Raw genomic sequence first — 193,110 nt, 5'->3', positions numbered from 1 at the left:
ATGTCATCGAGCCGGTCTTCACCTATTGGCAGCGCCGCTCCTTCGCCCAGGACGGTGCGCCCAAGGTCCCGGAAGGCTTCCGCTTCGCCAGCGACATCAACACCCAATGGCTCGATGCCAATTCCCTCAAAAAGATGATCTGAGGCGCAGGCCGGGCGGAGAAGCGGGCTGGGCTGAAAAGTAGGCTGGGCACCCACAGTGCAGTGCAGCATTGCGGCGTCAATTTCGTCATATTCTTGGGTTTGCTCACAACAATTGCGGTCGCCGTCACTCTCACGGTAAATAGTCCGGCCGCGGGATCGCTCCCCTGTGACCGCACCGTCGCAATTGGGACAAGTTGAGCGAATCATGGCAGCTATATTGTTGCAGGCACGGCCGCCTCGGATATGACCGGACGGTCGCTAAGAGCGCGAAAACAAAGGGAATTGTTTTTGTCTACCACATCACCATCATCTGCGGCTGGCGCACACAATTCATCCTGTGGGTTGCGCCGCATGCTTTACCTGCCGATGGAGATTGCATCCCGTGAACTGGATTCGCGGCTGTTACTGGCGGTCCTGGCCATGCAGCGCGGCTTTGAGGTCGTCCTGGGGCAAAAGTGGTTAATCGAGCGCAATGTCGAGGCCATGCCACCCGGCATCTACATGTCCAAAAGCCTGACGCAACGCGACGCCCGGACTATGATGCGGGTGAAGGAATTGGGCTACACCGTCGCCGCCATCGAAGAGGAAGTCCCTGGTCTGGTGGCAAAGCCCGACGAACTGCGCTGGATTGCCGATGATGCCGTCCGCTTCGCCGATGCCATTTTCATCGGCGGGGAGACCAACAGCTCGGCCATGAAAACCCGGTTTCCGTTTGCCGCCGACCGCGTGCATAGGACGCTTAATCCGCGCTGGGACCTGTTGCGCCCGGAAATGCGCAGCATGCACCAGCAGGATATCGATGCGATCCGCCAGCGGTTCGGCCGCTTCCTGCTCGTGAACACGAATTTCGGCTGGACCAACTCCGACAAGGGGCCAGCCGAGTTCATGGTCCAGGAGCAGTTCCGCCAGGGCAAACTCGACCTCAACAACCCTACCCAGCGGCAGTTCATCGACAATTACCTGATGATGGAACGCGACAATCATCAGGCCGCGGTCAAAATCATCGAGCATCTGCTCCAGCAGTTGCCGGACATGTCGATCGTGCTGCGGCCGCATCCCTCTGAGCGGATCGAAACCTGGCTGGAGCATTTCCGGGGCATGCCGCGCCTGTCGGTGGTGCGCGAGGGTGCCTCCATTCCCTGGATCCTGGCGTCTGACGCCCTCATCCACACCAATTGCACGACGGGTGTCGAAGCCGTCGCCCTCGACCATCCTGCCCTCTGTGTCATGGCAACACAGAGCCCGGTCGTCAGCCGTTATCTCGCCAACCGCGTCAACCCCGTTGCTCATACCGTCGACGAAGCGACTGAGATGCTGCTGGCCCACGTCGCCGGCACGCGGCCCCTCGCCTATACCGACGAGATGCGCCGCGAGTTCGCCGAGAGCATGAGCTACAACCCCAACCGCATGGGCGCCGAGACCATTGTCGACTATCTCGATCATGCCCTCGCGGCGCGATCCTGCATGGACAGCCCCAGCGATACGACAAGCAATTGGCGGCCGAATTGGAATTACCAATGGAGCCTGAAGGACAAGAATGTCCGCGGCATTCTGTTCCCGGACTTCGACCATGCCAAGATCATGGACCGCCTGCGCCGCATTGCCGGCGCGTTGGGCATCAGCGTCGATCCCTGCATCTACACCTGCGGATCGAAAGTCGCCCTCTTGACGGAAAAAAAGATCAGCATGTCGACCCATTTGCATCGACTTGTGCGCAGCGCCGTTGCCTAAGGACTTTCCATTGTGATGACCCTCGATGACATCCAGCAGCATTGGCAGAGCTGGGCCCGGTCATTTGGCAAGGACCTCCGCGCCACGACCAAGGGCCGTACGGCCAAGATGCTGGAAATCGGCTGCATCGACCAGATTGTCCGGCGGGCTGCCACCGAATTCGGGCGCCCTTTGCGCATCCTTGAGGTGGGCTGCGGCAATGGTTTCAATTGCAGCTGGATCGCCCAGCAATTCCCCGACAGCCATGTGACCGGAATCGACTATATCCCGGAGATGATTGAGGCCGCCCGGCAACGGCAGGCAGAAGACGGCATCGACCCGGCGCGCCTCACCTATCAGGTCGGCAATGCGCTGGAGCTCGACAATGTCGCTGGCCCCTTCGACGTCATCCTGACCGACCGCTGCCTGATCAACCTCAATAGCTGGGATCTGCAGCAGCAGGCCTACCGGGCCATGGCGCGATTGCTGGGGCCGCGCGGGCTTCTGGCAACGATCGAGAACTCTGCCGAAGCGCGGGCCCGGCAAAGCCGGTTGCGCTTGGCGGTCAACCTGCCGGACCGGCCCATCGACGTCTTCAATACCTTCATCGCCGATGGCAAGATCGAGCGCCTCGCCGGCGAGATCGGCCTCAGTGTCCTCGAGACCCGGAACATCAGCACGCTCCACGACCTGCTGCTTTACGTCCTGCTGCCGATGACCAATGGCGGCACGGTCGATTATGACCACCCGTTGATCGAGGCTGCGGCCACGCTCAATCTGGAACTGACCAATGGCCTTGGGCAGGACCTTGGCCCGATCGGGCAGAATCGCCTGGTCCTGTGCCAGAGACCATGACCGGAACGGCGGCCGGGCCGGGTACCGGCAACGATATGTCCGCGCGCCGGGCCCTGCTGCTGGATTTCGACGGCACCATCGCCGACACGCTGCCCGTGCTGCAGGAGACCTATGCCAGCTTCCTGCGCAGCATCGGAGCCACTGCGACGGCACCGACTTTTGCCCAAGTCAATGGCGCCAATCTGTTTCAGCTGATCACCGACCTCTCCCGACGCTATGCGCCGGATCAGGATGCTGCCCAGCTATGGCGGCGATATTGGCGGACCATCGAAACGACCGTGCCGACAGCCGCGGCCCTGGAGGGCACGCACGAGATCATCGCCTGGGCCAAACGACAAGGCTGGCGGGTCGGCATCGGGTCGGCAAGCCGCAGCAATCTCATCGCGGACTGGCTGACGCGCCACGCCCTCGATGCCCAGATCGATTGCATCATCGGCGCCGATCTGTGCGAACGCGGCAAGCCGGACCCAGCAATCTATCAGATGCTGGTCGAGCATCTCGGGGTCGCACCGCAGAATTGCATCGTAATCGAGGATTCAGAGTCAGGCGTGACATCTGCCCGCCGCGCGGGTCTTGCCGTCATCCGGTTGACCGGCACGCATCCGCCGGTCGATAGTCCGGTATCAGCCGATTATGACGCTGCGCATCTGTCCGCTGCGCTCGCCTATCTGCAGCAACGTTTTGCATCCTCGAGGCAAGATTGAAGCACCCGGTTTCATTGGTCAGGATCAGCGAGAACCCTACCTGCCGCTTGACGGCCGGGCCGCTCAACATTCCGGCTGAAGTCGACAATCTCGCCAAGACGATCTGGCATGAGGAAACGCAGCGGCGCGGTGCCCATCTCTTCGATGGCGAAATCGTGTCGGTGGCGTCGATCCAGGGCAACAGCATCATCGGACGGCGCGCCGACTATCGCTGGCTGCTGGCGCAATCGCGCGACACGTCGATTTTCAAATGGTCGCAAGTGCGTCCGCTGGCGGTGACCGGTCTGCTATTCTGCCAGGATGGAATCGTGATCGGGCGCCGCAGCAAATCGGTCTACCAGTTCCCGGGCCTGGGCGAACTCGCGCCCTCCGGGTCGGTCGACCTGACGACCCTGGATAACAACAACAATATCAGCCTGCACCGGCAGCTGATGCAGGAGCTGCGCGAGGAGGTCGGTATCGATTCCGGTCCTGTCACGGACCTGCAGCCGCTCGCCATCGTCAGTGACGTTGAAAGCCAAGTGTTCGATGTCTGCTTCCGAGTCCATACTTCATTGTCCTGGCCGCAGATTCAGGAAGCTTCCGCACGCAATGCCAGCGGCGAATATGAGAGCATCGAAATCCTGCCGCTTGACGGCATCGCCCGTTTCCTCGCCGCGAACCAGCAGACGACGACCCCGCTGACGCTTGCTTTGCTGCAAATGTTCGTCAACGAGCGGAGCCTGCAAACGTCGGACGATCAGCGGCCGCAGCACGTCATCATGCCACCCCGGCAGCCGCGAACGGCGATCATCGTGCAGGCACGCAAAGGCTCGTCCCGCCTGCCCGGAAAAGTCCTGCAAAAACTCGGCGACCGGACCGTGCTGGAGCATGTCATCGGACGCCTACGCATGGTGGAGAATGCCGACATGGTGGTGGTCGCCACCACGACCCTGCCGGCCGATGACGAGATCGTCACCTTGGCGGAATCCGCCGGCGCCATTGTCTTCAGAGGCGACGAACACGATGTGCTCGGTCGCTATCTGGGTGCGGCACGCGCAGTCGATGCCGATGTTATCCTGCGCGTCACCAGTGACTGCCCGCTGATCGACCCGGCCCTGTGTGCTGCCGTCATCAAAGCGCGGGCGGACACCCGGGCCGATTACGCGTCCAATAACATGCCGCGCCTGTTTCCCCATGGCCTGGATTGTGAAGCCTTCACCCGCGCGGCGCTTGAACATGCTGCGAGTGATGCCACGGAAACCTATGACCGCGAGCATGTGACGCCGTGGCTGCGGCGCAACCCGGACCTGCAGCGTACCAATGTGGTCGGTCCCGGCTGGCCGGCCAACCAGCAGCGCTGGACATTGGACTATCCCGGCGATCTGGAATTTTTCACGCGGCTGTTTGCCGAATTACCGCGCGACCGCATCCCGCCCTGGCAGGAAGTTTTGTCGCAGATCGGCCAGCAGCCCGACCTGGCGCTTGCCAATGCCGGGCACCGGGCCAAATCGGCGATGGCCAACGACAAGGCGGCAGCCGTGATCGTGTTCCGCTTCAAGGCCAATGCGCAGATCGGCCTGGGTCACGCCATGCGCTGTAACGCGCTGCAGGACCGCGTGGAAGCCCTGGGCTGGCGCTGCTATTGGGCGACCGATGCACAGACCATCGCCTTTCTCGGCAGCAATGTGCCGTCGCAGGCACTGATCCGCCTCGAGGGCACCGATCCGGCGGCGCATGCAAGGCAAATCGGTGCCTCGGTCGGGCATTGCGATGCATTGGTCATAGATGATTACGACATCCCGCAGAGCTTTGCGACGCAGGCGCGCGAATTTGCCAGCCGCATTGTCTATTTCGACGATCTCGTCAATCGCACCATGGATGCCGATCTTATCATCAATCCGACCCCGGGCATTCCTGCTGCGCGCTATCGCCCCTTGAACGCGCGGCCGGCACTGTGCCTGCTCGGCGCCGATGCCGCTTTGCTTCGCCAGCAATTTCCCGCGCGCCGGCCGACGCAACTGCAATCAGTGACGGAACAAGCAGGCGGTGGATCCCTGCGCCGGGTCATGGTCGCCTTTGGCGGGGTCGATCCGCTCGATGGGACGGGCCTTGCCCTGGATGTTCTGGGCACCGAGCCGGACCTGGCGATCGATGTCGTCCTCGGCAGCCAGGCACCACACATTGCCGCCGTGCGGCAGCAGGTCGCCAAAATGGGCAAACGCGTCCAGTTGTGGACTGACGTTGCTGACATGGCGGGATTGATGAGCACAGCCGATCTCATCATCGGCGCCCCAGGAACATCGACCTGGGAGCGTGGCTGCCTCGGCCTTCCCACCCTGTTGATCGGCGTTGCCGAAAACCAGCGCGCCAATGCCGCCATCGTGGCGGAAGCCGGCGCCGGCCTGGTCGCCGGCTTCCTCACCGATGAAAAGCGGGAGGCGGTTGCGGCAGCGCTGCGCGAGGCACTCGCCGACCTTTGCCGGGCGCCAGCGCGTCTCCACACCATGGCCCGGGCCGCGGCCAGCCTGTGCGACGGCCGCGGTGCGCAGCGGATCGTGGTAGCTCTTCTGCGCCCCCTGACCCTGCCCAATGGCCGTTCACTGCATATGCGCATTGTCGAGGCCAGCGACGAGGGCCGCCTGATGGATTGGCAGCGCGCGCCAGAGACGCGGCGCTACGCCTTGAACCCGGCCATCCCGTCCATGGAAGAACACCATCATTGGCTCTATGAGCGCCTGTCATCGGTGGCGGACTGGTTTCTCATTGCCGAGGTCGAAGGCGAGCCTTGCGCCTATGTCCGCCTCGATTGGATCGGTGAGGACAATGGCCGCCCGGAATATCTGATCTCGATCGCGACCGCGACGTCCCACCATCGCCAGGGTATCGCCGCCTCCCTTTTGCGGGCGGCGCGACAACTCGCCCCGGGGGCTCATTTTTATGCCAAAATCCTGCCAGATAACTTAGCTTCACTGGCGCTTTTCATTCGCGCAGAATACAGCTTGGCGGCGGACGGATATTTCCATTCCTACCCGCCCCAGCGCAAGGAGGCCTAATGCAGCGCGTTACCATTGCCGGACGAGAGATCGGGCGCGACCGACCGCCTTATGTCATCGCCGAACTATCGGCCAATCACAATGGCAGCCTGGAGCGCGCCAAGGACATCCTGCGCGAAGCCAAGAAGGCCGGCGCCGACGCCTTGAAGCTGCAGAGCTACCGGGCCGACACCATCACCATCGACCATGATGGCCCCGACTTCCGCGTCAAGGGCGGCCTGTGGGATGGCGCGCGCCTCTTTGACCTCTACAAGGAAGCGGCGATGCCCTGGGAATGGCATGAGCCGCTGTTTGCTCTTGGCCGTGAGCTCGGCATATCCGTCTTCAGTTCGCCCTTCGATCATACGGCGGTCGACATGCTGGAGCAGCTGGGGGCAGCCGCCTACAAGATCGCCTCGCTGGAACTCTGCGACATTCCGCTGATCCAATATGTGGCCAGGACCGGCAAGCCGATGATCATGTCGACCGGAGCCTCCGAACTTGGCGAGATCGCCGATGCCGTGGCCGCCGCGCGGGGCGCGGGCTGCAAGGAACTCATCCTCTTGAAATGCACCAGCGGCTATCCGACCCCACCGGCGGAGAGCTATCTCAAGACCATTCCGCATCTCACGGAGATGTTCGATTGCGTGGTCGGCCTGTCTGATCACACGATGGGCACGGCCGTGCCTGTCGCGGCAACCGCCTTGGGCTCGGCTTTGGTCGAGAAACATTTCACCCTCGCCCGCGCCGACGGTGGGGTCGATTCCGCCTTCAGCCTGGAGCCTCCGGAACTGACGCAGATGATCGAGGCGATCAACGTCGCCTGGGAAGCCGTGGGCTCGGTGCATTACGGTCCCAGCGCCTCCGAGGCCGGCATCCGGCCGCTGCGCCGTTCTCTCTACATCGTCAAGGACGTGATGGCCGGCGAGATGATCGGGCCGGAGAATGTCCGCTCGATCCGGCCGGGCAAGGGCCTTGCGCCCAAGCACCTGCCCGACGTAGTCGGCCGCCGTGCCGCACGCGATCTCAAGCGTGGCACAGCAGTCGATTGGACCATGCTGGCCGCCACCAACTAGAAACCTGAAAGGTTGCCCATGCCGGATTCCAGTGCTTCGTCATCGCCTTGGATTCCGGCGGCCGCCTCAGCCTTTATTGACACCCATGCCGCGCGCTACGCTGCCATGGATCTCGACGGCCTGGATGCCGAAGCTCATCGGCTGATTGCTGCCCACGAGCAGCTGGTCGACCGCGACTGCATCAATCTTTACGCCGGCACCAACATCCCCAATCCACGCGGCTCGGCGCTCCTCGCCTCCACCATCGGCAGCAGGCCCAATCTTGGCCATCCGGGCGCCAAGTACAATAAGGGCATGGTCCACGCCGAGCAGCTGGAGATCATGCTCACCACGCTCTTGAAGCGCCTCTTCAATGCGCGCTTTGCCGAGCATCGCGTGGGCAGTGGATCGCTCGCCAATCTTTATACCTATATGGCGACCTGCCAGCCCGGCGATGCGATCATGGCCTTCTCGGACGCGGCCGCCGGTCATCCGACCCATCATGCGATTGGCGCTGCCGGACTCTATGGCCTCAAGGTCCATGACGTGCCTTTCGATGTCGCGCGAATGGATGTCGATGCCGACGCCTTGCTCGATGCGGCCAAACGCATCCGGCCCAAGCTGATCATCGTCGCCGGCAGCATGTGCCTCTTCCCCTACAACCTCAAAGCCGTGCGCGATGTGGCCGATGAAGTCGGCGCCTATGTTCTCTATGACGCGGCGCATATGGGTGGGCTCATTGCCGGCGGCTGTTTCCAGCAGCCGCTCGTCGAGGGCGCTGATCTGATGACCGGGTCGACCTACAAATCCTTCGGTGGTCCGGCATCTGGCATGATCCTCACCAATTCGCCGGAACTGGCCGAGCGCCTCGACCGTATCGCCTTCCCCGGCCTCACGGCCAATTTCGATCTTGGGCGGACGGCAGCGATGATCGTCGCGGTGATGGATTTGCTGGCATTCGGCCCTGCCTATGCGCGGGCCTGCATTGCCAATGCCCAGGCACTGGCAGCGGCGCTGGATGCCGAAGGGATCGCCGTCTTCAGGCCAACGGGCCGCGACCAGTTCACCACATCACAGCATGTCGCAGTGAACGCGGCCCCCTATGGCGGCGGCAATGCAGCGAGTGCACGGATCGAGCCCGCCAATATCCTGTTCACCAGTATCGGCCTGCCATTGCCTGAGGTCCCGGGCGATGCCAACGGCATCCGCATCGGTACGCAGGAGATCACGCGCTGGGGTTTCACGCCATCGGACATGGCAACGATAGCCCGGCTCACCGCACGGGTGCTGATCGGGAACGAGACGCCGGAACGCGTCAAAGAGAACGTGACGGCATTCCGCCGTCAGTTCCAGGACATTCACTTCATTCGGAAGGCCTGACGGCCTAACCGCCGGCCTTCTAGCGGGGGGCGTAGTCCATTGAGGCGGCCCAGAAACGCTCCAGACGGCGCAGGGTCAGGTTGACCCCATCGAGTTCGCCATCCTTGAAGGTTTCTGAATTCAGCGCCTGGAGATGCTTGTCATACATGTCATGCATCTTCTGGACGACAGCCAGGGCCTTTTCCGACAAGCGGACATGGACTGCACGCCGGTCATGGGGCGAGCGCTCCTGGATGAGATAGCCGTTCTCGACCATCTTCTTGACGTTGTAGGAGACGTTCGAACCGAGGTAATAGCCCCGGTTCGTGAGTTCGCCAACCGACAGCACGTCGCTGCCGATGTTGAACAAGATCATCGCCTGAACGTTGTTGAGATCCCGGATGCCCTGCCGATCAAGATCGGCCTTGATCACTTCAAGGCATTCGCGATGCAAGCGCTCAACCAGCGCAATAGTTTCCAAATAGGCTTTTTTCACCGCTAATCCCCAATAGCGCAGAATCACGCCAAAAACGGTCGCGATTCGGTCTCAAGCTAGCTGCCCATCGTAAAGCAATGGTTAATCCCGCGCCAGTCCGCTAAACGGCCGATCCGGCATTTTCCCGGCGGTCCGGGCATTTAGCCACGCCCGGGCCAGCTTTTAATGGGCCTGTACCGCCCAATCCTTGACCCCCGGGACCGGGGCAAAGCAGGCCTCGACCATCGCCGGGGTGACGGAAGCAAGGTCCGCCGGCCGCCATTTGGGGGCATGGTCCTTGTCGATCAGCTGGGCACGGACGCCCTCGAAAAAGTCATGGCCGGCCATGAAATGCTGGGACAGCCGGAACTCGGTCTTGAGCACGTCAGCAAGCTTCTGGCCGCGCGCCCGGGTCAGATGGGCGAACGTCACCCGAAGGCTCATCGGCGAGAAGCTGCCCAGCGCCTTCAGTGTTTCCACCGCCCAGCTATCGCGCCGTGCGGCGAGCACGGTCATGATTTCATCAAGCGTGTTCAGGCTGAAGACACGCTCAATGTCGGGCAGCATCTGCTCGATCCCCGCGGTATCGACCCGCAGATTGAGCGCATCCAGCGTATCGATGCCGATTTCAGCCACACGCGCACTGGCCACGAAATGCCGGGCAAGGCCGATGCGGACGATTCCAGGCCCGCGCAGTGCCAGGCCGACCAGGCCCAGCGCCAATCCCAGCGCCGGGGTGCAGCGATTGAGGAAATGCCCGGCACCCACATCCGGAAACAGGCCAATGCGGCATTCCGGCATGGCAAAGACGGTTTTGTGGGTCACCACGGGATGCGAGCAGTTGAAGGCAATCCCTGCCCCGCCGCCCATGACGACGCCATCCATCACCGCGATGATCGGCTTGGCATACGTCGCCAGGCGGTGGTTGAGTGTGTATTCGCGGCGGTAGAAATCCTCGAGCATCCCGAGATCACCGCGCTGCTTGGCTGCATGCACGGCCTTGATATCGCCACCCGCACAGAACGCCTTGTCGCCGGCGCCGGTGATGATGATGGCCTTGATATCTACGCGCATTTCCCAGGCCGCCAGCTGGGCGGCGATGGCGTCGATCATGTCGAGCGTCAGCGCGTTCATCGCCTGGGGGCGGTTGAGCACGATCCGGCCATGGCCATTCTCGATGGAAAACAGGACGTCTTGAAATTCGCTCATGATCCGGCCGGCTGCTGGGGAAAGGGGCGGGACTCATCGGCCATGTGAGCCGCCTCGTCAAGCCAACTTGACAACCCACCCCACCCCGGATCATTCTCCGGCCGCGCCGATTTGAAGCTCAGCTTGCGGGCGCGTTATAAATGCAGCTAAAGCGCGGTTTCGGCATGAAACCTGTGTTTTGGCTGCCCGCCCGTCCCTGACGCGGCGGGTTTTGTCGTTTTGGCCCGGTCCACCAGCAACGGACCCGCGGGATTTGAGGGGCAGCTTGCACCGCGTCACCAAGAGCTAAAGCGCTGTATTGCCTTGGCCCCGGGCGGATCTACTGCCTTGAGGAGGCTTTTGCGATGACCACCCCGACCGACACCACGATTCCCCAGCTGCAGGACGAAATCCGGCGCAGCCCACATTGCGCCCAGGTCACCCTGAAAGCGCGCGCCGGTGCAGAGGTCGACCATGCCAGGCGGCCGGAACTCGACCATGTGCAACGGGTCCTGGAAGCCCTGGCAGGCAGCCTTGCCGCCAGCTACCGCCGGTTTGCCGCCGCCCTGGACATCCCGCTCAATAATGTTGAAATCCGCATCGAAGCGGGCTTGGATCTCAATGGCATCGCCGCAGCGGCCGAGGGTGTGCGACCCGGCCCAAGCAATGTCCGCGCAGAGGCGCGATTGTCCAGCCCGGCAGATATCTACGCTTTGGAGCGCCTGCGCATCACAGTCGAACGGCATGATCCCGTGTTGGATCTGCTCAGAAACGTCACGCCCACCCGGCTTGAGATTTCCATAAATTTACGGGACAATAATTCACTAGCTGCCTGACAAGTCACACATCGGAGACGTGAAATGACCATTAGCAAACATCCCGAAACGATCGTGCTCCACGCTGGCCACCGCCGCGACAGCGCCACCAATGCGGTGGCTGTGCCGATCTACCAGACGACGTCCTATCAGTTCGATGATTCAGCGCATGCAGCCGACCTCTTTGGCCTGAAGCGCTTTGGCAACATCTATACCCGCATCATGAACCCGACCACCGCGGTGCTCGAAGAGCGCCTGGCGGCACTCGAAGGTGGCGTGGCGGCACTTGCGGTCTCCTCAGGCCAGGCGGCCTCGGCCTTTGCGATCCAGAACATCGCCAAGGTCGGCGACAATATCGTCTCCTCGACCGATCTTTATGGCGGTACCTGGAATCTCTTTGCCAACACGCTGAAGGACCAGGGCATCGAAGTCCGCTTCGTCGATCCCAAAGACCCGGAAGCCTTCGCCAAGGCCACCGACGCCAAGACCCGCGCCTATTACGCCGAGACCCTGCCCAACCCGAAGCTGCGCGTCTTCCCGATCAAGGAGGTAGCCGATATCGGCCGCAAACTCGGCGTGCCGCTGATCATGGATAATACGGCAGCGCCGATCCTCTGCCGGCCGTTCGATCATGGTGCTGCGATCGTTGTCTATTCGACCACGAAATATATCGGCGGCCACGGCACCTCGATCGGCGGTGCGATCGTCGATGGCGGCAATTTCGATTGGGAGGCCAATGCCGCACGCTTCCCCGGCCTCAACCAGCCGGACCCATCCTATCATGGTGCCGTCTGGACTCAGGCTGTGAAGCCGCTCGGCCCTATCGCCTATATCATCAAGGCGCGTGTCACCCTGCTGCGCGATCTTGGCTCGGCGATGAGCCCCTTCAACGCCTTCCTGTTCATCCAGGGTCTGGAAACGCTGCCGCTGCGCATGCGCGAGCATGTGAAGAACACGCAGGCCGTGGCCGATTATCTCAACGGCCATCCGGCGGTGACCAAGGTCATCCATCCCAGCCGCGCCACCGGCGAAGACAAGCGCCGGGCCGATGCCTATTTGAAAGGCGGCTATGGCGGGCTCGTCGGGTTCGAGATCAAGGGCGGCCTCGATGCCGGCCGTCGCTTCATCGATTCACTGAAGCTGCTCTATCACGTCGCCAATATCGGCGATGCGCGGAGCCTTGCCATCCATCCGGCCTCGACCACGCACTCGCAGCTCAATCCCGACGAGCAGATCGCCAGCGGCGTCTCGGACAGCTATGTGCGCCTCGCCATCGGCATTGAGCATATCGACGACATTCTGGCCGATATTACCCAGGCCCTGGATGCAGCAAGCGGCACCGCAAAGGCCGCGGAGTAAGACTCCACCCATATCCCCGGGCTGGCTGCCACCGGCCCGGGGATAGCTGGGGATGTTGGTGCAAAAGGGCGGTTTCTGCCCCGATTCGCGCGATTAGACTCGCTAGTTGGGTGCATTGCAGCGTATATGCGCGATCAACCTTGAAAGGTGCGATCATGCGTTACGATATCTATCGGCGCGATAATTTGATGCTGGTGTTCGAATCCGGCAAGCCACCCTCAGACATGAACCTCAGCGGCTGGAAAAGGCTGCATATGGGGGTAAATACTCAGGTCCTGGCCCACAGCACCAAGCCCATCAGCCAGATCGACCGGGAAATCACCCAGAACGGCATGACGACAGTGGCCGTCAAGCATGTCGCCAGGCCAATGTAATAGGGCCAATGTGATGGCGCCGGTCTGAAACCCGGGCTTGATCCCGTAAGGAACGAACATGCTGTACGACATCTATCGGCGAAACGCCGAATACATGGTTTTCCCGACCCAGGCCCAGCCTGCCAGCTTCGACGCCAAGAAGGATAAGTGGAAGCTGCAGCAACAGGGCGCCCCGGAACGGCTGATCGTTTCGCTGGGCAAGCCCTTGGCCCAGATCCAGGCCGACATTGCCAAAACCGGCTTCTCGCAGATCAGGGACCGCCTGCAGCGCGCGTAAGCGGTCCGCCGGCTGCGGCGTGTCGTCCATTGCGCTGAGGGCTGCGCCGTTGTATCCGACGGTATCCCCATAGCGACCGAGCAGCCGCCAGATGACTGAGCACAGCCACGACAGCCACGCCAAGCGCCAGCCCTTCGGCCAGTTCCCGCGCATCCGGATGCGCCGCAACCGGCAGGAGGATTGGTCGCGCAGGCTGGTCGCGGAAAATGCCCTCACTGCCAACGATCTCATCTGGCCGGTCTTCGTCAAGGAAGGCGGCCCGGCCCGCGAAGCTGTCCCCTCCATGCCCGGAGTCGACCGGCTGACCATCCCAGCCCTGCTGAAAGCCGCCGAGAAGGCAGCGAAGCTCGGCATTCCGGTCATGGCCCTCTTTCCCGTCGTTCCGAAAGACAAAAAGACGCCAGGAGCCGAGGAAGCCTATCGCGCCGACAATCTGTGCAACCGGGCGGTGGCCGCTCTCAAGAAGGCAGTGCCGGAGGTCGGGATCCTCTGCGACGTCGCCCTCGATCCCTATACCGACCATGGCCATGACGGGCTGATGAAGGGCGGCGAGATCCTCAACGATGAAACGATTGACGTGCTCATCCGCCAAAGCATCGCGCAGGCCGAAGCCGGCGTCGATATCGTGGGCCCCTCCGACATGATGGATGGCCGCATTGGCCGCGTGCGCGATGCGCTCGACGCCGCGGGCTTCCAGCGTGTGAAGATCATGTCCTATGCCGCCAAATATGCCAGCGGCTTCTATGGCCCGTTCCGCGACGCGGTCGGTTCGAAATCGTCACTCGGCAAAGGCGACAAGCGAACCTACCAGATGGACAGCGCCAATGGCGACGAGGCGCTGCGTGAATGCGCGCTCGATGTCGCCGAGGGCGCCGACATGCTGATGGTGAAACCCGGCCTGCCCTATCTCGACATCATCTGGCGCGTAAAGGAGGCCTTCAAGATGCCGACCTTCGCCTACCAGGTGTCCGGCGAATATTCGATGATCAAGGCCGCGGCACAGAATGGCTGGCTCGACAATGACCGTGTCGTCCTCGAGAGCCTGCTCTGCTTCAAGCGCGCTGGCGCCGACGGCATCCTCACCTATTCCGCCATCGAGATGGCGGAGCGGTTGGCAAAGAGTTGAACGTATCCCATTTCGTCATCCCCGGGCTTGAGGGGATGACGAGATAGAGGGTGCCCTACAACCCGTTCAGCTCGCCCGGCAACAGCTTCAGCAGTTCCGCCTTCGCGCGCATGCCGGCAAAAGTCTCTTGCTTCTTCTGATCTTCGATGAGGTGCACGAAGATGATCTTGCGTGCACCCTTCTCCGCCCAGCCGACATACCAGCCAAGTTGGCGCTTCTGCTGATCCGCCGTGCCATCGGCATTGGTCAGAAAACTGGTTCCGGTCTTGCCGGAGACGATCCAGCCATTCGCCAATGTGGTTTTGGGCATGGCCTCATAGGTCATGTCATAGGCCTTATCCGACACGCCCAATTTGCGATTGAGCAGTTTATCGAGAAACTGCGCCTGCTCGAGCGGCGAGATTTTCAAGGATGATCTCAGCCACGCATTGGTGAGTCCATTACTCTTACCGGGATCACCAATGAGATCCTTATTGCCGTAATCGAAAGCGTCGACATAGCTCTGGAAGCGCGCCACCCCCAGCTTCTTGGTCAGTTCCTGGCTATACCAGACCACGGACTTGTCGAGCCAGTAACGTGGCGTGACGGTCGTTTTCCAATTCTCCATCCAATCCGCATAACCCTGCTTAAACGGCCAGGCCGGGTTTTCAGCATCGACCAGGATACCGGAATCAAACCCCATCACCGCCAGAGCCACTTTGAACGTCGATGCCGGCGTCACCGCTCTATCGCAATCGCCGGTCCGTGACAGCACTGCGCCGCCTGCAGCATCTACCAGCAATGAACAGCCGCCATCTGCCTGCGCAGATGCCGCCGCGATGAAACCCGCCAGCGACAAGGCTGCCGCGACCGCAAACTTTTTGAACAAATTCGTCCCCTCGAAAAATAGTGCGAAGGGCGCCATCGATAGTGAGAGGTCTGGGCAAAATTAAGGCGAGAACAGGACGAACGCGTGTTCAGTGCGTCTAGTGCCTGAGGACATCCAGGAAGCGCAGGATTGCCATATCGTACCACGGCCGGTCGAGGCCCAGGCCATGGAACCCGACATGGCCGCCGGAGACCGGCAGCTTCAACTGCAGATAGGGATTGTCATCCCACTTCACCTGGCCGTAGGAGGCGACTGGAATCCATGGATCATCCGATGCATGGATGATCATGGTCGGCACGCGTACACCACCCAGCCGACGCGAAGCTGAGCATTCGGCATAATATTCCTCGGCATCACGATAGCCATTCTCCGGCGCCACGATGCGATTGTCATATTCGGTGATGGTGCGGATATCCTTCGCGGCAAGGCCACGCTCGGTGCGCATGCCGTCGATGAGATGAGCGTGATAAAGCCGGTTGCGCTTCGAGGTGATGCAATGCGCCGTGGCCCGGAGATCGATCGGCGCCGAGATGCTGACGGCGCCCAGCAGATCGGCAGCGGCAGCCCCTTCCGCCTCGCCCAGATACTTCAGCAGCACATTGCCGCCCAGCGAAAAGCCGACCGCAAGCACGCCATGGCGCTTGACCTTCGCATCTATGCCAGCCAGCGCCGATGCGATGTCCTCGCTACGCCCGGCATGATAGGTCGCCTTGGCAAAGTCGCGGCCGGGGCCGGCACCACGCAAATTTAGCCGCATGACAGGATAGCCCGCCGCCAGCAGATGGCTGGCACTGACGCGAATATAATAGCTGTCCTCGCTGCCAGAGAGGCCGTGGACGAGCAGTACCAGCGGACGCTTGCCCGCCTGTGCCGGGTGATGCAGCTTGGCGATCAGCCGATCGCCGCTGCCATCATTGCAGGTGATAACGTGCCCCTCGCCAGGCCACCGGTCGAGATCGTCCTTGGGCGGACGGATCCAGTTGCGCAGAGTCTGCAGATCGCCACCGCGCCACAACGGCAGGGGCCGGAATGGCGGCAGATCGATCTTCTCCAATATCCTTACTTGTCCGTCAGCCATGTCTGTAACAGGGCAATCTGTTGCGGGTCCATCAATGCCGGTGCATGCCCCATGCCATCCCAGGTCACCAGCCGGGCTTTGGGGCCGCGCTGGGTCATTTCCTGGGCTGTCGCCCCCAACAGGAGATCAGATTCGGCCCCCCGCAGGACCAGGGTGGGGCATTTGATCCGGTCCCAAATTGCCCACAGGTCCCAATCCTGCACCGCATTCTTTACGTTACCGGCAATGGCTGGATCATAGGCGAGGCCGAAAGTGCCGTCCGGTCGCTGGCGGTGACCATAGGCGACGAGGTGCTGCCATTGGGCATCGGTCAGGGGGCCGAACGGCGCCAGTACCTTGCGCAAATGCGTCTCAATTGCGACCAAGGAGGAGAAGCGATTGTCGAGCCCGACATAGTCAGCAATGCGCAGCAGGGCAGCTTTCGGAATGAACGGTCCGACGTCATTGACGACCAGCCGGCGGATCGGCGTGCCGGCCTGGGCTGCCAGGGTCATGCCGATGAGGCCACCCATCGAGGTACCGACCCAATCCAGCTGCTCAACATCGAGCCGCGCAATGAGCGCGTCCATATCGGCACAATATTGCGGATAGCCGTAATAGACCGGGTCGCGCAACCAATCGCTCGCACCCCGCCCGACGATGTCCGGGCAGATCACGCGGGCATGCTGCGACAGCGCAGCTGCCAGCGCATCAAAATCGCGCCCGTTGCGCGTCAGGCCATGGCAGCACAGGATCACGTGCGACGCGGCTGGATCGCCCCATTCGGTATAGGCAACGCGGTGAAAGCCGGCCGGGCTGCGGCCGAGGAAGTGCTTCTCCCGCATCACGCTCAACGCACCGCCCCGATCGGCTGATCGTGGACCACGACGAGGGTTTCCGGGGCAAAGCCGTTGAACCGTGTCGCCAGCGCATTGGAATAGGCACCGACGCGGTCGATCTCGATCCAATCGCCCTCGTCGATGTCGGAGGGCAGCGAGAAGGTCGAGGGCAGCACGTCGAGAGAATCGCAAGTGGGGCCGTTGAGGATGAAATCCTTGGGCGCACCCGTGAACGAACCTGACAGGCGATGCGCGCGCGCCGGCAATTTCACGCCGGCATCGACGGTTTCGGAGAGCGACCCATAGACGCCATCATTGATATAAAGCTGGTCTTCCTTACGTAGCTGTACCTGCGTGATGACCGACACCGCATGTGCCACCAGGGCGCGACCGGGTTCGCACATCAGCACGCAATCGCGGCGCAGCTTCAGCTTCTTGACGCCCTCTTCAATCTCGTGAATGAAATCCTCGAAGGGCGGCATGTTGGTACCGAGATATTCGGCCGGGAAACCGCCCCCAACATCAAGGCCAACGATATCGACCTTGGCCTTCTCCAGCACTTCGCCGACGATCTGCAGCGCATCGGCATAAGCCCCGGGCACCAGGCATTGCGATCCGACATGGAAGGCCAAGCCGACACGGCAGCCGCGCGACGCGGCATCACGCAACATCGCTGCGGCAGCATCCACCTCGGCCCCGAACTTGGACGCCAGATGATAGAAGGCACCATCGACAGGCGGCGTCTTCAGGCGCACATAGATGGTGAGGCCCTCGGCGCCACCGAGTTCCGTCAGGATCTTATTGAGCTCGCTCGGATGATCGATGATATAGGTATCGATCTCGTAGACCTTGGCTGCCGTGTTGATGACGGCGCGGCCCTTCACCGGATGCATGAAATAGCAGGCGGCGTCCGGAAAGCTTTCACGCACCTGGGCGATTTCGGGGAGCGAGGCTGTGTCGAAATGGCGAATGCCGGCACGGTGCAACGCCCGCAGCACTTCGGGGTGTGGGTTGCATTTGACCGCGTAAAGGACCCGGCCCGGAAACTGTTCCAGGAAGCGCCCAGCCGCCTGGTTGATAATCTCCGGCCGCAGGCAATAGACGGGATAGCTGGGCTTCAGCGTCTCGATCATGGTGCGGACGCTGTCGAATTCCTTCATCATACCCTGCTCCTGCGGTTCAACTTCCGGCCTTTTCCCAGCCTTCCCTCTGGCCTTACTTGGGGCTTCTAGCCGATAGGCCTGCTGTTGTCACCCGCCCCCCCGATCAGCTATCTAACTGCCGAACGAAGGTGCCTTGGTAACAAGTCATATTAATGACAAGAAGTGCAGTTGGGGGAATGAGATATGGTCCAATCGAACGAGGCAGCCAAGGATAAGACCTCCCCTGGCGGCAAGGCTGGAGGCCCCCTGTCCGGGATCATCATCATTGACCTGACCCGGGTGCTGGCGGGCCCTTTCTGCACCATGCTGCTCTCGGACCTCGGTGCCCGGGTGATCAAGGTCGAAAATCCCAAGGGTGGGGATGATTCCCGCGCCTATGGCCCCTTCATCAACGGCAAGTCCGGCTATTTCATCGCCCAGAACCGCGGCAAGGAATCGATCGCCCTCGATCTCAAGAATGAGGGTGACCAGGCGATCCTCCACCGGTTGCTACGCGGTGCCGACGTGCTCATTGAGAATTTCCGGCCCGGCACCATGGCGCGGCTCGGTTTCGGGCCGGAGGCACTGAAGACCCTCTATCCGAAACTGATCTACGCTTCGACCTCCGGCTTCGGCCAGACCGGGCCCTACGCCGACCGACCGGCCTACGACATCATCGCGCAGGCCATGGGTGGCATCATGAGCATCACCGGACATGAGGGTGGCGAACCGACGCGGGTCGGCGCCTCGATCGGCGATCTGGGGGCCGGCTTGTTCACGGCGCTCGGCATCGTCTCGGCGCTCCATCACCGCAATCAATCCGGTGAGGGCATCGCCGTCGACGTCGCCATGCTGGACAGCCAGCTGGCGCTGCTCGAAAACGCCATCGCGCGTTACTATTCGACCGGCAAGGCGCCCAAGCCCCAGGGCGCCCGGCATCCGTCGATCGCCCCTTTCGAGGCCTACCGTACCCAAGACGGTTATGTCGTCATTGCCTGCGGCAATGATCCGCTGTTCCGCACCTTCTGCAAGGTTCTCGAACATGACGCGCTGGCCGATGATCCACGGTTTGCCACCAATGCAAAGCGGTCGGAACATGTCGTGGCATTGAAGGACACGCTGGAGGTCTTCCTCACGGAGAAGACAACGGCCTATTGGCTGGAGTTGTTCAACCGCACCGGTATTCCCTCGGCGCCGATCAACGATGTGGGCCAGGCGATCCACGATCCCCAGGTCCAGCATCGGCAGATCGTGCTGCCGGTCGATGACCCCAGCGTCGCGCCTTTAGCGGTCGCTGGCTCGCCGATCAAATTCTCGGGCTTTGCAACGCCATCGACACGGCCGGCGGCGCCGGGCCTCGATCAAGATCGTCTGCGCATCCTGGCCGATTTCCCGTAAGCCCGCTAAGCTCGCCACCTGACCCGACCCCGACCCAACCTCCCCAGGATTCGCTCTATGGCCAAAGGGCTGCGCTGGACTCTCCGCATTGTCGCCGCGCTGGTGCTGCTGGTCGTGCTGGTTGGCGTCGGTGGCTTTCTGTGGCTGCGATCCAGCCTGCCGCAGACCGAGGGCGACATCGTCCTGCCTGGCGTTGCGGCGGAGGTGACCGTCACCCGCGACGAACGCGGCGTCCCCACGATCCATGCGCAGACATCGGCTGACGCCTATTTCGCCCTCGGCTTCGTGCACGCCCAGGACCGGCTGTTCCAGATGGATGGCATGCGTCGCCTCGGCGCCGGCCGCCTTTCGGAGGTGCTGGGTCCCGATACACTGGACACCGACAAGTTTATGCGCTCGCTGGGCCTCTATCGCTCGGCGGAGGCCCAGGTGCTGGCGGCGAGCCCCGCGCTCAAATCGGCGCTCAATGCCTATAGCGCCGGGGTGAATGCATTCATCGGCGAACATCGCGGCGCCTGGCCGCTGGAATTCTATCTGCTGAACTATCATCCGGAACCTTGGCGGCCGGCGGATTCTCTGGTCTGGGGACGCCTGATGGCGCTCGACCTGTCCAGCAACTGGCAGTCGGAGAAGAACAACAGCCAGTTGAAGCGCGGCCTGCCGCCCTATCTCTTCGACCTGCTTGTGACGGCGCCCGTACAACATGCGGCAGGCACCGATGATGGATCGGCACCGGTCTGGCGCCAGCCGCTCAGCGAAGCTTCGAACAGCTGGGTCGTCGGACCGTTGGCAAGCGTCGGCAGCAAGCCGCTCATTGCCAACGATCCGCATCTCGGCCTTGGCTTGCCAGCCGTCTGGTATCTTGCCCGCATGGAAACACCGGAGATGAATTGGACCGGCGCCACGGCACCCGGCATGCCCTTCATTGTGATCGGCACCAATGGCCATGTCGCCTGGACCTTCACCACCACCACCGGCGACACGCAGGACCTGTTTGAGGAACGCCTGATCCCGGGCAAACCCGACCAGTATGAGACCCCAACCGGCCCGCAAGCCTTCCTGAGCCGACAGGAAACCATCAAGGTGAAGGATGCGGCGGATGTCGCGTTCACCGTACGTAGCACACGGCATGGGCCGGTGGTGTCGGATCTTGGCGACGGCAGCGCATCGGCGGGTACGGTCATGGCGCTCGCTTGGACCGCCCTGCTGCCTGACGACCGTACGCCGGAAAGCATCATGGGCATCAATAATGCGCGTGACGCGGCTGCCCTGGAAGTGGCGCTCATTGATTTCCATGCGCCGGAACAGAATGTCGTCTATGCCGACAGCGATGGCATCACCGGTTTCGTTGCCGCCGGGCGCGTGCCCTTGCGCCATGATATCTATGAAAACAGTCGCCTGCCGGCCCCCGGCTGGTCAGGCGAGTATGACTGGCTGGGGACGCTGCCCATGTCATCCTTGCCACAGTTGCGCGGCGAGAGCAGCGATTTCCTGGTCACAGCCAACAACGACATCCGGCCCTTGGGCTACCGCCCCTTCATCACGGCGGATTGGCCGGACGACACCCGCGCCAAACGCATCCGCGCGCTTCTGGCGCAGGGCCAGCCTAAGGATCTCGACCAACTCAAGGCGATACAGATGGACCGGCATTCGGCACCGGTCCTGGCCTTCGTTCGGCATTGGCAATCCATCGCCGCCAGCACCGATTCCGACTTTGCTGACATTTTTGCCACATGGGACGGCAGCATGGACCGCAACCAGGCGGCACCTCTCGTCGCCACAATCTGGCTCGACCGCATCGCCCACCACTTGCTGGCCGACGAGATGCGCGGCCATTTTGCGGATTGGTGGATGTGGCAGGTCGACCGGCTTGAATCGGTGATCGCCGATGGCCGTGCCTGTGACGATATTGTCAGTCCGGCCAAGGAAAGCTGCGCAGATATCCTCTCCATTGCTTTCAAGGACACGTGCGCCGATCTCACGGCGGCCTATGGGGCGGATGTCCAGAATTGGCATTGGGGCGACAGCCACCGCGCCCATTTCAACCATCCGGTCTTCCGCCATGTACCGCTGCTGGGTGACTGGCTCGACGCTGATTTGTCAACCGATGGCGATTTTTTCACCATCAACCGCGGCACCATGCTGCCACCGCGGCAGGGTGTTGCACTTTCGCACATCCATGGGCCCGGCTTGCGCTTCCTCCTTGATTTCGCCGATGCGGATCGGGCGCTGTTCGGGCTGGCGGGGGGGCAATCGGGCAATCCATTGTCGCCGCACTACGCCGATTGGCTGGCCGATTGGCGGGATGGGGTCTATCGGACAATCATCGGTGGWGGCCAGGAACAGCTGGTTCTCCAACCCGCGAATCGGGACTGAGAACGCGTCCCCAGAGCGCCCCCTTTCGCCGAATTGAACCACAATTCAAGCCCTTGCCCCGAATCCTAAACCAAGTATTAACTAAAACCGGCGATGTTGGGTCGACTTCACCAGGGGCGGGTTTCGGCATTCCATGCTGGTCATCGTAGGATTAATAGTCGTCTTCGGTTGTGTTTTTGGGACCTACGCCATTTCCGGCGCCCACATGGCTGTGCTTTTTCAGCCCTACGAATTCATCATCATTCTGGGTGCAGGCATCGGTGCGCTGATCATCGGCAGCACGAAAACCGGCTTGAAATCGGTTGGCGCCGCGTTCAAACGGGCGCTCAAGGGGCCGGTGTACAAAAAAGCCGATTACGTCGAGTTGCTGTCGGTTCTCTACCAACTGTTCCGGCTGGCCAAGACCAAGGGCATGTTGGCACTCGAACAGCATGTCGAAAAACCGGACGAAAGCGCGCTTTTCGCACAGTTCCCGAAATTCCAGCACGATCATCACGCGGTCGAGTTCCTCTGCGACTATCTGCGCATGATGACGCTGGGCACCGAGAATCCAAACGAGGTCGAAACCCTCATCGATGCCGAGCTTGAAACCCATCACGGCGAACTGCATGTCGGCAGCCATTCGATTCAAACGATGGCCGACGGCCTGCCCGCCCTCGGCATCGTCGCTGCGGTGCTGGGCGTCATTCACACGATGGGCTCGATCACCGAGCCGCCGGAGGTCCTTGGCCACCTTATCGGCGCGGCGCTGGTCGGCACCTTCTTCGGTATCTTGATGTCCTATGGTGTGTTTGCGCCTTTGGCCACCGTTGTCGTGGCAACCGACAATGCCGATGCAAAATACTATCAGTGCATGAAGGCTGGCTTGCTGGCGCATATGCAGGGCTATCCACCCGCAGTGTCCGTCGAGTTTGCGCGCAAGGTCCTGTGGTCGACCGAGCGTCCCAGCTTTTATGAGGTAGAGCAGGCCGTCAGTGCGTTGCCGGCGCCGACTTGAGGTCGGGTTGGTGCCAATGCTGACGCAGGTTGCCACGAAAGGTCCAATCCATGGCGGATGAAAGACCGATCATCATCAAGCGGATCAAGAAATCGGGTGGCGGCCATCATGGCGGCGCCTGGAAAGTGGCTTATGCCGATTTCGTGACGGCGATGATGGCCTTCTTCCTGCTGCTCTGGCTGCTCGGCAACACCACGGACGAGCAGAAGAAGGCCATCGGCAACTATTTCAACCCGACCATCGCCGTCGCTGATTCGTCGTCGACCGTTTCGGTGATGGATGGTCAGCCGCAGGTGATGGAGACCATGAGCGGTGCGGCGTCGGCCGAAGCCGATATTGAAGAGGAAGGCACCGGCGCCACCGGAGATGGAACGGGGGCAAACACCGATGCCGAGCAGCCTGACGCCGTCGACCAAGGCCAGAAGCCGATCGATGCCAAAGAGGCCGAACAAGCCTTGAAGGCCGAGGAAGAAAAGAAATTCGAAGAGGTCAAAAAGCAGATCCAGCAGGTCATCGACGAGACCCCGGATCTCTCCGGCATCAAGGACAATCTGCAGATCGACCAGACACCGGAAGGCTTGCGCATTCAGTTGCTGGACAAGGAAAAGGAATCGATGTTCGCCTCCGGCAGCTCGAACATGGATGAGAAAAGCCGCAAATTGCTGAGTCTCGTCGCCCAGGCGGTCAAGGGCATGCCGAACAAACTCGCCATTGCCGGACATACCGATTCCACTCCCTATGTCGGCGCCGATGGCCGCACCAATTGGGAATTGTCATCGGATCGCGCCAATGCAGCGCGGCGGGTGTTGGTGGAAAACGGCGTTGACCCCACCCATGTGCGCAATGTCGTCGGCCGCGCCGACACCGATCCCTTCATCAAGGAAAATCCGCAGGACCCGCAGAACCGGCGCATCTCGATCACGCTGCTGAGCGAGGTCCACGATGAGTCGGCGGGTGGCGCGGCGACGCACACGGCCACCCCAGCCACCGCACCCACGGCACCCGCAGCACCGGCTGAACCCCCGTCCGAGATCGTCCCGCCTGCCCAATAACAATCGCGTGAGATGACAAGAGGTCGCAGCGCCGGACTTGCGGGGTACGCTCCAGGCGCCCATATGCTGTCGGCCGTTCATCAAGAGTTCTTCATAAAGTGGGCCCGACGTGACCGACCGCAAGCTGCCATCGATCCAACTCAATCGCCTCAGCATGGGCGAAGATGCCCGTTTTGCGTCCGAGGAATCGGACACGATTGCCCGCGGCATCGACCTTGCGGATCCGCGCCGCTATGACGGCATCCTGATGCGCCGCTTCTGCGCGGCGATCGTCGATTTCGTCCTGGCCTCGGTCTTGTCCACGGTCTTGTGGCTGGCGACCTGCATGGCCTCCATCGTGACGCTGGGCCTGCTTTCCTTGCCGGCGATCGTGTTCAACACTGTCGTAATCCATGTCGTCATGTCCGGTTATCTGATGGCCGGCGCCCATGGCGCCAGCATCGGTATGCGTACCTTCGGTTTGCGCGTGGTTAATTTGGAGGGCCGCAAGATTGACCATGTTCAGGCCTTCCTGATGGTCGGCATGTATTTTGCGACCATGACGGTGTTCTTTCCTGTCCTGGCGGTCGGATTTTTCACCCAGCGGGCGCGGCTGCTCCATGACATCGTCGTCGGAACCGTTGTCGTCCGGGCTGACCCCGCCTGACGCGCCCCCCACTTGACGCGCAGCCATGGCGAAATGCATGGCGGTGGCGTAAGATAATGCCATGAGCGTGCAGAGCCGCAGCTTTCCGATCAGCTTCATGGTGACCACCGAGGTCCCGTGTCCCTATCTGCCTGAGCGGATGGAACGCAAGATCATCACGGAGCTGGCCGGTAGCCAGGCCACGGAACTCTTTGAGCTCCTGTCCCGCGCCGGGTTCCGCCGCAGCCATTCCATCGCCTATCGGCCGGCCTGTGCCGGATGCCAGGCCTGTGTGCCGGTCCGCATCGATATCGACAACTTCCACGCCTCGCGCTCGCTGCGCCGGGTGCTCGCGCGCAATGCCGACCTCACGGCGGAAATCCGCCCGGCACATCCGACGCAGGAGCAGTACCAGCTGTTCAGCCGCTACCTCGAGATCCGGCATAATGATGGCGAGATGGTCGGCATGGGGCCGCAGGACTATGCCAGCATGATCGCCGACAGTCCGATCGACACCCGCATGGTCGAGTTCCGGGACAGCGCGCGCAATCTGATTGCAGCCTGCCTGACCGATTGGAGTTCCGACGGCATTTCCGCGGTCTACAGCTTCTTCGCGGCCGACCGCGCGCAGGACAGTCTGGGCAGCTATGTGGTGCTGCGCCTCATTGACCTCGCCCGTCAGGCGGGTCTTCCCTACCTCTATCTCGGCTATTGGGTGAAGGGTAGCCAGAAGATGGATTACAAACGACGCTTCCAGCCCCTGGAACGTTATGGTCCGGACGGTTGGCAGAAGCTGACCGAGGAGCGTTAGCGGTCCGGTCGAGGCGGCTTTCCTTGGCCGGTCCGACCTGATAGTTTCCCGCTCCAGATATTCCTGAGCCGGTGTGAACCTGTCTAGACAAGCAGGCAGATTCCTGGCCCAAAAGTGACCAGATTTGAGGGTTTTTATATGCGACGTCGTCGCTTTCTGACCGGCGCACTGACCGCCGGCGCTGCCGGTGCGGCCACCTTGGCCAGTTCCTTCCCGAAGCCCGCCCTTGCCCAGGACCGCATCGAATGGAAGATGGTCACGGCATGGCCCAAGGGTCTGCCGGGATTGGGCTCCAGCGCCGAACGCCTGGCGGAGCGCATCAACCAGTTGTCCGCCGGCCGCCTGACCATCAAGGTCTACGCCGCCGGCGAGCTGGTCTCGCCGCTGCAAGGTTTTGCCGCCGTTTCGCAGGGAACAGCGGAAATGGCGCATGATTTTTCGCTCTATCACATCGGCCAGATGCCGGCCGCTGGCTTTTTCAGCGCCGTGCCGTTCGGCCTCATCCCGTCGGAATTCAATGGCTGGATCAACTTCGCCGGCGGCCAGGAATTGTGGGACGAGCTCTATGACGCGGCCGGCGTCAAACCCTTCCTCGCCGGCAATACCGGCGTGCAGATGGGCGGCTGGTTCCTCAAAGAAGTGAACGACGTCGCCGACCTCAAGGGCCGCCGGTTCAGCATCCCCGGCTATGGTGGCGAGGCGCTGAAGAAACTCGGCGTCGATGTCATGCCGATGGCGAGTGGCGAATTGTTCGCCAAGCTGCAAGACGGCGCCATCGACGGGGCAGAATGGGTCGGCCCCTATAACGATTTGTCGCTCGGCCTCTACAAGATCACCAAATTCTATTACTGGCCGGGCTTCCAGGAACCGGGCACGGGCCTTGAGTGCATCGTCAACAAGGGTAAATTCTCCGCCCTGCCCGATGATCTGAAGCAGATCGTCGCGGCGGCCTGCATGGCGGAAAACGGCCTGACGGCTGCCGAATATAGCGGTCGCAGCCCGGCAGCGCTGGCAACCCTGGTCAATGAACATGACGTGCAGCTGAAGAAATTCTCGCGCGACGTGCTCGTGGCCTTCGGCAATGCGTCGAGCGAAGTGGTCCAGGGCGTGCTCGATAATGGCGACGACATCACCAAGCGGATCGTCGCCTCCTATCTCAAATACCGGAAGACCACGCTCAACTGGACCCGCGTCAGCGAAGGTGGGTTCCTGGCCGCGCGGGATCTCGGCTTCGACTATCCGACTGGCTGAATCGGACAAAATTATCTGATTTCAGGTAGTTGGAAATTGAGCCGCCGGGTTGCTGCGGGGGCTGGACCACGACCAATCCCTATGGCTTGATCGCCTGACGCAATCAGGGGAGATGAGCCGATGACGTGGGAAACTTGGGCCGCCTTTACCGCCGCTTCCGCCTTGCTGATGATCATCCCGGGGCCGACCATCCTGCTGGTCATTTCCTATGCACTCGGCCAGGGCTGGCGGGCCGCCTTGCCGATGGCAATCGGCGTGGCCTTGGGCGATTTCACGGCCATGACCCTCTCCATGCTGGGCCTGGGCGCCCTCCTCGCTACATCGGCCACGATCTTCACGATCCTGAAATGGATGGGTGCGGCCTACATGATCTGGCTCGGTATCAAGCTGTGGCGCGCCGGTGGCGCGCTCAACGCCAAGCCACGCAGCGACGGCGCTGGAATCTTCAAGATGCTGGGCCATGCCTGGATCGTCACTGCGCTCAATCCGAAGAGCATCATCTTCTTCGTGGCGTTCCTGCCACAATTCCTTGACCCCCATGCCGACTTCCTCACCCAGATGGCGGTTTTCGAAACCACCTTCCTGGTGCTTGCCTTCGCCAACGCGTTCGGGTTCGCACTCGTTGCGTCGCGGGCGCGGGCGGCAATCCGCAGTGAACGGCTGGTGGGAGCCGCCAACAAGGTGGGCGGATCGCTGCTCATCGGCGCAGGCATCCTGACCGCCACGACCCGCGCGACACAAAGCTAGCGGCGGGGCTGACGACAGGAAACGGGCGCTGACCCCAGACTAAAGTCGCCCGTGGCGCCAGATCAGGAATGATTGCGGCTGATCAAGGCTTTAGGTAGGTTGGCGAGGAGGCTAATCAAGAATCGCCAAAAAAGGCGAAATCTGCAGGCTTTCTGCACGGATTTGACATCAGGGGAGACGCGTCGCAATGCAGGCATTGCTGACCTTCAGCCGTATTGTCGATCGATTCAACGAATTGATCGGCCGGTTCGCCGCCTGGGCGGTATTGATCGCATGTGTAATTAGCGCCGCCAATGCTTCGAGCCGCTACATTTTCAGCGAGAGCTCCAACGCCTGGCTGGAGATCCAGTGGTACCTGTTCTCGGCCATTTTTCTCCTTGGCGCGCCCGTTACGCTGAAGCTCAACGAGCATGTCAGGGTCGACATCGTCTACATGTCGGTGGGTGAACGCGGCCGGTTGTGGATCGACATCATCGGCTTTACCTGCTTCATGCTGCCGGCGACGAGCATTCTTACTTACATGACCTGGGATTTCTTCGACCAATCCTGGATCCAGCAGGAAGTGTCGGCAAATGCCGGCGGCCTTATTCGTTGGCCGATCAAACTGATGATGCCGGTAGGCTTCGGCCTGCTGACGCTGCAAGGGCTCTCCGAACTCATCAAGCGGATCGCCACCCTGATCGGCACCATCCATATCGACACTCATTACGAACGGCCCCTGCAATGATCCCCTTAGACATCATGGCGCCGCTGATGTTCGGCGGCCTGATCGTGTTCATGCTGTTCGGCTTTCCGGTGGCGTTCTCGCTGGCGGCCGTCGGATTGTTCTTCGGCTTCATTGCCATCGAGCACGGCTATTTCGCCCCTATTTTCATGGAGAATCTGCCACTGCGGATCTACGGCATCATGTCGAACGATCTGCTGCTGGCAATTCCATTCTTCACTTTCATGGGCGCCATACTTGAGCGATGTGGACTAGCTGAGGATCTTCTCGAAGGGACAGGCCAATTGTTCGGCCCGGTCCCGGGCGGCCTTGCCTATGCCGTGATCATCGTTGGCGCGATCCTCGGCGCCATCACCGGCACAGTCGCGGCGTCGGTCATCGCCATGGGCATGATCTCGCTGCCCATCATGATGCGCTACGGCTATGACAAGCGGCTGGCGACCGGCGTCATTGCGGCATCGGGCACCATCACACAGCTCATTCCTCCGTCGCTTGTGCTGGTCATCCTCGCCGACCAGCTCGGCCGGTCGGTGGGCGACATGTACAAGGGCGCCATCGGCCCGTCGATCCTGCAGACGGTTCTGTTCCTGATCTTCATCTTCGTGGTCTCGATCGTGAAGCCCCACAAGATGCCGCCACTGCCCAAGGAGGCGCGCACCCTGTCCGGCTGGCCGCTGATCCGGCGCGTCGCCTGGGGCATGGTCCCATCGATCGCCCTCATCTTTCTGGTGCTGGGGACGATCTTCCTGGGACTGGCAACGCCGACCGAGGCCGGCGCCATGGGCGCCGTTGGCGCCATCTTTCTTGCTGCCTTGCACAAACGCCTCACCTGGCCACTGGTGCGGGAGGGCATGGAAACGACCATGCGCATTACCGCGATGGTCGTCTTCATCCTGATCGGCAGCAACGTCTTCAGCCTGGTCTTCCAAGGCGTCGATGGCGGCATCTGGATCGAGCATATGTTGACCGGCCTGCCCGGTGGGCCAATCGGCTTCCTGATCGTGGTCAACATCTTCGTATTCTTCCTGGCGTTCTTCCTCGACTTCTTCGAGATCGCCTTCATCATCGTGCCCTTGCTGGCACCGGTTGCAAGCTCACTCGGCATCGACCTCATCTGGTTCGGCGTCCTGCTGTGCGTCAACATGCAGACGTCGTTCATGCACCCGCCCTTCGGCTTCGCCTTGTTCTATCTGCGCAGCATTGCGCCCAAGGAAATCAAGACATCTGAAATCTATTGGGGCGCCCTGCCCTGGCTGGGCCTGCAATTGATGCTGGTCATCATCGTGATCCTGTGGCCGCAATCGGTGACCTATTGGCTGGACCCGGCCTTGACCGTCGACCCCAATTCGATCCAGATCGATGTGCCAAGTGTCGAAGAGCCGGACGGTTATGACAGCACCGATCCGATCGAAATTCCCGCACCGGCACAACAATAGACAAAAAAACACCGGCCTCGGGTTAAGGCCCGAGGCCGGTGGCTTTTGGATAAGCGGATCTAGGCCTTCTTCGATGACATGCGGAAGACGAAGTTGTCGAAATTATTCTCCGCCACGCGGAACCACAGATACTGGTCGTCGCGGAACGCCTTCCAACCCTCATAGACCTTCTTGAAGGCTGCGTTGCTGGCTGCCGTCTCGTCATAGAGCTTGAAGGAAGCGGTATAGGCCGCCTCCATCAAATCCTTGGGATAGGGCTTCAGCTTGGTACCGCTGGCGACGATGCGCTTCAATGCCTGCGGATTGAGCGAGTCATATTTGGCGAGCGTTTCGACATTGGCCCGCGCGGCTGCGGTCTCCAATATCGATTGATACGCCTTGGGCAGCCCATTCCATTTGTCGAGATTGACGTAAGCTGTGAGGACCGGACCACCTTCCCACCAGCCGGGATAGTAATAGTACGGCGCCACTTTATAGAAGCCGAGCTTCTCGTCATCATAGGGGCCGACCCATTCGGCCGCGTCGATCGTGCCTTTCTCGAGGGCCGGATAGATATCGCCGCCGGCGATCTGCTGCGGCACGGCACCGATCGCCGCCATGACCTTGCCAGCGATGCCGGCGATGCGCATTTTGACGCCCTGGACGTCTTCGAGGGACTTGATCTCCTTGCGCCACCAGCCGCCCATCTGCGCGCCGGTGTTGCCAGCCGGCATCGCATAGACGTTGTAGGTGTTGAAGAACTCCTGCATCGCCTGGCGGCCGCCACCGTAATAGAGCCAAGCATTCTGCTGACGCGCATTGAGACCGAAGGGCACCGCGGTATCAAAGGCAAAGGTTGGATCCTTGCCGACATAATAATAGCTGCAGGTATGCGCCATTTCGACGGTACCGGCCTGTGCCGCATCCAAGGCCTGCAGGCCGGGCACGAGTTCACCGGCAGCATGAACTTGAATCTGGAACTTCCCATCGGTCGCTTCGGCGACGTTCTTCGAGATAATTTCCGCAGCGCCATAGATCGTGTCGAGGCTCTTGGGGAAGCTCGACGTGAGGCGCCATTTGATCTCCGGCATGCTCTGCGCGATGGCAGGGGCCGCAATGGCGCTGGCAGCGACACCGATACCGCCGATGCCGGCACCCTTTAGGAATTTGCGACGAAGCATAAAATCCTCCCATGTTGATATTAATTGCCAGACCCCCGGAAAATCCCAGGAGGCAATCCCAGGGGAATCTTGGTCATTACATCAGATGTTTAACGGGCACTTTGCCGCGCCGCCGCAAGGGCACAAAAGATCGTTGCAGCCGCATGGCGCGCCACCCACCGCCAGAATGGGACGATTCCGGAACGCCATGCAAGTACTCCAAAAGGAGGGGTCCCGAACAGTCACAGGAAAGGCTTGATCGGTTGGGCGCAACAGCTATGAATCGTGGCTGCGGGACGAAAATCGGGGAAGATTCGATGGCTACGGTGACTGTTGCGGCAACTCAATTCGCCTGTTCGCCGAATTCCGCCCAGAATGTTGATCGGGCTGAGGCCTTGGTGCGTCAGGCGGCCAAGCGCGGCGCCCRCATCATCCAGCTGCAGGAATTGTTCGAGACACCCTATTTCTGCAAGGATCAATTGGCAGAATTGTTCGACTTGGCGCAACCGGCCGACGACCACCCGACCATCGCCCGCATGCAGGATCTGGCTCGCGAGCTGGAAGTTGTGCTTCCGGTCTCGTTCTTCGAGGCCGCCAACAATGCCTATTACAATTCCCTGGCCGTCATCGATGCTGATGGCGAGATGTTGGGAGTTTATCGTAAATCTCACATTCCCGATGGTGCCGGATACCAGGAGAAGTTCTACTTCAATCCTGGTGATACCGGCTTCAAGGTGTGGGATACGGCCTACGCGCGCATCGGCTGCGGCATTTGCTGGGATCAATGGTTCCCGGAATGTGCCCGCGCCATGGCCCTGATGGGCGCCGAACTGCTGCTCTACCCGACCGCCATCGGCAGCGAACCCAACGACCCCAATTTCAGCAGTGCCGACCACTGGCAGCGCGCCATGCAGGGCCACGCCGCCTGCAACATGGTACCGGTCGTCGCCTCGAATCGCATCGGCCGCGAAGACGGCCAGACCTGTTCGCTGACCTTTTACGGCAGATCGTTCATCGCCGGCGCCCGCGGCGAGATCATTGCCGAGGCAGGCGACGAGGAGGCGATCTTGACGGCGGATTTCGATTTCAACGCCCTGCGGCGCCAGCGCGCGGGCTGGGGCTTGTTCCGTGACCGCCGCCCCGACCTTTACACCGTCATGATGACACTCGATGGCCAGAATTGGAGCGAGTGATCACGCAGGTTTGTTGACAAGAAGGGCTGCGCAGGTGCGAAAATACGAGTCTGCGGCATTAACCTTTTGAACCCCGGCGTGAGTGCCACCGACTAAGCCCAAGATTTGATCCATATAATTTTAAGGAGGCCATGGTGCAAAAATCGAGATTGATTGGGATTGCGTTTATTTCCGCGCTGCTGCTGACGGCATGCGGCGAAGAGAAGAAAGAGGCTGAGACCCAACAGCAATCCACCAACACAACGGCGACCACGGAAGCCGCACCGGCCACCAACACGACGGCAACTGCGCCTGCCACGACCGAAGCAGCTGCACCCGCCGCTGCACCCGAGTCCGGCGGCAAGCTCAACGTCTATAACTGGTCGGATTACATCGCCGAAGACACCAAGGCCAATTTCGAAAAAGAGACCGGCATCGCCGTTCAGTACGATGTCTATGATTCGAACGAGATGCTGGAAGCCAAGCTGATGGCTGGCGGCACGGGTTACGACCTCGTACATCCGTCCGGTGCGTTCCTCGCGCGCCAGATCATTGCCGGCATCTATCAGCCGATCGATCCGTCCAAGATTCCCAATTACAAGAACCTCGATCCGAAGATCATGGAGATCCTGGCTGCCTTCGACCCCGGCAACAAATATGCGGTGCCATGGTTCTGGGGCACGACCGGCATCGGCTATAACGTGGCCGAAATCAAGAAGCGCATGCCGGATGCGCCGGTGAACAGCCTCGATATCATCTTCAAGCCGGAACTGGCGCAGAAGTTTGCCGATTGCGGCATCACCATGCTCGATGCGCCGCAGGAAGTGTTGCAGATTGCTCTCCATTATCTCGGCAAGGATCCCTACACCGCCAGCGCCGATGATTATGCTGCGGCCGAGAAGCTGCTGCTGGGCGTGCGGCCTTACATCAAATATTTCCACAGCTCGAGCTACATCAACGATATCGCCGCCGGCAGCATCTGCCTGACGCTCGGCTGGTCCGGCGATTTCAGCCTAGCCGCGGCCCGCGCCGAAGAAGCCAAGAACGGTATCGAGATCTCCTATTCCATCCCCAAGGAAGGCACGATGATCTGGATGGACACGATGGCCATCCCGGCCGACGCTGCCAATGTCGAGAACGCCTATAAGTGGATCAACTACAACCTCGATCCCAAGGTCGCCGCCGCCAATGCCAACTATGTCGCGTATGGCAGCCCGGTCGCAGCGGCGATGCCGATGATCGACAAGGCGCTGCTGGACGATCCCAACATCTATCCGCCGGAAGATGTGCGGGCGCGTTTGTTCCCGGACAAGATCGCAACGCCGGAAATCGAACGTTTGCGGACGCGTACCTGGACCAAGATCAAGACCGGTCAATAACCTCTCTGTCGCGTCAGCGCTGTCATGTGGTGTCCACAGGCCAGCGCCCATAAAATTGCGAAAACCTCGACCCCGCGGTCAAAACCGCGGGGTCGTTTGCTTTCATGACGGCGTCGCATTGTGCATTGCGTCGCCAGGGTTGACAGCAGATGCTCTGACGGGGTCAGATATGAGAAATAATCAATAAAGTATTAAACAGGGATATGTTCGCACACGTTAATGGCGCCAAGACCATGCAAATGCGAACGAATATGGTGTGACGAAGGGAGCGACAATGGGTACGAAACACGGGATTAGCCGACTCACGATTGTCGGCGCGGCCTTGCTGTTGGCTGGATCGATGGCTGCGGCAAAGGCACAGGATACGGGCGAGCCAAAAGAACTGAACGTCTACAATTGGTCGGACTACATCGGCGAAACGACCATTGCCGATTTCGAAAAAGAGACCGGCATCAAGGTGCAGTACGACACCTATACCGGCAATGAAGACCTTGAAGCCAAGCTCGTCACAGGCGGCACCGGCTACGATGTTGTCTTCCCCTCTTCTTCCTTCTTCGCCCGGCAGATCAAGATCGGGCTCTATCAGAAGCTCGACAAGAGCATGCTGACGAACATGAAGAACATGGACCCGAAGATCATGGGGATCCTGTCGCAGGATGCCGATCCTGGCAATCAATATGCCATCCCCTATATGTGGGGAACCAACGGCTTCTCCTACAATGTCGATATGCTGAAAGAGCGTATGCCCGACGCGCCACTCGACAGTTTGGCGATCATTTTTGATCCGGAAATCACCAAGAAATTTGCCGATTGCGGCATCACGTTCCTCGACTCGCCGGAAGATGTGCTCCCGCTGGCGCTTGCCTATCTTGGCAAGGATCCGACCTCGCAGAAGCCGGAAGACATCACGGCGGCGGCTGACGCAGTGATGAAAGTCCGGCCCTACATCCGCAACTTCGACTCCCAGCAATATCTGAACTCGCTGCCCAATGGCGAGAACTGCATTTCGATGAGCTGGTCGGGTGACTATGCGACGGCTTCGACCCGCGCTGCGGAAGCGGGCTTGAAGATCCATCTCGCCTATACGATCCCGAAAGAGGGTACCAACATCTGGTTCGACGGCATGCTGATTCCGGCTGACGCGCCGCATCCGAAGAACGCCAACCTGTTCCTCAATTACATGATGCGTCCCGAAGTGATCGCCGCGGCGACGAATTATACATACTACGCCAATGCCAATGTGCCGGCGAAGGAGTTCGTCAATAAGGAGATCCTGGAGGATCCGGCGATCTATCCGACCGAAGAAGTCCTCAAACGCGGCTTCCCCTCGGTCGTGAGATCGCAAGAGCTCAGCCGGGTCGTTACGCGCGAATGGACCCGCATCAAGACGGGTCAATGATATAGACGGCGGCGCCGCACATCGCAGCGCCGCCGTTCTCTTAACTACTGATCACATAAATGACATCCCGGGACCGGCATCCTTCCATCGATCCAGACCGGACCAGTATAAGCAGGAAGCATCATGGCGGCTGAAAGAGCTAAAGCGGAATCGACCACGCAAATCTGGAACGACCCGAATGCGGTTCCCTATATCCGCATCGAGAACGTGACCAAGAAGTTCGGTGATTTCGTTGCGGTCAACAATGTCTCGGCCAACATCTATCGCGGTGAACTGTTCGCTTTGCTGGGCGGTTCCGGCTGCGGCAAGACGACCTTGCTGCGCATGCTGGCTGGCTTCGAACAGCCGACCTCGGGCAAGATCTATATCGACGGCGTCGACATGGCCGACATTCCGCCCTATGAGCGGCCGACCAACATGATGTTCCAGTCATATGCCCTGTTCCCTCACATGACGGTCGAACAGAACGTGTCGTTCGGCTTGAAGCAGGACAAGACGCCGCCCGACCAGATCAAGGCCCGGGTGGGTGCCATTCTCGACATGGTGCAGATGCGCCAGTTTGCGCACCGGAAGCCGCATCAGCTGTCCGGCGGCCAGCGGCAGCGCGTGGCGCTGGCACGCTCGCTGGTGAAGGAACCCAAACTGCTGCTGCTCGACGAGCCCTTGGGCGCACTCGACAAGAAACTGCGCGAAGCGACGCAGTTCGAAATCATGAACATCCAGGATCGTCTCGGCATCACCTTCATCGTCGTGACCCATGACCAGGAAGAGGCCATGACCCTCTCGACGCGCATCGGCGTCATGAACAATGGCCAGATCGTGCAGGTCGGCACGCCCAAGGAAATCTACGAATACCCGAACACGAAGTTCGTCGCCGACTTCATCGGTTCGGTCAACCTGTTCGAAGGACATATCGAGGAAGACGAGCCGGACCATGTCCTCATCAATTCGGCGGAGGCCGGCACGGAGGTCTATATCGACCACGGCATTTCGGCAGCTCCCGGCGCCAAGGTCTGGGTCGCGATCCGCCCAGAGAAAATGGATGTCACCAAGGCGCGGCCCGAAGGCAATGGCCGGAACTCGTCACCGGGCGTCGTCAAGGGCATTGCCTATATGGGCAACCTGTCGGTCTATCTGATCAAGCTCGACAGCGGCAAGGAAGTCAAAGTCACGATGTCGAACCAGCGGCGCGCGGCCGAGCATGCCGTCGATTGGGACGACCGGGTGTTCGTGACCTGGCACGCCAACAGCCCCGTCGCGTTGTTGGGCTGAGGCGGCATCATGGCATCGGAAATTCCGCAAACCTCCCTGCCGCTCGGCCGGCAGATTCACCACATTCTCAACGTGCTTGGTGTCAAGCAGCGAACGGCCGTCATCCTGGTTCCGTATCTATGGCTGTTCATCTTCTTCGTCGTGCCCTGCGTCATCATCCTCAAGATCAGCTTCGCACAGACGCTCATTGCGCAGCCGCCTTATACGCCGATGTTCGGGCCGGACAGCGTGCCGCACGAACAGCTGATGGACAATTTCAAACGGCTGTTTGGCGACCTCTTGTACATCAAGGCGTATGGCAATTCGCTACAGCTCGCTGCCATCTCAACGGTCTTCTGCCTGCTGATCGGCTATCCGATGGCCTACGGCATCGCGCGCTGTTCGCCTTCGACCCGCAGCCTGCTGCTGCTGGCCATCATCCTACCATTCTGGACCTCATTCCTCATCCGCGTCTATGCCTGGATGGGCATCCTCGGCAAGGAAGGCGTCCTCAACGACACGTTGCTGGCGCTCCACCTCATCGACGCACCGCTGCAGATCCTCTATACGCCGGTCGCGATGTATATCGGCATCGTCTATACTTATCTGCCGTTCATGATCCTGCCGCTCTATGCCAATCTCGAGAAGATGGATCTGTCGTTGCTCGAAGCAGCCCAGGATCTCGGCTGCCGGCCATTGAAGGCCTTCTGCGTCATTACCATTCCGCTCTCCCTGCCCGGCATTATTGCCGGGGCGCTGCTGGTGTTCATCCCGGCCGTCGGTGAATATGTCATCCCGGAACTGCTGGGTGGTCCCAATTCGCTGATGATCGGCAAGGTCGTCTATGACGAATTCGCCCAGAACCGCGATTGGCCGATGGCATCCGCCGTCGCGGTGGCCATCCTCCTGCTCCTGGTCATTCCGATCATGCTGTTCCAGTACTTCCAGAACAAATCCCAGGAGGCGCCGAAATGAACAACCGCCTCAACTGGTTCATCCTGCTGGTCCTGTGCCTCGGCTTTGCCTTTCTCTATGGGCCGATGTTCGTTCTGGTGACCTATTCCTTCAACGCCAACAAACTGATGACATTGTGGGGCGGCTTCTCGACCCGCTGGTATCCGGTGTTGCTGAGCGATTCCGCCGTGCTCACCGCCGCCAAGAACAGCTTCATGATCGCCGCCATCAGCGCCACCTGTGCCACGGTGCTTGGTACCATGGCCGGCTATGTGCTGGCACGTTATCGCAAGTTCCGCGGCCGGGTCGGTTTCAGCGGCATGGTGACGGCACCGCTGGTCATGCCGGAAGTCATCACCGGTCTCTCCTTGCTGTTGCTGTTCAAGGCGATGGGCGATGTGTTCGGTTGGCCCCGAAGCATGGGTTTTCCCACCGTCATCCTCGCGCACATTACCTTTTGCATGTCCTATGTCACGGTCGTGATGCAATCGCGCTTTTCGGTATTCGACATGTCGCTTGAGGAGGCGGCGCTCGATCTCGGCGCCAAGCCCTTGAAGACCTTCATGGTCATCACGCTGCCGATCGTGGCGCCCGCCGTCGTTTCCGGGTGGCTGCTCGCCTTCACCATCTCGCTGGATGATCTGGTGATCACCCTCTACAATAATGGCCCGGGTTCCGGCACTCTGCCGCAGCTGATCTTCTCCAAGGTGAGGCGTGGCGTCGATCCAACCATCAACGCCTTGGCAACGCTCATCATTGCGGTGGTTGCGACCGGCGTCATCACCTCGCATATCATCATGACGCGGAGCGAGAAGCGGCGGCAGCGCGACATCCAGGTCGCCCTGCAAGCCAACCAATAGTCGCCAAAAAACGAAAACGGCGCCGCTTCATGGGAGCGGCGCCGTTTCTGTCGGAAGATCAGATCAACCGGCGATGCGTTTGGCTGCCTTGCGCTGCTCACGCAGCATTTCGAGGCAGGTCGCGGCCGGCAGGGGCTTGCCATAGCGCCAACCCTGGCCGAATTCGCAACCGCGTTCTTTGAGGAGTTTCTCTTCTTCCTCATGCTCGATGCCTTCGGCAACGACCTTGAGGTCAAAGAGACGTGCCAGTTGCAGAATGGCTTCCACCATCTTGACGCCACTGGCATCGACGGTCATCGCGGTCACGAACGACCGGTCGACCTTGAGGACATCGACAGGCAGGCGGCGCAGCAGGCTCAAAGACGAATAGCCGGTGCCGAAATCGTCGAGCGACAGGCCGACGCCGATTTCCTTCAGCCGCTTCAGCAGCTTCATGGTGAGTTCGAAGTCGCGCATCACGGCGCTTTCGGTGATCTCGAGCTTCAAATGCGAGGGCGCCAACCGGTTCTGCCTTAGCGCCTGGCGTACGATCTCCGGCAAGGCGGGACCGTCCAATTGCCGCGACGACACGTTGACGCTGATAAAGAGGTCGGAATTCCCTTCCTGGTCCAGCCATTCGCGACCCTGGCGGCAGGCTTCCTGCACCACCCAGGTGCCGATTGGCACGATAAGGCCGGTTTCCTCGGCAATCGGGATGAAATCCATCGGTGAGATCATGCCGCGCTGCGGGTGTTGCCAGCGGACCAGTGCTTCGAATCCGGCAAGACGCCCGGAATTGAGATCGACGATCGGCTGGTAGAGCAGCAGCAACTCTCCCCGTTTCAACGCGAGATGCAGTTCCGCCTCGATACGCAGTCGGTCGCGGGCCCGGCGCTGCATGTCGGGATCGAACACAACTTCCTGCCCGCCACCCTCGGCGCGCGCCTTGTTGAGGGCCGCCGTCGCATCGCGGATCAGGTCCTCAGCACTTTGGTGATGGGCCTGGGCCTGGGCCATGCCGATGGAAAGGCTCAAGAGCACGCTTTCGTCACCCAGCGTGATAGGCTCTTCGGCAGCGGCACGGACACGATGAGAAACGCGCACCAGATCGGTATCGTCGCGCATGACGTCGAGCAGGATGCACATCGTGTTCTCACCCATGATGGTGAGCGTATCTGTGGTGCGCAGGGTGCCGACCAGGCGTTGCGAGACGACTTTCTGCACGGCATCGCAGAAGACCTGGCCATAGGCTTCGCGCATGGTCTCGTACCGGTCGATCTGCAGCAGGATGATGCCGAAATTGGCCGAAGTCTTACGCCGGTTCTTGACGATCGTTTGATTGAGGCGATCATAAAGCACGATGCGGTTCGGCAAGCCGGTCATCGCATCGGTCAGCTTGCGCTCGCTGATATCGGTGAGCGAGCCGGCAATGCGGAATGCCTTGCCGGTGGCGTTGCGCTGCCCGGTGCCGCGCACGAGGAACCAGCGATAGGTCTGGTTCCTATGCAGCATGCGGCATTCCATCTGCAGCGATAGCGTGATGCCTTCCAGATGGTTGCGCAGCTCAACTTGGAACTGGTCGACATCGTCCGGATGAATGATCGCAAGCCATTCATCGAGGCGCTTGAAACCTTCCTCGACGCTGCGCCCCAGCAGTTCGGCGCAGCGGGCCGACATGAAGAGGACATCATCCGTCAGCGTCAGGTCCCAGATACCGTCGCTGGAACCGGCAACGGCAAGTGCGAAGCGTTCCCGTTCGATCCGGCTGGCAGCGATGGCACGCGAGCGCGACAACTGACTGCGTACCCGCGCCAGCAATTCGGCCTGATGGATCGGCACGGTCAGGAAATCGTCCGCACCGCAGGATAGGCAGTGTTCAACCAGTTCTTCGGCGCCTTCGTCGACCAAAAATACGATCGGCAATTGATCAGATGCGTGCTGTTGGCGAACGCTGCGGATGAAGTCGCCATCTTTTTGCGAATCGCGCACGCGCATCAGGAGCAAATCGGCCGGCGGCTCTACACTCTTATCCGTGGCAATCTCGTCGCGCGATACGGCGCGGTCGACGTCATAGCGCGCCTTCGCAAACGCTTCGCGCACGACGACGCTTTCAGCTTCGTCATCGAGCAAACAAAGGATGTGGCCGTCACGCATCGTGCCACCCGATCTCAACCCGGTCGTCGCCAGCGCCCGAGCGTTGAGGGTTAGATTGCCCAGGAGCAACCAGCATGGCTGCTCCGGCCAATCGAGGAAATGGTTATCGTTACCTAGAGGGAATTGATTAAGGATACCTTACCACCGACCTAGGGTCCTGAAATAGTGGCAAAATTTCGGGCATGCCCGGTTCATGGCGACCGTGACTCGGCTTGCCAGCCCTTGGACGCCCTGCCTATATTGCCGCGCCCATCGCATCGCAGCAGTATGACAGACATAGCCGCCACATCCCCGTACGCCACACATCGCCGCATTCTCCTCCTGGCGATTCCGGCGATGCTGGCCAATTTCACGGCCGTTTTGCCCAATCTGGTCGATACCGCCCTGGTCGGGCAGACCGGGGACGCGGTCGCGCTGGGTGGCATTTCCGTGGGTGCGTCGCTGGCAACTTTCGTGCTTTGGGCCTTTGCCTTCCTGCGGTTGGGGACCGCCGGCTTCACTGCGCAGGCTTTCGGCGCCGAGGATGGCGACGAGATCAAAGCCACCCTCAACCGGGGCCTGGCCCTGGCCTGGACCTTCGGCTTTGTCATACTGCTGGTGATGGTGCCGATCGCGTTCGTGGCGGTACCGCTGTTCGGATCGAGTGAAGCCGTAGCTGACCTTGCGGCACGATACTTTCACTATCGCCTGTTCAGCGCCCCATTCGACCTGACCAATTACGTCATTCTCGGCTGGCTCCTGGGATTGCAACGAGTCGGCAAGGCGCTGGCCCTTCAGATGCTGCTCAACGGCCTCAACATTGTCTTGTGCTACGTTTTGGTCTTCCAGTTTCATTTTGGCGTCGATGGTGCCGCCATTGCGACCGCCCTGTCGCAGGCGATAACGGCCGTTGCCGGTCTGGTCGTTGCACGGCGGCTGCTGCGCATCGTTCCGTTGAGCGACGAGGCCGGCAGCCTTATCGATCTCGACAAAATGTTCGTGTTGGTGTCAGTCAATTTCGACATTTTCCTGCGTACGCTGGCGATCATGTTTGTCCTGGTCTATTTCGTTGGTCTAGGCGCGCGCATGGGGGATGCCATGCTGGCGGCAAACCAGGTTCTGTTCACTTTGCTGGCTGTCATCGCCCAGACGCTTGATGGTTTCGCTCAATCTGCCGAAACCTTGACCGGCCAAGCTGTCGGTGCTCGCGATCGCCGGCAATTGTGGACGGCCGTCTGGGGCAGCTTGGCATGGGCACTCCTCACGGCCTTGGCACTCTCGGCCTTGCTCTATCAATATGGTCCCACCATCGTCGGCTATTTTTCCAGCGACCCCAACGTCATCGAACAGGCCCTGCCCTATCTGCCCTGGCTGGTCGCGACGCCCTTGGTAGCCTTCTGGTGCTATATCCTCGATGGTGTTTTCATTGGCGCCACCCGCGGCCGCGAAATGCGCAATGGCATGGTCCTGGCTGCCTTGGGCGCCATCATCGCGCAATATTTCCTCATTCCGGCCTTCGGCAATCACGGGCTGTGGGCATCTTTGATGCTGTTCTTCGTGCTGCGGGCGGTGCCGCTTTACCTGTGGTATCCCAGGATACCTAGGGCATTGGCACATTGAGGGGCCCTATGGCACATTTTCCTGACGATCTGGGAGGTTCCGATGCCGTCATTTGACATCGTTTCGAAGACCGAACTCGCTGAAGTCGACAATGCCGTGCAGGGCGTCGTGCGCGAAATCGCCACGCGTTTCGATTTCAAGGGGTCGAAATGCACCGTCGAGCGCAAGGACGAAGTGATCACCATCAATGCCGATGACGATCTGAAGCTGAAGCAGGTCCAGGAATTGCTGAAGGTCTACATCACCCGCCGCAAGCTGGATGCCGGCTGCCTTGAATTCAAGGAAGAGCAGAAGGCCACCGGCAATTCGCGCCGCCAGGAGGTGCTGGTCAAGCAGGGGCTGGACCAGAAGCTCGCCAAGCAGATCGTCAAGGACATCAAGGACAGCAAGTTGAAGGTCCAGGTATCGATCCAGGGCGACGAATTGCGCGTCACGGGCAAGAAGCGCGACGATCTGCAGGATGCGATCGCCTTCGTCAAAGGCCTGAAGATCGAGCAGCCACTGCAATACACCAACTTCCGCGATTGAGGTTCCATCTTGCTCAAGCCCGTCATTCGTCTCGAAAATCCCGACCAGCCGGCAATTCGCGTACTGCTTGCCGCCAGTGACAGTTATCACGCGGCCCTCTATCCGGCCGAAAGCAATCACATGGTTGACCTTGCATCCCTGCAAGATGCCGATACCAGCTTCTACGTCGCCCGCGTCGATGGCGACGTGCGCGGCATCGGCGCCATCCGGCGTCAGGACGGCTATGCCGAGATCAAGCGCATGTTCGTCGATCCGAAGGCGCGCGGCCTGAAGCTCGGCAGCCGGTTGCTAGCGACCTTGGAAGCCGACGCACGCACGGTGGGTCTGCGCTGCCTGCGCCTGGAAACCGGTATCAAGCAGCCGGAAGCGATTGCGCTTTATCGGGCCGCCGGGTTTCATGAGATCGGCCCATTCGGCAGCTACCAGTCCGACCCGAATTCGCTTTTCATGGAAAAGACGCTTACTGCTTAAGTCGCACTCGACCACTTCTGACCCAGATCTAGGAAGAATTGCCATGGCCAAAAAGAATCCGCTCAATCTCAACGCCCTGCAACTGAAGACGCTGACCTTGCTCCAGGCACTCTCTGGCCTGGAAGGTTATGCCGTGCCGGCGGAAGAAGCGGGCCACACCCTGATCCAGCGCCTGCCGCATGCTCACGGCGACCATTTTCATCTCGGGCCATGGGTCCTCTCCGCCAGCGACGCCACGGGGCTTAGCAACGAAGCCGCCTGGAAGGCTCTCGAGCGCAAAGGCTTGATCCAGTCGATGTTCCCGCGCGCCTGCATCCTGACACCGGCGGGCCACAGCTACGATACCGGCATGCGGCAGACCATGCTGCATGAAGCGCATCACCATTGAGATCGCTGCCATGAGTGAGCGGCGATGATGATGCCAAGATGAGCATAGCCGGGCCGAGCCATCTCGATCTTCGCGATCTGACCGTCGGCCCGCGGGCGAGCCTTGTCCTTGATGGGTTTTCTGCGAGCCTTGAGCGCAGCACCCTGTCGGCCCTGGTTGCCCCTGATCCCCTGGCGTCGCGTGCGGTCGTCGATATTGTCTCTGGCTTCGTTCGGCCGCAGCATGGCCGCATCCTGCTTGATGGCAAAGATCTGGCACTGCGGGCGCCGGGCGAACGCGGGATCATGACCATACGCGCGGGTCTGGCATTGTTCCCACACCTCACGGTGCTTGCCAACATTGCTTTTCCGCTGGAGCAGCGCGGCCATGACCGTGCGGAGGTCAAGAATCGCATCGACCGCCTGATCGATGAATGCGGTTTGAGCGCCGACATGCTGAAACTGCTCCCGGGTCAGCTGTCCCCGGAGCAACAAGTGCGTGTGGCGCTCGCCCGCGCGCTCGGAGGCGAACCGGAGGTGCTGCTGCTGGAACGGCCGCTGCATTCTTTGGCGCCGGCGGCACGCCGCGCCTTCCTGCCGGAGCTCAAGCGCCTGCATCGGCAATTCGGCGTAACCACCCTGCTGATCACCGACGATCTGGCCGAGGCGATGGCTGTCGCTGACATCATTGCTGTTCTGATGGATGGCCGCGAAACACAGCGCGGCAAGCCTGACGACCTGTTCGGGCGCCCGGCCAATGCCGCCATCGCGCGCCTCGCCGGCCCCTGCAATCTCATTCCGGTCGACATCGACATCCAGGACAGCAAGGTATTGCTGCGGAGCTCGATCCTGCAGGCCGGCCTTGGCGAGATAGCGCGCGACCATTGCCATCCGACCTTGACCACCGGGGCGGCACTGATGCTGGTGCGCCCGGAGGTCGTCCGGCTGTTCCTCGGAATTCGCCGCTTCGACATGCTGACGGATGGCCTCATCGCCGATGTCATGCCGCGCGGTGGCGGCGCACAGATCAGGGTAACAGTTGAAGGGCTGGCTGGCGGGATCGTGGCCGACATCCCTCTGCCGGCACCGTTCCCTCTTGAGATCGGCAGGCGCATCACCCTGGGCTGGAATCGCGCCGACGCATTCCTGCTGCCGGGCAATTGATGATGTCCGGCCTCGCTCCGACAGCAGCTGCGCACGATCCCCAGCGGGGTCCTCTGTCCGGTCTGGCCTGGCTCGCTGTCCTCGGCCAGGCAAGTCTGTTTGGTGCCCCCCTCCTCTTCGTCATGTGGCTGAGTTTGCAGGATGCGCCCGACGCGCCAGCGACGATCTCAGCCAACGCCTGGCTGCGCGTGCTGGCATCACCCGAAGCGCGCCTCTCTCTTCTCAACAGCATCGTCCTCGCCAGCCTGTCGGCCGCCTTGGCCACAATCTTCGCCATCCCGCTCGCCTATGTCATCGGTATCCGCGGCAGGCGGCTGGGCCGCCTTGTACTCGGCATCGTCATCATGATCTGGTTCGTCGATCCCGGGATGCGCATCCTCGGCTGGATGCAGGCTTTCAAGGATTTGGCCCTGCTCGACATCATCCCCGCGGCCCTCCTGGCCGGCTTTCCGGCCGAACTGATTGCCAGCCTCCACGCCTGGTTGCCAGCGGCGATCCTGGTGATCGCCTGGGGCTTTGCGCGCACCGACCGGCAGATCCTCAGCACCGCGCGGGAATGCGGTGCCACCAGCTTTGTCCTGCTGCGACGAATTCTGGTGCCGCTCAATAGCCGCCTGCTGGCGTTCACGGCCGCGATCGTCTTTTGCGGGTCGGTCGGCAGCTTCCTGGAGCCGCGCCTGCTTGGCAGCGGCGATTTCCAGCAAGCGACCGAATGGCTGCAGCGCGCGTTGGAAAGCGAAACCGGCTGGCCCTATGCCGCCGTCATGTTGCTGCTCATCCTGCTGATCGCCGTGCTGCCGTTGATGCTCGTGGGTATCCTGAAGCAACGTATGCGCAAGGGCACCCCATCATGATCCGCCGCGTAAGACGCACGCCGTCGCTTGGCATCTATGCCGCAGCCTTGCTGCTGCTGCTGTTCCTGTTGCTGCCGGTCGCCGCGATCTTCGGCCTCGGCCTCTATTATAGCCTCGGCATCATCCTGGTGGCGGATGCCAGCCAGATGATGGCAGCCCTCGCCAAGGAAGCCGGCATCGCGCCGGCCCTGCTGCAAACGCCGCTGCTTGCCGTGATCGTGGCGATCCTGGCATCGCTTTGGGGGTTCTGCCTCTCGGTGATCTGGCGGCAATGGCTTGCGGGACGCCACCTGTATCTGGTGTTGATTTCAGCCCTGCCGTTCCTGCTGCCGCGCTTTGGCCTCGGCACCTTGTTTCTGCTGGCTTGCCTGAAGCTTGCGCAATGGGGCGGCAATTTCTTGGGGATGTCCTTGGTGGCCGCCAGTCAGGCCGCGGTGGCGGCCCCCTTGGTGGCCGGCATCCTTTGCCTCGGTTGGCGCCGGATCGATACCAGCTGGCGGCGGACCGCCCTCGAAGCCGGTGCCGATGAGCTGACGATTTTCCGGCAACTCGAATGGCCGATCCTGCGCCCCTATGCCGTTTTTGGCGCCTTGTTGGCGCTCATCCTGTCGCTGGGGGACTTCTACCTCGGTAATGCCTTGTCGGGCGATACTGTCCTGCTGCCGGGCGCCATCCTCTCCGGTGTCGCACAGAATGCCTCGCCGCTCTATCATGCGCTGGTCGCTCTCATTCTGATCATTGACGTGGCCCTGCTGGTTGTGGTCACACGTCATCTTCGGCGCCTCACCCAAGCTTGAACGGATAAGATCGTGACCGACCTCGATCTCTGCTTTACACCCGCCACCGAACTCGCCGCGCGCATTCGTGCCGGCACGCTCTCGCCCGTGACGCTGGTCACCAATGCGTTGGCCAGGATCGCCGACGTCAATCCGGCGCTCAATTGCTTTTGCTTTGTCTATCCGGAGGAAGCGCTGGCACTGGCCAGGGAAATGGAAACTGAAGCCAAGGCAGGCAAGTTCCGCGGCCCGCTCCACGGTGTCCCCTATGCGCTCAAGGATCTGACGCCGACCAAGGGCAAGCGCACGACGCTCGGCTCCTATGCCTACGAACATTGGGTGCCGGATCATGACGCGCCGATTGCCGAGGCCCTGGCGAAGGCTGGCGGCATCCTCGTCGGCAAGACCACGACACCGGAATTCGCCTATTCGAGTTTCACCGAGAGCCCGCTCTGGGGCATCACGCGCAATCCGTGGAATCTGGAGCGCACCGCCGGCGGTTCGTCCGGTGGATCGGGGGCGGCGGTTGCCAGCGGCTGCGTCCCCTTTGCCGAAGGTTCGGACATGGGTGGCTCGGTGCGCATCCCAGCCAGCTTCTGCGGCATCGTCGGGTTGAAGCCGAGCTTCGGCCGCATTCCTTTCACCATCCTGCCCAGCCAGTTCGATCAGCTGTCGCATTTCGGCCCGCTGGCGCGCACCATCGCCGATGCCTGCCTGTTCCTGGAAATCACCCAGGGGCCAGACGAGCGCGACATCCAATCGCTGCAACCGGCGCTCGATTTCAATGCGCCGCTGCCCAGCGACCTCAAGGGCCGCCGCCTCGCTTTGCTTCTCAAGGTCGGCAATCACGTCTGGCACCCGGAGGTCGAAGCCGCTGTCCGGCACGCAGCCAATCTCTTTGCCAAGCAAGGCGCCATCATCGAGGAAGTCTCCCTTCCCTGGGGCAAGGATGAGGACGATCTGTGGAGCCAGCATTGGGGTGTCTATCTCGCCACCTTCTTCGGCCATGTGCTGAAGGATTATCGTGCCAAGATGGACCCCAATGTCGTGCGGTTGATGGAAGCCGGCCTCGCCATGAACGCGGTCGAATTCAAGAAGATCGAGATCGTGCGTACCCGGATGTGGGGCGAGATTCAGCCGATCCTGGCGCGCAATGACGCCATGCTCACCGGCACGATGTGCCAGCCGGCCGCCAAGGTCGGCCGCAATGATGCCGAATACTGGCAGCTGGATGACCGGGGGCAGTATCACGCCCTCGACTTCACCTCGGTCTGGAACTTCGTCAGCCCCTGCCCGGCCTTATCGGTGCCCGCAGGCTTCACCACCGACAAGCTGCCCATTGGCTTGCAGATCATCGGCCGTCGCCATGACGACCGGGGTGTCCTGGGCCTGGGGGCGGCGTTGGAAAAGCTGCAGCCCTGGGCGGATCAACGCCCGCCACTCTAGAGCATGCCTCTTGAATCCCTGGCCCTTGCCAAACAGGCTCAAAAGGCGCTAGCCCTAGCCTGCATTTTCACTCCTTCCTGCTCTCTCGGGTGCCCCAATGACCAAGAACGTAAAGCCGCGCAACGGCGGCCGGATTCTGATCGATGCCTTGATCGGCCATGGCGTGGAGATGGCATTCTGCGTCCCCGGCGAAAGCTATCTGGCAGCGCTTGATGCGCTGCATGATTCCCAGGACAAGATCAAGCTGATCGTCTGCCGCCAGGAAGGTGGCGCCGCCTACATGGCCGACGCCTATGGCAAGCTCACCGGCAAGCCCGGCATCTGCTTCGTGACCCGCGGCCCAGGCGCCACCAACGCCTCGGTTGGCGTCCATACGGCGTTCCAGGATTCGACGCCGATGATCCTGTTCATCGGCCAGGTCGCCCGCGACCAGGTCGAGCGCGAAGCCTTCCAGGAAATCGATTTCCGCCGCATGTACGGCCCGATGGTGAAATGGGTGGCTGAGATCGACGATGCCGCCCGCATTCCGGAACTGGTGAGCCAGGCTTTCCATCGCGCCGTCAACGGCCGGCCAGGCCCCGTCGTACTCGCCTTGCCGGAAGATATGCTGACCGATGTGGTCGAGGTCGGCGATGCTGCGCACTTTAAAGTCAGTCGCGGTCATCCCGGCGAAGAAGACATGGCGACTTTCCGCACCATGCTGGCAAAGGCGCAGCGCCCGCTCGTCATCCTCGGCGGCGGTGGCTGGGACGCTGATGCCGTGGCTGATTTCCGCGCCTTTGCCGAAGCCAACAATCTGCCCATCGGCTGTGCCTTCCGCTGCCAGGATCTCTTTGACAACACGCTGCCCAACTATGTCGGCGATGTCGGCATCGGCATCAACCCGAAGCTGGCGCAGCGCATCCGCGAAAGCGACCTGCTGATTGCCGTCGGTGCGCGCCTTGGCGAGATGACAACGTCTGGCTACACCTTGATCGACATTCCGGTGCCGGCGCAAAAGCTCGTCCACGTGCATGCCAGCGCCGAAGAGCTGGGCCGCGTCTATCAGGCGACCTTGCCGATCAACAGTGGCATGGCGGCCTTCGCGCGCGCCGTCCGGAAATTGGGACCGGTCGACCACAGGGCCTGGGACAGTTGGACCACGGGTGCCCGCGCCGACTATCTCGAGAATATCAAGCACGGCACCATTCCAGGCAGCCTGCAGATGGGCGACATCATGGCGTGGCTGCGTGAGCGCTTGCCGGCTGATGCCATCCTCACCAATGGCGCCGGCAATTATGCGACCTGGAGCCACCGTTTCTATCAATATCGCAAGTACCGCTCGCAGCTGGGGCCCACCAACGGGTCGATGGGTTACGGTGTGCCGGCGGCGGTTGCGGCAAAGCTCGCGGCTCCAGAGCGGATCGTCGTCTCCTTCAACGGCGACGGTTGCTTCATGATGAACGGACAGGAATTGGCGACTGCCGTGCAATACGGCGCCAACGCCGTGTTCCTGGTGATCAACAACGGCATGTACGGCACCATCCGCATGCACCAGGAAAAGACCTATCCTGGTCGCGTCAGCGGCACCGATCTTCATAATCCGGATTTCGTAGCACTCGGTAAAGCCTATGGSGCCCATGCGGAACTGGTCGAGACCACGGCACAGTTCGCACCCGCCTTCGAGCGCGCACTGGCAGCGGGCAAGCCAGCGCTCCTTGAGTTGCGGCTTGACCCGGAAGCGATCACGCCCAAGGCCTCGCTCACCGACCTTCGTGAAGCGGCGCTCAAATCGCAGAAGCCGTGACCGACCGCCTCTCGACAGAGCTGTTTGTTCAAGGACATGTGCGCCAGTGTTTTGCACAAGGACTGACGGCTGTCATCGCGCATAAAGGCGATGCCTGGGGCGGAGCTATCCTGATCAAACTCAATCTGCTGGGACCCGGCTGCAAGCTGCTCACGCAGACGCGCGACCAGGAAGGCAAGATCGCCTGGCTGCCGGTACAGGCCGGCGCCCTTCTCACCGAGATGGATGCCGACGCCTATATCGCGCGCTCTGTCCATCGCGACCCCGATCTCTGGGTAGTCGAGATCGAGGACCGCACCGGACGGAATCCGTTTCCGGGGAAGATTCTTTGACGTGAGCTCTCCAGCGACAGCCCCCACCCAACCCTCCCCCTGAAGGGAGAGGGCTTTTAGGCTGAGTTTGCGCAGTCACCGCGTTCCAAACTCCCTCTCCCTTCAGGGGGAGGGTCGGGGTGGGGGCATAAGTGACGGGTGCCTTGGCGGATGACTCAGCTATACCTCGCCCATCCGCCTGAAATCGCGGCGCAGGCTGAATTCCTGCGACGTGACCTGCGTCTCCATCGCCCCCGCCCGTTCCTCAAGCTCGCGGAACTTGCGCCGCAAATTCGGGAAGCTGAGATCCGGTGGCAGTTCACCGGTCGCCCAATTGTCTTTCTCGCTCGGCTTCTCGGCGGCACGCACAGGTTCGATATCAACCGGCTTCAGGAAGAACGTACCAAGGCCGTAGGCGATCAAGGTGAACATCGGCGCAAAGATCAACGCGATCACGGCGGCGATGCGGACCCATTTCAGCCTGACACCCCAATGGACGGCGATGCCGGCGCAGATGCCGCTGACGCGGCCTTGTTCCGGAATGCGGCGCAGTCCCTGGAAGGCCCAGAACGGACGCGGCGTATCTGACGAATTGTCCCCACTCATTTATTGTGCTCCCGCCAGCCCGGCGCCTCGGCGTCGAGCAGTTTTTCCAGATTGGCCACACGGCTTTCAAGCCGCTGGGCCACGCCCCACATCTCCTTGAACGATTTCTCGTCCGTGGTCCCAGTCTGCTTCTGGTTTTTCCACATGGTCTTGTAGTGGAAGATCAGCCACAGCGGCGCCACGATGACCATGAACAGGATCGCAGGAACGRACATGAACTCGAGCAGACTCATCGACGATCCCTTTGGGATGTTGGGCGGTTGAAGCGATGGCGCTTAGCCAGAACACGGGGTTCAGGCCTTGCGCTCGGACCGGAGCTTCTCCTTGAGCGCGTCCAACTCTGCATCAAGGCCGGTCTCGGCTTCAAGGCTGGCAAACTCCTGCTCCAGGGTCTTCGCCTGACCCATATCGTAAACCTCGGCCCGACCTTCAAGCTCATCGATCTTCTGGTGGAGCGTTTCATAGCGCGCCAGGGCATCGTCGACCCGGCCGTCGGCCAGGGTACGGCGCACCTGCACCCGCTTCTGGGCGGCGTTGAGGCGGATGAGGAGCGCCTTCTGCTTCGCCTTGGCTTCCTGCAGCTTGGACTGCAGACGGGCCAGATCCTCGTCATGGCGGGTGAGCGCCTCTTCGACGGCGGCGAGTTCGCCCCGCAGCATGTCGGCGCTTTCGGCGAGCTTGCGCTTGGCGAGCAGGGCGCCCTTGGCAAGATCGTCGCGGCCCTTGCCGATGGCAAACTCCGCCTTCGCGGCCCAATCGGCTTCCGCCGCTGCCAATTGCTCAAGCCGGCGCTGGATTTCCTTCTTTTCCGAGATGTTCTTGACGGCCGCCGAGCGCACCTCGACCAGCGTGTCCTCCATCTCCTGGATCATCAGTTTCGCCATCTTTTCCGGATCTTCGGCCCGGTCCAGAAGTGCGTTGAGATTGGCGTTCACGATGTCGCTGAGGCGCGAAAAAATACCCATGATGGGGTCCTTTCAGAGAAGTCTATGAGTGTTCGGGAAATGCAAAGCGGAACTAGAGCAGGAAGTGGCCGAGGGCGACGCCACAGGCAAAGAAGCCCCAATCCGACGCCGTCCGGCTGCCGAGATAAGTTTTGACCCAGGCCGCAGCGCGGTCGAGATCGGCGGCAATACCGCGGCGGAACTGAGGGTTTGCATCGTCTGTCATGGCAGGCTCCTGCTAAATCAAGATACGCAGTGAATTGCAGGGCCCGTGCCAACGAGCGATCTTATATATTTCAATATGTTAGCTGATTCATTGCTTCTATATTAGCGGTTATAGCTATCTAATATCGCCAATATTGGCTATTCTGCACAGATGGCAGAATCAACCACCCAATCCAACGAACCAACCGTCCTGCTCGGCTCCGATCCCGCCTTCCTGGAGGCGCTGGAGCATGTCTCGCGGCTGGCGCAGCTTGACCGGCCGGCCCTGGTCATTGGCGAGCGCGGCACGGGCAAGGAGCTGTTTGCCGAGCGCCTGCATTACCTCTCGCCACGCTGGGAGGGGCCCTTCACCAAGGTGAATTGCGCGGCGCTGAGCGAAACCCTGCTGGAGAGTGAGCTGTTCGGTCACGAGGCCGGCGCCTTCACGGGTGCGCGGACGCGGCGGCGGGGACGTTTTGAGCGCGCCGATGGCGGCACCCTGTTCCTTGACGAAATCGCCACGGCCTCGGCGCGGCTCCAGGAACAGATCCTGCGGGTCATCGAATATGGCGAGTTTGAACGGGTCGGCGGCGAACAGACCTTGAAGGTCGACGTGCGCGTCGTCGGCGCCACCAACGTCGATCTGCCGGCCCTGGCCGCGACCGGTGAATTCCGCGCGGACCTTCTGGATCGCCTGGCCTTCGACGTCGTCACCTTGCCGCCCTTGCGTGCCCGGCCGTCCGACATCATCGATCTCAGCGACGCCTTTGGCGTGCGCATGGCGAAGACTTTAGGTCATCCCCTCTTTCCAGGCTTCACCCAGGAATGCCAGCGGATGCTGCTGGCCCATGCCTGGCCAGGCAATGTCCGCGAGCTGCGCAATGTGATCGAGCGGTCGGTCTATCGCGCCGGCCCAATGGAACAGCCGATCCCGGAAATCCATATCGATCCGTTCGAAAGCCCGTGGCGCCTCGGCGGGCAAGCTGCGGAAGCCCCCTCAGCTGCCTGCACACCAACACCCTTGGCCGGGTTCGCAGCCGCCGTTGCGGGATTTGAAACCGATCTGTTGCAGCGTGCACTCAAATCTGCGGGCGGCAGCCAGACCCGCGCCGCGCAACTGCTCGACCTTAGCTACCATCAGCTCCGGCGGCTGCTGGCCAAGTATAAAATTTGAGATGGGCTCGTCATGCCCGGGCTTGACCCGGGGATCAGAGTCGAATGGGCGAGATACATCCCGTATTGACAGATGCCCGGGTCAAGCCCGGGCATGACGATGAGATGATATGAAGCCTACAGCCAACCAGATTTCTTGAAGCGCCAGAACAACAGGCCGCATATGACGAAGATGGCGCCTAATACGCCGAAATAGCCGTATTTCCAGGTCAATTCCGGCATGTGCTCGAAATTCATACCGTAGATGCCGGCAACGGCCGTGGGCACGGCCAGCATGGCGGCCCAGGCCGCCAGCTGCCGCATCACCTCGTTCTGCTTCATGGCGCTCATCAGCATCTTGGTGTCGACCACGGTCTTGATCAATTCCCGCAGGCTTTCGATGCGGTCCAGCAGGATGTTGGTATGGTCCAGCACGTCGCGGAAATAAGGATGTGTATTGCGATCGATGAGTGCCATGTCATAGCGCATCAGGCGCTGGCAGATTTCCGGCAGCGGCGCCACGGCATGGCGCATGTGCAGAAGATCGCGGCGCAGCACCACGATCTCTTCGAGGACGTCGAAAGTGCTCTTGCCATCGAGCACCGCTTCCTCCAGCCGCTCGATATCGTCCTCGATGCTTTCGACGATCGGAAAGTATCGATCGACGATGAAATCCATCAGCGCATAGAGGATGAAGTCTTCGCCCTTCTTGAAACTCTCCGGCGTATGCTCGCAGCGGGCGCGGACTTCGGTGTAGGGGGTCGACGGACCGTGACGCACGGTGATGACATAGCCGCGGCCGATGAAGAAGCTGGTCTCGCCCATGGCGACATGGGGCCCCTCCATCTGCGCGGTCTTCATCACCACGAACAGGGTCTCGCCATAGAGCTCCAGTTTCGGACGCTGGTGGGCGCGGTAAGCATCTTCGACGGCCAGCTCGTGCAGGCTGAAATAATGTTGCAGCTTCGCGAGCTCTTCCTGGCTGGGTTCATAAAGCCCGATCCAGATGACCCGCCCGGGCTGGACCCGCATCTGTTCCTGGTCGTTGATATCTAGGCTGCCAAGGCGCCGCCCTGCTTCATAGACCGCACAATCGACGACATGTCCCATAGGAGCTACCTGCCCAGACTCATTTTACGCGTATTTTGAACCCGTTAACCCGCTTAGCCCAGGCCGATCATCGTGGCAAGCGGCCTATACAAGCCGTTTACGGCAGATTACCCTGCGGCCGGCCTCGATTTGGCCACCGAAACGGGCCAGGACCGCCAAATAATCCAAATAACATTGAACCTAATGATCTGATTGGGCGACAAATTGTACAAGATGGCAGACATAGTATGAGGCTGGACGCGGGTAACGTCATTCCCGATGGAAAGCTCCTGGATGGGATTGCCAAGGGCGACCGGGCCGCCTTTACAGAGTTCTATCAGCGGCACAACCGCCCGCTCTTCGCCTTTCTGGTGAAGCTGGTGCGGGACCGCGAGATGGCTGAGGAAGTACTCAGCGAAACGATGCTGGACGTGTGGCGCCAGGCCGGGCGGTTCGAGGGCAAGTCGTCAGTGACGACCTGGTTGTTCTCGATCGGGCACCATAAGGCCGTCAGCCGCTTGCGCCGGATGCGCGAAGTTGCCCTGGACGAGGAAGTCGCAGCCAATATCGAAGATGGCGCGCCGACTCCGGACGTCCAGGCATCGGACAAGGATATGTCGCGCTTGCTGCTGAGCCTGATTGACCGGTTGTCCTTGGATCATCGTGAGATCCTGCAACTGGCCTACTATCAGGAATTTTCGGTGCAGGAGATCGCCGAGGTATTGGATCTGCCGGAGAACACGGTCAAGACCCGCATGTTTTATGCGCGTCAGCGCCTGAAGGTGCTGCTTGAGGCAGCTGGAGTGAAAGGAGCGATCGCATGAGCGCCCAAAAAGACGACAAGCGCCCGCTCAATCTTGAAGAGGCGCAGGAATTGCTGCCCTGGTATCTGACCGGCAAGCTTTCGCGCGCCGAGAGCGCCTCGGTGGAAAGCATGCTGAAGGGCTCGGCTGACCTGCGCGAGCAGCTGGATGCCGCACGCGACCAGCGCCGCGCCGTGGTCGATGCCGGCGATGCGGTCGGCGGTCCCTCTTCCGCCAACCTCACCAGGCTGCTGCAGCAGATCGAGACCACCAAGCAGCGGCGTTACGTGACTGCCAGCGAGCCCGGCTTCTTCGAGCGCCTGCTGGGATCCTGGTTTGCGCCAAGACCGGCCCTGCAATTTGCTCTGGTCGCTGCCTGTGCGCTGGTCGTGGCGCAGGGTGCGTTCCTCTACAAGCTCGGCGAATTGCCGTTCCAGTCCAGCGATCCGGCATCCGGCGAAAGCTATGCAACGGCCAGCGATGGCGCTGCCCTGCCAGTCCCAACCGCAAGCCTCATCGTCTCGTTCCGTCCTGAGGTAACTACCGCGCAGCTGACGCAGATGCTGGGCGAGATCAACGCCACGGTGATCGATGGCCCCAAGCCGGGCCAGACCTTCATCCTGGGCCTCACCGATGCCGCCAGTGCCGAAGGTGCGATCGCCAAGCTGCAATCGCGGCCGGATCTGGTCGCCAGCGCCCAGCGGCGCTGAGCCGGGCCTGCCCGTCATGCGCAACAGATGGCTCCTGATCGCTGCCCTGCTGGCCGGCATAGCCAGCGCGCCGGCGGCTGTTGCCCAGACCGTGCCGACCACCCCGCCGATCGGACCAGGGCCGACACCGCCGACGACCACCATCCCGACCTTCAATCGGCCTGGCCAGGGACCGGACGCGTCGGTGCCAGACATCCTGAACGGGCAGGATGCCGACAGCGACCGCAAGAAAAAGGGCGAAAAGGGCGAGGCGGTGCCCAATGAGCTCTGCGTGATCTTCCCGCCCTCGGTCGATCCCGCGGCCCCCGCACGCTTTGCATCGGACCTCGATCTGGAGGTCGCGCGCGACTTCACTATGACCGGTCTTGGCTTGCGAGTGTTTCTCATGCGCATCGCCGAAGGGGCCGATCTCGACAAGGTTTTCGACGCCGCTTCGGCCGACCAGCGGCCCCTCTGGGTACAGAAAAATCTCCTCTACCGGACCAGCGTCGGCGATGCCGCCGGGCAGCAATATGCCTTGCAGCAGATCCATGCCGAAGCGGCTGAAGCCAGGGCGTCAGGTGGCGCCGGCGTCACCATCGGCCTCATCGATAGCGGCGTCGACGTCGCCCATGAATCCTTGAAGGCCGCCCATATCACGGCGATCGATGTGGTCGATGGAGCCAAGGCCGTGAAGCCGGAAACGCATGGGACCGTGATGGCCAGCATCCTGGTCGGCCAGGGCCCGCTCCACGGTGTCGCGCCGAAAGCGGATCTGGTGGCGGTGCGTGCCTTCCGCGAGGTCGATGCAAAAGTGGGCGCCGCCGAAAGCTCGTCCTTCCTGCTGTCGCTGGGCATCGAGACGGCGGTCAAGCACGGTGCGCAGATCATCAATCTCAGCCTCACCGGACCCCAGGACCGGCTGGTGGCGCAGATGGTCAACGAGACCCTGATGCACAAGATCAGTGTCATCGCCGCGGCCGGCAATGAGGGCCCCAAGGGCCGCCCGGCCTATCCCGCGGCACAAGACGGCGTCATTGCGGTGACGGCCACGGACCAGAAGGACCAGCTCTACAAACACGCCAACCAGGGCGACTATATTTCAGTGGCGGCACCGGGCGTCGATATCCTCGGCGCCAAGCCCGGCGGCTCATATGATTTCTTCAGTGGCACATCGATGGCGACAGGCTACGTGACCGGCCTCGCCGCCCTGCTGATGGCTTCCGATACCGGCCTTACTGTGACGCAACTGCGCAAGGTCGTCGAAGGGTCGGCCGTCGATCTCGGCGCGCCCGCGCGCGACCCGGCCTTCGGTGCCGGCCGCATCGATGCCGCCTCCGCCCTCCAGCAGCTGCCCTGAACCCATAGAATGGGCCTTGCTGGCCTAGGCGGGCGTGGGGCGGTCGGCTAGAGTGCCGGCCTCATGATCGACGATCTCATTGCATACGCAACGGCCCACTGGCACATGCTGATCTTCAGCAGCGCCGCCATCTTTTTGGCGGCGATCGTGCGCGGCTTTTCCGGTTTCGGCTTTTCGCTGCTCAGCATCACGGCGATCTCGCTGCTGCTGCCACCTCGGGAAATCGTGCCCTCGATCTTCCTCCTTGAGGTCGCCGCCTCGATCAACATGATCCCCAGTATCTGGCGCGAGATCGACTGGCGCTCGATCCGCTGGCTGCTGCTGGGCTATGTCATCGCCCTGCCCCTTGGCACCTATGCCCTGGGAAACTTCCCAGAACCACCCATGCAGTTGGCCATGTCAATTTTCGTGCTCAGCACGGCCATCATGATGTTGCGCGGCTTTCGCATGACCAAAGCTCCCGGTGCGGCAGCTACGACGGTCACTGGCGCCGCCTCGGGCCTGTTCAACGGCGCCTTTGGTATTGGTGGACCACCCGTCGTTCTCTTCTACTTCTCGTCGCCCGCGGCCGCAGCCGTCAGTCGCGCCTCGGTCATTGCCTTCTTCCTCTCAACCGACGTGCTTGGCTTTGGTAAGTTGGCTTATGACGGCTTGGTGACGGGGCAGACTTTCGTACAGTTCCTGGCTTGGCTGCCAGCTTTGCTGATCGGCGTCTGGGCGGGCGCCCATGGCTTCCGCCGTATCGATCAAGCTCTGTTCCGACGCTTCGTGCTCGTGATCCTGATGGCCCTTGCCGTCCTCACATTAGGCAAGGCGCTCTATGATTGGAGCATCGGATAAAAAGGCGGACCCCAGGTTAGGATCTCTGACTAGGATTTGTAGCGAAGCGCTGCAATGAGCGCTGCCAGCGCCGGTGGCGTCTGCCGCCGGCTGGGATGATAGAGATAATAGCCGGGGAAGGTCGGGCACCACTTTTCCAGAACCCGCGTAAGACGCCCGGCTGCGATGTCACTCAACACCTCGTTCTCATAGGCATAGGCAAGGCCCAGGCCTGCCAGGGCCGCCTCTCGCGTGAGATCGCCATTGTTGAACACGAGCGGCCCCTGGACGCGAACCTCGAAGGGCCGCCCCTTCTCCTCGAAATCCCAGGCGTAGAGACCGCCTGACCTCATCAGCCGGTAATTGATGCAGCGATGGTCGGCCAGCTCGCGGGGCGTCCGGGGTGCCGGATGCTCGGCGAGATATGAGGGGGCGCCGACGACGACCATCCTTATATCCGGACCGATCCGAACCGCGATCATGTCCTTCTCAATGATGTTGCCGAAGCGGATGCCCGCATCGAAGCGGTCCGCGACAATGTCCGTGAGGTTGTCGTCGATGATCATTTCCAGGCGGATGCCTGGATGGGATTCCAGGAACCCCGGCAGCACCGGCATGACGACCGATGAAACCGCATGCTTGGTCGCCGTGATGCGGACGGTGCCCGACGGCTTCCCGCGCAGAGCCCCGATAGCGTCCACCCCCGTGTTGATCTCCTGTAGCGCGGGCCGCAAGGAACGGAGCAGCGTCTCGCCCGCCTCGGTCGTCGAGACAGAGCGCGTGGTCCGCGACAGGAGACGCGCGCCCAGCCGCTCCTCCAGCGCCTTCATGGCGTGGCTCAACGCCGACTGGGACATGCCGAGTTCGGCCGCCGCACGGGTGAAGCTGCCCTGCTCTGCCACCACCGCGAAGGCGGCCAGATCATAAAGGTCGTCCCGTTTCATTTATGCACCTTGCACATAGACCCAAGCGAATTATAGCGCCTAATCGAAATGACGAAACAGGCCTATTTGATTGGTAACGATCCGCCAAGGCCCCAATCCCGCGGTCCCGATCCGGTCGATATAACCATATCAAATAGGTGCTTACGTGAATCAGACACGCCACAAACTGTTTGAATCGTTCCCCTTCGGCAAGGGAATCACGGTCCGCAACCGAATCGTAATGGCGCCCATGACCACCTGGGCCGGCAACCCCGACGGGACGGTTTCCGACGAGGAGGTTGCGTACTATCGGCGTCGGGTGAACGGTGTCGGCCTTGTGATCACGGGTTGCACCCATGTCCAGCCGAACGGGATGGGCTTCACCGACGAGTTCGCGTCGTACGACGACGGCTTCGTACCCAGCCTGCGGCGCCTGGCGGAGGCGGCCAAGAGTGGTGGCGCGCCCGCTTTGCTCCAACTCTTCCACGCAGGTAACAAGGCTGTCCCAGCCCTGGTGCCAGGCGGCGAGGTCGTCAGCGCCAGCGCCGTCACCACCGAGGCTGGCCCTTTCGCCCCTGCGCTCACGCCGCGCGTGCTCACCCATGACGAGATCCTGGGAGTCGTTCACGCCTTCGGTGAGGCGACGCGGCGCGCCATTGAGGCCGGCTTCGACGGCATCGAATTGCACGGCGCTCATGGTTTCCTGATCCAGAACTTCTTCTCGCCAAAATTCAACCAGCGCACGGATGAATGGGGTGGCTCACTTCAGCACCGCCTACGCTTCCCCCTGGCGGTCGTCCGCGAGGTCAAGCGGGTCATTGACGCCCATGCCACGCGACCTTTCCTGCTCGGCTACCGGTTTTCTGCGGATGAGCCGGACGAGGGTGGTTTGCGAATCTATGACAGCCTCGTGCTCGTCGACAGGCTGGTCGACAGCGGCATCGACTATCTCCATGTCTCACTCACCAGCGTCCATGAGACCAAGCCCATCGGTGGTGCAGGTGATAAGACGATTGCCGAACTGATCGTCGAGCGCGCCGCGGGACGCCTGCCCGTCATCGCCGCCGGCCAGATCCGGAAGCCCGACCAGGCCGTGAAGGCAATCGAGCTCGGGCTGTCGCTGGTGGCTATTGGCCAAGGCCTGGTGATGAACCCCTATTGGGTCGAGCTCGCAAAGAGCGATCTCGACGCACGGATCGTCACCGCCCTGGACCCGTCGAAGGTTTCGCAGATCGCCGTCCCCGCCAAGCTGTGGAGGGTGATCGAGGCGATGACCGGCTGGTTCCAGCTGCAGGCAGCGCCGGAACACACGCCGATGGAAGCGCCGCTCAGAGCGAGTGCATAAAGATCGTCCTGATTCATTCATGCCCCTGCACGTAGACGCAAGCGAACCATGGTGGCCAATCGAAATAAGGGAACAGCGCTATTTGGTTGGTAACGATCGAGCGAGGGCCGATTGACGCTTGAAGTGGCCGCGGCCGCCCACCCTCCATCGTGAGGGTCGTCGCCACGATAGACAAAGAAGGTACGTGACATGCCAGAGAAGAAAGTTTGGTTCGTCACCGGCGCAAGCCGGGGACTGGGCATCGATATTGCCCAGAAGGCCTTGGCCGCCGGCCATGTCGTCGTCGCCACGGGTCGCAACCCGGACAAGGTGATGAAGGCAATCGGCGTTCACGAGAACCTGTTGGCCGTCGCTCTGGACATCACCGATCAGGGTGCCGCAGCCGCGGCCGCTAAGGCCGCAGTCGACCGTTTCGGCCGCATCGATGTCCTCGTCAACAATGCGGGGAACTTCTACGCCGGCTACTTCGAAACGATCAGCGACGAACAGTTCCGGGCGCAGATCGAGACGAACTTCTTCGGCCCGCTGAATGTGACGCGCGCCATTCTCCCGATCATGCGGACGCAGCGCAGTGGCCAGGTGATCACGATCACATCGACGGCAGGCTTGGTGGCAGGAGGATTTGTCGCTGCCTATGCGGCCTCGAAATTTGCACTTGAGGGCTGGATGGAGTCGCTGCATTTCGACTTGGAACCCTTTGGCATCAGCACGATGTCGGTCGAACCGGGGTACTTTCGGACCGAGCTGCTGATCGAAGGTTCCTCGACAATCTGGCCGGAACTTAACGTCGATGACTATGCTGAGCGCACCGCGCAAACGATCGCGGCTTTGAAGCGCATGAACGGTCAGCAGGTGGGCGATCCCGCCAAGCTCGCCACGGCATTGGTGACCTTGTCCGATTCAGGCGACCTCCCGCTTCGCTTCGTCGCTGGCGCCGACGCCATGGCGGCCGTCGAAGCCAATCTGAAAACCATCCAAGGCCAGATCGAGGCGCAACGCGTGCTGTCGGCATCGCTTGCTTTCGGCGAGGGCAAATAGCGCGGCCTTTCTAGCGAAGGAATGTCACCAAGGATCAGAAACTGGGCGACGGCCTCACCCAACCTGCGCTGCTGCCCCATTCATGCGCCAGATGCATAAGCTCGATCGGGAATCGGCGCCTAATCGAAGGATTACAGACGTCTTATCTTCGTGGCGAAGGTGGTGCGGATGTCACTCCCATTGCCCCGGCACCAAAAACCCAGCCAACAGCAAGGGAGACTTCATGGCATACGATCTCAAGATCAACGGCGCGCAGCACAGCGTGGATGTCGACGGCGACACGCCGCTGCTCTGGGTCATCCGCGACGTGCTGGGGATGACCGGCACCAAATATGGCTGCGGCGTTGCGCAATGCGGCGCCTGCACCATCCATCTCGATGGACAGCCGACGCGATCCTGCCAGATTCCAGTTGAGAGCGTCGCGACCTCGGCGATCACGACGATCGAAGAAGTCCACGCAACTGTAAGTGCCCGCAAAATCCAGAAGGCCTGGCAGGATCTCAACGTCGTGCAGTGCGGGTACTGCCAATCGGGGCAGATCATGTCGGCCGCGGCCTTGCTGTCCGAGAATCCCAACCCGACCGATGCCGACATCGATAGCGCCATGTCAGGCAACCTCTGTCGCTGCGGTACCTATGTCCGTATTCGCGAAGCGATCAAATATGCGGCGAAGCTCGACGACACCGCAACGCAGGGAGGCTGAACATGCCTATGAGAAATTCCTTCCCCAACGCACTGCCCGTCGACACTCAAGTGTCGCGGCGTTCGTTTCTGCGTGCCAGCGTCATCGCCGGCGGCGGTTTGCTGATTTCGATCAACGCGCCGATGCTCGGCACGGCTGCCGCCGACGGTCCGGCTGATTTTGCACCCGGCGCCTTCATCAGGATCGACAAGGCGGGCCAGGTGACCGCCGTCATGCCGCAGGTCGAAATCGGGCAAGGCGTCTACACGTCATTGCCGATGTTGATCGCGGAAGAATTGGAAGTGGCGCCGGGTCAGATCCTGGTCGAACACGCGCCAGCGGACGAAAAGCTTTACGCCAATCCAAAGATCGGATTCCAGGTAACAGGTGGTTCAACATCGATTGCCGCGTATTATGAGCCGTTCCGTCAGGCAGGCGCAGTCGCTCGTACGTTGCTGGTTGCGGCGGCCGCCGAGACCTGGGGCGTCAACGCAGCGACCTGCCGCGCCGAAAACGGCACCGTCATCCATGATACGAGCAACCGAAGCATGTCCTATGGCGATCTGGCAGCGAAGGCCGCAACGCTGCCGGTACCGGAAAAAGTGGCGCTGAAGGAACCGAAAGACTTCAAGGTCATCGGCAAATCGCTTAACCGGCGCGATTCCGTCGAAAAGACGACGGGCCGCGCCCAGTACAGCATCGATTTCATGCTGCCCGGCATGAAGATCGCCGTGCCGCAGGCCTCTCCTGTCATGGGTGGCAAGCTGGCCAGCATGGATGAGGCGGCGGCCCTGGCAGTCGCCGGGGTCCGCAAAGTAGTTCGTGTTGCCGAAACCGTGGCAGTTATCGCCGACCACACCGGCGCTGCCCGAAAGGGTCTCGCAGCGCTGAACCCGCAATGGCAAGGTGGGGCGGCAACATATTCGACCACCGTTCTGGTGGGCGATCTCGACAAAGCAGTCGCTGGCGACGCCGTTGTCGCGACCAACGAGGGTGATTTCAAGAACACGATCTCCACCACCTCCAAGGTTCTCGAAGCCAGGTACGAATCGCCGCTGCTTGCCCACGGGACGATGGAACCGATGGCGTGCGCCGTCCGGATCGCGGCCGATGGCTGCGATGTCTGGGTCGGCACGCAGATGATAGCCCGCGTTCAGTCGGCGGTTGCCGAGGTTACCGGCCTTCCCTCTGAGAAAGTGCGCGTGCACAACTTCCTCATGGGCGGTGGTTTCGGTCGCCGGCTGGAAACCGACTACCCCGTCCAGGCGGCTATGATCGCCAAGCTAGTCGACTTCCCGGTCAAGGTCATCTGGACGCGTGAGGAAGACATCCAGCACGACCTCTTCCGCCCTTCCTACGTCGACAAGCTGTCGGCGGGGCTCGATGTGAACGGAACCCCGACGGCCTTCTCGCACCGCGTCGCCGCGTCCAGCATCATGGCCCGCTGGGCACCGGCCTGGTTCGTGAACGGCCTTGATCCCGATGCAGTCGATGGCGCAGCCGGGCCCTACAAATTCACCAACAAGCTCATCGAATACAGCCGGTCGGAGCCTCCGGAAGGGCTGGTCACCGGGTGGTGGCGCGGTGTCGGCGTGACCCACAACTCCTTCCCGGTCGAAAGCTTCATCGACGAGATGGCAGCGGCGGCCGGCAAGGACCCGGTCGAATTCCGGCGATCGCTGCTCGCAGATGCGCCGCGTGCCAGGGCCGTTCTTGACCTTGCGGCCGAAAAAGCCGGCTGGGGCACCGCGGTGTCAGCCGGCAAAGGCCGCGGCGTCTCAGTGATCCTGCTGTTCGGGACCTACGTCGCGCAGGTGGCCGACGTGTCTGTCAACGCCGATGGCGAAGTCCGGCTTGACCGCGTTGTGTGTGCTGTCGATTGCGGCCGGGTCGTCAATCCCGACGGCGCCAAGGCGCAGATCGAAGGCGGCATCACCTTCGGTGCCAGCGCGGCACTCTACAGCGCCATCGACATCGAAGAGGGGCGTGTCGTGCAGACAAACTTCGACAGTTACCGGGTCATGCGCATCGATGAGGCACCCACGATCGAGGTCCATTTCGTCGCGAGTGACGAGCCACCCAGCGGCACAGGCGAACTTGGCACCGCGGCCATTTTCGGGGCCATCGGTAACGCGGTCTCCGCAGCGACCGGCAAGCGGCTGCGCAAGCTCCCCGTTGAAAGAGGCCTGGCCAACGGCTAGGAGAGCCGTCAACCATGACAACTGCTTCGATAGCTAGAAGATAGCTAGAATCTGAGACCTCGAGCGAAATGGACCGTGGCGCATGGAAAGTTTTGCGCCACGGTCCATTTCTATTTTCCTCAGAGCTATTTTCTTCACGCGCCCTGTTGTGGCCGCATGTCCTTCGGATCGATCCCAGCGACAATTACCGGTTTCTTCATCGCATCGCGGCGGAAAGGTTCGCCGAGTTCCTGGTTGAGGATTACTTCAATGAAGGTGGTGACACCTTTCTTCTGTGCCTCGCAGGATTCCTTGAGTGCCGCGGTCAGTTCGGCCTGAGTCCGTGCCTGAACACCCTTGAGCCCACAGGCATCGGCGATCTTGGCATAGCTCAATTCGGGATCCAGCTCGGTGCCAACGAAATTGTTGTCGTACCACAGGGTCGTGTTGCGCTTTTCAGCACCCCATTGGTAGTTGCGGAAGACAACCATGGTGATGCCCGGCCATTCCTTGCGGCCGATCGAGGTCATTTCGTTCATGCTGATGCCGAAGGCACCGTCGCCGGCGAAGCCCACGACCGGCGTATCGGGACAGCCGATCTTGGCGCCGACGATCGCCGGAAAGCCATAGCCGCATGGCCCGAACAGGCCCGGCGCCAGATATTTGCGACCAGCCTCAAAGGTCGGATAGGCATTGCCGATGGCGCAATTGTTCCCGATGTCACTGGAGATGATGGCGTCCTTGGGCAGGCCGGCTTGCACCGCGCGCCACGCCATGCGCGGCGACAGCCGCTCGGGTTGGCGCGAACGGGCATTGGCATTCCAGCTGGTGCCGGGATCGTCATCCTCATGGTCCATGCTGGAGAGAGTCTGCAGCCAGGCCGATTTGGTCTGATGGATGAGCGCCTTCCGCTCAGCACGGCCGGCATTGCCCGCATTGGCGTCGAGCTGCGCAAGAATCGATTGTGCTACCTGCTTCGCATCGCCAGCGATACCCACCGTCACCTTCTTGGTGAGGCCGATACGGTCCGGGTTGATGTCGACCTGGATGACGCTGGCGCTCTTGGGCCAGTAATCGATGCCGTAGCCGGGCAAGGTCGAGAACGGGTTAAGACGCGTGCCAAGGGCCAATACCACATCCGCCTTGGCAATGAGTTCCATCGCTGCCTTGGAGCCGTTATAGCCGAGCGGGCCGGCAGCCAGCGGATGGGAGCCGGGGAAGCTGTCATTATGCTGGTAGGAGCTGCAGACCGGGGCATCGAGGCGTTCCGCCAAGGCCTGGCAAGCCGGGATGGCGCCCCCGATGACAACGCCGGCACCGGAGAGGATGACCGGAAATTTGGCACCGGAGAGCAGCTTTGCCGCGCGGGCGATCGCCTCGGCGCCACCCGCCGCGCGTTCGACCTGCACGATCTGCGGCAGGTCGATATCGATGATTTGGGTGTACATGTCGCGCGGCACGTTGATCTGGGCCGGCGCTGAATTCCTGAGCGACTTCAAGATGACGCGGTTGAGAACTTCGGCAATTCGGCTGGGATCGCGCACTTCTTCCTGATAGCAGACCATGTCCTTGAAGAGCGCCATCTGCTCGACTTCCTGGAAGCCGCCCTGACCAATGGTCTTGTTGGCAGCCTGCGGCGTCACCAGCAGCATCGGCGAATGATTCCAATAAGCGGTCTTCACGGCGGTCACGAAATTGGTGATGCCGGGGCCGTTCTGGGCGATGCACATCGCGATCTTGCCGGTCGAACGCGTGTAACCGTCGCAGATGTAGCCGCCATTGCATTCATGGGCCACATCCCAGAATTTGATCCCGGCCTTGGGGAAGAGATCGGAAATCGGCATGAAAGCCGAACCGATGATGCCAAACGCATGCTCGATGCCATGCATCTGCAGGACCTTCACAAAGGCCTCTTCCGTCGTCATTTTCATGGTGAAACGTCCATTCCGCTAAAGGGCTTAAACAGGATGCTGCCACGATAAGGAGAGCCCTGGCCCAATCATAGGTCCAGCCATGGGTGCAGCTTAGGGCCAGGTAGCCCCCCATTCGTCATACTGGGGCCTGCTCTCATGGTGCGTTGATCCCTGGAATGCCGCCAATCTGGTCGGCCAGGAAATCGACCAGCAACCGGACCCGGGCGATGCCCGCGCGCTCGGGGACAATCAGCATGTTGAGCGGGACGGAAGGTGGCGAATAGTCCGGCAGGATCGCGTCAAGCCGGCCGGTTGCCAGAAGATCGTCGACAAGCCATCGATGGGCAGGTCCGATGCCACGCCCCGCGACAAACGCCTCGCGCGCGGCAAGCCCATGATCGATCCGCAATCGTCCCCCAAGCGGCACAGCATGACGTTCGCCACCTGGCCCCAGCAAATCGAGCATATCGCTTCCCGCCACATTCGACATGCGAACGCCCTCATGTGCAGACAAGTCCCGCGGGACACTTGGTCTTCCGTGCGCCGCCAAATAATCCGGTGCTGCCACGAGCAGCCGCCGGGACTGGCCGAGGGGACGCAGCTTCATGGAGCTGTCGCTCAGCGGCCCCAGGCGCAGGGCGATATCTACCCCCTCGCGGACAAGGTCGATGCGCTCGTCAGTCAGGCTGAGATCAATGCCGATATCGGGATAGCGATCCTGAAACGCAAAGATCAGCCGGCTCACATGCAAGACCCCGAAGGCCGCCGTGCAGGATATCCGGATCGTGCCGGCCGGCGCACCGCGCGCGCCACGCGCCTCGTCGCCGGCCTGCTCGACCAGACGCAAGATCTGGATGCAGTTGGCATAATAGCGGCTGCCCTCGTCGGTCATCGTGACGCGCCGGGTGGTCCTGCTAAGCAACGGGACCCCGACGGCCTCCTCAAGCTCCCGCAGGTGGCGTGTGACGGTCGACTGGCCAATTCCCAGCTCGCGCGCAACAGCCGACAGGCTTGCGCGCTCGGCGACACGGACGAACGTGCGCATGCGCTCGAATGTGATGTCTGATTTATCCATTATTCGGCATAATCATATCCATTACCAACATCTAGTGGATTATCGGTCTATTGTCTATGTGAGGGGTCTGTTTCCTATTCAAGGATCGCTGGCCCCATGAAAGTCCTGCTTGTCTTCGCTCATCCCGAACCACGTTCGCTTAACGGGGCGCTCCGTGACGTCGCCATCAAGGAGCTTGCAGCCCAAGGCCATGAGGTGCGAATGACCGACCTCTATGCCGACAATTGGAAATCCGAAATAGACCGTGCCGACTTCCCCTCGCTGGCACCGGATGCGCGGCTGATACCGGCTGCCGCCTCTAAAGAGGCCTTCGAGACCAATGCGCTGACCGACGATATCAAAGCCGAGATCGAGAAGCTTCTGTGGGCCGACGTCCTCATCCTCCAGTTCCCCCTCTGGTGGTTCACCATGCCGGCGATCCTCAAGGGTTGGGTCGACCGGGTATACGCCTACGGCTTTGCCTATGGCGTCGGCGAGCATAGCGATCAGCGATGGGGCGACCGCTATGGCGAAGGGACCCTCGCGGGCAAGCGCGCCATGTTGATCGTGACCGCCGGTGGCTGGGAGGAGCATTACACTGCCCGCGGGGTCAACGGGCCAATCGACGACCTGCTGTTCCCGATCAACCACGGGATCCTCTATTATCCGGGCTATGACGTGCTGCCGCCGTTCGTGGCCTACAGGATCGATCGTCTCGGTGATACTGGCTTCGAGACCATCGCCGAGCGGCTGCGTGACAGGATGCGCACACTCAGCTCAACCGCACCCATCCCCTATCGGCGTCAGAATGGCGGCGATTATCTGATCCCCAGCATGCAGCTCCGTCCAGGCTTGGGCGATCCGGATGCGACCGGCTTTGCGCTCCACCTCCACGGTACAGACGCCGCCGGCTAGGCTTTGCAAGACCTAATTGCTCGCTTCGCGTACTGCTTCGGCCAGCAGCTTGATCCCGGGCTCAATCCGCTCGGTGGGGATCGAGGAGACGCCGAGCCTGCAGAAATTGGCCGGCCCCGGCTGGTTGAGGAAATGCACGGCGCCAGGTTCGATCACCACGCCACGCCGCTGCGCCGCCGCGGCGATGGCCGCCATGTCGCATTCCTTGGGGCCCTTGATCCAGAGAGCTGTGCCGCCGGCCGTGAGGTTGACGGTGAATTCCGGCAGATGCTTCGCTAGGGCCGTGACCGCAGCCGCAAGGCGCTCGCGATAGACGCTGCACAAGCGCCGCAGCAAGGTGTCATGATGCCCATCTGCCAGAAAGAGCGCGATGGTGCGCTGATTGTTGGCGGCCGGATGGCGGATCATCAGGCGCCGTAGCGCCCGCAGTTCGGCAATGAGTGGCCGGGGCGCTACCAGAAATCCGATGCGCAGCCCCGGTGCCAGGGTCTTCGACAGGCTGGAGATGAAAATCACGCGGCCATGACGGTCGAGCGATTTCAGTGCCGGCTGTGGCGAGCCGTGATGAGTGAGTTCGCTCTCGTAATCATCCTCCAGCAGGAGGAAGTTCTTTTCCACCGCCTTCTCAAGCAAGGCATGGCGCCGTTCCAGCGACATGGTGACGGTGGTTGGAAATTGATGGCTCGGTGTCACATAGACATAGTCGCAGCCACTGAGCTCCGGCCCCAGGACCAGGCCCTGATCGTCGACCGGCAGCGATACCAGCCGGTTGGTGCGGAGGGCCGCAATATTGCGGGCATCGGTATAGCCCGGATCCTCGATGCCGAACGTCGTGTTGTGATCGAACAATAGAGCGGAGAGCAGATAGAGGGCCTGCTGGGCACCGACCGTCACCAGAATTTCATCCGGCCCGACGCGCACACCACGGCGGGGTAGCAGCCTTGTCCGGATCTGCTCGACCAGCAGGGGATCGTCCTCGGCAAACCGGTCCTTGGCCCATTCCCGTACCGAATTGACACTCAGGGCCTGGCGCGAACATTCCCGCCAGGCCGCCAGCGGAAACAGGCTCTGGTCGATCTGGCCATAGATGAAGGGATAGGGATAATCCTGCCAATTGGCGGGCTTCACCACATTGCGTTGCAGCGACGGGCGGCTTTTGAAGCGGGTCACCCAATCCGGCTCGTCGCTGAAATCGGGGCTTTCCGGCTTCGGGGTGGACGGCACCCCGCTCTCCTTCGGCCGCGAGGAAAGGACATCGGGATTGACGAAGAACCCACTGCGCTCCTTGGCGATGAGGAAGCCTTCTTCGGTCAAATCCTGATAGGCCAATACCACGGTATTGCGGGCAATCTTCAGCGACTGGGCCAGGGCGCGGCAGGAAGGCAGCGGGCTGCCCGCCGGAATCTGGCCATCAAGGATCGCCGAGACCAACATGCGCCGCAATTGTGCCTGCAGCGTCGTGGTCTTGTCGGACTCCAAGTGGAATAGAATGGCTCTGCTATCGTGGCCCACTCGACTGCCCCCTCTGGCTGGCCCCTCTCGCTGGTCTGGTGCCGCCGCCGTTCAATCTGGCACCACGTCACCACAACCCTAGCTCCATGGCAATCGGCTTGGCTACCCAGCCGCCAGAATGATCTCGGCCGCACGTTCCCCCACCATGATTGAGGGGGCGTTGGTATTGCCGGAGGTAATAGTGGGGAAAATCGAGGCATCGGCTACCCGCAACCGGTCGATGCCATGAACCCGCAGCGCCGGATCGACCACGGCATTGGCGGCATCTGGGCCCATGCGGCAGGTCCCCACCGGATGGAAGACGGAATAGCTGCGCGCCCTTATGTCGGCCACCAGCGCCTCGTCAGATTGCGTGTCTGGCCCAGGCTTCAGTTCCTGGAGGATCGTCGCCTGCAGGCTGGGCGCTGCCGCCAGCCGCCGCAGATATCTGGCACCGGCCAGCAATTGCTCGATGTCGAAAGGGTCGGAGAGGTAATTGGGATGGATTGCCGGCGCAATGCGCCAGTCCGGTGATCTGATGGCAAGAGACCCGACGCTTTTGGGTTTGCAGGGCGAGACGCTGGTGCAGAAGCCGGAGAACGGGTCCGGGCTCATTAACTGGCGAGTCTTTGGCTTCGCAGCCCGTTCATAGGAAAGCGGCGAGAAATAGAGTTGGATGTCGGGTGCGGGAATGTCCGGCCGCGACCGGTAATAGCCGCCCCCCTGGTTGAGGCTGAGCGAGAGCGGGCCGCGGCGCCAGAGCAGATATTGCAGGCCGGCCCGCAGCTTGCCGCTCCAGGGCCGCAACAGATCGTTGAGGCTTGGCAGCCGCGAGCGATAGACGTGATCGTAGCAGAGATGGTCCTGCAGATTCTGTCCCACCGCGGCGACATCTTGCAGCATGTCGATGCCATGCTGCCGCAGCAGTGCCCCCGGGCCAATGCCCGACAATTGCAGCAGCTGCGGCGACCCGATGCTGCCGGCCGAGAGGATCACCTCCCGCGACGCCCGCAGCTCGCATACAGCACCATCTTGCATCAGCGCGACACCGACGGCCTGCCGCCCCTCGAACAGGATGCGCGTGACATGAGCGTTGGTCAGGACATGCAGGTTTTGGCGCGGCCTCAAATAGGCGGTCGCCGATGATTCCCGCAGGCCATTGCGCGTCGTGATCTGATAAAGGCCGGCGCCTTCGATCGTGGCGCCGTTCAGGTCGTCGCTAAGAGCCAGCCCGGTTTCGGCAGCCGCCTTGAGAAACACGCGTGCCAGCGGATGCGCCTGTCTATCGATGGTCGTCACATGCAGCGGCCCGCCGGCACCATGCCATGGCCCGGTACCCAGATCGTGATCTTCCATGCGGCGATACGTGGCGAGGACGTCTGCCCAGCCCCAGCCCGGATTGCCGAGCGCCGCCCATTCATCGAAATCAGCCGCCTGGCCGCGCGAATAGACCATCGCGTTGATCGAGCTGGACCCGCCCAGGACTTTGCCGCGCGGCCAATAGCTCGTTCTGTCACCGAAGCCCGGGACGGGATCGGTTTCATACATCCAGTTGACGCGGGGATCATAGAACGTCTTGCCGTAACCGATCGGCATGCGGGTCCAGATATTCCGGTCGCTGGGCCCGGCCTCCACCAATGCAACGCGATAGCGGCCATCCTCGCTCAACCGGCCGGCCACAGCACAGCCGGCGGAGCCCGCCCCTACGACAATGAAGTCGAACGCCTCGGCCATCTGGTCAGATGATTACCTCGGCCCGTTCGGCGATCTGGGCATTGCGCTGGGCACGATCGGCGCGCGCTTGTTCGCGGCGCTTGGCCACCTCGTAGAGAATGGCGCCAAACAGCGAGATGCTGATGATGATGACAGCCAATGCTGAAAGGGCCGGATTGGTACCCTGCCGCACTTCACCCGCGAGCACCGTGACCAATGTCTTATCGGCCAAGATGGCAAAGGTCGTGGTGTTGTAGTTTTCGAACGAAGACAGGAAGCCAATGACGAAGGCGGAGACCACGGCTGGCTTCAGGAACGGCAGCAGGATATGCCAGAACACCTGCGGGTAGGAGGCGCCGAGATCGAGGGCAGCTTCCTCCTGCGCGCGATCGAAACGCGTCAGGCGGGCCATGAAAATCAGCAGGCAATAGGCTGAGACGAAGCTCGCCTGCCCCAGGATCGCCAGGATGATGCCCTTATAGAATATCGCCTTGGTGATATCGGTGACGCCCATGACGTCTTTCCAGAAGATCACGGTCGAGATGCCGATGATCACTCCCGGCGTCAGCAGGGGGGAGATCGTGACAAGATAATAAAGACTGCGCGCCCGATGATAGATCTGGCTCATGATGATCGAGGCGGCAAGCCCGACCGGTACCGAAATGGCGACCACGCCCAGGCCGATGATGATCGAGTTCTGCAGGCCAGTCATCATGGCGCGGTGATTCCACAGCTTCACGAACCAATCGAGGGTGAAGCCTTCGAACGGAAAGGCCTGCGGATAATTTGGCGTATTGAAGGCCGTGACGCTCATGACGAGGAGCGGCCCGAAGAGATAGGCAAAGAAGAGGAAGATGTAGAAGCTGATCATCCCCTTCATGACAAATTTGGAACTCATCGGATCGTCTCCCCAAGCGACACTTTGAAGAGGCGCAACATCAGCATCACGAGCGCTATACACACGGCGAGCAGGATGAAGGCATAGGCCGCACCGCGTGCCCAGTTGAAGTTCTGGAAGAAGAAATCGTAGATGATCGCGGTGAACCACAGTACGCGTGGCCCGCCCAGGAACTGAGGTGCTGCCAACGAACCCGCCGAGAGCATGAAGACCATGGTGCAGCCTGACGCGATGCCAGGCTTGGCATAGGGGATGACCACATCCTTGTGGATGCGCCACCAGGGTGCCCCCAGATCGCGGGCGGCTTCGATCTGGTTCTTGTCCAGGCTCTCGATCGCATTGTAGAGCGGGAACATCATCACCAGGAGATAGGCATATGAAAGACCGACATAAAGGCCGGTATTGTTGCCGAGGAAATCGATTGGCGCGTCGGTGATGCCGGTTCCCATCAAAAGCTGGTTGATGAGCCCCCGAGACGCCAGCAGCAGCCGCAGCGAAAAGGCACGCAGGATTTCGTTGACCCAATAAGGCACGATCAGGCCCAGCATCAGCAGCCTGACCTTCTCGGGCGCACCGGCCTGCGCCATGTAATAGGCAAGCGGATAGCAGATCGCAAAATTGAGCGCCGTCACCGCCATCGATGCGATGATGGAAAAGACCAGGGCGCCCATATGCAGCGTGTTCATCGTGCCGCTGTTGGGTGTCACCAGGAAGGATTTGTACTGGGCGATGGTCAGCACATCGTCCGGCCCACCGCGCCGCAGCGGCGGCAAATTCGGATGGAAACTCTCGACGATCATGTAGAGATAGGGCAGCGCCACCAGGAACAGGGTCCAGAAGGCGACCAGGGAAATAAAGACAATCCCGAGCACCATGCCGTTGCGCTCGAAATAGCCCTTGCGGGTCGGGTCCGGATGACGTTTCGCTTCCCATTGCGCCATCACCCAGAAGATGGCGATGACGACAATCGGGACGATAAAGACGAGGGCGCGGCTACTCACGGGCCATCTTCCCTTCCGGCAGAACGAGGCCGAGCTCGGCATCGTAAGTGACAGTGGCAATTTCGTCCTGTGCCGGAATCACCATCGAACTGCGGCGGCCCACCGTCACGGTGATATCCTTCTTGCCGATGCCGTCGAGAAAGACATGGGTCATGTTGCCTTCGAAGGCGACGCTCTTCACCTTGGAGGTAAAGGTCGTGTCGGCACCACCGGTCCCCAGCTTGGCCGATTCCGGCCGGACGAACAGAATGGCCTTGGCGCCAGGCTTCAGGCCATGGCGATTGCGACCGCGCAAGGGACCGAACGGCGTATCGACCACGGCAAAGTTGCCGTCGGCCTGGGCGACCGTGCCGGGGAAAGGATTATTCTCGCCGACGAAGGACGCAACGAAAGATGTCGTCGGATCGTCATAGACAGCCTGGCCGTCACCGATCTGCTGGATGACGCCATCGCTCATCACGGCGATACGGTCCGACATGGTGAGGGCTTCACCCTGGTCGTGGGTGATGTAGATGAAGGTGATGCCGACAAGCCGCTGGATACTGCGCAGCTCGCTACGCATATGCTGGCGGAGTTTCAGATCGAGGGCCGACAGCGGTTCGTCAAGGAGCAGAACCTTAGGCTGCACGGCAAGCGCGCGGGCAATCGCCACACGCTGCTTCTGTCCGCCCGACAGCTCGCTCACCAGCTTGTCGCCCTGTCCGGACAAGGCAATGAGTTCCAGCAATTCGTCGGCCTTCTTGCGGCGGTCCGACTTGCCGACCCCTCGTACGCGGAGACCGTAGGTAATATTCTCGGCCACGCTCATCAGGGGAAAGAGGGCCAGATTCTGGAAGATCAACGCCGTCGGCCGCTTGTTCGGCCCGATGCCGGCCATGTTCTGGCCACCAATCTTGACGACGCCATCGGAGGGCTCGAGAAAGCCCGACACGGTGCGCAGGATGGTGGTCTTGCCGCAGCCTGACGGTCCTAGGAACGAGAAAAACTCGCCCCCCTTGATATCCAGTGTCGCGCTATCGACAGCCGTGAATTCCCCAAAGCGGACCGTAACCCGGTCAAGCTCGACACCCGCGCTCATTTGTCTGCCCTGTCTGTGTTTTTTGTTATTTGTCGTTGGGACGAGTTTCCACGCAAGACCCGGTGAGATCAAGCGGGATCAAATCCTCTCCAGAAACGAGTCAGCCCCGGCGAACCGGGGCTGACGGCGTTCCTGCTGCTATTTTAATCAAGCAGCATTTTTATCAGGCAGCTTTGAACTGGTCGACATACTGGCTGCGGATTTCCGCGTACCAGCCCGGTTCAGCCGGCCACGGCCAGACGTTCTTCAGGGCGTCGCCCGGATAGGCTTCCTGGAAGTTCTTCTTGAACACGTCGGAGGTAAGCGCGTCACCGCCGGTGATCACCGGATTGTAGCCCGAACCCTCCGCCACCTGAGCCGAAACCTCAGGCGTCGTCAGATAGTTGAGGAATTCATAGACCTGTTCGGTGTTCTTGGCGGCCTTCATCAGCGAGAGACCATCAAGCCAGACAATGGCGCCTTCCTTGGGCGAGGTGTAGTTGACCGGCTTGCCGTCCTTCTTCAGCGACAGCGGCGGGCCATCCCAGGTCTGGCCGATCCACACATCGTTTTCCATCAGGCCGGACTTGGTGTTATCGGCCGAATCCCAGAACTGCTTCACCCAGGATTTGTGCTCGATGGCAAAGGCCAGGATCGGGTCCCACACCTTCTTGAACGAAGCTTCGTCCTTGTAGCCGTCGAGCATGCGATTGCTCGGCAGCTTGCCCGACGCGTCCATCCACAGACCGATACCGAGCAGGAAGGAGTGGCCGCGACCCTGGATGTGGCCCTTGACGCCATCTTCCCACAGCGAACCGTAGCTGAGGTTGGCGACGTCACCCTTGTAGAGATCCGTGCGATAGGAGATCGCTTCCGAACCCCAGCAATGCGGCAGATGATAGAGGCCGTCTTCCCAGGTCCAAAGCTTCTTCGAGCTGTCGAGCATCGATGAGACGAAGGCCGACATGTTCTTCAGCTTGTTGGTATCGTAGGGCGCCAGGACCTGCAGGTCCTTGTACTGCGGGGCGCGGTTGCAGGTCGGCTGGCAAAGATCGAAGCCATCGCCGCCGGTCGCCTGCAGCTTGTTGATCTGCTCTTCGTTCTGCGAGAACGGGGTCTGGTTGACCTTGATACCCGTGGCTTTTTCGAAACCCGGAATGACCGGATCGGGGAACTCGTCGGACCACATCAGCAGGTTCAATTCACCTGAGGACGAAAACGCATTCTTGACGAACATCGGGGCGGTCAATCCGACAGCGCCGACGGCGGTCGCGGATTGCAGCATGGTGCGGCGAGACAGCATAGCAGCGCGCATTGTTTTCTGCGCGGAAGTCAACGTCTTCTTTGACATATCGAACCTCCCTGTTGGCGACGGGCGGAATGCCCGGCGCGACAATCGTTTCCCTAGACCTGTTTCGTAACCGTTTTTGATTTGGCGTTTCTTGACAGTATGGACTTCCAATTATGCATTTAGGATTGGAAAAGTGAATGCTCTCAACAATTCGTGAAGCCTGCGGAGATCGCCGCCGGCCCGGGGCATACCCCGCAACCCGTCCGAGAACCGAATAATGTGCGCAGGCTTTGGGCTGGACGCCCACGGGCGGCATCTGAAGGCCATCATGTCATGCAACGGCAAGCACAGCCCCCAGAATAGCTGAGCCAGTCACTTGGTCCGCCGTCCGGCGCAAAAACATGAAACCTCTCAACATCGATCTGCCCCCAAAGCGACTGTGAGATATGGCCAGACGCTTTTACCGCAGACGCGAACGGCCCGCAAGCCGGGGCCAGATTCAAAGAACGTCTAGGGCCAGACGACAGGCGTCCGGCAGGTCCGGGCCTTTGATGCACCGCACAGTCTATCAGGCAGCTATGAACTCTCGAGACGGCAGAGCGGTACTGCGGTCGGCAATCGTCGGTTAGCCATCGCCAGCGCTACCGCCCGAGCGTCACATCCTTGCAACCTGCAGTCGATATGATGATCGGTTCGCATTCTTTGCCGGCAAGAGGACATCGATATCCGGATCGGTTTTTGGGTCCTTCCACATCTTACGCAGATTGCCGTCATCCTGTGTGGTGGTTAGAGTTGCCGCCGCCGCGGGAAACGCTTCGCGGCCGATTTCGGGGGAGTTCGTGTGCGATGAAGATCAAGACGCTGGAGACTTTCAGCAATCAGGCGGTGGGCTTTGTCCGCGTGACGACAGACGATGGTCGTCAAGGATGGGGCCAGGTCTCGACTTACAATGCCGACATCACCTGCCAGATCTTTCACCGCCAAGTCGCGCGCTATGCGCTGGGCGCCAACGCGCTCGATATCGAAACGCTGGTGACGACTATTCCCGAACGCGAGCATAAATTTCCGGGCTCGTACCTCATGCGCGCCATCACCGGACTCGATACCGCGCTTTGGGATCTGCGCGGCAAAATCGAGGGCAAGAGCGTCTGCGAACTCTTGGGGGGCAGACCGCGCCCTTTTCCGGTCTATGCATCCAGCATGAAGCGGGGCGAGATCAAGCCTAAGGAAGAAGCCGCGCGCTTCATCAAGCTGCGTGACGCGCATGGCTATGATGCCTTCAAATTCCGGGTCGGTAAGGAATGCGGCCATGACCAGGATGAATGGCCCGGCCGCACGAACGAGATTGTGCCACTGATCCGCAAGACGCTGGGCGACGATGTCCGCCTGCTGGTCGATGGCAATAGCGGCTACACGCCGAAGAAAGCCATCGAAGTCGGCCGCATGCTGGAGCAGCATGGCATCATCCATTTTGAAGAGCCCTGCCCCTATTGGGAATATGATTGGACCAAAGAGGTGAAAGAGGCCTTGGCTCTCGATGTCACCGGCGGCGAGCAGGATTGTGATCTCGCACTCTGGCGCTTCGCCATCAACATGCGCGCGGTCGATGTCGTACAGCCTGACGTCTGCTATCTGGGTGGCATCAACAGGACAATGAAGGTCGTCAACATGGCGAAGGCGGCAGGCCTGCCAGTGACGCCCCATTCAGCGAACCAGTCGCTGGTGACCGTGTTTACGCTCCACCTCATGGGCGCCATCGAGAATGCCGGCCCCTATGTCGAATATTCGATCGAGGGGCTGGACTATTATCCGTGGGAAACGGGCCTGTTCGATCCCGTGCTCGTCGCCAAAGACGGCAAGGTCCAGATTCCCGAGGGCCCCGGCTGGGGTGTCGAAATCCGCCAGGACTGGCTGGACAAGGCACGGTATCAGAAGAGTGAAATGTAGAACGCTTCCCCGCGATCAAGTTGCCAGCGGCGATCTCCTGGAACGTTGAGACGGTCAGGGCTTCCAGTCTTCAGCGCGCTTTTCCGCCTCGGCAATCTGTTCGTCGGTCATTTTGGCGGCGAGGGCTTTATCCCAGCGAGGCGCCTGTCGATCGCCATTCTTGATCGCCAGGAGAAACCATTTCTTCGCCTCCACATAGTCCTGCGTCACGCCCTTGCCGTCCTGATAGAGAAAGGCGATGTTCGACTGCGACAGGCCAAAATTCTGATTTGCTGCCAGCGTGTACCATTTGAGGGCTTCGGCATTGTCCTGCGTCACACCCTGACCATCCAGGTACAGGTTTCCAAGACTGTGCTGAGCACGGGCATATCCCTGGTCAGCGGCAAGACGATACCATTTGGCGGCCTCAGCGTCGTCATCCGGCACGCCCTTGCCTTCGAGATACATCAGGGCAATAGAGGTCTGCGCGTCCGCCGCTCCGCGGTCGGCGATTGGGCGTAGCAGTTTATATGCTTCGGCATAGTCCCGCTTGACCCCAAGACCATCCAAATAGAGGTTTCCAAGAGTATACTGCGCGTCCTCGTTACCCTGGCCAGCTGCTTTGAGAAACCAATCCGCGGCTTCTTCATAGTCCTGGTCAACACCCAAACCATTCTTGTAGAGATGGCCGACTTTGTATTGCGCAACCGCGTTGCCCTTCTCGGCAAGCGGCAAGAGCAACTGCATCGCCGTTTCATAATCCTTATCGTTATAAGCGTCCTTTGCATCCTGAAGCTGATCAGCGGATGCCGGCAACACCCCGAAGAGATTGGCACAGACGATCAGGCACGACAGCGCCCATATGATCAGGGATGATTTGAAGAATTTCGTCATATGCCTTGGTGCCTCAATAATTTTAACGCGTTGGCTGGAACATATCCGCACGTGACGGCATCATCAACTTCAAGTGTGAGATGCCATGCCACGTTTCAGCAAATGATTGCAGGTCGGAATTGTTTTAGAAACTTGGCGGCGAGTTGGCGGTCACGACTTCGCATTCATCCGTGCCGACATTGCGGAAGCGGTGCGGGGTGCGGCTGTCGAAGTAATAGGCGTCACCAGGACCCAGCACGCGGGTCTGGTCGCCCACGGTCACCTCGAGCTTGCCGCGGATGATGACGCCCCCCTCTTCCGCTTCATGGACGAGCATCTGGGCGCCTGTGTCGGCGCCTGGCTGGTAATGCTCGTGCATCAGCTGGATGGCCTTGCCCGTCATGTCGCGGCCGACCTGGCGATAGGAAACAGCACCGCCGGCCAGTTCAATAAGTTCCGGGGCAGCAAAAAAGATTTGTGCGCGCGGCTTCAAATCGTCGGCAAAGAATTCGGCCAGACTCATGGGGAAGCCGTCCAGCAGCTTCTTCAACATGCCGACCGAGGGCGAGGAGCGGTTCTGCTCGATCATCGAAATGATGGCGTTGGAGACACCGGCGCGTTTGGCCAGCTCCCGCTGCGATAAACTATGGGAATCCCGCAGCGCCTTGAGACGGGCGCCTAGGTCAAAGCCACTGTTTTCGTCCATCTCGGCCACCGCTAAATGCTTAACAGCCTCGGCTGCTTGATAAGTATATTAATCACATAAATCGCAGAATCAATGATTTTAGGCCATATCTTTGCACCAATTGAATTGAGCTGCCTGCCGCTTGTTTATTTTCTTTAGCGTGGTAATGTCGCCCATCAATCCGATCCGGCCCATCAAACCGTTAGGAACCGCTATGTCCAATCGCACTTCCAAGTCGTTCGAAGCGACTCAGTTCAAGCCGACGCCGAACAATCTCGAAGCCTTCTTCATGCCCTTCACGTCGAACCGGCACTTCAAGGGCAATCCGCGCCTGTTCGTCAAAGCCGAAGGCATGCATTTCACCAATATCGAGGGCAAGAAGGTTCTCGACGCCACGGCGGGCCTGTGGTGCGTCAATGCCGGCCACGGCCGCAAGGAAATCTCGGAAGCCGTCGCCCACCAGATCCAGGAAATGGATTATTGCCCGCCTTTCCAGATGGCGCATCCGGCCGCGTTTGAGCTTGCCTCGCGCGTCGCAGCCTTGGCGCCGACCGGTCTCGACCATGTCTTCTTCACCAATTCCGGCTCTGAATCGGTCGACACCGCTTTGAAGATCGCGCTCGCCTATCAGCGCGCCAAAGGCCAGGGCACGCGGACCCGTCTCATCGGCCGTGAGCGCGGCTATCATGGCGTCGGCTTCGGGGGCATTTCCGTGGGCGGCATGGTCAACAACCGCAAATGGTTCGGTACCGCCCTGGGCGGCGTCGATCATCTGCCGCACACCTACAATGCCAAGGAAATGGCATTTAGCAAGAACCAGCCGGCCTGGGGTGCGCATTTGGCCGACGATCTCGAGCGTCTGGTGGCGCTCCATGATGCGAGCTCCATCGCCGCTGTCATCGTCGAGCCGGTCGCGGGTTCGACAGGTGTCCTCATTCCGCCGAAGGGCTATCTCGAGAAGCTGCGCGAGATCTGCACCAAGCACGGCATCATCCTGATTTTCGACGAAGTCATCACCGGCTTCGGCCGCCTCGGAACCAATTTCGGCGCCGATTATTTCGGTGTCACGCCGGATATGATCACCTGCGCCAAGGGCCTCACCAACGGCGCCATTCCGATGGGCGGTGTCATCGTCTCGAAGGACATCTACGACACCTTCATGAACAACTCGGCTGAGAACGCCATTGAGTTGTTCCACGGTTATACCTATTCGGCACATCCGGTTGCCTGTGCGGCTGGCCTCGCCGTTCTCGACATCTACAAGAACGAAGGCCTGTTCGATCGTGTGAAGGATCTGGCACCCTATTGGGAAAATGCGATCCACAGCCTAAAGGGCACGAAGCATGTCACCGACCTGCGCAATGTCGGCCTGGTTGGTGCCATCGAGCTGGAATCACGTCCCGGCAAGCCGGGGGCCCGCGCCATGGATGCCTTCCTCAAAGCCTATGAGAAGGGCATGCTGATCCGCGTTACCGGCGATATCATCGCCATGTCACCGCCCTTCATCGTGGAAAAGAGCCATATCGACCAGGCTGTCTCGATCATGGCCGATGTCCTGAAGTCGATCGATTAACTGCTGCAAATGCGCACCGGCTGGCCCCGTTCGGGCTGGCCGGTGCGTTTACTATTGGAGAAGACCTATGCTTATCGGCGTTCCTAAAGAGATCAAGAACCATGAGTATCGTGTCGGCCTGGTGCCCGCCTCCGTGCGCGAACTCGTCCATCATGGCCACAAGGTGCTGATCGAAACCGGCGCTGGCGAAGGTATCGGCCTCGATGACCGCGCCTACAAGGCGGCCGGCGCCACGATCGCCAAGAGCGCCGAAGACGTCTTTGCCAAGGCCGAGATGGTGATCAAGGTCAAGGAACCGCAGCCCAAGGAAACCAAGATGCTCCGCAAGGGGCAGATCCTTTACACCTACTTGCATCTGGCGCCGGACCCCGTGCAGACCGAAGGCCTGATCAAGTCTGGCTGCACCGCTATCGCCTATGAGACCATCACCAGCGCCCGTGGCGGCTTGCCGCTGCTGGCGCCGATGTCGGAAGTGGCCGGCCGCATGTCGGTCCAGGTCGGCGCGCATTACCTCGAAAAAGCCCAGGGTGGTGCTGGCATCCTGCTGGGTGGCGTTCCCGGCGTGGCGCCGGCCAAGGTCGTCGTCATCGGCGGCGGCGTCTCCGGCACCAATGCCGTCCGTATGGCGATGGGCATGGAAGCGCATGTCACCGTCATCGACCGCTCGGTCGACCGCCTGCGCCAGCTGGACGAGATGTTCGGCAGCAAGATCTACACCTGCTACTCGACACTCGATGCGATTGAAGAGCATGTCATCAACGCCGATCTCGTGATCGGCGCGGTGCTGGTGCCCGGTGCTGCTGCACCCAAGCTGGTCAGCCGCAAAATGATCAAGCAGATGCGTCCGGGCTCAGTCCTTGTCGACATCGCGATCGACCAGGGCGGTTGCTTCGAAACCTCGAAGGCCACCACCCATGCCGACCCGGTCTATGTGGTCGACGGCATCATCCACTATTGCGTCGCCAACATGCCGGGCGGCCTCAGCCGCACTTCGACCTTCGCCCTCAACAACGCCACCCTGCCCTTCGCTCTGGCGCTGGCCGACAAGGGCGCCAAGAAGGCGCTGGCAGCCGATCCGCATCTCATGAACGGCCTCAATGTTCATGAAGGCAAGATCACCTACAAGGCCGTGGCCGACGATCTGAAGAAGAAATACGTGCCGGCGGCGGAAGCTCTCGGCCTCTAAGAAAATTATCCGACTTTGCGACAACGGCGGAACCAGATGGTTCCGCCGTTTTTGTTTGCCCTCATTTCTATTCGGGCAGCGTGATCCCACCATCTTTCGACAAGGGGAAGAATGGATTCCACGCAATCTCCCAGGGATGACCTTCGGGGTCTGCGAAATAGCCGGAATAGCCACCCCAGAACACATCCTCGGCGGCCTTCAGCAACGTGCCACCCGCTGCCACGGCGGTTGCAATGACGCGGTCGACCTCGGCTTTGGATTCCATGTTCTGCGCCAGCGTGATGCCGCCGAATCCAGCACCGACATCCGCGATATGCGCATCTTCCGCCAAGGATTTGCGGCTGAAGAGACCGAGGCCGACACCGCCCGCCAATTGGAAAAACACGACATGTTCGTTGCCCGCGCTGGACGGCGTCCATCCCAAGCCTGTTTCATAAAACTGTCTCGCACGCGCGAGATCATGCACGCCCAAAGTGATGAGGCTGATTCTCGGCCGGATTGACATCGCTTTCTTCCTTCACAAATGGACAGCTATCGTTGGCGTAAAATCGTTAATCGGCAGAACAGCAAGGTTCTGGCGTGCGTTCCGCGCATAACCGCCCGGCTTGGACAAAAGGCCCGTTCTAGGCTAGTTTCTGCGGGCATTGCCGACCGTTTTGGTTGGCGCACAAGGTCATATGCGACCATCACATTTGAGATATATGGTTCTTTATCATGAAGTATATAGACGATTGGATTGGCGAACGGAAAGTGGATGAGGTGGAATGCCTCGTCCCCGACATGAACGGGATTCCGCGCGGCAAGATCCTGCCCGCGACCAAGTTCATGAAGGGTGTGCGTGATGACGGCCTGCGCCTGCCAAGCAGCGTGTTCCTGCAGACCGTCACCGGCGATTATCCGGATATCGAAGAAGACACGATGGGTTCTTTCCAGGACCCCGATGTCTATCTGCGCCCGGATCCCAACACCATCCGCATCGTGCCCTGGTACAAGGATCCGACGGCCCAGGTCATCCACGATTGCTTCGATGTCAATGACAAGCCGGTTGAGCATGCCTCCCGCTATGTGCTGAAGCGCGTGCTCGAGCTCTACGATGCCAAGGGCTGGAAGCCCGTCGTCGCACCGGAGCTGGAATTCTATCTGGTGCAGGTCAACACCGATCCCGATCTGCCGCTGTTGCCGCCGATCGGCAAGTCCGGCCGCGCCGAAACCGGCAGCCAGGCTTACGGAATCGATGCCGTCAATGAGTTCGATCATATCTTCGAGGACGTCTACGATTACTGTGAACGCTCGGAGATCGATGTCGATACGCTGGTCCATGAATCGGGTTCGGCGCAGATGGAGATCAACTTCAACCACGGCAACCCGCTCGAACTCGCCGATCAGGCATTTCTGTTCAAGCGCACCGTGCGCCAGGCCGCGATGAAGCATGGCATCTATGCCACCTTCATGTCGAAGCCGCTGGCCAACCAGCCGGGCTCCTCGATGCATATCCACCAGTCGGTGGTGGAGAAGCGCACAGGCAAGACCTTGTTCGCCGATTCCAAGGGCCGCGATTCAGCCATGTTCCGCGCCCATGTCGCCGGTCTGCAGAAATATCTGCCGCAGCTGATCCCGATGCTGGCGCCGAACGTGAATTCGTATCGCCGCCTGCGTCCGCAATTCGATGCGCCGATCAATGTGCAATGGGGCGTCGACAATCGCTCCTGCGGGCTGCGCGTGCCGGTCTCCAGCGGTCCGGGCCGTCGCATCGAAAACCGGCTCGCCGGTGCTGATGCAAACCCCTATCTCGCCATGGCGGCATCGCTGGTAGCAGGCTATCTCGGCATGGTCGAACGGTTGAAGCCAACCAATTTGATCACGGGTAGTGCCTATCGCATGGCACATACGCTGCCCAAGACGGCGCAGGAATCCTTGCAGCGCTTCATGGCTTGCAAACCGATCCGGCCGTTGCTCGGCGAAAAATTCATCAAGGCGTTGTGGATCGTCAAGATGGCCGAGCTTGAGGCTTATCAGGACGTCATCAGCTCGTGGGAACGCGAGCATCTGTTGTTGAACGTCTGAGAATGCGCGGAACGACCGGCAAGCAATCGGCCAGCACCGCCGCCTCGGTTGAGGCGGCGGTCAGCCAATTGTCGCGCCGCACCGAAATCCTGATCCTGACGGCGCGGGTGAATTTCAATCCGTGAGGCGTGGCACCCCTGTATCGTCACCGCTATAGAACCGTTATCGATCGCATAAGGATTTCCATCATGACCGTACAAATGAAGCGCAACAGCACCGCCGAATGGCAGGCCCAGGACCGGCAGCATCTCCATCCCTTCACCGACCAGAACGAACTGGTGAAGCTGGGCGCCCGTGTCATCGCGAGAGCCGAGGGCACGTATCTCTTCGATTCCGACGGCAACAAGATGCTGGATGCGTTTGCAGGCCTCTGGTGCGTCAACATCGGTTATGGCCGCAAGTCGATCGCCGACGTAGCCCATGCACAGCTTTTGGAGCTGCCCTACTACAACACCTTCTTCAAGACCACCCATCCGCCGGTCGCTGAGCTGTCGACGCTGCTGGTCGACATGACCCCGAAGCAGTTCAACCATGTCTTCTATGGCCTCTCGGGCTCGGATGCCAACGACACCATCGTGCGCATGGTGCGGACCTATTGGAATTTGAAGAAGCAGCCGAAAAAGAAGACCATCATCAGCCGCTGGAACGGCTATCACGGCTCGACCATGGTCGCGGCGAGCTTGGGCGGCATGAACTATATGCACGAACTCGCTGATTTGCCGTTGCCGGGCCATGCGCATATCAAGCAGCCCTATTGGTATGGCGATGGCGGCTCGCTCAGCCCCGATGAATTCGGCCTGCAGGCAGCAAAGGCACTTGAAGACAAGATCCTTGAACTCGGCGCCGAGAATTGCGCAGCCTTCATCGGCGAACCGATCCAGGGCGCCGGTGGCGTCATCATTCCGCCCGCGACCTACTGGCCGGAAATCCAGAAGATCTGCAAGAAATATGATCTGCTGGTCATCGCCGACGAAGTCATCTGCGGTTTTGGTCGCACCGGCTACATGTTCGCGTCCGAGCCGTTCAAGATCGAAGCTGATTTCATGACCCTCGCCAAGGGCCTTACCTCCGGCTACATGCCGCTTTCGGCCATCATGGTCGCGGACCGCGTCGCCGAGGTGATCAACTCGTTCGGCGATTTCAACCACGGCTTCACCTATTCCGGCCATCCGGTCTCCTGTGCGGTCGCGATCGAGAACATTCGCATCATTCGCGAGGAGAAGCTGGTCGAAAACGTTCATGACGTCACTGGCCCCTATCTTGCCAAGCGTCTTGAGGAATTGCGTGACCATCCGCTGGTGGGCGAAGTCCGCTCCATGGGCTTTGTCGGCGCCATCGAACTGGTGAAGGACAAGAAGACCCATAAGACGTTTGAGCCCCTTGGCCAGACCGGCACTATCTGCCGCGATCATTGCGTCAAGAACGGCCTTGTCATGCGGGCGACCCGCGACACCATGTTGATGTCGCCGCCGCTCACCTGGACCAGGGAACATGTCGACGAGTTCATGAAGCTCGCGACCATCGCCTTGGATGCCACGGCGAAGGATGTCGGCGTAAAGTAAGCGCTGAACGTTGGATTGTGAACCCCGCGGCCGTTTGGATTTATCTCCGGACGGTCGCGGTTTCATGTGAGGCTCACTCATGCAAGATGATCTCGGTTTCACCTTTACCGCCCGCAAAACCGGCGAGGTTCAGATCCATCACTATGGGCGCCTCGCCACCACATTGCGCGGTGCGCGGGCCGACGATTTCCTTCAGGAGATGGAAGGCTGCGACCACGCTACGGCGCAGCAGGTGATGGCGCGCCTCACCGGCAACTATAAGCGTGGCAATGAACGCAAGGCCGCCGATCATCCGCGCAATCGGCGTTGACCGATTGCCCGCGTTTCACACGCGGTTTTTCTTTCTGCATGGCTCGCGGCTCTTGCGCGCAGATTTGGCACTTGTCTGAAGCGTTGGGTCGCCTAACTCTCACCTCAGCGAAACGCCTGATATGAGGAAAGCCCCACATGATCGATCTCTATTATTGGCCGACACCGAATGGCCACAAGATCACGATGTTCCTGGAAGAGGCCGGCCTCGACTATCGCATCGTGCCAGTCGACATCGGTGCCGGCGACCAGTTCAAGCCGGACTTTCTCGCTTTTTCACCCAACAACCGCATGCCGGCCATCGTCGATCACAATCCCAGCGATGGCGGCGAAGCGGTGACCGTATTCGAATCCGGCGCCATCCTGGTCTACTTGGCTGAAAAGACCGGCCGTTTCATGGCCAAGGATCTGCGCGGCCGCAAGAGCACGCTGGAATGGGTATTCTGGCAGATGGGCGGCCTCGGCCCCATGGCCGGGCAGAACCACCATTTCGCCATCTATGCGCCAGAGAAGATCCCCTACGCCATCAACCGCTATGTGAATGAGACCAACCGCCTCTATGGCGTCCTCGACCGGCGGCTTGCCAAACACGCCTACCTTGCCGGCGCCGATTACAGCATCGCCGACATGGCAGCCTATCCCTGGGTCGTTCCGTATGAGCGCCAGGGCCAAAAGCTGGAAGACACACCGAACTTGAAACGCTGGTTCGACGCTATCGCGGCACGTCCTGCGACGAAGGCCGCCTACGCCAAGGGCACGGAGATTTCCAACCGCCCCGCCGTGACAGACGCTAGCAGAAGCGTCCTCTTCAACCAGACCGCAGCCAGCGTCGCCAACGCAGCGCGGTGACAGATTGCCCTTTCATCGTCATCCTCCGCGAAGGCGGAGGATCCACGAGTTGCTTTCTTCGTATCACATTGAAACTCGTGGATGGTCGGCCTTCGCCGACCATGACGAAGTGTGTTGACGGTTAGAGGAACCTATCTCGCCTCAATCCGATAAGCACAGCACCGGTCCCCGCCCAGCATATGCTGGGTGCGGGTGACGCTGACGTCCTTGCCCATCACTTCCTGAAACAGCTTCAGCTCTGCGCCGCACAGGCCCGAACAGGCTTTCGCCGCCTGGGCGATCGGGCAGTGGTTTTCGGTCATCAGCCAGGCGCCGCCGGAATCTTCGCGGCACTCCGCCATATAGCCGTCGATGCGACGGAGATCGGTGAGGCGACGCACACGCTCGGCCAGTGATCCACCCGCACCCAATGTCGCGCGATAGCGTTGCAGCTGCTGCACCTCGCGGGCGGCCAAAATGTCGGCAAGGCCATCGTCGCCCTTGGCGATGATGATGGCGGCCAGCAACTCGCTGGCGAGATCGCGGTGGCGGTCGTCGAAATGGGCGTGGCCCTGCTCGCTCAAGGACCAGAGCCGCTGCGGCCGGCCGATCGCCTGGCGCTTGTCCTCGAAAGTGACCAATCCCGCAGCACACAGGCGGTTGAGATGCTGCCGCGCGCCCACGGCAGTCATGTCGAGATGCTGGCCGATGCGCGACGCGGTGAGCGCGCCCTCGGCTTTCAGGACTTCCAGGACTCGGGTGGGACCAAAATCTGCCATGGCCTCTAAAATATCGCACTGCACCTAATTTAGAAAGCATTTACTTTCCATGGATCGCCTTCTAAGTTCCGCCCATGTCAGCTACCAGCACGTCTTCTGCGGCAGCCAGCGTCGACGACGCCCCACCCCGCCTTCTCCAGCGCGCGAACATCGCGCCGCTGGCCCTCGTCAATCTTGGTGTCGGCCTCCATGCCGTCATCTGGTACATGGCGGCGACCGCGATGCCGACCGCGATTGGCGACGTGGGCGGTGCCGAGTATCTGAGCTGGGTCAGCGGCCTCTATCTGGTCACCACCATACTGGGTGGGGCCGTCACCGCGATGCTGAAGGGCCATTATGGTGCCCGCAACGCGCTACTGGGTGCGGGCTTCGTGGTGATGATCGGCGGCTTCGTCGCGGCAGCAGCCCCCGGCGTCGGTTTTATTCTGGCCGGCCGCGCCATCCAGGGCCTCGGCGAAGGCGTCCTCATTGCCCTTTCCTATGTCATCACGCGCGAGCTGTTCGACAATCGGCTGGTCCCCCGTGTGTTCGGCACCCTGGCCGCGACCTGGGGCGGCGCTGTCTTCTTCGGTCCCTTGGTAGGTGGCGTGCTCACTGAACTCTTTTCCTGGCGCGTGGCGTTCCTGGGTGCCGCCCTGCTCCCGCTGCCGATGCAGGCGCTGGCTTACATGATCCTGCGCGACAAGCATGAACGCATCTTCGTCGGCAAGCCCCCGCTGTTGCGGGTTTCTCTGCTGGCCATCGGCGTTATCTGCATTGCCGCGGCCGACCGCCTCGGCAGTTCGGCGCTCGGTACCGCGGCGATTGTAAGCGGCATCGCATCTGTCGCCTTGGCGCTCAAGCTCGATCGCCATGCAGCGACACATCTCATCACGACTGTGTTTCCAAGCCTCCGCCACCGCGTGTCGCTGGGCCTGTGGATCCTCATCCTGATGCCGATGGGCGAGGCCGGCGTCTTCGTCTACACACCCTATCTCCTGCAATTGGATCGTGGCCTGTCGCCGACCTGGGCCGGCTATTTCGGCGCCATCCACGCCCTCACCTGGTCGCTCTCGGCGCTCCTGGTTGCCGCGTTGCCGTCGCGCTGGCACAGCAGCGTGATCCTCGCTGGGCCTGCGACATTGGCCCTCGGCCTGGCTATCCAGGCCGTCACCATGACCGGCGGTCCGATCCTCTATGTCGGCATCGCCCTCGCTTTCGTCGGCATCGGCTTCGGCATCTCTCATTCTTTCATCAACCAGCGCATCATGGCCGCGGCACCTGCAGGACAGGAAGATGCAACCGCCACCGCCATCCCGACGCTCGAATGCCTGGGGGCCGCCATTGGTGCGGCTGCGGCTGGATTGATCGGTAATGCAGCAGGTTTCGCCGGCATCCTGACGACGGAGGTTGTGGCCCGGGGCTCCCTCGGCGTCTTTGGTGGTGGTGCACTGGTTGCGGTCCTCGCCACTCTGACCGCCTTGGTTTTCCTGCGTTCCGGCGCCCGCCACGCGGCTTTGTCCCGGGCCGGCAACGAGAATATCTTGAATGCAGAATAGAAAAACTTGATGCCAACCCTCGATGAATTCGATTTCCTAAATACCTTCCCCTGCGGCAGACTGTCACCCATGATCGATTTCACGTTATGGAATCACCCCCGGAGCGCTATCCGGAGACTGGATTGAGGGATTGAATTGATGACCAAAGTTCTGGTCGGCCGCACCGAACAACCGCTGGACAGCGTCGACGTCGAGTCATTCGTCGGCGCCATGCGCGTGCAGGCTGCTGCGGTCAATCTGGTGACGTCCGATGGCCCCGGCGGCAAGACCGGCGTTACCGTGAGTGCCATGACCTCGGTCTCCGCTGAACCACCCTTACTGCTGGCCTGCGTCAACCGCCGCAGCCCGTCGGTGGCCGCGATCCGCGAGAACGGCGTCTTCTGCATCAATGCCCTGAGCGCCGAGCAGAGCGAACTTGCCAATACCTTTGCCGGGCGCCCCAGCAATGGCCAGCCCTTCGACTTTTCCACTGCCGAATGGATGACGCTTTCGACAGCCTCGCCGGTTCTGGTCGATGCGGTCGCCAATCTCGATTGTGTCGTGCATGACATCGTCGAGGCTGGATCGCATACCATCTTCATCGGCCGCGTCGTCGGCGCCGCGCATCGCAATGTGAAGCCACTGGTCTATTGCGACCGCACCTATCTCGCCCCCGGGCCACTCACTGAATAATCAAGCGGCCGGCTGATCCTTCTTTCGGTCCACATTCAAGGCGTTTGAAAAAAATGGCGCGCGATCCGCGTTACGATATCCTGTTTGAACCGGTGAAGATTGGCCCCGTCACCGCCAAGAACCGCTTCTATCAGGTGCCGCATTGCAACGGCCAAGGTTACCGGGATCCCTCTGCCGTCGCCAAGATGCGCGGCAACAAGGCGGCCGGCGGCTGGGGCGTGCTGTGCACCGAGCAAGCCGAGATCCATCACACCTCGGAAATCACACCATTCATCGAACTCCGCCTGTGGGACGACCGCGATATCCCGGCGTTGCAGAAAATGAGCGATGCAATCCATGCCGAGAATGCGCTGGCTGGGATCGAGCTTGCCTATAACGGCCCCAACGGGTCGAACAACTATACGCGTGAAGTGCCGCTTGGCCCCTCGCATCTCCCCATCGCCACTTTCTATTACGATCCCGTCCAGGCCCGTGCGATGGACGGGCAGGACATCAAGAATCTGCGCCGCTGGCATAAAAACGCGGCACTTCGGGCCAAACGCGCCGGATTCGACGTCATTTATGTCTATGCCGCCCACGGCTTTTCGATCATCCAGCATTTTCTCTCTCGCCGCTTCAACCAGCGCACGGATGAATATGGCGGCAGCCTCGAGAACCGCATGCGCCTACTGCGTGAGATCACCGAGGACACGGTCGATGCGGTGGGTGACAAGGCGGCCGTCGCGATCCGCATCGCCGTCGATGAGTTGATGGGCGAGACCGGCCTTCACAAGGCTGAGATCGAGGACGTGATCGGCCGCATGGCGGAAACGCCGGATTTGTGGGACGTGACCCTCTCCGACTGGAGCAATGATTCCCGCACCTCGCGCTTCACCGAGGAAGCGGCCGAGGAGGACTTCGTCCGTGGCATCAAGCGTCTCACCACCAAGCCGCTGGTCGGCGTCGGCCGCTTCACCTCGCCTGATTTGATGGTGCGGCAGGTGAAGTCCGGCATTCTCGACCTCATCGGCGCCGCCCGCCCCTCGATCGCCGATCCGTTCCTGCCCCTGAAGATCGATGAAGGCCGCATCGACGATATCCGCGAATGCATCGGCTGCAATATCTGCGTCTCCGGCGACATGACCATGTCACCCAGCCGCTGCACCCAGAATCCCGCCATGGGCGAGGAATGGCGCAAGGGCTGGCATCCAGAATTCATCCGCAGCCGCGAAAGCGAGGCTCGCATTCTCGTTGTCGGTGCTGGTCCTGCAGGTTTGGAAGCAGCCCGTGCCTTAGGTCAGCGCGGCTATGAGGTGGCGTTAGCCGAAGCCGGTACAGAGCTCGGCGGCCGTGTCGCCCGCGAATGCCGCCTGCCGACCTTGAGCGCCTGGGGCCGCGTGCGCGATTGGCGCGTTGGCCAGATCAACAAGATGCAAAATGTCAGCGTCTATCTCGACAGCAGGCTGGATGCTGCCCAGGTGCTGGAATTTGGCTTCGACCATGTGGCGATCGCGACGGGCAGCATCTGGCGGGGAGACGGTGTTGCGCATCATCACCTGGCTCCGATCCCGATTGCCGCCGACGTCCCTGTCCTGACGCCGGATGATCTCATGGCCGGCCGGCGTCCGAGCGGCCACCGCATCGTGCTGTTCGACGACGATCATTATTACATGGGCGGCATCTGCGCTGAGTTGCTGGTGAAGGCCGGCCATCATGTGACCCTGGTGACGCCGGCGCCGGAGGTCTCCACCTGGACCCGCAATACCCTTGAACAGGACAAGATCCAGGCGCGCCTCCTCAACATGGGGGTCGAGGTGATCGTGAGCCATGCCGTCGCCTCGGCCCACGCCGATCACATGCGACTGAGTTGCGTTTTCACCGGAAAAACCCGCTCGATTTCAGCTGACGGGCTGGTCCTGGTGACCGCGCGCCTGCCCCTGGATCAGCTCTATCTCGACCTCAAAGCCCGGGAAAATGATTGGGCCGATGCCGGTATCAGTGGTGTCAAAGGCATCGGCGATGCCTGGGCACCCTCCACCATCGCAGCCGCCACCTATGCCGGCCGGCGTTATGCCGAAGAATTCGATGCACCGGATATCGGCGACGCGGTTCCCTTCCGGCGCGAAATGGTGGAACTATTGCCCGGATGATCATTGCATCCATTCAGGAGCTTCGCGAACAGCTGCCACGCCATGGGCGGCTGATGGGGCTCGATCTCGGGGAGAAGACCATCGGTATTGCGGTGGGTGACCCCAGCCACATGATCGCGACCCCGATCACGACCATCCGCCGCAAGAAATTCGCCGACGATTCCAAGGAGTTGTTGAAGCTGATCGACGACCGGCAAGTGGCTGGGCTGGTGATCGGCCTGCCCCTCAATATGGATGGGTCGGAAGGACCGCGCTGCCAGTCGGTGCGTCAGTTCGCCAGCAACATGGCCAAGCTTCGTGACCTGCCGATGGCCTTCTGGGACGAGCGCCTGTCGACAGTGGCAGTGACAAGGGACATGATCTTTGCCGATGTCAGCCGGGCCAAACGTGCCAAGATTGTCGATCAATCCGCCGCGGCCTTCATCCTGCAAGGGGCTTTCGACAGCCTGAAGCGGTGAGCTGTCGTCACAGCTTAACGCCAGCGTCACGATTTCGTCACATCTCGTTGGTACCCGATCTCCTGACCAAGCAACAATATCGGGGATAAACATCATGACGAGATTCGCGCGCCGATTTGGTATGGTTTCGTTGTTCGCTTTGATGCTGACCGGCATCGCCCACACTAAAATTGCTTTGGCCGAGGGTCCTGAGATTTTCACCAGCGATGATCCAGCCCTGCCGCTGGGCACGGTGCAGACCGGCCCCACGGCCCTCAAGCTCAGCCGCGGCATCGGCAGCGCGCTCTTTCACATGAAGGGCGATCCCGACAATGTGTTCTATTCAGTGACCGACCGCGGCCCGAACATCGATTGCGCGGAAACCGAGGAACTGATCGGTGCCGACTTCAACAAGATGTGTGCCGGCGACAAGAGTGCCAAGCTGTTTCCGATCCCGACTTTCGTGCCCTCGATCCAGCGCGTTGAGCTTGGCTCCGACGGCAAGTTCACCATCAAGGAACTGATCCAGATCAGCGATGCGAACGGCAAGCCGATCACGGGCCTGCCCAACCCGCTGAAGGTCGCCAAGACGGAACATGCCTATGACAAGGATGGCAAGGAGATCGGCTTCGATCCCAACGGCCTCGACACCGAGGGCCTGGTGCGTCTCTCCGATGGCAGCTTCTGGCTGTCTGACGAATATGCGCCGAGCCTGGTGCATGTGGCAGCCGACGGCAAGATCATCGAGCGCCTGGTGCCCAAGGGCTCGGAAGGCGACTTTGCCGCCGCCACCTACAAGATCAGCGGCACCCTGCCGGCGATCCTCACCAAGCGGCAGCTGAACCGCGGCATGGAAGGCGTTGCCATCTCGCCGGATGAGAAATTCCTCTATGGCCTGATGCAGAACCCGCTCGCCAACCCGGATGCCGATGCCTACAAGAAGGCCAAGTCAACGCGCATCTTGAAAGTGGATGCGGCGACCGGCCAGCCGGTGGGCGAGTTTGTCTATCTGCTCGACGACCATACGACTTTCAAGGATGACAAGAAGGCCGACAAGCAATCCGACGTGCGTCTGAGTGAAATCTCGGCCGTCGGCCAGGACAAACTCGTCGTCCTTGAGCGCATCGCCAAGACCACCAAGCTCTATCTGGTCGACCTCGCCAGCGGCACAGATATTCTCGGCACCGCCTGGGATGACATTGCCACGGCGCCCAGCCTGGAACAGGCCGATCTGGCCGCCGCCAGCGTGAAGACCCTGCCCAAGACCCTGTGGTTTGACAGCAGCGCGCATAAGGGCATTCCGGCCAAGATCGAAGGGGTGGCGTTCGTCGCACCAGACACGCTGGTCATCATCAACGATGATGATTTCGGCATTGATGGCGCCAGCACGACCAAGATCGTCCGCCTGAAGCTGGCTTTGCCGGCGATGTAAGGCGCCGAAATCCAGCTTGCTTTTGATGTCACCGCCCCCGACATTGACCAAAATGGTCAATGTCGGGGTTTTTCATGTCTGGACCGCTCGCCGGTATTCGCGTTTTTGATCTCAGCCGCATTCTTGCTGGCCCTACGGCGACACAGATCCTGGGCGATCTCGGCGCCGATGTGATCAAGATCGAGCGGCCAGGTGCCGGCGACGATACGCGCAAATGGGGCCCGCCTTTCGTCAAGGACAAGGACGGCAAGGACACTCACGAGAGCGGCTATTATCTGTCGATCAACCGCAACAAGCGCTCGGTCACGCTCGATGTCTCGAAGCCGGAAGGCCAGGCACTTGCCAAGCGCCTGATCGGCCGCTCCGACATCTTCGTCGAGAACTTCAAGGTCGGCGACATGGCGCGCTATGGCCTTTCCTACGAGCAGATCAAGTACGATTTCCCGCGCCTCATCTATTGCTCGATCACCGGCTTCGGCCAGACCGGCCCCTATGCGCCGCTGGCAGGTTACGATTTCCTCGCCCAGGGGATGGGCGGCATCATGAGCGTCACCGGCGATCCCAACGGCCAGCCGACCAAGGTCGGTGTTGCCATCACCGACATCGTCTGCGGGATCTATTCGGTCGTGTCGATCCTCGCTGCTCTCCATCATCGGCAGATCTCCGGCCGCGGCCAGTTCTGCGACATGAGTCTCCTCGATGCGCAGGTCGGCTATCTTGCCAATATCGGCCTTCATTATCTGACATCGGGCGAGGTACCGAAGCGCCTCGGCAATGAACATCCCAACATCGTGCCCTATTCCGTGGTGCGCTGTGCGGACGGATTCTTCATCCTGGCGGTCGGCAATGACAGCCAGTTCGAGAAATTCTGCCAGTTTGCCGGGGTCCCTGGCTGGGCCAAGGACGAACGTTTTGTCACCAACCCCGCGCGGGTGCGCAACCGTGTGCTGATCTATGAAATGATCAATGCGCTGACCGAGCAGAAACCGCAGCAATATTGGATCGACGGCTTGAATGCGTTGGGCGTGCCTGTTGGACCGGTCAACAATATCGATCAGGTCTTCAAAGACCCGCAAGTGCTGGCGCGCGAGATGAAAATCTCCATGCCCCATGCCGCTGCCGGCTCCGGCCATGTCGATCTCATCGGCAGCCCGATCAAGCTTTCCGAAACCCCGGTCGATTATCGCCTGGCGCCACCGGTCTGCGGCCAGGACACCGATGCGGTCCTACGCGAACTGCTGTCGATGGAAGATGATGAGATTGCGGGATTGAGGGAACGGAAGATTATTTGAGGGCATTCTGTGTTCGCGGGAGATCGGCTTGCTACGGCTTGGCAGCTGCACCTGATCCCCGGGTCAAGCCCGGGGATGACGGTGTTACTAAATTCGTCATGCCCGGGCTTGACCCGGGCATCAGTTCGCGACTGAAGGCAAGAGCCACGGGAGAGAGATAAGCTTGGGCGGCTGGGTGTACATCGTCACCAACCGGCCGCAGGGAACGCTCTATGTCGACGTCACAAGCGATCTCGCGCGCCGCATTTGGGAACACCGTGAGTCCGTCGTCAAAAGCTTTACCTCTCGTTACAAATTGAAACTTCTCGTCCATGCGGAGTTTCATGACGATATCCGACATGCCATCCAGCGCGAGAAGAATTTGAAAGCTTGGTCTCGTGCCTGGAAGCTGGACCTCATCGAGAAAGAGAATCCCAATTGGGAGGATTTGTTTGAGAGATTACAGCGGTAGAAACTGATCCCCGGGTCAAGCCCGGGGATGACGACATAAAATACGCCGTAAGCCGTCATGCCCGGGCTTGGCCCGGGGATCGGTTGGCGACTGAAGGCAGAAGCCACAGGAGAGAGCAAACTTGGCTGGCCGGGCACGAGGCCGCCGGTTGGTCTTCGTTTGACCATCCGGACAGGCTCATCAAGGGCCAGAATTAGTCGGCCAGAATCATCACCAGAATCGTTGACGGGGGGCCGGACGGCACTATGATGCCGCTTCAAATGAGCGCCGAGATCCGCACGCCCAATCCCTTCTTCCCCCACAGGCATTTGTTGGGCATCGAAGGGCTTTCCGCCGACGAAATTGAGCGGCTGCTCGACCTTTCCAACCGTTATGCCGACATGACCAAGGACGATGCCACTGCCCGCGCCCTGCTGCGCGGCCGCACGGTGATGAACGTCTTTTTCGAAAACTCCACCCGGACACAGACCAGTTTTGAATTGGCCGCCAAGCGCCTGGGGGCCGATGTCACCAACATGTCGGTCGGCACCAGTTCGGTCAAAAAGGGCGAGACCCTGCTCGACACGGCCATGACCTTGAACGCCATGCGGCCGGACGTGATGATCGTGCGCCACCCGGATTCCGGCGCCATCAACCTGCTGTCACAAAAGGTCGACGGCGCCGTGATCAATGCCGGCGACGGGCGCCATGAACATCCGACCCAGGCATTGCTTGATGCGCTGACCATCCGCCGGCGGCTCGGGCGCCTGCAGGGACTGCTGGTCGCCATTTGCGGCGATATCCTGCATAGCCGTGTGGCGCGCTCGAATATCCATCTGCTGCTGAAGATGGGCGCCCGCGTCCGCGTGATCGCGCCCACCACCCTGCTGCCGTCAAATATCGACCGCATGGGCGTGGAAGTGTTTACCGACATGCGCAAGGGCTTGAAGGACGTCGACATCGTCATGATGCTGCGCCTGCAACTGGAGCGCATGCAGGGTGCCTATGTGCCGTCCGTGCGCGAATATTTCCACTTCTTCGGCCTCGATTACGAGAAGCTGTCGGTGGCCAAACCCAATGCGCTCATCATGCATCCCGGCCCCATGAACCGCGGTGTCGAGATCGATTCCGAAGTGGCCGACGACATCAACCGTTCGGTCATCCGCGAGCAGGTCGAGATGGGTGTGGCCGTCCGCATGGCCTGTTTGGATGCGCTGACCCGCGGTATCGTGGGGCAGAACCGATGAACAGCCCGACGATTACCAAAGCCGGCACAAAGTCCGGCGGCCCGCTGCTGCTGGTCAATGCCCGCATCGTCGACCCTGCCGCCAACCGTGACGAGCGCGGTGGCATCCTGGTCGAGAGCGGCCTCATCGCCGATATCGGCCCGCAGGTGACCAAGCAGAACGCACCGGAAGGCGCGGAAATTATCGATTGCAGCGGCCATGTGCTGATCCCGGGCCTTGTCGACATGCGCGTCCAGCTGCGCGAACCTGGCGACGAGCATCAAGAAACCATCGCCACCGGGAGCCTGGCTGCCGCAGCCGGTGGTGTGACCAGCATGGTCTGCCTGCCCAATACCCACCCCATCATCGATGACGTATCCGGCGTTGAGTACATCGCCCGGCGTGCGCGCGAGACCAAGCGCGCCAAGATCTATTGCTATGGGGCGCTGACCCGCGGGCTCAATGGCCACGACCTCGTCGAAATGGGCATGCTGTCGGAGTTCGGGGCGCTGGGCTTCACTGATGCCTTGAATGCCGTGGCCGATGCCCAGGTCATGCGCCGCGCCCTTTATTACGCACGCACGTTTGATCTCCTCATCGTGCAGCACCCGGAAGACCCGAGCCTTGCAGCCGGTGGCGCCATGAACAATGGCGAGTTGGCGACCCGTATCGGCCTGCCTGGCATTCCCGCTTGTGCCGAAGTGATGATGATCGAGCGCGATCTCCATCTCGTGCGCATGTCAGGCGCGCGCTATCACGTGGCCCATGTCTCGACCGCAGCTGCCGTCGAGGCGATCCGTCAGGCGAAGAAAGAAGGGCTGCGCGTCACCTGCGACACCGCCCCGCCCTATTTTTCCTTGAACGAGAATGAGATCGGCGATTACCGCACCTTTGCCAAACTGTCACCACCCTTGCGGGGCGAGAGCGACCGCCGTGCGATTGCAGCCGCAGTTGCCGAAGGTGTGATCGACTGCATCGCCAGCGACCATGCGCCCCACGATGTGGAGAGCAAACGCGTGCCGTTCGTGCAGGCGGCAGCCGGCATCGTCGGGCTCGAAACCCTGCTGCCAATCAGCCTTGAGCTCTATCACAAGGGTTCGCTGTCGCTCCTTAATCTGCTGAAATGCCTGACCAGCCGGCCGGCAGAGATTCTGGGTCTGCCGCAGGGGCATCTGGCCAAGGGTGCGCCGGCGGATATGGTTCTGATCGACCTCGACAAGCCGCGCCGCATCGATGTCGCCAGCTTCAAGAGCAAGTCGAAGAATTCGCCCTATGACGGCAGGCCGGTACAGGGAATGGTCTTGAAGACCTTCGTCGACGGCCGCCTGGTGTTCGCCGCGGAAGGGCCAAACTGATGAAAAGGTTGGCATAATGGATCCAGTTGTCGCCGACCTGCCGGCCTGGACTTACGCCGCAGCTGCGATCCTTGGCTATCTGCTGGGCTCGATCCCGTTCGGCCTGGTGCTGACCAAGGCCGCGGGTCTGGGCGACATCCGCCAGATCGGGTCGGGCAATATCGGCGCCACCAATGTGCTGCGGACCGGCAACAAGCCGCTGGCTCTCGCCACACTGCTGCTGGATGGCGGCAAGGGCGCCATCGCCGCCCTGGTCGCCGCACATTTCTCGCCCCTTCTTGCCGTTATTGCCGGTGCCGCCGCCTTGCTTGGCCACCTTTTCCCGGTCTGGCTCAAATTCAAGGGCGGCAAGGGTGTGGCCACCACGCTGGGCACCCTCATCGCCATCAATTGGATGGTCGGGATTGCGGCCTGCCTCACTTGGCTGGCGGTCGCTTTTGCACTCCGCATCTCCTCGCTCTCGGCGCTGGTCGCCGTCGCGCTCGCCCCGCTCTATGCCTATGTCCTCGGCACCGGCCCGCAAATCGTCTTTGCCGCCTTCGCTGCAGCCCTGGTCTGGATCCGCCACCGCGAAAACATCGCCCGACTGTTCAAGGGCACCGAGCCCCGGATCGGGAAGAAGAAGGCCGGATAGGGCACCGCGCCCATCAGTTGTTGTTCACGGTTGATTCTCATCTAATCATCTTTTAGGCTCCCGCGCATGGAGCAGAAACTGCGTGCCCTCACCGACGCCGAACGCCTCGACTGGCTACGCCTTGCGCGCAGCGACAATGTCGGACCGGCGACCTTTCGCCGACTGATCCAGCGTTTCGGGTCGGCCAAGATCGCCCTTGAGCGCCTGCCGGACCTGGCTCAGCGCGGTGGGCAGCGCGGTCCCTATCGCGCCTTTCCCCTGGCCGCTGCCAAGGCGGAACTGGCCCGGCTCGCCGCCCTGAATGCCCGCGCCATTGCCTGGGTCGAGCCCGACTACCCGGCCGCCTTGCGCGCCGTTGAGGATTCGCCCCCGGTGATCACCGCGCGGGGGCGCTTCGAGCTGCTGACCCGCCCCGCCCAAGTGGCGCTGGTGGGCGCCCGCAATGCATCGGCCAACGGGCGGCGCTTTGCCCATGACATGGCCCGGGAGCTGTCGGCGGCCGGGCTGGTGGTCGTCTCCGGCATGGCGCGCGGCATCGACGGGGCGGCGCATCTGGGGGCGCTCACCGGGCCGGGCAGCACCATCGCGGTCCTGGCCGGCGGGGTCGACGTGCTCTATCCGCCGGAGCATGCCAACCTGTTCGACCGCCTCGCCGTTGACGGACTGATCGTTGCCGAAATGCCCCCCGGCGCCGAGCCGCAGGCCAGGCACTTTCCGCGCCGCAACCGGATCATCTCCGGCCTCAGTTTGGGGACCGTGGTAATCGAGGCGGCGCTCAAGTCCGGGTCCCTCATCACCGCGCGATTCGCCAACGAACAGGGGCGCGAGGTGATGGCCGTTCCCGGCTCACCCCTCGACCCGCGCTGTCGCGGCACCAATCGCCTTATTCGCGAAGGCGCCCTGCTGGTCGAGGATGCAGCGCAGGTTCTGGAGGCGATTAATGGGACAACAGGCCTAAAATCACCCTTGCCAAAAAACTTCAATTCCGATGCACATGATATTGATTCTGAAATAGAAAGTGGAACAGATAGTGTGCGTGCCGAGATCCTGACTTTGTTGGGACCCAGCCCGGTGGAGGTTGACGAACTGCTTCGGCAGTGTCATTGCTCCGCTCCCGTTATGGGAATGGTGCTGCTGGAATTGGACTTAGCGGGCCGCTTGGAACGTCACCCCGGCAATCGGGTTTCGCTGCTCGCCAAGGTCGCTTGACCACCTATATATACCGGCACCCCGGACCCGACGGATTGTTCGTGTCCACACTCTTTATCATCCCGAAAGCGGGTCCATGAAGGTCGTCGTCGTCGAATCTCCCGCCAAGGCTAAGACCATCAACAAATATCTGGGGGCTGAGTACAAGGTACTGGCGAGCTTCGGCCATGTCCGCGATCTGCCGCCCAAGGATGGCTCGGTCCGACCGGACCAGGACTTCGCCATGACCTGGGATTCTGAGGGGCGTGGCGCCAAGCAGATCAAGGAAATCGCCGCCGCCGCCGCCGGAGCCGACATGCTGCTGCTGGCAACCGATCCCGATCGCGAGGGCGAGGCCATCTCCTGGCACCTCCGCGAGGAACTCCGCGGCAAGAAGAGCCTCGCCAAGCTGCCGATGGCGCGTGTGGCCTTCAACGAAATCACCAAGAAGGCGGTCCTCGACGCCATCGCCAACCCGCGCGAGATCGACCAGGAACTGGTCGATGCCTATCTCGCCCGCCGGGCTCTGGACTATCTTGTGGGCTTCACGCTCTCCCCGATCCTGTGGCGCAAGATGCCGGGCAGCCGCTCGGCCGGCCGCGTGCAATCGGTGGCATTGCGTATCATTTGCGAACGCGAGGCCGAGATCGAGGCCTTCAAGGCGCGGGAATACTGGACCATCGAGGCGACCCTGTCAGGTCCCGATGGCCAAGCCTTCTCGGCGCGCCTCACCCATCTCAACGGGAAGAAGCTCGACAAGTTCGATATCGGCGACAAGGCCGCGGCCGAAGCCGCTCTGGCCGCGGTCAAGGCCGGCGCCCCCTTCAAGGTGGCCCAGGTCGAGCGCAAATCGAGCCGGCGCAACCCCTACCCGCCCTTCATCACCTCGACCCTGCAGCAGGAAGCCTCGCGCAAGCTCGGCTTCGGCGCAGCGCAGACCATGAAGATCGCCCAGCGCCTCTATGAAGGTATCGAGCTCGACGGCGAGACGGTCGGCCTCATCACATATATGCGTACCGACGGTGTGAACCTCAGCCAGGAAGCGGTCGTCGCCGGGCGTAAGCTCATCGGCGAGCAATATGGCCAGAAATACCTGCCGGCTTCCCCGCGCATCTATAAGAGTGCCGCGAAGAACGCCCAGGAAGCCCACGAAGCGATCCGCCCCACGGACCTCTTCCGCCGCCCGGAACATGWGCGCAAATATCTGCGCGACGAGGAGGCCAAGCTCTACGACCTCATCTGGAAGCGGACGCTGGCCAGCCAGATGGAAAGCGCCGAGCTCGACAATGTCGCCATCGACATCGCTTCTGCCGACGGCAAGCAGGTTCTGCGCGCGACGGGCTCGGTCGTCACCTTTGACGGCTTCCTGACGCTCTATTCGGAAGACCGCGACGAGCCGGTTGAGGACGATGACAGCGAGCGCCGCCTGCCCAACCTCAAGCAGGGCGATGGCATCGCGTCGAAAGAGATCAAGCCGGAGCAGCATTTCACGCAGCCGCCGCCGCGCTATTCCGAAGCCTCCCTCATTAAGCGGCTGGAAGAACTCGGTATTGGCCGACCCTCGACCTATACCTCGATCCTCCAGACGCTTGAGGACCGCGCCTATGTGCGCCTCGACAAGAAGCGCCTGGTGCCGGAGGATCGCGGCCGCCTGGTGACCGCGTTTCTCACCAATTTCTTCGACCGCTATGTGCAATACGGCTTCACCGCGGACCTCGAAGGCAAGCTCGACGATATTTCCGGCGGCCGCGCCCGCTGGAAGGATGTGCTGGCCGAGTTCTGGAATGATTTCAGCCATCTCCATCAGGCGGAAGAAACCACCGGCGGCACACTGCCCTCGATGCAGGAAGCTGTGGCCTTCCTCGACAAGGGGATCGGCACGCGTTCGGTCGTGATCGACGTACTGAATGACGCCTTGGCGCCGCATTTCTTCCCGGACCTCGGCAATGGCAAGGCACCGCGCGCCTGCCCGGTCTGCGGCAATGGCGAGCTCGGCATCAAACTCGCCAAGAACGGCGCCTTCATCGGCTGCAACAACTACCCGGAATGCAAATACACCAAACCCTTAGCGGTGCAGACGGAAGAAGAGATCGCCGCAGGGTCGGCCGGTCCCGTCGAGTTCGGCAAGGATGCACAGGGCCGTAGCATCACGCTGCGCAAAGGCCCTTATGGCTTCTATGTGCAGCTGGGCGAGGCCGAGGATGGCGCCAAACCCAAGCGCGTGTCGTTGACCAAGGATCTCGACCCCAACGCAGTCAATCTTGAGATCGCAGAGAAGCTTCTCAGCCTGCCGCGCGTTGTTGGCCAGCATCCGGAGACGAGTAAGCCGATCATGGCCGGCATCGGCCGCTTCGGTCCCTACCTCAACCATGACGGCAAGTTCAAATCGATCCCCAAGGACGATGATGTTCTGTCGATCGGCATGAACCGCGCGGTCGAATTGCTCTCCCAGGAAAGCAAGGGCCGCGGTGGCCGTCAGGCAGCACCCGGCAAGGAAATCGGCAAGCATCCGGAAACGGGCGAGGCCGTGACCCTTCACGACGGCAAATACGGCCCCTATGTGAAGATGGGCGCCATCAACGCGACCCTGCCCAAGGCGATCGAACCCGCCGATGTCACGCTGACGGATGCCCTCGGCCTCATCGCCGCTCGCGCCGAGATGGCCGGAAATGGCAAAAGCAAGAAGAAAGCAGCCCCCAAGGCCGCCAAGAAAGCTGTCGCAAAAAAGGCCGTTGCCAAGCCGGCCGAGCCGAAGGCTGCGGTAAAGAAAGCTGCGATCAAGACGGCAGCAAAGCCGAAAGCAGCAAAGAAGGCCGTCAAAAAGACAGCCAAGAAAGCCGCGAAGTAAGCTTCACGCCTGCAGCGACTTCCCCGGGTCTGCTGCGTGGGCCGCAACCTCCATTCGGTAGAACCGCGCGCTGACGAAGCCGAACAGGGTCCAGCCAAGGAAGATGCTGAGACCACCCAGCATCAGGGCCTGTTCGCCTGCGCTGTAGAGTGCGTAGAAGCTGTAGACCGTGGCGATCATCGCCACCACGTTGGTCACCAACGCCTTTTGCGGCGGCACGCCGGAAACGTTCTGGATGGCTATAAGTGCTGCCATTGACATGACATAGGGAACGAGGTTGGTCACCACGGCGAGGTCGACTACCTTCTGGAACTGACTGCTGAGTTCAGGACTAATCGTCATCAGGGCGAGCAGACCCTGAGCTGCCAGAAGGATCAGCATGCCGACGATCGGTGTCCCGGATTTCGTGGCGATTTTGAAGATGGGCATGAAATAGCCGACATCGGCCGAGCTTTTGAAAACCTGGGCAACTGTGAACTGCCAGCCCAGGAGCGAGCCGATGCAGGCAATCACCATCAGGGCTGTCACGATATCGGCAATCAGCGGCGTGAACATGGTAGCGAAGGCGAGGCCGAACGGCGCATTTGAGGCGGCCAGATCCGCATTGGGTACGATGCCGGCGATGACGTTCGTAGAGACGATATAGACGATGGCAGAGCCGATGGTGCCGCCCATGACGGCGATCGGCACATCGCGTTCCGGATTTTCCACGGCATCGGCATTGGCGCAGGCAGATTCCAAGCCGAGGAATGCCCACAGCGTGATCGAGATCGAGCCACCGACGGCGGGCAAAAAATCCATGCCGTGCGGATTCCAGGCCGCGGCCCAAGTGCTGCCGCTGAACCAGAACCAACCGATGAGAGAGATCACGACAACCGGTGCGATGACACCCCAAACCGTGATCGCACCGATACGACCTGTGATGCGTGCGCCGCCGAAATTGGCAAAGGTCGTGATGCAGAGCAGGATGATGGTCCACAAACAGGTCTGGATTGGGCTCAATGTCACGCCAAAGAGCGCCGTGCCATATCCAACCGCCGTGATCGAAATGGCGACATTGGCGATCACCAGCGACAGGCCATACGTGTAGTTCGCCATGAAGTTGCCGCCCTTGCCAAAGGCATATTCGGCATAGCCGCCCATGCCACCAGGCTTGCGGCTGAGCATGCCGCAACGAGCAAAGGCGTAAGCCAGCGCCAGCGAACCGCCGGCTGTGATGATCCAGGAGAAGATCGAGATGGTGCCGACCTCGGCCAATTTGGACGGCAACAGAATGATGCCGGACCCCATCATGTTGACCGCCGTTAGGATGGTCAGCTGCCAGACATTCATCTTGTTTTGCGTGGCACTCATCTGAAGCTCCTTCCAATCGACTGGGCCAAAGACTTTGGGCCAACGGATTTGAGCTGGTCATGGACGAAGTGGCCTTGAGGTCTCAACGCATCGACGAAATGGCGCATCGCGCGCAGGGCGCCAGATATGTTTTGCGGCATTCTGCAATGCGGCGTTCCATGCGGCGGACGGAACAGCCTTTCACCTTGTGGCAAGATTATCAATATATGGCGAGCAACCACAGCGCGATTTATATATTAAGATATGGTCAGCGCCATTGCCTTATCAACTTAGGATTTCTCGCTCGATATGCCACACGGATGTTGCTCATCTGCCTTTCAATCAGGTTTCTTTCATTCCGTTACAGCACATCCACGGCGTGCATTTCACGAGAGCGAGGGATAGAGTCCGGGAACTGGCGAGTGCCGCTGCCTGGCAATGTATGTTGACGCGCAGCCTGGCTGCATCCGGGAGGTCGATGTCAGAACCTTGAACGCCTGAGATTTGAACGCCAGAAAATTGGACGCCTGACATCTATCTGGCCGACGAACATTCACGCAGGAGGTCAACATGCCCGCGAGTTCCTATCGTCTCTTCGGCCTGAAAACCCTGTTCGTCAATTCCGAGTTAAACGCCGACAATGCCGATGGGCGTGCCGCGCATGCGCTGGCCGAGGAGATGCGCGGGCGCGGTGTCGAGGTCGTCGCCGTAACCACCACCGAAGATGCCCGGCTGATCATAGACAACGATGCCGCCATCCAGGCAGCCTTGGTCGATTGGGATCTGCCCTCGGACGAGCAATATGGCCGGGCCATTGCGCTTCTCAAGGCGATCCGCGACCGCAATAGCAATCTGCCGATCTTCATCTGCGCTGATCGCAGTGTCGCCTCAACGATTCCGCTGCAATCGATGGACAAGTTCGACGATTTCATCTGGTTGACCGAGGATACACCGGCCTTCATCTGCGGACGCGTCATCGCCGCGATGGATCGCTACCGCAGCCAGGTGCTGCCACCCATGTTTCGGGCGCTGGTGGAATTTGCGCAGGAACATGAATATTCCTGGCATACGCCAGGCCACACCGGCGGCACGGCCTTCCTGAAGCATCCTGCCGGGCGCGCCTTCTTCGAGTATTTCGGCGAGAACATGCTGCGCTCGGACCTTTCCATATCGGTCGGTGAACTGGGCTCTCTGCTGGATCATTCGGGCCCCATCGGTGCCGGCGAAAGATACGCGGCACGGGTTTTCGGCGCGCATCGTACCTATTATGTCACCAACGGTTCATCGACCTCGAACCGTGTCATCTTGATGTCGAGCGTGACACGGAACCAGGTAGCGCTATGCGACCGCAACTGCCACAAATCGGCCGAGCATGCGATGACACTGTCGGGCGCCATCCCGACCTGGATGATGCCGTCGCGCAATGGTCTCGGCATCATCGGGCCGATCCCACCATCACGCCTGACGCCGGAAGCCCTGAAGAAGTCGATCGGAGAGAACGTGCTGGTGAAGCCGGATATGGATCCGACACCGCAACATGCCATCATCACCAATTCGACCTATGACGGGCTCTGCTACAATGTGACCTCGGTCGAGAAGCTGCTCGGCCAATCGGTCGACCGCCTGCACTTTGACGAAGCCTGGTACGGCTATGCACGGTTCAATCCCATCTATCGCGACCGCCATGCGATGCACGGCGACCCCAAGAACCACGACCCCAAAGGTCCGACCGTCTTCGCCACCCAATCGACCCACAAGCTGCTGGCGGCCTTGTCGCAGGCCTCCTACATCCATGTCCGCGATGGCCGGCGCCCGATCGCACATGCCCATTTCAACGAAGCCTTCATGATGCATGCCTCGACCTCGCCGAACTATGCCATCATAGCCTCGAACGACGTCAGTGCGGCGATGATGGACGGTTCATCCGGTCCGGCACTGACCGGTGAATCCATCCGCGAAGCAGTCGCTTTCCGCCAGATGGTCGCCCGACTGAACGCAGAATGCCGCACACAAGGCACCTGGTTCTTTAGCATCTGGCAACCGGACGAAATCAAGGACCCGAAGAGCGGCAAGAAAGTACCCTTCCATGCTGCGGCACCCGAGCTGCTGGCAAGCGACCCGTCCTGCTGGGTGCTGGAGCCGGGTGCTACCTGGCACGGCTTCCAGGGACTGGAAGGAGACTGGTGCATGTTGGACCCAATCAAGGTCTCCATCATGACCCCCGGAATGTCGCCGGACGGCAAGCTATCGGCAAGCGGCATCCCAGCCAACATCGTGACCGCTTATCTCCACCGCAAGGGAATAGAGGTCGAGAAGACGACCGATTTCAATATTCTGGTCCTGTTCTCGCTGGGCATCACCAAGGGTAAATGGGGCACGCTGGTCAGCAGCCTCGCTGATTTCAAGCGTGACTATGATGCGAATATTTCGCTGGAACGCGTCCTGCCCCACTTGGTCGAAGGATATGGTGCGCGCTATGCCGGGATGGGTCTCAAGGATCTGGCCGATGACATGTTCGCCAAGATCGGCGGCCTGAAGACCACCGCCAACATGTCGGCGGGGTTCTCGGTGCTGCCGCATCCCGATCTCAGCCCGGTGCAAGCTTATGAGCGTCTGGTGCGAAGCGACGTGGAGACTGTCACCTTGGAACAGATGGCGGGGCGAACTGCTGCCACCGGCGTGGTGCCCTACCCGCCTGGCATTCCGATCCTGATGCCGGGCGAGAATGCTGGGCCGGCCGATGGCCCGATCCTCGGCTATCTGAAGGCATTAGAGGCGTTCGACCGGTATTTTCCCGGCTTCACCCACGACACACATGGAGTCGAGGTGGAAGATGGGATCTATCGCCTCATGTGCGTGGCGAAGAAGTGATCCCGTGACGCTCTGTCACCGGATCACTTCCGCCATACTTCGGCCAGTATCTACTTCGTCACCGTGAACGGCGATGTCATGCCGGCTTCGTAATGGCCCTTGAGGTTGCACATCAAGAGATAGTTGCCGGCCTTGAGATCGGCGGTCAGTTCGCCGGTCTTGCCAGCCTGCAGATCCTCGACTTCGCCCATTGATTTCAATTTGTCTTCGTCAACGCGGTGCTTGCCCGCCATCATCGGAATCTTGTCGTTCTTGTGCTTCAGCTTGATCACCACCATCTCATGATCGGTGGCGATGGAATCGTTCTTGACGACGAAGGTTACCTTGCCTGCGGGCACCGATGGTTTGTCGAGCATCATGCCCATCTTGTCGCCGGCGTCGCCGGTCAAATCAACGTTCACAGTGGAATCCGCCCAGCTTGGAAGGCTGGACGCAAAGAAAACCGCCGCGCCGAGCAACAGGCCGCGCATCGAGGATGTCGACATTCTGGGTAGCTCCATATGAAGATTGTCAGGTTCGTGTAAGCTGCGACCGCCTGTAGCGATCACGCACGGACCCTAGCAAGGACGACTGACAGACAGCTGTCCTTACCCCTTCACAGATTGAGGATGTCCAAATGCCGCAGGCCTGCCCTCAATCCTCGGGATCGCCGCCCTCTTCCGCGTTACGCTTGTCGTAGGCGGCGCCGTCGAACTCGGCGCGGCAGGCTTGCAGCATCTGCCCGATGCTGGGCAGTGCCTTGCGGTCGACCTGCGCGGCCGGATCCCACAGTTTGGAGCGTGCCAGAGATTGCGAGCAATGCACGTAGCAGCGATCGATGCTGACGATCATCGCCGAGCGCGGGATCTTGCCGTTGATGTCGGCGAACGATTGCAGCAGGTCGGTATCGACCGAGACCTTGGCATAGCCGTTGACCCGCATGGTCTCACCCACGCCGGGCACCAGGAACAGCATGGCGATGCGCGGATCCGAGACCACGTTGCTGAGACTGTCCACCCGGTTGTTGCCGCTACGGTCAGGAAGGATCAGCGTCCTCTTGTCTTCGACACGTACAAAGCCCGGCGGGCCACCGCGTGGAGAGGCGTCAAGACCTTCTTCGCCTGAGGTCGAGAGGATGACGAAAGGCGAGGCCTTGATGAAGGCCATATAGGGTTCAGTCAGGAAGGTCATTTCCTTGACCAGCGATGCCGGCACCGGCTCACCGTAGAGATCGCGCAGCACTCCCGGCTGATTGATTTTGGCTTGGTCGTTCATGCCCATTCCCCCTCAAGAGTCAGCGCCCGATCCTATTGGACCGGACGCTGCTGTGGAAGGCAGGAATTGGCTGACCGTTAGGCGGCTAGCCTGCCAARCGATGTCCCTCAGGCGTCGACGGGTTCGACCGTCTCTTCGCGCGGGGTGGATTTGGATTCGACGATCTCGAAGGTGAGCTTGCCTGTCGCCGCGTTGAAATCGACACGGACGGTGCCGCCCTTCTCCAACTTGCCGAACAGAAGTTCTTCCGCGAGCGGCTTCTTGATGTGCTCCTGGATCGTGCGGGCCAGCGGCCGCGCGCCGTAGAGCGGGTCGAAGCCGATTTCAGCCAGATGCTTCCTGGCCGCATCCGAGAGCTCGATGTTGACGTGACGGTCGGCAAGCTGAGCTTCCAGCTGCATCACGAACTTGTCGACCACCTGGGCCACGATCTCGGCCGGCAGGTTCGAGAACGGAATGACCGCGTCGAGGCGGTTACGGAATTCCGGTGCGAACAGGCGTTCGATTTCGGCGGCATCCTCGCCCTCGCGCTTGTCGCGCATGAAGCCGATCGCGGCTTTGGCCATCATCGAGGCACCGGCATTTGTAGTCATAATCAGGATGACGTTGCGGAAGTCGACCGACTTGCCGTTGTGGTCGGTGAGCTTGCCGTGATCCATCACCTGCAACAGGATGTTGAAAAGATCAGGATGCGCCTTTTCAATCTCGTCCAAGAGCAGGACCGCGTGCGGATGCTGGTCGATGGCATCGGTCAGCAAGCCGCCCTGGTCGAAGCCGACATAGCCCGGAGGTGCGCCGATGAGGCGCGAGACCGTGTGGCGTTCCATATATTCCGACATGTCGAAGCGCACCAGCTCGATCCCCATGACACGGGCGAGCTGCTTTGCCACCTCGGTCTTGCCGACACCAGTCGGCCCCGAGAAGAGATAGGAACCGATAGGCTTGTCCGGCTCGCGCAAGCCAGCACGCGCCAGCTTGATCGACGCACAGAGCGCACTGATCGCCGGATCCTGGCCGAACACCATGGTCTTCAAATCACGCTCAAGCGATTTCAACGCGATCTTGTCGTCCTTGGAGACGGATTTCGCCGGGATGCGGGCGATGATCGCCACCACCGCTTCGACATCTTTCACGGTGATGGTCTTCTTGCGCTTCGATTCAGGAAGCAGCATCTGCGCCGCACCGACTTCGTCGATGATATCGATCGCCTTGTCCGGCAGCTTGCGGTCGCCGATGTAGCGCGACGACAATTCCACTGCGGCGCGGATGGCTTCCGCCGTGTAGCGGACATTGTGGTGCTTTTCGTAATAGGGCTTGAGACCGCGCAGGATCTTGACCGCATCTTCCTGCGACGGTTCGTTGACGTCGATCTTCTGGAAGCGGCGGACCAGCGCCCGGTCCTTTTCGAAATGCTGACGGTATTCCTTGTAGGTGGTCGAGCCGATGCAGCGCAGCGAACCGGATTGCAGCGCCGGCTTCAACAGGTTCGAGGCATCCATCGAGCCACCCGAGGTGGCGCCGGCGCCGATCACGGTATGGATCTCGTCGATGAAGAGGATCGCCCCTTCGAGATTCTCGAGTTCCTTCACCACAGCCTTCAGGCGTTCTTCGAAATCGCCGCGATAGCGGGTACCGGCCAGCAACGAGCCCATGTCGAGCGAGTAGATGGTGCAGCCTTTGAGCACATCCGGCACGTCACCCTTGACGATGCGGCGCGCGAGACCTTCGGCAATGGCGGTCTTGCCGACGCCGGGATCACCCACATATAGCGGGTTGTTCTTGGTGCGGCGGCACAGAACCTGGATGGTGCGCGAGACCTCGGTATCGCGGCCGATCAAGGGATCGATCTTGCCGTTCTGGGCCTTCTGGTTGAGGTTGACGCAATAGGCTTCCAGCGCCTCGGTGCCGGATTTGGCCGCCGGTTCGCCCTCTTCCTTTTCCGCCGCCCCACGCACGCGCTTAGGTTCGGCGCGGCCCGCGACCTTGGCGATTCCGTGGCTGATATAGTTGACCGCATCGAGGCGGGTCATTTCCTGCTCCTGCAGGAAGTAGACTGCATGGCTTTCGCGTTCCGAGAACAGTGCCACCAGGATGTTGGCACCGGTCACTTCCTCGCGGCCCGAGGATTGCACATGGATGGCGGCGCGCTGCACGACGCGCTGGAAGCCGGCGGTGGGTTTGGCCTCCGCCTGCTGCTTGCTGATGATGTTAGCGAGCTGATTGTCGACATAGTCGATAAGATCGCGCTTCAGGCGCTCGATATCGACATTGCAGGCACGCATCACAGCGATCGCATCCTGATCGTCGGTCAGGGCCAGAAGCAGATGCTCCAGCGTCGCATAATCGTGCCGGCGCTCACTGGCCAGGGCCAAGGCGCGGTGCAGAGTTTGTTCGAGATTGGGCGACAGCATGGGCCGGGACATCCTTCCTTGACTGACTAGGAACGGTCAGATGGGACATTGCCCGCCTGCCGCCTGTTCTTTTTCCAACGACTGGTCTTCCCCACTTGGCGTCTAACTTCCCCTATTCCTTCTCCATCGTGCATTGCAGCGGATGCTGGTGACGGCGCGCGAAGTCGATCACCTGCGAAACTTTGGTCTCGGCAATCTCATAGGTATAAACGCCGCACACCCCGACACCGCGGTGGTGCACATGAAGCATGATCTCGGTCGCCGCCTCACGGCTCTTATTGAAGAAGCGCTCTAGCACATGCACGACGAATTCCATCGGCGTGTAGTCGTCGTTGAGCAGCAGGACCCGGTACATGGACGGCTTCTTGGTCTTCGGCTTGGCCTTGACGACCGTGCCGACACCCGGGCGGCCATTGTTGCCGCCCTGATCGCCATCGTCGCCATCCTCAGGGCCGGAAAGTGCCGGGCCAAGAACGCGAATTGCCCGCGTCAGATCCATCGCTTCGTGTCTCGTTTCAAGGTCAGATGTCGGAGTCGCTATCATGGGTCTATCATATTGGATGCTAAGGCCGAGTTAAAAGGGGCACACGGAAATGGGGCCCCTGCATATTTGCCGGGTCTGCACATTTTTGCCCCCTCAAATACCCGCACGGCCAATACCGTCACTATGAACTGTAATGACAAAGGCGCCGTTATAGTCGCGGTCGGTACCCTTTGCCTGGTCGTTCTTGTCCATATAAGTGACGGTCTGGGGCGGCTTGTAGCCGATGCCGGTGCTGTCATGCTTCAGCAGAAAATCCAGAAAGTTCGTGCGGTTAAGGCTGATCGCCCGGGGTTTGTCGGCCCAGGCGTTGAAATGGAACTGCCCGGCCTCGCAGCCGGCGACCAGCCAATAGAAATCCTGCGAATGCAGCCGCAGGCCCGCTTGGTCGCCGTCGGCAAAGCCCGATTGGTGCAGCAAATCACGCAGTTTTGACCAATCCGCGTCGCTCAACGCAGCTTCCGAGCGGCGGAAATTCCAGGGGCCTAGCAGTTCGTCGAAGCTGCCGAAACTCATCTGCGTGAGGTTGCCGCTGGTACCCCGGGCGCGGGCCAGAATCTGCGGCTTCGGACTACGCGTGACCTCATAGGTCCGCACATGGTCGTAATATTGGCCGTTATAGACGATGCGGTATTGGTCCGGCCCGCCAGCGGCACAGGAATTGCGGATATCGGCAGCGTCGAGATAGCTGAACCAGGTGAATTTGCGCTCGATCGGATTGTCGATTCCGGTACCGGCGCCCTGGTTTCCCGCGGAATTATAGGCGCACGCCCCAAGGAGCAGCGCCGCCATTCCGAGGGCCGAGATCTGGCGCAACCGCACCGAGCGAGCGCCAAGGAGTGTGAGGATCATCGCTTATTTACCTGATTCCGTTGAGTCTTGTTTTAGTTTACCAGAAATTAGGAGGTGGTAGGCTATAGACAGGATTCTACGGTTAACGTAGGATCGGACACGAAATTGCCCAAATCTTTTCACCGGCTTAGGGGGAAAAGCACGATGTTGCTGTCGCAGCGGTCCGCGCGAGGTCCGATTCTGTCCGTTTTTCGTCAAATCGGCTTCGTTTTCGCGGTCGCGACAATGGTCAGCCTGGTCGGCCTCGGTGCGACCGCTCAGACTGCCAGCGCCAAACCGGTGGCGGCAAGCATTGTGGTTGATGCTGAAACAGGCGAAGTGCTGTCGCGTTCCAATGCCGACGCAATTACCTATCCCGCCTCGCTCACCAAGATGATGACCCTCTATCTGCTGTTCGATGCCCTTGAGAAGGGCAAGATCAAGCTGACCGACCGGATCACTTTCTCCGCCAATGCCGCTGCCGAAGCGGCCACCAATATGAACGTCAATGCCGGTGACTCGATCGCTGTGGAAACCGCGATCCTGGCCATTGTCGTACGCTCCGCCAACGATGTGGCGACCGCCGTTGGCGAACAGCTCGGCGGTACGGAATCAGCCTTTGCCCGCATGATGACGGCCAAGGCGCGCGCTCTTGGCATGAACAACACCACCTACCGCAATGCCAACGGCCTGCCTAATCCGAGCCAGCTGACCACGGCCCGCGACCAAGCCACGCTTGGTGTCGCCTTGTTGCGCGACCATCCGAAATATTACGGCTATTTCAGCCGCAACAGCTTCGTTTACCGTGGCAACACCTATGGTGGCCATAACCGGGTGATGAAGAAGTTCGCCGGTGCCGATGGTATCAAGACCGGTTACATCCGCGCCGCTGGCTTCAACCTGGTTTCGTCGGCCGAACGCAATGGCCGCCGTCTGGTCGGCGTCGTCCTCGGTGGCGCCAGCGCGCCGGCCCGCGACAAGCAGATGGTTGCCCTGCTCACCACCGGCTTCAAGACCAATCGCGGCATCGGCGACGTGCTGATGGCCAAGGCCCCCGGCAGCGCCGGCCCAGCCCAGAATACGCCGGTCGTCGCCTCCGCCGCCAATGACGCGCCTGCGGTTGCTGAGCCGAGCATGGATGAGGTGGTCGCAGCAGCTTTGGTGCCGACGCCAAAGCCCACCACGCGCCCGGATGATTCCATCGGCACGGCGATTGCGACCATGGCCAGCGTGTCGCTGGCCCCCGCCGTGGCGTCGCCCGACAATCAGGCTGTCGCCAATGTCTGGAGCCCGGACAAGAACCAATTCGGCATCCAGGTCGGCGCTTATTCAAAATTCAAGCCGGCCCAGAAAGCCGCCGAACGCGCCACCAAGGCGGTGCCCGCCCTGCTTGCGGATGCGCGCATCGTGGTCGACCAGGGCAACAGCAACATCTACCGCGCCCGCGTCTTCGGCCTGACCAAGGCAGATGCCGACGCCGCCTGCAAGAAGCTGAAAGCCAAGCAGACCGATTGCCTGGTGCTGAAGGCCGATAGCAGCGTCGCTCAATCCGCTCAGTAAGTCGGTCCCCGCAAGCCCGTATTGCGAACCCTCGACGAAGACCTGGACGGCCAGTTCGTCAAGCACATAGCTCAACAAATTTTCTTTGCCGGCAGCGTCACAGCGGGCCTTGGCAGGCTTGTACGCGCTGTTGCAATAGACCGTGCCTAGGCGGGTTGGGAAAATTCCTTGAAAGGGAGCTCGGTCAAAGGTTGGACAAGAACATCTGATAGACCGGGTTCGCCGTCTCATCCTCGTAAGGGTAGCCGAGCGTCGCCAGGCGCTCATCGAAACGCATCCGATCGGCCGTTGGCACCTGCAGGCCGGCCAGCACGCGCCCGTAATCGGCGCCGTGATTCCGGTAATGGAACAAGGTGATGTTCCAGTTCGATGCTACGCCATCGAGAAACTTCAAGAGTGCGCCAGGGCGCTCGGGAAATTCGAACCGAAGAATCACTTCGTCCCGCAGATTGGCCGTCCGCCCGCCCACCATATAGCGCACATGAAGTTTCGCCGTTTCATTGGCACTGATATCAAGCACATCATAGCCAAGCTGGCGCAACTCTGCCAAGAGCGCCGCCTTCTCGCTCCCCTCGCCACCGAGTTTGATGCCGACGAAGACATGAGCTTCGCCCCGGCTGGCATAGCGGTAGTTGAATTCCGTGATGTTGCGATTGCCTAGCACCTGGACAAAGCGGCGATAGCTACCCTGCTTTTCCGGAATGGTGACGCCCAACAGGACCTCGCGTGCCTCGCCAACTTCCGCGCGCTCGGCCACATGCCTCAGGCGATCGAAATTCATATTGGCGCCGCTGTTGATGGCGATGAGCGCGCCGCGCCGTATTGGATTCGCGGCGACGTAGGTCTTGAGCCCCGCCAGCGACAGAGCGCCGGCGGGCTCCGCAATGACACGCATATCCTCGAATATATCTTTCACGGCCGCACACATTTCATCTGTGTCGGCGGTCAGGATATCGTCAAGCAGCCCCTGGCAAAGCTGGAAGGTCTCGATCCCCGCCTGCCGCACGGCGACACCATCGGCGAACAGGCCGACCCGATCGAGTGTCACACGCGTCCCGGCATCAAGTGCCGCCTTCATCGAGGCCGCATCAACCGGCTCGACGCCGATCACCTTGATTTCCGGCCGCAGGAACTTGACGTAAGACGCTATGCCGGCCGCCAACCCACCGCCACCTATCGGTACGAAGATGGCCTCGATGGGATCGGCATGCTGGTGCAGAATTTCCATACCAATCGTCCCCTGCCCCGCGATGACGTCCGGGTCGTCGAAGGGATGGATAAAGGTCAGTCCCTGTTCCTGCTCCAGTTTCTTGGCATGGATATAAGCTTCATCAAACGCGTCGCCATGAAGAACGACGCGGCCGCCCCAGTGGCGCACGGCATCGACCTTGATCGGCGGCGTGGTAAGCGGCATGACGATGGTGGCGGCGATGCCGAGCTTCTGTCCCGAGAGTGCGACACCTTGCGCATGGTTGCCGGCAGAGGCGCAGATGACGCCCTTGTCGCGGGCCGCCTGCGACAGCCGCGCCATCCGGTTATAGGCACCGCGAATCTTGAAGGAGAAGATCGGCTGCAGATCCTCCCGCTTCAGCAGAATCTGAGCATCCAGCCGCGCGCTCAAGCGCGGCATGGTGTCCAGCGGACTCTGGATCGCCACATCATAGACACGAGCATCGAGGATTTTACGGACGTAATCAGTCACAGGCGCTGTTCTTTCTAGCCGACGCGGATCTCTAAGGTGCCAATACCGTCGACCCCACCCAAAAGTTCGTCACCGCGCTGCACGGGGCCAACGCCGGCCGGTGTACCGGAGAAGATGAGGTCGCCGGCCTTGAGTTCGAACAGGCCGGAGAGATAGCTGATCATCTCCGGCACCTTCCAGATAAGTTGCGCAAGATCACCCTGCTGCTTCAAGGCGCCATTGACCTTAAGCCAGATCGCGCCGGCACGGGGATGACCGATATCGGCAGCCGGCACGATCTCGGAACAAGGTGCCGCATGCTCGAAGGCCTTGCCGATTTCCCACGGGCGGCCAGCCTTCTTCGCCTCGCCCTGCAGATCGCGCCGAGTCATATCGAGACCGACGGCATAGCCAAAGACGTGGGCCAGCGCCTGGTCTGCCGGAATATCCCTGCCACCGGATTTCAGCCCCACCACCATTTCCAATTCATAGTGCACGTCCTGGGACTTGTCCGGATACGGGAAGATGCCGCCATTGGGAACGATGCTGTCCGGGTTCTTCTGAAAGAAGAACGGCGCCTCGCGCTTTGGATCATGACCCATTTCGATGGCATGTTCGGCATAATTGCGGCCGACACAATAGATGCGGTGGATCGGAAACAGATCGGCCCGCCCTTTGATCGACAAGGCAGGCACGGAGGGGGGCGGAAAGGCAAAACTGAGACCGGGCATCATCCAAATCCTGGCAGAACATCACTGGATCGCCGCAGGATAGTGCCGGTAAGCCCGTTCATCACCAGCTATTTTGAGACGGTCAGCTGGCGTTGGCCCTTTTACCGCCTTTGGTCCCCAAGCGGTCCCGCAGCTCAGCCACGATCTCGAAGGAGCGCAGCCTGGCCTGATGATCGAAGAACTGGCCAGCGATCATCACCTCGTCGATTCCGGTATCCGTGATGAAATCGAGGAGGCCCTGCTCTACAGCCTCCGGCGCGCCGACCACGGCGAAGGCCAGGGAATGTTCGACCATCTCCCGTTCCATGGGCGACCAATAGCCGTCCATGCTGTCGACGGGCGGCGGCAGCGGGCCGGGCGTGCCGCGGCGCAGATTGATGAACTGCTGCTGCAGCGAGGTAAAATGCCACCTCGCCTCAGCGTCGGTGGCAGCCGCAAAAACATTGAGTCCGGCCATGGCATAAGGCTTTGCCAACTGCGCCGACGGTTTGAAATTGGCGCGATAGAGCGCCAGCGCCCGCATCAGATAGTCGGGCGCAAAATGTGAGGCGAAGGCAAAAGGCAGCCCCATCTCGGCAGCCAGCTGCGCGCTGAACAGGCTCGAGCCCAGCAGCCAGATCGGCACATCGAGGCCAGCACCCGGCACCGCCCGCACCGCCTGGCCGGGTTGCACTGGTGCAAACCAGGCCTGCAGTTCGGCGACATCCTGCGGGAAGCTATCGTCGCTGCCGACAAGGCTTCTGCGGAGCGCCCTCGCCGTCCGCTGATCGGTGCCAGGCGCCCGGCCGAGCCCCAGATCGATGCGACCCGGGAACAAGGATTCCAGCGTGCCGAACTGTTCGGCGATAACCAGGGGTGCGTGGTTGGGCAACATGACGCCACCGGACCCCACGCGGATGCGCTTGGTGCCGCCTGCCACATGAGCGATCACCACCGACGTCGCCGCGCTGGCGATGCCCGGCATGTTGTGATGTTCCGCCAGCCAATAACGCTGATAGCCCCAGCCTTCGGCATGCTGGGCGAGATCGAGCGTATTCTTGAAGGCCTGGGTCGCCGTAGCACCCTGATTGATCGGCGACAGATCGAGGACCGAAAAGGGAATCATGGGCCGCGACCTCCTGGATGGGAAATGAAGATGCGAGGATAACGACTCCCGGCAGATAGCATACGTGGTCAATTGGGCGGGGACGCATGCCCAGATTGCAAAGCCGCAGGGCTGGAAATGCCGTGTTCCCACCCTATGCGGCGACAAAGCCCTACTGGGCCTGGGGATGGTTGGGGCCGGCAGCTTGCGATATGCTGCCTGGACGGGTTTAACTTCCACGAGTCGAACATCGTCCTTTCTGGAGATCTCCGGGGCACATGAAACAGATCGAGGTCCGACTGGCCGTGGTGCTCTATGGCGGCGTTTCCCTGGCCGTCTATATCCATGGCGTCACCCGCGAGATTTTGAATCTCATTCGCGCCTCCAAATTATTCCATGCCGATGGGACGCCGCCGACCGACGGCAATGACAGCACCGCGGTCTATTACGATCTGCTGCAGTCGCTCAGTCCCGAGATTGACCTTCGCGTGGTGATCGACCTCATTTCCGGCGCATCGGCCGGCGGCATCAACGGGGTCATGCTGGCACGCGCCCTGGCTCATGACCTGCCGCTGGAATCGCACCGCGAACTGTGGCTGCAGAACGCCGACGTAACTCAACTCTCGGCGCCGGCAAGCCTCTGGAGCCGGGCATTGAAGGCACCGCTGGCACCGCTCCTCGACAATCTGCTGGTGCGCCGCTTCGGCAACCAGGTCGCCGACCCGGAGACACGCGCCAAGGTGCGGCGCTTCGTACAGGCACGCTGGTTCACCCCACCCTTCTCTGGTCGGCGTTTTTCCGGCTGGATGCTGGATGCCTGCGACAGCATGGATCTGCCGGCAAAGCCCGGCGCCAGCCTGTTGCCGCCGGGCCACCGCCTTGATCTCTTCGTCACCGTCACCGACTATCTCGGCCATCATCACCGCATCACCTTGCATGATCCGCCGGTGGTCGAGGAAACCGAACATCGCCGCATCCTGTCCTTCAGCTGCCGGCGCGCGCTCTCCGGTGAACTGCAGAGCGAGTTCGGCCCCGGCCATGTGCCGTCTTTGGTGTTCGCTTCCCGTGCCACAGCATCTTTCCCTGGCGCCTTCATGCCAGCCACGGTCGGTGAAATGGACGATATCCTGGCCGAACGCGCACGGGACTGGCCGGCGCGCAGGGCGCTGCTTGTTGAGAAGCTCGGCATCGAGGGCGATCTCGAACTGGGCGCCCGCAACCGCTATTTCATCGACGGCAGCGTCGTCATGAACAAGCCATTTTCACCTGTCATTCAGGCACTGGGCGACCGGCCGGCGAGCCGTGAAGTGGTGCGCCGGATCATCTATGTCGATCCCAACCCACATCACGACGGCCCCCAGCGCAGCGGCCGCGGTGCGCCCGGCTTCTTCCGAACCATTCTCGCCTCGCTCGCCGTCATTCCGCGCAATGAACCCATTGCCGACGATTTGCTCGGCGTCGAGGCTTCCAACAAGCGTGCCCGCCGGATGGCCGAGATCCTGTCCGCCGCCGATCCGGAAGTGGAGCGTCTGGTCGACAATATTGTGCAGGCGGATGCGGAAAACCCGCCAACCATCGCCGAGGTCGGCCGCTACCGCGCAGCAGCCAACGAAGCTGCGCACAGAGGTGCCGGCTATGCCTATCTCAGTTACCAGAAGCTGAAGATACGCGGTGTTTGCGACCGCCTTTCGGTGCTGGTGGCTACCCTGGCCACCAAGAAGGACTTCGTTGCCGACCGTGATCGGATCGGCATGGCGTTCGACCGCTGGCTGGCGGCCGATCCGGCGCCACCAGCGCGTACCATCCGTTTCCTGCGCGGCTTCGATGTCGAGTTTCGTCTGCGGCGCATCCGCTTCGTTATCCGCCGCCTGAACGAGCTATATCGCACCGCCGGCGATACCGGCATCGATGTCGGGTCGGCCGCGATCGACGATTTGAAGGGTGCGCTCTATGAGGTGATCGAACGCGCAGCCCCCCGTTGGGATCCGCAGCAATATGCAGCACCCGCCATTGGTGCGACAGAACGCCTCGCGCTCGCCGCCATGTCCGGTGCTGAACTCGCCAGCGATGACCTCGCCATCCTGGAAGAGAGTCTTGGCCTCATCCCCATCGACCATACACTGGACGAAATCATCTCGGTGATGGGCTTTGCCTTTCTGCCGCCAATCGCCCGGCGCGCGGTTGCCAAGGCCTATGTCGGTTTCGCCTTCTTCGATCTCATCACCTTTCCGATCCTGCAATGGACCGATATGGATGAGATCAATGAGGTGCTGGTGGACCGCATCAGCCCGGATGATGCGCGGGGCCTTTCCGGCAGCGTCACCCTGCGCGGCACCTCGTTGATGAGCTTTGGCGCCTTCTTTAACCGCGCATGGCGGGAACATGACTTCCTGTGGGGTCGCCTGAACGCCGCCGAGCGCTGCGTCGATGTGATCGCCTCGGCAATCGGCACGCGCGCCAAGATAGGGCTCGACGTCGACCGGCTGCGGGGCAGGCTGTTCCTCGCCATCCTTGATTCCGAGGAGGCACATCTGCGGGCAGATCCCGAGCTTATCCCGCGCCTGCGCCGCGAGGTGATGGCGCGCTACGGCTTCGAATAATTCAGCTCAAGAAATTCAGGCGGGCCGATCAGCCACCCACAGCGCCACCGTCAGAGATTCGCCGGCCAGATGCTTGACCGACGGGGCGCCCAGACCGGCAGCACGGCACCAGGCGGCAATCTGCGCATCGTCAAATCCCATCCATCGATGCGCCTGTTCTTCGCGCAACTGTTCCAGTCCGTGGGTGACGAAATCGACGATCACCAACCGGCCACCGGGCGCCAGCACGCGTGCTGCCTCAACGATCGTGGCATCCGGCCGGTCGGCGAAATGCAGCACCATGTTCAAGGTGACGGCGGTGAAGCTACCATCCTCGAACGGCAGCGCCATCATATCCGCCTGCCGCACCTGGCAATTTCGCAAGCCAGCACGGAACAGGTTGGACCTCGCCACGTTCAGCATCTCGCGCGAACGATCGACGCCGATCGCCGATTGCACGATCTTGCCAGTCAGCAGCAGCACATGACCAGCGCCGGTGCCGATGTCGAGCAGGCTTTCGATGGGCGCCTTCGGCAAGGCAGCGAGCAAAGCCGCATCCACCGCCGCCTGATCGGCGTGAAGTGAGCGGATCTGTTCCCAATCGCCGGCATGTTGACGAAAGAAGTCAGCGACCCGCGTGGTCCAGCCCTCGGAGATCGTCTGCAGGCGCTTGAGATCCTGTGCATGCTGCCGGTCGTCGGAGGGCAGCAGGTCGACGATGAGACGCGCCAGTTCGCCGCCAACCCCCTCTTCCGGCAGGCGGTACCAGGCCCAGGGACCTTCCTGGTTCCGCACCAGGACGCCAGCTTCCACCAGCAGCTTCAGATGACGTGAGATGCGGGGCTGGGACTGGCCGAGAATTTCAACCAGATCACTGACGGTCAGCTCCGCATGAGCACAAAGCCCCAGAATGCGCAACCGGGTCGCCTCGGCCGACGCCCGCAAGCCCTTGAGAATCTCGTCCATCACGCCCCCATACCCGGCGTAGAACGCGTCCGGGCTGGGATAATGATATTTTTATCTGCTTATGCTTAGCAAGCGCGATGTTGACGACGATGTCTGTAGCTCAGGCCCGCTTCGGCCGCCCCAGGCTGCGATAGTCGAAGCCGGATTTGCGCATTTCCCGCGAGCCATAGACATTGCGCAGATCGATCACCAGGGGATGCCTCATGAGAGCATGCATGCGGCCAAGGTCCATGGCCCGGTAGGCATTCCATTCCGTAAGCAACACCAGGGCATCGGCACCGTCCAGCGTCTGATAGGCGTCGGTGCAATAGGTAACGTCAGGCATCAGCTTGCGTGCCTCCGCCATGCCTTCCGGATCATGGGCCATCACCTCGGCTCCTGCCTCACGCAGGCGCGGGAGGATCACCAGGCTCGGCGCATCCCGCATGTCGTCCGTATTGGGCTTGAAGGTCAGGCCGAGGATGGCGACGCGCTTGCCCTTCCCACTGCCGCCAAGTGCCGCCAGGATCCGGTCCGCCATATCGCCTTTGCGCGCGTCGTTGAAGGCGACAGTCGCCTCGACCAGGGTGAGCGGTGCGTTGGCCTGGCGGGCGGTATGCATCAGGGCCAGCGTGTCTTTGGGAAAGCAGGAGCCGCCATAGCCGGGTCCGGGATGCAGGAACTTCGAGCCGATCCGGCCATCAAGCCCGATGCCGCGCGCAACATCATGCACGTCGGCACCAACCTTCTCGCAGAGATCCGAGATCTGGTTGATGAAGGAAATCTTCATCGCCAGGAAGGCGTTGGCGGCATATTTGATCAGCTCCGCCGTCTCCAGTTCGGCAAACAGGATCGGTGTTTCGATCAGGAACAGCGGCCGATAGAGCCGGCGCAGCACGTCGCGCGCTTTGTCGCTCTGCGTCCCGATGACAACGCGGTCGGGCCGCATGAAGTCGCCGATCGCAGCACCCTCGCGCAGGAACTCCGGGTTGGAGGCCACGTCGAACTGCGCCTCGGGCCGCGCCGCACGGATGATGCGCTCAACCTCACGGCCCGTGCCCACCGGCACGGTGGATTTGGTGACGACCACGGCATAACCATCAAGCTCTGCCGCGATCTCGCCGGCCGCTGCATAGACATAGGTGAGGTCGGCATGGCCATCGCCACGCCGGCTGGGTGTCCCCACCGCGATGAAGATCGCCTCGGCGCCCTGCATGGCCGCCTTGAGATCGGTGGTGAAGCTAAGACGCCCGGCCTGGCGGTTGCGCAGCACGAGATCGTCAAGGCCCGGTTCGAAGATCGGAATCTCGCCGCGATCAAGTGCCGCGATTTTCGCCGCATCCTTGTCGACGCAAACGACATCATGGCCGAATTCGGAGAAGCACGCACCGGACACCAATCCGACATAGCCAACACCGATCATCGCGATACGCATAACTTGCTCCGATATAAATTAAGTAGAATTTCCGAAAGGTCGTGTGTCTGCCGTCCTCCACCCCTTGCATCAAGTGGGGCCAAGGATGGCAGGCCGTATTACAGCTTCATTACAGCTTCAACGTCCGCGCGATGTCGGCGACGGCCTGGCGGACCGTCTTGCCCAGGATCGGATGTGCGACGCCGAGCGCCATGTTGGCCTCGATGAAGCCGGCCTTGTCGCCACAATCGTAGCGCGTGCCGTCGAAGCGGAAACCGTGGAACGGCACCTGCCCGATCATGCGTGCCATGGAATCGGTAAGCTGGATCTCGCCGCCGGCACCCGGTTCCTGCGCCGCCAGATGCGTGAATACTTCCGGCTGCAGGATATAGCGGCCGATGACGGCCAGGTTCGAGGGCGCCTTGTCCGGCGAGGGCTTCTCGATGAGGCCTTTGACCTCAACCAGCTTTCCAGTGTCGGTGCCCGGCTTCAGGATGCCATAGCGGCTGGTATGTTCGTGCGGCACTTCCATGACCGCGATGATGTTGCCGCCGACCTCGCGGTACATGTCCGCCATCTGCTTCAGGCACGAGACCTCGCCATGCACCAGATCGTCGGCCAGCAGCACAGCCACGGCCTCGTCGCCGATGAGATTGCGCGCGCACCAGACGGCGTGGCCCAGGCCCTGCGGTTCCTGCTGGCGCACATAGGCGATATTGCCCGGGACCGGCAGCATCTTCTTCAGCAGATCCAGCTCCGGCTTCTTGCCGCGCCGCGTCAGCGTGTCCTCAAGCTCGTAGGAATGGTCAAAATGATCCTCGAGTGCCGATTTGCCGCGGCCGGTCACGAAGATGATCTCCTCGATCCCGGCGGCATAGGCCTCTTCCACCGCGTATTGAATCAACGGCTTATCGACCACCGTCAGCATTTCCTTGGGCATCGACTTGGTGGCGGGCAGAAAGCGGGTCCCCAGGCCACCCACCGGGAAGATGGCCTTTTTCAGCGGCTTTACCATCGAAGATCCTCTTGAATTAGTGCACTGCAGCATTTCTGCCATGGCGGGTATGCCGACATCAAGCATGACCCGGCAGAAACCCGCCAAGATTTCGCGAACGTCACGGGACTAACACAGAAGTCCCCGTTTTGTGCCACCATCTGTGTGACTTCAGGGAGAATTAGGCCAGATGACCTAGCCTCCTCGCGGGCTAACGCTCTACTGACGTCAGTGTCGGCGACTCCGGCGTGTCAACCTTGACCGGCAGTAGATTGAGCGCTTCCAGGAGTTCGCGCACTTCCTGGCGTGCGGCGACATGGGACATGCGCCACTGCACCCCGGCATCCTTGCGCGAGAGATCGAGCAGGGTCAGGCCGCGTGGAAACAATTCGCGAAAAATGACCCGTTCGGTGAAACCAGGCGCAATGCGAAAGCCGATCCGCTTGGCCAATTGCTCGAGCAAACGCCCGATATCACGCTTGTTGCGGGCATCCAGGCTGGAGAGGCGGTTGCGCATCACCACCCAGTCGATCGGCTTGCCGCCCGCCATGGCACGGCGCTTCCGCTGCTCCCACACGGTTTCGGCATAGACGCTGGGCCGGCGGATCGTGGCCCCCTCATCCTCAATCCGCCCGAAGAGGTCGAGGTCGAGAAAACTGTCGTTCAAGGGCGAGATCAACGTGTCGGCGCGAATATGTGCTGCCCGCGACAAGGCGCTGTCGCTGCCGGGCGTATCGATGACGATGTAGTCGTTGCCGGAGAGGCGCTGCAGCGCATCGGCAAGATTGGCGTCGTCCTCTTGCGTCGCCACCTCGCGGCTGTCGGCCTTGCTCTGGTTGATCCCGATATGCTCGGGCATCGGCAACGGAGTCAGCATGGCCTCCGCCGATTTGCGCCGGTTCTCAACATAGCGCGAGAGCGAGCCCTGGCGCGCATCGAGATCGATCGATCCCACTTTCCGATCCGCGGCCAACAAAGCAACGATGAGATGCATGGCGGTGGTCGATTTGCCGGAACCGCCCTTTTCGTTGCCCAAAACGATGATGTGAGGGCCCGATTTTGCCATCGCTAAGCTGCCGCCGGCTTGACCCAGACAGCTGTATCGTGAAACACCGCGCCGCCATCGGGCTTGCCCGCGTCATCACTCACCAGCGTATTGACGCCGAGGCCGCCAGGGAAATCGGCATTGCCCCACAGACTTTCGATCACCACGACACCCGGCAGCAACCCGTCAAAATATTTGGCATGCAGGCCGATGATTCCCAGCTTATTGCCGACATTTACCGCGCCGCCATTGACAACACCAAAACTTTTGGCGTCGTCAGGATGGATGAGGATGGTCGGCCGCTCTTCGCGCTGGCGCGAGGTCGGCGTCATCGTGAAGGTCGAATTGAGGAACTGCCGCGCCGGCGCCGTCACCAGCCGCAGCGGATGTTCGGCATTGGCCAGATCGACGATCGGCGCGTAGTCCGGCAAAGGCGGCAGGCCTTCGATATCAGGTCCGATCGCCGCCCAGTCAGGCTTGAAGCGGAACTTGCCACCGGCATGACCAAAACCGTTGAGGAAATGCGTCGTCTCAAAATCGAGTGCGCAATCTTCCCAATGCGCATCATAAAGCGTCTGCGCATCGCGATGGCCGGACAGTTTCAGCGTCTCGTCGATGATCTCCCACTCTGTCATCTCAAAACCCTTGTGGCGGCAGCCAAGACGCTTGGCTAACTCTGAGATGACAAAGTGATTGGGCTTCGCCTCGGCATAAGCCTCGATCACCTTGCGCGTCACCTGCAGATGCGTATGGCCACTGGCCCGGTAGATATCATCATGCTCCAGGAATGTCGTCGCTGGCAGCACGATATCCGCCATCGCCGCGGTTTCGGTCATGAACTGCTCATGGACGGCGGTGAAGAGATCCTCACGCGCGAAGCCTTCCCGCACCAGTTTCGTGTTGGGGCAGACATTCATCGGGTTGGTATTCTGGATGATCATCGCCGTAACCGGCGGCCCGTCACCCAGATCCTGCCTGTCGCCGTTCAAGACCGCACCCAGGCGCGACTGATCGAGTTCGCGGACGCTGTCGTCCTTGAGGTCGAGCCCCATGATCAGCTGGTTGTTCATGTGATAGATGGTGCGGTTGGAATAATGCGCCCCGCCGCCCTTCTCCGCCCACGCCCCTGTCACGGTCGGCAGGCAGGAGACCGCATGCAGACTGACAGCACCGTTGCGGCTGCGCGAGAAGCCATAACCGACACGGATGAAGCTCTTCTTCGTGCGGCCATAGAGACGCGCAAATTCACGGATCGTCTCAGCAGGAACGCCGGTGATCGTTTCCGCCCATTCCGGCGAGCGGCTGGCCACGTGGCGCTCCAGCTCCGCAGGGGCATCGGCATGGCGTGCCATATAATCCCGGTCGGCGAAGCCTTCCGCGAACAGCACGTGCATGACTGCGACCGCCAGCGCCGCATCGGTGCCGGGCCGCAGCATCAGATGCATGTCGGCTGCCTCGGCTGTGCCGGTGCGATAGGGATCGATCACCACCAGCTTAGCACCCCGCGCCTTCCGCGCCCGGGCGATATGGGTCATGACATTGACCTGCGTCGCCACCGGATTGCCACCCCACACGACGACGAGATCGCTCTCCGCGATCTCGCGCGTATCAACACCACGCATGATGCCGACACCAGCCTGCCAGCCGGCATCCGACAGCGAGACGCAGATGGTGCTCTTCTGCCGCGAATATTTCATCTCATGGGTCAGGCGGAAAATGCCGTCGCGCTGCACCAGTCCCATCGTGCCAGCATAGTAATAGGGATAGACCGCTTCCGGCCCATGACGTTGCGCCGCGCGCTGGAACTGTTCGGCGATCTCATCAAGCGCCTGGTCCCAACTGATCGGTCGATAGGCTGCGCGCCCGACACCTTTGTCGCCTACGCGCCGCAGTGGCACGTCGAGCCGGTCCGGGTGATGCTGCCGCTCGGCATAGCGCGCGACCTTGGCGCAGATCACCCCGGCGGTATAGCTGTTGGCCTTCGCCCCATGAATGCGCCCGATCTGAGTCGGCGAGACTCGCTCGACCTCCAGCGCGCAGGTCGAGGGGCAATCATGTGGACAAGCGGAATGGACGATATCAAAAGGCGCCATATTTCAATGCCTTAGAGTGCCGGCTGCAAAGCCATCGTGATTGCCGGCACTCTAGCCTGAGAGCCCTTCTACGGCAACGGAAACGCCTCGCTTATTTCTGCTCCGGCATATCACCTGGCACGCCATAGGAAGGCGCCGCATTGGGGTCCAAGGCGCGCGTAATGTAGGCCTCCATCTGCGGCTGGAAATCTTCCCACAGGCGCTTCAGCGGGCGGATCGGGTTGTCGTCGCTCCAATCGATGCGGAGATCAACGAGCGGCCAGCTTTGTTCATGTACCACCAGCAGGCCGGCCGAATGCACCGGCCCCATCTCGCCGCCGGCGACAATGCCGGCCTCGAGCCCCAGCAGCAACCTATCGACAAAGTGCCGGCCCTTGGATTGGGCGAAGGCACGCGCCATGACGGCCGGCACGTCCGCATTCTGCAGCAGGTTGCCGGCGGCGATGCAATCTTCCGCCTCGGCAACATTGTTGGTGCCCAGCGTCTTGGCGCCGGACCAGAATGCCGTGCGGCCCTTCGTGTCGATGATCGTTACCTGGCGGTGCTCAGGATGCGGCGCCTTCGCCATCAGCGCCTTCATGGCGTCCGGCGCACTCATCCCTTGCGCGAGGAGGTCGAGCCCCTGACTGCCGAGGCGCGGGTCGGTCACGTTCTGCGTCGAGACGGCACCGACACCCGCGCGCGCCCAGGGGCAGCGCGAGGCAACCGCGATCGACGAGGTCGTGATCGCGACGCCAAACATACCGGTCTCGGCACAGCGGCCGACAAGCGAAAAAGTCATGCGGGCCCGATCCCTATTTGGTTTTGCGGGCCGCCCTCTTCTTCGCAGTCTTTTTGGCGCGATCCGCCTTGTCGGCGGTGTCCTTCCACTGCAAGGCCGCAGGCGGCTCTTCCAGTTTCTTCATACGACTTTCCGGGATCACCGCATAGGCGTCGATTTCCATGACCCATTCCGGCCGCGCCAGGCCTTGCACCACGAGGCCGGTCGAGACCGGATAGACGCCCTTCAGCCACTTGCCGACCACTTTGTAGACCGCCTCGCGGTAGCGGGGGTCGGTGATGTAGACCACGATCTTGCAGATATCGGCAAGCTTGCCGCCCTGCTCTTCCAGCAGCTGCTTGACGTTACGCATTGCCTGTTCGCTCTGCTGGCTAGCATTGCCGACACCCACCATCGACCCGTCCAGCGCCTGGCCGACCTGGCCGCGCAGGAAGATGGTGTTGCCGGCCCTGACCGACATCGAAAGGTCGTTGTCGAGGCTTTGTTCCGGATAGGTCTTCTTGGTGTTGAACTTGCGCAAACGCAGATGGCTATAGGTCATCTCTTTACTTCTTCTTCCACTGGTTCATGACGCGATCCGACAAACCGGCGCAATCCTTCACATAATCCAGCGCGCTCGACATGTCGAAATTCATATAGATGGCATTGAGATGCGCAAAGGGCGGGGATTGCGCGAACAGCTCGAACGTCACCATGTGCCCGGCGCGGTCGGAATTGAGAAGATCGCGGGCAAAGGCCAGCAACTTGCGGCGATCATCCGCCTGCCAGAATTCGTTGACCGTATAGTACTTGTCCATCCACGGCTTGATTTCCGGATTGTCGAAGGTGGCCTTGCTCGGCGTCACACAGATCTGCCCGCCGCACAATTCGCGCGCCAATTGCATCATCGCCGGCAGCTGATTGATCGCCGCATGCCGCCCGGTATAGAGCAGCGACTGGTTCGGCATCAAAAGCCCTCCCGGGCTCGGCTGCGCCATGGTGATGGCGGCCGTGAGATGCGCGTTGATCATCTCGCGGTATTGAATGAGGAGCGCCAGCTTCTCGCGCACCGCCGGCTGGGCGTCGAGGCCGGTCTGCTTGGCATTGAACGCCGCTGCCCCCAGCATCATGTCGGCGATATACAGAAGGCGCAACGTGTAGGGATAGGCGCTGTAACGGTGCAAGGTTCCGCGGATATAGGCAGCCGCCCGCGTGTGGCGATGGAACAGCACATTCTCCCATGGCACGAACACATCATCGAAAATCAGCAGCGTGTCGACCTCGTCGGCGCGGTTGGAGAGCGGATAATCGTCAACCGGTGCCCGGCCAGTGAAACCGGAGCGGCAGATATGCTTGAGGCCGGGCGAGCCCATATCGCAGATGAACCCCAGCGCATAGTCGCTGAGCTTGTCGTCGCCCCAATTGGCGATGGTCGGCTTCACAAAAGCCTGGTTGGCATAGGCCGCCGCGGTCTCATATTTCGCTCCGCGCACGATGATACCGGCATCGGTCTCCTTGACCAGATGCAACAGCATGTCCGGATCCTGGTCCTGCGGCCGCTTCGAGCGGTCGCCCTTGGGATCGGTATTGGCCGAGACGTGGAACGTGTCGGAATCCAGCACATGCTGGATATGGTGTTCGATATTCTTCGAGAATTGCGGATCGACCTCGTTCAACACATCGCGCCCGTCATAGAGTGACCACATCTCGCCCACCGTCTCGTCGCCGACGCGCACCGCGTAACCTTTGATGTCCCGCATCACCGTGTCGATGGCGCGGCGCTTGGCATGCCAATCTTCCTGCGTGTGCGGCAGCTTGTAGCCGATGCAGTTTTCCTGGCCGGATTTCTCGTCGCGATAGGCCATGACCTCCTTCGTCTTAGCCTCATGCGCCATGTCGTAGATCCGGGCACGGATATCGACGATCGGCTTGAACGCCGGATGCGTGGTGACGTCCTTGACCTTCTCACCATCGATCCAGACGTTGCGACCATCCTTCAGGCTGTCGCGATATTGGGCACCTGTCCGCAGCATGCAAATTCTCCCTCTTCCGGGTCTTTTCGACTCCGCTCCCACCATCTTGCGCAGCGAGCTCAGCAATGAGAAAATATTATTATCTGTCGAATTGGATCGGATTTATCGATGCCGTTTACTCTGAAGCAACTGCGCTATTTCGTGGCCACCGCCGAAACCGGCAGCGTGACCCTCGCGGCCCAGCGGGTAAATATCTCCCAACCCTCTGTTTCCGCAGCGATTGCCGAGCTCGAGACACGTTTCGGCGTCGACCTCTTCGTCCGCCACCATGCCCAGGGCCTCAGCCTCACCGCCGCCGGGCGTGAGCTGCTGACCGATGCCAAGAGCCTGCTTGATCATGCCGACGATGTGCGGCTCGGCGCCATGGGATTGGGCCAGGACGTGGCGGGCGAGCTTCATATCGGCTGCTTCCAGACCGTGGCGCCCCTGGTCCTGCCGCGCCTCATCGGCACACTCGCCGTCGCTCACCCCGAGATCAGCGTGAAACTCCACGAGCATCATGTGCAGGGCGTGCTCGACGGGTTGCGCGCCGGCGAGTTTGAATTCGCCCTCACCTACGATCTCGGCCTCGATGACGATATCGAGTTCGACTCTCTCACCGAGGTGCCACTGCATTGCATTCTCGCCAAGGATCACCCGCTCGCCAAACAGAATGCCGTCGCCATCGCCGACCTCATCGCCTATCCGATGGTGCTGCTCGCCTTGCCACACAGCCGCGACTATTTCCTCTCCATCATCTATGGCCTCGGCCTGCAGCCGCGCGTGGCTTATGAGACGCCGAGCTTTGAGATGGTGCGCGGCCTTGTCGCCAACTCGGATGCCTTCTCGATCATGCATTCGCGGCCTTTGAGCGACTGGTCCCTGGATGGCCGCCGGCTCGTCTTCCCGCCGATCAAGGAAAAGCTGCGCCCGACGCGCTTGGGCCTCGCTCGCCTTAAGAAACTGCGCCCCACCAAGCGCGCGCTGGCCTTCGCCGAACTGTGCCGCAAACACTTCGCGTCAACGCGTTGAAATGCCGCGTATGGTTAATTGTTGGGCGGCCACAACAAATAATACACTCGGTCAGCAACGCTACTAATTGAGCGCTGCAGTGCAATAGCCCCTGCCCATGGTAGTTCCTGCCCTGGCTGCCCCCACTCTTACTCTTTGATCCGGCTGCAAAAGTTAACGCCGTCTTTACATTTTCTTTACGCCGCGCATACTTCCAGCCATCCGATTGGCGGGAAATCGACCGATATGAGTCGGCAAAGGACCCCATCCATCCGGATGGGGTCGGGTCAGCGTGGAGCCAACGGCGGGGAGTGCCGCCGCGCAAGACCGCAAACTGAGGGGGTTTATCATGGCAGTACCAAGTCATCATGAGGAGGACGTAAAAGTCCTCCACAGTATGGGTTATTCTCAAGAGCTTTCCCGCCGCATGGGCGGGTTCCAGAACTTCGCGATCTCTTTCTCCATCATCTGCATCCTTGCCGGCGGCATCGGCGCCTACACCGTCGCCTTCGGCGCGGCGGGCGGCGGTTCGATCGGCATCGGCTGGATCGTCGGCTCGGTGTTCGCTCTGCTCGTGGCAGCCGCCATGGGTCAGATCGCCTCCGCCTATCCAACCGCGGGTGGTCTCTATCATTGGGGTTCGATCCTTGGTGGCCGTGGCTGGGGCTGGGCAACTGCCTGGATCAACCTCATCGGCTTGCTCTTCGTCGTCTCGTCCGTGAACTATGGTGTTTATCTGTTGCTGCGCGACCTCGTTCTGGTCGGCGTCTTCGGCATGGACCCCGCGATGTTCACCGGCACCCATCTCACCATTGCCGTCGCGATCATCACCTTCACGCAGGCAGTCTTGAACTATATGGGCATCAAGGCGACCACGATCCTGACCGATTTCTCCGGCTATCTGATCATGGGCGTGTCGTTCGTCCTGATCGCCGGTCTTTTGATCGGTTCGCCGGTACCGCTCGACTTTTCCCGTCTGGTGACCTTCACCAACAACACGGGTGATTTAGGTGCCGGAACCTGGCCGGCGACGGGCAGCTTGATGTTTGCCTTCATCCTTGGCCTGCTGCACGTGTGCTACACGATCACCGGCTTCGATGCTTCGGCGCATACGTCGGAAGAAACCCGTGACGCGCAGCGCGCTGTGCCGCGCGGCATGATCACGGCCGTGTTCTGGTCGGCTCTGTTCGGCTGGTTGCTTGTGGTGGCAGTGCTGCTTGCCATGCCGGACATGACCGAAGGTGCGGCCAAGGGCTGGTCGGTGTTCTACTACGTCCTCGAATCCAACGGCATGCCGCATTGGATCAAGGATCTGCTAGCCATCGGCATCGTTCTTGCCAACTACCTCTGTGCCCTTGCCGGCATGACCTCGCTTTCGCGCATGATCTATGCGTTCGCGCGTGACGGCGGCATCCCGGGTGCGTCGAAGTTCCTGCGTCAGGTCAGCCCGAAACACCGCACTCCCGGTGCGGCAATCTGGGTTGGCGCCGGCTTGTGCTTCATCCTGGGTTGGGTCTGCGGCGCTGATGCCAACGCCTATATCGTCCTGGCGTCTGGTTGTGCGGTGTTCCTCTACGTCTCCTACATCATGCCGATCGGTGCGGGCATCCTGGCCGAAGGCAAGAGCTGGACGAAGAAGGGCCCGTTCAATCTCGGTGTCTGGTCGAAGCCGGTTGGCGTTCTGGCCGTTCTCGGCGGCGCCGTGCTCGCCTTCGTCGGCTTCCAGCCACCCTACCAGTTGGTGGGTCAGTTCCTGGCTGCTGCGATCGTGCTGCTGATCGTGATCTGGTTCGCGTTTGAAAAGAGCCGGTTCCCCGGTCCGCCGCTCACCGAAGCGGATGTAAAGGCACGTCAGGCTGAAATCGCCAAGGAAGAAGCGGCGCTGGGTGGCGCTGGCTGATCCCACAACAAAGCGAATATCATCTGGGGAGGCAGTGCAAACTGCCTCCCTTTTTCTTTTCCAGCTTGACCTTTCCATGGGGCAATCACACACTCCGGCCGCACAATCCTCCGACCTCGGGAGAGACTGGCACGGCCGCAAAAGAGACGCGGCCGGATCGGCGCCGAAGGAGCAACCGCCCCCGGAAACTCTCAGGCAAAAGGACCAGGTCGGAACCGTCATCTCTGGAAAGCGGGCGACGGACGTCGTCGCCTCACCGACGGAGTAAACCGGGCATCTTTTCCTTAGATGCCCCGGCGAATCTCTCAGGTCTCAAAGACAGAGGGGGGCTGACCGGCAGATCTTTCGCCGGCCGCACCAACCCGACGTCGGGGAGCCACACTTCGCATTCCAAGACATCATTGCCGCAAGCTTGAGCGCGGCCTAAATTCCAATTCATAGATCGAACAGGGGGAACACAAATGCCGTTGAAACCGGAACAAGTCAAAACCGTCGCACAAGCCAAGAAGATCGTCGAGGAGCGGGGCCTCACCCATGTGAAGGTCGGCGTGTTCGATGGCGATGCCATCCTGCGCGGCAAATACATGTCGAAAGCCAAGTTCTTTTCCGCCCTCGAAGGCGGCTTCGGCTTCTGCGACGTGGTGCTGGGCTGGGACAATCAGGACCAGTTGATCGACGGCCTCAACTATACCGGCTGGCACACAGCCTATCCCGACGCCTGGGCGCGCATCATCCCGGAGACCTGCCGCGATCTGCCGATGGAGGATAACGGCCTCCTCTTCATCTCGGAATTCGTCAACAAGGCGGAAGAGATCTGCGCGCGTGGGACACTGCGCCGCGTCCTCGCCAAGGCCGCCAAGATGGGCTTCGACGTCTATTCGGCCCTTGAGTTCGAATTCTTCATGTTCGACGAAACGCCGGAAAGCATCCGCGAGAAGAACTACAAGAACCTGACGCCGATGACCCCCGGCTGGTTTGGCTATTCCGTCATCCGTAACTCCGTCTGGTCCGAGCTCTACCAGGACATTCTCGACATGTGCGAAAAGATGCGCATGCCGATCGAAGGACTCCACACCGAGACCGGCCCCGGTGTCCTTGAAGCGGCACTCGGCGTCACCTCGGCTCTCGAGGCCGCCGATCGCGGCGCGCTCTTCAAGACCTTCATGAAGGTGCTGGCGCAGCGCCGCGGCCTGATGGCGACCTTCATGGCGAAATGGTCGAACTCCTATCCCGGCCAGTCCGGTCACATTCACATTTCCTTGAAGGGCAAGGACGGCAAGGCCGTCTTCCATGACCCGAAGAAGCCGCACAACATCTCCGACAAGATGCGCTGGTTCATCGGCGGCCAGCAGACCCTGATGCCGGAAGTGCTTGGCATGGTCTCGCCCACCGTCAACTCCTACTCGCGCCTCATCCCCGGCTTCTGGGCGCCGACCAACGCCACCTGGGGCGTCGAGAACCGCACCTGCGCGCTTCGCGTCATTCCTGGGTCGGAAAAATCGCAGCGCGTCGAATACCGCATCGCCGCCGCCGATTGCAATCCGTACCTGGCCCTGGCGGCCGCCATTGGTTCAGGCCTCTACGGCATCGAGAACAAGATCGAACCGATGGCTGCCATCGTCGGCAATTCCTACGAGATGAAGCATCCGGCCAAGCTCGATCTGCCAACCACCTTGTGGGACGCTGCCCAGCGCCTGCGCAAATCGAAGGCCGCGCGTGAACTGTTCGGCGATGCCTTCGTCGAGCATCATGCCGGCACCCGCGAGCATGAGGAGCGTGAGTTCCGCAAGCACATCACTGATTGGGAATTGTCGCGCTACTTCGAAATCATTTGATCTCATCTGCAGCGCCCGCGAGTCCGGCTGGACACGCGGGCGCTATTCTTTTTCAAACACCCCGAGGTTACCTATGTCCGCCACCCAGAAAACCGTCACGCCCATCGACAATTCCGTCTATGTCGAGCGTCCTTACAACACTCAAGCCGAAATCGCCGCGATCCTGAAGGCTGCCGCCAAGGCGCAGATCGACTGGCGCAAGGTGCCGATCGCAGAGCGGGCCAAGATTCTGAACAAGGCGGTCGATGAGTTTCTGAAGGGCAAGGACAAGCACGCCGAGGAAATCACCCGCCAGATGGGCCGCCCGATCACGCAGAGCCCGTTCGAAATGCGCGGCTTCGAAGAGCGCGCCCGCTTCATGATCAATCTGGCACCGGAAGCCCTGGCCGACGTTTCTTTCACCGACAAGCCCGGCTTCACCCGCGTGCTGCACCGTGAGCCGCTGGGTGTCGTCTTCATCGTGGCACCCTGGAACTATCCCTATCTCACCTCCGTGAATGGCGTCGTTCCGGCGCTGATGGCCGGCAATGCGGTCGTCTTGAAGCACTCCGCCCAGACCCCGCTCTGCGCCGAGGATTTCCAGGCCGCATTCGATGCCGCCGGCTTGCCGAAAGGTCTCTTTCAGCATCTCGTCCTCACCCATGACGATACCGCCAAGGTGATCGGTGCCCCCGAAGTGGCCTATGTCAATTTCACCGGCTCGGTCAGCGGCGGTCATGCCGTGCAGCAGGCGGCGCTCGGCAAGTTCATGGGCATGGGGCTTGAGCTCGGCGGCAAGGACCCGGCCTATGTCCGCGCCGATGCCAACCTCGCCCATGCGGTCGAGAATCTGGTCGATGGGGCCATGTTCAATTCCGGCCAATGCTGCTGCGCCATCGAGCGCATCTATGTGCATGAGAGTTTGTACGACAAATTCGTCGACGGCTTCGTCGACCTCACCAAGAAGTACAAGCTCGGCAATCCGATGGACAGCACCACCAATCTCGGGCCGATGGTACGTACGTCGGCCGCCGAATTCGTGCGCGGCCAGATCGCTGATGCAGTGCAGCACGGCGCCAAGGCCCTCATCGACAGCAAGCTATTCCCGGCTGACAAGGCCGGCACGCCGTATCTCGCCCCGCAGGTCCTGGTCAATGTCGATCATTCCATGTCGGTGATGGCGGAAGAAAGTTTCGGCCCGGTCATCGGTATCATGAAGGTGAAGAATGACGAGGAAGCCGTGAAGCTGATGAACGACAGCAAATACGGCCTCACCGCGGCGCTCTGGACCTCGGATGAGATCGCCGCACGCAAGATCGGCAACGAGATCGAGACGGGGACCGTCTTCATGAACCGCTGCGACTATCTCGACCCGGCCCTGGCCTGGGTCGGCATCAAGGATTCCGGCCGCGGTGCAACATTGTCCCGCGTCGGGTACGAGATGCTGACAAGGCCGAAGTCCTTCCACTTCCGCACGCAGATCTGAGCGCCGCACCTGATATGTTCGTCATGCCCGGGCTTGACCCGGGCATCCACGCTTTCAACTGCACCAGTGGATCCCCGGGTCTTCGCCCGGGGATGACGATTTTGGAAGCCTGGCAATCAAGCGTCACCCCACCGCCACGCGTGATTTATTTTCCTAACCGTGGCACACTCGGCCTTCATCAGGGGACGATGAATTTTGGCCGATACCAATCATACGCAAGTTGTCGTCATTGGTGGCGGGGTGGTCGGTTGCGCCATCTTCCGGCGTCTCGCCATGTGCGGCCTCAAGCCCGTGCTGCTGGAGGCCGGGCGCGATCTGCTCTCCGGTGCTTCCAAGGGCAATAGCGCCCTCCTTCATACCGGCTTCGACGCTCCGCATGGGTCGCTGGAGCTCAGTTGCATGCAGCAAGGTTACCGCGAATATCTCGAGATCCGCCAGCAATTGGGTCTGCCGTTGGTGAAATCCGGCGCCGTGGTCGTGGCCTGGAACGAGGAGGAGTTAGGAAAGCTCGACGACATTGTCGCCAAGGCCCATGACAACCAGGTGACCGATGTCGCCCGCATCGACCGCGATGCCCTGCGCCGCCTGGAGCCCTTGCTTTCACCTAAGGCGCTGGGCGGTGTACATGTGCCGGGCGAACATATCATCGACCCTTGGTCGGCGCCTTTGGCCTATGCCCATCAGGGGCTCGCCCATGGCGGCGTCATTCTGCGCAACTGCCGGGTGGTGAGCGGCCATTTCGATGGCATCTGGCACCTCGACACCAATCAGGGCGAGGTAACGGCCGATCTTGTCATTAATGCCGCCGGCAATCAGGGCGACATCGTCGAGGCGATCAACCGTCCCGCGCCCTTCAAGATCACGCCGCGCAAAGGTCAGTTCGTCGTCTTCGACAAGCCGGCAGCGCGGCTTCTCAAAGCAATCATCCTGCCGGTGCCGACCGAGCGCACCAAGGGCATCGTCATCTGCCGCACCGCCTTCGGCAATGTGCTGGTCGGTCCCACCGCGGAAGACCAGGAAGACCGCATCCATGCCGAGGTCGACCAGGCGGCACTCCAGCAACTGGTCGCGCGCGGTGCCGAGATGCTGCCGGGCCTTGCCAATGTCGATGTCACAGCGATCTACGCCGGACTGCGGCCAGCAACCCAGTTCAAGGACTACCAGATCATGGCGCAGCCGGACCGGCGCTGGATCACCGTGGCCGGCATCCGCTCGACCGGTCTCACAGGCGCCCTGGGGATCGCACGGCATGTGGCTGACCTCTATGCCGCGAGCTTCGGACCTCTCATCGAGGCTGCTCCCATCTCAACGCCAATGCCCAATCTATGCGAAGAGAACATTCGCCCCTATCAGGAACCACTCGCGACCGAAATCGTGTGCCATTGCGAACTGGTGACGAGGGCCGAGATCGAAAACGCCCTCACCGGCCCCTTGCCGGCCGGCGATATCGGCGGCTTGAAGCGCCGCACCCGCGCCATGATGGGGCGCTGCCAGGGCTTCTATTGCAGCGCCCATGTCATGGCGCTGGCAGAGGATAAACTGGCGCACGAGGCCGCGTCGTGAGAACTCATGACGTGATCATCCTGGGCGCCGGACCTGCCGGCCTCTCCGCCGCCGCAGAGCTGAAGCGCCTCGGTGTCCGGGACGTCGTCATTATCGACCGCGAGCCGCAAGGTGGTGGCATCCCGCGCCATTGTGGCCATACCGGCTATGGCCTGCTGCAATTCGGACGCCTGATGACCGGACCCGATTTCGCCAGGCGATTGGTCGACCGCGTGAGCGATCTCGATCTCCGCCTCGGCCAGACCGTCCTCAAGCTGGAACCCAACGGCCGCCTGCAGGTGACCGGCCCCAGTGGACCTGAGAATTTGCAGGCGCACAAAGTCCTCCTCGCAATGGGTGCGCGCGAAACACCTCGCAGCGCAAGGCTCATCTCCGGCACGCGGCCCTGGGGTGTCATGACCACCGGCGCCCTGCAGCAATTCGTCTATCTCCATGGCAAGGCACCCTTCCGGCGGCCGCTCATCATCGGTTCGGAGTTGGTCGCTTTCTCGACACTCCTCACCTTGAGCCATGTCGGCGTGAAGCCGGTGGCCATGATCGAGGAGCGCGCGCGCATCACCGCCCGGCGGCCCGGCGATTGGGTAGCGCGCATCGGCTTCGGCGTGCCAGTCCTGACCGGCTGCACCGATCTCAAAATCATCGGCACCGACCTGGTTGAGGCCCTGAGCTTCCAGCGCCGCGGCCAGGCAAGGTCTCTGGAGTGCGACGGCATCATCTTCACCGGCCAGTTCCGCCCGGAGACGGCCCTTCTCACGCAAAGCCATCTTGAGATCGATCCCGGCACCCGCGGTCCCGTCATCGACCAGTTCTATCGCTGCACCGATGCCAGCTATTTCGCCAGCGGCAATCTGCTGCGCGGCGTCGAGACCGCAGGCCAATGCTACCGCGAAGGCAAGTCCGCCGCCCACGCCATCCACGCAGCACTCGGCGACAAGCTGGCACCACCCACGGCACCTATCCGCATTGAGGCCACTGGCGCCTTGAGTTACGTCTATCCGCAGCGCCTGACCGGCCGCGGCCCCTATGACCCGCTCTTATTCAAGGCGCGGGCGGGCGTTGCCACTACGGGCACGTTGCGCGTCATTGCCGATGGCCGCGAGATCTGGTCGCGCCCGATCCGCGTGCTGCCTGAACGGCGCATCGCCTGGCGCGTGCCGGCGATCGACCTCAGCGGCGTGCATCATCTCACCGTCGATCTACAACCGCGCAAGTGACCCCATCAACCATGTCCGATTTCGTCCTCGCCATCGACCAGGGCACCACCGGCACCAAGCTCCATCGCCTCTATACCGATGGCCGCTTTCAAACGCTCGAAAGCTTCGAGCATCGCCAGATCCTGCCGCAGCCCGGCTGGGTCGAACATGATCCGGCCGAATTGATCCGCCATCTCGATTCCTGCCTGGGAAGCACCACGAGCGTCAAGGCGATCGGCATCGCCAACCAGGGTGAAACGGTCGTCGCGTGGGACGCCCGCACCAAACGCCCGATCTACAATGCCATTGTCTGGCAGGATGCCCGCACCAATGACGTGATTGACCGACTGAAGCAGGAAGGCCATGAGGAGACAACATTGGCCCGTGCAGGTTTGCCGCTCGACCCCTATTTCTCAGCCAGCAAACTGCGCTGGCTCCTCGACCATGTCGACGACGCCAAGCAGCTTCATAAGCAAGGCCGCCTGCGCCTGGGCACCAGCGACAGTTTCTTCCTCGACCGCCTCGTTGGCGTGTTTGCAACCGACGTCACCACCGCCTCACGCACCAGCCTGATGAATTTGGAAACGCTGCAATGGGACCCTGCGCTATGCGACCTTTTCGGCGTGCCCATCGACTGCCTGCCGGAGATCCGCGCCACCACCGATGATTTCGGCACCGTCGGCAAGGCTCCAATCACGGCCAATGTCGTTGACCAGCAGGCAGCGTTGTTCGGTCATGGCTGCCGCAAGGCAGGCGATGCCAAGATCACCTTCGGCACCGGCGCCTTCGCTCTATGTGTCACCGGCACAAGACCCTTGCGCGATGTGGCGAGCGGCCTGCTGCCGACCATCGCCTGGCGCCTTGGGCAGGCAGAGCCGGCCTACGCTCTCGACGGCGGCGTCTACAATGCTGCCTCCGCCGTCAATTGGGCACGCAGCCTCGGCCTTTTTGCCGACTATGCCGAGATCGATGCGTTCGAGGCCGAGAGCGCCATCTCGCGCAATCTTGCCTTCGTGCCGGCGCTCAGCGGTTTGGGCTGCCCCTATTGGGATCGTTCAGCTGCCGGCCTATGGCTGGGCCTCGGCCTCGACACCAGCAAAGCCGACATGATGCAGGCACTGCTCGAAGGTGTCGCCTTGCGCGCAGGCGAAGTCATCCAGGCCATGGCCCGCCTTGCCCCCATCGGCGGGCGCATCTCGATCGACGGCGGTCTTGCCAAGAATGCTTACTTCGCCAGCTTTGTCGCCAATGTCCTCGAGCGCGAGATCGTGATCCCCGCCAGCACCGAACTCACCGGCCTCGGCACCGCCCAACTGGCGTTGATAGGCGCTGGCTTGGCGACACTGGAAACCCTGCCGCCGTCACCGGCACCCAAAGCGCGCCTTGCCGCACAGAACAAACTCCCCGACGAACATCGTATGAAATTCCGCACAGCCGTCGGACGCAGTCGGAATTGGCGGTGACGTCAACCAACAATACTCTCACCCCCGCGGGAGAGGGTTAGGGTGAGAGGGCGGCACGATCAAGTTCGTTGACGGCCCTCATCACCAAAAACTACGCGTCGCGATTTTCAAACATGTAGATGTCGACGCCGCCTGTCGCAAATTTCCCAAGATCGTCTACGGCGGTTTGCCCGGCCGGGCTCGCTAAACCTTGTTGGAGTGCCGCCAGATCATCAAAATGCAACACGGCAACCAGATGATATCCGGCGGGCCCGGCGGGCGTCACCACCGCTCCCTGACTGATCTCATACTTGCGCAGCCCCGGCACTTTCTTGGCGATCGGTATGTGCGTCTGGGCATAGTATTTGTCGAACGCGCTGGTGTCCGTTGGCGTTTTATACATCACAACCAATCTAGCCATGTCGTTCCTCCCGAATATTTTTTTAGATTTTTCCAGCTTGCACTTCCGCGTCACCTCGTCAATCGGACGGCGACCGGTACACCGGCAAATTCATCCCAATGGCCAAGTCTCCCGCCATTCGTTGAAAACATGCATTCGTTGGCAAGCAGCCGCATACCCCGATTTCGCCACAATCCGGTCCTGCTTTCGCCCTTGTCGCCACCGATCCTCACGACCGGGGGACATCGACGGAAAGGGGCGCCATCATGCGCAAACAACTTCTGCTGGGCCAAATTCTGCTCTCAGCGACACTCATTCTCTCTGCCTGCAATGGCGAGCCAAAACAGACCGCGGGAGCAGGGTCAACTTCTACGACGAGATCGGAAGCGACTGTCGGCACGGGAGCTGCTGCCACTGCAACAACAACCGAATCTGCGCCTGCGCAGCAATCCAAACTGTCGGCCGAGTCAGATGTGCTCGGCATTCAGGGCGCTGCGGTGCCAGGTACACCGCAAGACTTCAACGGCGGATTCGCAGGCGCTACGCCGGTCACACCGTATGCTGTGCCGCAGCAGAACACCGAAAACTACGCCCACACCGACGATAGCCCGATCAAACGTGTCGCCGAGGCGCCGGTCTCGACCTTCGCCATCGATGTCGACACCGGCTCCTACGCCAATCTGCGCCGCTTCCTGATGAACGGGCAGAAGCCACCTGCCGACGCGGTGCGCGTCGAGGAGATGCTCAATTACTTCACCTATGATTATAAGGGCCCAAGGGACGAGAGCATTCCCTTCCGCGCCGACGCCGACGTCATGACGACACCGTGGAACCCCAACACCAAGCTGCTGCGCGTTGCGATCAAGGGCTATGAGCCAGCGCGCGATCACCGGCCGGCCGCCAATCTCGTCTTCCTCATCGACGTTTCCGGCTCAATGCAGGATTCCGACAAACTGCCACTCTTGAAGAGTGGTATGAAAATGCTGGTCGATCAGCTGGAGCCTGATGACAAAGTCACCATCGTCACCTATGCCGGTGCTGCTGGCCTGGTGCTGGAGCCGACGTCCGGCCAGGAAAAGGAAAAGATCCGCGCCGCCATCGACGGTTTGGAAGCCGGCGGCAGCACTGCCGGTGGCGAAGGCATCCAGCTTGCCTACGCCAAGGCACGCGAAGCCAAAATTGGCGACGGCATCAACCGCATCTTCCTGGCGACCGACGGTGATTTCAATGTCGGCGTCACGGACATCGACCAGTTGAAAACGATGATCGAGGAGAACCGCAAATCCGGCATCTCTTTGAGCACGCTCGGCTTCGGCGAAGGCAATTACAACGATGCGCTGATGGAACAGGCGGCCGATGTCGGCAATGGCAACTATGGCTATGTCGACTCGCTCAAGGAAGCCAAGCGCCTGCTGGTCGACGGTTTGCAGGGCAACATGCAGACCATCGCCAAGGACGTGAAGGTCCAGGTGGAATTCAACCCCGCCATCGTCGCCGAGTACCGCTTGATCGGCTATGAGAACCGCGCCCTCAACCGTGAGGATTTCAATAACGACAAGAAGGATGCCGGCGAGATCGGCGCAGGTCACACGGTGACGGCCCTCTATGAAATCGCCCTCGTGGGCTCGAAGGGCCTCAGCGTCGATCCGCTACGCTATCAGGATGAAGGTGCCGTCCCCACGGCCGGCACCGACCGGGACACCAGGGCCGATGAGTTCGCACTTTTGCGTCTGCGCTACAAGGCACCGGAAGGCGACGTCTCGCAGCTCATCGAAACGCCGCTGCCCAGTGCCTGGCTAACCCGCGCCACAGCACCCAATGCCGACGACAAATTCGCCGCCGCTGTCGCGGCCTTCGGCCAGTATCTCAAAGGCGGCGAACGTCTCGGCCAATTCGATCTCGCCCAGATCGCCAGCCTCGCCCGCGATGGCCGTGGCGAAGACGAAAGTGGCGCCCGCGCCGAGTTCATCGAACTCGTCGAACTGACCAAGGCCATGGGCGGGTCGTAACGAGCGTCCCTTGTTACTAGTCGTCATGCCCGGGCCAACTCTTGAATCGAGAACGGCCGGGCACCCACACTCTCAACTGCCGCAGTGGATCCCCGGGTCCTCGCCCGGGGATGACAACTGAATAGAGACGCAAAAAATACCCCTAGACACCATCATCGCAATAAGATCAAATAGAGAACAAACACACGTTAGGCGCGCATAACTAAATTACGGTACCGTGGGCTCATGCGAAACATAAGCTGGCAATTCTGGGCGTTGATCGGCGTCGTCGGTATCGTCCTTGTGTATTTTCTCGCCCAACATTATCCCGACACGCTCGGCAACGAAGACAACCGCATGCGGCTGATCTATCTGCTTTGCGTGCTGGCGGCCGTCGGCGGCGGCTTCTTCGCACGGCTCCGCTACGATACCCATCGCACCTTGGCGCAGCTTGCGATCTGGGTGGCACTCTTTGCCGGTCTCATCCTGGTCTATTCCTTCCGCGGCGAATTTGGCATGCTCGGCAATCGCTTCACGGCGGAACTGATGCCGCTCGATGGTCGCACCGAAGGCGATCGGATCATGAGCTATCCGGTATCGGAAAACGGTCACTATCAGGTCCGTGGTATCGCTGACGGCGTAACGCTCGGCTTCACCATCGATACTGGCGCCACTGAAGTCGTGCTGACTCCCAATGCTGCCGAACGTCTCGGCTATGACCTTAATGAGCTGACCTTCTCGCAGGTTGCGGAGACCGCCAACGGTTATGTTCGGGGCGCTCCCATCGTCATTGCCGAGTTTCGCCTCGGCAACATAATCGTCCACAACCTGCCAGCCACGGTTAATGAGGTCGACATGTCAGATTCTCTGCTCGGCATGGAATTCCTGCGGCGGTTGAAGTCCTGGCACGTCGAGGGCGAGCGCATCACGCTTGAGCAATAGCGCTCACCGCTGCAGCACCTGCCGGCACACGGCTTCACGCGACTGCCAGCCTTTACGCTGCAGTTCCGGCTCCAGGTGATCGCCTGCCGGAAAGCCCAGGCACAGATAAGCGACGAAGGACCATCCCACCGGTACGTCCAAGGCTGCTGTCGCCTGCGCGGGATTGATGATCGACACCCACCCCAGGCCCAGCCCCTTGGAGCGTGCCGCCAGCCACAGTGTATGAATGGCCAGCACTGCCGAATAGCGCAACGTCTCCGGCATGGTGAGGCGTCCGAGACCGGCCCCTTGCGCCGTCGCCTCGTCGCAAAAGACGGCAAAATGGCGTGGCGCTTCCCGAAGGCCCGCCAGCTTCAACCGCGCATAGAGCTCGGCGCGCTCGCCGTCATAGCACGACAAGGCGGCTTCATTGGCTTGCTGGAAATTGGCGATGATCGCTGCCCGCCGCGCCACGTCATCGACGCTGACGAAGCGCCAGGGCTGGGCGTTGCCGACCGACGGCGACAGGCTGGTGAGGTCGAGCAGATGGTCGACCTGATCGGCCGGCACCGGATCGGTCTTGAAATGGCGCACGTCACGGCGCCAGGCCAACAGTTCTTCGAATTCCGCCTGGAACGCCGCCCCGAATGAATGTTCCGTCATGCCGCCTGCGATTGCTGGTCTAGAAGGGAAACGATCCCCGCCATGATGGCGTTGAGATCGTAGTCCTTGGGCGTATAGACCCGCGCCACGCCGAATTCCAGCAGCCTTTTTGCATCCTCCGGCGGAATGATGCCGCCCACCACCACCGGCACATCAGTAAGACCCAGCGTCCGCATCCGCTCCATCACCTCGCCAACCAGGGCGATATGCGAGCCGGAGAGGATCGAAAGTCCCACCACATGGACACTTTCCTCGAGCGCCGCATTGACAATTTGTGCCGGGGTCAGGCGGATGCCTTCATAAACCACCTCCATGCCGGCATCGCGCGCCCGCACTGCAATCTGCTCGGCACCGTTGGAGTGGCCGTCGAGGCCGGGCTTGCCGACCAGGATCTTGATGCGCCGGCCCAATCGCTTGCTCGCCGCATCGACCTGTTTGCGCACATTCTCGATGGCGACGCTGTCCTGGTTGATGCTGGCCCGCGCCACCCCAGTCGGCGCCCGGAACTCGCCGAACACGCGGCGCAGTGCCTCGCCCCATTCGCCGGTCGTGCAGCCGGCATGGGCACAGGCGATCGACGCCTCCATGATATTGCGCCCCGACCGCGCATCGGCCTCAAGCACCGCCACCGCCTTTGCCGCCGCCGCATTGTCACGCGCAGCGCGCCAAGCCTTGAGTGCCGTCACCTGTTCGGCTTCCGCCTTGTCGTCGATGGCCAGGAATCCGCCGTCGCTGCCGGTCAACAAGGGCGATGGGGCACTCTCGGTATAGCGGTTGACACCGACCACCACCTGATCGCCGGTCTCGATGGCGCCTAAACGGCGCGCATTCGATTCCACCAGGCGCTGTTTCATATAGCTCGATTCCACGGCAGCGACCGCGCCACCCATGGCATCGATGCGCGCCAATTCTTCCAGCGCTTCCTTCTTCAGCGCGTCCACCTTGCGCGTGATCTCGACCGATCCATCGAAGATGTCGCCGAATTCAAGGAGATCCGTCTCATAAGCCACGATCTGCTGCAGCCGCAGCGACCATTGCTGATCCCACGGCCGCGGCAGGCCCAAGGCCTCGTTCCAGGCCGGCAATTGCACGGCGCGGGCGCGCGCATTTTTGGAGAGCGTCACAGCCAGCATCTCCAGGAGAATGCGATAGACATTATTCTCCGGCTGCTGCTCGGTGAGGCCGAGACTGTTCACCTGCACGCCATAGCGGAAGCGCCTGAGCTTTGCGTCCGCAACGCCATAACGCTCGCGGCAGATCTCGTCCCATAACTCCGTGAAGGCGCGCATCTTGCAGATCTCGGTGATGAACCTGAGGCCTGCATTGACGAAGAAGCTAATGCGCCCCACCACTTGCGGGAAATCTGCTGCCGGCACCTGCCCGCTCGCTTTCACATGATCGAGAACGGCAACCGCCGTCGCTAGTGCATAGGCCAGCTCCTGCACCGGCGTCGCCCCGGCTTCCTGCAGATGATAGGAACAGACATTGGTGGGATTCCATTTCGGCACCTCGCGATAGGTGAAGCTGATGACATCCGTGATCAGCCGCAGCGAGGGTTCCGGCGGGAAGATATAGGTCCCGCGCGAGAGATATTCTTTGATGATGTCGTTCTGCACCGTCCCCTGCAGCACGCCGCGCGCTGTCCCCTGCTTTTCGGCCGCCGCGATATACAGCGCCAGCAGCCAGGGGGCGGTCGCGTTGATGGTCATCGAGGTGTTCATCTCGGCCAAGGGCAGGCCGTCGAACAGCGCCACCATGTCACCAAGATGGCTGATCGGCACACCAACCTTGCCGACCTCACCCTTGGCCAGTGGGTGGTCGGAATCGTAGCCGGTCTGGGTCGGCAGATCGAAGGCAACGCTGAGCCCCGTCTGCCCGCGCTTGAGGTTGGTGCGGTAGAGTTCGTTGGAGGCCGTGGCCGAGGAATGGCCCGAATAGGTCCGAAACAGCCAGGGCTGTTCCTTGTTCGCCGATTTGCTCATGCCGCTCCCCGCCCAGTTCAGGTCTTTTGTGCGCCGCAATATAGAGGGATTTCGGGGGAAGGCGCAAGATCAGGCCGAAAGGCGGCATTTATTTGTAATATTATTAGCGATCGTGGCTATTGGTGGTCGTGAGGCGCGTCTTTCGCCCAGTGCGGTAGACCGTCATCGATCTTCAGCCAGGACACGCGATCGGACGTCCAGCCGTGCCCGGTCGGAATGAGGCCGGATGCATCGTCCAGCGTTCCCAGCAGGATACCGATGGTATCGCCGCCGCTCATGTATACAGACGATCCGCAATCGACGCAGAAATGCCGCTGATAAAGGGGCGATGATTGAAAGCCCCTGGCCGTGCCGTGCAGGATCTCAAACTGCCGCACCGGCACCTGTGCCCAGGCCGTCACCGGCGCCCCGCTCCAGCGCTGGCACATCTTGCAATGACAATAATCGACGACAGCGCCCGCAGGATCGATGCGATACCGAAAGGCGCCGCACAGGCAATGGCCGGTGAGAAAGATGCCAGATATCATTACATCTCCGTCCAATCCCCTCTCCTTTCAAGGGGAGGGTTAGGGTGGGGGCATAGGCGAGAATTGTGGCAGAACGGGACCGAAACCGGCCCCCACCCTGGCCCTCCCCCTGAAGGGAAAGGGAGAAGCTCTACACTGCCTTCAACGCATTGAGCACATCATCGGCAAGATCGTCCGCATGCTCAAGCCCCACGGAGAGGCGGATAAGCCCCTCGTCGATCCCCTGTTTCGCGCGCTGCTCCACGGTGAGCCGCTGATGCGTGGTGGTCGCCGGATGCGTCGCCAGCGATTTGGAATCACCGAGATTGTTGGAGATCAGCACCAGCTCCAACGCATTCAGGAATTTGAACGCCGCAGCCTTCCCGCCGGCAAGGCTAAGCGACAGCATCGTGCCGCCAGCACTCATCTGCCGCTTGGCGAGCTCATATTGCGGGAACCCTTCGAGCGTCGGATAGTTCACCTGCGCCAACTTGCCATGGCCCTTGAGCGCCCGGGCGATCTTGAGCGAGCTCTCACTCTGCTTGGCGACGCGCAGGTCCAGCGTCTCCAGACCCTTGAGCAGGATCCAGGCATTCATCGGGCTCAAGCTCGGCCCGGTATGGCGGATGAAGGGCTGCAGCGTCTCGTTGATGTACTTCTCGGAGCCCAGCACAATGCCGCCCAGGCACCGCCCCTGCCCATCGATATGCTTGGTCGCCGAATAGACCACGACATCGGCACCCAGTTGCAGCGGCTGCTGCAGCAAGGGTGTGGCGAACACGTTGTCGACCACCACAGTGGCACCGGCCTTGTGCGCAAGGTCGGCAACCGCCTTCAGATCGACGAGGCGCAGGCCCGGATTGCTTGGCGTCTCAAGGAACACGGCCTTGGTCGGCTTGCTCAGCGCCTGTTTCCATTGCTCAAGATCGCGGCCATCGACGAATTCGGTCACCACGCCCCATTTCGGGAGTATTTCGGCAAGAATGAACTGGCACGAGCCGAACAAGGCATCAGACGCCACGATGCGGTCGCCGGCCTTCACCAGGCTGGCCAACGACGCGAACACCGCCGCCATGCCGGATGAGGTGGCGCGCGCCGCTTCCGCGCCTTCGATCGCCGCCATGCGCTGCTCGAACATCGCCACGGTGGGATTGCCGAAACGCGAATAGACAAAGCGCGGCTGACTGTTGTCGAAAGCAGCCTCCGCCTCCTCCGCCGTCTCATAGACATAGCCGGAGGTCATGTAGATCGTCTCCGACGTCTCCTTGAACTGGCTGCGCGTCTGGCCCGCATGCACCAGCTTCGTGGCCGCGTTCCAACTGGCCTTGATATTCCGTGTCACCGTCATGATCGCCTCGTCCTGGACTGGCCCGCGCACCATCACTGGCATGCGGGCAATAAAAAACCCCGACCGATAAGGCCGAGGCTCGGGCGCCCTTGGGCGCTGTCCTGGACCTTTTAGCGTTTGATTTAACGTGGCCGCAATCCGGCACAAATCACCACGGAGCCCGGCCATATTACCGAGCGTCGGCCGATGTTAAGCCATGACTGAGGCCCGCCTGTCAAGCGGGGGGCGCACAATCCGCTCATCCCTGTTCATCACTGGCACACTTGAGCACCAAACTTACTTTTGCTATCTTTCGCTGCAATGCAATGAGTGGGGAAATCATTTGCCTATCGACCAGTCGTTTGCCGCCGATCCGTCTTTGCGGGTGGCAGCCTCACCGCCGGCAATTCTTGCAAAGCCCCACCGTGTCGACGTCAGCAGCCTGCCCGCCATCCAGCGCGTGCAATATGACGGAGCATTGAGCGAACTCGCCCGGCTCTTTTATATCAATCTCGGCCTGTCGCTCTTGACCCTCGGCTTCTATCGCTTCTGGGGCAAGACCGAGATTCGCCGGTACCTCTGGTCACACACGACTGTGCTGGGCGAACGGCTGGAATATCTGGGCACTGGCCGCGAACTACTGATCGGCTTTTTGAAAACCATCGGCTTTGTCGCGATCCTGCTGGCGGTCAACCATTTCCTGCCTGAGATTCTTGATCTGGAAACGCCCATCGGCATCGCAGCTTGGGTGGCGAGCCTCGCGAGTTTCGGCCTGCTATACCTCGCGGCACAATTTGCTGCGCAACGCTATCGCCTCACCCGCACGGCCTGGTGCGGCATCCGCGGCGGCATGGACGGTTCCGCCTGGGCCTACGCTTTCAAGACCGGCGCGCTCTTTATCCCAGCTGCCGCCATCGGCCTCCTGGTCCCATGGTGGCGCATGTCATGTCTTGACCGCCGCGTTGCTGCAAGCCGGCTCGGCAACATGCGCGCTTACCTTGGCGGCGGCCGCAGCGTCTGCTTCTGGTCATTCATGCTGGGCAGCGCGTTGCTCGGCGCGACACAGTCGGGCCTTGATCCGGCGATCGACAAGATCTCGCATCTGCCGCTGGACCAGACCATGCTGGAGGCCCTCACCCTGCTCTGCGCGGGCGTCACGATCCTGATCCTCGTGCCCATCACCTTCGCCGTCTACTTCGCCAACATGCAGCAGGAATTCTTCAACCATCTGCAAATGGGTGACCTGCGCGTTGGTCAGTTGAGCTTCACCAGCGCTGTCACGCCGCTGGCCATGACCTTGCAGCTGGGCTCGGCCGTCATCCTGCTGGTTGGATCGTTGGGCCTCGCCTGGCCACTGGTCATTCATCGCTGGATCAAATTCACGGCCAACAATATCGGCATCTTCGGCAGCATTGATACCGCCGCACTCAAACAGGCCACCGATGTCATGCCGAAAGCCAGCGAAGGTTTGCTCGAAGCACTCGATCCCGGCATTCTCTGATCAACCGACAATATAAGCGAGGACGATACCTTGACCGACGATCTGAGCACGACACAAGCCTCTTTCGGCCGCGCCACAGGCGTGGAAGTACGGACTCGTTTCGTCTATGACGGGCGCCTTGGCCAACTCTATTGGATTTTCATCAAGAACATTCTGCTGATGTTCATAACCCTCAGCATCTGGCGCTTCTGGGGCAAGACACGCGTGCGTCGCTATCTTTGGGCACATACGTCCTTGAGCGGCGACCGCTTCGAATATACCGGCACCGGTGGCGAACTGTTTATCGGCTTCATCATCGTCATGGTGGTTTACGTCATCGGCTTGATCGCCATTACCGCCCTTAGCGTTGCCGTCGGGCCGGAATCTCCGTTCCTCATCGTCCCAAAATACGGCCTGGGTATCGTCATTCTCTATCTGACCTTCGTCGCCCAATATGCGGCACAGCGCTATCGACTGACTCGCACACTTTGGCGCGGCATCCGTGGCGGCATGACCGGTTCGGCGTGGACGTGGGGCTTCAAAGGCCTGTGGTTCTCAATCCTCTCTCTGCTCTCTTTGACTCTGGCCTGGCCCTGGACGCAAATGCGTCTCCTCGACGACCGCCTCAACAATTCATATTTTGGCGACGCGAAAGCGAGCATCGAAACCTCGTCCCGCACGCTCTACATCCCCTACATTCTTGGCACGATCACCTTCTTTGCCGTCACGGGCATCGTTGGATATTTCGGCTACAATTATCTGATGACAAATTATGGCGATGCGCTGCGGGAAATATTCACGCCTATCGAAAATCCCGAAGACCGAGAGCATATGGACGAATACGGCGCAGCGTTCGCAGCCCTCTATACCATTGTCCTGGGCGGCTACCTCGCCATTATCGTGGTCTCCATTCTGGCGTACGCGGCCTACTACGTCGCTTTGCTGCGGGAAGTCGCCAATAAGCTGAGCCTGGGCGGTTTGCGCTTTGCAACCTCTCTGACCATCGGGCGGTTTATCGGCCGCTATCTCGTCAATCTGCTGATCATCGTCTTTACCCTCGGCTTGGGCTTGCCGATCGCCATCCACCGCACCATGTTGTTCCTGACACGAAATATCGAGGTGATCGGCGAAATCGACGGCTCCGAGATCACACACGCCGATCTGCCCCGGCCGAAATTTGGCGAAGGCCTGTTGGAAGCGTTCGATCCGGGGATAATGTAGGAGGCTACGAGGAATACGCCCTCTCCCTTAAGGGGGAGGGCCGGGATGGGGAGCGCATTCAGTTTCGATCTCGCATAATCGTCACCCACGGGCCCCACCTAACCTCCCCCTGAAGGGGAGATGGATTTAGATGAGATAAGAGGATTATCTTGCCCGAAGATCGCTATTACGATGGCCATACCGCCACCGCTCACCGTGCCCTGATCGCGTTGACCGGCAAGAACCTCGTCATCTCGACCATGGAGATCGCGGAACTGGCGCGCTGGCCGGTTGCCGACATGCGCGTCATCGACGCCAACAAGGTGACCGGAGCCATCAATTTCGGCCGCGTCAGCGACCCGGTGCCGCGCCTTGTTCTCCTCGATTCGCAGCAGCGCCAGGCATTGCTCGCCGCACACCCGCATCTGCGCGACTGGAAGACCCGCGCCATCAAGCGTGGCTGGTCAGTCGGCGGCGCCTGGACATTGGCCGGCCTGCTTATTGCCACCGGCACTTATTTCGGCTGGCGGGACGGCAGCGCCTATCTTGCGCAATTCGTCCCGAAAATCTGGGAACAGCGCCTCGGCGCCCATATCTACAAGGCCCTCACCAAGAATCTCACCGTCTGCGAGAATCCTGACGGCAAGGCAGCGATGCGCGCCTTGGTGGATCGCCTCGCGCCTGCCAATCTCAAGAAGGATTCCGCCCTCAAGCAGGATGGCGTCACCATCGACGTCATTGACATCAAGCTGCCAAATGCGCTGGCCTTGCCGGGGGATCACGTGCTGGTGACCAGCGGTCTCATCGATCTTTCGACCTCACCCGACATGCTGTCCGGCGTCGTGGCGCATGAATTGGGACATCTCGACCTGCGCCATCCCACGCAAGGGGCCATCAGCAATCTCGGCATCAGTGCTACCGTCAGCATCATCTTAGGTGGCTCCAGCGCCGGCGATCTGGCGACGCTGGTGACGGTCCTTTCCTATTCACGCAAGATGGAACATGAAGCCGATGTCCGTGGCCTCGAACTCCTGAAGACAGCCGGCCTCCGCGCCGATGGCATGGCCGCTTTCTTCAAGGTGATGGAAGAGGACAGCAAGAAAAGCGGCGAAGGACTCATCCCCGACTGGTTGCAAAGCCACCCCGGCCTCTCCGAACGCGCCGACTACACCAAGGCCGACAGCACCGGCAACAGCGCCATGACCGACGCCGACTGGCAGAAGGTGAAGCAGATCTGCAAGACGAAGTGAAAGACTCCGCAGTGATCTCGATCATATTGCGCAACCCCATTGAGGGCGATCGGAATGACGACACGGGCAACTGCCACGTTCACAGACACTCAGTCAGGCAAGAAGAGTTCGGCGCAGATCAACCTTGTTGAGTCGACTCTTGAAGTTAGAGTGATGGGGCAAGACAAAATCCTGTACTGGCCCGTGGCCGAAGTCGAAAGCCCTGGCCCCAACAGCTATCTGTCGCAGACCATCCGACATAAATCGGCGCCGTTTCACGAACTCAAACTCGACAGTACCTTTCTCTACGACAACCTCGCAGAGCGCGCCCCGGGCATTGCAGTACGGCGCGAGCTGGTGCCAGATCTTACGCGCGACTGGAAGGCGCACGAGAAGATGTGGCAATCCCTATCGCTTAACCGATGGCGCTCCCTCTGGACCGGTTCGCAAGTACAGCAGGATAGTTATCGCCATCTCATGCACGACAATGCAACACGCCTGGGCATTCTCGTTGTTGTCGTGATCGGCATAGCCTTGTCGGTCTTTTGGTGAATGGCGGCGTGCTGACATGCGCTGCCAGACCATGACCAGCGCCATCCTCTTCAACAGCATGCGCGGTTCCGGACGTGAGGTTCGCCTCACATTTGCAAAAGCTGGGATTGAAATTGCCAGTGCGAATGATGAACCGATAGCTGTCTGGCCCTACATGGCTCTTTCCCGTGTGCCAAGCGACCTGGCTGATGGCATAGAAGTCCGGCTTGCTCATGATGAGATCCTGACACTGAGGATCTTTGACGATGCATCCTCTGCGACTTTGGTGGCGAAGGCACCTGCCCTTCGGCGCAGCAAAGTGATGTACTTCTTGGCCCGCCTCCTGCCGATGCACAGCGAGGGGCATGATCCGGTCAAGGTGGGAATCGCCATAGTTCTCGGCCTCATTGGCTACGGTATATGGGCCGCATGGCACTTGCTTGCTGAGAGCTGGCAGTCGTTCGCCGGTGGATGAGGTGCATCTCCGCCCGGCCGTCATGGTCGGCGAAGGCCGACCACCCACGAGTTTGTCGCCCGTAGTCCTCGAACTCGCGTGAGCCGCCCGTGACAGCGCTGTCTTCTCCGTTTCGCGATGCACATACTAAGTTCGCAATATAATTAGCCATTTATTCCAATTTGGCGCCATATATGTGCTGATTTTTCCCCGTCAAAGACTTTTTCTATCGCCCACCCCTTGACGCTGCTGCAACCGCGAAGGCAGACTGGTGTTGATGCTGCATTGGCTAAGGCGCCCGCGTGAAAGAGGTGTCGGCCCGCGTAACCGCAAGGATGGGAAGCAACCATGAGTGAGACGGCGAAGATTGTGGCGATTGAGACCAAGGCCGACAGCAAGGAGGCGGCGGCGCCAAAGGCCGCCCCCCTCACCGGCAAGAACATCTACGAGATCGGCGAGATCCCGCCCCTGGGGTATCTGCCGCCGCAGATGTATGCCTGGGCCATCCGCCGCGACCGCCATGGGCCGCCGGAACAAGCGATGCTGGTCGAGGCCGTCGAGACGCCGCATCCGGACCAGGACGAGGTCATCGTCATGGTGATGGCGGCCGGCGTGAACTACAACGGCGTCTGGGCGGGCCTGGGGAAGCCGATCTCGCCCTTCGACGTGCACAAGGCCGAATATCACATCGCGGGATCGGACGCCGCCGGCATCGTCTGGGCCGTGGGCTCCAAGGTGAAGCGCTGGAAGGTCGGCGATGAAGTCGTCGTGCATTGCAATCAGGACGATGGCGATGACGAGGAATGCAATGGCGGCGATCCGATGTTCTCACCTAGCCAGCGCATCTGGGGTTACGAAACACCGGACGGATCGTTCGCACAATTCTGCAAGGTGCAGGGCCGGCAGCTCATGCCGCGTGCAAAGCACCTCACCTGGGAAGAGAGCGCCTGCTATACGCTGACCCTCGCCACCGCCTATCGCATGCTGTTCGGCCATCGCCCGCACATCCTGCGCCCCGGCCATAACGTGCTCATCTGGGGCGCCTCGGGCGGCCTCGGCTCGATGGCCGTGCAGCTCTGTGCTACCGCCGGCGCCAACCCCATCGGCATCATCTCCGATGAATCGAAGCGCGACTTCGTCATGTCGCTCGGCGCCAAGGGCGTCATCAACCGCAACGATTTCGATTGCTGGGGTCAGTGCCCCGACATCGACGATACCGCGGGCTATAACGAGTATATGAAAAAGTGCCGTGCCTTCGGCAAGGCGATCTGGGACATCACCGGCAAGGGCGTCGACGTCGATTTCGTCTTCGAGCATCCCGGCGAGCAGACCTTCCCGGTCTCCTGCTTCGTCGTGAAGCGCGGCGGCATGGTCGTGTTCTGCGCCGGCACCACCGGCTACAACATCACCTTCGATGCCCGCTTTGTCTGGATGCGCCAGAAGCGCATTCAGGGCAGCCACTTCGCCAACCTGCTGCAGGCGAGCCAGGCCAATCATTTGGTCGTCGAACGCCGCATCGATCCTTGCATGTCGGAAGTGTTCTCCTGGGAAGACATCCCGGCCGCTCATACCAAGATGTGGCAGAACAAGCACAAGCCCGGCAACATGGCGGTCCTCGTGCAGGCCAAGCGTCCCGGCCGTCGCACCCTCGAAGACTGCATGGAGGAGTGATGTCCTCCACCCTGCGTGTCGAAGGGACGGCGCTCTCGCCGCACCTTGCGGATCTGCTTGCCTGCTGCGCTGCCGGCCTTACCGCGGCACAGACGGTGCTGGAATCGGTGCGCGCGCGTATCTCGGCCAATGTCACTGCTGGTGGCCGCGTCGACGCGAAGGCACTCGATGCCCATCAGTTCGCAGCCCATGGCTATGCGTGGCTTGCCACCTATGTGACGGCGCTCGAGCAATTGCTGGCCTGGGCCAGCCGCCTGGAGAAAAGCAACCGCCTGGGCGAGCGTGAACAGCTCATCCTCCAAATCGGCTTTGGCGAGTATCTGGCCCAGATCAAGGGCGGCTGGCCCATGAGCCAGGGCGAAATCGTGCGCCTCACCGACCTCGGTCTCGATGCCGTGGCGGCGCGACCGCTTGATGCCGCCGAACTGCTCGTGGCCCATGGCAATTCGGCCGAAGCGCGCGCACGCCTCGCCCACCTCATCGCCGATGGCGATTTTGGGGAAGCGGCACTTGACGATGAATCGCTTACCATCGTCCGCGACCAGTTCCATGCCTTCGCCGCCGATCATGTGGAAGCGGCGCATCAGTGGCATCTCAAGGATGAACTCATTCCGCTGGAGGTCATCCAGCAACTGGCCGAGATGGGCGTCTTCGGGCTCACCGTACCGGAAGAATTCGGCGGCTCTGGCATGGGCAAGCTCGCGATGTGCGTGGTGACCGAAGAGCTTTCGCGCGGTTATATCGGCCTGGGCTCACTCGGCACGCGCTCGGAGATCGCCGCCGAGCTCATTCGCCTCGGTGGCACCGAGCAGCAGAAGCAGCAATGGCTTCCCAAGATCGCCAGCGGCGAGATCCTGCCGACCGCTGTCTTCACCGAACCCAATACCGGCTCGGACCTCGGCTCCTTGCGGACGCGCGCAACAAAGGACGGCGACGTCTATCGCGTGACCGGCAACAAGACCTGGATCACCCATGCCAGCCGCACCGACGTGATGACTCTGCTGGCGCGCACGGATCCAAATTCGACCGACTATCGCGGCCTCTCCATGTTCCTTGCGGAAAAGCCGCGCGGGACGACGACCGATCCCTTCCCCGCCAAGGGCATGAGTGGTGGCGAGATCGGTGTCCTCGGTTATCGTGGCATGAAGGAATATGAACTCGCCTTCGACGGCTTCGAGGTGAAGGCAAAGAATCTGCTGGGCGGTGCCGAAGGTGAAGGCTTCAAGCAGCTGATGGCGACGTTCGAATCCGCGCGCATCCAGACCGCGGCCCGTGCCGTCGGTGTCGCGCAATGCGCCATGGAACTCGGCCTCAAATACGCCCGCGAACGCGTGCAGTTTGGCCAGGCGATCTACGCTTTCCCCCGCATCCATGGCAAGCTCGCCTGGATGGCGGTCGAAACCATGATGGCAAGGCAGCTCTCTTATTTCGCCGCCCGCGAAAAAGACAGCGATCGCCGCTGTGACATCCCGGCCGGCATGGCGAAACTGCTCGGTGCCCGCATCGCCTGGTCCAATGCCGACAACGCCCTCCAGATCCACGGCGGCAACGGCTACGCCCAGGAATACAAAGTCAGCCGCGTCCTCTGCGACGCCCGCATCCTCAACATCTTCGAAGGTGCTGCAGAGATCCAGGCGCAAGTTGTAGCGCGCGGATTGCTGAGCGGGCGGAACTAACCATTCTCGTCATTCAAAAATAGTCGTCATGCCCGGGCTTGACCCGGGCATCCACTCTCTGCTGCAAAAGTGGATCTCCGGGTCAAGCCCGAGGATGACGACATTGATGTTTATCGTCATGGTCCATCGTCGGCGAAGGCCGACATTCGTCGGCTGCAGCGGACTACCCACGAGTTTGCTGACGACTGAAGAAAACGACTCGTGGATCCTCGCCTTCGCGGGGATGACGATAGGGTAGCGCCCCTACTCCGCAAAATCCGTCGAAACCGCCAACTCCCGCCACGCCGACACTTCGCCAGCGACATGCGCATTCTTCTGCGCGATCCGGGCCAGCGTGTCGCTGCCGAACGGCATGCGCAGCGGCGGGTTGTCGGCATGGGCAAGCTTGATCATGCCCTTGGCGAGTTTTGCCGGATCGCCGGGTTGTGCGTGATTGGCACCGGCCGCGAAGATACGCATGGCGCCCACTGTCTCGGCATAGTCCTCGATCTCGATCTTGGTCTTCACCAGCGACTGATCGTCGAGGAAGTCGGTACGGAAGAAGCCGGGCTCGACCACGGTCGCCTTGATGCCGAGCGGCTTCAGCTCAAGCGCCAGTGCTTCAGTAATACCCTCGATCGCGAATTTGGTGGCACCGTAAGCACCCCAGCCCTGATAGGCGGCATATCCGCCAATCGATGAGATGTTGATGACATGGCCCGTGCGCTGCCGGCGCATTTCCGGCAGGACAGCGCGTGTCACGTTGAGCACGCCGAACACATTGGTCTGGAACATGCGCTCGACTTCCGAGGCACTCGATTCCTCAACTGCACCCAACAGGCCATAGCCGGCATTGTTCAAGAGGATGTCGATGCGCCCGAAGCGCTTCACCGCTGCCCGGACGGCCTCTTGGGCCTGCGCTTCCTGTGTCACGTCGAGGCGCACGGCCAGTACATTGGGGTGTTCGCCGATCTTGTCGGTGATGGTCTTGGGGTCCCGTGCGGTGGCGACGACCGCATCGCCGGCAGCCAGGGCTTCCTGGGTGATCAAGGCGCCGAAACCGCGGGATGCGCCGGTAATGAACCAGACTTTCATGATGTCCTCCATCATTGGGGTTGTTGATGGAGCAAACCTAAATCTTTGCATCTGGTGAAATAATATCGTATTTCTACAGTAAACTACTGAGATTAGTTCATTAATGAAACGCATCGATCCGGCAGATCTGGCGGTCTTTCTGGCGGTTGCCGCGCATCGCAGCTTCCGGAAGGCGTCCATTGAACTGGGTGTCACGGCCTCGGCCCTCAGCCATTCGCTGCGTGCGATCGAGGAACGGCTGGGCCTGCGCCTCCTCAACCGGACCACGCGGAGCGTGGCACTCACCGAGGCCGGGGAGCGGCTGTTCCAGCGCATCAAGCCCGCCTTCCGCGACATTGGCGATGCGCTGGAGGATCTCAACACCTTCCGCGATACGCCAATCGGCACCTTGCGTATCAATGCAGCGCTCCCTTCAGCGCGGCTGGTGTTGCTGCCGATCGTCACCCGCTTCCTCGCCGCCTATCCCGGCATCAATGTCGAGATCGGCATCGACGCTGCCATGATCGACGTGGTTTCCGCCGGTTTCGATGCCGGCGTGCGCTTTGGCGAGGTCATCGCCGCCGACATGATCGCCATCCCGCTCGGCCCAAGGCAGCGCTCGGCGGTGGTGGCATCTACGGCATTCTTCGAGAAACATCCCAGGCCCCAGCAGCCGCGGGATCTGCTGCAACTCCCCTGCATCCGCCTGCGCTTTGCCAGCGGCGTCAATTACCGCTGGGAGTTCGAACGGGGTGGCCAGGAAATCGGAATCGAGGTGAACGGTCCCCTCACCCTCACCGAACAGGATCTGATCCTCGATGCTGCACTGGCCGGCAGTGGTATCGGCTACACCTTCGAAGGGGCCGTCGCAGAACAAGTGGCAAGCGGGCGCCTCATCCGGGTGCTGGAGGATTGGTGTCCCTACTATCCCGGATTCTTCCTCTATTACCCGAGCCGCCGACAGGTGCCAGGGGCGCTCCGGGCATTCATCGACTTTGTCAAAATGCGGGATGATTGACGTCGACGGCCTAAGCGAACATCGATTGGCAAGATTGCTGGGTGCAGATGCGAAGACGGCGGCCAACAAACGAGACCACCACATGGATGCCCCGCCAGCGTTTCCCCGGGCAGCGTTTCCCCGGGCAGCATTTCCTTGGGCAGCGTTTCCCGATGACAGGTAAAAATGACTATGATCTAATCGCGTAACGAGTGGACGCGGTTGCGGGGGTGGTGCATGACCGAGTCAGACCGCGATCGCGCGGGGGAAAATCCCCTCGACCCGGAGAAATGGCTGCGCGAGGCTCTCGCCGTGGCGCCGATCGGGGTGATTGTCGTCGATCGCGACGGTCTCATTCGCGCAGCCAATCAACAAGCCAACAACATGTTCGGCTATGAGCAGACGGGATTAGTTGGCCGCCCCGTCGACACGCTGCTGCCGCAACGACTGCGTGACCTCCACGCTACTTTCCGCGCCGACTACGTCAAAACGCCGCACGCACGCCCCATGGGCAGCGGCCAGGAACTGCGGGCGCGGCGGCAGGATGGCAGCGAGTTCGTGGTCGAAATCGGCCTCAACCCGCTCTTCGACGATATCGAAGGCATGGTTGTCTGCACCATCCTGGACGTGACCGCTCGTATCACCACGCAAAACGTGCTGCAGGTGCAGGACACGCGGCAACGCATGATCGTCGATAATATTGCAGAGGGCATCGTCAGCGTCGACGAGGCGGGGATCGTGAGCTCGTTCAACCGCGCCGCCGAACGCATCTTCGGCTATCGTGCCTATGGTGTCCTTGGCCGGCCGGCGACCATGCTGATGGCGCCTCCCTATCGCCGGCTGAGCAAGCGCGGCCTCAAGCACCTGATCAAATTCGGCCTGCAGCCGCTGCTTGGTCAAACCATCGAAGCGATTGGCCGACGGGCAGACGGAACACCCGTTCTTCTGGAACTAACCCTCGACCGAGCCGAGGCCGGGTCGGGCGCTGTCATCACAGGCATCGTCAGCGACATCAGCGCCAGGCGCGCACAGGAGGTGGCGGTCGAGGCTATTCGTCAAGAGAAGGCGCGGGTGGAATCCGAACTGGTCGAAGCTGAAGGCAAGTTCCGTCATCTGATCGACCGCGCCAATGTCGTTGCCTATACCTGGGATCTCGTCCAGCAGCGTTTTCTATCGGTCGGCCCCAGAGCCCGTGCCTTGCTTGGCTATGAAGAAAGCGAGTGGCTGCAACTCGGCTTCTGGGAGCGTGTGACCTTTGCCGAGGATTGGGACAGCGTGTCTCACGAGATCGACCCGCATGCCGCCACGCAAAACGACCATGAGACGCAGTATCGCATGGCGCATCGTGACGGCCGGACCGTCTGGGTGCGCGACGTGTTGGCTAATGAGCGTATCGCGCGCGGCCAGCACATCATTCATGGCTTCCTGTTCGACGTCACGGAAATGCGGCAACGCGACCTGCAACTGGCGCATGCGCGGAAACTTGATGCCGTCAGTCAATTGACAGGCGGCATCGCCCATGACTTCAACAATCTGCTGGCGGTGGTGATTGGCAATCTCGACATGCTATCGGAAGCAACGGAATTGCCGGTACGCATGCAGGAACAGGTGCAATTGGCGCTGAGTGCTGCCCTGCGTGGCGCGGAACTGACCAAGCAGATGCTGGCCTTCTCGCAGCAGCAGGACATGCGGGCGCAGCAACTGAATCTGGGAGATGTGGTGGCCCGCATGGTGCGCTTGCTGCGACGCACATTGGGCGGGCAGTATGACTTTCACCATGTCGAGGCAACCGGCGTGTGGGATGTTTTCCTGGATCCCAACCAACTCGAAACAGCCTTGCTCAATCTCGCCCTCAACAGCCGCGATGCCATGTCATCGGGCGGCACCATCGCCATCAGTATCGAGAACAGCACGCTGGCGGCGGACTATTGCGACAACAATCCGGACGCGAGGCCAGGCGACTATGTCTGTGTCTCGGTCTCAGATACCGGTACCGGCATCGCCCCGGATATCATCGGCCGCGTGTTCGATCCATTCTTCACCACCAAGATGGTCGGCAAGGGGTCCGGACTGGGGCTCAGCATGATCTATGGCTTCGTCAAGCAGTCAGGTGGGCATGTCAGAATCTATAGCGAGATCGGCCACGGCACGACCGTGCGACTCTATCTGCCGCGCTTCCGCCCAGGCCTCGATAGCAACGCAGCGATAGCCACGCCGGTGGAAGACCCGCGCGGCAATGGCGAGGTTATCCTGGTGGTCGAAGACGATGCCCAAGTACGGCAGGTGGTGCGCACTCAGCTACAGGATCTCGGCTATCAGGTACTCCTCGCCGAGACCGGGCCGCGCGCCCTGGAGATCGCGCGCCAACGCGACGACATCGCCCTGGTGTTCACCGATGTCATCATGCCAGGCGGCATGTTCGGCGCCGACCTCGCCGAAGCGATGCGTGCGTTGAGGCCCGACCTCCGTATCCTGTTCACCTCCGGCTTCACCGGTGCCGGTGAACAATTGAGCCGTGTCCTGGCAATCGGCCCGCTCATCACCAAACCCTTCCGCAAGGCAGAGCTGGCGCAGAGTATCAGGGCCCTGCTGGAGAGATAGAGCCGCCCGATCCACAGGATACAGATCGCGAGACGGTCTATTTACATAACATATGATTAGTTGTATCATATGTTATAAATTCTCCTTTTTGGAACACAACAGGCGCAAGAGCGCCAAGCATCACCACGGGCGGTCGGGGCCTGCGGCATGGCACCGCGGCAGGTCATCCTGACGGTCGCGACGTGCCGTCCGGCAAAGTCAAGGCAGAAGAAAGACCTGCAGCAAAACCGGGCTGCGGCGACCGAAGAACCCCATATCAAGGAGGCGTCAAATGCCAACCATCATCAACAGCGTTGTCGATCTTTCGCACCACAACGGCACCGTCGATCTTGCTGCGGCGAAAGCCGACGGTCTCCTGGGAGTGATCCAGAAGGCGACACAGGGTGAGACTTTTGTCGACCCGACATTTGCCACGAATGGTGCCGCTGCTGCCAAGAACGGTCTTCTGTTGGGCGCCTACCATTTCGGGACCGGCGCCAACGGCGTCTCGCAGGCCGTTCACTTTCTCGAAACCGTCAAACCGACCAAGAAGACCGTTGTCGTGCTCGACTTTGAAGACAATCATGCCGGCACCAGCATGACGCTCGAGGAAGCACGGGCCTTCGTCGTCCATGTCCAATCGAAGCTGGGCCGCTTTCCCGGCTTCTATAGCGGGCATACCATCAAAGCCAAATTGGGCACGACCATCGATCCGATTTTATCGAAATGCTGGTTCTGGCTGGCGCAATACGGGCCGACCCCCGTGGTTCCCCCTTGCTGGTCGAAATGGACAATGTGGCAGTACACGGATGGTGCCGTGGGACCACGGCCACATGAGGTCGAAGGCATCGGCCGTTGCGACCGGGACAAATTCAACGGATCGGCCAAGGATTTGGCCACCTTCTGGGGCACCTGATCGCGGTCGGCGCTACCTCATTCCTTCCGCGGCAAAGCATCCGTTGTTTCGAACCAGGAGAGGCGGCTCCGCCGCCAGACATGGGCACGGGGCGGATAGGCTTCGGGATCGTCGAGGGTCGGCGTGTTGAGGGCAACATCGAAGGGCGCCTGCCGGCCGCGATAGAGCAGCTGGCTGCCACATTGCGTGCAGAACTCGCGTTGACCGTGCTCACTGGAAAAATAGATGGCGGGCTCGCCCTTGATGTAGCGGAACTGGTCTGCGTGAAAGCGGGCGAAGGCTTGGGCCGGCGCGCCGCTGGTGCGCTGGCAAATGCGGCAATGGCAGATGCCGCTGTCATAATCGGGACCGGTGACGCGGTAGCGCAGGGCGCCGCAGTCGCAGCCGCCTTCGTAGCTTTGGTTGGTGGCGACAATTTCCGGTGCGCTACCCATCGCGTTTCTCCCCCTCACCCAATTTTGGCCTGCCCAGCTATGACCTGCCCAATCATAGCCTCTCGGCATTGAAGCCACCCCATGCCACCGCCGCAAGGCTGCTTTGCGCGGGTTCGTCCGGTCCGCGCTCGACAAGCCTCATGCCGCCGGGTCATGGTAGAGTCCATGTTAGCGGGAAATGTGGGATTGCGGGGAAAGGTTCCATCATGAGCGTGTTGCGACAGCCGATCTTGGGCGAAGCCGCCTGGAAAGGTGCCGACATAACGTCTAAGGACCAGGTTGCCTTCGACCTGGGGCCGCGCCACCTCAAGGCCTTTGATGACGCCATCCTCTACGCCCGCAACGAGGGCCTCGGCGTTCGTGCGATCGGTAAATCGGCCTATGACTTCCCCGCCATCAACGACGACATCCAGGCAATCGCCCGGACCCTGACCCGCGGCCGTGGTATCGTGATCATCCGCGGCTGGCCGGTCGACAAATACAGTTTGGATGAGATCGGCCTGCTTTACGGCTGGCTTGGCCAGTATTTCGGCCATCCCGTGATCCAGAGCGGCAAGGGCGACCGGCTGGGTTACGTCGCCGATGTGCCGCAGCCCGGCAAGATCAACCGGGGCTATCGCTCCAATGCAGAGCTCCGCATGCACACCGATTCCGACGACATCGTCGGCCTGCTGTGCATGCGCAAGGCTAAGACGGGCGGCCTCAGCCGGCTGGTCAGTGCCGTCAGCGTCTATAACGAGATCCTGAAGGCCAGGCCCGATCTGCTCGATGTCCTGTTCAAGGGTTTCCGCGTGCATTGGAACGGCGAGGAAGCGCCGGGCGAGCCGCCCATCACCGAGTACCGCGTGCCGGTGTTCAGCGTCGCCGAAGGTCTTTTGAGCATCTGCTTTGGCTATAAATATATCGAGGACGCGTTCGCGGCCCTGGGTGTGCCGCCGACCGACCTTGAAAAAGAGGCGCTGGCCTGTCTCGATGCCACGACAGGCCGCGAGGATCTGGTCTATGAGTTTCAGCTGGAACCCGGCGAATGCTCCTTCATCAACAATTACACGACGCTGCACTCGCGCACATCGTTCGAGGATTTCCCGGAGGAAGACCGCCGCCGCCTGCTGCTGCGCCTATGGCTGAAGGCGCACGACGCGCGCCCGATCGACGCCAATCTTCGGCGGTATTATGGGAATGACGGGATGTATGCGGAGGAAAATGTGGCGTGAACAGAATCGTAGCGCTGCACTTTTAATGTGCTCCCTTCTCGTCATGGTCCGCGAAGGCGGACCATGACGACTCTATTGCCATGAGTCATTGTGACCGGAACCAATCTTGACCCTCATCACCGCCAAGCCCACCGAGAACGTTCAATGGGGTGTCATCCTCGCTATTCTTGGCTACGGCATTTTCTCCGGGCAGGATGCGATCGTGAAATGGCTGGTGATGCATGATTACCAGATCTTCCAGATCCTGTTCGTGCGCAGCCTTACCATTTCGATCATCAGTTTCAGTGTTGGCGGCAAGGCCGGCATCATGGGTGTGGTGAGGAGCCGTAACAAGCTCGGCCTCGGCATTCGTGCCGGCCTGATGCTGGGGGCGTGGCTGTGCTATTACAACGCGGCAAAACATCTCGCCTTGCCAGATCTCGTGACGCTCTATTACGCGGCACCCATCATCGTCACGGTGTTGTCGATTTTCCTGTTGCGCGAGACAGTGACACGGGCGCGCTGGGCGGCGGTGATCGTGGGCTTCATCGGTGTCGCCATCGCGGCCAATCCCACGGGCCGGCCTGAGCTCTGGCCGGCGCTCCTCGTGCTGGTGGCGGCGAGCTTCTGGGCACTGGCCACCATTCTGGTGCGCAAGATCATGCATGCCGAGGCCACCATCAACCAGATGATCTTCACCAACGGTGCCTTCGCCCTCTTCTGCGGCGCCACCATGCCATTCCTGTGGCAGACGCCGGATCTGTTCAGCGGCTGCCTGATGGTGGCATTGGGCCTCCTCAGCGGGTCGGGACAATATCTGCTCTATGAAAGCTTCCGCCATGCGCCGGCCTCCGTCATCGCGCCCACGGAATATACCGCCCTCGTTTGGGCGGTGATCCTTGGCTATCTCATCTGGCACGATCTGCCGACGCACACCGGCATCATCGGCGGCGTGCTCATCGTCCTCTCCAGCGTCATCGTGATGCTGGGCGAACGGAAAGCGAAGGTTGCATGACCGTATTCGCCAAAAATGTCTTTGATTGGCATGGCGGGAAGATCACGCGGGCGACGCTGGTGACGGAATCCTACCGCAACACGCAGAATGTGCGGCGCTTCTTCACCGCACAATGCGGCGAGGATTTCAAATTCGACCGCCCGTTCATGGCGTGGATGAAGGACGGCAGGCCCAAGACCATGGGCGATGCGGTCGAGGAATGGAAGCGGCGGCAAAGGTAGAGTGAACTCGGCCCACCCCCTCTCCCTAGCCCTCCCCCCAACGTGGGGGAGGGCTAGGGAGAGGGGTCTTGAAGAGCAAGTTTTCGCCACGGATTCCCCCGCAAATCCCCCCTTTTACTCCAGGGAAACAAGGCTAGAATGCGGCCCGAATTGACATCACCCCACCCAGCCGAGGATCAAGAGGCCATGAGCCAGGATGCCGCCGCCCTGAAGGGCAATTGGAACTACCCCACATCGGTGAAATTCGGCTGCGGCCGCATCAAGGAATTGCCCGACCATTGCAAGGCCTTAGGCATGAAGCGCCCGCTGCTGGTGACCGATCCGGGCCTAGCCGGCCTTCCCATGATCAAGGATGCCATTGCGCGTAACGAGGCGGCCGGCATCCCGACTGGCCTCTTTTCCGAAGTGCAGGGTAATCCGGTCGGCAAGAATGTCGAAGACGGGCTCAAGGTCTATCGCGACGGCAAGTATGACGGCGTCATCGCCTTTGGCGGCGGTTCGGCGCTGGATGCCGCGAAGGCCATCGCGCTGATGACCGGCCAGACGCGCCCGATCTGGGATTTCGAAGACATTGGCGATTGGTGGACTCGCGTCGACCCCAAGGGCATCGCACCGATCATCGCCGTGCCCACCACATCGGGCACCGGTTCGGAAGTCGGCCGCGCCAGCGTCATCACCGATGAGAGCACGCATACCAAGAAGATCATCTTCCACCCGAAGATGATGCCCTCGATCGTGATCGACGATCCGGAATTGACCGTAGGCCTGCCGGCCCATGTCACGGCCGCGACCGGCATGGATGCGCTGTCGCATTGCCTCGAAGCCTATTGCGCCCCGGGCTTCCACCCGATGGCCGATGGCGTGGCACTTGAAGGCATGCGCCTCGTCCAGGAGAATCTCCCCAAGGCAGTGAAGGACGGCAAGGACCTGGTCGCCCGCGCCAACATGATGATCGCGGCCACTATGGGCGCCACCGCCTTCCAGAAGGGCCTGGGCGGCATGCATGCCATCGCCCACCCGCTGGGTGCGCTCTACAACACGCATCACGGCCTCACCAATGCGGTAATTATGCCCTATGTGCTCGATTTCAACCGCAAGGCCATCGACGAGCGCATGACGCGCCTCGCCCGCTTCCTCAATCTCGCCAATCCGAGCTTCGGCGCCGTGCAGAAATGGATTCTCGACCTGCGCACGGAAATCAAGATCCCGCACACGCTGAAAGAGATCGGCGTCGACGATAAGCGTATCGACGAAGTGGCCAAGATGGCGGAAGCAGACCCCTCTGCCGGCGGCAACCCGATCAAGGTCGGCGCCAAGGAATTGGGCGCCATCTTCGTCAACGGTTTGAACGGTACGTTGGCGGCGTAAGCGACGCATTCCTCAGTCGTCCGAGGCGATCCATATTGAGCGGCCAGGCAATGCCTGGCCGCTTTTTTTCATCTGTTGCCAACCGAAATCATTTTATATAGAAATTCTGAGCCGCTTCGATCGAAGTCGCCCGTAAGCGTTAACGTGATGCAACGCTCACCTGCCGAGCCCGTCTTAATCTGACGTGCTCCGGCAAGCTTACGGAGCATTCTCAATGACAATGCCGAAACTGCCGAAACGATTTGCGGGTTTGCTTATGCCGCTGATCCTTTCCATGTTGATGACCTGCGTCGTATCCGCGATCAGTGTCTTGCGCGCGAGCGGCTGGCAACCCGACCTGCTGCAGATATGGCTGAAGGCATGGGCCCTCTCCTGGGCCGTCGCTTTCCCAGTCCTTCTCTGCGTCCTACCGGCCGTTCGTAGGATCATCAGCGCCTTGGTGGAGACCTGAGGCGGGCGGCGAAATGCCGCTGTTTCACGTCACAAATGCCCCTCGCGCCGGGAAAACGGTGCGAGGGGCGTAGTGTTCACAAGCCGCCCCGCGCTCTCCGCGCTTCATATGTCTGCAGATGGCAATAGACCATGCGGAGCACGTTGGCGTCGTGGCCGGATTCGTGGGCGCGGCGATACATGTCGCCGATGATATGGTCGGCTTCGATGGCGCCGCCCTTCTCCAGGTCGCGCAGCATCGAGGCCATGAAGGTCGAGCCCGGCGCCATCAGCAGCTTGCGCGCATTGGCAAGATAATCGGGGCTGGGGGGATAGCCGTTCTCGGTGGCGACCGAGATCGCCTCCTGCAGCAGTTCCTCGATGAGTTCGCGGCCTTCCTTGGTGGCCATCACGTCGCCGGCGGCACCACGCATCAAGGTGGTGATACCACCCAGCGTGCCGATCATGACCCATTTGTCCCACAGCGCCTGGTCGACCGGATCCATCAACTTCGACGAGAAACCGGCGGTCTCGGCCAGGGCCGCAAAATCGCTGATGACTCGCTGGACATGAGTGCTCGCCGGATATTCCTCGAACGGGCCGAACACGAGGCGCGCGAACTGGCTCTTATGAATCACCTCGCCGCCAGCATCGAGCGTAGTTTCGATCTGGCACATGCCGCCGATCATCTGCTCCGGGCCGAAGCGGTACCGCAGGTCGTCATGATGGCGCATGCCGTTAAGGAGCGGCAGCACGACCGCACCGGCAGCGACATGCGGGGCGATCGCCTCGATGGCAGGACCGAGGTCATAGGCTTTGCAGCTGACGACGACGAGGTCAAAGGGTCCGCTGCCCTGGGCCTGCTCGATGGTCTTGGCCGGCACCTTGGCATCACCGAGCGGACTTTTGATGACCAGGCCGTTTGCCGCCAATTGCTGCGCCCGATTGGGGCGGACCTGAAAGGTCACATCGCCCCCGGCCTCGATCAGCCGCCCGCCGAAATAGCCGCCCACGCCGCCAGCGCCCAGGAACAGAATCTTCATGCCGAGTCCTTCCATTAAGATTCCGAGCTTACGCGGATGAGAGCCTCAGGCCAACTCTTGGCGGCCGTATTATTATGGTGTATATATCAAATGAATTACAACTTATAGGATATTCCATGAGCACACTTCTTTGCCGCTTTCTGCTGGCCATCGGCATCGGTTTCATGGCTCTTCCCGCCCAGGCCGACCAGGCACCCTACCCCAAGGACGAGGCGGCCCTCACCAAGGAATATGAGGCGCTGCCATGGCAGGATACGGCGCAGGATTATGCGCTGCCCGGCTCCAACAGCCATATCCGCCTGCCCCAGGGCTTCAACGTCCTGCTCGGCGCCGACGCACAGCGCCTTATCTTTCTTGATAACGGCATCGAGTTTCCGGCAACGGAAGCCGTCCTCTATGACGAGGCCAGTCACGGCCAGATCGATTTCGAATATTTCGCTGATGGCTATGTCGCCGATGGCGATTGGTCGGATATCGATCCGGCAGATTTTCTGAAACAGATGAAAGAAGGCCAGCATGCCTCCAACGCCGACCGCGCCGCCAACGGCCAGGAAGCGTTCGAGGTCATCGGCTGGATCGAAGAGCCAAGCTATAATCCCATTACCCATGTCGCGCGGTACGTGGTGGAAATGGGCAACGAGCAGCATCATTGGGTCAATGCGGTCGCGGTGAAGCTAGGCCGCGGCGGCCATCATGAAGTCACCTGGGTCGGCGACCTCGATCTGTTCAAGGCCAGCGGGCCGGCAACCCTGGGCCTGGCGCTCGACAGCCACAGCTATGACGAGGGCCACCGTTACGCCGACTATCAGGCCGGCGACCACACAGCCGCCTATGGCATTGCCGGGCTGGTTGCGGCGGTAGCCGGTGTCAAGCTCAGCAAAGGGCTATTTGCCGCAGCGATTGCCTTCCTCGCCGTGGCGGGCAAGAAACTCGCCATTCTCATCATCCCGGCACTTATTGGCATCCGCGTGGCGGTGAAGAGGTTCTTTCGGCGGTCGTGAGGAGCGGTGAAGGGCGGTGTTAGAGGCCCTTGGCCATGATATCGGCCACAGCGGCCTCAAGCGGGCCTTCTTCCTGCCCGAGGCCAGCGACGACACCTTGCCGGTCATCCAGCGACCGGTTCTGGCTCATCTTCCATTTGCCCTCGATCCGGGCGATGGGCAGCTTGAAGCCGACGATACCGTTGAGGTGAGCCTGGATGTAGTCCGGCGGCGCGTCGGAGACCGCCCAGGGTTCGGCACGCTTGCCCTCATGCTTCTCCGTGAGCTTGGTTACCAGCGCCAGCAATCGGTCCTTGCCGTCAAAGAAATCGAGATCGCCATAGGCATGGACGGTGACGTAGTTCCAGGTCGGCACGACCTTGCCGTTCCTGGCCTTCTCGGCATACCAGGAGGGCGAGACATAGGCGTCCGGCCCCATGAAGATCGCCAGGGCCTGGATGGATTTGTCGACCAGCTTCCATTGCGGATTGCCGCGCGCGAGATGGCCGTAGAGGGTGCCGTTCGGCCCCTCTTCCGGCTCCAGCAGAACGGGAATGTGACTGGCTTCGAGCCCATTCCTGCCCAAGGTCACCAGATTGCAGAGCCGTGTCTGCCCGATCGCCTCATGGAGAACCGGCAGGCGCTCTTCGCGGAAATGGGCGGGGGTATACATCGGCCCGCCTCAGGCCTCGCCGTAGCCGCCGATGCCCTTCACTTCGAGGAAGTCGTGAATACCGAAATCGGCATATTCACGACCGTTCCCCGATTGCTTATAGCCACCGAAGGGCATGTAGGCATCCCAGGTCGAATAATTGATCTTCACCTGGCCGGCACGCAGCTGGCGCGCGACATCGCGGGCGTGATCAAGATTCTTCGACTGCACATAGGCAGCCAGGCCATAGACCGTGTCATTGGCGATCTCGATTGCCTGCTCTTCGCTGTCATAGGGCATAATGGCGATCACGGGACCGAAGATTTCCTCGCGGGCGATGGTCATGTCGTTGCGCACATTGCCGAACACGGTCGGGCGCACATAGTAGCCGCGGTTGAGGCCTTCCGGTCGGCCCGTGCCGCCGGTGACCAGCGTCGCTCCTTCCTTGATGCCGGTTTCGATGAGGCCCTGGATCTTGTTGTACTGGATCTCGCTTACCACCGGGCCAAGGACCGTGTCGGCCGCCTTCGGATCGCCGACCTTGTGGGTCTCGGCGGCTTTCTTGGCGACCTTCAGCGCTTCGTCGTGACGGTCTGCCGGCACCAGCATACGCGTCGGCGCGTTGCAGGACTGGCCGCTATTGCCAAAGCAATTCTGGACGCCCTTATAGACGGCCGCTTCAAGATCGGCGTCGGGCAGGATGATGTTGGGCGACTTGCCGCCTAGTTCCTGCGACACACGCTTCACGGTCTCAGCCGCCGTCTTAGCGACGATGATGCCGGCGCGGGTCGAGCCGGTGAAGGATACCATGTCGACATCCTTGTGGGCGGCCATCACCTGGCCCACCGACGGACCATCGCCGTTGATGAGATTGAAGACGCCGGCCGGGACACCAGCGGCATGCATCACTTCGGCGAAGATGATACCGCTGATGGGCGCCACTTCGCTGGGCTTCAGCACCATGGTACAGCCGGCAGCGATGGCCGGCGCCACCTTGCAGACGATCTGGTTCAACGGCCAGTTCCAGGGTGTGATCAGGCCGACGACGCCGATCCCTTCCTTGACGATGCGGGTCGGTCCGCGCTGTTCCTCGAACTCGAAGGTCTCCAGGGATTTGATGGTGGCTTCGAGATGCGCGCGGCCGATCCAGGCTTGCGAATCCGTGGCCAGCGACATCGGCGCGCCCATTTCATCCGAGACCGCCTTGGCAATGTCGTCGAAGCGCTTGTTGTATTCAGTGAGGATGCGCTGCAGCAATGCCAGGCGCTCGGCCTTGCCGGTGCGGGAGAATTTCGGGAAAGCAGCCTTTGCGGCAGCCACGGCCTTGTTGACGTCGGCGGCGGCGCCCATGGAAATCTTGGTAAAGGCTTCTTCGGTTGCCGGATTGATGACATCGAGTGTCGCTGGCGTTACCGGATCAACCCAGCTGCCGTTAATGTAGAATTTCAGTTCATTGGACATGACAGCACTTTCCTCACCAAGTCTCAGGATGGGGCTGAAATACAGCATTCCGGCCGGTCGCCAAAATGCCCAATTATCATGGCGGGCATGTGACGATTGAGAGCACCGGGGTCCGCACCGCGAACCCCGGCAGAGTCTTACTCCACGCCGTTGCCGACGATGCCCTTCACTTCCAGGAAGTCGTGGATCGCCCAATCGGCATATTCGCGGCCGTTGCCGGATTGTTTATAACCGCCAAACGGGGCGTGAGTGTCCCAGTCCGGATAGTTGAGGTTGACCTGGCCGGCCCGCAATTGACGAGCGACCTTGCGGGCATGGTTGATGTCCTTCGACTGGACGTAAGCTGCGAGGCCATAGACCGTGTCGTTGGCAATATCGATCGCCTGCTCTTCGCTGTCATAGGGCATGATGGCGAGGACCGGGCCGAAGACCTCTTCGCGGGCGATGGTCATGTCGCGGGTAACATTGCCGAAGACAGTCGGGCGCACATAGTAGCCACGATTGAGGCCCTCGGGACGACCTGTGCCGCCAGACACCAGCGTCGCGCCTTCCTTGATGCCTATTTCAATGAGCCCCTGCACCTTGTTGAACTGGATCTCGCTGACCACGGGGCCCAAGACGGTGTCATCGGCCTTCGGGTCGCCGACCTTGTGGGCTTCAGCGGCCTTCTTGGCAATGACAAGAGCGTCGTCGTGCTGGGCGCGCGGGACGAGCATGCGGGTCGGCGCATCGCAGGACTGGCCGGTATTGCCGAAACAGCCTTCGACGCCCTTCTTCACCGACAGTTCGAAATCGGCATCGGGCAGGATGATGTTCGGCGACTTGCCACCCAGTTCCTGCGCAACACGCTTCACCGTGTCGGCTGCTGTCTTTGCCACGATGATGCCAGCGCGGGTCGAGCCGGTGAATGACACCATGTCAACGTCCTTGTGCCCTGCCATCACCTGGCCGACCGACGGACCGTCGCCGTTGATCATGTTGTAGACACCAGCCGGCACGCCGGCGGTATGCATGATTTCCGTGAACACGATGCCGCTGATCGGCGCAATTTCACTCGGCTTCAGCACCATGGTGCAGCCGGCGGCGATGGCCGGCGCCACTTTGCAGACGATCTGATTGAGCGGCCAGTTCCAGGGCGTGATGAGTGCTACGACACCGATCGCTTCCTTGACGATGCGAGTGGTGCCACGCTGGCTCTCGAATTCATATTTTTCCAAGGAAGCGATGGTCGCTTCGAGATGGACACGGCCAGCCCAGGTCTGGGCATCTCGGGCCCAACTCATGGGTGCTCCCATTTCATCGGAGACGGCCTTGGCGATGTCCTCGGCGCGCTCGTTATAGACGTCGAGGATGCGCTTCAGGAGCTTCAGCCGTTCGGCTTTGCTGGTCTGGGAGAATTTCGGAAAGGCTGCCTTGGCGGCGGCGACTGCCTTGTCGACATCCGCAGCCGTGCCGACAGAGATCTTGGTGTACGCCTCTTCGGTGGCGGGATTGATGACATCCAGTGTAGCCGGCTTCACCGGATCGACCCACGCGCCATTGATGTAGAACTTCTGATGATTGGACATTTTATGATTCCTTCGAATGGTGATGTGCGTAGAGGATTTGGCGCCTGGCTAGGGACAAGATTAGCAGAGAGTCCGCCTGCCCTTCATGCGGCACTTTGGCCCGGCTGCTCAGTGAATCGTGGTCTGGTGATTTTCGTTATATCCTTATAAATATATCGCCTGCTCGCGGTTGGATGCAAGAACCCAATGTTGCTGCGGCCATATTGCAAAAACCGAGAATGGTGTGATTAATTCTCCGGTATGACGAATAGCCTTCTGGCACTCAAGAATCTCGGCCCAGCCAGCGTACGGCAGCTGCGAGACGTTGGGATCGAGGATGCAGCGGCCCTACGTGAATTGGGGGCTGTTGCAGCCTATCGCCGTCTGAAGCACGTATTTCCCCGCCACATTTCCCTGACGATGCTTTATGCGCTGGCGGGTGCAATCCACGATTGCCATTGGAACAAGTTGCCGCCAGATCTCAAAGCTGCACTGAAGGCAGAAGCAGCCGCCTGATCAGAGCCGATCCCTGAGCGCGTACCACAACATCGCGGCGACCAGCAGCGGATGCCGTAACAGGGTACCGCCGGGGAAGGTCTGGTGACGTATGGCGGAGAAGACATCGAAACGTTCGGCGCTGCCGGCCAAAGCTTCTGCAATGAGCCTGCCGGCAAGACCCGTGGTGGCAACGCCCTGCCCCGAATAGCCATGAGCGAAGAAGATGTTTCCCATGCGCCCGAAATGCGGCAGCCGTGATGCCGTGATGGCCAGCATGCCACCCCAGCCGTAATCGATGCGCTTCTCCGCAAATTGCGGATAGACGCGGGCGAGGTAAGGCTGCACGAAGGCGCCGATATCGGCGGGCGGTTGCGTGTTGTAGCGTTCGCCACCGCCGAACAGGATGCGCTTGTCGGCAGAAAGGCGCCAATAGCTGACCACGAATTTGGTGTCGCAGATGCAGACATCGTGGGTGATGGCCTCTCGCGCTTCATTGTCCGAGAGCGGCTCGGTGCCGACAATGAAGTTGGCGATCGGCATGATCTTGCCGGCGATGCGCGGCTCCAGATCGCCCAGATAGGCGTTGCAGCCCAGGACGACATATTTGGCCAACACCTCGCCACCGGTCGTGACGATTCGGTTGATGTCACCCTTCTCAATTTTCGTGACGTGGCTTTGTTCATGGAGCGTGGCACCTGCAGCGATTGCAGCCAAAGCCAGCCCTTGCGCGTAGTTCAAGGGATGGAGATGGCCACCGCCACTGTCGCGCACGCCGGCATGAAAGATATCGGAACCGAGCTCGGCACGAGTCTGCTGCTTGTCGAGGAAGCGCGCACCCTTATAGCCATAGACATTCTCGAGGCAGGCAACCTCCTCTTCCATCCAGGTCTGGTCGCGTGCCTTGCTGGCGACATGGAGCGTGCCGGGCTTGAGATCGCAGGCGATCTTGTGCCGGGCAACACGGTCGACAATCAGCTGCCGCGCTTCTTCGCTCATGTCGAAGAGCATCTTTGCGCGCGCTTCGCCGAACGCGGCCAACAATTCTTCCGGCCCCTTGCGCAGGCCCAGATTGATCTGCCCGCCATTGCGGCCCGAGGCGCCCCAACCGATGCGCGCTTGTTCCAACAGCACGACCTTGTAGCCGCGTTCCGCAAGATGAAGGGCTGCCGAGAGGCCGGTGAAACCGCCGCCGATGACGCAGACGTCCGCGGTGACGGTGCCTGCCAGCGGGGCCAAGCGCGCAAACGGATTGGCGCTGGCGGCGTAATAGGATTTCTGCGGATGTTCCAACGGACCCATGATTTCCTCGAGACGGGGAGATGCGGTCCTATGTAGCGTCTTTGAGCCCGTCGAGCATGCGCAAAATGCGGTGCAGCGCACAATCGCCGATACCCATTTCATCGAGATGCAGCACGGTATTGCGCAGATAATCGATATTGGGACCGGCAATGCCAACCGCGTCACGGATCTTCGACACCACCTCTTCCGCCGACAATTTGCCGGCATACTGCGCGTGTTTCCGGTCGGCGACAAAAGATAGCGCTGTCACATCTCGACCATCGCTTAGGCGAACCTTGAGCAAGCGCGGAATATAGACACCCGTCACCATTTCGCGGCGATGCAGATAATCGGCGGCCTTCTCGGCGTCCATCGGCGCCACGCGATAGAGACGGCCCAGACATTGGCCACCGCGATCGAGCCCCAGGACGAGGCCGGGGCGTTCTTCGGAACCGCGATAATGGGTCGAGGTGATGCAGAAAGCACGGTGATAGCCGTAGAGGGTGGCCGGCTGGATATCGACGAAGGGGAAGTCCGGACGCCACATCAGCGAGCCATAGGCAAAGACATGGAGGTCTTCACCGGGATTGGGCCGGTAGCGGCGCCGCTCGATCATCTCGGCTTCGCTCATTTGCGGTTCACCAGGAACACGCCCAGCGCCACGACACCCATGCCACAAAAGGCCAGCGCATCCAGCCGCTCGTCGAACATGAAATAGCCACCAAGGGCCGCCACCGGCGGCGTCAAGTAAAAGAGGCTGGCGACCTTTGAAGCAGCACCGCGCTGGATCATCCAGGTGAGGAGTGCTATCGAAATACCCGACAGCACGATGACAATCCAGCCCATGGCGAAGATGAATTGCGGCTGCCAGTTGATGTCACCGACACCGAGATAAAGCATGACCGGCAATAGCACGATGCAGGCCGCGGCATATTGGATGGCCGCTCCTGCCTTGAGGTCGGCATTCGGGCTGAAGCGTTTCTGGTAGAGTGTTGCCGCCGTGATGCCGGCCAATTGCACGAAGGCGAAGAACAAGGCCCAGAAATGCCCGGCATCGAAGACCAGCTTGTGCCAGATCACCATGGTGAGGCCGAGGAAGCCCAACATGGCGCCCAGCCATTGCAAGGGGCGCAACCGTTCGCCCAGCAACGGGCCGGCGAGCGCTGCCGTCACGATCGGCTGCAGGCCGGCGATGAGCGCCACCATGCCGCTGGGGAGACCCGCGTAAATGGCCGCGTAACAGCCACCGAGATAGACCGCCTGCAGCAGGATGCCAGTGATGGCGATATGGCGGATTTCGGTGAAGGTCTTGGGCCAGCGCGCACCGAAGATAAGCCCGATCGCCGCCATCATCGCACTGGCGATGGTAAAGCGGATGGTGAGGATGGTGAAGGGAGCAGCATAGGGAATGGCGTATTTTGCCACCATGAAGCCCGTGGCCCATAGCAGGACGAACACCACGGGCACACTGCGCAACAGATTGTTATCGGCGGGTGCGGTGGGCTTGTGCGTCACGGGCCGGCTTGTCAAAGGGCTAGGCCCGTCAGCCATTTTCCCCGCCCAGCAGGAAAGTCAGCACGCGCTCGGCAAACACATGCGGGAACTCGACATTGCACAGATGATAACCGCCCGGCAGCACGAAAGATTGCGCACCTGGAATGGCTGCCGCGATCTGGGCACCCATCGCCGGCGGAGCACCGGGATCTTTTTCACCGGCGATAACGAGAGTCGGCACCTTGATGGTGCCGAGCTTTTCCGCTGTGAGGTTCATCACCTTGATCGCCTCGCCGCAGCCGGCATAACCATCGGCCGGTGTCGCTGCAATGAGGTTGCGAATCCATTGCGACGTATAGGGAGCCGCCTTCTGGAAATCGGCCGACAGCCAGCGCGCCATGGTGCCGTCGATCTGGCTGGCCGCACCCTGTGCCTTCACGGTCACATTGCGTTCGTCCCAGGCCTTGGCACCTGCGGCATCGACCGATCCCATCAACGTGCTGGAGAGGACGAGCTTGCCCAACCGGGCGCCATGGCGGGCGCCCAGCACCTGGCCGATCATGCCGCCGATGGAAAGGCCGAGATAATTGAATCGATTCAACCCCAGGTGATCGGCGACACCGACCACGTCATCGGCCAGCTGATCGAGGGTATAGGCACCGGATGGTGCAGCACTCGCCCCATGGCCGCGCATGTCGAATGCGACGACGCGGAAGTGGCGCGCGAAGATCGGCAGCTGCAGGCCCCACATCTCATGGCTGGTTGCCAGCGAATGATTGAGGATGAGGGCCGGCTTGTCGTCTTGTCCGGATACCGCGATGAAAAGCTCGGTTCCGTTGATCTTCGCGCGCATGGTTTTCCGTCATTCCTGCCATCTCATTCGTCATCCCCGGGCTTGACCCGGGGATCCGGTGCGACTGGATCGGCTGCCCGCCAGTTGCAAACTGATGCCCGGGTCAAGCCCGGGCATGACGAATAAAAACGCCGTCAGTCGGCCTTCTGGCCGGCCTTGGTCAGTTGTTCGAGCTGACGCTGCAACGCCTGCATCTGGGATTTGAGATCGTTGAGGTCTTCGCCGCGTGGTGCCGGAGCAGCATCGGCCTTGGGTTCGCCAGCGCCTGGCATGCCCGGCATGCCGGGACCGGTCGAGCCCACCTTGAACGGGTTCCACAAGCTCATGGCCTGCTGGAAGAAGGCCATGTTCTGCTTCGACATCTCTTCCAGCCGGTCGATCGGCAGGACGTTGGCGAAGTTTTCCTTCATGTAGGCGCGGATCTGATCCTGGTTGGCGCCGAAGCTCTCCATGCTCTTCTCAAGATAGCCCGGCACCAGGAACTGCAGATTGTCGCCATAAAGGCTGATCAGCTGCCGCAGGAAATTGATGGGCAGCATGTTCTGCCCCTTCGATTCCTCTTCGACGATGATCTGGGTCAGCACCGAGCGGGTGATGTCTTCACCCGACTTCGCGTCCTCGACCGTGAAGTCGAGACCTTCCCGCACCATTTGCGCGAGATAGTCGAGCGTCACGTAAGAACTGGTCGCCGTATTGTAGAGACGGCGGTTGGCGTATTTCTTGATGCGGACCGGGTTCGACTTGTCGCCTGATTTTGCTTGGTCGCCCTTATTTTGGTCACCTGGCACAGCCATTCTTCACTCCCCTGCGTACAGACTTTTTAGCGCCATTTTTTTGCGCGATGCAGCAACGTTAACGAAACAGGTTGGCGCCTGTGTGCAGCATAGCACTAGATTGGGGTCGTATGGCAATGCGGTCGCTGCAATGCAAACGTCCGAAAACCTGGCTTGTCATCCTGACTTATCATCCTGGTGTTAGCAGCCGCGGCATAGGCTGGGTTCCCAGCGGCCCGCCCAGCGGCTATAGTCCCTAAATGACTGAAACACCGGGAAAGCAAGCTGGGGCGGATGCCCCGGAACTCGAGGAACTGGCGCGGCGCCTGCTGGATTTGTGGCAGGACCAGCTGACGGCAGTGGCCGCCAACCCGGACATCGCCACCCAGGCGGCCCGGCTGATGGCCGCCATGCCGCTGCCCGGCATGTGGCTGAGCCAGCTGGGGCAAATGGGCAGCCCGATTCCCGGCCAGGAAATGGACATGACCAAGATCTGGGCCAAGATGGCCCAGGATTGGATGGCGCAGGATTGGTTCAAGGGAGGCCACCCCAATGCCGGAAACGGAAAGCCAGCCGCCGCGGCAGAATCGGCCAGCGCGGAGGCTGGGGCCAAGACCGCTGCCGCAGCATCTGGGCCTGGCGGCCGCGACCTGGACGAACTCAGCCGCCGCCTTGCCGGCATTGAGCAGCGCCTTGGCGAACTCGCACAGCAGCAATCCGGCGCAAGACCCAAACCAGCGGCTAAGCCCAAAACTGCAAGAAAGCCTCGCGCAGCTAGGGCCCCAGATCCAAAAGACGGATCCGGCGGCGCTGATGGCGGCCCTGCAGATTGAGGGACGCCGCCGCTTCGGCCAATTGCTGACCGGCATCGAGGCCTATCGCAAGCATCCAGCCCACCGCGACATGGAACCTGCCCCCATTCTGTGGGACCAGGGTACCACCAAGCTGCGCGACTACCGCACGCAGCGGGACGAAAAAGCCAGGCGGCCGCGGGTGCTGGTCATCCCCTCCCTGGTCAATCGCTATTACGTGCTCGATCTGGAAGCGCGCGCGAGTTTCCTGCGCTGGCTGGATGGCAATGGCTACGACCCGTTCGTGGTGGATTGGGACGCGCCGGGCTATCTCGAACGCAGCTTCAACCTCACCGATTATATTGCCGGGCGATTGGAAGCTGCCCTGCAAGCGGTGCGTCGCGAGCCGGGCGGACCGATCTTCCTGGTCGGCTATTGCATGGGTGGCAATCTGGCGCTGGGCCTGGCGCTCCGCAAGCAGGCGGAAATCGCCGGCCTCATCTGCCTTGCGACACCGTGGGATTTCCATGCCGAGAATATCGGCCATGCGCAGATGATGGGACAGATCGGCAGGCAGCTGGAGCCGGTGCTGCAGGCGCTGGGCGAATTGCCCGTCGATATGCTGCAGGCCTTCTTCTCCGGCCTCGATCCCTTTCAGGTGTTGAAGAAATTCCAGTATTTCGGGACACTCGACCAGCAGAGCGACAGTGCCAGGCGGTTCGTGGCGCTGGAGGATTGGCTCAATGACGGGATCAGCCTGTCCGCTCCCGTGGCGCGCGAATGCTTTACCGGCTGGTATGGCGAGAACAGTCCGACCAATCTGCGCTGGAAGATCGATAATGTCGTGGTCGATCCCGGCAACCTGACGCGGCCGGTGCTGAATGTCATTCCCAGCGCCGACCGGATCGTGCCGCCGGAAAGTTCCCGCGCCCTCACCCGCCAGTTCAAGAAGGCGGATGAGCTGGTGCCCAGTGCCGGGCATATCGGCATGATGGTGGGGCGATCGGCAGCACCTGAAGTGTGGCAGCCATTATCGGCCTGGATGCAACGCCATCTTCAGGCATGAAAACGCCCGCGCATCGCCCAAGGTTTCATTCGGGGGGCTGACGATGCGCGGGCGACTTTCAAAGAGTTGGAAGATTAGCGCTTCTGGTCCGGCTTGATCCCGGTGCCATGGCTCTGGCCTGGCATCTGGCCTGGCTTCACGACCTTGCCGTCGCCATCCGTATCCTTACCGACCATGTTGCGGTCCTTGTCCGGATTGCCCTGCGACTGCTGGCGCTGGGCGTCCTGGTTCTGGCCGGGCTGACGCTGCGGGTTGTTCTGCTGACCCTGTTGCGGCTGCCGGTCACGCTCATTGGGGCTTTGGCTCTGTTGCTTCTGAGCTTCGCGGGGCGTTTCGGGTTTCTGGGGGTTCTGGGGGTTCTGGGGGTTCGCCATGAGAACTTCCTTTCAATCAGGCAGCAGGGGACGCTGCATAGGGTGAACAGCGATGCCACGGAATTGTTTCTCCGATAACGCTCCTTAAAGCCGTGACATTTTGACCAAGGCTGCGCTATGCAACGGGAACCGTTTTCTCGCACCTGCAGCAAAGTGATTTTCCATGGATATGATAATGTCGCTCCAGGCAGCCCTTCTCGGGCTGGTGGAAGGATTGACCGAGTTCCTCCCCGTATCCTCAACCGGCCATCTCATCCTGGTGAGCGATCTTCTTGGCTTTACCGGACCGCGTGCCGCGCTGTTTGAGATCGTCATCCAGCTGGGCGCCATCCTCGCCGTATGCTGGGTCTACCGGGCGAAACTACTGGCGACTGCTTTGCATTTGCACGACCAGGCGGGTGCACGGCATTTCACCGGCGTGGTCCTGGTGGCGTTCCTGCCCTCGATGGTGGTCGGGTTCTTTGCCTACAAGACCATCAAGGAAGTTCTGTTCTCGCCCCTCGTCGTCTCGGTGATGCTGATCGTGGGTGGCATTGCCATGCTGCTCATTGAGAAGTTCCGGCCGGAACCGCGCGTTCATACGACCGACGAGATCTCGTTGAAACGGGCGCTGGCCATCGGTTGTTTCCAATGCCTTTCGATGATTCCCGGGGTGAGCCGTGCGGCCGCCACCATCATGGGCGGCATGCTGGTGGGGATCGACCGCCGGACAGCGACGGAATTCTCCTTCTTCCTCGCCGTCCCCACCATGATCGCCGCCACGGCCTATGACCTCTTCAAGAACCGCCATGATCTGACCGCCGACGGCATGTCGCTCATCGCCATCGGTTTCGTCTGCGCCTTCGTGACGGCGCTCATCGTCGTGCGCACCCTCATCGGCTTTGTCGGGCGGCATGGCTTTGCCCCGTTCGCGATCTACCGGATCATCCTGGGTGCGTTCATGCTGTGGCTGCTGCTGGCATAGGCCCGGTTTTATGTCGTTGGGCTTCACTTTACCGGCCATACAGGCTACCTTGCGCGCTGATGGGGGGCGAGCCGGCAATCTTTCCGGGCATCCATCTGGGGCACGTCAGCACATATCGGTCGGGATGGATTCGAGAAAACCATGATTTCGGAATGGCGCCGCTTGGTCTTCACCATGGATGAACTGGCGACGGCCATTCTGCAGTACCTCGTCCAGACGAATAAGATCAGCGAGAAAGAGAGCCTGGGAAAACTCGCCATCGTCGAGGATGAGGGCCTTGAAGTTGCCTGCACCATCAAAGGCGGCGACAGCCCGAACGGCCGGACGATCCAGCTTAAGAGTGAAATCCTAGGGGCACTCCTCCTCACCCATTGTATTCGCGCCAAGATACCGGTCGCCAAGCGCGCCAAGAAATCCATCATCAAGCATGAGGACAAGCTCGCCCTTGTCCTCTCGATCGAGTAGCGGCGATGGCCAACGGCGTCCTCGACGTCGACGAACTGTGGGGGGCGCTCGCAGCGCACCGCCTGTGGCTCGCCAATGAAAAAGGCGGCCGGCGGGTCGATCTCAGCAAGTTCAACCTTGAGGGTGCGAGCCTGCGGGGCATCAACCTCTCCAAGGCCAAGATGGTGGGGGCCCGCCTCGTCAATTGCGACCTCACCGGCGCGCAGCTGGAAGGTGCCGATCTCTTCGGTGCCGATCTTTCCGGCAGCAATCTCACCGGCGCCAAATGCGACGATGCCAATTTCCGCGGCGCGCAGCTGAAGGGTGCCAATTTCACCAAGGCGCATCTCTCAGGCGCCGATCTCCGCAGCGGCTCGCTGCTGGTCGATGGTGGCGCCACCTCGCTGCGCGACAAATCGGATATGAACCAGCTGACCTTGAGTGGTGCCAATCTTGAACGCGCCAAGATCAACGGTGCCGTCATCCGCAACGCCAATCTCTCCGGCGCCAATCTGCGCGGGGCGGAGATGATCGGTGCCGATCTCTCAGGGACCCAGTTCAAGGGCGCCGACCTCAGCGGCGCCAATCTCTCCAACAGCGACCTGACGGGCGCCAGGCTCGATCATGCCAAGATCGCCGGCGCCAAGCTCGATCATGTGACGCTGAAAGACGCCAATCTCTTCGGCGTCAATCTCGAGAGCGCGCTCGCGGGCTATGTCGACACCTCGCATTGCCTGCTGGTCGACGATTCCCCCGATGCCATCGTGCGGCTGAAGGCGCTCATCGCCTCGCATGCCGAATGGGTGGAAACCGGCGGCGAAAAGGGCCAGCGCGCCAATTTCAGCGGCGCCGATCTGTCAGGCCTCGATCTTGCAGGCAGCAAGCTCACGGGTGCCACCTTTACCGACGCCAAGCTGCGCGGCACCAACCTGCGCGGGGCGAAGAGCAATCTCGCCAATTTCATCCGCACCGACCTCACCCGCGCCGATTTCAGCGCGGCGGAACTGCGCGGCACGAAATTCACCGAGAGCATTCTCGAGGAAGCGCTGTTCCAGGGTGCCGATCTCAGCCCCGAGATCATTCACCGCAAGGGCGCCGACAATGCCGTCTATCCGACCGTCATCACCGATTGCCGCTTGAAGAAAGCTGACTTCACCGAGGTCCGGGCCGAGGGCATCATCGTCAACAAATGCAATCTGGCCGGTGTCATCGCCGACAAGGCCTTCCTTGACCAGGCAAGCGGCAAGGATAAAGAGGCAGTTGATAAAGCTGCCGGCGATAAAGCTCCGGATGACAAGGAAGCGGTCGCCCAAAAGGGCAAATGATACCGTATCATTGACCGCCCTCCCCTTGCCCAATACCCCAATTCCCATGATGCGCGCAGGGTAGAACCGCCTGCGCGGGCGCGCTAAGGTCGGCCCCAATATATCGCACCGACCCGCATCATATATGGGAGCCATCTCGATGGAATATCGTCAGCTTGGCCGTTCCGGCCTCCAGGTGCCCGTCCTTTCCTTCGGTACCGGGACCTTTGGCGGCGGCAATGAATTCTTCGACAAATGGGGCGCCGTCAATGAGCAGGCAGCGCGCCGCCAGATCGACATGTGCCTGGATGCTGGGCTCAATTTCTTCGACACCGCCGACGTCTATTCCGCGGGTGTCGCAGAGACCATTCTGGGGGCGGGCTTGAAGGGCAAGCGCCATCAGGCGCTCATCTCCACCAAGGCTACCTTCGGCATGGGAGACGGGCCCAACGACAAGGGTTCTTCGCGCTATCATTTGATCGAGGCGGCGGAAGCGAGCTTGAAGCGCCTCGGCACCGATCACATCGACGTCTATTTCATGCACGGCTTCGATGCGTTGACACCTGTTGAGGAAACGCTCTCCGCGTTAGACAACCTCATCACGTCGGGCAAGGTACGCTATATCGGCTGCTCCAATTTCAGCGGCTGGCATGTGATGAAGTCGCTGGCGACGTCAGAGAAGTACGGCCTCAATCGCTACGTCGTCTATCAGGGCTATTATTCGCTGATCGGCCGCGACTATGAGGAAGAGATCATGCCGCTCTGCCTCGACCAGGGTGTCGGCACCATGGTGTGGAGCCCGCTGGGCTGGGGCCGCCTCACCGGCAAGATCCGCCGCGGCGCCCAGGACCAGTCCGGCCGCATCAAATCCGGCGGCGCCGAAGGCGGCCCGCCGGTCGATGACGAGTTTCTCTATGACGTCGTGGATGTGCTGGATGCGGTCGCCAAGGAGACGGGCAAGTCCGTGCCGCAGGTGGCACTCAACTGGCTCCTGCAACGCCCGACCGTGTGCAACCTGGTGATGGGGGCGCGCACAGAAGAACAGCTGAAGCAGAACCTCGGTGCGATTGGATGGAAACTGTCGCCTGAGCAGGTGGCGAAGCTCGATGCCGTGACCGAGAAGACGCCGACCTATCCCTATTGGCACCAGCGGGACTTCGTCAGTCGCAATCCGCGGCCGGTGGGGAGGTAGCTGTACGTCACTTCGGTAGTACATTACCTAATTGGGCTACACTCTATCATTCGATGTAATAGAAAAGCGTCTCTGTCATGTCAGGGCTTTCTTGAAATAAGCAAAGATTCCTTTGCGTTCTTCAAATCCCTGGGACCATGGTGCAGGGAACGGCCGCTTTTGGTAAACTTTATCAAGCGCTTCAAGCTGCTTATAGAGTTCTCTGCGATTGAACTCTGAGTAATTGAATCGTGACCGAACTGCTGCCTGCTCAAACTGCTGCCTCCAAGATGGCAACCCAATAATTTGTTCAAGACAGAAGTTGTATAGCGCCCACGCAATCGCAAAAAAATCGCCGTCTTCAAACTCTTCCGTTTCGATTGCCTTACGAATGGTCTCGAAACTTCTTTCCGCTACCATTGATTTCATTGATTTTGTGGCAACCAGCTTCGGTCCGATTGTATGCATTTCTTTGCCAAGAGCACGAAATAGCAATAGCCCGCAGAATTCCGGAAACAGATACTTCGCGCCGGCTAACACGAGACCTTTAGTATAGACGCTGTCCTCTGAGAGCTTTGCATCTTGGTCTTCTTTTTTTAGCTTATCTGCCTTTAGTCGCTTAATAGCGTCATCACGGTTCTGCCTTCGGGATGGCGTTAAATGATTTGCGGCCTCATGCGCTAGCACCGCGACCAGCAACATGTAGTGCGACGGAGCTTGATCGGATGCGTCTTCCCGCACAGACGCATCCAGAAATTTGAAATCGTAATCATATCCGTGCTTAGCAATACGCTTTCTAAAGACTAGATCATAATAGCGATCGTCAACAAATATTTCTCGCTTGTTATGGATCGCCTGATCAGAGAACCCGACAAACGATATCCAAGCTTGGCTCAAGTCTAAGTTATCAATATTTCTTGATACCGAAGAATTGGCCGAACGAAATGACGACGCTTTATGCCCTCTCAATGATCCCCAAAGTGAATGGTCGCTCCTGTAGGCCTGCCATGCGCCTTCTTTACGTTCAAAAAACCAGCCAATGTCCGCGAACAGTTTTTCGTAATTCAGCTGTTCTGGGTCATTTGAACGAAGGTTGCGCGGTTGCATTGGGTTTTGATTATTGGTGGATTTAACCAACTCTCGATAGTCTGCTACTGCATCCCGAAAATGCAACCTCACCAACACATCACAAGTCTTATCAAAATGAGCTCGCTCTTCGGCAGTTAGTTCATCATATGCGTCATGCAATGATTTCACTGTCTGAAGGCCGTTAATTACTCCTGGTTGGCGAACCTTAATTTCGCTTTGCTCTTTTCTTTTTTGAAAACTCGCGCAAATTAAAGTTATCCCATTATTTAAATGCTTGAACTCTTTTCGGCCCCGGCTCGATTTTACAGATGCACGAATTGCTTCATTGACCCTAGACCTCTTCAATTCGCAACGGACATTGGRCTCGAATATCTGATATCCAAATTTGTCGAATGCCTCTATGAGGCCCTTCGCTTTGGTAAAAAATACTACCGACTTAGATGTTTCAATGGTCTCACCTGAAACGCCCAGAGAAATGTGCTCGTCTTTGGTTCCCGAGGACGTTCGCCAATCGCTATTGGACTCTCTCCATTTCTCTGCAAGCAAATCGTCTAGCGTAACGGGGTAATAGTTGAGTGCAATTACAGCGTCGCCCCAAGTCACTCTGTTCGCAGATTGGAATCTCGAAAACTCATCCTGAGCCTGACTCGTTAATGATGAGGCCATGACAACAAAATAGATGTCGACTTGATATGGCTCAGATGAAGTGTTTGCTTTTGTGTAGCGGTCTACTGCTGCCCGGAGTGCTTTTAGACCTGTCCGTACTTTTGTGTTTGCTTCTTTAGGGGGATTGTCCAAGTTCTTAAGCAGATCCGAAATCCGACGTAGATCTGACAGATAGGTTGGTCCCGCGACAAACTCGCTCGAAATTCGATCTGAGAACTCTTGGCTCTTAAACTGGAAGACACTGGCTCTATTCTCTTCGACCTCGATAAAGTCGATCCCGAAATCGCCCTTGCCATCAGTTACTTCTGTTGGATCAAAATCGTAACCCAGGACGTCCAGCGCTACGTGTATGAACGCTCGATCTTGATTGAGGTCCTGCTCCTCAGCGGTGCTCTTAATCTGTTGCTCAAAGCTCTGGAGCAGATTGTCCCTTTGATTTGCAGGAAACAGAGGCGAGCTTTCCATGTGAGGCTTATCTCCAAATCGCCATGCGTGGCCACGTTGATAGGAGACAATATATTACAGCCACTAGTTGTCTAATGGATAGCGCGCATTTGCAGTCTTGAGAGAATTGTTGTCTCCCTCTGAGAAGATGAAATACCCACTACTTCCTGCCCGATACCTAGTACATTGCCTCCAAACTCGTGAGTGGTCGGCCTTCGCCGACCATGACGGTGGGGGATGACGGGTGGGTGGAGTGGCGCTAGTTGCGCTTTGGCCAGGTGGCTGTGCTTTCGAGCCGTTCTCGTAGGGTCTCGTCTGAGCCTTCGCCGTAATCGATATCCTCGATCTGCCAGCTGAAGGTGGGGGCGTGGTAGTGGCCCTTCAGTGTCAAATCGCGTTCGTTGCCGGCGATATTGAGGGTGACGAGGGCGAGGTTTTCTTGGGTGAGGGATTTCCACCAGGGGGCTTTGGTGACGGCGACCAATTCGATGGGTCGGTTGGGGAGAGCGCCCCAGCCGAAGATCTCGTGGAGGATCGGGCCTTCTTGGATGGTGGCTGCGACCTCGGGTGGCATCTGGCGGTTTTGGGCATTGTCGTAGAGGGTTTGCATCTCGGCCGTGAGGTAGTCGCGGAGGGGATGGCTGAGGGTTGGTTCGAGGTTGCTTTCAGTTTCTGGGGTGGCGTGTCCCTCTTGTCTTGCACGGACGGCGAGTTGGGTGAGGTAGAAGCGGCGGACCCAGTCGGTGAATTGGGCTGGGGGGTCTTCGGCGCGCGCCATTCTGCTGCCGGTGGCGGTGAGCGTGGCTAGGCTCATGAGCTGTGTCAGGATCTGGCGGCGGGTCATGCCTCTATAGTCGCATGCGGAGCGGGTTTGGTTCGAAGGGGTGTTGTGCTGTGCGCTGGCAGGGGCCCCTCACCCCCCGCCCTCTCCCCGCTGCGCGGGGCGAGGGAGCCGTTTGGGGTTCCCCTTCCCTCTCTCGTCATGGTCCGCAAAAAGCATGCGGCGCGAGCGAGCCCTAATGCGCCTTGGTCCACACACTCTGCACGTAGTGGAGCCCCTTATTGTCGGCGATGTCGTCTTGCCAGATGCGGATATAGCCTTCCTCCGCCATGGCGAGCGCGAATTTGGAATCTTCGGCGGCGGGGGCGCCGATGCTGGCGCGCCAGTCGACGATGTTGTCGGGGTGCGGCTTGAAGGTGGCGCGGTAGAGGTGCTGGGACGGGTCCGCTGCCGCAAGGTCGCCCTTGATCGCCACGGGATAGCAGCCGCGGGCGCGCTGGTCGGCGGCGAGTTTGAGATATTCGGCTTCTGTCATCCAGCCGGTGCGGATGGTTTCGCTGGGGCCGCAGCGCTCATACCAGCCGGCGGCATTGTTGCCGAACTTGGTGTCATCATATTTCTGCGCGGCGCAGGACATGAGCCCCACGGCGAGGAGCCCCAGCCCCGTGCCGGAGACGATGCTGGGCCATCTGCCGTCATGCATCATGAGCGCGCGGATGGCGAGGCCACCGGTCATGGTGAAAGCGCGCAGGATGAAACGGGGCGGCGCCATCAGGATGGCGCTGAAAGTTTTGCGGTCAGTGGATGTATCGATCATCGGTGCCTCCCTGTACATGCGTTCAGTGAGCAGCCTGTTTCTCATCGAATCATGATCCCGATGGGCCGTTCTGTCCATTGATCGATGGGCATAAGTGCCGCACCCCAATAAGTCGCTTGACCTCACCTTCATTCAGCTTTCCGATGGGCACATGAAACGGCTCTTGCGGCGTTGCGGGAATCTCCCTTAGGTTCTCGCTGCAATGCAGCAAAGCTAGAAACCACGCCTCCGGAGGAATGAACCCATGGCCAATGCTACCGAAATCGTCATCACTGCCGCGTCCCGCACCGCGATTGGTGCCTTTGGCGGCGCCCTTTCCGGGGTGCCGGCACATATGCTGGGCGTCGCGGTGATCAAGGATCTGCTGGCGCGCTCGAAGGTCGCGGCCGGCGAGGTGGATGAGGTGATCCTGGGCCAAGTGCTGGCGGCAGCGGCCGGGCAGAACCCGGCACGGCAGGCGGCGATCGCGGCCGGCATCCCGCAGGAGAAGACGGCCTATGGCATCAACCAGCTATGCGGGTCGGGCCTGCGTGCGGTGGCTTTGGGCTATCAGGCTATTCTCGCCGGCGATTCCAGCATCGTCATCGCCGGCGGCCAGGAGAGCATGAGCCAGGCGCCCCATGCCGTGCATATGCGCAACGGCACCAAGATGGGCAACACCGAGCTCGTCGACACGATGATCAAGGACGGTCTGTGGGATGCCTTCAACGGCTATCACATGGGCAACACCGCCGAGAACGTGGCGCAGAAATGGCAAATCACCCGCGACCAGCAGGATGCCTTTGCCGCGGGTTCGCAGCAGAAGGCCGAAGCCGCGCAGAAGGCCGGCAAGTTCAAGGACGAAATCACCGCCGTCACCATCGCCGGCCGCAAGGGCGATGTGGTGGTGACGGAGGACGAATATCCGAAGCACGGCACGACCGCTGAGTCACTCGCGAAGCTGCGCCCGGCCTTCCTGCGGGAGAACGGCACGGTGACGGCCGGCAATGCGTCGGGCCTCAATGACGGCGCGGCCGCGGCTGTGCTGATGAGCGCTGCGGAAGCCTCGAAGCGTGGGCTTACGCCGCTCGCGCGTATCGTCAGTTGGGCCACCGCCGGTGTCGATCCCGCGATCATGGGCTCCGGCCCGATCCCGGCCAGCAAGGCAGCCCTCGCCAAGGCCGGTTGGAAAGCCTCCGATCTCGATCTCATCGAAGCCAATGAAGCCTTCGCGGCGCAGGCTTGCGCGGTCAACAAGGAGCTGGGCTGGGATACGTCGAAGGTCAACGTCAATGGCGGCGCCATTGCGCTTGGCCATCCGATCGGCGCGTCCGGCGCCCGCGTGCTGGTAACGCTGCTCCACGAAATGGAGAAGCAGAACGCCAAGAAGGGCCTTGCCACCCTGTGCATCGGCGGCGGCATGGGCATTGCGATGTGCGTGGAGAGATAAAAAATAAGCCCTCTCCCATCAGGGGGAGGGTTGGGTGGGGGCATGGACGATGATTCTGCGAGCACGAGACTGACATCGCCCCCACCCCGGTCCTCCCCCTAAAGGGAGAGGGAGAAGAGTTAGAAAAAATCATTCCAGGGAGGATAATATGAAGCGAGTGGCGGTGGTGACGGGCGGGACGCGCGGCATTGGCGAGGCGATCTGCCTGGCGCTGAAGGATGCCGGCTACAAGGTCGCGGCGATCTATGGCGGCGACGAGGCGAAGGCCAAGGCCTTCACCCATGCAACCGAGATTCCGGCCTATAAGATCGACGTCTCGAACTTCAAGGAGGTCAAGGACGGCCTCGCCAAGATCGCCGCCGATCTCGGCCCGGTCGATGTGATCGTCAACAATGCCGGCATCACCCGCGACGGCACGCTCCACAAGATGACGGCCGAGCAGTGGGAAGCGGTCATTCACACCAACCTCTCCTCCTGCTTCAACATGTGCCGCGCGGTGATCGACAGCATGCGCGAGCGCAGCTTCGGCCGCATCGTCAATATCGGCTCGATCAACGGCCAGGCCGGGCAATATGGCCAGGTCAATTACGCGGCCGCCAAGTCGGGCATCCATGGCTTCACCAAGGCGCTGGCCCAGGAAGGTGCCGCCAAGAACATCACCGTGAATGCGATTGCACCCGGCTATATCGATACCGACATGGTGCGCGCTGTCCCGCCCCAGGTGCTGGAGAAGATCGTCGCCAAAATTCCCGTGGGCCGCCTCGGCCAGGCCTCCGAAATCGCCCGCGGTGTCTTGTTCCTGGTGGGCGACGATGCCGGCTTCATCACCGGCTCGACCCTCTCCATCAATGGCGGGCAACATATGTATTAAGGCGAAACGCCTCAAAACCAACCTCTTGAAGAACAACGAAAAACCGGCCCTCGCGGCCGGTTTTTTGCGTCGCTACGGCTTTTTAACCATTCCGCGCCATGATAGGATTAGGAATGGAGAGATAAGGCCATGGCGAAAGCCCCGAAGGAAGTCGATACATCTGAGGAAAGCGAAGAGCCGCTGGTTGTCGAGCCCAGCGATCTTGATGAGCTTACACATGCCGAAATGATCGAGCTCTACCGCGGCTCGACGGAGCAGATCCGCTTTGCCAAGCATCAGCAATGGGGCACGCTGGGCGGGACGCTGGCGCTCTTCGTGCTTCTCGGCCTGGTCGGCGACTATGCCTCGAAGACCGGCTTCCTGTTCAAGCTGTGCCTGATCATCAGCCTGATCCTGTCAGTGGGCGCCATCTATTCGCTGATCATCTATCAGTTCTGGCAGAATTCCGAGCGCGAGAAACTCGCCCTCATCGCCAGCCGCTTCTCCAACCTCGCCCGCCAAGTGCGCGGCGTGGTGACGGAGCGCGAACGCAATGTGCACCGCTATGTGCTGCTGTTCTTCATGGTGGCGACCATCATCCTCACCAACTGGGTGCTCATCGTCTACCTGGCGCCGCAGTAGATAGAACCCCGGCTTGACGATTCGGGGGCCGCTTGCGATACCCGTTCGGCCATGACCGAGACAATCGCCGCATCCAGCCCGCAAGCTGCCATCCGCCGCGCCACGCTGATCGGCGCGATCGCGGTGCTGTTGTGGGCGACCCTGGCACTCTTTACCTCTTCAACCGGTGACGTGCCGCCCTTCCAGCTGATGGCGATGACCTTTGCCATCGCCTTCCTGTTCTGCTGCCTGAAATGGCTGAAGGATGCGCTGGTGATCGGGCGCAGCGCGTTCCAGTTCCTGGCGCAGCCCTGGCCGGTCTGGGCGATCGGCATCGGCGGGTTGTTCCTCTATCACCTGTTCTATTTCGTGGCGCTCGACCATGCACCGGCAGTGGAAGCCAGCCTCATCGCCTATCTGTGGCCGCTGCTCATCGTGCTGTTCTCCGCCCTGCTGCCCGGTGAGAAGCTTTACTGGCAGCATATAGCCGGTGCACTCATCGGCATGGGAGGTGCTGCGATCCTCCTGATCTACCGCAAACAAACCGGCATCGCTGACGCGACACAGCCGGTGGGCGATATGATCGGCTATGGCGCGGCCATCGCTTGCGCTTTCACCTGGTCGATCTATTCGGTGCTATCGCGGCGCTTCGGCGCGGCGCCCACCGACCTGGTCGGCGCCTTCTGTGGCGTCACCGCCCTCCTCGGCTTGCTCAGCCACCTCCTGGTCGAGACGACCGTGTGGCCGGCCGGCCATTGGCAATGGCTGGCGGTGGTGGCATTGGGACTTGGCCCCGTGGGTGCCGCCTTCTTTGTCTGGGATTACGGCGTCAAGAAGGGCGACATCAAGGCGCTGGGCGCCATCTCCTACGCCTCGCCGCTGATCTCGACCCTGCTTCTCATCCTCACCGGCAAGGCCGAGGGCACCATGGCAGTCCTGCTCGGCTGCCTTGCCATCGTCGGCGGCGCGGTGCTGGCCGCGCGCGATCTCTATATGAAGAAATGACGCCCCCTCTCCCTTTAGGGAGAGGAACTGGACCGAGTTTCAATCATGCGGCAGCGTGCTCTTCAAAGACGGGCGCGCTGAGATGGCGGCGTGCCATTTGGCGAGGTGCGGGTGTTTCCCGCGCCAGTCTTCGGCACCGAAGCGGAAGTCGAAATAGTCGAGCACGATCGCCACGGTGATGAGGCCGATGTCGAACACGGGCGCAAAGTGCGGCGCTTCCAGTTCCAGCGCATCCAGCCCTTGCTCCATCTTCAGCTTCTGGCGCGCGATCCAAGCCGGCGATTGCTCGCCCGTCGGACGGCGGATCTCCATCATGCGCAGGACGCCTGCGTCAGCCATGCCGTTAGCCAGCGCTTCGCGGCGCAGGGCCGTCCAGCGCGCGGGACCCGTGGTCGGAAAGAGCTTGGCGCCCTGATGGCGTGAATCGAGGAATTCGCAGATGACGTGGGAATCATAGAGCGACGATCCGTCCTCCAGTACCAGCGCAGGTACCTTGTTCAAGGGATTGTCCTTGCCAATGTCGCAATTGGGATCGGCGGTCATCGTCTTGATGAGCTCGATCGCCTGGTCCTGGCCGGTCTCGATCGCCACCACACGCACCTTGCGCACGAACGGGCTGGTGGTGGAATAACGCAGCTTGAACATTCTGGAACTCCCTTTACGAACGCGCGATGGCACGGTGAGCGATGTCGCGGCGGCAGAAGCCGCCCGGCCAGTCGATCGCATCGACCGCCTGGTAGGCGCGCTGTTGCGCCAGTTTTACGTCCTTGGCCGTGGCGGAGACGGCCAGCACACGGCCGCCGGCAGCCACGACATCGCCAGCATCGTTGAGCTTAGTGCCTGCATGGAAGATGACGGCATCGGCGATCTTGCCCGCTACATCAAGATTACGGATGACCGTGCCGGTTTCCGGTTTGCCGGGATAACCCTTGGCGGCCATCACCACCGTCACCGCGGCGGCGTCGAACCAGCGCAGGTCGAAATTCTTCAAGGCACCGTCGCGCGCCGCCATCAAGGCCGGCACGATGTCGGATTTGAGGCGCAGCATCAGCACCTCGCATTCCGGGTCGCCGAAACGACAGTTGAACTCGATGAGCTTCGGCCCGTCCTTGGTCACCATGATGCCGGCAAAGAGAACGCCCTTGAACGGCCGCCCTTCCGCCGCCATGCCGGCGACCGTCGGTGTGATGATCTCGTCCATGATGCGGCGTTCGATCTCGGGCGTTGAAACGGGCGCCGGTGAATAGGCCCCCATGCCGCCGGTGTTGGGACCGGTATCCCCATCGCCCACCGGCTTGTGATCCTGCGCCGATGCCAGCGGTACCGCGTTTGCACCGTCACACAGCGCGAAGAAGGAGAGCTCCTCGCCGGTCATGAATTCCTCCACCACCAGTTCCGCGCCCGCCTCACCGAACTGGCGATCGAGCATCATGGCATCGATGGCGGCATCGGCTTCCGCATGTGTCTGCGCAATGACCACACCCTTGCCGGCGGCAAGACCGTCTGCCTTCACCACGACGGGCACCGGCAGCGTGGCCGCAAAGGCCTTGGCGGCGGCGGCATCGCGGAAGCGTTTATAGGCGGCGGTCGGCACATGGTATTTGGCCGCAAGGTCCTTCATGAAGCCCTTGGAGCCTTCCAGTTCCGCAGCCAAGGCGCTGGGCCCGAACGTGGCGATGCCGGCAGCCTCGAAGGCATCCGCGAGGCCCTTCACCAGAGGTCCTTCCGGTCCCACCACGGCAAAATCAATGGATTTTTCGCGGGCGAAGGCGACAAGCGCCGGAATGTCCTCGGCCCCAATGGGGACACATTCGGCTTCCGAGGCGATACCGGCATTGCCGGGGGCGCAATAAAGCTTGTCGCAGAGAGGTGACGCCGCGATTTTCCAGCACAAAGCGTGTTCGCGACCGCCCGACCCAACCACCAGAATACGCATCGATTTCAATCCAATTTCGCTTATCTTATGGCGCCTGCGATACCATAGAATAGTTCATCATGACAGACATCGATTCGGACCCTCTGGACGGGCCGTCCAACCTCCCTGGAGCCGGCCACAATGCCGGGGAAATCACCGTCAGCGAGCTTTCCCAGGCCATCAAGCGCACGCTGGAGGGCCGGTTCGAGCGTGTGCGCGTGAAGGGCGAGATTTCCGGTTTCAAGCGGGCCGCCTCCGGCCATCTCTACCTCATGCTGAAGGACGAGAACGCGGCGCTGAAATCGGTCTGCTGGAAGGGGAACGCCGCGCGGCTTGGCATCGTGCCGGAAGATGGCATGGAGGTGATTGCCACCGGGCGCATCACCACTTATGGCGACCGGTCGGAATATCAATTGGTGATCGAGCGGCTGGAGCTGGCCGGCATCGGCGCCCTGCTGCGCATGATCGAGGAGCGGAAGAAGAAGCTCGCGGCCGAGGGCCTGTTCGATCCCGCCCGCAAGCGTCCTTTGCCGACTCTTCCCACCGTCATCGGCATCGTCACCTCACCTACCGGAGCGGTCATCCGCGACATCCTGCACCGGCTGGAAGATCGCTTTCCGCGCCATGTGCTGATCTGGCCGGTGCTGGTACAGGGCGAAGGCGCTGCACCCCAGATCGCCGCCGCCATTCGCGGCTTCAACGCGCTGGAGGTAGGTGGTGCAGTTCCGCGGCCCGACCTCCTCATCGTGGCGCGCGGTGGTGGCAGCATCGAAGATCTGATGGCCTTCAACGAGGAAAGTGTCGTCCGCGCGGCGGCCGAGAGCGCCATTCCGCTCATCTCCGCCGTGGGGCATGAGACGGACACGACGCTCATCGATTTTGCTTCCGACCGCCGTGCGCCGACGCCGACGGCGGCGGCCGAAATGGCGGTCCCGGTGCGGGCCGAACTGGTGGCCAGCATCGGCGAGATCGGCCACCGCATGTCGGTTGGCATGAACCGGCGTCTGGGCGAAGCGCGGCTGACCGTCGAAGGGCTGGCGCGCGGCCTGCCTGAACCCATGCGGCTTATTCAGGAAAAAGCGCAGCAGCTGGATCAGTGGCTGGAGCGCTGGGGCAATGCGCGGCTCCCCTATTTCCGCCGCCGTGCCGATCGCCTGGCGCAGTTGCGCGCCGAGTTGAAGACGCCGCACCAGCAATTGGCCGAGGCCCGCAATGCCATCGACCTCTCCGCCAACCGTTTGGGCGCGGCGTTTCATCTGGCGCTCGAGCGCAATCACCGTGGGCTGGAGCGGATCGGCAACGGCCTTGCCCCACGCCTCCTCACCGATCTGATGACCAGGAAGCGCGTGGCGCTCGATCATATCGGCCAGCTGCTCGACAGCTATTCCTACGAAAAGGTGCTGGAGCGCGGCTTCGCCTTGGTACGCGATGCTGCCGGCAAGCCGGTGTTGGCCGCAGCTGCCGTGAACACCGGCGACACGCTCACAGTTCAGTTCCGCGACGGCACGGTGGATGCGGTGGCGGGTGGAACGGGAGCACCGGAGAAGCCCAAGAAACGCCAGACACCGCCAGTAGCTCCACAGGGGTCGTTGCTGTGATGCGCCTCCCTGTAACGCGACTATGGGCGGCAACAGTTTGGGCTTTGATGGCATGGACGGCGCCGGCCCATGCCATCGATCTCAAAGGCCATCTGGTGCCGGGCGGTTTCGCGGTGGGCCAGGTTGAGCCGGGAGCCAAGGTTCTGCTGGGCGATATGGCGGTCAAGGTCGCGGCCGACGGCCTGTTCGTGATCGGCTTTGGGCGCGACCAGGGGCCGGAGCAGCAGCTGACCGTCATTCATGCCGATGGCAAGATTGAGCAGCAGATGCTGGGCCTCGGCGTCCGCGATTATGACGTCCAGCGCATCGACAAGCTCGACCAGAACATGGTGACGCCGGACCCTGAGACCGACGCACGCATCAAATCCGACCAGGCCCGGGTCAGGGAGGCCCGTGCCACACTCTCGGACCTGCGCTATTTCCTGATGACTTTCATCTGGCCGGCCCAGGGGCCGATCAGCGGCGTCTATGGTAGCCAGCGCATCTTGAACGGTGTCCCCAAGGCACCGCATTTCGGCACCGATATTGCCGCCCCCGAAGGCAGCCCCATCGTGGCGCCGGCCGACGGCGTGGTGCGGCTGGCAGAAACCGATCTCTATCTCACCGGCGGGACGGTGATCATCGATCATGGCTTTGGCATCTATTCCAGCTACCTGCATATGAGCCGGCTGGATGTCCGCGTGGGGCAGGCCCTACACCAGGGTGACATGATCGGCGCCGTGGGCAAGACCGGGCGCGCCACGGGGCCGCATCTGCATTGGGGCCTCAATTGGAACGAAATCCGGCTGGATCCGGCCCTTCTGGTGCCGCCCATGCCAGCAGCCGCACCGTGACACATGGCCGAGTAAGACATTTCGCTGGCTTGACGACTCGGGATGTGCGGCGATACTGGCCGCCAAGAGGCATACGGCCGGCAGAAGGAC

173 protein-coding genes and 4 riboswitches are annotated in these 193,110 nt (G+C 61.0%); of the genes, 108 read left to right on the top strand and 65 right to left on the bottom strand.

Annotated elements, in window-relative coordinates; all coding sequences use genetic code 11:
• Positions 1 to 494: 494 nt before the first annotated feature.
• The 6 genes from AC1DWZ_RS13825 to AC1DWZ_RS13800 are packed head-to-tail and all read left to right on the top strand — an operon-like array spanning position 495 to position 8,861.
• Positions 495 to 1,874, top strand: coding sequence for a surface carbohydrate biosynthesis protein (locus tag AC1DWZ_RS13825; RefSeq protein WP_477169480.1), 1,380 nt, complete (start codon positions 495 to 497; stop codon positions 1,872 to 1,874).
• Between the two features lie 15 nt (positions 1,875 to 1,889).
• On the top strand, positions 1,890 to 2,708 hold the full coding sequence (locus AC1DWZ_RS13820; protein ID WP_477169479.1) for a class I SAM-dependent methyltransferase: 819 nt from the start codon (positions 1,890 to 1,892) through the stop codon (positions 2,706 to 2,708).
• Complete coding sequence (locus AC1DWZ_RS13815; RefSeq protein ID WP_477169478.1) at positions 2,705 to 3,412, top strand: HAD family hydrolase; 708 nt, start codon at positions 2,705 to 2,707, stop codon at positions 3,410 to 3,412. The genes AC1DWZ_RS13820 and AC1DWZ_RS13815 overlap by 4 nt, the downstream gene beginning before the upstream one ends.
• Positions 3,409 to 6,447 (top strand): UDP-2,4-diacetamido-2,4,6-trideoxy-beta-L-altropyranose hydrolase, encoded by a 3,039-nt coding sequence (gene pseG / locus AC1DWZ_RS13810; RefSeq protein WP_477169477.1) that lies wholly within the window; start codon positions 3,409 to 3,411, stop codon positions 6,445 to 6,447. Before AC1DWZ_RS13815 ends, pseG begins: the two co-directional genes overlap by 4 nt.
• Entirely contained in the window at positions 6,447 to 7,502 is a 1,056-nt protein-coding gene (gene pseI / locus AC1DWZ_RS13805) for a pseudaminic acid synthase (protein WP_477169476.1), read from the top strand. Before pseG ends, pseI begins: the two co-directional genes overlap by 1 nt.
• Positions 7,503 to 7,520: 18 nt before the next feature.
• Positions 7,521 to 8,861, top strand: a complete 1,341-nt coding sequence (locus AC1DWZ_RS13800) for an aminotransferase class I/II-fold pyridoxal phosphate-dependent enzyme (protein ID WP_477169475.1) — start codon at positions 7,521 to 7,523, stop codon at positions 8,859 to 8,861.
• A 19-nt stretch (positions 8,862 to 8,880) separates the two neighbouring features.
• On the opposite strand, the gene AC1DWZ_RS13795 is transcribed toward AC1DWZ_RS13800, so the two are convergent.
• The gene (locus AC1DWZ_RS13795; protein ID WP_477169474.1) at positions 8,881 to 9,336 is read right to left on the bottom strand and encodes a MarR family winged helix-turn-helix transcriptional regulator; all 456 of its coding nucleotides are present in this window, start codon (positions 9,334 to 9,336) and stop codon (positions 8,881 to 8,883) included.
• 162 nt (positions 9,337 to 9,498) lie between these two features.
• Positions 9,499 to 10,524 (bottom strand): enoyl-CoA hydratase/isomerase family protein, encoded by a 1,026-nt coding sequence (locus tag AC1DWZ_RS13790; RefSeq protein WP_477169473.1) that lies wholly within the window; start codon positions 10,522 to 10,524, stop codon positions 9,499 to 9,501.
• Positions 10,525 to 10,617: 93 nt separating this feature from the next.
• A riboswitch (SAM riboswitch) is annotated at positions 10,618 to 10,693 on the top strand.
• A 175-nt stretch (positions 10,694 to 10,868) separates the two neighbouring features.
• Between AC1DWZ_RS13790 and AC1DWZ_RS13785 the strand changes: the two genes are divergently transcribed.
• The 5 genes from AC1DWZ_RS13785 (at position 10,869) to hemB (ending at position 14,454) form a co-directional block, all read left to right on the top strand.
• Positions 10,869 to 11,339 carry an OsmC family protein gene (locus AC1DWZ_RS13785; RefSeq protein ID WP_477169472.1) on the top strand — a complete coding sequence of 157 codons (471 nt, stop codon included), beginning with the start codon at positions 10,869 to 10,871 and terminating at the stop codon, positions 11,337 to 11,339.
• A gap of 24 nt (positions 11,340 to 11,363) precedes the next feature.
• Positions 11,364 to 12,677, top strand: coding sequence for an O-acetylhomoserine aminocarboxypropyltransferase/cysteine synthase family protein (locus AC1DWZ_RS13780; RefSeq protein ID WP_477169471.1), 1,314 nt, complete (start codon positions 11,364 to 11,366; stop codon positions 12,675 to 12,677).
• A 155-nt stretch (positions 12,678 to 12,832) separates the two neighbouring features.
• A complete protein-coding gene (locus AC1DWZ_RS13775) occupies positions 12,833 to 13,051 on the top strand; it encodes a hypothetical protein (RefSeq protein ID WP_477169470.1) in 219 nt (72 codons plus the stop codon).
• 58 nt (positions 13,052 to 13,109) lie between these two features.
• Positions 13,110 to 13,328: a hypothetical protein gene (locus tag AC1DWZ_RS13770; RefSeq protein ID WP_477169469.1), complete on the top strand. Its 219-nt coding sequence runs from the start codon at positions 13,110 to 13,112 to the stop codon at positions 13,326 to 13,328.
• A 91-nt stretch (positions 13,329 to 13,419) separates the two neighbouring features.
• Positions 13,420 to 14,454 carry a porphobilinogen synthase gene (gene hemB / locus AC1DWZ_RS13765; RefSeq protein ID WP_477169468.1) on the top strand — a complete coding sequence of 345 codons (1,035 nt, stop codon included), beginning with the start codon at positions 13,420 to 13,422 and terminating at the stop codon, positions 14,452 to 14,454.
• Positions 14,455 to 14,509: 55 nt separating this feature from the next.
• Here hemB and blaOXA read toward each other — a convergent pair whose 3' ends face one another.
• The 4 genes from blaOXA to AC1DWZ_RS13745 all read right to left on the bottom strand — a co-directional run bounded on the left by blaOXA (position 14,510) and on the right by AC1DWZ_RS13745 (position 18,381).
• A complete protein-coding gene (gene blaOXA / locus AC1DWZ_RS13760) occupies positions 14,510 to 15,292 on the bottom strand; it encodes a class D beta-lactamase (RefSeq protein WP_477169499.1) in 783 nt (260 codons plus the stop codon).
• A gap of 127 nt (positions 15,293 to 15,419) precedes the next feature.
• On the bottom strand, positions 15,420 to 16,400 hold the full coding sequence (locus AC1DWZ_RS13755; protein WP_477169467.1) for a YheT family hydrolase: 981 nt from the start codon (positions 16,398 to 16,400) through the stop codon (positions 15,420 to 15,422).
• Positions 16,382 to 17,224 (bottom strand): alpha/beta fold hydrolase, encoded by an 843-nt coding sequence (locus AC1DWZ_RS13750; protein WP_477169498.1) that lies wholly within the window; start codon positions 17,222 to 17,224, stop codon positions 16,382 to 16,384. The genes AC1DWZ_RS13755 and AC1DWZ_RS13750 overlap by 19 nt, the downstream gene beginning before the upstream one ends.
• A gap of 5 nt (positions 17,225 to 17,229) precedes the next feature.
• The gene (locus AC1DWZ_RS13745; RefSeq protein ID WP_477169466.1) at positions 17,230 to 18,381 is read right to left on the bottom strand and encodes a type III PLP-dependent enzyme domain-containing protein; all 1,152 of its coding nucleotides are present in this window, start codon (positions 18,379 to 18,381) and stop codon (positions 17,230 to 17,232) included.
• A 183-nt stretch (positions 18,382 to 18,564) separates the two neighbouring features.
• Here AC1DWZ_RS13745 and AC1DWZ_RS13740 point away from each other — a divergent pair, with 183 nt between their 5' ends.
• The 10 genes from AC1DWZ_RS13740 (at position 18,565) to AC1DWZ_RS13695 (ending at position 29,777) form a co-directional block, all read left to right on the top strand.
• Positions 18,565 to 19,758, top strand: coding sequence for a CaiB/BaiF CoA transferase family protein (locus AC1DWZ_RS13740; protein ID WP_477169465.1), 1,194 nt, complete (start codon positions 18,565 to 18,567; stop codon positions 19,756 to 19,758).
• A gap of 57 nt (positions 19,759 to 19,815) precedes the next feature.
• Positions 19,816 to 22,134: a penicillin acylase family protein gene (locus AC1DWZ_RS13735; RefSeq protein WP_477169464.1), complete on the top strand. Its 2,319-nt coding sequence runs from the start codon at positions 19,816 to 19,818 to the stop codon at positions 22,132 to 22,134.
• A 133-nt stretch (positions 22,135 to 22,267) separates the two neighbouring features.
• Complete coding sequence (gene motA / locus AC1DWZ_RS13730; RefSeq protein ID WP_477169463.1) at positions 22,268 to 23,131, top strand: flagellar motor stator protein MotA; 864 nt, start codon at positions 22,268 to 22,270, stop codon at positions 23,129 to 23,131.
• 50 nt (positions 23,132 to 23,181) lie between these two features.
• Positions 23,182 to 24,183 (top strand): flagellar motor protein MotB, encoded by a 1,002-nt coding sequence (motB, locus tag AC1DWZ_RS13725; protein ID WP_477169462.1) that lies wholly within the window; start codon positions 23,182 to 23,184, stop codon positions 24,181 to 24,183.
• Between the two features lie 109 nt (positions 24,184 to 24,292).
• Positions 24,293 to 24,829: an RDD family protein gene (locus AC1DWZ_RS13720; protein ID WP_477169461.1), complete on the top strand. Its 537-nt coding sequence runs from the start codon at positions 24,293 to 24,295 to the stop codon at positions 24,827 to 24,829.
• 61 nt (positions 24,830 to 24,890) lie between these two features.
• A complete protein-coding gene (locus AC1DWZ_RS13715; protein WP_477169460.1) occupies positions 24,891 to 25,619 on the top strand; it encodes an arginyltransferase in 729 nt (242 codons plus the stop codon).
• A gap of 138 nt (positions 25,620 to 25,757) precedes the next feature.
• Positions 25,758 to 26,870: a TRAP transporter substrate-binding protein gene (locus tag AC1DWZ_RS13710; RefSeq protein ID WP_477169459.1), complete on the top strand. Its 1,113-nt coding sequence runs from the start codon at positions 25,758 to 25,760 to the stop codon at positions 26,868 to 26,870.
• A gap of 120 nt (positions 26,871 to 26,990) precedes the next feature.
• Complete coding sequence (locus AC1DWZ_RS13705; RefSeq protein WP_477169458.1) at positions 26,991 to 27,617, top strand: LysE family translocator; 627 nt, start codon at positions 26,991 to 26,993, stop codon at positions 27,615 to 27,617.
• Between the two features lie 187 nt (positions 27,618 to 27,804).
• Positions 27,805 to 28,344 carry a TRAP transporter small permease subunit gene (locus AC1DWZ_RS13700; protein ID WP_477169457.1) on the top strand — a complete coding sequence of 180 codons (540 nt, stop codon included), beginning with the start codon at positions 27,805 to 27,807 and terminating at the stop codon, positions 28,342 to 28,344.
• Complete coding sequence (locus AC1DWZ_RS13695; RefSeq protein WP_477169456.1) at positions 28,341 to 29,777, top strand: TRAP transporter large permease; 1,437 nt, start codon at positions 28,341 to 28,343, stop codon at positions 29,775 to 29,777. Before AC1DWZ_RS13700 ends, AC1DWZ_RS13695 begins: the two co-directional genes overlap by 4 nt.
• A gap of 59 nt (positions 29,778 to 29,836) precedes the next feature.
• Here AC1DWZ_RS13695 and AC1DWZ_RS13690 read toward each other — a convergent pair whose 3' ends face one another.
• Complete coding sequence (locus tag AC1DWZ_RS13690) at positions 29,837 to 30,937, bottom strand: TRAP transporter substrate-binding protein (protein WP_477169455.1); 1,101 nt, start codon at positions 30,935 to 30,937, stop codon at positions 29,837 to 29,839.
• A 296-nt stretch (positions 30,938 to 31,233) separates the two neighbouring features.
• Between AC1DWZ_RS13690 and aguB the strand changes: the two genes are divergently transcribed.
• The 6 genes from aguB to AC1DWZ_RS13660 all read left to right on the top strand — a co-directional run bounded on the left by aguB (position 31,234) and on the right by AC1DWZ_RS13660 (position 37,931).
• On the top strand, positions 31,234 to 32,109 hold the full coding sequence (gene aguB, locus AC1DWZ_RS13685) for an N-carbamoylputrescine amidase (protein WP_477169454.1): 876 nt from the start codon (positions 31,234 to 31,236) through the stop codon (positions 32,107 to 32,109).
• A gap of 131 nt (positions 32,110 to 32,240) precedes the next feature.
• Positions 32,241 to 33,467 (top strand): polyamine ABC transporter substrate-binding protein, encoded by a 1,227-nt coding sequence (locus AC1DWZ_RS13680; RefSeq protein WP_477169453.1) that lies wholly within the window; start codon positions 32,241 to 32,243, stop codon positions 33,465 to 33,467.
• A 274-nt stretch (positions 33,468 to 33,741) separates the two neighbouring features.
• Positions 33,742 to 34,866: a polyamine ABC transporter substrate-binding protein gene (locus tag AC1DWZ_RS13675; protein WP_477169452.1), complete on the top strand. Its 1,125-nt coding sequence runs from the start codon at positions 33,742 to 33,744 to the stop codon at positions 34,864 to 34,866.
• A gap of 123 nt (positions 34,867 to 34,989) precedes the next feature.
• Positions 34,990 to 36,138 carry an ABC transporter ATP-binding protein gene (locus AC1DWZ_RS13670; RefSeq protein WP_477169451.1) on the top strand — a complete coding sequence of 383 codons (1,149 nt, stop codon included), beginning with the start codon at positions 34,990 to 34,992 and terminating at the stop codon, positions 36,136 to 36,138.
• 9 nt (positions 36,139 to 36,147) lie between these two features.
• A complete protein-coding gene (locus AC1DWZ_RS13665; RefSeq protein WP_477169450.1) occupies positions 36,148 to 37,092 on the top strand; it encodes an ABC transporter permease subunit in 945 nt (314 codons plus the stop codon).
• Complete coding sequence (locus AC1DWZ_RS13660; protein WP_477169449.1) at positions 37,089 to 37,931, top strand: ABC transporter permease subunit; 843 nt, start codon at positions 37,089 to 37,091, stop codon at positions 37,929 to 37,931. Before AC1DWZ_RS13665 ends, AC1DWZ_RS13660 begins: the two co-directional genes overlap by 4 nt.
• Before the next feature lie 63 nt (positions 37,932 to 37,994).
• On the opposite strand, the gene AC1DWZ_RS13655 is transcribed toward AC1DWZ_RS13660, so the two are convergent.
• On the bottom strand, positions 37,995 to 40,064 hold the full coding sequence (locus tag AC1DWZ_RS13655) for a putative bifunctional diguanylate cyclase/phosphodiesterase (protein WP_477169448.1): 2,070 nt from the start codon (positions 40,062 to 40,064) through the stop codon (positions 37,995 to 37,997).
• Between the two features lie 267 nt (positions 40,065 to 40,331).
• On the opposite strand from AC1DWZ_RS13655, the gene AC1DWZ_RS13650 reads away from it, so the two are divergent.
• The 10 genes from AC1DWZ_RS13650 (at position 40,332) to AC1DWZ_RS13605 (ending at position 49,386) form a co-directional block, all read left to right on the top strand.
• Entirely contained in the window at positions 40,332 to 41,663 is a 1,332-nt protein-coding gene (locus AC1DWZ_RS13650; protein WP_477169447.1) for an MATE family efflux transporter, read from the top strand.
• Positions 41,664 to 41,705: 42 nt separating this feature from the next.
• Positions 41,706 to 42,191 carry a YajQ family cyclic di-GMP-binding protein gene (locus AC1DWZ_RS13645; protein WP_477169446.1) on the top strand — a complete coding sequence of 162 codons (486 nt, stop codon included), beginning with the start codon at positions 41,706 to 41,708 and terminating at the stop codon, positions 42,189 to 42,191.
• A gap of 9 nt (positions 42,192 to 42,200) precedes the next feature.
• Positions 42,201 to 42,662, top strand: coding sequence for a GNAT family N-acetyltransferase (locus AC1DWZ_RS13640; protein ID WP_477169445.1), 462 nt, complete (start codon positions 42,201 to 42,203; stop codon positions 42,660 to 42,662).
• A 43-nt stretch (positions 42,663 to 42,705) separates the two neighbouring features.
• Entirely contained in the window at positions 42,706 to 43,050 is a 345-nt protein-coding gene (locus tag AC1DWZ_RS13635; RefSeq protein WP_477169444.1) for a hypothetical protein, read from the top strand.
• Positions 43,051 to 43,088: 38 nt separating this feature from the next.
• Positions 43,089 to 44,192, top strand: coding sequence for an ABC transporter ATP-binding protein (locus tag AC1DWZ_RS13630; protein ID WP_477169443.1), 1,104 nt, complete (start codon positions 43,089 to 43,091; stop codon positions 44,190 to 44,192).
• Between the two features lie 2 nt (positions 44,193 to 44,194).
• Positions 44,195 to 45,046 carry an ABC transporter permease subunit gene (locus tag AC1DWZ_RS13625; RefSeq protein WP_477169442.1) on the top strand — a complete coding sequence of 284 codons (852 nt, stop codon included), beginning with the start codon at positions 44,195 to 44,197 and terminating at the stop codon, positions 45,044 to 45,046.
• Positions 45,043 to 45,843: an ABC transporter permease subunit gene (locus tag AC1DWZ_RS13620; protein WP_477169441.1), complete on the top strand. Its 801-nt coding sequence runs from the start codon at positions 45,043 to 45,045 to the stop codon at positions 45,841 to 45,843. Before AC1DWZ_RS13625 ends, AC1DWZ_RS13620 begins: the two co-directional genes overlap by 4 nt.
• A gap of 12 nt (positions 45,844 to 45,855) precedes the next feature.
• Entirely contained in the window at positions 45,856 to 47,268 is a 1,413-nt protein-coding gene (locus AC1DWZ_RS13615; RefSeq protein ID WP_477169440.1) for an amidase, read from the top strand.
• A 97-nt stretch (positions 47,269 to 47,365) separates the two neighbouring features.
• Complete coding sequence (locus tag AC1DWZ_RS13610) at positions 47,366 to 49,054, top strand: thiamine pyrophosphate-binding protein (RefSeq protein ID WP_477169439.1); 1,689 nt, start codon at positions 47,366 to 47,368, stop codon at positions 49,052 to 49,054.
• Positions 49,051 to 49,386, top strand: coding sequence for a DUF1491 family protein (locus AC1DWZ_RS13605; RefSeq protein ID WP_477169438.1), 336 nt, complete (start codon positions 49,051 to 49,053; stop codon positions 49,384 to 49,386). Before AC1DWZ_RS13610 ends, AC1DWZ_RS13605 begins: the two co-directional genes overlap by 4 nt.
• A gap of 159 nt (positions 49,387 to 49,545) precedes the next feature.
• Here AC1DWZ_RS13605 and AC1DWZ_RS13600 read toward each other — a convergent pair whose 3' ends face one another.
• The 4 genes from AC1DWZ_RS13600 to AC1DWZ_RS13585 are packed head-to-tail and all read right to left on the bottom strand — an operon-like array spanning position 49,546 to position 51,141.
• On the bottom strand, positions 49,546 to 49,971 hold the full coding sequence (locus AC1DWZ_RS13600) for a PspC domain-containing protein (RefSeq protein ID WP_477169437.1): 426 nt from the start codon (positions 49,969 to 49,971) through the stop codon (positions 49,546 to 49,548).
• Positions 49,968 to 50,204, bottom strand: a complete 237-nt coding sequence (gene pspB, locus AC1DWZ_RS13595) for an envelope stress response membrane protein PspB (RefSeq protein ID WP_477169436.1) — start codon at positions 50,202 to 50,204, stop codon at positions 49,968 to 49,970. Before pspB ends, AC1DWZ_RS13600 begins: the two co-directional genes overlap by 4 nt.
• Before the next feature lie 60 nt (positions 50,205 to 50,264).
• Positions 50,265 to 50,936, bottom strand: coding sequence for a phage shock protein PspA (gene pspA / locus AC1DWZ_RS13590; protein WP_477169435.1), 672 nt, complete (start codon positions 50,934 to 50,936; stop codon positions 50,265 to 50,267).
• Positions 50,937 to 50,988: 52 nt separating this feature from the next.
• Positions 50,989 to 51,141 carry a hypothetical protein gene (locus tag AC1DWZ_RS13585; protein ID WP_477169434.1) on the bottom strand — a complete coding sequence of 51 codons (153 nt, stop codon included), beginning with the start codon at positions 51,139 to 51,141 and terminating at the stop codon, positions 50,989 to 50,991.
• A gap of 150 nt (positions 51,142 to 51,291) precedes the next feature.
• Between AC1DWZ_RS13585 and pspF the strand changes: the two genes are divergently transcribed.
• Positions 51,292 to 52,293, top strand: coding sequence for a phage shock protein operon transcriptional activator (gene pspF, locus AC1DWZ_RS13580; RefSeq protein WP_477169433.1), 1,002 nt, complete (start codon positions 51,292 to 51,294; stop codon positions 52,291 to 52,293).
• A 116-nt stretch (positions 52,294 to 52,409) separates the two neighbouring features.
• On the opposite strand, the gene corA is transcribed toward pspF, so the two are convergent.
• Positions 52,410 to 53,381, bottom strand: a complete 972-nt coding sequence (corA, locus tag AC1DWZ_RS13575) for a magnesium/cobalt transporter CorA (RefSeq protein ID WP_477169432.1) — start codon at positions 53,379 to 53,381, stop codon at positions 52,410 to 52,412.
• A gap of 227 nt (positions 53,382 to 53,608) precedes the next feature.
• Between corA and AC1DWZ_RS13570 the strand changes: the two genes are divergently transcribed.
• From AC1DWZ_RS13570 to AC1DWZ_RS13555, 4 genes are all read left to right on the top strand, one after another.
• A complete protein-coding gene (locus AC1DWZ_RS13570) occupies positions 53,609 to 54,184 on the top strand; it encodes a sigma-70 family RNA polymerase sigma factor (RefSeq protein ID WP_477169431.1) in 576 nt (191 codons plus the stop codon).
• Positions 54,181 to 54,873: a hypothetical protein gene (locus tag AC1DWZ_RS13565; RefSeq protein ID WP_477169430.1), complete on the top strand. Its 693-nt coding sequence runs from the start codon at positions 54,181 to 54,183 to the stop codon at positions 54,871 to 54,873. Before AC1DWZ_RS13570 ends, AC1DWZ_RS13565 begins: the two co-directional genes overlap by 4 nt.
• A 16-nt stretch (positions 54,874 to 54,889) precedes the next feature.
• The gene (locus tag AC1DWZ_RS13560) at positions 54,890 to 56,212 is read left to right on the top strand and encodes a S8 family serine peptidase (RefSeq protein ID WP_477169429.1); all 1,323 of its coding nucleotides are present in this window, start codon (positions 54,890 to 54,892) and stop codon (positions 56,210 to 56,212) included.
• A 63-nt stretch (positions 56,213 to 56,275) separates the two neighbouring features.
• Positions 56,276 to 57,052 (top strand): sulfite exporter TauE/SafE family protein, encoded by a 777-nt coding sequence (locus AC1DWZ_RS13555; protein ID WP_477169428.1) that lies wholly within the window; start codon positions 56,276 to 56,278, stop codon positions 57,050 to 57,052.
• Positions 57,053 to 57,081: 29 nt separating this feature from the next.
• Here the strand turns inward: AC1DWZ_RS13555 and AC1DWZ_RS13550 are convergent, their stop codons facing one another.
• Positions 57,082 to 57,975, bottom strand: a complete 894-nt coding sequence (locus tag AC1DWZ_RS13550; RefSeq protein ID WP_477169427.1) for a LysR family transcriptional regulator — start codon at positions 57,973 to 57,975, stop codon at positions 57,082 to 57,084.
• Positions 57,976 to 58,120: 145 nt separating this feature from the next.
• On the opposite strand from AC1DWZ_RS13550, the gene AC1DWZ_RS13545 reads away from it, so the two are divergent.
• The 4 genes from AC1DWZ_RS13545 (at position 58,121) to AC1DWZ_RS13530 (ending at position 63,220) form a co-directional block, all read left to right on the top strand.
• The gene (locus tag AC1DWZ_RS13545) at positions 58,121 to 59,299 is read left to right on the top strand and encodes an NADH-dependent flavin oxidoreductase (protein ID WP_477169426.1); all 1,179 of its coding nucleotides are present in this window, start codon (positions 58,121 to 58,123) and stop codon (positions 59,297 to 59,299) included.
• Between the two features lie 189 nt (positions 59,300 to 59,488).
• A complete protein-coding gene (locus AC1DWZ_RS13540) occupies positions 59,489 to 60,337 on the top strand; it encodes an SDR family NAD(P)-dependent oxidoreductase (RefSeq protein ID WP_477169425.1) in 849 nt (282 codons plus the stop codon).
• Positions 60,338 to 60,560: 223 nt separating this feature from the next.
• Complete coding sequence (locus AC1DWZ_RS13535; protein WP_477169424.1) at positions 60,561 to 61,040, top strand: (2Fe-2S)-binding protein; 480 nt, start codon at positions 60,561 to 60,563, stop codon at positions 61,038 to 61,040.
• A gap of 2 nt (positions 61,041 to 61,042) precedes the next feature.
• A complete protein-coding gene (locus AC1DWZ_RS13530) occupies positions 61,043 to 63,220 on the top strand; it encodes a xanthine dehydrogenase family protein molybdopterin-binding subunit (RefSeq protein ID WP_477169423.1) in 2,178 nt (725 codons plus the stop codon).
• Between the two features lie 134 nt (positions 63,221 to 63,354).
• Here the strand turns inward: AC1DWZ_RS13530 and xsc are convergent, their stop codons facing one another.
• Positions 63,355 to 65,130: a sulfoacetaldehyde acetyltransferase gene (gene xsc / locus AC1DWZ_RS13525; protein ID WP_477169422.1), complete on the bottom strand. Its 1,776-nt coding sequence runs from the start codon at positions 65,128 to 65,130 to the stop codon at positions 63,355 to 63,357.
• Between the two features lie 136 nt (positions 65,131 to 65,266).
• A complete protein-coding gene (locus tag AC1DWZ_RS13520) occupies positions 65,267 to 66,187 on the bottom strand; it encodes a LysR family transcriptional regulator (protein ID WP_477169421.1) in 921 nt (306 codons plus the stop codon).
• Positions 66,188 to 66,283: 96 nt separating this feature from the next.
• Between AC1DWZ_RS13520 and AC1DWZ_RS13515 the strand changes: the two genes are divergently transcribed.
• Entirely contained in the window at positions 66,284 to 67,081 is a 798-nt protein-coding gene (locus AC1DWZ_RS13515; RefSeq protein ID WP_477169420.1) for an NAD(P)H-dependent oxidoreductase, read from the top strand.
• A gap of 12 nt (positions 67,082 to 67,093) precedes the next feature.
• Here the strand turns inward: AC1DWZ_RS13515 and pdxR are convergent, their stop codons facing one another.
• The 6 genes from pdxR to AC1DWZ_RS13485 all read right to left on the bottom strand — a co-directional run bounded on the left by pdxR (position 67,094) and on the right by AC1DWZ_RS13485 (position 74,592).
• The gene (pdxR, locus tag AC1DWZ_RS13510) at positions 67,094 to 68,593 is read right to left on the bottom strand and encodes a MocR-like pyridoxine biosynthesis transcription factor PdxR (protein WP_477169419.1); all 1,500 of its coding nucleotides are present in this window, start codon (positions 68,591 to 68,593) and stop codon (positions 67,094 to 67,096) included.
• A gap of 102 nt (positions 68,594 to 68,695) precedes the next feature.
• Entirely contained in the window at positions 68,696 to 70,306 is a 1,611-nt protein-coding gene (locus AC1DWZ_RS13505) for a GMC family oxidoreductase (protein ID WP_477169418.1), read from the bottom strand.
• A gap of 4 nt (positions 70,307 to 70,310) precedes the next feature.
• Positions 70,311 to 71,183 (bottom strand): ABC transporter permease, encoded by an 873-nt coding sequence (locus tag AC1DWZ_RS13500; protein WP_477169417.1) that lies wholly within the window; start codon positions 71,181 to 71,183, stop codon positions 70,311 to 70,313.
• Positions 71,180 to 72,184, bottom strand: coding sequence for an ABC transporter permease (locus AC1DWZ_RS13495; protein ID WP_477169416.1), 1,005 nt, complete (start codon positions 72,182 to 72,184; stop codon positions 71,180 to 71,182). Before AC1DWZ_RS13495 ends, AC1DWZ_RS13500 begins: the two co-directional genes overlap by 4 nt.
• On the bottom strand, positions 72,177 to 73,262 hold the full coding sequence (locus AC1DWZ_RS13490) for an ABC transporter ATP-binding protein (RefSeq protein ID WP_477169415.1): 1,086 nt from the start codon (positions 73,260 to 73,262) through the stop codon (positions 72,177 to 72,179). The genes AC1DWZ_RS13495 and AC1DWZ_RS13490 overlap by 8 nt, the downstream gene beginning before the upstream one ends.
• A gap of 163 nt (positions 73,263 to 73,425) precedes the next feature.
• Positions 73,426 to 74,592, bottom strand: a complete 1,167-nt coding sequence (locus AC1DWZ_RS13485) for an extracellular solute-binding protein (RefSeq protein ID WP_477169414.1) — start codon at positions 74,590 to 74,592, stop codon at positions 73,426 to 73,428.
• Between the two features lie 786 nt (positions 74,593 to 75,378).
• Here AC1DWZ_RS13485 and AC1DWZ_RS13480 point away from each other — a divergent pair.
• The gene (locus tag AC1DWZ_RS13480; RefSeq protein ID WP_477169413.1) at positions 75,379 to 76,479 is read left to right on the top strand and encodes a mandelate racemase/muconate lactonizing enzyme family protein; all 1,101 of its coding nucleotides are present in this window, start codon (positions 75,379 to 75,381) and stop codon (positions 76,477 to 76,479) included.
• Positions 76,480 to 76,533: 54 nt separating this feature from the next.
• Here AC1DWZ_RS13480 and AC1DWZ_RS13475 read toward each other — a convergent pair whose 3' ends face one another.
• Positions 76,534 to 77,352 carry a tetratricopeptide repeat protein gene (locus AC1DWZ_RS13475; protein WP_477169412.1) on the bottom strand — a complete coding sequence of 273 codons (819 nt, stop codon included), beginning with the start codon at positions 77,350 to 77,352 and terminating at the stop codon, positions 76,534 to 76,536.
• 124 nt (positions 77,353 to 77,476) lie between these two features.
• A complete protein-coding gene (locus AC1DWZ_RS13470; protein WP_477169411.1) occupies positions 77,477 to 78,037 on the bottom strand; it encodes a cupin domain-containing protein in 561 nt (186 codons plus the stop codon).
• A 193-nt stretch (positions 78,038 to 78,230) separates the two neighbouring features.
• On the opposite strand from AC1DWZ_RS13470, the gene aptA reads away from it, so the two are divergent.
• Both aptA and ald read left to right on the top strand, forming a co-directional pair.
• Complete coding sequence (aptA, locus tag AC1DWZ_RS13465; protein WP_477169410.1) at positions 78,231 to 79,589, top strand: omega-aminotransferase AptA; 1,359 nt, start codon at positions 78,231 to 78,233, stop codon at positions 79,587 to 79,589.
• 67 nt (positions 79,590 to 79,656) lie between these two features.
• Positions 79,657 to 80,775 carry an alanine dehydrogenase gene (ald, locus tag AC1DWZ_RS13460; RefSeq protein ID WP_477169409.1) on the top strand — a complete coding sequence of 373 codons (1,119 nt, stop codon included), beginning with the start codon at positions 79,657 to 79,659 and terminating at the stop codon, positions 80,773 to 80,775.
• Between the two features lie 67 nt (positions 80,776 to 80,842).
• Here the strand turns inward: ald and AC1DWZ_RS13455 are convergent, their stop codons facing one another.
• The gene (locus tag AC1DWZ_RS13455; protein ID WP_477169408.1) at positions 80,843 to 81,280 is read right to left on the bottom strand and encodes a VOC family protein; all 438 of its coding nucleotides are present in this window, start codon (positions 81,278 to 81,280) and stop codon (positions 80,843 to 80,845) included.
• 209 nt (positions 81,281 to 81,489) lie between these two features.
• Between AC1DWZ_RS13455 and AC1DWZ_RS13450 the strand changes: the two genes are divergently transcribed.
• The 5 genes from AC1DWZ_RS13450 (at position 81,490) to AC1DWZ_RS13430 (ending at position 85,559) form a co-directional block, all read left to right on the top strand.
• Positions 81,490 to 82,839, top strand: a complete 1,350-nt coding sequence (locus AC1DWZ_RS13450; protein WP_477169407.1) for a glutamine synthetase family protein — start codon at positions 81,490 to 81,492, stop codon at positions 82,837 to 82,839.
• A 2-nt stretch (positions 82,840 to 82,841) separates the two neighbouring features.
• A complete protein-coding gene (locus AC1DWZ_RS13445) occupies positions 82,842 to 82,964 on the top strand; it encodes a hypothetical protein (protein WP_477169406.1) in 123 nt (40 codons plus the stop codon).
• 63 nt (positions 82,965 to 83,027) lie between these two features.
• A complete protein-coding gene (locus AC1DWZ_RS13440) occupies positions 83,028 to 84,401 on the top strand; it encodes an aspartate aminotransferase family protein (protein WP_477169405.1) in 1,374 nt (457 codons plus the stop codon).
• Between the two features lie 79 nt (positions 84,402 to 84,480).
• A complete protein-coding gene (locus AC1DWZ_RS13435) occupies positions 84,481 to 84,711 on the top strand; it encodes a hypothetical protein (RefSeq protein ID WP_477169404.1) in 231 nt (76 codons plus the stop codon).
• A gap of 137 nt (positions 84,712 to 84,848) precedes the next feature.
• Positions 84,849 to 85,559 carry a glutathione binding-like protein gene (locus AC1DWZ_RS13430; protein WP_477169403.1) on the top strand — a complete coding sequence of 237 codons (711 nt, stop codon included), beginning with the start codon at positions 84,849 to 84,851 and terminating at the stop codon, positions 85,557 to 85,559.
• Between the two features lie 131 nt (positions 85,560 to 85,690).
• Here AC1DWZ_RS13430 and AC1DWZ_RS13425 read toward each other — a convergent pair whose 3' ends face one another.
• Positions 85,691 to 86,317, bottom strand: coding sequence for a helix-turn-helix transcriptional regulator (locus tag AC1DWZ_RS13425; RefSeq protein WP_477169402.1), 627 nt, complete (start codon positions 86,315 to 86,317; stop codon positions 85,691 to 85,693).
• A 74-nt stretch (positions 86,318 to 86,391) separates the two neighbouring features.
• Here AC1DWZ_RS13425 and AC1DWZ_RS13420 point away from each other — a divergent pair, with 74 nt between their 5' ends.
• From AC1DWZ_RS13420 to topA, 12 genes are all read left to right on the top strand, one after another.
• Positions 86,392 to 87,855, top strand: a complete 1,464-nt coding sequence (locus AC1DWZ_RS13420; RefSeq protein WP_477169401.1) for an MFS transporter — start codon at positions 86,392 to 86,394, stop codon at positions 87,853 to 87,855.
• 138 nt (positions 87,856 to 87,993) lie between these two features.
• Positions 87,994 to 88,527 (top strand): flavin reductase family protein, encoded by a 534-nt coding sequence (locus AC1DWZ_RS13415; protein ID WP_477169400.1) that lies wholly within the window; start codon positions 87,994 to 87,996, stop codon positions 88,525 to 88,527.
• A gap of 53 nt (positions 88,528 to 88,580) precedes the next feature.
• Positions 88,581 to 90,656 carry an oxidoreductase gene (locus AC1DWZ_RS13410; RefSeq protein ID WP_477169399.1) on the top strand — a complete coding sequence of 692 codons (2,076 nt, stop codon included), beginning with the start codon at positions 88,581 to 88,583 and terminating at the stop codon, positions 90,654 to 90,656.
• Positions 90,653 to 91,114 (top strand): Holliday junction resolvase RuvX, encoded by a 462-nt coding sequence (gene ruvX / locus AC1DWZ_RS13405; RefSeq protein WP_477169398.1) that lies wholly within the window; start codon positions 90,653 to 90,655, stop codon positions 91,112 to 91,114. Before AC1DWZ_RS13410 ends, ruvX begins: the two co-directional genes overlap by 4 nt.
• A gap of 94 nt (positions 91,115 to 91,208) precedes the next feature.
• Complete coding sequence (locus AC1DWZ_RS13400; protein WP_477169397.1) at positions 91,209 to 92,525, top strand: esterase-like activity of phytase family protein; 1,317 nt, start codon at positions 91,209 to 91,211, stop codon at positions 92,523 to 92,525.
• A gap of 74 nt (positions 92,526 to 92,599) precedes the next feature.
• Positions 92,600 to 93,817, top strand: a complete 1,218-nt coding sequence (locus tag AC1DWZ_RS13395) for a CaiB/BaiF CoA transferase family protein (protein ID WP_477169396.1) — start codon at positions 92,600 to 92,602, stop codon at positions 93,815 to 93,817.
• A 163-nt stretch (positions 93,818 to 93,980) separates the two neighbouring features.
• A complete protein-coding gene (locus AC1DWZ_RS13390; protein ID WP_477169395.1) occupies positions 93,981 to 94,268 on the top strand; it encodes a GIY-YIG nuclease family protein in 288 nt (95 codons plus the stop codon).
• A gap of 260 nt (positions 94,269 to 94,528) precedes the next feature.
• Complete coding sequence (locus AC1DWZ_RS13385) at positions 94,529 to 95,494, top strand: aspartate carbamoyltransferase catalytic subunit (RefSeq protein ID WP_477169394.1); 966 nt, start codon at positions 94,529 to 94,531, stop codon at positions 95,492 to 95,494.
• A complete protein-coding gene (locus AC1DWZ_RS13380; protein ID WP_477169393.1) occupies positions 95,491 to 96,828 on the top strand; it encodes a dihydroorotase in 1,338 nt (445 codons plus the stop codon). The genes AC1DWZ_RS13385 and AC1DWZ_RS13380 overlap by 4 nt, the downstream gene beginning before the upstream one ends.
• A 16-nt stretch (positions 96,829 to 96,844) precedes the next feature.
• Entirely contained in the window at positions 96,845 to 97,462 is a 618-nt protein-coding gene (gene plsY / locus AC1DWZ_RS13375; RefSeq protein WP_477169392.1) for a glycerol-3-phosphate 1-O-acyltransferase PlsY, read from the top strand.
• 66 nt (positions 97,463 to 97,528) lie between these two features.
• Entirely contained in the window at positions 97,529 to 98,671 is a 1,143-nt protein-coding gene (gene dprA / locus AC1DWZ_RS13370; protein WP_477169391.1) for a DNA-processing protein DprA, read from the top strand.
• A gap of 76 nt (positions 98,672 to 98,747) precedes the next feature.
• Positions 98,748 to 101,498: a type I DNA topoisomerase gene (gene topA, locus AC1DWZ_RS13365; RefSeq protein ID WP_477169390.1), complete on the top strand. Its 2,751-nt coding sequence runs from the start codon at positions 98,748 to 98,750 to the stop codon at positions 101,496 to 101,498.
• A 3-nt stretch (positions 101,499 to 101,501) separates the two neighbouring features.
• Here the strand turns inward: topA and potE are convergent, their stop codons facing one another.
• Positions 101,502 to 102,851: a putrescine-ornithine antiporter gene (gene potE, locus AC1DWZ_RS13360; protein ID WP_477169389.1), complete on the bottom strand. Its 1,350-nt coding sequence runs from the start codon at positions 102,849 to 102,851 to the stop codon at positions 101,502 to 101,504.
• A gap of 549 nt (positions 102,852 to 103,400) precedes the next feature.
• Here potE and AC1DWZ_RS13355 point away from each other — a divergent pair.
• The gene (locus AC1DWZ_RS13355; protein WP_477169388.1) at positions 103,401 to 105,701 is read left to right on the top strand and encodes an Orn/Lys/Arg family decarboxylase; all 2,301 of its coding nucleotides are present in this window, start codon (positions 103,401 to 103,403) and stop codon (positions 105,699 to 105,701) included.
• Positions 105,702 to 105,751: 50 nt separating this feature from the next.
• On the opposite strand, the gene AC1DWZ_RS13350 is transcribed toward AC1DWZ_RS13355, so the two are convergent.
• The 5 genes from AC1DWZ_RS13350 to AC1DWZ_RS13330 all read right to left on the bottom strand — a co-directional run bounded on the left by AC1DWZ_RS13350 (position 105,752) and on the right by AC1DWZ_RS13330 (position 110,759).
• Positions 105,752 to 106,186 carry a sulfocyanin-like copper-binding protein gene (locus tag AC1DWZ_RS13350; protein ID WP_477169387.1) on the bottom strand — a complete coding sequence of 145 codons (435 nt, stop codon included), beginning with the start codon at positions 106,184 to 106,186 and terminating at the stop codon, positions 105,752 to 105,754.
• Between the two features lie 148 nt (positions 106,187 to 106,334).
• On the bottom strand, positions 106,335 to 106,955 hold the full coding sequence (locus tag AC1DWZ_RS13345) for a pyridoxamine 5'-phosphate oxidase family protein (RefSeq protein WP_477169386.1): 621 nt from the start codon (positions 106,953 to 106,955) through the stop codon (positions 106,335 to 106,337).
• Between the two features lie 107 nt (positions 106,956 to 107,062).
• Entirely contained in the window at positions 107,063 to 109,366 is a 2,304-nt protein-coding gene (gene clpA, locus AC1DWZ_RS13340; RefSeq protein WP_477169385.1) for an ATP-dependent Clp protease ATP-binding subunit ClpA, read from the bottom strand.
• Positions 109,367 to 109,478: 112 nt separating this feature from the next.
• Positions 109,479 to 109,865, bottom strand: a complete 387-nt coding sequence (clpS, locus tag AC1DWZ_RS13335; protein WP_477169384.1) for an ATP-dependent Clp protease adapter ClpS — start codon at positions 109,863 to 109,865, stop codon at positions 109,479 to 109,481.
• Between the two features lie 138 nt (positions 109,866 to 110,003).
• A complete protein-coding gene (locus AC1DWZ_RS13330; RefSeq protein ID WP_477169383.1) occupies positions 110,004 to 110,759 on the bottom strand; it encodes a hypothetical protein in 756 nt (251 codons plus the stop codon).
• Between the two features lie 225 nt (positions 110,760 to 110,984).
• Between AC1DWZ_RS13330 and AC1DWZ_RS13325 the strand changes: the two genes are divergently transcribed.
• Complete coding sequence (locus AC1DWZ_RS13325; RefSeq protein WP_477169382.1) at positions 110,985 to 112,298, top strand: serine hydrolase; 1,314 nt, start codon at positions 110,985 to 110,987, stop codon at positions 112,296 to 112,298.
• A gap of 184 nt (positions 112,299 to 112,482) precedes the next feature.
• Here AC1DWZ_RS13325 and ilvA read toward each other — a convergent pair whose 3' ends face one another.
• The 3 genes from ilvA to AC1DWZ_RS13310 form a co-directional block, all read right to left on the bottom strand.
• Entirely contained in the window at positions 112,483 to 114,000 is a 1,518-nt protein-coding gene (gene ilvA, locus AC1DWZ_RS13320) for a threonine ammonia-lyase, biosynthetic (RefSeq protein WP_477169381.1), read from the bottom strand.
• Between the two features lie 14 nt (positions 114,001 to 114,014).
• A complete protein-coding gene (locus AC1DWZ_RS13315) occupies positions 114,015 to 114,710 on the bottom strand; it encodes a fumarylacetoacetate hydrolase family protein (RefSeq protein ID WP_477169380.1) in 696 nt (231 codons plus the stop codon).
• An 82-nt stretch (positions 114,711 to 114,792) separates the two neighbouring features.
• Positions 114,793 to 115,815: an LLM class flavin-dependent oxidoreductase gene (locus AC1DWZ_RS13310; protein WP_477169379.1), complete on the bottom strand. Its 1,023-nt coding sequence runs from the start codon at positions 115,813 to 115,815 to the stop codon at positions 114,793 to 114,795.
• Between the two features lie 257 nt (positions 115,816 to 116,072).
• Between AC1DWZ_RS13310 and AC1DWZ_RS13305 the strand changes: the two genes are divergently transcribed.
• Positions 116,073 to 118,394 carry a patatin-like protein gene (locus AC1DWZ_RS13305; RefSeq protein ID WP_477169378.1) on the top strand — a complete coding sequence of 774 codons (2,322 nt, stop codon included), beginning with the start codon at positions 116,073 to 116,075 and terminating at the stop codon, positions 118,392 to 118,394.
• Between the two features lie 15 nt (positions 118,395 to 118,409).
• Here the strand turns inward: AC1DWZ_RS13305 and AC1DWZ_RS13300 are convergent, their stop codons facing one another.
• The 8 genes from AC1DWZ_RS13300 to AC1DWZ_RS13265 all read right to left on the bottom strand — a co-directional run bounded on the left by AC1DWZ_RS13300 (position 118,410) and on the right by AC1DWZ_RS13265 (position 127,657).
• On the bottom strand, positions 118,410 to 119,339 hold the full coding sequence (locus AC1DWZ_RS13300) for an ArsR/SmtB family transcription factor (protein WP_477169377.1): 930 nt from the start codon (positions 119,337 to 119,339) through the stop codon (positions 118,410 to 118,412).
• 100 nt (positions 119,340 to 119,439) lie between these two features.
• Positions 119,440 to 120,753: a UDP-glucose dehydrogenase family protein gene (locus AC1DWZ_RS13295; protein WP_477169376.1), complete on the bottom strand. Its 1,314-nt coding sequence runs from the start codon at positions 120,751 to 120,753 to the stop codon at positions 119,440 to 119,442.
• 109 nt (positions 120,754 to 120,862) lie between these two features.
• Positions 120,863 to 121,747, bottom strand: coding sequence for a UTP--glucose-1-phosphate uridylyltransferase GalU (gene galU / locus AC1DWZ_RS13290; RefSeq protein ID WP_477169375.1), 885 nt, complete (start codon positions 121,745 to 121,747; stop codon positions 120,863 to 120,865).
• 190 nt (positions 121,748 to 121,937) lie between these two features.
• Positions 121,938 to 122,792 carry a division plane positioning ATPase MipZ gene (locus AC1DWZ_RS13285; RefSeq protein WP_477169374.1) on the bottom strand — a complete coding sequence of 285 codons (855 nt, stop codon included), beginning with the start codon at positions 122,790 to 122,792 and terminating at the stop codon, positions 121,938 to 121,940.
• 2 nt (positions 122,793 to 122,794) lie between these two features.
• The gene (locus AC1DWZ_RS13280) at positions 122,795 to 124,864 is read right to left on the bottom strand and encodes a molybdopterin oxidoreductase family protein (RefSeq protein WP_477169373.1); all 2,070 of its coding nucleotides are present in this window, start codon (positions 124,862 to 124,864) and stop codon (positions 122,795 to 122,797) included.
• Between the two features lie 91 nt (positions 124,865 to 124,955).
• Positions 124,956 to 125,645, bottom strand: a complete 690-nt coding sequence (locus AC1DWZ_RS13275; protein WP_477169372.1) for a DUF1028 domain-containing protein — start codon at positions 125,643 to 125,645, stop codon at positions 124,956 to 124,958.
• Between the two features lie 13 nt (positions 125,646 to 125,658).
• Positions 125,659 to 126,186, bottom strand: a complete 528-nt coding sequence (locus AC1DWZ_RS13270; protein WP_477169371.1) for a RidA family protein — start codon at positions 126,184 to 126,186, stop codon at positions 125,659 to 125,661.
• Positions 126,187 to 126,190: 4 nt separating this feature from the next.
• On the bottom strand, positions 126,191 to 127,657 hold the full coding sequence (locus AC1DWZ_RS13265) for a 4-hydroxyphenylacetate 3-hydroxylase family protein (protein ID WP_477169370.1): 1,467 nt from the start codon (positions 127,655 to 127,657) through the stop codon (positions 126,191 to 126,193).
• A gap of 108 nt (positions 127,658 to 127,765) precedes the next feature.
• Here AC1DWZ_RS13265 and AC1DWZ_RS13260 point away from each other — a divergent pair, with 108 nt between their 5' ends.
• The 7 genes from AC1DWZ_RS13260 (at position 127,766) to AC1DWZ_RS13230 (ending at position 138,066) form a co-directional block, all read left to right on the top strand.
• Complete coding sequence (locus AC1DWZ_RS13260; protein ID WP_477169369.1) at positions 127,766 to 128,668, top strand: LysR family transcriptional regulator; 903 nt, start codon at positions 127,766 to 127,768, stop codon at positions 128,666 to 128,668.
• 328 nt (positions 128,669 to 128,996) lie between these two features.
• Positions 128,997 to 130,547, top strand: a complete 1,551-nt coding sequence (locus AC1DWZ_RS13255; protein WP_477169368.1) for an amino acid permease — start codon at positions 128,997 to 128,999, stop codon at positions 130,545 to 130,547.
• Positions 130,548 to 130,654: 107 nt separating this feature from the next.
• Positions 130,655 to 130,763, top strand: a riboswitch (glycine riboswitch).
• 1 nt (position 130,764) lies between these two features.
• Positions 130,765 to 130,879, top strand: a riboswitch (glycine riboswitch).
• Between the two features lie 129 nt (positions 130,880 to 131,008).
• Positions 131,009 to 132,382, top strand: coding sequence for a glutamine synthetase family protein (locus tag AC1DWZ_RS13250; RefSeq protein ID WP_477169367.1), 1,374 nt, complete (start codon positions 131,009 to 131,011; stop codon positions 132,380 to 132,382).
• 73 nt (positions 132,383 to 132,455) lie between these two features.
• A complete protein-coding gene (locus AC1DWZ_RS13245; RefSeq protein WP_477169366.1) occupies positions 132,456 to 133,847 on the top strand; it encodes an aldehyde dehydrogenase family protein in 1,392 nt (463 codons plus the stop codon).
• A gap of 195 nt (positions 133,848 to 134,042) precedes the next feature.
• Complete coding sequence (locus AC1DWZ_RS13240) at positions 134,043 to 135,410, top strand: FAD-dependent oxidoreductase (protein WP_477169365.1); 1,368 nt, start codon at positions 134,043 to 134,045, stop codon at positions 135,408 to 135,410.
• A complete protein-coding gene (locus AC1DWZ_RS13235) occupies positions 135,407 to 136,624 on the top strand; it encodes an NAD(P)/FAD-dependent oxidoreductase (RefSeq protein WP_477169364.1) in 1,218 nt (405 codons plus the stop codon). The genes AC1DWZ_RS13240 and AC1DWZ_RS13235 overlap by 4 nt, the downstream gene beginning before the upstream one ends.
• A gap of 11 nt (positions 136,625 to 136,635) precedes the next feature.
• Positions 136,636 to 138,066: an FGGY family carbohydrate kinase gene (locus tag AC1DWZ_RS13230; protein WP_477169363.1), complete on the top strand. Its 1,431-nt coding sequence runs from the start codon at positions 136,636 to 136,638 to the stop codon at positions 138,064 to 138,066.
• 91 nt (positions 138,067 to 138,157) lie between these two features.
• Here the strand turns inward: AC1DWZ_RS13230 and AC1DWZ_RS13225 are convergent, their stop codons facing one another.
• A complete protein-coding gene (locus tag AC1DWZ_RS13225) occupies positions 138,158 to 138,466 on the bottom strand; it encodes an EthD family reductase (protein WP_477169362.1) in 309 nt (102 codons plus the stop codon).
• A 245-nt stretch (positions 138,467 to 138,711) separates the two neighbouring features.
• On the opposite strand from AC1DWZ_RS13225, the gene AC1DWZ_RS13220 reads away from it, so the two are divergent.
• Both AC1DWZ_RS13220 and AC1DWZ_RS13215 read left to right on the top strand, forming a co-directional pair.
• A complete protein-coding gene (locus AC1DWZ_RS13220) occupies positions 138,712 to 140,454 on the top strand; it encodes a vWA domain-containing protein (RefSeq protein WP_477169361.1) in 1,743 nt (580 codons plus the stop codon).
• Between the two features lie 225 nt (positions 140,455 to 140,679).
• Positions 140,680 to 141,375, top strand: coding sequence for a retropepsin-like aspartic protease family protein (locus AC1DWZ_RS13215; protein WP_477169360.1), 696 nt, complete (start codon positions 140,680 to 140,682; stop codon positions 141,373 to 141,375).
• Positions 141,376 to 141,378: 3 nt separating this feature from the next.
• Here AC1DWZ_RS13215 and bluB read toward each other — a convergent pair whose 3' ends face one another.
• The 4 genes from bluB to metZ all read right to left on the bottom strand — a co-directional run bounded on the left by bluB (position 141,379) and on the right by metZ (position 145,853).
• Positions 141,379 to 142,017 (bottom strand): 5,6-dimethylbenzimidazole synthase, encoded by a 639-nt coding sequence (gene bluB, locus AC1DWZ_RS13210; RefSeq protein ID WP_477169359.1) that lies wholly within the window; start codon positions 142,015 to 142,017, stop codon positions 141,379 to 141,381.
• Positions 142,014 to 143,999, bottom strand: a complete 1,986-nt coding sequence (locus AC1DWZ_RS13205) for a methylmalonyl-CoA mutase family protein (protein ID WP_477169358.1) — start codon at positions 143,997 to 143,999, stop codon at positions 142,014 to 142,016. The genes bluB and AC1DWZ_RS13205 overlap by 4 nt, the downstream gene beginning before the upstream one ends.
• Before the next feature lie 116 nt (positions 144,000 to 144,115).
• Complete coding sequence (locus AC1DWZ_RS13200) at positions 144,116 to 144,526, bottom strand: GFA family protein (RefSeq protein WP_477169357.1); 411 nt, start codon at positions 144,524 to 144,526, stop codon at positions 144,116 to 144,118.
• A gap of 130 nt (positions 144,527 to 144,656) precedes the next feature.
• The gene (metZ, locus tag AC1DWZ_RS13195; RefSeq protein WP_477169356.1) at positions 144,657 to 145,853 is read right to left on the bottom strand and encodes an O-succinylhomoserine sulfhydrylase; all 1,197 of its coding nucleotides are present in this window, start codon (positions 145,851 to 145,853) and stop codon (positions 144,657 to 144,659) included.
• A 90-nt stretch (positions 145,854 to 145,943) separates the two neighbouring features.
• Positions 145,944 to 146,018, bottom strand: a riboswitch (SAM riboswitch).
• Between the two features lie 157 nt (positions 146,019 to 146,175).
• On the opposite strand from metZ, the gene AC1DWZ_RS13190 reads away from it, so the two are divergent.
• From AC1DWZ_RS13190 to AC1DWZ_RS13160, 7 genes are all read left to right on the top strand, one after another.
• Positions 146,176 to 147,333 (top strand): YjgN family protein, encoded by a 1,158-nt coding sequence (locus tag AC1DWZ_RS13190; protein ID WP_477169355.1) that lies wholly within the window; start codon positions 146,176 to 146,178, stop codon positions 147,331 to 147,333.
• Positions 147,334 to 147,363: 30 nt separating this feature from the next.
• Entirely contained in the window at positions 147,364 to 148,533 is a 1,170-nt protein-coding gene (locus tag AC1DWZ_RS13185) for a YjgN family protein (RefSeq protein WP_477169354.1), read from the top strand.
• A gap of 149 nt (positions 148,534 to 148,682) precedes the next feature.
• Positions 148,683 to 149,762, top strand: a complete 1,080-nt coding sequence (locus AC1DWZ_RS13180; RefSeq protein ID WP_477169353.1) for a M48 family metallopeptidase — start codon at positions 148,683 to 148,685, stop codon at positions 149,760 to 149,762.
• 54 nt (positions 149,763 to 149,816) lie between these two features.
• Positions 149,817 to 150,293 (top strand): hypothetical protein, encoded by a 477-nt coding sequence (locus tag AC1DWZ_RS13175; RefSeq protein WP_477169352.1) that lies wholly within the window; start codon positions 149,817 to 149,819, stop codon positions 150,291 to 150,293.
• A 31-nt stretch (positions 150,294 to 150,324) separates the two neighbouring features.
• Positions 150,325 to 150,747 carry a hypothetical protein gene (locus tag AC1DWZ_RS13170; protein ID WP_477169351.1) on the top strand — a complete coding sequence of 141 codons (423 nt, stop codon included), beginning with the start codon at positions 150,325 to 150,327 and terminating at the stop codon, positions 150,745 to 150,747.
• A 327-nt stretch (positions 150,748 to 151,074) separates the two neighbouring features.
• Entirely contained in the window at positions 151,075 to 152,397 is a 1,323-nt protein-coding gene (ccrA, locus tag AC1DWZ_RS13165; RefSeq protein ID WP_477169350.1) for a crotonyl-CoA carboxylase/reductase, read from the top strand.
• A complete protein-coding gene (locus AC1DWZ_RS13160; RefSeq protein WP_477169349.1) occupies positions 152,397 to 154,073 on the top strand; it encodes an acyl-CoA dehydrogenase family protein in 1,677 nt (558 codons plus the stop codon). The genes ccrA and AC1DWZ_RS13160 overlap by 1 nt, the downstream gene beginning before the upstream one ends.
• 243 nt (positions 154,074 to 154,316) lie before the next feature.
• Here AC1DWZ_RS13160 and AC1DWZ_RS13155 read toward each other — a convergent pair whose 3' ends face one another.
• Entirely contained in the window at positions 154,317 to 155,147 is an 831-nt protein-coding gene (locus AC1DWZ_RS13155; protein ID WP_477169348.1) for an oxidoreductase, read from the bottom strand.
• A gap of 103 nt (positions 155,148 to 155,250) precedes the next feature.
• Between AC1DWZ_RS13155 and AC1DWZ_RS13150 the strand changes: the two genes are divergently transcribed.
• The 3 genes from AC1DWZ_RS13150 (at position 155,251) to AC1DWZ_RS13140 (ending at position 159,619) form a co-directional block, all read left to right on the top strand.
• Positions 155,251 to 156,144 carry a LysR family transcriptional regulator gene (locus tag AC1DWZ_RS13150; protein ID WP_477169347.1) on the top strand — a complete coding sequence of 298 codons (894 nt, stop codon included), beginning with the start codon at positions 155,251 to 155,253 and terminating at the stop codon, positions 156,142 to 156,144.
• Positions 156,145 to 156,360: 216 nt separating this feature from the next.
• On the top strand, positions 156,361 to 158,724 hold the full coding sequence (locus tag AC1DWZ_RS13145; RefSeq protein ID WP_477169346.1) for a PAS domain-containing hybrid sensor histidine kinase/response regulator: 2,364 nt from the start codon (positions 156,361 to 156,363) through the stop codon (positions 158,722 to 158,724).
• A gap of 271 nt (positions 158,725 to 158,995) precedes the next feature.
• The gene (locus AC1DWZ_RS13140) at positions 158,996 to 159,619 is read left to right on the top strand and encodes a glycoside hydrolase family 25 protein (protein ID WP_477169345.1); all 624 of its coding nucleotides are present in this window, start codon (positions 158,996 to 158,998) and stop codon (positions 159,617 to 159,619) included.
• 17 nt (positions 159,620 to 159,636) lie between these two features.
• Here the strand turns inward: AC1DWZ_RS13140 and AC1DWZ_RS13135 are convergent, their stop codons facing one another.
• Entirely contained in the window at positions 159,637 to 160,053 is a 417-nt protein-coding gene (locus tag AC1DWZ_RS13135) for a GFA family protein (protein WP_477169344.1), read from the bottom strand.
• 206 nt (positions 160,054 to 160,259) lie between these two features.
• On the opposite strand from AC1DWZ_RS13135, the gene AC1DWZ_RS13130 reads away from it, so the two are divergent.
• The 5 genes from AC1DWZ_RS13130 (at position 160,260) to AC1DWZ_RS13110 (ending at position 164,301) form a co-directional block, all read left to right on the top strand.
• Entirely contained in the window at positions 160,260 to 161,267 is a 1,008-nt protein-coding gene (locus AC1DWZ_RS13130) for a TauD/TfdA family dioxygenase (RefSeq protein WP_477169343.1), read from the top strand.
• 106 nt (positions 161,268 to 161,373) lie between these two features.
• Complete coding sequence (locus AC1DWZ_RS13125) at positions 161,374 to 162,261, top strand: DMT family transporter (RefSeq protein ID WP_477169342.1); 888 nt, start codon at positions 161,374 to 161,376, stop codon at positions 162,259 to 162,261.
• Positions 162,258 to 162,482, top strand: a complete 225-nt coding sequence (locus AC1DWZ_RS13120; RefSeq protein WP_477169341.1) for a DUF6434 domain-containing protein — start codon at positions 162,258 to 162,260, stop codon at positions 162,480 to 162,482. The genes AC1DWZ_RS13125 and AC1DWZ_RS13120 overlap by 4 nt, the downstream gene beginning before the upstream one ends.
• 186 nt (positions 162,483 to 162,668) lie before the next feature.
• On the top strand, positions 162,669 to 163,850 hold the full coding sequence (locus AC1DWZ_RS13115; protein WP_477169340.1) for an iron-containing alcohol dehydrogenase: 1,182 nt from the start codon (positions 162,669 to 162,671) through the stop codon (positions 163,848 to 163,850).
• 214 nt (positions 163,851 to 164,064) lie between these two features.
• Complete coding sequence (locus tag AC1DWZ_RS13110; RefSeq protein ID WP_477169339.1) at positions 164,065 to 164,301, top strand: DUF2798 domain-containing protein; 237 nt, start codon at positions 164,065 to 164,067, stop codon at positions 164,299 to 164,301.
• A gap of 76 nt (positions 164,302 to 164,377) precedes the next feature.
• Here the strand turns inward: AC1DWZ_RS13110 and AC1DWZ_RS13105 are convergent, their stop codons facing one another.
• Positions 164,378 to 165,322, bottom strand: coding sequence for a ketopantoate reductase family protein (locus AC1DWZ_RS13105; protein WP_477169338.1), 945 nt, complete (start codon positions 165,320 to 165,322; stop codon positions 164,378 to 164,380).
• A 116-nt stretch (positions 165,323 to 165,438) separates the two neighbouring features.
• Between AC1DWZ_RS13105 and AC1DWZ_RS13100 the strand changes: the two genes are divergently transcribed.
• A complete protein-coding gene (locus AC1DWZ_RS13100; protein WP_477169337.1) occupies positions 165,439 to 166,323 on the top strand; it encodes a DUF2167 domain-containing protein in 885 nt (294 codons plus the stop codon).
• Between the two features lie 19 nt (positions 166,324 to 166,342).
• On the opposite strand, the gene AC1DWZ_RS13095 is transcribed toward AC1DWZ_RS13100, so the two are convergent.
• The 3 genes from AC1DWZ_RS13095 to AC1DWZ_RS13085 form a co-directional block, all read right to left on the bottom strand.
• Positions 166,343 to 166,975 (bottom strand): FMN-binding negative transcriptional regulator, encoded by a 633-nt coding sequence (locus AC1DWZ_RS13095; RefSeq protein WP_477169336.1) that lies wholly within the window; start codon positions 166,973 to 166,975, stop codon positions 166,343 to 166,345.
• Between the two features lie 9 nt (positions 166,976 to 166,984).
• The gene (locus tag AC1DWZ_RS13090; protein ID WP_477169335.1) at positions 166,985 to 168,415 is read right to left on the bottom strand and encodes an aldehyde dehydrogenase family protein; all 1,431 of its coding nucleotides are present in this window, start codon (positions 168,413 to 168,415) and stop codon (positions 166,985 to 166,987) included.
• A gap of 137 nt (positions 168,416 to 168,552) precedes the next feature.
• A complete protein-coding gene (locus tag AC1DWZ_RS13085) occupies positions 168,553 to 169,983 on the bottom strand; it encodes an aldehyde dehydrogenase family protein (RefSeq protein ID WP_477169334.1) in 1,431 nt (476 codons plus the stop codon).
• A 240-nt stretch (positions 169,984 to 170,223) separates the two neighbouring features.
• Between AC1DWZ_RS13085 and AC1DWZ_RS13080 the strand changes: the two genes are divergently transcribed.
• A complete protein-coding gene (locus tag AC1DWZ_RS13080) occupies positions 170,224 to 170,478 on the top strand; it encodes a TfoX/Sxy family protein (protein WP_477169333.1) in 255 nt (84 codons plus the stop codon).
• Here AC1DWZ_RS13080 and AC1DWZ_RS13075 read toward each other — a convergent pair whose 3' ends face one another.
• From AC1DWZ_RS13075 to phaR, 5 genes are all read right to left on the bottom strand, one after another.
• On the bottom strand, positions 170,479 to 171,759 hold the full coding sequence (locus AC1DWZ_RS13075) for an NAD(P)/FAD-dependent oxidoreductase (RefSeq protein WP_477169332.1): 1,281 nt from the start codon (positions 171,757 to 171,759) through the stop codon (positions 170,479 to 170,481).
• Positions 171,760 to 171,787: 28 nt separating this feature from the next.
• Positions 171,788 to 172,369: a gamma-glutamylcyclotransferase gene (locus AC1DWZ_RS13070; RefSeq protein ID WP_477169331.1), complete on the bottom strand. Its 582-nt coding sequence runs from the start codon at positions 172,367 to 172,369 to the stop codon at positions 171,788 to 171,790.
• Complete coding sequence (locus tag AC1DWZ_RS13065) at positions 172,366 to 173,253, bottom strand: DMT family transporter (RefSeq protein WP_477169330.1); 888 nt, start codon at positions 173,251 to 173,253, stop codon at positions 172,366 to 172,368. Before AC1DWZ_RS13065 ends, AC1DWZ_RS13070 begins: the two co-directional genes overlap by 4 nt.
• 28 nt (positions 173,254 to 173,281) lie before the next feature.
• Positions 173,282 to 174,085, bottom strand: coding sequence for an alpha/beta fold hydrolase (locus AC1DWZ_RS13060; RefSeq protein ID WP_477169329.1), 804 nt, complete (start codon positions 174,083 to 174,085; stop codon positions 173,282 to 173,284).
• Between the two features lie 134 nt (positions 174,086 to 174,219).
• A complete protein-coding gene (gene phaR, locus AC1DWZ_RS13055; RefSeq protein WP_477169328.1) occupies positions 174,220 to 174,879 on the bottom strand; it encodes a polyhydroxyalkanoate synthesis repressor PhaR in 660 nt (219 codons plus the stop codon).
• A 239-nt stretch (positions 174,880 to 175,118) separates the two neighbouring features.
• Here phaR and AC1DWZ_RS13050 point away from each other — a divergent pair, with 239 nt between their 5' ends.
• Together AC1DWZ_RS13050 and AC1DWZ_RS13045 are read left to right on the top strand one after the other, a co-directional pair.
• Positions 175,119 to 175,691: a hypothetical protein gene (locus AC1DWZ_RS13050; RefSeq protein WP_477169327.1), complete on the top strand. Its 573-nt coding sequence runs from the start codon at positions 175,119 to 175,121 to the stop codon at positions 175,689 to 175,691.
• Complete coding sequence (locus AC1DWZ_RS13045) at positions 175,672 to 176,715, top strand: alpha/beta fold hydrolase (RefSeq protein ID WP_477169326.1); 1,044 nt, start codon at positions 175,672 to 175,674, stop codon at positions 176,713 to 176,715. The genes AC1DWZ_RS13050 and AC1DWZ_RS13045 overlap by 20 nt, the downstream gene beginning before the upstream one ends.
• 74 nt (positions 176,716 to 176,789) lie before the next feature.
• Here the strand turns inward: AC1DWZ_RS13045 and AC1DWZ_RS13040 are convergent, their stop codons facing one another.
• Complete coding sequence (locus AC1DWZ_RS13040; protein WP_477169325.1) at positions 176,790 to 177,089, bottom strand: hypothetical protein; 300 nt, start codon at positions 177,087 to 177,089, stop codon at positions 176,790 to 176,792.
• Positions 177,090 to 177,252: 163 nt separating this feature from the next.
• Here AC1DWZ_RS13040 and AC1DWZ_RS13035 point away from each other — a divergent pair, with 163 nt between their 5' ends.
• The 4 genes from AC1DWZ_RS13035 to AC1DWZ_RS13020 all read left to right on the top strand — a co-directional run bounded on the left by AC1DWZ_RS13035 (position 177,253) and on the right by AC1DWZ_RS13020 (position 180,993).
• On the top strand, positions 177,253 to 178,053 hold the full coding sequence (locus tag AC1DWZ_RS13035) for an undecaprenyl-diphosphate phosphatase (protein ID WP_477169324.1): 801 nt from the start codon (positions 177,253 to 177,255) through the stop codon (positions 178,051 to 178,053).
• Positions 178,054 to 178,194: 141 nt separating this feature from the next.
• The gene (locus AC1DWZ_RS13030) at positions 178,195 to 178,518 is read left to right on the top strand and encodes a hypothetical protein (protein WP_477169323.1); all 324 of its coding nucleotides are present in this window, start codon (positions 178,195 to 178,197) and stop codon (positions 178,516 to 178,518) included.
• Between the two features lie 5 nt (positions 178,519 to 178,523).
• Positions 178,524 to 179,822 (top strand): pentapeptide repeat-containing protein, encoded by a 1,299-nt coding sequence (locus AC1DWZ_RS13025; protein WP_477169322.1) that lies wholly within the window; start codon positions 178,524 to 178,526, stop codon positions 179,820 to 179,822.
• A gap of 139 nt (positions 179,823 to 179,961) precedes the next feature.
• Positions 179,962 to 180,993, top strand: coding sequence for an aldo/keto reductase (locus tag AC1DWZ_RS13020; protein WP_477169321.1), 1,032 nt, complete (start codon positions 179,962 to 179,964; stop codon positions 180,991 to 180,993).
• 75 nt (positions 180,994 to 181,068) lie between these two features.
• Here the strand turns inward: AC1DWZ_RS13020 and AC1DWZ_RS13015 are convergent, their stop codons facing one another.
• From AC1DWZ_RS13015 to AC1DWZ_RS13005, 3 genes are all read right to left on the bottom strand, one after another.
• On the bottom strand, positions 181,069 to 183,192 hold the full coding sequence (locus AC1DWZ_RS13015; protein ID WP_477169320.1) for an AIPR family protein: 2,124 nt from the start codon (positions 183,190 to 183,192) through the stop codon (positions 181,069 to 181,071).
• A gap of 238 nt (positions 183,193 to 183,430) precedes the next feature.
• Positions 183,431 to 184,015, bottom strand: coding sequence for a hypothetical protein (locus AC1DWZ_RS13010; RefSeq protein WP_477169319.1), 585 nt, complete (start codon positions 184,013 to 184,015; stop codon positions 183,431 to 183,433).
• A gap of 172 nt (positions 184,016 to 184,187) precedes the next feature.
• On the bottom strand, positions 184,188 to 184,769 hold the full coding sequence (locus AC1DWZ_RS13005; protein ID WP_477169318.1) for a hypothetical protein: 582 nt from the start codon (positions 184,767 to 184,769) through the stop codon (positions 184,188 to 184,190).
• Positions 184,770 to 185,013: 244 nt separating this feature from the next.
• Between AC1DWZ_RS13005 and AC1DWZ_RS13000 the strand changes: the two genes are divergently transcribed.
• The 4 genes from AC1DWZ_RS13000 to yddG all read left to right on the top strand — a co-directional run bounded on the left by AC1DWZ_RS13000 (position 185,014) and on the right by yddG (position 188,674).
• Positions 185,014 to 186,198 carry an acetyl-CoA C-acetyltransferase gene (locus AC1DWZ_RS13000; protein WP_477169317.1) on the top strand — a complete coding sequence of 395 codons (1,185 nt, stop codon included), beginning with the start codon at positions 185,014 to 185,016 and terminating at the stop codon, positions 186,196 to 186,198.
• Between the two features lie 148 nt (positions 186,199 to 186,346).
• Positions 186,347 to 187,069 (top strand): acetoacetyl-CoA reductase, encoded by a 723-nt coding sequence (phbB, locus tag AC1DWZ_RS12995; protein WP_477169316.1) that lies wholly within the window; start codon positions 186,347 to 186,349, stop codon positions 187,067 to 187,069.
• A 129-nt stretch (positions 187,070 to 187,198) separates the two neighbouring features.
• On the top strand, positions 187,199 to 187,690 hold the full coding sequence (locus AC1DWZ_RS12990) for a hypothetical protein (RefSeq protein ID WP_477169315.1): 492 nt from the start codon (positions 187,199 to 187,201) through the stop codon (positions 187,688 to 187,690).
• 51 nt (positions 187,691 to 187,741) lie between these two features.
• A complete protein-coding gene (yddG, locus tag AC1DWZ_RS12985) occupies positions 187,742 to 188,674 on the top strand; it encodes an aromatic amino acid exporter YddG (protein WP_477169314.1) in 933 nt (310 codons plus the stop codon).
• A gap of 39 nt (positions 188,675 to 188,713) precedes the next feature.
• Here the strand turns inward: yddG and AC1DWZ_RS12980 are convergent, their stop codons facing one another.
• Together AC1DWZ_RS12980 and purD are read right to left on the bottom strand one after the other, a co-directional pair.
• Positions 188,714 to 189,319 (bottom strand): glutathione S-transferase family protein, encoded by a 606-nt coding sequence (locus AC1DWZ_RS12980; protein WP_477169313.1) that lies wholly within the window; start codon positions 189,317 to 189,319, stop codon positions 188,714 to 188,716.
• Positions 189,320 to 189,332: 13 nt separating this feature from the next.
• The gene (purD, locus tag AC1DWZ_RS12975; protein ID WP_477169312.1) at positions 189,333 to 190,610 is read right to left on the bottom strand and encodes a phosphoribosylamine--glycine ligase; all 1,278 of its coding nucleotides are present in this window, start codon (positions 190,608 to 190,610) and stop codon (positions 189,333 to 189,335) included.
• Between the two features lie 59 nt (positions 190,611 to 190,669).
• Between purD and xseA the strand changes: the two genes are divergently transcribed.
• Together xseA and AC1DWZ_RS12965 are read left to right on the top strand one after the other, a co-directional pair.
• Positions 190,670 to 192,187, top strand: coding sequence for an exodeoxyribonuclease VII large subunit (gene xseA, locus AC1DWZ_RS12970; RefSeq protein ID WP_477169311.1), 1,518 nt, complete (start codon positions 190,670 to 190,672; stop codon positions 192,185 to 192,187).
• Positions 192,188 to 192,234: 47 nt separating this feature from the next.
• Positions 192,235 to 193,020 (top strand): M23 family metallopeptidase, encoded by a 786-nt coding sequence (locus AC1DWZ_RS12965; RefSeq protein ID WP_477169310.1) that lies wholly within the window; start codon positions 192,235 to 192,237, stop codon positions 193,018 to 193,020.
• Positions 193,021 to 193,110: the final 90 nt, after the last annotated feature.

It is taken from the genome of Dongia sp. P2_B8 (assembly GCF_056404715.1).
The sequence above is the reverse complement of the archived record's forward strand: the minus strand, read 5'-3'. Positions and strand labels throughout refer to the sequence as shown.

Excerpts from the sequence above, each read along its gene's own strand:
- AC1DWZ_RS13825 (WP_477169480.1), top strand. The coding sequence starts at position 495 with ATGCTTTACCTGCCGATGGAGATTGCATCCCGTGAACTGGATTCGCGG.
- AC1DWZ_RS13820 (WP_477169479.1), top strand. The coding sequence starts at position 1,890 with ATGACCCTCGATGACATCCAGCAGCATTGGCAGAGCTGGGCCCGGTCA.
- AC1DWZ_RS13815 (WP_477169478.1), top strand. The coding sequence starts at position 2,705 with ATGACCGGAACGGCGGCCGGGCCGGGTACCGGCAACGATATGTCCGCG.
- pseI (WP_477169476.1), top strand. The coding sequence starts at position 6,447 with ATGCAGCGCGTTACCATTGCCGGACGAGAGATCGGGCGCGACCGACCG.
- AC1DWZ_RS13800 (WP_477169475.1), top strand. The coding sequence starts at position 7,521 with ATGCCGGATTCCAGTGCTTCGTCATCGCCTTGGATTCCGGCGGCCGCC.
- AC1DWZ_RS13790 (WP_477169473.1), bottom strand. The coding sequence starts at position 10,524 with ATGAGCGAATTTCAAGACGTCCTGTTTTCCATCGAGAATGGCCATGGC.
- AC1DWZ_RS13785 (WP_477169472.1), top strand. The coding sequence starts at position 10,869 with ATGACCACCCCGACCGACACCACGATTCCCCAGCTGCAGGACGAAATC.
- AC1DWZ_RS13780 (WP_477169471.1), top strand. The coding sequence starts at position 11,364 with ATGACCATTAGCAAACATCCCGAAACGATCGTGCTCCACGCTGGCCAC.
- AC1DWZ_RS13775 (WP_477169470.1), top strand. The coding sequence starts at position 12,833 with ATGCGTTACGATATCTATCGGCGCGATAATTTGATGCTGGTGTTCGAA.
- AC1DWZ_RS13770 (WP_477169469.1), top strand. The coding sequence starts at position 13,110 with ATGCTGTACGACATCTATCGGCGAAACGCCGAATACATGGTTTTCCCG.
- hemB (WP_477169468.1), top strand. The coding sequence starts at position 13,420 with ATGACTGAGCACAGCCACGACAGCCACGCCAAGCGCCAGCCCTTCGGC.
- AC1DWZ_RS13755 (WP_477169467.1), bottom strand. The coding sequence starts at position 16,400 with ATGGCTGACGGACAAGTAAGGATATTGGAGAAGATCGATCTGCCGCCA.
- AC1DWZ_RS13750 (WP_477169498.1), bottom strand. The coding sequence starts at position 17,224 with ATGCGGGAGAAGCACTTCCTCGGCCGCAGCCCGGCCGGCTTTCACCGC.
- AC1DWZ_RS13745 (WP_477169466.1), bottom strand. The coding sequence starts at position 18,381 with ATGATGAAGGAATTCGACAGCGTCCGCACCATGATCGAGACGCTGAAG.
- AC1DWZ_RS13740 (WP_477169465.1), top strand. The coding sequence starts at position 18,565 with ATGGTCCAATCGAACGAGGCAGCCAAGGATAAGACCTCCCCTGGCGGC.
- motA (WP_477169463.1), top strand. The coding sequence starts at position 22,268 with ATGCTGGTCATCGTAGGATTAATAGTCGTCTTCGGTTGTGTTTTTGGG.
- motB (WP_477169462.1), top strand. The coding sequence starts at position 23,182 with ATGGCGGATGAAAGACCGATCATCATCAAGCGGATCAAGAAATCGGGT.
- AC1DWZ_RS13715 (WP_477169460.1), top strand. The coding sequence starts at position 24,891 with ATGAGCGTGCAGAGCCGCAGCTTTCCGATCAGCTTCATGGTGACCACC.
- AC1DWZ_RS13710 (WP_477169459.1), top strand. The coding sequence starts at position 25,758 with ATGCGACGTCGTCGCTTTCTGACCGGCGCACTGACCGCCGGCGCTGCC.
- AC1DWZ_RS13705 (WP_477169458.1), top strand. The coding sequence starts at position 26,991 with ATGACGTGGGAAACTTGGGCCGCCTTTACCGCCGCTTCCGCCTTGCTG.
- AC1DWZ_RS13700 (WP_477169457.1), top strand. The coding sequence starts at position 27,805 with ATGCAGGCATTGCTGACCTTCAGCCGTATTGTCGATCGATTCAACGAA.
- AC1DWZ_RS13695 (WP_477169456.1), top strand. The coding sequence starts at position 28,341 with ATGATCCCCTTAGACATCATGGCGCCGCTGATGTTCGGCGGCCTGATC.
- AC1DWZ_RS13690 (WP_477169455.1), bottom strand. The coding sequence starts at position 30,937 with ATGCTTCGTCGCAAATTCCTAAAGGGTGCCGGCATCGGCGGTATCGGT.
- AC1DWZ_RS13680 (WP_477169453.1), top strand. The coding sequence starts at position 32,241 with ATGGTGCAAAAATCGAGATTGATTGGGATTGCGTTTATTTCCGCGCTG.
- AC1DWZ_RS13675 (WP_477169452.1), top strand. The coding sequence starts at position 33,742 with ATGGGTACGAAACACGGGATTAGCCGACTCACGATTGTCGGCGCGGCC.
- AC1DWZ_RS13670 (WP_477169451.1), top strand. The coding sequence starts at position 34,990 with ATGGCGGCTGAAAGAGCTAAAGCGGAATCGACCACGCAAATCTGGAAC.
- AC1DWZ_RS13665 (WP_477169450.1), top strand. The coding sequence starts at position 36,148 with ATGGCATCGGAAATTCCGCAAACCTCCCTGCCGCTCGGCCGGCAGATT.
- AC1DWZ_RS13660 (WP_477169449.1), top strand. The coding sequence starts at position 37,089 with ATGAACAACCGCCTCAACTGGTTCATCCTGCTGGTCCTGTGCCTCGGC.
- AC1DWZ_RS13655 (WP_477169448.1), bottom strand. The coding sequence starts at position 40,064 with ATGCGTGACGGCCACATCCTTTGTTTGCTCGATGACGAAGCTGAAAGC.
- AC1DWZ_RS13650 (WP_477169447.1), top strand. The coding sequence starts at position 40,332 with ATGACAGACATAGCCGCCACATCCCCGTACGCCACACATCGCCGCATT.
- AC1DWZ_RS13645 (WP_477169446.1), top strand. The coding sequence starts at position 41,706 with ATGCCGTCATTTGACATCGTTTCGAAGACCGAACTCGCTGAAGTCGAC.
- AC1DWZ_RS13635 (WP_477169444.1), top strand. The coding sequence starts at position 42,706 with ATGGCCAAAAAGAATCCGCTCAATCTCAACGCCCTGCAACTGAAGACG.
- AC1DWZ_RS13630 (WP_477169443.1), top strand. The coding sequence starts at position 43,089 with ATGAGCATAGCCGGGCCGAGCCATCTCGATCTTCGCGATCTGACCGTC.
- AC1DWZ_RS13625 (WP_477169442.1), top strand. The coding sequence starts at position 44,195 with ATGTCCGGCCTCGCTCCGACAGCAGCTGCGCACGATCCCCAGCGGGGT.
- AC1DWZ_RS13620 (WP_477169441.1), top strand. The coding sequence starts at position 45,043 with ATGATCCGCCGCGTAAGACGCACGCCGTCGCTTGGCATCTATGCCGCA.
- AC1DWZ_RS13600 (WP_477169437.1), bottom strand. The coding sequence starts at position 49,971 with ATGAGTGGGGACAATTCGTCAGATACGCCGCGTCCGTTCTGGGCCTTC.
- pspA (WP_477169435.1), bottom strand. The coding sequence starts at position 50,936 with ATGGGTATTTTTTCGCGCCTCAGCGACATCGTGAACGCCAATCTCAAC.
- AC1DWZ_RS13585 (WP_477169434.1), bottom strand. The coding sequence starts at position 51,141 with ATGACAGACGATGCAAACCCTCAGTTCCGCCGCGGTATTGCCGCCGAT.
- pspF (WP_477169433.1), top strand. The coding sequence starts at position 51,292 with ATGGCAGAATCAACCACCCAATCCAACGAACCAACCGTCCTGCTCGGC.
- corA (WP_477169432.1), bottom strand. The coding sequence starts at position 53,381 with ATGGGACATGTCGTCGATTGTGCGGTCTATGAAGCAGGGCGGCGCCTT.
- AC1DWZ_RS13570 (WP_477169431.1), top strand. The coding sequence starts at position 53,609 with ATGAGGCTGGACGCGGGTAACGTCATTCCCGATGGAAAGCTCCTGGAT.
- AC1DWZ_RS13565 (WP_477169430.1), top strand. The coding sequence starts at position 54,181 with ATGAGCGCCCAAAAAGACGACAAGCGCCCGCTCAATCTTGAAGAGGCG.
- AC1DWZ_RS13560 (WP_477169429.1), top strand. The coding sequence starts at position 54,890 with ATGCGCAACAGATGGCTCCTGATCGCTGCCCTGCTGGCCGGCATAGCC.
- AC1DWZ_RS13555 (WP_477169428.1), top strand. The coding sequence starts at position 56,276 with ATGATCGACGATCTCATTGCATACGCAACGGCCCACTGGCACATGCTG.
- AC1DWZ_RS13550 (WP_477169427.1), bottom strand. The coding sequence starts at position 57,975 with ATGAAACGGGACGACCTTTATGATCTGGCCGCCTTCGCGGTGGTGGCA.
- AC1DWZ_RS13540 (WP_477169425.1), top strand. The coding sequence starts at position 59,489 with ATGCCAGAGAAGAAAGTTTGGTTCGTCACCGGCGCAAGCCGGGGACTG.
- AC1DWZ_RS13535 (WP_477169424.1), top strand. The coding sequence starts at position 60,561 with ATGGCATACGATCTCAAGATCAACGGCGCGCAGCACAGCGTGGATGTC.
- AC1DWZ_RS13530 (WP_477169423.1), top strand. The coding sequence starts at position 61,043 with ATGCCTATGAGAAATTCCTTCCCCAACGCACTGCCCGTCGACACTCAA.
- xsc (WP_477169422.1), bottom strand. The coding sequence starts at position 65,130 with ATGAAAATGACGACGGAAGAGGCCTTTGTGAAGGTCCTGCAGATGCAT.
- AC1DWZ_RS13520 (WP_477169421.1), bottom strand. The coding sequence starts at position 66,187 with ATGGATAAATCAGACATCACATTCGAGCGCATGCGCACGTTCGTCCGT.
- AC1DWZ_RS13515 (WP_477169420.1), top strand. The coding sequence starts at position 66,284 with ATGAAAGTCCTGCTTGTCTTCGCTCATCCCGAACCACGTTCGCTTAAC.
- AC1DWZ_RS13505 (WP_477169418.1), bottom strand. The coding sequence starts at position 70,306 with ATGGCCGAGGCGTTCGACTTCATTGTCGTAGGGGCGGGCTCCGCCGGC.
- AC1DWZ_RS13500 (WP_477169417.1), bottom strand. The coding sequence starts at position 71,183 with ATGAGTTCCAAATTTGTCATGAAGGGGATGATCAGCTTCTACATCTTC.
- AC1DWZ_RS13490 (WP_477169415.1), bottom strand. The coding sequence starts at position 73,262 with ATGAGCGCGGGTGTCGAGCTTGACCGGGTTACGGTCCGCTTTGGGGAA.
- AC1DWZ_RS13485 (WP_477169414.1), bottom strand. The coding sequence starts at position 74,592 with ATGTCAAAGAAGACGTTGACTTCCGCGCAGAAAACAATGCGCGCTGCT.
- AC1DWZ_RS13480 (WP_477169413.1), top strand. The coding sequence starts at position 75,379 with ATGAAGATCAAGACGCTGGAGACTTTCAGCAATCAGGCGGTGGGCTTT.
- AC1DWZ_RS13475 (WP_477169412.1), bottom strand. The coding sequence starts at position 77,352 with ATGACGAAATTCTTCAAATCATCCCTGATCATATGGGCGCTGTCGTGC.
- AC1DWZ_RS13470 (WP_477169411.1), bottom strand. The coding sequence starts at position 78,037 with ATGGACGAAAACAGTGGCTTTGACCTAGGCGCCCGTCTCAAGGCGCTG.
- aptA (WP_477169410.1), top strand. The coding sequence starts at position 78,231 with ATGTCCAATCGCACTTCCAAGTCGTTCGAAGCGACTCAGTTCAAGCCG.
- ald (WP_477169409.1), top strand. The coding sequence starts at position 79,657 with ATGCTTATCGGCGTTCCTAAAGAGATCAAGAACCATGAGTATCGTGTC.
- AC1DWZ_RS13455 (WP_477169408.1), bottom strand. The coding sequence starts at position 81,280 with ATGTCAATCCGGCCGAGAATCAGCCTCATCACTTTGGGCGTGCATGAT.
- AC1DWZ_RS13450 (WP_477169407.1), top strand. The coding sequence starts at position 81,490 with ATGAAGTATATAGACGATTGGATTGGCGAACGGAAAGTGGATGAGGTG.
- AC1DWZ_RS13445 (WP_477169406.1), top strand. The coding sequence starts at position 82,842 with ATGCGCGGAACGACCGGCAAGCAATCGGCCAGCACCGCCGCCTCGGTT.
- AC1DWZ_RS13440 (WP_477169405.1), top strand. The coding sequence starts at position 83,028 with ATGACCGTACAAATGAAGCGCAACAGCACCGCCGAATGGCAGGCCCAG.
- AC1DWZ_RS13435 (WP_477169404.1), top strand. The coding sequence starts at position 84,481 with ATGCAAGATGATCTCGGTTTCACCTTTACCGCCCGCAAAACCGGCGAG.
- AC1DWZ_RS13430 (WP_477169403.1), top strand. The coding sequence starts at position 84,849 with ATGATCGATCTCTATTATTGGCCGACACCGAATGGCCACAAGATCACG.
- AC1DWZ_RS13425 (WP_477169402.1), bottom strand. The coding sequence starts at position 86,317 with ATGGCAGATTTTGGTCCCACCCGAGTCCTGGAAGTCCTGAAAGCCGAG.
- AC1DWZ_RS13420 (WP_477169401.1), top strand. The coding sequence starts at position 86,392 with ATGTCAGCTACCAGCACGTCTTCTGCGGCAGCCAGCGTCGACGACGCC.
- AC1DWZ_RS13415 (WP_477169400.1), top strand. The coding sequence starts at position 87,994 with ATGACCAAAGTTCTGGTCGGCCGCACCGAACAACCGCTGGACAGCGTC.
- AC1DWZ_RS13410 (WP_477169399.1), top strand. The coding sequence starts at position 88,581 with ATGGCGCGCGATCCGCGTTACGATATCCTGTTTGAACCGGTGAAGATT.
- ruvX (WP_477169398.1), top strand. The coding sequence starts at position 90,653 with ATGATCATTGCATCCATTCAGGAGCTTCGCGAACAGCTGCCACGCCAT.
- AC1DWZ_RS13400 (WP_477169397.1), top strand. The coding sequence starts at position 91,209 with ATGACGAGATTCGCGCGCCGATTTGGTATGGTTTCGTTGTTCGCTTTG.
- AC1DWZ_RS13395 (WP_477169396.1), top strand. The coding sequence starts at position 92,600 with ATGTCTGGACCGCTCGCCGGTATTCGCGTTTTTGATCTCAGCCGCATT.
- AC1DWZ_RS13385 (WP_477169394.1), top strand. The coding sequence starts at position 94,529 with ATGAGCGCCGAGATCCGCACGCCCAATCCCTTCTTCCCCCACAGGCAT.
- AC1DWZ_RS13380 (WP_477169393.1), top strand. The coding sequence starts at position 95,491 with ATGAACAGCCCGACGATTACCAAAGCCGGCACAAAGTCCGGCGGCCCG.
- plsY (WP_477169392.1), top strand. The coding sequence starts at position 96,845 with ATGGATCCAGTTGTCGCCGACCTGCCGGCCTGGACTTACGCCGCAGCT.
- dprA (WP_477169391.1), top strand. The coding sequence starts at position 97,529 with ATGGAGCAGAAACTGCGTGCCCTCACCGACGCCGAACGCCTCGACTGG.
- potE (WP_477169389.1), bottom strand. The coding sequence starts at position 102,851 with ATGAGTGCCACGCAAAACAAGATGAATGTCTGGCAGCTGACCATCCTA.
- AC1DWZ_RS13355 (WP_477169388.1), top strand. The coding sequence starts at position 103,401 with ATGCCCGCGAGTTCCTATCGTCTCTTCGGCCTGAAAACCCTGTTCGTC.
- AC1DWZ_RS13350 (WP_477169387.1), bottom strand. The coding sequence starts at position 106,186 with ATGTCGACATCCTCGATGCGCGGCCTGTTGCTCGGCGCGGCGGTTTTC.
- AC1DWZ_RS13345 (WP_477169386.1), bottom strand. The coding sequence starts at position 106,955 with ATGAACGACCAAGCCAAAATCAATCAGCCGGGAGTGCTGCGCGATCTC.
- clpA (WP_477169385.1), bottom strand. The coding sequence starts at position 109,366 with ATGCTGTCGCCCAATCTCGAACAAACTCTGCACCGCGCCTTGGCCCTG.
- clpS (WP_477169384.1), bottom strand. The coding sequence starts at position 109,865 with ATGGATCTGACGCGGGCAATTCGCGTTCTTGGCCCGGCACTTTCCGGC.
- AC1DWZ_RS13330 (WP_477169383.1), bottom strand. The coding sequence starts at position 110,759 with ATGATCCTCACACTCCTTGGCGCTCGCTCGGTGCGGTTGCGCCAGATC.
- AC1DWZ_RS13325 (WP_477169382.1), top strand. The coding sequence starts at position 110,985 with ATGGTCAGCCTGGTCGGCCTCGGTGCGACCGCTCAGACTGCCAGCGCC.
- AC1DWZ_RS13315 (WP_477169380.1), bottom strand. The coding sequence starts at position 114,710 with ATGCCCGGTCTCAGTTTTGCCTTTCCGCCCCCCTCCGTGCCTGCCTTG.
- AC1DWZ_RS13310 (WP_477169379.1), bottom strand. The coding sequence starts at position 115,815 with ATGATTCCCTTTTCGGTCCTCGATCTGTCGCCGATCAATCAGGGTGCT.
- AC1DWZ_RS13305 (WP_477169378.1), top strand. The coding sequence starts at position 116,073 with ATGAAACAGATCGAGGTCCGACTGGCCGTGGTGCTCTATGGCGGCGTT.
- AC1DWZ_RS13300 (WP_477169377.1), bottom strand. The coding sequence starts at position 119,339 with ATGGACGAGATTCTCAAGGGCTTGCGGGCGTCGGCCGAGGCGACCCGG.
- AC1DWZ_RS13295 (WP_477169376.1), bottom strand. The coding sequence starts at position 120,753 with ATGCGTATCGCGATGATCGGTGTTGGCTATGTCGGATTGGTGTCCGGT.
- galU (WP_477169375.1), bottom strand. The coding sequence starts at position 121,747 with ATGGTAAAGCCGCTGAAAAAGGCCATCTTCCCGGTGGGTGGCCTGGGG.
- AC1DWZ_RS13285 (WP_477169374.1), bottom strand. The coding sequence starts at position 122,792 with ATGGCAAAATCGGGCCCTCACATCATCGTTTTGGGCAACGAAAAGGGC.
- AC1DWZ_RS13280 (WP_477169373.1), bottom strand. The coding sequence starts at position 124,864 with ATGGCGCCTTTTGATATCGTCCATTCCGCTTGTCCACATGATTGCCCC.
- AC1DWZ_RS13275 (WP_477169372.1), bottom strand. The coding sequence starts at position 125,645 with ATGACTTTTTCGCTTGTCGGCCGCTGTGCCGAGACCGGTATGTTTGGC.
- AC1DWZ_RS13270 (WP_477169371.1), bottom strand. The coding sequence starts at position 126,186 with ATGACCTATAGCCATCTGCGTTTGCGCAAGTTCAACACCAAGAAGACC.
- AC1DWZ_RS13265 (WP_477169370.1), bottom strand. The coding sequence starts at position 127,657 with ATGCTGCGGACAGGTGCCCAATATCGCGACAGCCTGAAGGATGGTCGC.
- AC1DWZ_RS13260 (WP_477169369.1), top strand. The coding sequence starts at position 127,766 with ATGCCGTTTACTCTGAAGCAACTGCGCTATTTCGTGGCCACCGCCGAA.
- AC1DWZ_RS13255 (WP_477169368.1), top strand. The coding sequence starts at position 128,997 with ATGGCAGTACCAAGTCATCATGAGGAGGACGTAAAAGTCCTCCACAGT.
- AC1DWZ_RS13250 (WP_477169367.1), top strand. The coding sequence starts at position 131,009 with ATGCCGTTGAAACCGGAACAAGTCAAAACCGTCGCACAAGCCAAGAAG.
- AC1DWZ_RS13245 (WP_477169366.1), top strand. The coding sequence starts at position 132,456 with ATGTCCGCCACCCAGAAAACCGTCACGCCCATCGACAATTCCGTCTAT.
- AC1DWZ_RS13230 (WP_477169363.1), top strand. The coding sequence starts at position 136,636 with ATGTCCGATTTCGTCCTCGCCATCGACCAGGGCACCACCGGCACCAAG.
- AC1DWZ_RS13225 (WP_477169362.1), bottom strand. The coding sequence starts at position 138,466 with ATGGCTAGATTGGTTGTGATGTATAAAACGCCAACGGACACCAGCGCG.
- AC1DWZ_RS13220 (WP_477169361.1), top strand. The coding sequence starts at position 138,712 with ATGCGCAAACAACTTCTGCTGGGCCAAATTCTGCTCTCAGCGACACTC.
- AC1DWZ_RS13215 (WP_477169360.1), top strand. The coding sequence starts at position 140,680 with ATGCGAAACATAAGCTGGCAATTCTGGGCGTTGATCGGCGTCGTCGGT.
- bluB (WP_477169359.1), bottom strand. The coding sequence starts at position 142,017 with ATGACGGAACATTCATTCGGGGCGGCGTTCCAGGCGGAATTCGAAGAA.
- AC1DWZ_RS13205 (WP_477169358.1), bottom strand. The coding sequence starts at position 143,999 with ATGAGCAAATCGGCGAACAAGGAACAGCCCTGGCTGTTTCGGACCTAT.
- AC1DWZ_RS13200 (WP_477169357.1), bottom strand. The coding sequence starts at position 144,526 with ATGATATCTGGCATCTTTCTCACCGGCCATTGCCTGTGCGGCGCCTTT.
- metZ (WP_477169356.1), bottom strand. The coding sequence starts at position 145,853 with ATGACGGTGACACGGAATATCAAGGCCAGTTGGAACGCGGCCACGAAG.
- AC1DWZ_RS13175 (WP_477169352.1), top strand. The coding sequence starts at position 149,817 with ATGACGACACGGGCAACTGCCACGTTCACAGACACTCAGTCAGGCAAG.
- AC1DWZ_RS13170 (WP_477169351.1), top strand. The coding sequence starts at position 150,325 with ATGACCAGCGCCATCCTCTTCAACAGCATGCGCGGTTCCGGACGTGAG.
- ccrA (WP_477169350.1), top strand. The coding sequence starts at position 151,075 with ATGAGTGAGACGGCGAAGATTGTGGCGATTGAGACCAAGGCCGACAGC.
- AC1DWZ_RS13160 (WP_477169349.1), top strand. The coding sequence starts at position 152,397 with ATGTCCTCCACCCTGCGTGTCGAAGGGACGGCGCTCTCGCCGCACCTT.
- AC1DWZ_RS13155 (WP_477169348.1), bottom strand. The coding sequence starts at position 155,147 with ATGAAAGTCTGGTTCATTACCGGCGCATCCCGCGGTTTCGGCGCCTTG.
- AC1DWZ_RS13150 (WP_477169347.1), top strand. The coding sequence starts at position 155,251 with ATGAAACGCATCGATCCGGCAGATCTGGCGGTCTTTCTGGCGGTTGCC.
- AC1DWZ_RS13145 (WP_477169346.1), top strand. The coding sequence starts at position 156,361 with ATGACCGAGTCAGACCGCGATCGCGCGGGGGAAAATCCCCTCGACCCG.
- AC1DWZ_RS13140 (WP_477169345.1), top strand. The coding sequence starts at position 158,996 with ATGCCAACCATCATCAACAGCGTTGTCGATCTTTCGCACCACAACGGC.
- AC1DWZ_RS13135 (WP_477169344.1), bottom strand. The coding sequence starts at position 160,053 with ATGGGTAGCGCACCGGAAATTGTCGCCACCAACCAAAGCTACGAAGGC.
- AC1DWZ_RS13130 (WP_477169343.1), top strand. The coding sequence starts at position 160,260 with ATGAGCGTGTTGCGACAGCCGATCTTGGGCGAAGCCGCCTGGAAAGGT.
- AC1DWZ_RS13120 (WP_477169341.1), top strand. The coding sequence starts at position 162,258 with ATGACCGTATTCGCCAAAAATGTCTTTGATTGGCATGGCGGGAAGATC.
- AC1DWZ_RS13115 (WP_477169340.1), top strand. The coding sequence starts at position 162,669 with ATGAGCCAGGATGCCGCCGCCCTGAAGGGCAATTGGAACTACCCCACA.
- AC1DWZ_RS13110 (WP_477169339.1), top strand. The coding sequence starts at position 164,065 with ATGACAATGCCGAAACTGCCGAAACGATTTGCGGGTTTGCTTATGCCG.
- AC1DWZ_RS13105 (WP_477169338.1), bottom strand. The coding sequence starts at position 165,322 with ATGAAGATTCTGTTCCTGGGCGCTGGCGGCGTGGGCGGCTATTTCGGC.
- AC1DWZ_RS13100 (WP_477169337.1), top strand. The coding sequence starts at position 165,439 with ATGAGCACACTTCTTTGCCGCTTTCTGCTGGCCATCGGCATCGGTTTC.
- AC1DWZ_RS13095 (WP_477169336.1), bottom strand. The coding sequence starts at position 166,975 with ATGTATACCCCCGCCCATTTCCGCGAAGAGCGCCTGCCGGTTCTCCAT.
- AC1DWZ_RS13090 (WP_477169335.1), bottom strand. The coding sequence starts at position 168,415 with ATGTCCAATGAACTGAAATTCTACATTAACGGCAGCTGGGTTGATCCG.
- AC1DWZ_RS13085 (WP_477169334.1), bottom strand. The coding sequence starts at position 169,983 with ATGTCCAATCATCAGAAGTTCTACATCAATGGCGCGTGGGTCGATCCG.
- AC1DWZ_RS13080 (WP_477169333.1), top strand. The coding sequence starts at position 170,224 with ATGACGAATAGCCTTCTGGCACTCAAGAATCTCGGCCCAGCCAGCGTA.
- AC1DWZ_RS13075 (WP_477169332.1), bottom strand. The coding sequence starts at position 171,759 with ATGGGTCCGTTGGAACATCCGCAGAAATCCTATTACGCCGCCAGCGCC.
- AC1DWZ_RS13070 (WP_477169331.1), bottom strand. The coding sequence starts at position 172,369 with ATGAGCGAAGCCGAGATGATCGAGCGGCGCCGCTACCGGCCCAATCCC.
- AC1DWZ_RS13060 (WP_477169329.1), bottom strand. The coding sequence starts at position 174,085 with ATGCGCGCGAAGATCAACGGAACCGAGCTTTTCATCGCGGTATCCGGA.
- phaR (WP_477169328.1), bottom strand. The coding sequence starts at position 174,879 with ATGGCTGTGCCAGGTGACCAAAATAAGGGCGACCAAGCAAAATCAGGC.
- AC1DWZ_RS13050 (WP_477169327.1), top strand. The coding sequence starts at position 175,119 with ATGACTGAAACACCGGGAAAGCAAGCTGGGGCGGATGCCCCGGAACTC.
- AC1DWZ_RS13045 (WP_477169326.1), top strand. The coding sequence starts at position 175,672 with ATGGCGGCCCTGCAGATTGAGGGACGCCGCCGCTTCGGCCAATTGCTG.
- AC1DWZ_RS13040 (WP_477169325.1), bottom strand. The coding sequence starts at position 177,089 with ATGGCGAACCCCCAGAACCCCCAGAACCCCCAGAAACCCGAAACGCCC.
- AC1DWZ_RS13035 (WP_477169324.1), top strand. The coding sequence starts at position 177,253 with ATGGATATGATAATGTCGCTCCAGGCAGCCCTTCTCGGGCTGGTGGAA.
- AC1DWZ_RS13030 (WP_477169323.1), top strand. The coding sequence starts at position 178,195 with ATGATTTCGGAATGGCGCCGCTTGGTCTTCACCATGGATGAACTGGCG.
- AC1DWZ_RS13025 (WP_477169322.1), top strand. The coding sequence starts at position 178,524 with ATGGCCAACGGCGTCCTCGACGTCGACGAACTGTGGGGGGCGCTCGCA.
- AC1DWZ_RS13020 (WP_477169321.1), top strand. The coding sequence starts at position 179,962 with ATGGAATATCGTCAGCTTGGCCGTTCCGGCCTCCAGGTGCCCGTCCTT.
- AC1DWZ_RS13010 (WP_477169319.1), bottom strand. The coding sequence starts at position 184,015 with ATGACCCGCCGCCAGATCCTGACACAGCTCATGAGCCTAGCCACGCTC.
- AC1DWZ_RS13005 (WP_477169318.1), bottom strand. The coding sequence starts at position 184,769 with ATGATCGATACATCCACTGACCGCAAAACTTTCAGCGCCATCCTGATG.
- AC1DWZ_RS13000 (WP_477169317.1), top strand. The coding sequence starts at position 185,014 with ATGGCCAATGCTACCGAAATCGTCATCACTGCCGCGTCCCGCACCGCG.
- phbB (WP_477169316.1), top strand. The coding sequence starts at position 186,347 with ATGAAGCGAGTGGCGGTGGTGACGGGCGGGACGCGCGGCATTGGCGAG.
- AC1DWZ_RS12990 (WP_477169315.1), top strand. The coding sequence starts at position 187,199 with ATGGCGAAAGCCCCGAAGGAAGTCGATACATCTGAGGAAAGCGAAGAG.
- yddG (WP_477169314.1), top strand. The coding sequence starts at position 187,742 with ATGACCGAGACAATCGCCGCATCCAGCCCGCAAGCTGCCATCCGCCGC.
- AC1DWZ_RS12980 (WP_477169313.1), bottom strand. The coding sequence starts at position 189,319 with ATGTTCAAGCTGCGTTATTCCACCACCAGCCCGTTCGTGCGCAAGGTG.
- purD (WP_477169312.1), bottom strand. The coding sequence starts at position 190,610 with ATGCGTATTCTGGTGGTTGGGTCGGGCGGTCGCGAACACGCTTTGTGC.
- xseA (WP_477169311.1), top strand. The coding sequence starts at position 190,670 with ATGACAGACATCGATTCGGACCCTCTGGACGGGCCGTCCAACCTCCCT.
- AC1DWZ_RS12965 (WP_477169310.1), top strand. The coding sequence starts at position 192,235 with ATGGCATGGACGGCGCCGGCCCATGCCATCGATCTCAAAGGCCATCTG.